This window comes from Bacillus sp. 3255, from assembly GCF_031456485.1.
Taxonomy (GTDB): domain Bacteria; phylum Bacillota; class Bacilli; order Paenibacillales; family NBRC-103111; genus Paenibacillus_E.
In genome coordinates this window covers 115,344-346,029 of record NZ_JAVDUS010000001.1, presented here as the reverse complement: position 1 = coordinate 346,029, position 230,686 = coordinate 115,344, and the positions used below count along the sequence as shown (strand labels likewise).

General features: G+C 52.0%; 190 protein-coding genes, 1 pseudogene, 5 riboswitches and 1 other annotated feature (1 of these 197 running past the window's edge). Of the genes and pseudogenes, 153 read left to right on the top strand and 38 right to left on the bottom strand.

The features are described from left to right. Positions 1-60: 60 nt before the first annotated feature. Positions 61-1,035: a helix-turn-helix transcriptional regulator gene (locus tag J2X61_RS01360; RefSeq protein WP_310185237.1), complete on the top strand. Its 975-nt coding sequence runs from the start codon at positions 61-63 to the stop codon at positions 1,033-1,035. Positions 1,036-1,142: 107 nt separating this feature from the next. Beyond that, the gene (locus J2X61_RS01355) at positions 1,143-1,652 is read left to right on the top strand and encodes a DinB family protein (protein ID WP_274466714.1); all 510 of its coding nucleotides are present in this window, start codon (positions 1,143-1,145) and stop codon (positions 1,650-1,652) included. 144 nt (positions 1,653-1,796) lie between these two features. On the opposite strand, the gene gcvPB is transcribed toward J2X61_RS01355, so the two are convergent. Genes gcvPB through gcvT form a run of 3 tightly spaced genes read right to left on the bottom strand, consistent with a single transcriptional unit; the run spans position 1,797 to position 5,760 of the window. Next, complete coding sequence (gcvPB, locus tag J2X61_RS01350; RefSeq protein ID WP_396135386.1) at positions 1,797-3,287, bottom strand: aminomethyl-transferring glycine dehydrogenase subunit GcvPB; 1,491 nt, start codon at positions 3,285-3,287, stop codon at positions 1,797-1,799. After that, positions 3,284-4,642, bottom strand: coding sequence for an aminomethyl-transferring glycine dehydrogenase subunit GcvPA (gcvPA, locus tag J2X61_RS01345; protein WP_310185235.1), 1,359 nt, complete (start codon positions 4,640-4,642; stop codon positions 3,284-3,286). The genes gcvPB and gcvPA overlap by 4 nt, the downstream gene beginning before the upstream one ends. A gap of 23 nt (positions 4,643-4,665) precedes the next feature. After that, positions 4,666-5,760: a glycine cleavage system aminomethyltransferase GcvT gene (gene gcvT / locus J2X61_RS01340; protein WP_310185233.1), complete on the bottom strand. Its 1,095-nt coding sequence runs from the start codon at positions 5,758-5,760 to the stop codon at positions 4,666-4,668. 109 nt (positions 5,761-5,869) lie between these two features. After that, positions 5,870-5,967: riboswitch (glycine riboswitch) on the bottom strand. 3 nt (positions 5,968-5,970) lie between these two features. Then, positions 5,971-6,068, bottom strand: a riboswitch (glycine riboswitch). A 218-nt stretch (positions 6,069-6,286) separates the two neighbouring features. Here gcvT and gcvH point away from each other — a divergent pair. Then, positions 6,287-6,676, top strand: coding sequence for a glycine cleavage system protein GcvH (gcvH, locus tag J2X61_RS01335; protein WP_310185231.1), 390 nt, complete (start codon positions 6,287-6,289; stop codon positions 6,674-6,676). Between the two features lie 9 nt (positions 6,677-6,685). Further along, complete coding sequence (locus J2X61_RS01330) at positions 6,686-7,288, top strand: sulfite oxidase-like oxidoreductase (protein WP_310185229.1); 603 nt, start codon at positions 6,686-6,688, stop codon at positions 7,286-7,288. Between the two features lie 107 nt (positions 7,289-7,395). Here J2X61_RS01330 and J2X61_RS01325 read toward each other — a convergent pair whose 3' ends face one another. Together J2X61_RS01325 and J2X61_RS01320 are read right to left on the bottom strand one after the other, a co-directional pair. Continuing rightward, positions 7,396-8,322, bottom strand: coding sequence for a phosphotransferase family protein (locus J2X61_RS01325; protein WP_274466709.1), 927 nt, complete (start codon positions 8,320-8,322; stop codon positions 7,396-7,398). Positions 8,323-8,607: 285 nt separating this feature from the next. Beyond that, positions 8,608-9,489: a LysR family transcriptional regulator gene (locus tag J2X61_RS01320; protein ID WP_310185225.1), complete on the bottom strand. Its 882-nt coding sequence runs from the start codon at positions 9,487-9,489 to the stop codon at positions 8,608-8,610. A 111-nt stretch (positions 9,490-9,600) separates the two neighbouring features. Here J2X61_RS01320 and J2X61_RS01315 point away from each other — a divergent pair, with 111 nt between their 5' ends. The 3 genes from J2X61_RS01315 to J2X61_RS01305 all read left to right on the top strand — a co-directional run bounded on the left by J2X61_RS01315 (position 9,601) and on the right by J2X61_RS01305 (position 12,288). Next, complete coding sequence (locus tag J2X61_RS01315; RefSeq protein ID WP_310185223.1) at positions 9,601-10,890, top strand: adenylosuccinate synthase; 1,290 nt, start codon at positions 9,601-9,603, stop codon at positions 10,888-10,890. Positions 10,891-11,002: 112 nt separating this feature from the next. Then, on the top strand, positions 11,003-11,527 hold the full coding sequence (locus J2X61_RS01310; RefSeq protein WP_274466706.1) for a DUF6886 family protein: 525 nt from the start codon (positions 11,003-11,005) through the stop codon (positions 11,525-11,527). After that, complete coding sequence (locus J2X61_RS01305) at positions 11,524-12,288, top strand: class I SAM-dependent methyltransferase (RefSeq protein ID WP_310185221.1); 765 nt, start codon at positions 11,524-11,526, stop codon at positions 12,286-12,288. Before J2X61_RS01310 ends, J2X61_RS01305 begins: the two co-directional genes overlap by 4 nt. Positions 12,289-12,375: 87 nt before the next feature. Here the strand turns inward: J2X61_RS01305 and J2X61_RS01300 are convergent, their stop codons facing one another. Then, entirely contained in the window at positions 12,376-14,253 is a 1,878-nt protein-coding gene (locus tag J2X61_RS01300) for a carboxypeptidase regulatory-like domain-containing protein (protein WP_310185219.1), read from the bottom strand. A gap of 351 nt (positions 14,254-14,604) precedes the next feature. Between J2X61_RS01300 and J2X61_RS01295 the strand changes: the two genes are divergently transcribed. The 24 genes from J2X61_RS01295 (at position 14,605) to J2X61_RS01180 (ending at position 57,767) form a co-directional block, all read left to right on the top strand. Then, entirely contained in the window at positions 14,605-15,117 is a 513-nt protein-coding gene (locus J2X61_RS01295; RefSeq protein ID WP_274466703.1) for a DinB family protein, read from the top strand. A gap of 377 nt (positions 15,118-15,494) precedes the next feature. After that, positions 15,495-17,333 (top strand): cache domain-containing sensor histidine kinase, encoded by a 1,839-nt coding sequence (locus J2X61_RS01290; protein WP_310185216.1) that lies wholly within the window; start codon positions 15,495-15,497, stop codon positions 17,331-17,333. After that, positions 17,308-18,861 (top strand): response regulator transcription factor, encoded by a 1,554-nt coding sequence (locus tag J2X61_RS01285; protein ID WP_310185213.1) that lies wholly within the window; start codon positions 17,308-17,310, stop codon positions 18,859-18,861. The genes J2X61_RS01290 and J2X61_RS01285 overlap by 26 nt, the downstream gene beginning before the upstream one ends. A gap of 139 nt (positions 18,862-19,000) precedes the next feature. Next, positions 19,001-20,662: an extracellular solute-binding protein gene (locus J2X61_RS01280; protein ID WP_310185212.1), complete on the top strand. Its 1,662-nt coding sequence runs from the start codon at positions 19,001-19,003 to the stop codon at positions 20,660-20,662. 45 nt (positions 20,663-20,707) lie between these two features. Further along, complete coding sequence (locus J2X61_RS01275) at positions 20,708-21,637, top strand: ABC transporter permease (protein WP_274466699.1); 930 nt, start codon at positions 20,708-20,710, stop codon at positions 21,635-21,637. 15 nt (positions 21,638-21,652) lie between these two features. Continuing rightward, positions 21,653-22,525, top strand: coding sequence for a carbohydrate ABC transporter permease (locus J2X61_RS01270; protein WP_310185209.1), 873 nt, complete (start codon positions 21,653-21,655; stop codon positions 22,523-22,525). 80 nt (positions 22,526-22,605) lie between these two features. Then, positions 22,606-24,198, top strand: coding sequence for an extracellular solute-binding protein (locus tag J2X61_RS01265; protein WP_310185207.1), 1,593 nt, complete (start codon positions 22,606-22,608; stop codon positions 24,196-24,198). Between the two features lie 1,160 nt (positions 24,199-25,358). Continuing rightward, entirely contained in the window at positions 25,359-27,173 is a 1,815-nt protein-coding gene (locus tag J2X61_RS01260) for a sensor histidine kinase (protein WP_310185205.1), read from the top strand. Continuing rightward, positions 27,157-28,779, top strand: a complete 1,623-nt coding sequence (locus tag J2X61_RS01255; RefSeq protein WP_310185203.1) for a response regulator — start codon at positions 27,157-27,159, stop codon at positions 28,777-28,779. Before J2X61_RS01260 ends, J2X61_RS01255 begins: the two co-directional genes overlap by 17 nt. A gap of 202 nt (positions 28,780-28,981) precedes the next feature. Beyond that, entirely contained in the window at positions 28,982-30,376 is a 1,395-nt protein-coding gene (locus J2X61_RS01250) for an ABC transporter substrate-binding protein (RefSeq protein ID WP_310185200.1), read from the top strand. Between the two features lie 85 nt (positions 30,377-30,461). Continuing rightward, entirely contained in the window at positions 30,462-31,358 is an 897-nt protein-coding gene (locus tag J2X61_RS01245) for a carbohydrate ABC transporter permease (RefSeq protein WP_274466692.1), read from the top strand. A 16-nt stretch (positions 31,359-31,374) separates the two neighbouring features. Next, positions 31,375-32,268: a carbohydrate ABC transporter permease gene (locus J2X61_RS01240; protein ID WP_379239615.1), complete on the top strand. Its 894-nt coding sequence runs from the start codon at positions 31,375-31,377 to the stop codon at positions 32,266-32,268. 34 nt (positions 32,269-32,302) lie between these two features. Beyond that, entirely contained in the window at positions 32,303-34,474 is a 2,172-nt protein-coding gene (locus J2X61_RS01235) for a heparinase II/III domain-containing protein (RefSeq protein ID WP_310185198.1), read from the top strand. A gap of 171 nt (positions 34,475-34,645) precedes the next feature. Continuing rightward, positions 34,646-35,413, top strand: a complete 768-nt coding sequence (locus tag J2X61_RS01230; RefSeq protein ID WP_274466690.1) for a DUF817 domain-containing protein — start codon at positions 34,646-34,648, stop codon at positions 35,411-35,413. 17 nt (positions 35,414-35,430) lie between these two features. After that, a complete protein-coding gene (locus J2X61_RS01225; RefSeq protein ID WP_310185195.1) occupies positions 35,431-37,854 on the top strand; it encodes a hypothetical protein in 2,424 nt (807 codons plus the stop codon). 300 nt (positions 37,855-38,154) lie between these two features. Continuing rightward, positions 38,155-39,003, top strand: a complete 849-nt coding sequence (locus tag J2X61_RS01220; RefSeq protein WP_274466687.1) for an ABC transporter ATP-binding protein — start codon at positions 38,155-38,157, stop codon at positions 39,001-39,003. A 233-nt stretch (positions 39,004-39,236) separates the two neighbouring features. Next, positions 39,237-44,333, top strand: coding sequence for an Ig-like domain repeat protein (locus tag J2X61_RS01215; protein ID WP_310185192.1), 5,097 nt, complete (start codon positions 39,237-39,239; stop codon positions 44,331-44,333). Between the two features lie 65 nt (positions 44,334-44,398). Beyond that, positions 44,399-50,758 carry an S-layer homology domain-containing protein gene (locus J2X61_RS01210; protein ID WP_310185191.1) on the top strand — a complete coding sequence of 2,120 codons (6,360 nt, stop codon included), beginning with the start codon at positions 44,399-44,401 and terminating at the stop codon, positions 50,756-50,758. Positions 50,759-50,874: 116 nt separating this feature from the next. Then, complete coding sequence (locus J2X61_RS01205; protein ID WP_310185188.1) at positions 50,875-52,719, top strand: protein kinase domain-containing protein; 1,845 nt, start codon at positions 50,875-50,877, stop codon at positions 52,717-52,719. A 91-nt stretch (positions 52,720-52,810) separates the two neighbouring features. Continuing rightward, positions 52,811-53,488, top strand: coding sequence for an L-serine ammonia-lyase, iron-sulfur-dependent subunit beta (sdaAB, locus tag J2X61_RS01200; RefSeq protein WP_274466683.1), 678 nt, complete (start codon positions 52,811-52,813; stop codon positions 53,486-53,488). A gap of 1 nt (position 53,489) precedes the next feature. Beyond that, positions 53,490-54,374 carry an L-serine ammonia-lyase, iron-sulfur-dependent, subunit alpha gene (gene sdaAA / locus J2X61_RS01195; protein WP_274466682.1) on the top strand — a complete coding sequence of 295 codons (885 nt, stop codon included), beginning with the start codon at positions 53,490-53,492 and terminating at the stop codon, positions 54,372-54,374. A 174-nt stretch (positions 54,375-54,548) separates the two neighbouring features. Further along, entirely contained in the window at positions 54,549-55,301 is a 753-nt protein-coding gene (locus J2X61_RS01190; protein WP_310185186.1) for a C40 family peptidase, read from the top strand. A 123-nt stretch (positions 55,302-55,424) separates the two neighbouring features. After that, positions 55,425-57,476 (top strand): molybdopterin oxidoreductase family protein, encoded by a 2,052-nt coding sequence (locus J2X61_RS01185; protein ID WP_310185184.1) that lies wholly within the window; start codon positions 55,425-55,427, stop codon positions 57,474-57,476. A 48-nt stretch (positions 57,477-57,524) separates the two neighbouring features. Then, positions 57,525-57,767 carry a hypothetical protein gene (locus J2X61_RS01180; protein WP_310185183.1) on the top strand — a complete coding sequence of 81 codons (243 nt, stop codon included), beginning with the start codon at positions 57,525-57,527 and terminating at the stop codon, positions 57,765-57,767. A gap of 97 nt (positions 57,768-57,864) precedes the next feature. Here the strand turns inward: J2X61_RS01180 and J2X61_RS01175 are convergent, their stop codons facing one another. Continuing rightward, complete coding sequence (locus J2X61_RS01175) at positions 57,865-58,293, bottom strand: MarR family winged helix-turn-helix transcriptional regulator (RefSeq protein WP_274466678.1); 429 nt, start codon at positions 58,291-58,293, stop codon at positions 57,865-57,867. Between the two features lie 448 nt (positions 58,294-58,741). Here J2X61_RS01175 and J2X61_RS01170 point away from each other — a divergent pair, with 448 nt between their 5' ends. From J2X61_RS01170 to J2X61_RS01155, 4 genes are read left to right on the top strand one after another with little or no spacing between them, the layout of a single operon-like run. After that, the gene (locus J2X61_RS01170) at positions 58,742-59,401 is read left to right on the top strand and encodes an HlyD family secretion protein (protein ID WP_274466677.1); all 660 of its coding nucleotides are present in this window, start codon (positions 58,742-58,744) and stop codon (positions 59,399-59,401) included. A 19-nt stretch (positions 59,402-59,420) separates the two neighbouring features. Beyond that, positions 59,421-60,740: an efflux RND transporter periplasmic adaptor subunit gene (locus tag J2X61_RS01165; RefSeq protein WP_274466675.1), complete on the top strand. Its 1,320-nt coding sequence runs from the start codon at positions 59,421-59,423 to the stop codon at positions 60,738-60,740. 11 nt (positions 60,741-60,751) lie between these two features. Further along, complete coding sequence (locus J2X61_RS01160) at positions 60,752-62,317, top strand: DHA2 family efflux MFS transporter permease subunit (RefSeq protein ID WP_274466674.1); 1,566 nt, start codon at positions 60,752-60,754, stop codon at positions 62,315-62,317. 57 nt (positions 62,318-62,374) lie between these two features. Then, on the top strand, positions 62,375-64,696 hold the full coding sequence (locus tag J2X61_RS01155; RefSeq protein WP_310185178.1) for an S-layer homology domain-containing protein: 2,322 nt from the start codon (positions 62,375-62,377) through the stop codon (positions 64,694-64,696). A 197-nt stretch (positions 64,697-64,893) separates the two neighbouring features. Here J2X61_RS01155 and J2X61_RS01150 read toward each other — a convergent pair whose 3' ends face one another. Continuing rightward, positions 64,894-66,600, bottom strand: a complete 1,707-nt coding sequence (locus J2X61_RS01150) for a hypothetical protein (RefSeq protein ID WP_310185176.1) — start codon at positions 66,598-66,600, stop codon at positions 64,894-64,896. A gap of 314 nt (positions 66,601-66,914) precedes the next feature. Between J2X61_RS01150 and J2X61_RS01145 the strand changes: the two genes are divergently transcribed. From J2X61_RS01145 to J2X61_RS01135, 3 genes are all read left to right on the top strand, one after another. Then, on the top strand, positions 66,915-67,385 hold the full coding sequence (locus J2X61_RS01145) for a GbsR/MarR family transcriptional regulator (RefSeq protein WP_310185175.1): 471 nt from the start codon (positions 66,915-66,917) through the stop codon (positions 67,383-67,385). A 276-nt stretch (positions 67,386-67,661) separates the two neighbouring features. After that, positions 67,662-72,014 carry an S-layer homology domain-containing protein gene (locus J2X61_RS01140; protein WP_310185172.1) on the top strand — a complete coding sequence of 1,451 codons (4,353 nt, stop codon included), beginning with the start codon at positions 67,662-67,664 and terminating at the stop codon, positions 72,012-72,014. 157 nt (positions 72,015-72,171) lie between these two features. Beyond that, positions 72,172-73,425 (top strand): sensor histidine kinase, encoded by a 1,254-nt coding sequence (locus J2X61_RS01135; protein ID WP_274466667.1) that lies wholly within the window; start codon positions 72,172-72,174, stop codon positions 73,423-73,425. On the opposite strand, the gene queF is transcribed toward J2X61_RS01135, so the two are convergent. Then, positions 73,422-73,919, bottom strand: coding sequence for a preQ(1) synthase (queF, locus tag J2X61_RS01130; protein ID WP_274466666.1), 498 nt, complete (start codon positions 73,917-73,919; stop codon positions 73,422-73,424). The two genes, J2X61_RS01135 and queF, sit on opposite strands and share 4 nt — an antisense overlap. Before the next feature lie 11 nt (positions 73,920-73,930). Further along, a riboswitch (PreQ1 riboswitch) is annotated at positions 73,931-73,974 on the bottom strand. Positions 73,975-74,111: 137 nt separating this feature from the next. On the opposite strand from queF, the gene J2X61_RS01125 reads away from it, so the two are divergent. Both J2X61_RS01125 and J2X61_RS01120 read left to right on the top strand, forming a co-directional pair. Next, on the top strand, positions 74,112-75,086 hold the full coding sequence (locus J2X61_RS01125) for a thymidylate synthase (protein WP_310185667.1): 975 nt from the start codon (positions 74,112-74,114) through the stop codon (positions 75,084-75,086). Between the two features lie 39 nt (positions 75,087-75,125). Continuing rightward, on the top strand, positions 75,126-75,611 hold the full coding sequence (locus tag J2X61_RS01120) for a dihydrofolate reductase (protein ID WP_274466665.1): 486 nt from the start codon (positions 75,126-75,128) through the stop codon (positions 75,609-75,611). A gap of 48 nt (positions 75,612-75,659) precedes the next feature. On the opposite strand, the gene J2X61_RS01115 is transcribed toward J2X61_RS01120, so the two are convergent. The 3 genes from J2X61_RS01115 to J2X61_RS01105 form a co-directional block, all read right to left on the bottom strand. Beyond that, entirely contained in the window at positions 75,660-76,286 is a 627-nt protein-coding gene (locus J2X61_RS01115) for a YcnI family copper-binding membrane protein (RefSeq protein ID WP_310185164.1), read from the bottom strand. Between the two features lie 94 nt (positions 76,287-76,380). Next, positions 76,381-77,043, bottom strand: a complete 663-nt coding sequence (locus J2X61_RS01110; protein ID WP_274467465.1) for a response regulator — start codon at positions 77,041-77,043, stop codon at positions 76,381-76,383. A 5-nt stretch (positions 77,044-77,048) separates the two neighbouring features. Continuing rightward, on the bottom strand, positions 77,049-77,873 hold the full coding sequence (locus J2X61_RS01105; RefSeq protein ID WP_310185161.1) for a sensor histidine kinase: 825 nt from the start codon (positions 77,871-77,873) through the stop codon (positions 77,049-77,051). 173 nt (positions 77,874-78,046) lie between these two features. Here J2X61_RS01105 and J2X61_RS01100 point away from each other — a divergent pair, with 173 nt between their 5' ends. The 3 genes from J2X61_RS01100 (at position 78,047) to phnE (ending at position 81,589) form a co-directional block, all read left to right on the top strand. Then, the gene (locus tag J2X61_RS01100; protein WP_274466662.1) at positions 78,047-79,072 is read left to right on the top strand and encodes a HoxN/HupN/NixA family nickel/cobalt transporter; all 1,026 of its coding nucleotides are present in this window, start codon (positions 78,047-78,049) and stop codon (positions 79,070-79,072) included. Between the two features lie 172 nt (positions 79,073-79,244). Then, positions 79,245-80,018, top strand: coding sequence for a phosphonate ABC transporter ATP-binding protein (gene phnC / locus J2X61_RS01095; protein ID WP_274466661.1), 774 nt, complete (start codon positions 79,245-79,247; stop codon positions 80,016-80,018). Further along, positions 80,015-81,589, top strand: a complete 1,575-nt coding sequence (phnE, locus tag J2X61_RS36270; protein ID WP_396135385.1) for a phosphonate ABC transporter, permease protein PhnE — start codon at positions 80,015-80,017, stop codon at positions 81,587-81,589. Before phnC ends, phnE begins: the two co-directional genes overlap by 4 nt. A 58-nt stretch (positions 81,590-81,647) precedes the next feature. On the opposite strand, the gene J2X61_RS01080 is transcribed toward phnE, so the two are convergent. Beyond that, positions 81,648-81,890 (bottom strand): hypothetical protein, encoded by a 243-nt coding sequence (locus J2X61_RS01080; RefSeq protein ID WP_274466660.1) that lies wholly within the window; start codon positions 81,888-81,890, stop codon positions 81,648-81,650. Between the two features lie 186 nt (positions 81,891-82,076). Next, positions 82,077-83,042: a phosphate/phosphite/phosphonate ABC transporter substrate-binding protein gene (locus J2X61_RS01075; RefSeq protein ID WP_274466659.1), complete on the bottom strand. Its 966-nt coding sequence runs from the start codon at positions 83,040-83,042 to the stop codon at positions 82,077-82,079. 150 nt (positions 83,043-83,192) lie between these two features. On the opposite strand from J2X61_RS01075, the gene J2X61_RS01070 reads away from it, so the two are divergent. From J2X61_RS01070 to J2X61_RS01010, 13 genes are all read left to right on the top strand, one after another. Beyond that, positions 83,193-84,791, top strand: coding sequence for a bifunctional metallophosphatase/5'-nucleotidase (locus J2X61_RS01070; RefSeq protein ID WP_379239613.1), 1,599 nt, complete (start codon positions 83,193-83,195; stop codon positions 84,789-84,791). A gap of 132 nt (positions 84,792-84,923) precedes the next feature. Further along, the gene (locus J2X61_RS01065) at positions 84,924-85,727 is read left to right on the top strand and encodes an alpha/beta hydrolase (RefSeq protein WP_274466657.1); all 804 of its coding nucleotides are present in this window, start codon (positions 84,924-84,926) and stop codon (positions 85,725-85,727) included. After that, positions 85,724-86,506 (top strand): 5-oxoprolinase subunit PxpB, encoded by a 783-nt coding sequence (pxpB, locus tag J2X61_RS01060; RefSeq protein WP_310185156.1) that lies wholly within the window; start codon positions 85,724-85,726, stop codon positions 86,504-86,506. Before J2X61_RS01065 ends, pxpB begins: the two co-directional genes overlap by 4 nt. Further along, on the top strand, positions 86,496-87,482 hold the full coding sequence (locus tag J2X61_RS01055) for a 5-oxoprolinase subunit C family protein (protein ID WP_310185155.1): 987 nt from the start codon (positions 86,496-86,498) through the stop codon (positions 87,480-87,482). Before pxpB ends, J2X61_RS01055 begins: the two co-directional genes overlap by 11 nt. Before the next feature lie 2 nt (positions 87,483-87,484). After that, entirely contained in the window at positions 87,485-88,267 is a 783-nt protein-coding gene (locus J2X61_RS01050; protein ID WP_310185153.1) for a LamB/YcsF family protein, read from the top strand. A gap of 797 nt (positions 88,268-89,064) precedes the next feature. Then, positions 89,065-89,352, top strand: coding sequence for a CD3324 family protein (locus J2X61_RS01045; protein ID WP_274466654.1), 288 nt, complete (start codon positions 89,065-89,067; stop codon positions 89,350-89,352). Between the two features lie 62 nt (positions 89,353-89,414). Beyond that, entirely contained in the window at positions 89,415-89,801 is a 387-nt protein-coding gene (locus J2X61_RS01040; protein ID WP_274466653.1) for a gamma-glutamylcyclotransferase family protein, read from the top strand. Positions 89,802-89,892: 91 nt separating this feature from the next. After that, positions 89,893-90,267 carry a response regulator gene (locus J2X61_RS01035; protein ID WP_274466652.1) on the top strand — a complete coding sequence of 125 codons (375 nt, stop codon included), beginning with the start codon at positions 89,893-89,895 and terminating at the stop codon, positions 90,265-90,267. Positions 90,268-90,317: 50 nt separating this feature from the next. Then, the gene (locus J2X61_RS01030) at positions 90,318-92,078 is read left to right on the top strand and encodes a response regulator (protein WP_310185141.1); all 1,761 of its coding nucleotides are present in this window, start codon (positions 90,318-90,320) and stop codon (positions 92,076-92,078) included. A 159-nt stretch (positions 92,079-92,237) separates the two neighbouring features. Continuing rightward, the gene (nikR, locus tag J2X61_RS01025) at positions 92,238-92,705 is read left to right on the top strand and encodes a nickel-responsive transcriptional regulator NikR (protein ID WP_274466650.1); all 468 of its coding nucleotides are present in this window, start codon (positions 92,238-92,240) and stop codon (positions 92,703-92,705) included. A 41-nt stretch (positions 92,706-92,746) separates the two neighbouring features. Further along, positions 92,747-93,151 (top strand): DUF2203 domain-containing protein, encoded by a 405-nt coding sequence (locus J2X61_RS01020; protein WP_274466649.1) that lies wholly within the window; start codon positions 92,747-92,749, stop codon positions 93,149-93,151. Positions 93,152-93,163: 12 nt separating this feature from the next. Then, positions 93,164-94,819, top strand: coding sequence for a copper resistance CopC/CopD family protein (locus J2X61_RS01015; RefSeq protein WP_310185138.1), 1,656 nt, complete (start codon positions 93,164-93,166; stop codon positions 94,817-94,819). 58 nt (positions 94,820-94,877) lie between these two features. Then, positions 94,878-95,063, top strand: a complete 186-nt coding sequence (locus tag J2X61_RS01010; RefSeq protein WP_274466647.1) for a hypothetical protein — start codon at positions 94,878-94,880, stop codon at positions 95,061-95,063. Positions 95,064-95,122: 59 nt separating this feature from the next. Here J2X61_RS01010 and glsA read toward each other — a convergent pair whose 3' ends face one another. The 4 genes from glsA to J2X61_RS00990 form a co-directional block, all read right to left on the bottom strand. Further along, positions 95,123-96,076 (bottom strand): glutaminase A, encoded by a 954-nt coding sequence (glsA, locus tag J2X61_RS01005; RefSeq protein ID WP_310185137.1) that lies wholly within the window; start codon positions 96,074-96,076, stop codon positions 95,123-95,125. 24 nt (positions 96,077-96,100) lie between these two features. Continuing rightward, complete coding sequence (locus J2X61_RS01000; RefSeq protein ID WP_310185134.1) at positions 96,101-97,021, bottom strand: aldo/keto reductase; 921 nt, start codon at positions 97,019-97,021, stop codon at positions 96,101-96,103. A gap of 136 nt (positions 97,022-97,157) precedes the next feature. Next, entirely contained in the window at positions 97,158-98,816 is a 1,659-nt protein-coding gene (locus J2X61_RS00995; RefSeq protein ID WP_274466644.1) for an MDR family MFS transporter, read from the bottom strand. 23 nt (positions 98,817-98,839) lie between these two features. Then, complete coding sequence (locus J2X61_RS00990) at positions 98,840-99,271, bottom strand: MarR family winged helix-turn-helix transcriptional regulator (RefSeq protein WP_274466643.1); 432 nt, start codon at positions 99,269-99,271, stop codon at positions 98,840-98,842. 530 nt (positions 99,272-99,801) lie between these two features. Here J2X61_RS00990 and pheS point away from each other — a divergent pair. From pheS to J2X61_RS00965, 5 genes are all read left to right on the top strand, one after another. Further along, a complete protein-coding gene (pheS, locus tag J2X61_RS00985; protein ID WP_274466642.1) occupies positions 99,802-100,836 on the top strand; it encodes a phenylalanine--tRNA ligase subunit alpha in 1,035 nt (344 codons plus the stop codon). Positions 100,837-100,861: 25 nt separating this feature from the next. Then, the gene (gene pheT, locus J2X61_RS00980; RefSeq protein WP_310185128.1) at positions 100,862-103,303 is read left to right on the top strand and encodes a phenylalanine--tRNA ligase subunit beta; all 2,442 of its coding nucleotides are present in this window, start codon (positions 100,862-100,864) and stop codon (positions 103,301-103,303) included. A gap of 93 nt (positions 103,304-103,396) precedes the next feature. Beyond that, positions 103,397-105,529 (top strand): hypothetical protein, encoded by a 2,133-nt coding sequence (locus tag J2X61_RS00975; protein WP_310185125.1) that lies wholly within the window; start codon positions 103,397-103,399, stop codon positions 105,527-105,529. 12 nt (positions 105,530-105,541) lie between these two features. Beyond that, positions 105,542-106,090, top strand: coding sequence for a CvpA family protein (locus J2X61_RS00970; RefSeq protein ID WP_274466638.1), 549 nt, complete (start codon positions 105,542-105,544; stop codon positions 106,088-106,090). Between the two features lie 383 nt (positions 106,091-106,473). After that, a complete protein-coding gene (locus J2X61_RS00965; RefSeq protein WP_310185122.1) occupies positions 106,474-107,106 on the top strand; it encodes a transposase in 633 nt (210 codons plus the stop codon). Between the two features lie 67 nt (positions 107,107-107,173). Here J2X61_RS00965 and J2X61_RS00960 read toward each other — a convergent pair whose 3' ends face one another. Both J2X61_RS00960 and J2X61_RS00955 read right to left on the bottom strand, forming a co-directional pair. Next, positions 107,174-107,560, bottom strand: coding sequence for a cupredoxin domain-containing protein (locus J2X61_RS00960; protein ID WP_310185119.1), 387 nt, complete (start codon positions 107,558-107,560; stop codon positions 107,174-107,176). Positions 107,561-107,759: 199 nt separating this feature from the next. Next, the gene (locus J2X61_RS00955; protein WP_274466635.1) at positions 107,760-108,128 is read right to left on the bottom strand and encodes a phage holin family protein; all 369 of its coding nucleotides are present in this window, start codon (positions 108,126-108,128) and stop codon (positions 107,760-107,762) included. Positions 108,129-108,380: 252 nt separating this feature from the next. Here J2X61_RS00955 and J2X61_RS00950 point away from each other — a divergent pair, with 252 nt between their 5' ends. From J2X61_RS00950 to J2X61_RS00800, 31 genes are all read left to right on the top strand, one after another. Further along, positions 108,381-110,741: an endonuclease MutS2 gene (locus J2X61_RS00950; protein WP_310185115.1), complete on the top strand. Its 2,361-nt coding sequence runs from the start codon at positions 108,381-108,383 to the stop codon at positions 110,739-110,741. Positions 110,742-110,873: 132 nt separating this feature from the next. Continuing rightward, positions 110,874-111,554 carry a PspA/IM30 family protein gene (locus tag J2X61_RS00945; RefSeq protein ID WP_274466633.1) on the top strand — a complete coding sequence of 227 codons (681 nt, stop codon included), beginning with the start codon at positions 110,874-110,876 and terminating at the stop codon, positions 111,552-111,554. Positions 111,555-111,669: 115 nt separating this feature from the next. Beyond that, positions 111,670-112,089 carry a DUF350 domain-containing protein gene (locus J2X61_RS00940; RefSeq protein ID WP_274466632.1) on the top strand — a complete coding sequence of 140 codons (420 nt, stop codon included), beginning with the start codon at positions 111,670-111,672 and terminating at the stop codon, positions 112,087-112,089. A gap of 134 nt (positions 112,090-112,223) precedes the next feature. Then, the gene (locus tag J2X61_RS00935) at positions 112,224-112,727 is read left to right on the top strand and encodes a hypothetical protein (protein ID WP_310185112.1); all 504 of its coding nucleotides are present in this window, start codon (positions 112,224-112,226) and stop codon (positions 112,725-112,727) included. Positions 112,728-112,853: 126 nt separating this feature from the next. Then, entirely contained in the window at positions 112,854-114,164 is a 1,311-nt protein-coding gene (locus tag J2X61_RS00930; RefSeq protein WP_274466630.1) for an MFS transporter, read from the top strand. Positions 114,165-114,244: 80 nt separating this feature from the next. Next, positions 114,245-115,156: a cysteine synthase A gene (cysK, locus tag J2X61_RS00925; protein WP_310185660.1), complete on the top strand. Its 912-nt coding sequence runs from the start codon at positions 114,245-114,247 to the stop codon at positions 115,154-115,156. Positions 115,157-115,302: 146 nt separating this feature from the next. Beyond that, positions 115,303-115,593 (top strand): hypothetical protein, encoded by a 291-nt coding sequence (locus J2X61_RS00920; protein ID WP_274466629.1) that lies wholly within the window; start codon positions 115,303-115,305, stop codon positions 115,591-115,593. A gap of 184 nt (positions 115,594-115,777) precedes the next feature. Next, a complete protein-coding gene (locus tag J2X61_RS00915) occupies positions 115,778-116,269 on the top strand; it encodes an Lrp/AsnC family transcriptional regulator (protein WP_274466628.1) in 492 nt (163 codons plus the stop codon). A 15-nt stretch (positions 116,270-116,284) separates the two neighbouring features. Further along, positions 116,285-117,490, top strand: coding sequence for an aminotransferase class I/II-fold pyridoxal phosphate-dependent enzyme (locus tag J2X61_RS00910; protein WP_274466627.1), 1,206 nt, complete (start codon positions 116,285-116,287; stop codon positions 117,488-117,490). Between the two features lie 67 nt (positions 117,491-117,557). Next, on the top strand, positions 117,558-117,824 hold the full coding sequence (locus tag J2X61_RS00905) for an aspartyl-phosphate phosphatase Spo0E family protein (protein WP_274466625.1): 267 nt from the start codon (positions 117,558-117,560) through the stop codon (positions 117,822-117,824). Between the two features lie 61 nt (positions 117,825-117,885). Beyond that, a complete protein-coding gene (locus J2X61_RS00900; protein ID WP_310185105.1) occupies positions 117,886-118,416 on the top strand; it encodes a hypothetical protein in 531 nt (176 codons plus the stop codon). Between the two features lie 79 nt (positions 118,417-118,495). Continuing rightward, a riboswitch (cobalamin riboswitch) is annotated at positions 118,496-118,624 on the top strand. A gap of 151 nt (positions 118,625-118,775) precedes the next feature. Beyond that, positions 118,776-119,789 (top strand): ABC transporter substrate-binding protein, encoded by a 1,014-nt coding sequence (locus J2X61_RS00895; protein ID WP_310185103.1) that lies wholly within the window; start codon positions 118,776-118,778, stop codon positions 119,787-119,789. Continuing rightward, positions 119,790-120,827, top strand: a complete 1,038-nt coding sequence (locus tag J2X61_RS00890; RefSeq protein WP_274466619.1) for a FecCD family ABC transporter permease — start codon at positions 119,790-119,792, stop codon at positions 120,825-120,827. Positions 120,828-120,831: 4 nt separating this feature from the next. Next, on the top strand, positions 120,832-121,608 hold the full coding sequence (locus tag J2X61_RS00885; protein ID WP_310185098.1) for a heme ABC transporter ATP-binding protein: 777 nt from the start codon (positions 120,832-120,834) through the stop codon (positions 121,606-121,608). Between the two features lie 31 nt (positions 121,609-121,639). Then, on the top strand, positions 121,640-122,728 hold the full coding sequence (gene cobT / locus J2X61_RS00880; RefSeq protein WP_310185096.1) for a nicotinate-nucleotide--dimethylbenzimidazole phosphoribosyltransferase: 1,089 nt from the start codon (positions 121,640-121,642) through the stop codon (positions 122,726-122,728). 94 nt (positions 122,729-122,822) lie between these two features. Beyond that, on the top strand, positions 122,823-123,419 hold the full coding sequence (cobU, locus tag J2X61_RS00875; RefSeq protein ID WP_310185094.1) for a bifunctional adenosylcobinamide kinase/adenosylcobinamide-phosphate guanylyltransferase: 597 nt from the start codon (positions 122,823-122,825) through the stop codon (positions 123,417-123,419). Positions 123,420-123,425: 6 nt separating this feature from the next. Beyond that, a complete protein-coding gene (gene cbiB / locus J2X61_RS00870; protein ID WP_396135384.1) occupies positions 123,426-124,406 on the top strand; it encodes an adenosylcobinamide-phosphate synthase CbiB in 981 nt (326 codons plus the stop codon). Continuing rightward, the gene (gene cobS, locus J2X61_RS00865) at positions 124,388-125,197 is read left to right on the top strand and encodes an adenosylcobinamide-GDP ribazoletransferase (protein WP_310185092.1); all 810 of its coding nucleotides are present in this window, start codon (positions 124,388-124,390) and stop codon (positions 125,195-125,197) included. The genes cbiB and cobS overlap by 19 nt, the downstream gene beginning before the upstream one ends. 22 nt (positions 125,198-125,219) lie before the next feature. Next, entirely contained in the window at positions 125,220-126,326 is a 1,107-nt protein-coding gene (gene cobD, locus J2X61_RS00860; protein ID WP_310185090.1) for a threonine-phosphate decarboxylase CobD, read from the top strand. After that, positions 126,323-127,903, top strand: coding sequence for a cobyric acid synthase (locus tag J2X61_RS00855; protein ID WP_310185088.1), 1,581 nt, complete (start codon positions 126,323-126,325; stop codon positions 127,901-127,903). The genes cobD and J2X61_RS00855 overlap by 4 nt, the downstream gene beginning before the upstream one ends. A gap of 3 nt (positions 127,904-127,906) precedes the next feature. Beyond that, complete coding sequence (locus tag J2X61_RS00850) at positions 127,907-128,476, top strand: cob(I)yrinic acid a,c-diamide adenosyltransferase (RefSeq protein ID WP_274466610.1); 570 nt, start codon at positions 127,907-127,909, stop codon at positions 128,474-128,476. Further along, complete coding sequence (locus J2X61_RS00845; protein WP_310185085.1) at positions 128,473-129,414, top strand: RluA family pseudouridine synthase; 942 nt, start codon at positions 128,473-128,475, stop codon at positions 129,412-129,414. The genes J2X61_RS00850 and J2X61_RS00845 overlap by 4 nt, the downstream gene beginning before the upstream one ends. Before the next feature lie 133 nt (positions 129,415-129,547). After that, on the top strand, positions 129,548-129,913 hold the full coding sequence (locus J2X61_RS00840) for an arsenate reductase family protein (RefSeq protein WP_396135383.1): 366 nt from the start codon (positions 129,548-129,550) through the stop codon (positions 129,911-129,913). 6 nt (positions 129,914-129,919) lie between these two features. After that, a complete protein-coding gene (locus J2X61_RS00835; RefSeq protein WP_310185082.1) occupies positions 129,920-131,017 on the top strand; it encodes a site-2 protease family protein in 1,098 nt (365 codons plus the stop codon). Between the two features lie 42 nt (positions 131,018-131,059). Then, positions 131,060-132,235 carry an LL-diaminopimelate aminotransferase gene (locus J2X61_RS00830; RefSeq protein WP_310185079.1) on the top strand — a complete coding sequence of 392 codons (1,176 nt, stop codon included), beginning with the start codon at positions 131,060-131,062 and terminating at the stop codon, positions 132,233-132,235. An 88-nt stretch (positions 132,236-132,323) separates the two neighbouring features. After that, on the top strand, positions 132,324-133,460 hold the full coding sequence (locus J2X61_RS00825) for a DNA sulfur modification protein DndB (protein WP_274466606.1): 1,137 nt from the start codon (positions 132,324-132,326) through the stop codon (positions 133,458-133,460). Beyond that, positions 133,460-134,641, top strand: coding sequence for a DNA sulfur modification protein DndB (locus tag J2X61_RS00820; protein WP_274466605.1), 1,182 nt, complete (start codon positions 133,460-133,462; stop codon positions 134,639-134,641). Before J2X61_RS00825 ends, J2X61_RS00820 begins: the two co-directional genes overlap by 1 nt. A 498-nt stretch (positions 134,642-135,139) precedes the next feature. Beyond that, positions 135,140-135,367, top strand: coding sequence for a DUF7667 family protein (locus tag J2X61_RS00815; protein ID WP_274466604.1), 228 nt, complete (start codon positions 135,140-135,142; stop codon positions 135,365-135,367). A gap of 83 nt (positions 135,368-135,450) precedes the next feature. Then, positions 135,451-138,666, top strand: coding sequence for a glycosyltransferase family 39 protein (locus J2X61_RS00810; protein ID WP_310185074.1), 3,216 nt, complete (start codon positions 135,451-135,453; stop codon positions 138,664-138,666). Between the two features lie 159 nt (positions 138,667-138,825). Next, positions 138,826-139,368 (top strand): NADPH-dependent FMN reductase, encoded by a 543-nt coding sequence (ssuE, locus tag J2X61_RS00805; protein ID WP_310185071.1) that lies wholly within the window; start codon positions 138,826-138,828, stop codon positions 139,366-139,368. Positions 139,369-139,486: 118 nt separating this feature from the next. Next, on the top strand, positions 139,487-140,362 hold the full coding sequence (locus J2X61_RS00800; RefSeq protein WP_274466601.1) for a 5'-3' exonuclease: 876 nt from the start codon (positions 139,487-139,489) through the stop codon (positions 140,360-140,362). A gap of 271 nt (positions 140,363-140,633) precedes the next feature. On the opposite strand, the gene J2X61_RS00795 is transcribed toward J2X61_RS00800, so the two are convergent. Continuing rightward, a complete protein-coding gene (locus J2X61_RS00795; protein WP_310185067.1) occupies positions 140,634-141,476 on the bottom strand; it encodes an AraC family transcriptional regulator in 843 nt (280 codons plus the stop codon). 175 nt (positions 141,477-141,651) lie between these two features. Here J2X61_RS00795 and J2X61_RS00790 point away from each other — a divergent pair, with 175 nt between their 5' ends. Then, positions 141,652-143,136, top strand: a complete 1,485-nt coding sequence (locus J2X61_RS00790) for a tagaturonate epimerase family protein (RefSeq protein ID WP_274466599.1) — start codon at positions 141,652-141,654, stop codon at positions 143,134-143,136. A 40-nt stretch (positions 143,137-143,176) separates the two neighbouring features. Here the strand turns inward: J2X61_RS00790 and J2X61_RS00785 are convergent, their stop codons facing one another. The 3 genes from J2X61_RS00785 to J2X61_RS00775 are packed head-to-tail and all read right to left on the bottom strand — an operon-like array spanning position 143,177 to position 146,295. After that, on the bottom strand, positions 143,177-144,028 hold the full coding sequence (locus tag J2X61_RS00785; RefSeq protein ID WP_274466597.1) for a carbohydrate ABC transporter permease: 852 nt from the start codon (positions 144,026-144,028) through the stop codon (positions 143,177-143,179). Next, complete coding sequence (locus J2X61_RS00780) at positions 143,988-144,947, bottom strand: carbohydrate ABC transporter permease (RefSeq protein ID WP_310185064.1); 960 nt, start codon at positions 144,945-144,947, stop codon at positions 143,988-143,990. The genes J2X61_RS00785 and J2X61_RS00780 overlap by 41 nt, the downstream gene beginning before the upstream one ends. Positions 144,948-144,969: 22 nt before the next feature. Continuing rightward, the gene (locus tag J2X61_RS00775; protein WP_274466595.1) at positions 144,970-146,295 is read right to left on the bottom strand and encodes an ABC transporter substrate-binding protein; all 1,326 of its coding nucleotides are present in this window, start codon (positions 146,293-146,295) and stop codon (positions 144,970-144,972) included. 295 nt (positions 146,296-146,590) lie between these two features. Here J2X61_RS00775 and J2X61_RS00770 point away from each other — a divergent pair, with 295 nt between their 5' ends. Next, positions 146,591-148,861 carry a helix-turn-helix domain-containing protein gene (locus J2X61_RS00770; RefSeq protein ID WP_310185653.1) on the top strand — a complete coding sequence of 757 codons (2,271 nt, stop codon included), beginning with the start codon at positions 146,591-146,593 and terminating at the stop codon, positions 148,859-148,861. A 69-nt stretch (positions 148,862-148,930) separates the two neighbouring features. On the opposite strand, the gene J2X61_RS00765 is transcribed toward J2X61_RS00770, so the two are convergent. Both J2X61_RS00765 and J2X61_RS00760 read right to left on the bottom strand, forming a co-directional pair. Continuing rightward, the gene (locus tag J2X61_RS00765) at positions 148,931-149,236 is read right to left on the bottom strand and encodes a hypothetical protein (protein WP_379239611.1); all 306 of its coding nucleotides are present in this window, start codon (positions 149,234-149,236) and stop codon (positions 148,931-148,933) included. Between the two features lie 63 nt (positions 149,237-149,299). Further along, the gene (locus J2X61_RS00760; RefSeq protein WP_274466593.1) at positions 149,300-149,593 is read right to left on the bottom strand and encodes a DUF3055 domain-containing protein; all 294 of its coding nucleotides are present in this window, start codon (positions 149,591-149,593) and stop codon (positions 149,300-149,302) included. Positions 149,594-149,788: 195 nt separating this feature from the next. On the opposite strand from J2X61_RS00760, the gene J2X61_RS00755 reads away from it, so the two are divergent. Together J2X61_RS00755 and tyrS are read left to right on the top strand one after the other, a co-directional pair. Further along, positions 149,789-150,802: an HRDC domain-containing protein gene (locus J2X61_RS00755; protein WP_274466592.1), complete on the top strand. Its 1,014-nt coding sequence runs from the start codon at positions 149,789-149,791 to the stop codon at positions 150,800-150,802. A 54-nt stretch (positions 150,803-150,856) separates the two neighbouring features. Then, positions 150,857-151,131, top strand: a binding site (T-box leader). Between the two features lie 52 nt (positions 151,132-151,183). After that, positions 151,184-152,440 carry a tyrosine--tRNA ligase gene (gene tyrS, locus J2X61_RS00750; RefSeq protein WP_310185063.1) on the top strand — a complete coding sequence of 419 codons (1,257 nt, stop codon included), beginning with the start codon at positions 151,184-151,186 and terminating at the stop codon, positions 152,438-152,440. Positions 152,441-152,495: 55 nt separating this feature from the next. Here the strand turns inward: tyrS and corA are convergent, their stop codons facing one another. Both corA and J2X61_RS00740 read right to left on the bottom strand, forming a co-directional pair. Further along, a complete protein-coding gene (gene corA / locus J2X61_RS00745) occupies positions 152,496-153,431 on the bottom strand; it encodes a magnesium/cobalt transporter CorA (RefSeq protein ID WP_274466590.1) in 936 nt (311 codons plus the stop codon). 361 nt (positions 153,432-153,792) lie between these two features. Continuing rightward, positions 153,793-154,020 (bottom strand): hypothetical protein, encoded by a 228-nt coding sequence (locus tag J2X61_RS00740; protein WP_274466588.1) that lies wholly within the window; start codon positions 154,018-154,020, stop codon positions 153,793-153,795. A gap of 221 nt (positions 154,021-154,241) precedes the next feature. Beyond that, a riboswitch (SAM riboswitch) is annotated at positions 154,242-154,371 on the top strand. Positions 154,372-154,475: 104 nt separating this feature from the next. Between J2X61_RS00740 and metA the strand changes: the two genes are divergently transcribed. The 4 genes from metA (at position 154,476) to mqnC (ending at position 159,088) form a co-directional block, all read left to right on the top strand. After that, positions 154,476-155,420, top strand: a complete 945-nt coding sequence (gene metA, locus J2X61_RS00735) for a homoserine O-acetyltransferase MetA (protein WP_274466587.1) — start codon at positions 154,476-154,478, stop codon at positions 155,418-155,420. Positions 155,421-155,470: 50 nt separating this feature from the next. Further along, on the top strand, positions 155,471-156,640 hold the full coding sequence (locus tag J2X61_RS00730; RefSeq protein ID WP_310185650.1) for an aminotransferase class I/II-fold pyridoxal phosphate-dependent enzyme: 1,170 nt from the start codon (positions 155,471-155,473) through the stop codon (positions 156,638-156,640). Beyond that, positions 156,637-157,815 (top strand): trans-sulfuration enzyme family protein, encoded by a 1,179-nt coding sequence (locus J2X61_RS00725; protein ID WP_274466586.1) that lies wholly within the window; start codon positions 156,637-156,639, stop codon positions 157,813-157,815. Before J2X61_RS00730 ends, J2X61_RS00725 begins: the two co-directional genes overlap by 4 nt. A gap of 136 nt (positions 157,816-157,951) precedes the next feature. Beyond that, positions 157,952-159,088, top strand: coding sequence for a cyclic dehypoxanthinyl futalosine synthase (gene mqnC / locus J2X61_RS00720; RefSeq protein WP_274466585.1), 1,137 nt, complete (start codon positions 157,952-157,954; stop codon positions 159,086-159,088). A gap of 54 nt (positions 159,089-159,142) precedes the next feature. On the opposite strand, the gene J2X61_RS00715 is transcribed toward mqnC, so the two are convergent. After that, the gene (locus J2X61_RS00715) at positions 159,143-160,243 is read right to left on the bottom strand and encodes a GGDEF domain-containing protein (protein WP_310185057.1); all 1,101 of its coding nucleotides are present in this window, start codon (positions 160,241-160,243) and stop codon (positions 159,143-159,145) included. Between the two features lie 194 nt (positions 160,244-160,437). Between J2X61_RS00715 and J2X61_RS00710 the strand changes: the two genes are divergently transcribed. The 7 genes and pseudogenes from J2X61_RS00710 (at position 160,438) to J2X61_RS00685 (ending at position 166,819) form a co-directional block, all read left to right on the top strand. Then, entirely contained in the window at positions 160,438-161,379 is a 942-nt protein-coding gene (locus J2X61_RS00710) for a putative sporulation protein YtxC (RefSeq protein WP_310185054.1), read from the top strand. Positions 161,380-161,710: 331 nt separating this feature from the next. Continuing rightward, the gene (gene thrS / locus J2X61_RS00705) at positions 161,711-163,645 is read left to right on the top strand and encodes a threonine--tRNA ligase (RefSeq protein WP_274466581.1); all 1,935 of its coding nucleotides are present in this window, start codon (positions 161,711-161,713) and stop codon (positions 163,643-163,645) included. Between the two features lie 178 nt (positions 163,646-163,823). Next, a complete protein-coding gene (locus J2X61_RS00700; protein ID WP_396135382.1) occupies positions 163,824-164,459 on the top strand; it encodes a 3D domain-containing protein in 636 nt (211 codons plus the stop codon). Between the two features lie 73 nt (positions 164,460-164,532). Further along, positions 164,533-164,670, top strand: a complete 138-nt coding sequence (locus J2X61_RS00695) for a hypothetical protein (RefSeq protein WP_274466580.1) — start codon at positions 164,533-164,535, stop codon at positions 164,668-164,670. Positions 164,671-164,841: 171 nt separating this feature from the next. Next, positions 164,842-165,765 (top strand): annotated as a pseudogene (locus tag J2X61_RS36265) (methyl-accepting chemotaxis protein); the annotation flags it as partial. Between the two features lie 69 nt (positions 165,766-165,834). Beyond that, positions 165,835-166,362, top strand: coding sequence for a PDC sensor domain-containing protein (locus J2X61_RS36260; RefSeq protein ID WP_396135392.1), 528 nt, complete (start codon positions 165,835-165,837; stop codon positions 166,360-166,362). A 73-nt stretch (positions 166,363-166,435) separates the two neighbouring features. Continuing rightward, positions 166,436-166,819 (top strand): hypothetical protein, encoded by a 384-nt coding sequence (locus J2X61_RS00685; protein ID WP_274466579.1) that lies wholly within the window; start codon positions 166,436-166,438, stop codon positions 166,817-166,819. A gap of 1,255 nt (positions 166,820-168,074) precedes the next feature. Here the strand turns inward: J2X61_RS00685 and J2X61_RS00680 are convergent. Beyond that, entirely contained in the window at positions 168,075-169,361 is a 1,287-nt protein-coding gene (locus tag J2X61_RS00680; RefSeq protein WP_274466578.1) for an ammonium transporter, read from the bottom strand. Positions 169,362-169,631: 270 nt separating this feature from the next. On the opposite strand from J2X61_RS00680, the gene liaF reads away from it, so the two are divergent. From liaF to J2X61_RS00580, 20 genes are all read left to right on the top strand, one after another. Further along, positions 169,632-170,750 carry a cell wall-active antibiotics response protein LiaF gene (gene liaF / locus J2X61_RS00675; protein ID WP_310185051.1) on the top strand — a complete coding sequence of 373 codons (1,119 nt, stop codon included), beginning with the start codon at positions 169,632-169,634 and terminating at the stop codon, positions 170,748-170,750. Between the two features lie 9 nt (positions 170,751-170,759). Then, entirely contained in the window at positions 170,760-171,830 is a 1,071-nt protein-coding gene (locus tag J2X61_RS00670; protein ID WP_310185050.1) for a HAMP domain-containing sensor histidine kinase, read from the top strand. After that, positions 171,817-172,464, top strand: a complete 648-nt coding sequence (locus J2X61_RS00665) for a response regulator (RefSeq protein WP_274466575.1) — start codon at positions 171,817-171,819, stop codon at positions 172,462-172,464. The genes J2X61_RS00670 and J2X61_RS00665 overlap by 14 nt, the downstream gene beginning before the upstream one ends. Before the next feature lie 89 nt (positions 172,465-172,553). Then, positions 172,554-172,967, top strand: a complete 414-nt coding sequence (locus J2X61_RS00660; protein WP_274466574.1) for a YugN family protein — start codon at positions 172,554-172,556, stop codon at positions 172,965-172,967. Between the two features lie 150 nt (positions 172,968-173,117). Continuing rightward, positions 173,118-174,707 carry a S1C family serine protease gene (locus J2X61_RS00655; protein ID WP_274466572.1) on the top strand — a complete coding sequence of 530 codons (1,590 nt, stop codon included), beginning with the start codon at positions 173,118-173,120 and terminating at the stop codon, positions 174,705-174,707. A gap of 151 nt (positions 174,708-174,858) precedes the next feature. Beyond that, positions 174,859-175,548, top strand: coding sequence for a response regulator transcription factor (locus J2X61_RS00650; RefSeq protein WP_274466571.1), 690 nt, complete (start codon positions 174,859-174,861; stop codon positions 175,546-175,548). A gap of 1 nt (position 175,549) precedes the next feature. Beyond that, positions 175,550-177,016 (top strand): sensor histidine kinase, encoded by a 1,467-nt coding sequence (locus J2X61_RS00645; RefSeq protein WP_310185045.1) that lies wholly within the window; start codon positions 175,550-175,552, stop codon positions 177,014-177,016. 47 nt (positions 177,017-177,063) lie between these two features. Next, on the top strand, positions 177,064-178,020 hold the full coding sequence (locus J2X61_RS00640; protein WP_274466568.1) for a 4-hydroxy-3-methylbut-2-enyl diphosphate reductase: 957 nt from the start codon (positions 177,064-177,066) through the stop codon (positions 178,018-178,020). 59 nt (positions 178,021-178,079) lie between these two features. After that, positions 178,080-178,595, top strand: a complete 516-nt coding sequence (locus J2X61_RS00635) for a DUF2062 domain-containing protein (protein WP_274466566.1) — start codon at positions 178,080-178,082, stop codon at positions 178,593-178,595. A 129-nt stretch (positions 178,596-178,724) separates the two neighbouring features. Then, a complete protein-coding gene (aroF, locus tag J2X61_RS00630) occupies positions 178,725-179,768 on the top strand; it encodes a 3-deoxy-7-phosphoheptulonate synthase (RefSeq protein ID WP_274466565.1) in 1,044 nt (347 codons plus the stop codon). Positions 179,769-180,004: 236 nt separating this feature from the next. Next, a complete protein-coding gene (glnA, locus tag J2X61_RS00625; RefSeq protein ID WP_274466564.1) occupies positions 180,005-181,429 on the top strand; it encodes a type I glutamate--ammonia ligase in 1,425 nt (474 codons plus the stop codon). A gap of 162 nt (positions 181,430-181,591) precedes the next feature. Further along, positions 181,592-182,143, top strand: coding sequence for an NADPH-dependent FMN reductase (locus tag J2X61_RS00620; RefSeq protein ID WP_274466563.1), 552 nt, complete (start codon positions 181,592-181,594; stop codon positions 182,141-182,143). A 202-nt stretch (positions 182,144-182,345) separates the two neighbouring features. Further along, on the top strand, positions 182,346-183,704 hold the full coding sequence (gene bioA / locus J2X61_RS00615) for an adenosylmethionine--8-amino-7-oxononanoate transaminase (protein ID WP_274466562.1): 1,359 nt from the start codon (positions 182,346-182,348) through the stop codon (positions 183,702-183,704). A gap of 1 nt (position 183,705) precedes the next feature. Beyond that, positions 183,706-184,470: a dethiobiotin synthase gene (bioD, locus tag J2X61_RS00610; protein WP_274466561.1), complete on the top strand. Its 765-nt coding sequence runs from the start codon at positions 183,706-183,708 to the stop codon at positions 184,468-184,470. Continuing rightward, positions 184,451-185,446, top strand: a complete 996-nt coding sequence (gene bioB / locus J2X61_RS00605; RefSeq protein ID WP_310185043.1) for a biotin synthase BioB — start codon at positions 184,451-184,453, stop codon at positions 185,444-185,446. Before bioD ends, bioB begins: the two co-directional genes overlap by 20 nt. A gap of 21 nt (positions 185,447-185,467) precedes the next feature. After that, positions 185,468-186,643 carry an 8-amino-7-oxononanoate synthase gene (gene bioF, locus J2X61_RS00600; RefSeq protein ID WP_274467456.1) on the top strand — a complete coding sequence of 392 codons (1,176 nt, stop codon included), beginning with the start codon at positions 185,468-185,470 and terminating at the stop codon, positions 186,641-186,643. Then, positions 186,640-187,368: an alpha/beta fold hydrolase gene (locus tag J2X61_RS00595; RefSeq protein ID WP_274466558.1), complete on the top strand. Its 729-nt coding sequence runs from the start codon at positions 186,640-186,642 to the stop codon at positions 187,366-187,368. The genes bioF and J2X61_RS00595 overlap by 4 nt, the downstream gene beginning before the upstream one ends. Then, a complete protein-coding gene (gene bioC / locus J2X61_RS00590; RefSeq protein ID WP_310185039.1) occupies positions 187,337-188,161 on the top strand; it encodes a malonyl-ACP O-methyltransferase BioC in 825 nt (274 codons plus the stop codon). The genes J2X61_RS00595 and bioC overlap by 32 nt, the downstream gene beginning before the upstream one ends. A gap of 920 nt (positions 188,162-189,081) precedes the next feature. Further along, the gene (locus J2X61_RS00585) at positions 189,082-189,603 is read left to right on the top strand and encodes a mismatch-specific DNA-glycosylase (RefSeq protein WP_274467455.1); all 522 of its coding nucleotides are present in this window, start codon (positions 189,082-189,084) and stop codon (positions 189,601-189,603) included. After that, entirely contained in the window at positions 189,600-190,220 is a 621-nt protein-coding gene (locus J2X61_RS00580) for an NUDIX hydrolase (protein WP_274466556.1), read from the top strand. The genes J2X61_RS00585 and J2X61_RS00580 overlap by 4 nt, the downstream gene beginning before the upstream one ends. A 51-nt stretch (positions 190,221-190,271) precedes the next feature. Here the strand turns inward: J2X61_RS00580 and J2X61_RS00575 are convergent, their stop codons facing one another. Then, positions 190,272-191,132, bottom strand: coding sequence for a DUF421 domain-containing protein (locus J2X61_RS00575; protein WP_274466555.1), 861 nt, complete (start codon positions 191,130-191,132; stop codon positions 190,272-190,274). A 360-nt stretch (positions 191,133-191,492) separates the two neighbouring features. Next, on the bottom strand, positions 191,493-192,101 hold the full coding sequence (gene thpR, locus J2X61_RS00570; RefSeq protein WP_310185037.1) for an RNA 2',3'-cyclic phosphodiesterase: 609 nt from the start codon (positions 192,099-192,101) through the stop codon (positions 191,493-191,495). A gap of 150 nt (positions 192,102-192,251) precedes the next feature. Here thpR and serC point away from each other — a divergent pair, with 150 nt between their 5' ends. From serC to nrdF, 4 genes are all read left to right on the top strand, one after another. Continuing rightward, on the top strand, positions 192,252-193,340 hold the full coding sequence (serC, locus tag J2X61_RS00565) for a 3-phosphoserine/phosphohydroxythreonine transaminase (protein ID WP_274466553.1): 1,089 nt from the start codon (positions 192,252-192,254) through the stop codon (positions 193,338-193,340). A 606-nt stretch (positions 193,341-193,946) separates the two neighbouring features. Next, positions 193,947-194,306, top strand: a complete 360-nt coding sequence (gene nrdI, locus J2X61_RS00560) for a class Ib ribonucleoside-diphosphate reductase assembly flavoprotein NrdI (protein ID WP_274466552.1) — start codon at positions 193,947-193,949, stop codon at positions 194,304-194,306. Beyond that, the gene (gene nrdE / locus J2X61_RS00555; protein ID WP_274466551.1) at positions 194,293-196,377 is read left to right on the top strand and encodes a class 1b ribonucleoside-diphosphate reductase subunit alpha; all 2,085 of its coding nucleotides are present in this window, start codon (positions 194,293-194,295) and stop codon (positions 196,375-196,377) included. The genes nrdI and nrdE overlap by 14 nt, the downstream gene beginning before the upstream one ends. Positions 196,378-196,399: 22 nt before the next feature. Next, positions 196,400-197,386 carry a class 1b ribonucleoside-diphosphate reductase subunit beta gene (gene nrdF, locus J2X61_RS00550; RefSeq protein ID WP_274466550.1) on the top strand — a complete coding sequence of 329 codons (987 nt, stop codon included), beginning with the start codon at positions 196,400-196,402 and terminating at the stop codon, positions 197,384-197,386. A gap of 76 nt (positions 197,387-197,462) precedes the next feature. Here the strand turns inward: nrdF and J2X61_RS00545 are convergent, their stop codons facing one another. Then, positions 197,463-198,179, bottom strand: a complete 717-nt coding sequence (locus J2X61_RS00545) for a response regulator transcription factor (RefSeq protein ID WP_274466549.1) — start codon at positions 198,177-198,179, stop codon at positions 197,463-197,465. Positions 198,180-198,342: 163 nt separating this feature from the next. Between J2X61_RS00545 and trmL the strand changes: the two genes are divergently transcribed. Together trmL and J2X61_RS00535 are read left to right on the top strand one after the other, a co-directional pair. Beyond that, positions 198,343-198,807: a tRNA (uridine(34)/cytosine(34)/5-carboxymethylaminomethyluridine(34)-2'-O)-methyltransferase TrmL gene (gene trmL, locus J2X61_RS00540; protein WP_274466547.1), complete on the top strand. Its 465-nt coding sequence runs from the start codon at positions 198,343-198,345 to the stop codon at positions 198,805-198,807. Between the two features lie 179 nt (positions 198,808-198,986). Continuing rightward, positions 198,987-199,241, top strand: coding sequence for an AbrB/MazE/SpoVT family DNA-binding domain-containing protein (locus tag J2X61_RS00535; protein WP_274467454.1), 255 nt, complete (start codon positions 198,987-198,989; stop codon positions 199,239-199,241). Between the two features lie 592 nt (positions 199,242-199,833). Here J2X61_RS00535 and J2X61_RS00530 read toward each other — a convergent pair. The 4 genes from J2X61_RS00530 to J2X61_RS00515 are packed head-to-tail and all read right to left on the bottom strand — an operon-like array spanning position 199,834 to position 204,821. After that, positions 199,834-200,901 carry a phosphodiester glycosidase family protein gene (locus tag J2X61_RS00530; RefSeq protein ID WP_310185032.1) on the bottom strand — a complete coding sequence of 356 codons (1,068 nt, stop codon included), beginning with the start codon at positions 200,899-200,901 and terminating at the stop codon, positions 199,834-199,836. Then, the gene (locus J2X61_RS00525; protein ID WP_274466546.1) at positions 200,901-201,332 is read right to left on the bottom strand and encodes a hypothetical protein; all 432 of its coding nucleotides are present in this window, start codon (positions 201,330-201,332) and stop codon (positions 200,901-200,903) included. Before J2X61_RS00525 ends, J2X61_RS00530 begins: the two co-directional genes overlap by 1 nt. Before the next feature lie 52 nt (positions 201,333-201,384). After that, positions 201,385-203,013: a response regulator gene (locus J2X61_RS00520; RefSeq protein ID WP_310185031.1), complete on the bottom strand. Its 1,629-nt coding sequence runs from the start codon at positions 203,011-203,013 to the stop codon at positions 201,385-201,387. Between the two features lie 14 nt (positions 203,014-203,027). After that, positions 203,028-204,821: a cache domain-containing sensor histidine kinase gene (locus J2X61_RS00515; RefSeq protein WP_310185029.1), complete on the bottom strand. Its 1,794-nt coding sequence runs from the start codon at positions 204,819-204,821 to the stop codon at positions 203,028-203,030. A gap of 173 nt (positions 204,822-204,994) precedes the next feature. Here J2X61_RS00515 and J2X61_RS00510 point away from each other — a divergent pair, with 173 nt between their 5' ends. The 5 genes from J2X61_RS00510 to J2X61_RS00490 all read left to right on the top strand — a co-directional run bounded on the left by J2X61_RS00510 (position 204,995) and on the right by J2X61_RS00490 (position 210,561). Beyond that, the gene (locus J2X61_RS00510; protein WP_274466543.1) at positions 204,995-205,879 is read left to right on the top strand and encodes a carbohydrate ABC transporter permease; all 885 of its coding nucleotides are present in this window, start codon (positions 204,995-204,997) and stop codon (positions 205,877-205,879) included. Beyond that, the gene (locus tag J2X61_RS00505; RefSeq protein WP_274466542.1) at positions 205,879-206,715 is read left to right on the top strand and encodes a carbohydrate ABC transporter permease; all 837 of its coding nucleotides are present in this window, start codon (positions 205,879-205,881) and stop codon (positions 206,713-206,715) included. The genes J2X61_RS00510 and J2X61_RS00505 overlap by 1 nt, the downstream gene beginning before the upstream one ends. 165 nt (positions 206,716-206,880) lie before the next feature. Then, positions 206,881-208,197, top strand: coding sequence for an ABC transporter substrate-binding protein (locus J2X61_RS00500; protein WP_274466541.1), 1,317 nt, complete (start codon positions 206,881-206,883; stop codon positions 208,195-208,197). 111 nt (positions 208,198-208,308) lie between these two features. Continuing rightward, the gene (locus tag J2X61_RS00495) at positions 208,309-209,538 is read left to right on the top strand and encodes an MFS transporter (RefSeq protein ID WP_274466540.1); all 1,230 of its coding nucleotides are present in this window, start codon (positions 208,309-208,311) and stop codon (positions 209,536-209,538) included. A gap of 75 nt (positions 209,539-209,613) precedes the next feature. Next, entirely contained in the window at positions 209,614-210,561 is a 948-nt protein-coding gene (locus J2X61_RS00490; RefSeq protein WP_274466539.1) for an NAD(P)/FAD-dependent oxidoreductase, read from the top strand. Here the strand turns inward: J2X61_RS00490 and J2X61_RS00485 are convergent. Beyond that, a complete protein-coding gene (locus J2X61_RS00485; RefSeq protein ID WP_310185027.1) occupies positions 210,558-211,283 on the bottom strand; it encodes a DUF2161 domain-containing phosphodiesterase in 726 nt (241 codons plus the stop codon). The genes J2X61_RS00490 and J2X61_RS00485 overlap by 4 nt on opposite strands. 267 nt (positions 211,284-211,550) lie before the next feature. On the opposite strand from J2X61_RS00485, the gene J2X61_RS00480 reads away from it, so the two are divergent. The 15 genes from J2X61_RS00480 to J2X61_RS00410 form a co-directional block, all read left to right on the top strand. Then, positions 211,551-212,861 (top strand): sn-glycerol-1-phosphate dehydrogenase, encoded by a 1,311-nt coding sequence (locus J2X61_RS00480; RefSeq protein WP_310185026.1) that lies wholly within the window; start codon positions 211,551-211,553, stop codon positions 212,859-212,861. 515 nt (positions 212,862-213,376) lie between these two features. Continuing rightward, entirely contained in the window at positions 213,377-214,339 is a 963-nt protein-coding gene (locus J2X61_RS00475) for a Gfo/Idh/MocA family protein (RefSeq protein WP_274466535.1), read from the top strand. A gap of 18 nt (positions 214,340-214,357) precedes the next feature. Beyond that, the gene (locus J2X61_RS00470) at positions 214,358-216,481 is read left to right on the top strand and encodes a TIM-barrel domain-containing protein (protein ID WP_310185023.1); all 2,124 of its coding nucleotides are present in this window, start codon (positions 214,358-214,360) and stop codon (positions 216,479-216,481) included. Positions 216,482-216,745: 264 nt separating this feature from the next. Beyond that, positions 216,746-218,641, top strand: coding sequence for a PrkA family serine protein kinase (locus J2X61_RS00465; protein ID WP_274466533.1), 1,896 nt, complete (start codon positions 216,746-216,748; stop codon positions 218,639-218,641). Between the two features lie 160 nt (positions 218,642-218,801). Continuing rightward, entirely contained in the window at positions 218,802-219,017 is a 216-nt protein-coding gene (locus J2X61_RS00460) for a hypothetical protein (protein ID WP_310185020.1), read from the top strand. A gap of 442 nt (positions 219,018-219,459) precedes the next feature. Beyond that, a complete protein-coding gene (locus J2X61_RS00455; protein WP_310185019.1) occupies positions 219,460-220,230 on the top strand; it encodes a tyrosine-protein phosphatase in 771 nt (256 codons plus the stop codon). A 30-nt stretch (positions 220,231-220,260) separates the two neighbouring features. Further along, positions 220,261-222,750, top strand: coding sequence for an S-layer homology domain-containing protein (locus J2X61_RS00450; protein ID WP_310185017.1), 2,490 nt, complete (start codon positions 220,261-220,263; stop codon positions 222,748-222,750). A 107-nt stretch (positions 222,751-222,857) separates the two neighbouring features. After that, on the top strand, positions 222,858-223,613 hold the full coding sequence (locus J2X61_RS00445) for a YveK family protein (RefSeq protein WP_310185016.1): 756 nt from the start codon (positions 222,858-222,860) through the stop codon (positions 223,611-223,613). Continuing rightward, a complete protein-coding gene (locus J2X61_RS00440; RefSeq protein WP_310185015.1) occupies positions 223,594-224,283 on the top strand; it encodes a CpsD/CapB family tyrosine-protein kinase in 690 nt (229 codons plus the stop codon). The genes J2X61_RS00445 and J2X61_RS00440 overlap by 20 nt, the downstream gene beginning before the upstream one ends. 25 nt (positions 224,284-224,308) lie before the next feature. Next, entirely contained in the window at positions 224,309-226,132 is a 1,824-nt protein-coding gene (locus J2X61_RS00435; RefSeq protein ID WP_310185014.1) for a polysaccharide biosynthesis protein, read from the top strand. A gap of 128 nt (positions 226,133-226,260) precedes the next feature. Next, a complete protein-coding gene (locus J2X61_RS00430) occupies positions 226,261-227,343 on the top strand; it encodes a DegT/DnrJ/EryC1/StrS family aminotransferase (RefSeq protein ID WP_310185643.1) in 1,083 nt (360 codons plus the stop codon). Then, positions 227,343-227,987 (top strand): sugar transferase, encoded by a 645-nt coding sequence (locus tag J2X61_RS00425; protein ID WP_310185013.1) that lies wholly within the window; start codon positions 227,343-227,345, stop codon positions 227,985-227,987. The genes J2X61_RS00430 and J2X61_RS00425 overlap by 1 nt, the downstream gene beginning before the upstream one ends. Continuing rightward, positions 227,984-228,610, top strand: a complete 627-nt coding sequence (locus tag J2X61_RS00420) for an acetyltransferase (protein ID WP_310185012.1) — start codon at positions 227,984-227,986, stop codon at positions 228,608-228,610. The genes J2X61_RS00425 and J2X61_RS00420 overlap by 4 nt, the downstream gene beginning before the upstream one ends. 28 nt (positions 228,611-228,638) lie before the next feature. Beyond that, a complete protein-coding gene (locus tag J2X61_RS00415) occupies positions 228,639-229,901 on the top strand; it encodes a glycosyltransferase family 4 protein (RefSeq protein WP_310185011.1) in 1,263 nt (420 codons plus the stop codon). A gap of 13 nt (positions 229,902-229,914) precedes the next feature. After that, positions 229,915-230,686 carry the 5' portion of a nucleotide sugar dehydrogenase gene (locus J2X61_RS00410; protein WP_310185010.1) on the top strand. Its footprint extends 449 nt past the window's final position, so only the first 772 of its 1,221 coding nucleotides appear in the window; its start codon is at positions 229,915-229,917; its stop codon lies off the right edge, out of view.

Sequence of the window (230,686 nt, the reverse complement as noted above, 5' to 3'; positions counted from 1 at the left end):
GAGCCGGGAACATGCTATGATGGAAAAAATGGAAACCACACCCAAGGAGGACTGCGCGGCGTGTCCAAAGCGGATCAAATGCTGGCCATATTATGGCTCATCAAGTCACACAAGCGAATCACGGCCAAGCAGCTGGCCGACAAGCTGGAAATCCATGTCCGAACCGTATACCGGTACATCGACGCGCTATGCACGAGCGGTGTTCCGATTATTGCGGACTCCGGCCACAACGGCGGCTACCGCCTGCTCGGGCAGTTTAGCGATGCTCCGCTCGTATTCGATCTCGATGAGCAGAAGGCGCTCATTCATGCGGCGGCCTTCGCCATGGAAGCCGGTTATCCGTATGGCGAGAAGTTGAGTCAGGCCGTTGCCAAGCTGAAAACATATACGAATCAAGAGCAGCTGGAGCAAATTCGTCTGCACGAACAAGGGCTGGACGTCATTCAGCCGCAAGCGGATGCAGCGGAGGCTGCGCTGCTGCAAGAAGTGGAGTTGGCGGTTGCCCAGCGGGCTACGCTGCACATGCGGTACCAGAAGGGCTACGGCTCGGTGGCGGAGGACCGCGATCTGGACCCGTATGGCTTAGTCTGTTGGAAAAACAAGTGGTATGTTGTAGGCTATTGCCGTTTGCGGCAAGCAATCCGCAGCTTCCGCGTCGATCGTATGAAAGAAGTGTCCCGAACGGAGCTGACCTTCCAGAGACCGGCCGATTTCTCGGCCCGCCAATTTATTCTCGACAGCGTACTTCCTGACCGGGATACCCCGGAAGAGCGGATCGATGTCGTCATTACAGGCCAAGAGCAAGCTCTGGACGATCTGTGCGGGCATTGGTACCTGGCTCATACGCTTGCGGAGCGGACAAGGCATGAAGCCCGTTTTCAGTTATCGGAACAAGCGATACGCGCCCAGCTGCCCTATTATTTGCTGAGTTACGGGGGCACCGTCCAAGTGAAGGAGCCGCAGCTGCTCATTCGGCTTCTCTTGGACATTACCCAAAATTTGCATCAATTTTATGCGTCGTCGTTGATTGACTGACCGTTTCTGTCAGTGAAGAGGAGGTACAATGTCGTTATCAAGCAACAACATTTCAACGCCTCGTTACTTCGGAAGCGGGGGTTCATTCTTAAGGAGGATGACGTATAATGACGAATCAAACGATTAAAACGTATAACTATCACGTGTGGGCGAATCAAAAGGTATTCGCGCGCCTGCAGGAGCTGCCGGAGGCCATTGTGCATCAAGAGGTTAAGGATGTATTCCCGACGATTCACCATGGACTGGTGCACATTTACCATGTCGACAAGGTTTGGTTGACGGGGATCCAAGGGGGCAGCTACGAGCAAATCAAGGAGCTGGCTGGCGTCACCCAAGCCAAGACCTCGGGCAAGAGTCTACAAGAACTGGAAGCGGCCTATGCGGAGTTGGCGGGTGAATTTCGCGATTTCCTCGAAAGCGTCGGCGATTTGCAAGCGGTGCGGCAGTTCAACCATCCGACATTCGGCGTGCTGAACGCTGAGATCGGAGAATTGGTGCAGCATGTCGTGAACCACGGTACGTATCACCGCGGCAATCTGTCTTCGATGCTTCGTCAACTGGGACATGCAGGCGCTCCGAGCGATATGGTTTACTATTTATATGAAGTGAATAAATAGCTTTATTTGCCGAATGGGGTGTGTCGAGACTGGCCTCCATTGAGTAATTAACAACGCCGGTGTCCGTTAGCGCGGCGCAGGACCGTCAGCTCGGCCGGTTAACGAGCGAAACAAGGGGCTGCCATTCGAGGCAGCCCCTTTGTTTTATCCGCACGAACAGTTGAGCACAGGCTTGCGCGCGGCCAATGCTTCGTCCAAGCGGCTGACGACCGTGGTGTACGGCGCATTTTTGACGATATCCGGATTCTCCTCGGCTTCCTTGGCGATCAGGATCATCGTGTCGATGAAAGCGTCCAGCGTTTGCTTGCTTTCGGTTTCGGTCGGCTCGATCATGATGCACTCTTCCACATTCAGCGGGAAGTAGATCGTCGGCGGGTGATAGCCGAAGTCGAGCAATCGCTTGGCGATGTCGAGCGTGCGGACGCCGAGCTTCTTCTGGCGGTTGCCCGACAGCACGAATTCATGCTTGCAGAAGCGCGGGTGCGGCACATCGAAGTACGGCGTCAACCGAGCCAGCATGTAATTGGCGTTCAGCACGGCGAACTCGGACACTTTGCGCAGACCTTCCGGACCGTACGTCCGGATGTACGTGTAAGCGCGCACGAGGATGCCGAAGTTGCCGTAGTAGCCTTTGACGCGGCCGATCGATTGCGGATAGTTGTAGTCGAAATAAAAGCTGCCGTCCTCCTTCTTCGCCACAAGCGGCGTCGGCAGGAACGGAATGAGCTTCTCTTTGACGCCGACGGGACCGGCTCCCGGACCGCCGCCGCCGTGCGGCGTGCTCATCGTCTTGTGCAGGTTAAGATGCACGACGTCGAAGCCCATGTCGCCGGGACGCGTGATGCCCATGATGGCATTGGCGTTGGCGCCGTCGTAATAGAGCAGCCCGCCGGCTTCATGCACGATCGCCGCGATCTCGACGATCTGCTCCTCGAACAGGCCGAGCGTGTTCGGATTCGTGAGCATCAGCGCGGCCGTATCCGGTCCGACCGCTTGGCGCAGCTCATCCAGATTCACGAGGCCGCGTTCGTCGGACTTGATCGTAACGGTCTCGAACCCGGCGACCGTAGCGCTGGCGGGATTCGTGCCGTGTGCAGAATCGGGGCAGATGACCTTGGTCCGCTTCTCGCCGCGGCTCTCATGGTAGGCGCGGATCATCATGAGCCCGGTCCATTCGCCGTGAGCGCCGGCCGCAGGCTGCAAGGTTACGCGATCCATGCCGGTGATGGCTTCAAGATCTTGCTGGAGATTGTACAGCAGTTCCAGGGCGCCTTGCAGCGATTCTTCCGGCTGGTACGGATGTATTTTGGCGAAGCCCGGGAAGCGGGCTACGTCTTCGTTGATTTTGGGGTTGTATTTCATCGTGCAGGAGCCCAGCGGGTAGAAGCCGTTGTCGATCCCGAAGTTGCGCCGGGACAGAGCGGTATAGTGGCGGATGACGTCCACTTCATAGACTTCCGGCAGCTCCGGGGCGCTCTGGCGCTGAAATTTGGCCGGCAGCACTTCGCTCAGTTCCACTTCCGGGACGTCGGATTCCGGTAAGGAATAGGCGACACGGCCGGGGTGGCTCATTTCGAATATGAGCGCTTTGCCGTCGCTACTCACATTCACGTTGTTGTTATCGCTCATCGTCATACGAGTTCCTCCAATGCGGCTGCGAAGCTGTCGATTTCTTCGCGGGTTCTTTGCTCTGTGACGGCAATCAGCATATGGCCGGCGAGCTCGGGATCATCACGGCCCAAGTCATAGCCGCCGATGAAGCCGCGCTGCAGGAGCTTACGGTTCAGCTCCTGCACATCTGTGCCGTCAGGCAGCTTGACGGCGAATTCGTTGAAGAAGCTGCCGGTGAAAGGCAGCGAGAGCTTGCCGCCGGCTGCGAGACGGTTCGCCGCGTAGTGGGCTTTCTGGACGTTCAGCTTGCCGACGTCCTGTATGCCTTGCTTGCCCATCGTGGACAAGTACACGGATGCGCAGAGCGCGAGAAGCGCCTGGTTGGAGCAGATGTTCGACGTGGCTTTCTCACGCCGGATGTGCTGCTCCCGCGCTTGCAGCGTCAGCACGAACCCGCGCTTGCCCGCGCGGTCTACGGTTTGCCCGACGATGCGCCCCGGCATGCGGCGCATCCAGCTTTCGGCGACGGCGAAGTAGCCGCAGGTCGGCCCGCCGAGCGCGGCCGGGATGCCGAGCGGCTGGCAGTCGCCGACGACGATGTCGGCGCCGAGCTTGCTCGGCGCCTCCAGCAGCCCGAGCGTGAGCGGGTTCGCGCTCACGACGAGCAGTGCGCCCGCGCCGTGCGCGATCGGCTCTGCCGCCCGGATATCCTCCAGACAGCCGAAGAAATTCGGCGATTGGAGGATGACGGCGGCCGCGCCTTCGGCCTTGGAAGCGAGGTCGGCGAAGTCGGTCACGCCCTCCGGCGTGAGGCCGATCTCGACCACTTCCAAGTTCAGCCCGCGGGCGGTCGTGCGCAGGATAGCGCGCGCTTCCGGGTGCACCGCGCGGGAGACGAGCAGCCGGCTGCGCTTCGTCGCGCCGCTGGCGAGGGCGCCGGCTTCGGCCAGCGCCGTGGCCCCGTCGTACATCGAGGCGTTCGCTACGGCCATGCCGGTGAGCTCGCAAATGTACGACTGAAACTCAAAAATCGCCTGCAGCTCCCCTTGGGAGATCTCCGGCTGATAAGGCGTGTACGCGGTGTAAAATTCCGACCGCGAGATCACATGGTTAATCACCACAGGCAGGTGATGATCGTAGATGCCCGCGCCGAGGAAGCTGGCGTAGCGGTCGAAGTCGGCGTTGCGGGAGGCGAGACCGCGCATATAGCGCAGGAGGCCCTGCTCGTCGAGCGCCTTCGAAACGTTCAGCTCGCCCTGGAAGCGCACTTGCTGCGGAATATCTTGAAACATCTCTTCCATGGAAGAGATGCCGATCGTTTCCAGCATGTCTTGCTGATCCTGCTCGGTAATAGGCAAATAGCGATGGCGGTACGTCATGATAAGGGCTTGCTCCTCTCTGGTCACGGCTTTCTTTTGTAAAACGGGGTGGCGACGACCTTGGCCTTCACCTGTGCCCCGCGAATTTCCACAAGCAATTCCGTCCCCGGCGCGCTGTAGGCGGAATCGATTAAGGCGAGGCCGACATTCGTTTTGAACGTAGGGGATTGGGTGCCTGTGGTCACCTCCCCGATCGGGCTGCCGTCCGTGTTGAATACTCGGTAATGCGGACGCGGGATGCCACGCTCGATCATCTCAATGCCGACGAGCTTGCGCGGCGTGCCGTTTGCTTTCTGCCCGGCAAGGACCTCGCGCCCGATGAAGTCGCCCTTATCCAGCTTTACGAAATAAGAGAGACCGGCCTCCAGCGGCGAAATGTCTTGGGAAAGCTCCTGTCCGTAGAGGGGAAGACGCGCTTCGAAACGCAGCGTATCGCGGGCGCCTAAGCCGGCCGGAACCAGGCCATGTTCTTCGCCGGCCTTCAGCAGCAGCTTCCACAGTGAAGCGGCGTCCTTGGCGTCGATATACAGCTCGAAACCGTCTTCGCCGGTGTAGCCTGTGCGGGACAGCAGAGCGTTAATGCCGGCAACGTCTACATTGGCGAGGAATCGAAACGTTTTCAAAGTATGAACGGGAGCCTTCGTAAGTTTGGCTATAATGCGCTCGGCATGAGGACCTTGCAGCGCGAGCATGGCGGTTTCATCGGAAATGTCCGTGATCGTGACATTGTCCATGGCGTTTTGCCGCATCCAGGCCACATCTTTATCGATGTTGGAGGCGTTGATGACGAGCATGTAGTCATTCGTGCCTAATTTGTAAACGAGCAGATCGTCTACGACGCCGCCGTCGGGATAACACATAAGGCTGTATTGGCAGCTGCCGTCTTCTAGTTTGGCAACATCGTTGGTGGTGATTAGCTGCAGGAAAGGCAGGGCGCCTACGCCGGTAACCTTGACCTCCCCCATGTGCGACACATCAAAAAGCCCGGCTTGCTGCCTGACGGCGTCGTGCTCTTTTTGAATCCCCGTAAACTGCACCGGCAGCTCCCAGCCACCAAAATCAATAACTCGCGCTCCATGCTCCGCATAAACCGGAAAGAGCGGTGTTCGTTTCAGCATGCTTTACCCTCGCCTTCGATAATGTACTTACCCTAGGTTGCCCAAAATCGCCAAAAATTGCAGGCACGCAAAAAAGAGCAAAAGATATGCAACACAAACATACCTTTTGCCCTGTCCTTTGTACCTGAGAGTTACCTCGGCCGCTCGCCGAGTTTCCCCTTGGGTGTCCGACTCCCCGCTGCCTGCGGTGATCGAAGCTCTCCAGAGATGCGTCCGATACAGGTCCTTTTGCCTGAGAGATTCACCACATCCGGGCTTACTCCTTCGGCGCCGCTAGCTTGCCTTGCGGTCTCTCCCTGTACCATCATTCGCCAATATTCAATTTGTAGTATAGTATTAATATTTGCCTAGAGTGGTGTGAAATGTCAATTGTAATTTTGAATAAATTTTTAGCCGAACCAACCAAACGGGCTTGTTCCGTACAGGCTTGCGCCGCCGGTTGTCCTTGCCTATGTCCGCCTTGACATGGATGTTCCCGTTAGATTAAGCTATAAGCAAAATTTGGATGTAAGCGAGGGTGTAAACGATGAGTAATGTACAAGCGAATTTGTTATATACCAAAGAGCACGAGTGGGTAGAAAAGCTGTCGGACACGGTAGTCCGCGTCGGTATTACGGACTTCGCCCAGGATCAATTGGGGGATATTGTATTCGTCGAGCTGCCGAAAGCCGGCGCATCCATTACCGCGAACGAAAGCATCGGCAGTGTTGAATCCGTCAAGACGGTTTCGGATATTTTCTCGCCTGTGTCCGGTAAAGTGACGAACGTGAACGGAACCTTGGAAAGCTCTCCGGAACTGGTCAACAGCGAACCGTTCGGCGAAGGCTGGATGGTCGAGGTTGAGGTTTCCGGCGCTGACGCTCTTGAGGGTCTGCTTACAGCGGATGAGTATGCCGCTTACATCGGCAACGAGTAGGAGGCCGTCATGCAATTTGGTCATAAGCCGTCACAGGAACATGAACAGAATGACCGTATACCGCCTGGGCAAACGCTGACCCAAGGCTTCCCGGTGCTTCATTACGGATCCGTGCCTTATTATAACGATATGAGCAAATGGGATTTGCGCATCTTCGGCTTGGTTGAGGAGGAGGTCACGCTATCGCATCAAGAGTTCCTGGCCCTGCCGCGTCAGGAGTTCACGAATGACATCCACTGTGTGACGACGTGGTCTAAGCTGGACAACGTCTGGGAGGGCATCGCGGTTGCGGAGATCATGAAGCGGGTGAAGCTGAAACCGGAGGTAACGCATGTGATGCTGCATGCGGAGCATGGCTGGACGACGAACCTGCCGCTGGAGGACTTCCTGCGGGAGACGTCCTTCCTTGGCGTCCGCCACAATGGCGCGCTGTTGACCCCGGACCATGGCGCTCCGGTGCGTATGGTCGTGCCGCATCTATATTTCTGGAAGAGCGCTAAGTGGCTGCGCGGCATTGAGTTTATGCCGAAGGATAAGCCGGGCTTCTGGGAGCGGAACGGGTACCATATGTACGGCGATCCCTGGGCGGAGCAAAGATACGATTTTGATTAATTGCAGCTTCCAAGCACTGGGCGGATGGACGGCTCGGTGCTTGGGAGCTTTATTATTTCAAGGCCTATGGATCGGGAAACAGCAGCACGCCTTCATGCGTCTTCCACTCACTTCACCAACCGCAGCAGTTCCGCTTTCACACTCTCGTAAGCGTTCCGGTCGTCTTTCTTGGCATAGAATCGCAGTCCGTCGATGCCTTTGAAAAGCAGGGCGCACTTCAGCCGATCTTCGAAATGGGGGATCTCCTGCCCGCGGTCGGCCCAGGCGCTGCGCACCATGTCGGGAATTTGCAGCTGCGGGGTCCAGAGGTGCTGGGAGGCCAAATCGAAGACGAAGTCACCGTAGAAGGCCATCTCCCAATCGACAATACCGGTTACCTTGTTACCGTCCGAAAGCATGTTCCCCAGATGAAAATCCCCATGTACGACATAGCGCTGCTCAGGTGAATGCTTGGCCAGCTCCATCATGACGCCATACAGCCTGTCGAACACTTTCTTTTCCAGGAAGGTGGTCTCGAATAGCGCAAACCACCCCTCCCAGAAGCCGGTCTGCTTCTCGAGAAAGAAGGATGCCAGGAAGTCCGTCCACGTATCGTGGGAGCCGTCGCCGGATGGCTGAATCCAGCCGTATCCTTTGGTTCCCCCTAATTGTAAGCGGTTAATTAATGCGAATTGCTCAACGACGTCCGGAAGGATCCTCCGGATATCCTCAATCGGATACGAAATGATCGTCCGTCCGGGCACTTTATCGGCAATGGCATAACATAAATCTTCGTTCGCCCGGCCGATCTCGCGTACGCGAGGAGCCGGTACGCCTTGTGGCGAGAACGTTGCGTGGATATATCGCTCGCGCACGAAGCCATCGCTGCCGCTATTGAAATGAACGATGAAGGACTGCTGCTGCTGTCGGAAACTGAACACTTTGCTAACTTCGCCTTGGTCTATCGGCTGTACGTCGGTAACCGGGCTTTTTAAGATTCGCTCCAGTAGAGCTTGGGCTGTTGCCGTATCCATAATCGGTTTAATTGGTGCCATGTCATCTTCAGCCTCCTTCGTCCATCATAAGTCCATCCTATGCTTGGATTGAACGGACTAGCCATGGTAAACAGGATACTAAACAGTCTAACACGAATTAGCGCTTATTTACAGGTATTCCCATCCCCTTCGTTCCCTCGATTCCCTCCATGCGACCTTCCGGACACTCTCCCTTCGGCTCAGGAAACGGCTGCAAGTTTGAGTGTTGGTGAGCCGGAGAAGAGGAGTGCGGCATGCATGCAGGTTTGAGCCGCGAAGGCAGGTTACTTGTGCGCAGCTTTAACGCTAGGGGAGCAAGCGGAGAAAAGACTTCGACGCGGCTGATAGCGGAACGCCTCTTAACGTTGCGATGCCGATTCGCCGCTCGGGAATCGGCGGAGATAGCGGCACCTCGAAGAGCGCGCCGGCAGCGATCTCGTCCGCAACGTATTCGCGGATGACGAAGGCGAGGCCGAAGCCGCTACGTGCGAATTGCCCGAGCAAATCGAGGCTGCCCAGCTCGAATTCCGGCTCAAGCCGCACACCGTGCGCAGCCGCGTAGTCATCGATATACCGCCGCGTGCTGCCTCCCGGCTCCAGCATAAGCAGCGGGTAATCCATCAGCTCGCTAAGCGGCAGCGGCTGCCCGGAACCAGCCGCAGCGAACCGTTTGCCGCCGACGAGGCAGTCGTGAATCGCGGAGCTCTCGCGAAATTCGATTGCTTTGTCTGCGGCGGGCAGGTGGACGAGGCCGAAGTCGATTTTACCGTCCTTGAGCAGCGCAAGCGTCTCAGGCGTCGTTCTGTTCGTGACGTGAATGCGGATCGCCGGGTAGCGCTCATGAAATTGCTCCAAATAGGGCAGCAAAAAGTGTCTGCACAGCGTATCGCTTGCACCGATGTTGATCTCCCCGCTGTGCAGGTTGTGCATCTCCGCAATCGCCTTTTCGCCGCTCTCCATGAAGCTGAAGGCTTGTTCCACGTACCGGAACAGCACTTCGCCCTCCGCCGTAAGCTTAACACCCTTGGATGTCCGAAAAAATAACGGACCGCCAAGCTTCTCTTCCAATTGCTTGAGCGTGTGGCTTACCGCAGGCTGCGTGATGTGCAGACGCTCCGCCGCCCGGGACAGGCTCCCTGACCGGGCAGTCCAATAGAAGGTGCGGTACCACTCCATGTTAACGTCCATTTAGCATTACTTTCTTTTATATCAAGTATTAGTTATATCAATTTCTCTAATGCCTTATCTAGACATTATAATTAGCGATGTAATCAATAACAAGGCTGGGAGGCGAATACATTGACAGTAAAGGCAATTGTAGGCGCGAATTGGGGCGACGAGGGCAAAGGGAAGGTAACGGACGTGCTGGCGGCAACATCGGCTTATGTCGTGCGGTTTCAAGGGGGGAGCAACGCAGGCCATACGATCATTAACGACTATGGCAAGTTTGCTCTGCGGATGCTGCCATCGGGTGTGTTTTATCCGAAAGTGACGAATGTGATCGGTCCGGGAGCGGCGCTCGACATCGAGGTGCTGTTAGGCGAGCTGCAGGAGCTCGCATCCAGGGGAGTGCCGCAGCCGCAGCTGTGTGTTTCGGAGAGGGCGCAGGTCGTGCTGCCGGTTCATCGCCTGTTCGATGAGCTGGAAGAAGCGCGGCTTGGCGAGCGGAGCTTCGGTTCGACGAAGCGCGGTATTGCGCCATTTTATGCTGACAAGTATGCGAAGCTCGGCATTCAGGCCGCCGATTTGCTGGACGAGAAGAGGCTTCGGGACCGGCTCGATCACCTGCTTCCGGCCAAAAATACGCTGCTCCAGCATCTGTACGGTCGCCCCGCGATGTATGCAAGCGAGATGCTGGACCACCTTCTAGGGTTGGGCCAATCCATAGCGCCGTATCTGGGCAATACGACGGAGCTGCTACATTCGGCAATTCGGCGGGGGGAGCCGATTCTGCTGGAAGGGCAGCTTGGAGCGCTGCGCGATCCGGATCACGGGATTTATCCGTTCTCGACGTCTTCGTCAACGCTGGCCGGCTTCGCGCCTGTCGGAGCGGGCATTCCCGCGCATAGCATCACGGATGTGGTTGCAGTGGTCAAGGCGTACGCCAGCTGCGTTGGAGCAGGGCCCTTCGTGACCGAACTGCAGGGCGATGAGGCGGAAGAGCTGAGACGCCGGGGCGGGGACGCAGGCGAGTACGGCGTAGTGACAGGCCGCCCTAGACGCGTGGGCTGGTTCGATGCGGTAGCGACCCGGTATGGCTGCATGATTCAGGGGGCGACGGAGGCCGTGTTGACGAATCTCGATGTACTAGGGTATCTGGATGAGATCCCTGTTTGTATCGGTTACGAGCTGGAAGACGGCACGGTTGTCGATCGGTTCCCCGTAACCGCGAAGCTGGCCGGGGCGAAACCGGTTATCACGAGGCTGCCCGGATGGAATTGCGATATTACGCAAGCCCGGACGCTGGATGACCTGCCGGAAGCAGCCATTCGGTATATCGACTTCATCGAGTCGGCGGTCGGCGTCAAGTTCAAGACCGTTTCCGTTGGTCCAAGGCGCGATCAGATGATCGCCCGCGTGACCACCTAACATTGTGGAGCCGGCCACTGACGGGCTAGCAGCAGGAAACCTAGAACTCCATAGCGAAGATCTGGGAGAAGGTAAAAGCTGTTAATTCCCTACAGGACGGAAGGAGTGGCCCATGCAGCTGTATCATTTCAGTGAGGAAAGCGGAATTGAAGTTTTCATGCCGAGAGTGAAGGACAATCGCCGAGATATGCCTCCGGTCGTCTGGGCGATCGATGAGGAACATGCGTTTACGTTTTATTTTCCGAGAGATTGTCCGCGAATTGTGTACACCAGGAACGGGGGCATGTCCGCTGCGGATGAAAAGCAATTTTTCGGCCTAACTTCCTCCAATATTGTCGTGACGGTTGAAACCGGCTGGTATGAACGAATTCAACGCACAACACTTTATAGATACAGGATGCCGGAGGACACGTTTCAATTGTTCGATGCTTGTGCGGGCTATTATATTTCCCGGGAGACCGTCGTGCCGCTTGAAGTTGAGCCGATGACCCGGCTCCTGGACCGCCTCATGCAGCTGAACATCGATGTCAGATTTACACCGAATCTGCATCCGTTAAGGGATGCCATACTCGCCTCGTCGATTACAGACTTCGGCATTCATCGTTTCGGCAATGCGAAAGCGGTGAGCGGCGAATGAATGAGCAAAGCGCGCTGAATAAGAGAGCCTGGGAATATCGCGCCTATGAGTTTTGGACGAAACACCATGGTTCGCCGGAAGAGAAAGCGGCTGAGATCGTAAGGAACCCGCTTGCCTGCCTCAAAAAGCACCAAACCTATCTGGCCCATGCGGCGGGACGCAAGATTGCCAATCTGTGCGGTTCGAACGGCAGGAAGGCGGTTCCTCTCGCTTTGTTAGGTGCGGATGTCACCGTTTTCGATATATCGGAGGAAAACCGCCGATATGCCTTGGAGCTGGCCGCACATGCCGGCGCGTCGATCGATTATGTGGTCACGGATATTTATGAAATTGACCGGGAGAAGTATGGCGGGTATTTCGATATCCTATATTTAGAGGGCGGCATTCTGCATTATTTCCATAAGATCGGGACCTTCATGTCGATTCTGTACGCGCTGCTCCGAACGGGAGGCCAGCTGGTGCTCAGCGATTTCCATCCCTTGAGGCGGTGTCTTGGAGCTGCGGGGCCGGAGGAAGTGAAGTATTTCGATACGGAGCTGCGCCGTGGGGATCTCGCTTATAAAGGCTTCTTCGAGGAGGAGGAGCAGGAACAGTTTCCCCCTGTCATGCTTCGCTCGTTCACGCTCAGCGAAATTATCAATGCCGTTATAGAGGCGGGATTTGCGCTGGAGAGATTCGACGAGCATCGCGGATGGAACAAGGAGAATATCCCATGGGAGTTTACGATCGTGGCGGGGAAAAAGGCGGGGGCTGCGGAATAGGCGGAACTTACGCGAATTCTGCAATATGTTCCGTGGAAAATAAGAAAGATCAGCCAAATCTGTTGATTTAGCTGATCTTTTTGTTAGTCAGGAACCTGTGTATCCTGGAACGGTAATCGTGGCGGAACGGTAGCCGACGTCGGAGCCATGCGTAACTCTGAAAATGACCGTTACGTACTGGGTAGTTGCACCTAGTGTAATAGCGCCGCTTGGCGATATTTTCAGCACATCGTTGCTGCTATCGATAGCGACTGTATAGCCGGATGGAACTGCCGGCATGGCCAATTGCTGCTGCCCTGCGGCAGGCTGTGGGATTTCCATTGTGTGAGCTATTTGCTGTGCCGTGTATTCCAAGCTGAAATTCAGGAAAAACGGAGCCGCGTTCGTGTCGACGGTGAACGACTGCGGCGCATATTGGCCGGATCGGGAGGCAGTCAGCGTGTAGGTTCCGAAGCTCAGATCTTTAAACCGGTAGAAGCCGCTGCCATCTGTATATGTCGTAGCCGTTGACGCTCCGCTTAGTTGAACCGATGCCATAATCACCGTCTGATTGTCAAACGATCTTACGAAGCCGAAAATATCGCCATAATCGACCTGCCTCACGTTCGTCCAGCTCAAGGAGGACGCCGCAGGCAATGTGGCTTGAACGAACCGGTCCGTGCCGCTGACGATGCTGACCGGACGGGACGGGCTGACGATTTCTCGAGGCTGTGTACCGGCGATCGATTGGTAAACATAAATGGTGCTGACTGTCGGATCGAGCAGGGCTGCGTTCAGTCTGTCCAGATCGCCGACGAATGCAATCTGGTTATTCGGTTCATCCAGCCTCTCCGAAATCAGGTACGAGTACGTCGAATAGCTTCGCCGAACGGGGCCGGCGTAGCCCCCGAGGTCGACGTTAAAGCGATCGACATTCACGCCGGCGGCATATGCAAGATCGTGATCCGTACGGACGGGAGTGTCGCTTACCGTTAGGAAGTACCGGTTGTGGACGTCGGTTGGACTCGAAGCCATGAGTGTCATGGCAGCATCCATATACCCCTGCTTACTCATATGCCAAGTGAAGGTCATCCCCTTGACGGCGTTCGAGAAGGAGAATGTGCCGTCAGCTGCCGAGGTCGTCGTCGTAACGAGATTGCCGTTAGCCGTCACCATCGTAATCTGCGCATCGGCCAGCGGGGTGTAATGGGAATCATAGGCAATGCCTGTGACGGTCACATATTGAGCCCCTATGATCGTGCTCGTGTCATTGGCGCCTTCCTGCACATTTACACCGAAGGCGGTGAAGCCCAGCGGCGAGCTGGCATAGAAGCTGCGCTGGCCGACAGGCACATTCGCCATGCTGAAGCGTCCCTGGCTGTCCGTGACGGTAGAAGTCGGCGGTTCCGATACGGAGGATCCGATGCCTAATGTCACGGTGACGCCGGACATAGGAATCATGTCAGCGTTGTAGACGGTGCCCGTCACAGTGCCTGTAGGCAAGGTCACTTGAAGGGGGGCTCTCAATGAGGTCGTTTGCCCGGCCAATACGGCGAAAGGGGCCGACTCCGCGCCATAGACGGCCGATGTAACGACATTGCCTGTGGATGCGGCGACGTCCGTGATCGTATAACGCCCCTCCGTATCGGTATATGCGGAAGTAGTCGTTCCATTCAGAGCGACGGCTAATTGGGCGAGCGGAAGGCCGGTTTGATCGACCGCGAGACCTGTGACGGTGCCGGTAGTGACAGCGTGCTCCGTGCTGACAGGCGAGACCTGCGCGAGCATCGCAGATACATCCCACCGGTTGTTGAGTCCGTCCTGGTTCACGTCGGCAAGGCCGTTGGTTTGGATATGTTTCACGAGATCGTCTATGTGAATTCCGTTGCTATCCGTATCGAATGGCGCTTGAGCCTGCACGACTGAGCCGCTAGTGCCGAAGAGTAAAGTCAATACGACGAGCCGGCGCGTTAAAAGTTTCAACAATTTCACGTCCTCTTTTGGTAATAATGGCATTTGACAAATTGATCAACCTACACATGTTTCGCCATAAACCGACAAATTCCTGTTCGGCCGTAGGACGTAAATCTAATTTCCCGGAAATTCGGGAAGATCGGGAAGTCCGGGAAGTCTGGGAGGTGCGGGAAGTGCGGGAAGTGCGGAAAGTCTGGGGTGATCGGATGACCTGCTGACTGGTAACCGGCGACCGGTGAAAGGTGACCGAACGAACGGTATTTTGAGAAAAAAAGAAGCCCGTGTTCTTTCACTGACACTATGTTGTCACTGTACCTACCTTATAATGAAGATAAGTAAGATCGATGAAAGGGAGCGATACGGATGCTGCAAGGTGCACAAGAAGTAAGAAAGATGTACGATTTCCATGTTTGGGCGAACCAGACGATGTTGACACACCTGAGGAAGCTTGGTGAAGACATTTACAGGCAAGAGGTTCAAAGCGTCTTTCGAACGGTGGCCCAAGCGATGGCGCACATCTATATCGTGGATGCAGGCTGGCTGGATATGATGAGCGGCAAAAGCATGCATGAAGCGATGGCCGATTCCCGCGTGCTGACGCCCGAAGTGGAGTCGAAGACCATGCAAGAGATCGAGGTCATGTATGCGGAATTGGCGGATCGGTTCCAAGCATTTCTGAGAAGCCAAGAGGACTTGGGACGGACGATTGTGCTTGATAATCCGTATGCGGGCGTGCGGGATACGAGTTTGGCCGAGATGATTCTGCAAGTGGTCAATCATGGCACTTATCACCGCGGGAACGTAACGGCGATGCTGCGGCAGATGGGCCATGCTTCCGTGATGACGGAGTATGCGCTGTTCTGGTATGCGGGGTAGATAGCGAAGCCGCGATATCCAACGGAATTTCCGCTAGAAGCGGAAATGTATGCGATAATTCGAATAGAATCATCCGATTCGCCGCCGGAAGCGGGAATGTATATGATAATTCGAATAGAATCACCCGATTTCCCGCCACAAGGGGAATTGTATATGATAATCCGAATACACTCACACGAGTATTCACAAGAAACAGCCGAGGCGCTAGCCTCGGTTATTTCCTGTTGGCGGGGGGAAGGCCGCCTAACCAAAAATCGTATCCCTTTATCCATAATTAATGGATGTGAGATCGGTGCAGATGTATTACAATATGGTACATATTTCAATATTTAAGCGCTTACTCGGCACGCAATGTAGAAGGTGGTGGATTCGCCCGCATGAAGCACCGTTTGGTCCTCCAATATATTAATCAGCATTTTAAAGTGAAATTAATTTTGACTTTGTCAGTGATTATCATTGTGTGTTCCGTGGTGACCGGGTATGTGTCCTACCGTGTTTATTTGAATTTGTTCGAAAGCGAGATCAGCAAACAATATCAGAGTACAAGCGAGCAAACGATGGAGCAGATCGGCTTCAAAATCCAGGATATGTACCGGATTACGGACTTTATCTTCTTCCATCCGCTCGTGGAGCAGATAGTCCAAGCCATGAACGCGGAGCCCGCGGAAGGGGAGAGTATGGCGTACCGAAGGTTCGTGCTGGAGCGGGATTTGGCGGATATTTTGCTTCCCTTGAAAAACGAGACGCCGCAAATACGCGCGCTGTACATTGTCGACCTGCAGGGCAACAACAATTATTTCAGCCACACCAATGCTTCGATGCAGGTGACTTTTCCGGAATTTTATAAGGCGGTCAAAAAGGGAATGAACAACAATACGGCGGAAATCGTCTGGCAGCGGATGTACATCCCGGATACTTCGGATCCGTCGGGCTCGAAGAGCAATCTTGTCGCCGCGCGCGTGCTGAAATCAACGAAGCAGCAAGCGGTGTATGGGATGCTGATCATGGTTATCGACGAGTCCTTCCTCGCAAGCACGCTCGAACCGCTCATGAAAGGCCATACCTCCGGAGCTTATATATTCGATCAATATCAGCGTCTTCTCTACAGCAGAGAGCCTGAAGGGCGATCCGGGTTCGTGCCGGAATGGGGGAACCGGGAGAAGACCTTCATCGAGCGTGACGGAGGGGACGACTATTTGTTCGTGAAAAGTGTCTACGAAGCCCGGTCCTTTACGCTGGTGAGCGGCATATCCCTGGCCGATATCGAAGATAAAGGGCGGATCGTGTACCAAGTGGCGCTCATCTCCGGCCTTGTCAGCGTCTTGCTGATGGCGCTCAGCGTATCGTTCTTCAGCGGCAGGCTGCTTCAGCCGCTGCATAGGCTCGTACAAGCGATGCAGCAGCTGCGTAAGGGCAATTTGCAGGTGGAGATTGCCAAGACCTCCAACGATGAGTTTGCTTTTCTGGCAGAGAGCTTTAATAGCATGGTCGCGAACATTCAATCGTTAATTCAGGAGGTATATATCAGCAAGCTGAGCGAGAAGGAAGCCGAGCTGAAGGCGCTGCAAGCCCAGCTTAATCCTCATTTTCTATACAATGCGCTCAATTCGATCTATTGGAAAATTATTCTGCTCTATGACGATGCGGAAACGGCTTCGCTTGTCACCTCCTTATCCGAGCTGCTGCGCTATTCGTTAGCTTCGGTTTCCACGCCGAGCACGCTGCAGGACGAGTTGGCCCAAATCCGCAACTATATCACGATTCAGGAAGCGAGGCATGGCGAAGGGTTGTCGGTAAGTATCGAAGCGGAGGAAGGGCTGGCGGGCTGCCGCATGCAGCGGCTTCTGCTTCAGCCTCTGGTGGAGAATGTGTTCGTTCATGCTTTTCGGGACCAGCCGGACAACAAGTTATTATGGATTCGGGCATACCGGCGGGGGGAGGATGTGTGTATCGAAATCGAGGATAACGGCTGCGGTATTGGGCCGGTAGCGATACAGAGCATTGCAGCCGTCCAGTCCGTCTATGACCCGGGCAGAGAGCGGGAGAGCATTGGGATCCGCAATGTCATCCGGCGCATCGATCTCGTGCACGGCGAGCCGTACCGTTTGGACGTAGAGCGTCTGGAACAGGGGACGTTGATGCGTTTGAGTTTGCCTTATGAAGCTGGTTATGCCCCTATAGGAGGTGCTGATGTTGAATCAGTTGCTGCTGGTTGAAGACGAGCCGTTATTTCGCAAAGGATTGGCCAAAATGATCGCCGATTCCGGGACGAACTGGCAAGTATGCGGGGAAGCGGAGAACGGCCTGGAAGCCGAGAGCTTGATTGCGGGATGTCAGCCTGATCTGGTCATCACGGATATTCGTATGCCGCTGATGGACGGCTTGGAGCTGCTCAAGCGGATGAAGGTCCGATTCCCGGATATAACGTTCGTCGTGATTACAGGCTATCAGGATTTCCAGTATGCCCAAACCGCGCTGCGTTACGGGGCTTTCGACCTGCTGATTAAGCCATGCAGCAAACAGGATATTTATGACGTCCTGGACAAAGTGGAGATCGCCCTACAGGAGCGGCATGCCAAGTTAAGGCAGAAGGAGAACGAGCATCAGCTGTTACTCGAAAATACGCTAAGGGGAATGTTCCTCAGGTTCCCGTACAGGTTCGAGGTGGCGGCGGAGCTGGAACATGCATGGATCGGCACGAGGCTGTACGTCTTATCCGTCACGGATTTCTATCCGGCGCACAAACAGTATCATAAGCGGGATGTGCCAGTGCTGCAGTTTGCGATGCTGAACATCATCAGCGAGGTGCTGGACGCCCACGGCGTTGCCGGCAAACTCCTGCTGATCGAATACGGGCGCTTTGCGCTGCTGCTGCCGCAGGCGGTGGATGGGCTGCATGTCGGTCAAGCCGCCTCTGCGACGGTCCAGCGTCTGCTCGGCATTGCGATCTCTCCGCAGCCGGCCGGCACGGTTATGAGCCTGAACCGATTGGCCGACTTATATGAGGCTGCGGTGGCCGGGAACGGGCTGCCGGCGGAGCCGGAGCAGGAGCCGTCTAACGGTCCTGCTGGGGAATACGGGATCAACCGCGTTCGCCAGCAGCTGGTCTCTAACCAAATCGCAGCTTATATCGCTGCCGGACAGATAGAGCTATTGAAGCAGTATTTGGAGATGAGGCTGCTGGACGTGCAGGGAATGCCGCCGGAAACGGGCAAAATCGAAGCGTTGTCGCTGAGCTTCGCCCTGCAGGATACGGCCCGCAAGCAGTTCGAAGGCGAGCATGAGCCCTATCTGCTGACGGAGCGCATCGGGAAGCTCCACAGCCTCTCCTCCGGAGACGAAGTGTACGCCTGGGTTCGACAGGAGCTGGAGCTGTTCTTGGGCAGCTTCTTGAAGTGGCAGGACAAGTACAGCGAGACTGCCGTCAAGAAGGCGGCCCGGTACATGGAGGAGCATTATGCGGAGCCGCTGCCTCTGCAGTTGGTCGCCTCGCAGGTTCATTTGAACGCGACGTACTTCAGCCATTTGTTCAAAAAGGAAACGGGGCGGAGCTTCGTCGATTATCTGATCGAACTCCGTATGGAGAAGGCGAAGCAGCTGCTGGCCAATACCGATCTGAAAATTACGGAAATATCCGGCATGATCGGCTATGATTTGCCGAACTACTTCGCGAAGCTGTTCAAACAAACGACCGGTCTGACGCCGAAGGATTACCGAAAGCAGATGCAAGGAACCACGACCTAAAAATAATCTCTGTTTCCCCATAAATTGTGAATGTTAGCGCTTTCTCCACTCCTTACAATAAGAGCATAAGGTGCTTCAGGATGCCCGAAGCGAAAAGGAGATGATAGCGTACTCTTGTGAGCAGAAAGGTGGAAACCGCATGCCAGCTCGATGGCAACGATTATTCCTGCTACTGTCGCTCTCTGCATGTCTGCTGGCCCTGGCTGCGGGCTGCTCCGGCCGGCCTCCCGGCCAAGCGCCGGAGACGCCTGCGGGGAAACGCCCCCACATTACCGTCTCCATCTACGACCGGGGTAATATTACGTCCGGCGAGGGGACGATCGACAATAATATCATGACGCGCTGGATTAACGAAGCGGGGCCTGTCGACGTGAAGTTCGTCCCGGTGCCAAGGACGCAATCCGAGCAGAAGCTCGCCACCTTGTTCGCCGGCGGCGGGGCGCCGGATCTTATCTTGGAGTATGCGCCGCAGATCAAGAATCCGCTCATCGACCAGAAGCTGCTGCGTCCGATCGATGACATGATCGAAGCTTACAGTACCGAGTATAAGGCGCTTCTGCAGAAATATCCGGCTCTGAGGAAGGCGGGGACGGGAGCCGACGGCAAGCTGTATCAATTCGGCCGCATCAACGAAACGATTCCGCAGCGCGGATTGTTTATCCGGATGGATTGGCTCCGGAAGCTGCATCTGGACATTCCGACCACGACGGAGGAGATGGTTCAGGTAGCGAAGGCGTTCACCGAGCAGGACCCGGACGGCAACGGGCGGGACGACACGTATGGAATGGCTCTGTCCTATAATGCCGGCGCCAGCGTGGACGAGATGTTCGGCATCACGTATCCCGGCTTCATCGTGCATGACAACGAGCTGATCCATGGGTGGGACAATATTGCGGCGGCAACGGCTTTTAAGAAGCAGCTGTACGGCGCTGGTTCGGTGGATAAGGATTATTTGAGCGACAAAACGGGCTCGAAGGCAAAGCAGGATTTCATCTCCGGCAAAATCGGCATCTACATGGATCAATTTAATGTTCCGGTCACCTTTTACAATGATTATTACGTCAAATTGAAAAAAAACGCCCCCAGCGCAGAGCTTGCGGTTATCCCCTACCCGAAGACGCCGGTCGGCCGGTTTAACCCGATCTTCGTGAATCCGGTGCAAATGACGGCCGTGGTGAATACAGAAACGAAGAACCCGGAGGCGGTTATGAAATATGTTGACTTTGCTTCCTCCGAGACGTTCATGAAAACGATGTATTACGGCTTCGAAGGCGTGCACAGCCGAACATTGCCCGGGCAATGCCCGCAAGTGACCGATTTGAGCCGCTGGCAGCGGGAGTTCAATTACGCATCCGGCGATTTTGCGATGCTGACCTCCCCGACCTTGGCGGGTAAATGTTATTTCGGCACGGAGAAGCTGGATCCGAACGATCCGCTGCAGCAGCAGGTGAAGACCATGTTCGAGCTGAATTCGTCTTATGTGAACTTCGACCTTCCGGTTGCGGGCCCGACCCACTCGGAGCAAATGCCGCAGCTGCCGAAGGAGCTTCAGGCCATTATGACGAACACGACAAGGCATGTCGGCGTAGGCGAAGGCGATATATGGATTAAGTCGATTGTGACGCCGGGCTACAGTCCGGAGCAGGCGAGACAAGATGCGATTGCTGCCTGGGAGAAGGCCGGAGGCCAACAGGTGGACGACTGGTATCGAAGCTTTTATGCGAAGAACAAGGACAGCATCATTTTAACGAAAGATATTTATGACATTTTCCGGGAGCAGCGCGCGATTCAGCACAAGTAAGCTAGCCGAGTCGTTAGACATCCCAGTCAGGCGGTGGTACACAGTATGGCATCTTTATTGGCCAAAAACATGAAACTTACGCTGCGTTATATCAATAAGAAAAAGTATCTATATCTGCTTCTGATCCCATGCGTCATCTATTTCCTGATCTTCAATTACGTTCCGATGTACGGCATCATCATTGCATTTAAAGACTTCAATTTTTCCAAAGGAATCCTGGGAAGCCCGTGGGTCGGCCTGGACAACTTCAAGTATATGTTCGGGCTAAGCGATTTCTATACGGTGTTCTGGAACTCCCTATATTTAAGCTTCCTGAGGCTTGTGTTCGGATTCCCGTTTCCGATCCTCCTCGCTCTGCTGCTGAATGAAATGCGCAACCGCACCTACCAGAGGGTGACGCAGACGATCATTTACTTGCCGCATTTCATCTCCTGGGTCGTGATTGGCGGCATTCTGGTTAATTTCCTGTCGCCTTCCTGGGGAATTGTCAACATATTCATCAAGCAGCTCGGCTTCGAGCCGATCTTCTTTCTCGCCGACACCAACTACTTCCGACCGTTGGTTATTCTCAGCAGCATCTGGAAAGAGTCCGGCTGGGAGAGCATTCTATACCTTGCCGCGATGGTCGGCATTAATACGGAGCTGTACGAGGCTGCCAGCATTGACGGGGCGGGCCGGCTGCAGAAAATCCGCTATGTCACGCTGCCGGGCATCAAGTCGACCATTGTCATCCTGCTCATTTTGCGGCTGGGGCACATTATGGGGAACGGCTTCGAGCAGATCTTCGTGCTCCAAAATCCTTTGAATCTGGGCGTTTCCGAGGTGTTCGAAACCTATGTGTACCGCGTGGGCTTGCTCGGCGGCAGGTTCTCGTTCGGGACGACGGTGGGGCTGTTCACGTCCGTGATCGGTTTAATCTTCCTGCTGGTCAGCAACCAGATCGCCAAATGGATGAAGGAGGACGGGATATGGTAAAAGGAGGTGGTCCGAGTGGTTATCCGTTCGTTTGGCGATAAAATTTTCGACGCTCTGAATTATACAATCGTCACCTTGTTTGCTCTGGCTTGTTTATTCCCATTTTTTTATGTAGCCTCCTTCTCCATCACACCTTATTCGGAATATCTCGAGAACCCGCTCAAGCTCATTCCCAATCAAATCGAGCTTTCCGCCTATAAGCAGATTTTGCAGATGCCTTTGATGTGGACGGGGTACAAAAACACACTCATCATCACGATTGTCGGCGTAGCGCTGAATATTACCCTACTAATCATATCGGCATACCCGCTTTCGAAGAAGGACCTCAAGGGCCGAAATGTCATCATGGTTCTGATCACGTTCACGATGTTTTTCAACGGCGGGTTGATTCCGAATTTTTATTTGATCAAAACTTTGGATATATACAACACGCTGTGGGCTATGATTTTGCCCGGTGCCCTGGGGGCTTACAATCTGATTTTGATGAAAAACTTTGTAAGCGCTATCCCGGCGAGTTTGGAGGAGTCCGCTTTCATGGATGGGGCCAATGAGCTGAAGGTGCTGTTCCGCATCATCGTACCGTTGTCCAAGCCGGCGATTGCCACCTTCGTCATTTTCCATGCCGTTACGCAGTGGAATACATTTTTCTCGGCGATCATTTACACCTCCAAGCGGGGCTTGTGGCCGCTTATGCTCATATTGCGAGAAATGGTTGTGGACGACGGCGGGATTGCCAAAGATGCGATGGACATGAACAATACCGGGGTGACGGTGTTCACGATTAAGATGGCGATCATCATCTTCGCGACGCTGCCGATCCTACTGGTGTATCCGTTTATGCAGAAATATTTCATGAAGGGCGTTCTCGTGGGCTCGATCAAAGGGTAATCGGTTTCGGTTCGGTTTCGGTTAAATCTGCACAGTCCCGCAGTTTTAATACAAGCTTTCATACAAAGGAGATGTTGAATTTGAAACGGTCCGTCAAAAACATTGCAAGCAGTTTGGTTTGTGTTGGATTGCTGTCTTCACTCGTCGTCGCCTGCTCCAATTCCAATGAGCCGGCCAGCGGCACAGCGACTTCGGCTCCGGGCGGCAGCTCGGCCGCACCGGCGGCAACGAAAGCGGCGGCGCCTACCACGATCCGGATGTTCAACAGGGTGAACGCGCAAGTCGTCATCGACAACAACCCGGTTATTGCCGAAGCGGAGAAGCTGGCGAATGTCAAATTGTCCGTAGAAGCGCCGCCTATCAACAACTATGTCGATAAGCTTCAGGTACTGATGGCCTCGGGAGATTTGCCAGACCTCATTTATAACTGGGGCGGCGCCGATGCCAACCTGGAGAAATGGGCGAAGGACGGCTTGCTTACTCCGCTCGACGACCAAATTGCCAAGTATCCGAATTTAACGAAAAATATCTCCAAAGAAATGTGGGACGCAGTCAAATCGATTAACGACGGAAAAACCTATCTCATTCCGAGAACGAATGTGCTCAATCATTGGGGATATATTATCAATCAGCAATGGCTGAACAAGCTGAACCTGAAGGCTCCGACTACCTTGGATGAGTTTACCAACGTTTGCAAAGCATTTACCGCGAACGATCCGGACGGCAACGGGAAAGCGGACACGTACTGCTTAAGCATGTCCAATCCGGCGCTGGGCAGCAATACTGTCTGGAACTCCACCTTCTTCTTGGCTTCCGCGTTCAATCTGCCGATCATCAATGGCGTCAAGGACACCGACGGCACCTATAAAATCAGGGAGAAGATGTCGGGTTATATTCCTTACCTAACGTATATAAAGAAATTAAACGATGAGAAACTCATCGATCCCGAGTTCTTGATTAACAAAATTTATGTGGATCAAGAGAAACAGAACCAGAACCGCGTCGGTATCATTTATGGTCACCAGTATGCGGTGATGGCGAACTTATCGAAGGATAAAGAATCGGATAAAAAATATTCGTATCAACCGGTGCTGAAAGACAGCAAAGGCGTCGCCACCGATTTGGTATCACCGGCGATGTGGGGCGGCTGGATGATTCCGAAGTCGACCAAAAACGCGGATGCCGTGCTGAAATTCTTGGATTGGGGAAATACGACGGAAGCGAATGCGCTCTTCCAGCTCGGACTGAAAGGCGTGACGTTCGACAATTACGATCCGGCGACCAAAAATATCTCTCGTACCGCCGATCAAGCGACGAAGCTTGCCGCTGTCACGAGCACGTACATGACGCTGGCCAACGCCATTGACGGCAACGGTGCGATCATTGAAGGCGCCGATACGCCTGAACGTTTGAATACGTATAAATCGCAACTGGATGCAGCATTGAAGCAAGTGACCGTCGTTAACGTGCCTGCGGTTCGTTCTCCGAAAATTTTGAACCTTAACAGCACGATCCCGGATTTGGTGAAAAAGAAAGACGATCAGGAACTGAAATTCATCATGGGCCAAATTACGGAGGCGCAGTTCAAAGACTTCCTGTCCAAAGAATGGTACCCGGCAACCGCGGATGCCGAGAAGGAATATGTTGACTACATGAATAAGCTGGGGAAATAAATGAATGGGCCTAAGGTGGCGTTCCCTTAGGCTTTTTTTAGCTTGTCTGTCGGCGGACGAGTGGTAGGAGTGGCGGGGGGAGGCAGTGTAACGAGTAGTGTAGCTGGCAGGGCGGCAAGCAGGGGGCAGGCGGGTTAATGGCAGGGAGGCCATAAGTGGGGTAAGAAGTAGGTAACAAGTAGAGTAGCAAGCGGGGGAACAGGTAGGGTAAAAAGTAGGGTATCAAGCAGGGTAACAGGTAGAGTAAATAGTAGAGTAACAAGTGAGGTAAAGAAGTAGAGTGATAAGTACAGTAGCAAGCAGAGCAAAAGGTTGGGTAACGAGTACGGTAACAAGGGGGCAACAAGTAGAGTAACAGGGTAACAAGCATGGCAGCAGGTAGGGTAACAAGTACGGGGTAGAGTAAAAAGTATGGTATCAAGCTGGATAAGTGGGGGAAGAAGTAGAGTAACAAGTACAGTAGCAAGCAGAGCAAAAGGTTGGGTAACGAGTACGGTAACAAGGGGGCAACAAGTAGAGTAACAGGGTAACAAGTACGGGGTAGAGTAAAAAGTATGGTATCAAGCTGGATAAGTGGGGGAAGAAGTAGAGTAACAAGTACAGTAGCAAGCAGAGCAACATGTAGAGTAAAAAGTACAGCAACAAGCGGGGCAAAAAATGACGTGTCCCTATTGGGGTACGGGTGGACCACGAGCGGGAAGACCAGCAGGGCAGCCTGGTAACTGGAAATACTCCCGTTAATTATGGCTAATTGGCTGGCTGCAGTCGCTTTAGCTGGATTTACTCCTGTTAATCCAGCTCACTTCGCGGCTCCCAAGGGGAAATGGGCGAAATTAACTGGAGGAATTCCAGTTAACTGTGCCCAACCCCTTAGGCGGAAAGAAATTAACGGGAGGAATTCCCGTTAAGGTTCCATAGTCTCAGATAAGCTGCCGAACGTCTGCTTCATGAGTGGGCCATCCAGCCGGATAGAGAGTTCAGTTCTTCGAGCGGCACCCGGCTGGGCTACCCAGCCGAACGCCAGCACGTTGCTTTACCCCCATATAGAAAAAGCTGCCCCCTTTCTTGAATTTCTATCATGTCGAACAAGGTTCATGTGCACTATAATAAAATAGGTAGAGTCTGTATTTTCGCAACAGGAAGGGTGCATGAAACCGCCTATGAATACATTGTGGCCGTTGTTGTCCCGCATGTTTCATTCGTTCTCGCTGAAGCAAAGAATATGGTTGACGTTCGTTGTGCTCATCACATTGGGACTCATGGCAACCGGGAGCATCGCCTATTTGATCGCTTCCAAAGAGATTGGGCAGAGGACGCTGCAATCAAGTCAAGATACGGTGAATCAGTCCTCGCAGATCGTGAACGAGAGGCTGAAAAATATCGGCATCGCCGTCAGAGCGCTGATGTTTAACGATGCCTTCAAGCAATTGATGAAGGATGTGGAGAGCCGGGACAAGAGCACCTACTACAAGTCGCTGACGGCTTTGCAGAATGTGTTCTCTCAAGTGAAATTCAATGAATCCATGATCGAGAGCATCTTGATCGCGACGCCGATCGGAGATTTTTATCCGACCTCCTACGTGAGGAATACGGCGAACTCCTTCTATGACTCGGAGATGTACGAGCATTTCAAGCAGCTGAAGCGGGGCTTTTGGAGCAAGGGGCATGTCGATCGGTTTTTTACCGGAAATCAGAAGGTCATCTCTCTCGTCGTTGAAGGCGTAGGCGATTATTCCTTCATGGGGTATGAGCCGACCGGCGTGTACGTCGTGGTGAATGTGAAGGAAGAGGCGCTGCGCGAGCTGTATATGGCCAATTTGTCCAAATCGAATAAAAGGTACGCGTTCATTGATGCCGGAGGCGAATCTGTGATCTACGGTGATCAGCCCGAGGAAGGAAGCTTCATTCAGGATGCTGCCTTTATGGCTCAATTCAGCGGAGAGATGAAAGGGTCGTTTTATTATAAGGATAGCGGCAAAGATTTCCTGGTGAATTATTCGCGTCTGGAGGCGAAGGACGATTGGATGATGGTGTCCATTCAGGCGAAGGACGATTTGCTCGCGAAGCTGAACAATATTAAGAAAGTGACGACCTACGCGATTCTTGGCTTCATCGTTCTCTCCCTGTTCATTGCGAACAATTTGACGCAGCTGCTGCTGAAGCCGCTTTACCGTTTGCAGAAGCTGATGAAGAGGGTAGAGGATAACGATCTGACGGTACGCTTCGAGAGTGCTTATCAAGACGAAGTGTCGCAGGTCGGGTTCCGGTTTAACCGGATGCTGGACGAAATTCAGCAGTTGATCGAAGACGTGAAGAACCGGGAGCGGGACAAAAGAAAGGCGGAAATCAAGGCGTTATCGGCGCAGATGGACCCGCATTTTTTCTATAATACGTTGAATACGATTTATTGCAAATCGGTGTTGGGCGAAAACGAGGACGTCAATGAAATGATTTTGGCATTGTCTCAGATGTTTCAGTTAAGTTTGAGCGGAGGCCGGGATCTCATCACACTGGCCGATGAATTGGACTATGTCCAGCAGTACTTGGCGATCCAGCAACGATCGTATGAGCGCTTGTTCGAATGCCGCATGGAGGTCGATGAAGAGCTGCTTACTTGTCTTGTGCCGAAAATTATTATTCAACCGCTTGTCGAGAACAGCATTTTGCACGGGTTCAAGGATATGACCGCCGGCGGGGAGATTGCTCTGACGATCCGGCTGGATGGGGATTGGCTGCATATTTTGGCGGAAGACAACGGGCATGGGCTTGTTCCGGAGAAGCTGCTGCAGAGCATGACGCACCCGGCTGCTTCGAAGCACGGCTATGCGCTGCGCAATATATTTACGCGATTGCAGCTATATTATGGGGACCGGCAGCGGATGGAGATTACGAATACGGAGAAGGGCGGAGCTCGTATTGAGCTGTGGCTGCCCTGCTATGGAAGCGAGGAGGAGTTTCATGAGCCGGCTGGTTAAGCTGTGTGTGGTGGATGACATTCGCAGTGTCGTCGAGATGATTGCAACCAAAATTCCGTGGGCGGACCATGGGATTGAAGTCGTCGGCAGCGCGACGAACGGCGAGGAAGGGCTTGCGATGATCCGCGAGAGCCGTCCGGACATCATTCTGACCGATATTCGCATGCCGAAAATGGATGGTTTGGAGATGACCCGCCGTATTCTGGAGCTGCTGCCCGGCAGCAAGGTCGTCATACTCAGCGCGTATACGGATTTTGATTATGCGCAGAAGGCGATTCAGTACGGCGCGCTGGACTATGTGAAGAAGCCGTTTTCCATCGATCAGATTGTGGCAGCGGTGGTCAAAGCCAAAGAGGTGTGGGAGCAGGAGAACCTGAACCGCAGCCATGTTCTGGCCTTGGAGCAGAAAATGAAAGAAAGCATGCCCGCGCTGCGTCAGGAATACTTGTCGCTGCTTGTGCATCACCAGATGAACGAAGCCGAGCTGGCGAAGCTGACGAGCTTTCTGGACATTCATGCCCTGAAACCGCCCATGGTCGTGCTGACGATCCAGATCGACCAGTTTACGGACAAATATGCTGAGGTTCCCGTGAAGGAGCTGGAGCTCGCGCGATTCTCCCTGCAAAATATCGTAGAGGAAACCATCGCTTCCTATACGTCGGCGGTGGTTTTCCGGGAAGCGTTCAACCGGTATATTTGCATTCTGAATATGGGGGATAGCGAGCTTCCGATGACGATTGCGGATCAATGCTGCGCCAATATCGCAAGGCATACGAAGTTCACGATCTCCATCGGCATCGGCCTCGCAGCGGGGAAGGTGCAGGAGCTGCCCAAGAGCTATCAGCAGTCGCTTAGCGCGCTCTCTTATCATTTCTATACGGGAGGGAACGGGGCTTTCAGCTATAAAGCGGAGACCTCCGACCTTCCGGTTGAATGGATTTATACCGAGGAAAGCGAGAACGAGTTCATGTTCGCGTTCCGCTCCGGCAATCAGGATAAATGTATGGCCTGGATTCAGCATATTTTCGCCGAAATGGGAAGGGCGGCCGCCCGGCCGCAGCCGGGGATGGTGGAGCGATTGCTGCAAGGACTGGCGCTGCGCATGCTGCGCGTGCTTTCGGAGAAATTCCCGCGTGCTTCCTTGGCGGAGTTCGAGGCGGGCATGCAGGCGATCCGAAGCGACGGCGGCGCGGATTGGCAGGAGTATCAAGAGTGGTTCGTCCATCTCTGCGCGACCGGCGGCCGGATGATTCATCAGGAGCGCGCCAGCGAGTCGCAGAAAATCATTTACCGTTCGATGGACTATATCAAAGCGAATCTGCATCAGGATTTGACGCTGGAACATTGCGCCAAACAGGTGAATTTAAGCTGGGGATACTATTCCAATTTGTTCAAGAAGGTGACAGGCACGCCATTCCAGCAGTTCGTCACACAGGCGAAAATAGAACGGGCGAAGGCGATGCTCATCGAGGATTATCAGGTGCAAGAAATTGCACAGGGGCTTGGGTATGAGCACAGGCGCTATTTCAGCGAAGTATTCAAGAAGCAGACCGGCATGACGCCGACGGAATTTAAGGAAACGGCTCTGGGCAAGCCTTCTCCGTGAGGAGGGCTTGCCTTTTGTTTTAGGAGGGGCTGTTCAGCCTTATGGGAGGTCCTCTCCCGATGCAAATATAGAAAAACCTGCCCTCGTTCACGAGTCCACCACATTATCAGAGGATACGAATTCTTTTAGTATAAGAAGTGTAAAGAGAAAGCACAATCGCAGCTAGCGCTGCGGGTTCGCAAACCAAAGGGAGGATTACAACATGGTAAAAAGATTAGGGACGGTCACGTTAAGCGTACTGCTTGCAAGCAGTCTGGCGGCATGCAGCTCCGGCAACAATGCCGCAACTACCCCGGCAGCTTCCGGCAAACCGGCGGAAGGAGCCGCCAGCGCAGCGCCTGCGAAGAAAGATAAAACGAAGCTACAATATTGGACGGGCGACCGCCACGATATGGATTATATCAAAAGCGTTGTTCAGAAATTCAACGAAACGAACACCGATAACATCGAGGTCGAAATGGTCGTTAAAACGGAGGATTTCAACCAAGCGATCGACCTGGCCTTCGCTTCCGGACAAGCACCGGATGTTATGCGCGTGAAGGAAAATACGATCCAGCCATTCGCGCAAAAAGGCTATCTGAAGCCGATCGATTCGTATCTAACCGACGATATGAAGAAGAAATTCCCGATCATCGACGACTTTAACCGCATCGACGGCAAAATGTACAGCCTTCCGAACTACGGTTCCACGCTGCGCCTCGTGTATAACAAAGAGCTTTTCGCGAAGGCCGGCATTACCGCTCCTCCGAAAACTTTGAAAGAAATGGTCGAGGATGCGAAGAAAATAACGGCAGTCGGCAAAGCTTCCGGCTCCTACGGCTTCGCCCTTAATTTCAAGAGCCCGGAAAGCGCGCTTGGCCGTTCGGCCCGCGTGATCGCGGAAGCAAGCGGATTCGGCGGGTTCGGTTACGATTTTAAAACCGCCAAGTTCGATTTCACGGGTTACAAAGATATCATTCAATCGTTCAAGCAAATGGTGGACGACGGCAGCACGCTGCCAGGCATGGAATCGCTGGATATCGACCCGCTGCGCGCGCAGTTCGCAGAAGGCAAAATCGGCATGTACATCTCCTTCTCCTCGGAGCCGGGCGTATATGCGAATCAATTCCCGGCCAAAATCGAGTGGGCCGCGGCACCGGTACCGACGATCGACGGAACGGTCAAGGGCGCAAGCTCCTTCTTGGGCGGCCAATGGCTCTCTATCTCCAATACGACCAAAAACGCCGACCAAGCATGGAAATTCATGCAGTTCATGTATGCCGACGAGGTGTTGAAAACGTACCATGAGAAAGGCTTCGGCTTATCAATGGTGCCGTCGATCTCCTCTGTTGCCAAAAAACCGGAAATCAAAGGCATCGAGGGCTTCCTGCCGACCGGCAACGACGGCACTTGGCCGCTGCAGCCTACGGTTACGGTGGAAGGGATGAAATACAACGATGCGTTCTTCAAATATATGATCAGCGGCGGGAACCTGGATCAAATTACGCAAGATTTGAACAAACGCTACAACGAAGCGCTCGATAAAGCTGTGGCCAAAGGCACTGTGAAAGTACAGCCGAATCCGAACTTCGATCCAATGAAATTGATGGCGAAGTAAACCGCATAGCCGGAATTGCCGCGAGGGTGGAGTGATGAGCTCCACTCTCGCTCTCTAATGACAGAGATAACAGGAGGGGAATGGGATGAACCGGACTCGTCAGATCGGGTTTTCATATTTGTTTTTGTTTCCAAGCTTTCTGCTGACCATGGTGCTGGGGGTCTATCCGATCGCTTGGGCGATCCGTTACATGTTTTACGATTACAAAGGCTTTGGGGAAGCCTCGTTTATCGGTTTGGATAATTTCCGAAGGCTGATGGAGGATTCGCAGTACTGGCATTCCGTATGGAACACGTTCATTTATGCAGGCGGAAAGTTGATCATTACACTGCCATTATGCTTGGTGCTGGCCGTTATTCTGAACGGGAAGCTCCGCGGCCGCAACTGGCTGAGGGCGATTTATTTCATGCCGACGATTATTAGCTCCGCCGTTATGGCGGTCGTTTTCTTCATTATTTTCAACTCATATAACGGTATCTTGAATCAATATTTGCTGAAGTTTCATATCATCTCCGAAAGAATCGATTGGCTCGGGCCTCAACACGCCATGCTGACGACGATCATTATCGCCGTATGGGGGGCTGTCGGCAACTACATGCTGCTGTTCCTGGCCGGTCTTCAAAATATTCCGAACGACGTTTACGAAAGCTCATCGCTCGACGGTGCGAATAAATGGCAGCAGTTCTGGTATTTAACGATCCCGATGCTGGGTCCGGTGCTGCAGATCGTGATCATGTTGGCCATCATCAACTCGCTCAAGGGGTACGAAAGCATCATGGTACTCACGGAAGGCGGACCTGTCGGCAAGACGGAAGTCATGTATCTATACGTATACAAGCTGTTCTTCCCAACGCCATCCGGCACCGTGACGGATCAGCAGTTCGGCTATGGCAGCGCGGTCGGATTCGTGACAGCCGTTATTGTAGGCATCATCACGCTGGCATACCACGCGATGTCCAGACGCTTGAACAAACTTCAATAGGGAGGAAGCGGGGATTATGGAAGTTATGGAAACGGCTCCGGGGAAGCTCGGGGTCAACAAGAGAACGCAATCCTTCTCGATCGGCCAATTCGGCGGAAGATGCCTGCTTTGGATCTTCTTGCTGCTTACGGCGGTGCTCATCGCCTTTCCGGTCGTTGTCACTTTTCTGGGCTCGCTCATGTCCAATCATGAGATTACGAAAGGGGGCTCGATAATTCCGGCCTCCTGGCAGTTCATGAATTACAAGGAAGCCTGGATACAGGCGAACTTCGCCCGTTTTACATGGAACTCTCTGTTCTTAAGCGGCATGACAACGATCGGCACGCTGGTCGTGGCCTCGATGGCAGCGTACGTGGTAGACCGGATGAGCTTTCCCGGCAAAAAGCTGTTCGTCGGCATACAAGCCGCCACGATGTTCATCTCCATCGGCGCTGTCGTCATCCGGCCGCAATTCGAGCTGATGGTGAAGCTCCACCTGCATACGAATCTTTGGGGCGTCGTCCTTATTCTCGTAAGCGGACATGCGTATATTTTCTTTATTTTGCTAAGTTTCCTGCAAGGTATTTCCCGGGAATTAGATGAGGCTGCGCGAATTGACGGCTGCAGCAGCGGCGGCATATTCTGGCGGATCATTTTGCCGCTGATGCGTCCGGGGTTGGGCGTAGGCGCCTTGTTTACATTTTGCGGGGCATGGAACGAATATTTGCGTCCGCTCGTGTTCACGATGACGAATCCGAAGCTGCAGACGCTGACCGTAGGCCTGTCCTATTTGCGCTATGGCGCGTCGGCTGCGGTCCAAACACACTATATGCTGGCGGGCGCGTGCTTATCGATCCTCCCTTTGCTGCTCGTTTATATGGTTGCGAATCGATCATTTATGCAGATGACGGCAGGATCGCTCAAGGGTTAGAGCGAATCACTCCCGTATTGAAGGAGGGAAGGGTATGGATAAGAGAAGGTTGGACCGGCTCCGCGCCAACGCGGCGCGGCCGGAATTCGATGAAGGAATCGCTCTTCTGCGGAAGGAAGCGGAGGAGGCTTCGCGCATTACGTATACGATTCGAATGAACGAGCAAGGCCAGTGGACGCACTATTACTACTGTCATGAGGACGGGACGCGGCTCAGCTTCGAGTGGCATTCGCCGTTCAGTCATCAATGTCCCACCTGCGGCAAGGAACGGACAGGGGAGCCCTTCAATTCTGCATGGACGTCCATTGCGCATACGCAAATCGGCCGTGCCGTGTATCATATCGCGCTGCTGACGGCGATTGAACCCGACGTCAAGCGAATCGGCATGGTGAAGTCGTATTTAACCGCATACGCGGACTGCTATGAGTCCTATCAGACGCACGGAGACATTCCGTATAACGGTCCGGGCAAATTGTTCGCACAAACGCTGGATGAGGCGCATTGGATCATGGATCTTGCCTTGGGCTTCGATTTGATTCGGGGCCATCTGACCCCCGCAGAGGAAGCGCATATTCGCGGCGGGCTGCTGGAGCCGTGCGTTCGGTTCCTCATTCTGCACAAGGAGAAGCAGATTCATAATCACGCCGTGCTGATCACCTCCGCCATCGCAGCCATCGGGCTGCTGCTGGACGATCAGGCGATCGTGGAAGCGGGGCTTGCGGGCGAATACGGCTTGGAGGATCAATTGGCGCGCGGCGTTTATGAGGATGGCTTATGGTACGAGGGGAACGTACAGTATCACTTCTATGCCTTCCAATCCCTGCTCCACTATGCCTTGATCGCCGAAGGAACGCCATGGGAGGTGTGGTCGAACAAGGCGCTGAAGGCGATGTTCGACTACCCTCTGCATCTTGTGCTGCCAAGCGGTGCAATGCCGACGTTGAACGATGCGGGCTTGGGGGACAGCATAGGGACGTATACGAGGTACTACGAAATTGCCTTTGATGTGTACGGGGATCATATTTATAAGGAACTGCTGCTGACAGCTTACGGAACAGAGTGGGCGGATCCGCGATTCAGCGGTGTTAGAACCGTGCGCAGGGATTCGGTGTATGCGCTGCTGTTCGGGCGGGAGCTGGAGCCGTTGACGGAACAAGTGCAGGAGCAGGAGCAGGAGCAGGTGCCGAGACAAGAGCAGGCGCCGGCAAGTGCAAGCGACAGCGGCAGGCTATCGCTATGGGAGACTACCCACCGTACGCAGTCGTTCCCCGCAAGCGGGTTAACGAAGCTGGTTAACGGAGCGGGCTGGCAGGCGATCCTGAAGCACAGCAGGTTCGGCGGCGAGCACGATCATATGGATCGTCTGGGTTTATCCGTCGTATGCGGCAGCACGCCTCTTCTGGTCGATCCGGGAACGACGGCATACGGCATACCCGCGCATTACGGCTGGTTCAAGCATACGTATTCGCACAATACGGTAAGTATCAGCGGCGCCGACCAGCCTCCGCGTGACGGCAGGCTGGTGCAGCTTGTCCGGCAGCCATGGGGAGCATGGGCCGAGACAGCCGTGGATTGGTCCGGGGACGATTTCTATATGAAGGATGCGATCATCCTTCCGAAGGAACTGAGCCCGTGGGATGTGGAGGCGTACGCCGGGGTACAGATCAGGCGGGTGAATGTGCTGGCCGAAGACCACATGCTCGATATCGTGAGCGTGACCGTGCCGGAGCCCCGCGACGTGCACTTGTGCACGCATATCAGCGGCGAGCTGCGCAGCGATGCGGCAGCTTCATGGACACGAACGGAGGAGCGGCTGAGCCGGCTTGATCAGAAGTGGCTGAGGGACAAGCGGCGTCTGGCAGCCGGCGAGCGGGTGTTCCGCTACGAGCTGCGCGAAGGCGAGCTTGCACAGCTGATCTGGTGCTCGCAGCCGTCGGACATGTACGCCGCTCTCACGCCGGACAATCCGCCGAGCGGGAACCGCACTTCGCTGATCCAGCGGGCGGCTGCCGAGCGCGCCGTGCTGTTCATTCAGGCGCTGCACTATGAGCCGGCGAGCGGGGGTTCGCGATCCGGGGCGCCAAGCAAGCTCCTGGTCGAGGAGCTTGGCGGCGATGCGTATCGCATCGAGCTGACGAAGCCGGGCGGCCGGCTGCGGTATGATTTGGATCTCAGCCGGGCGGAGGCCGGGCTGATCCGGGAATGAAGCCGCAGGGCTGCTTAGCACTGCTCCCGCCTTGCTGCTCCACTGCCGCTCAACTTTGCAGCGGCTCAGCCTCCACTTGCTGATTTGCCTCTTTCACCTTGAATCTTATGTATAATTCCAATCGTCTATTTCATGTAATAAATAGAGAGAACGATTGGAGGGGACTGTGCAATGAGAGGGGCATGGAGGAAGCTGGCGGTTTTTACGTACCAAGAAGCGATGTGCTGCATATTCCCAGTCGGCATCTTCATGCTGCTGGCCATCACGAAGTTTGTGGATGTGCCGGGGATTTCCAGGTATGACCTTATCCTGGCAGGGTGCATCTTGATACAGATCGGCATGTTCGCGAGCAAGCTCGAGACGAAGGACGAGCTGCTGGTCATTTGTCTTTTTCACATCATCGGCATTGTACTCGAGGTATTCAAAGTCCATATGGGATCGTGGAGCTACCCGGAGGAAGCCTACAGCAAAGTATGGGGAGTGCCGCTCTACAGCGGTTTTATGTACGCTAGTGTAGCCAGTTATATATGCCAGGCTTGGCGGAGGTTGGATCTGACGCTCATCTCCTATCCCTCCAAATGGGTCTGCATTCCGTTTGGCGCCTGCATCTATTTGAATTTTTTCACGCATCACGCCGTGTACGACATCCGGTATATATTGATTGCCCTGCTGTGTCTTTTATTTTTTAAGTCGCACATCCAGTTTCGGTTAGACCGGAGCCTGTACCGAATGTCGATACCGGTTGGTTTTCTGTGTGTCGGATTTTTTATATGGATTGCCGAAAATATCGCGACCTACTTCGGAGCCTGGAAGTATCCTAATCAAAGCCATGCGTGGCATGTGGTGCATCCGGCCAAAATCGTGTCCTGGTTCCTGCTCGTCATCGTATCCTTCGTCATTGTCGCGGAGCTGAAACGGTTGAAAGCAAGAACCCAATAACGCCCGCGGGCAGAGGTGTGAATAACTTGCCATTATCCTTCTTAAGTCTATGGTCCATTAATGATGCCCTGTATCTGAACACACTGCAGGCGCAGCTTGATGAGCTGCGGCTTGCGGGGCTGGAAGGCGTCATATTCCATCCCCGGTTTTATCCGGACAGCCCTGCTTATCTTAGCAGCGGGTACTTGGACATCGTCTCCGAGCTGATTCTCTACGCCAAAGCGACGGGCATGTCGTTCTGGATCTATGATGAGAACGGCTGGCCCTCCGGCACGGCGAACGGCGAAGTGCTGAGGAGGCTGCCGCAGTCTGCATGCGCCTGGGTGGAGTGGGTTCCACAGCCCTCCGAAGCCGGCGGAGGCCGCATCGCTTTCGGCTCGAAGACGGCCGTCTCCTCCCTGGATCCGTTGGCGGCTCAAGCCTTCCTCGACATTACGTACGAAGGCTACCGCCAAGGCTTAAGTGCAGAAGCGTTCGACTATGTGACGGGCTTCTTCTCCGACGAAGTCGCCTTCCTTGACGGACACGGCCTCACGGTCAAGACAGGCGCAATTCCGTGGGATGACCGGTTCGCCGAGCAATATGAGCGGCGCTATGGGGAAGCTCTGCTGCCCTTGCTCCATCTCCTATTCACCGAGGGAGAAGGATACGAGATCGTGCGGGTCCGCTATTGGGAGATGCTGACGGACGCAATTATCACCGGCTTCTATCAACCGGTCGCAGCTTGGTGTGAGAAGCACGGGAAGAAATTCACCGCTCACTTGAAAGCGGAGGAAAGCCCGTTCTTCCAGCTTGCCTACAGCGGATCCGCTTTTCAGGTGCTGAAGGGCGTGGAAACGCCTGCCATCGATGCGCTAGAACGCTTCCCGGGCAACAACTTCTATCCGCGTATCGCGCATTCCGTGGCGGTGCAGCAGGGACGGAGCGCTGCGCTGGTCGAGGCGATGGGCGGAAGCGGCTGGGGCGTCTCTCCGCAGACGTTCACCGACTATTGTCTGTGGTTGGCCAGCCACGGCATCGAGATGTTCGTGCTTCATCTGAACCAGCTGAAGTTGACAACCAAAGCCGTACAGGACTGGCCGCCATCCATGCCAAGTCATGTGACTTGGAAAGCGGCGTTCCCGGCTCTGCTGGCTTCGATCAAAGAGCAGGCGGCGCGGCTTCCCGATTTGAAGCAAAAGCCGGATGTGCTCATCGTGACGCCGACTCGCGGCGTTATGGCCGCCTTCGATCCGATGGACTGTATGGTGATGAACGAGCATGACGGATCGAATATTCCCTCTTCGCCGGCAGGTCTCTTTAATGCGAAGCTGCTCGCACTGGTCGAAGCTAGCTATGCCGCCGGGGTGCATTACGAATTGACCGAGGAGCGGGTGATCGAGGAGGAAGGCGTCCTCCTGGACGGAATGCTGCGTATCGGGAAGCGAGATTATGATTGCGTGCTGTTGGCCGACGGCTGCAGATGGGAGGCAGAGGGCTATCCAGGGAAGCTCCGCGCTGCCGGTGTTACTGTTCGCGAAGCCCGCGACTGGCTGCGGGAGCTCCCTGCGAGAGCCGCTGAACAGGCGGACGCCCGAATCGCAGCTATTGTCTTACAGCAATCGCCATGGCGCGCAGAGCCTTTGACGACGAACCGGGTTTACGTCGAGCTTATTCCTGTACCGGAAGGGAGGCTTGCAGCCCAGCTGACGCTGGAGCAGCCTGACTTGATCGGCGGCTTGACGCTGCTGCTCCTCGATCCCGTCCAGGAAGCAAGGGTGAACGGTGAAATACTTTCCCTTGAACGAAGAGAGAACGGCTGGGAAGCGCAGCTCCCGAACCAAATGGCCGATTTAAGCGGCACGCTGCTTATTGAGGTCACCCCTTGTGCCGGCGGGGAGGCGCGTCCGATTGCTTTTGTGAGCGGGGGCTTTGCCGTCAAAAGCCTATCGCCCCTTATTGCCAAAGATGAGCGGCAATGGTTGACGGACGGGCCTTTCCGGCTTGTCCCGCTGACTGCCGGCGTTGACGCGGCGGATCTCATCGCGTCGGGCTTCCCGTTCGCCGCTGCGCCCGCAACCGTGACGAAGACCGTCACGCTTAGCGCTGCAGACAGCGCTGCCGCCATTCGGTTGACGGATGTACAAGGTGATGCGGCCTATGTGCGGCTGACGGGTGAGGAGCTGGGCTGGTGCTGGGGACCGCATTGGACGGTCGCCTTGCCGCAAGCTGTGACAGCCGGGACCTGGGAGCTGGAAGTCAGCTTGTATCCGAGCACATTCAATTCCTACGGCCCTCATCGTCATTATGAAGGCGACCGTTACTTAACGAGCCCTGATCAATATCGCGGAGTCAGGAATTTCGCCGATCGCCCCGATGCCCCTGAGCATACGAGCGTGAGTTCGCTGCATTTCGTCAAATGGGGAATTTCCGGCGATGTAGAGCTTGTGCGAAGCGAATAGAATCGGATTTGCCGCATGCCGGCATGAAGGCAGTGGCCAGCGCCATGGTCCTGGTGCAGGTTCAATTCAAAAGATGTCCCAGGCTGATTCAGGCTCTTGGGGCCTCTTTTTTTTCATAAGGGGGTCTGTTAGCGGAATTGTCATTATTTTCAGTGAAAATGATTCTCAAACTCATTGACAACGGTTATCATCACCTTTACACTTAGATTGTAAAGCTAATTTCTCCTATAACTTGTACATAAACGAAGATGTGCGACATGTTCGTTTCTCAATATATGACCCTGGGAAGGATTGATACCGATGCATGCGATCGAGGCTCAAGAATTAACGTTAACCTATGGAGAATCCAGTATCTATGAGAATTTGGATATTGCGATTCCGAAGGGAAAGGTCACGGTGTTCATCGGCAGCAACGGCTGCGGGAAATCGACGCTGCTGCGCTCCTTGGCCCGATTGTTGAAGCCTACGAACGGCAGCATCCTATTGGACGGTCAAGCCATCGCCAAGCTTCCGACCAAAGAGATTGCGAAGCGTCTGTCCATTCTGCCGCAAGGTCCGGTAGCTCCCGAGGGATTGACAGTGCTGCAGCTGGTGAAGCAGGGCAGATATCCGTATCAGAGCTGGCTGCAGCAGTGGTCCGCCGAGGATGAGGACATGGTGAACAAAGCGCTGAAAGCGACGAATATGCAGCAGTACGCCGATCGCACGGTCGATTCCTTATCCGGGGGGCAGAGGCAGCGCGCTTGGATTGCCATGACGCTTGCCCAAGGGACAGATACGATTCTGTTGGATGAACCTACGACATACTTGGATATGTCGCATCAGGTCGAAGTGCTCGACTTGTTGTTTGACCTGAACATGAAGCAGCAGCGCAGTATAGTGATGGTCCTTCATGATATCAATTTGGCTTGCCGCTACGCGCATCATATCGTTGCTATTCACGATAAGAAGATCGCCGTCCAAGGTAAGCCGGAAGACATCATTACCGAAGAGACGATCCGTACGGTGTTTAATATGGAGTGCCAAATCATTCAAGATCCGTTGTTCGGCACCCCGCTATGCATTCCATTCGGCAAAGGCAGGAACGTAAACGGCCTTCAAGAGAGTCCGTTCAAGAAGCAAGCCCAAGCCGCCGCGCTTACGGTTTAACGGGAATTATAGACGAATCAAAGCCTCTATGTACGCTTCACGCGTACGTAGGGGCTTTTTATTTGTTTGGGGTGGCTTGCTCGAGTTTTCCGGGGCTTAACCAAATATACCCCATTTGGGGTATGGTGCTTAGGTCGCATAAACATGTATTTTTATAATTGAAAATGTGACATATTGTCGGAATCTGGTACTTGCCTACATAGAGAAAGGCCAATAGCGAATAGGAGGTATGTATGAGAAAAATAAGTTCATTACTGCTGGCGCTTATCCTTAGCTTTATAGGTATTATGCCTAATCCGAATCAGGCCTTAGCGGCAGCGGCTTTAATCCCGGCGGCTATGAAGCAGCCGATCGCCGTGCGGAATATGAGTTTTAGCGCCATCGACCCGCAGACGAACCGATTTTTCCTCAAGGCGGGCGATTTGGGACTCCTGCGTGTGGAGTTTGAATCAGGAGGTTATGTGCTGTGTCATAGGGACAGCATCCTCATGACAGAGTCGGGGGGAAGCGGCAAAACGACGCAAGCGGCATTCCGCACTTCGTTGGATCCGCAAAGCGTGAAGGATTATATACCTGACTTTGTTTATCGGGTAGGAGCCTCCGACGCATCCGGGCGATTGACCCTGAAGCAGGGTCCGGAATTATGCTATACGAATGGCAAGCTGGATAATTCTTGGCATTCGTTCCCGAATTACAGAACGTACTTCAGCGACGGTACATCGATGGACAACGTGACTTACTTCAAGAGCTTGCTCAAGGAAGAGGTGTACATCGATAACGACGCACCGGTGATCACGTTCGGACAAGCTTCGAATTCAAGTTACCTAAGAAATCACGCGGTTACGATCACGACAAAGGACCTGCCGGCAGAGGGCAAAGTAACGACTTATTACAAGTGGACGCAAGAGGCTGCCACGCCTGCTCCAGGGGATATCAATACGGTCATTGCGAGCGGAACGGCCGCACCGGATCCGGAAGGCAACGGCGCTTATTATTTGCATGCCCGTGCGGTCGACATTGTCGGACACGAGACGATCTCAACGGCAGGGCCGTTTAACTACGATCATGAACCGCCGACGATCACGTTCGGGCAAGCATACAATTATATTTTCAAAAAGAGTCATGCCGTTACCGTAACGGCAGCGGACACACCGTCGAACGGAAATATCGCGCTGTTCTATGCATGGACGCCAAGTTCCCTCGCACCGCCTGCCGCCGAAATTACGACGAGCATGATCAGCGGAGCGCCGGCGCTGGATCCGGCAGGCTCAGGCGTATTCTACCTTCACGCCAAGGCCATCGATGCCGCCGGGAACGTAACCGTTCAATCGACGGGACGTTTTTTCTTCGATAATGATCCGCCTGTTTTAAATCTGACGCCTTTATCGGGCAAGGCCAAGACAAGCCACACGATTTCGTATCAGATGTACGATAATCTTTCGTCTACGAAGTTGGACTATGCATGGCTCAAGGACGGGGCGGCTTATTCGACAGGCACAGCGACGGCGAGTTCGGGAACGCTTCAGGTGCCTAACAGCCTGGAGGGCAGCTACAAGTTGAAAGCGACTGCGGCGGACGATTCCGGCAACACCAAAACGATAGAGACACTGGCGTATATTATTGACAAATCGCCGCCTGTCGTGACGTTCTCCGAGCTGGGGAACAATACGCCGGCCAAGAGCCGTCAAGTGAAGGTCACCTTGCAGGAAGCTAGAGGGGGGCTGGCTCAATCCTCCTACATCTGGTCGAACAGCGTAACCGTTCCGCCCTCGAGCACCGCGGGCTGGATGCCGTTCGCGGACGGAGGCGGTACGGCGACGACGCAGAGCGCTACGCTCACTTCACCGGCAGGAGCCAATACCACGATGTACTTGCATCTTAAGACGGCTGACAGCGCAGGGAATGTCGGATATGGAACGACCACGCAAGGCTTTGTACTGGACAACACGAAGCCGACGGCGGTTTTCAGCAAAGCAAGCACATCGTCCTACAGCCATTCGGTGACGACAAGCTTGACCCTGTCCGACAACGTTACAACAGCGCTTGGTCAATATGTCATCAAATATCTCGTCTCGGATCAAGCAACCACAGACGGCAATGATGCCGATTGGAGCACGTCAACGAGCGGCGCCTTTACGATCACCGGCAAATCAGGCACTTATTATATTCATGCCAAAGTATACGACCAAGCCGGCAACTGGCAGCTCGTCAGGGGAGGACCTTATCTGCTGGATAGCGTGGCTCCTGAAGGAACCATCCATATACCGGCCGAGCAGACGAATCTTAAAGCGGTTCCTGTTGAACTGACCGCGACGGATGCTCATGGGCCTATCGACATGAGTTTCTCCGTGAACGGCGGATCGACTTGGAGCAGTTGGGAGCCTTTCGCCGCCGCGAAGACGGTAACCATTCCGGAGATGGAAGGCACACGGACGATTTCGGTTCAATACCGCGATGCGGCGGGCAATATCTCTCCCGCATATTCGGACACGGTCATCTACGATCTAACGAAACCGGCTGCGGTGAAGATTACCTACAGCACGGCGCAGCTTACGAACCAATCGGTCACAGCGACGCTGCAAGCTTCCGATAATATAACGGCCGCGGGCGACATCGACGTGCTCAATCTCACCGGCTTCAGCTATGAGTTTCAAGCGAATGGCACCTACACCTTCGTGTTCCGCGATAAAGCCGGCAATGAGAACACGGCCGTCGCTACCGTAACATGGATCGATAAGATCAAGCCGCAAGTTCAATTCAGCAGCGAGGGTGTTTCGGATAAAAGAAAAACGGCAAGCTCCGTTATTACCGCGACGGACAACGTCTCCGGAGCTAACGAGATGACGTACGCGTATGCCTGGTCCACGAGTGCGAACACGGAGCCCGAGACATGGACGGCGCTCCCCAGCAATCGCCAGGCCGATCTGAGCGGGGCGAACGGCATCTGGTATTTATGGGCAAAAGTGAAGGATAAGGCCGGCAATGAAACGATACGGCACACGAATTCGTTGTTCCAGCTGGACAATACAGCGCCGGTCGGTACAGTCGCTTACAGCCCTCCGGGGCGCACCGCAGGCAACGTCAAAGCCGTCTTGTCGACCAATGAGTCCGTTCGTGTGACGAAGCCCGTTAGCGGCAGCAGAGAGTATGTTTTTACAGACAACGGAACGTTCGAATTTGAATTTGCAGATGACGCAGGCAACGTCGGCAGAGCGACGGCTGTTGTAACGGGCATCGATCGCAGCCTGCCTTATGCGGAAGTGACCGTAACGCCAGAGGATTGGACCAACGGACCGGTACGCGTAACGGTGGATGCCTCCGGCAATTCGGCTTTATCGTTACGTGGAATCGTCGTTCCGGAGGACGCAATACCGGTCTCGCAAACCGTCCAGAAGGTCGTCTACGATTTCGTATCCAACGGATCGCTGAGATACACGCTGCTCGATACCGCAACCATGTTGACGAGCGAGGATGAAGTTATCGTCGATCATATCGATGTGACGCCGCCGACCGGAGAGCTCATCTACAGCACAGAGAGCAGTACGAATGAGGACGTTACGGTAACGCTGGTTACGTATGATGAGAATCACGGTATCGTCTCCGTGGTCGGAGACCGAGCCTTCACCTTTACCGACAACGGCACGCATACGTTCGTTTTCGCGGACGAAGCAGGCAATGTGTCGCAATTGACGGCCGTTGTGGATTATATCGACAAGACGCCGCCAGTTCCCGTTGTCACCTATAGTGCGACGTCATGGACGAAGGAAGACGTCAAAGCGACACTAACCTTCACAGGCGAGGATGCGCCGGTCAAGATAACGAACAACGGAGGCAGTTCGCAGTATACGTTCAAGGAGAATGGAAGCTTCGTATTCTACTACCGCGATGCCGCCGGCAACGAAGGCGAAGTGACCGCTCAGGTGACGTATATTGACCGCACGCCGCCGATAGGGACGGTCACGTACAGCGAAGCGGGGTGGACGAACCGGGATGTGATCGCCACGCTGACCCCGCAGGACGACTCGGGGCAGCTCCCGACCATTGTGAACAACAGCGGTTCGACTGCCTTTACGTTTGTGCAGAACGGAACGTTCACGTTCGTCATGGAAGACGCAGCAGGTAACAGACGCGAAGTCAATGCGGCCTTTGACCGGATCGACAAGACACCGCCGGTCGCGACCGTGCAGTATTCGACGCCGATGTCGGCGAAGACGAATGCGGATGTGCGTGCGACTGTGGAAGCGAATGAGCCGATTGTCGCCATCAATAATAACGGCAGCATCTCGCGTGATTTTGCGGCCAACGGCAGCTACGGCTTCCGAGTGGCGGACCGCGCAGGCAATGAGGCGACCGTTACGGCGAATGTGTACAATATCGACCGCACGCCGCCTGTACTGACATTGTCTTACAGCACGGCTGCGCCGACCAAAGACGATGTTATCGTGACGGTAAGCGGCTCGGAAGCCGTACAGGTGCTGAATAATAACCGGGCGAAGCAATACGTGTTCAAAGAGAACGGCACGTTCAAATTTGTCGTTCAGGACTTGGCGGGCAATATCGCCGAGGCGGTGGCTACGGTAGCGAACATCACGAAAGCTACGGCGAAAGTAACGTATACGTTCAGTGAGACACAGCCGACACGCAACAACGTTACCGTTACATTCAACGCGGACCGTCCGCTTACATACGCAGGTATCACAGGCAATACGGTTACCTTCACGGAGAACGGCACCCGCTGGATTGAAGCGACGGATCAGCTCAATAACCAATATGTGCTGCGTATCGATGTGAATAATATCGACCGGGAAACGCCTAAGCTGACTTTCCAGAAGGGGGACCAACTGCTGCTTGCCGTTGGCGAAGCCGTTAATCCGGGGGCGGACGTCCAAGTGTCGGACAATCTCGACGGCAGCTTGAACGATAAGCTGACGGTCACGCATGCGATCGATACGCGAACGCCAGGCGAGTACGACGTTACCTATAGCGTAACAGACCGTGCAGGCAATGTGGCTCGTATCGTGCGCAAAGCGATCGTCATCGCGCCTACCGCATTCTCGGTGTTCGTCAACTCCAAGCAGCTGCAGGAGACGGAAGCGGTCGTCTACGGCGAGGCGATTCAATTGCAATTATTTGGCCAGCAAGGAACAACCGTAGTCAAATGGGCGCGCGGATTCAAGAACAAAGGGGACTTCAAAGCCCTTGGGCAGGAACTGACAAGCGGCAGCCTGCCTGTCAAGGAATATGGCTTATACACGTTCTACATGCAAGATCAGGAACGGCAAACGAAGCTCGTTCATGTGTATATATTACCGGTCAAAGCTTCGGAATAACGGACAAAGCATCAACTGGACTAGGAGGGTTGATGCTTTTTCTCATGGATCGAGGAGGGGAAGTCATGCAAGCATGGCGAGTGAAATTGTGGAAGAAAATGACACTGGCGATCATGGCGATCGTGCTGTGTCTGCCATACGGGGGCGAGCTCGCGTTCGCCATTGATGCGGAGATACAGCCGCTGTCAGTGGCCAATGAGTTCATGGACGTCAGCATTAACAAGCAGAACGGCCGGTTCAGCGTCACAACGAAGACGGGATCTCCGCTCAAAGCGAGCGACGATAACAAACCGCTCTTGTTCCGCGACAAGCTGCCGGAGACATCGTTTACAACGTTCCGCATCAACGGTCAAGATTTCATTTATGGGAACGGCTACGGTTTCATGGGGTCCAACGGGTATTTTACCTATTCGCCTGAAAATAAAGGTCTATCCAACCAATCCGTATGGCATGTCGAAGGTCTGGAAATCATCCAGACGCTTACGCTCGTCGATGACCGGACGAACCCGAACGCCGGGAATATTAAAATTTCCTATAAAGTTAAAAATACGACCAAACAAAATCAAAGCGTCGGTTCCCGTATTTTGCTCGATACGATGCTGGGTCCGGAGGATGCCTCACCGGTGTCATTAGCCGGCGGCACTACGTATATTCGCAACGAAACGAAAATCGAAGGTTCGCTTCCGTATTATTGGCGGGCGACGGATAATCCGTTGAATCCTAAGGTCATGTCTTACGGTTTCCTGCAGGGCTGGGGAAATACATCCCCGAACCGGATGATTATTGCCCATTGGAACGGTATCTCCGAAACGAAATGGGATTATACGGTAAATCCGCAGCTTGATTTCACATCGGTGCAAAATGCCTATGGTTCGGCGGACAGCGCGGTCGCCATGTATTGGGATCCTTCCGGTTTGGCTCCGGGCGCAGAGGCCGTTTATGAGACGTACTACGGCTTGGGCAGCTTCTTCACCTCGCAGAAGGAAGCGGCGTACGGGTTGCAAATCGGAGCGCCGAAGCAGCTGAAGGTGAACGGCGCCGGTAACGGCTATCAGGAGTCGGCTTTTGAAATTCGCGTAGATATCGATAATACCTTAGACCGGTCGATGGCACAGCAGAACGTACAGGCTGTACTGGGGTTACCTGCTGAGCTTGAGCTCGTTCAAGGCGAGAAGACGGCCAAGGCTATCGGAGATCTGAAGGTCGGTGACATGAAGACGGTCACGTGGCATGTACGTCCGAAGCCGCAGAAATCGTACAAGGCGGCGCAATTCCAGGTGATCGTCCAAGCGGCGGGCGGAGCCGAAAACATTCAAGCTTCTTACGTCATCCTGCCGGGTTTATCGGGACAAATCCCGGAAGTGCAGCTGCTCGAAGCGCTGCCCAAGAAGCTATACATGAAGGACGCCAACCCTTCCATCGCTCTGCAGGGCAAAGGCTTCGAGGTATTGAAAGGCGCTGCCGATTTGCAGGTACAGATGGTCAGAGCGCGGGACGGTGCTGCCGTTGTCGTGCCGAGTGCCGATGTCACGGTTGTCGATGACAAGCAAATGTCGGTCCGGCTGGATGATACGCTCTGGCCATCGCGGAAGGATGAGCCGGGAACCTACATCGTGCGCGTGAATGCAGGCAGCATCGGGACATTTGAGCGGACAATCGAGCTTACCCTGGACAAACGCTATCAATCGAGAGATTACGGCATTCTGCTCGTCGTCGGTGAGAACATGGACGCAGAGGGCAGTGAGACGTACACCCTCGTGCCGGTCGACAACGAAACCAAATTGGCTGAGCTGAAGCATCAGTACGAAGCCGCCTCCAAAGAAGCGCTGCTGGAATTCCGCGGTCCGATTCGCTCCTTGGATGCGAGCCATACTTACTTTGAAATTGGAGCGGGGGCCACGATCAATTCGGTCATTCGCCATGATGCGTCGAAGGATTTGAGCGCGATATTCGGGCAAGCTTCACAGAAGATGGTCATTCGCCAAAATTCACAGGATCTTACCCATGAAGGCGATTATGTCGAGCTGAAAGGTAATGGCGTGCTGTCGATTCCGGGCTTTCCGTTCTCCTTCGGTCCATTCAGTATCGAGCTGGTGAATGGCAGCCGCTATTCGCTTGAAGCGGACGAGGATGCCGGCGAGAAGGCGATAGAAATTAACTGGGAAGTGCTCAAAGGATTGTCGGTCATCCAGCATATGTCGTTCTTCCAAGTGGAGATTAAGAATGCCGTAATCGGGGAGGAGACCGTCTCGTTCGGCGGTTCCGTCTCTATGAATTTCAATCCGGGTCAGAAGCAGGAGGAAGAGGAAGACAACTCGGGGCAGAACGGCCAGAATCCGCCGCCCCCGCCGCCGGCCAATAACGGCGGCCAGCAGGGGGATGACACGGAGAAAGACCAGACCGACGACATGCTTCAGCTGGGCATCGCGCTGGATGAAGCCAAGTTCGGCATGCGGAAGGAAACGAACATGTTCGGCCGGGCGAACACCTTCGGCTTCATGGGACTCCGCGCCGAAGGCGAGGCCGGTCTGCCGAAGGGCATGGTGCCGGGGCTTGATTTCGGCGCAAGCGGGCGTGTTCTGCTGGACACGTTCGACCGCAAATTCGAAATCGAAGGCCATGTCCAGTTCCAGGTGGTCGAACTGGACGGCCTGCTGACGCTGCGCTTCACGGAAAGCGGCGTGCCGATCCCCGACAACTTCGTATTCGTTGTCGGCGGCGAGCCGGGCATTCCGTTAATACCGGTTGCTCCTGTTGCCTTTATCACCAAAGGCGGAGGGGGCTTCCGCAACCTGTATGATACCGTTATGGGCAATTTTACGATTTTGCCTCCGCTCAAGGTCGTCATGGTCGGCGGGCTGAGCGTCGCCAAAGTCATAACGGCGGATAATGTGACGCTCGGACTATCGATGCAAGGATTGGAGTTTTCCGGTGAGTTTGAAATATTGAAATTTCCGATTCTCAAGGAAGTATACGGCAGCATCGATTTCAAGGATTCTCTAACCAGCTTTGGCGTAGCGCTCAAGGCCGGCGCAAGGATGGAAGTGTTCGATGCCATCATCGGCGAAGTGTACGTCGTATTCGAATATGATTCCTCTAAGCACGGCTTGCTGGGTCCGGTCTATATGGCGGGCGGAGGCTCGCTGACGGTCCGCATTCCTAGGGCCGTGCCGATACTCGGCGGCAAGGAAATCGCCCACGCCTCCGGGGAGATTTCTTCAGAGAAGGTATGGGGCAAAGTGCGCATCATCGGCATTCCATTCGGTTATCAATATGTATGGGGCAGCCGCAGACCGACGCTGGCTTCCGCGCGCTTGACGGCCGACATGCTGCCGGAAGCGGAAGGACTGATGGAGAAGGAGTACATCGACGAATCCGGCAATGTATCCGCCATGACATTCGGAACGAACATCAAGCGGGTGGCCAGCTCCGAGTCCGCGAAGAAGACGGACGGTCTTGTACGCACGTTGTCGGCCTCGAACGAATACGAGCTACCCGTTTCAGCGGATCAGGAAGCAGCGCTGTTCGAGCTGACATACACGGGGGAAACGCCGCCGAAGCTGCAAGTGACGGACCCGGGCGGCAACGATTATCCGCTTGTACTGGACGAGAACTATCTGGTGCAAGAAATTTCACCGGAGGATTCCGAGACAGGAACTCTGGAGAAACGGGTATATATATCCGTTCAGAAGTCACAGTCAGGTTCAATCGAAGGCAGCTGGAAAGTGAAGTCCGATCAAGCGTTGGCGTGGACTCTAATGGATGTGGCCGTACCGGCAACGCTGACGGAAGTCACGGCCTCGGCAGTTGCGTCGAGTCCGAATAAGGTGAGAGTGAATTGGACAGGCGATCACGCAACGAATGAACGAGTATCGCTGTTCCTAAGCTCGAATAACGAGAACGACCCGGGCCGTCTATTGGTGAAAGATATTCCGGTTCAAGACGGTACGGCGGAAATCACCGTTCCCGACACGATGGCAAGCGGGGCCTATTATATCAAAGCGGTCTTGTCGCAGGGCGATACGAACCTGGACAGCCGCTATAGCAGCGGAGCCGTTGAGTTCGTCAATCCGCATCAGCCCGCGCAGCCGCAAGAGGTACAAGCTGTGCCGGCGGGCAGCGGACTGCTGGGCGTATCTTGGTCCATGCCGCAGGAAGCGGACGGGTTTACGCTCCAACTGCTTGACGCAAGCGGGCAGCCCGTACCAGGCATCGGGACGGTGGATGTTGCGGGAGACACGAAGCGAACGACGCTGGGCGGCATGATACAAGATCAGGCCGGTGTGAATTCCGGACTTGTACCGGGCGCCTCGTACAAGGTATCGATCGGTGCGTTCAAGAATGTGGACGGAGGCAAGGTGTACAGCCAGCCGGCCGTCTCGGCGGCGGCTTATGTGCCGGTGCCGAATCCGGCAAGCGTTCAGCTTACGCATTGGAAGATGAACGATGAACCGGTGACGAACGCCTACGGGGACGAAGGGCAGAGCAGTCCAACGACGTATGTCGTGAATGAATCCTCGTTCCAATTGCAGATGCATGCGGATCAGCCGGTAACTACCGAAGTCCGTGTGAACGACCGGACCGTAGGCACCTACACCGGGGGGGACTGGAAGAAGACCTTGGCCTTGGAGGAAGGGACGAATCTAATAGAATTGATTTCCGTCAACAGCAACGGGGATCAGACGCGCACAGGCACGCGGGTGTTCTCGGATACGACTGCGCCGGACTTGAAAATCGAGAGACTGGGCTCCATTTCGACGGATAAAACGGTGCTCGTCAAAGGCGTGGCGGAGCCGGGCAGCACAGTCCGCATCAACGGCCAGGCGGTATCCGTCGAGTCGGACGGCTCCTTTGAGCATGCCCTGGGAATGGCGGGACACTTGTCGGAATCCATCGTCGTCACGGCTACGGATGATGCCGGCAATGAGACGACGGCAAGCTCCGAAGTGATGAACCCTGTCGTAGACGGTATCGCCAAAGTTGAGCTTCGTCCTGTGGATGCTGCACCAGGCAGCGTCTCGCAGGATGGGGAAGAACTGAGTCTTCCCGCCGGAGGCCGGCAGGCGTTGGAGCTGGTCGCCACGGATACGAATGGCGTAGCGACCGTTCTCGATCCGAACCAGGTGAGCTGGAACGTCATGCTGGGCGAGGCCAACGGCTCCGTTTCGGAGGAGGGACTTGTCGGCGCTGATGCCGAAGGTGAGCTCGTCGTCAAGGCCTCCTATGCAGTGACGACGGATTACGCCTTCGAGGATACGCTCATCGTGAAGGTTGGCAAGCAGGCGGGTGCACCGGATCCGACTGCACCGGACTATGACGATTGGTATATCCCGCCGACACCGCCAAACCCGGATAGCGGCAGTTCTTCAGGCGAGGAACGGGAGCCAACGGACCAGGCCGTTGACGAGACGCTGCGCAGCATTTTGAAACGGCTGATCGAACAGGAGCATAATGTAGAATTCGTTACTTCCGCTGAGCTCCGGTCGAACGAGGAGGCGATTGTCACAATCCGCGACCGGGCGGTACTGAGAATTCCTTCGCAGCCGCTTCAAGATCGTGTGGGGCTGGGAGTCGGCATTGTCCGCAACCCGAGTGCCTATGAAACGGAAGGACTCAAGGTCATCGGGGATATCTACGAATTTAAGTTCGATAAGCAGGTGGCATTGAAAGAACCCGCCGAGCTGACGGTCCGCTATTCGCTGGACGAGATCCCGGACCCGGACAAAGCGGGCATCTACTGGTACAACGAGCGAACGAAGAGATGGGAATATGCAGGCGGCACAATTCAGCCTGTAGCAGGTACGATAACGGCCAAGCTGCCTCATTTCAGCAAATATGCACTCATGTACGATGCGCATAAGATAGAATTCCGGGATATGGCTAACCGTTGGTCCCGTTCGTTCGTTGAGCGGCTCGCTTCTATCGGCGCCGTGAACGGCATCCAGCAAAGAGATGGTCTTGTCTTCGAGCCGCTTCGTTCCATCACGAGGCAGGAATTCGCCAAGATTGCCGTCGGCGCTTTAGGAACGAAGCTATCCTACGACAGGCTTCCTGAAGAGTTCGCGGATCGTGGGGATGTTGCGGCATGGGCTGAGCCTTATATGCGGACGGCACTTGCGAACCGCTGGTTAGCAGGCGCCTCCAGTGAGAATAAGCTGTATCTTAATCCCGGCATGCCGATAACGAGAGCGGAAGCGATAGCCATCATCGGGCGTATGCTTGAGGGGCAGGAACTACCATCGGCAGCAGATCAGCCGTCCTTCCTTGATGCCGAACAGATCCCGGTGTGGGCTGGCGGTTATGTGCCGCTTCTCGCGGGACATGGGATCGTTAGCGGATATCCGGACGGTACGCTGCGTCCGAGCATAGAAATTACACGTGAAGAGGCGGCAGCCATGATTAGCAGATTCTTGGATTTGAAATAGCGTGTGGACCGGCTGGAATGCTCCAGCCGGTCCTTTTTGCAGGTGTAAGGTTATTTGCTGTTTTCTATGGTACTATAATGAGGAAAATCACCATAGTTTTCGAAGGAGCCGAACTCATGCTAACAGTGACAGGCTATCATATACAGCAAGTAATTTTTGAGGACCCGACGATTGTCGTTTGCCACGCATTCTCAGAGGAGCATGCTTGTGAGGTGCTGCTGAAAATTGTCAAAGAAGGCCATCGGGCCATTATCGAGAATGCCAAGCTCATCAACGAATACGAAATAGCCGGAAGCTTGCAAATGCCGGGTATTATCAAACCGATTGCACTCCTCAGGCAAGGGAATGGACTTGTTCTGGCCAGCGAGTGGGTGCACGGCTTGACGCTGCGCCATTTCGTAAAGACAGCTCCGCTTACGGTTCCCGTGTTCTTGAAGCTGGCGGTTCAAATCGCCAAAATTCTCGAAGGGCTGCATAAGCAGCATATCGTCCATATGAATATCCGGCCGGACACTATTGTCGTCGTTCCTTCCTCGTTGAAGGTCAGCCTGACCGGCATGGGGCATTCCGTTCTGTCCATGGATGGAGGCCGGCAGGCAAGAAATATGCCGCTTATCGAAGGCTCTCCGCCTTATATGGCGCCTGAGCGGACAGGCCAATTAAACCGGGTGGTGACGGGCAGCACCGATCTGTACTCCCTCGGCGTCACCTTCTATGAAATGCTTTCCGGCGGGCTGCCTTTTCAAGCCAGAGATCCGCTGGAATGGGCGCATGCTCATTTGGCCAAGAAGCCGCAGCCCTTATCGGCCGGGCATCCCGAAATACCGGCGATTCTCGAAGAGATCATCATGAAGCTGCTGGAGAAAACCGTTGAACGCCGGTATCAGAGCGCGTTCGGTTTAAGAGCGGATCTGGAAAGCTGCTTGCACATGTGGGAGCAGAGCGGAGCCTTCAGCGCCTTCGAAATCGGCTGGCAGGACGTGCCCCGTCTGCTCGAGATATCGGGCGGAGACGATTCGGCAAGCGGGACTGCGGGGCATGCGGCTCCTGTCCTGCAGCCGAATGCGGCCGAAAGCGGCGATGCCAGCAGCGGATATGCACAAGTGCTGGAGCTGGCGGCGGTCATGCGGGCTTCGCAAGCCTTCTCGGAGGAGCGGGACTCGGCGCATCTGCTCGGTAAGCTGATGAGCATTGCCGTAGAAGTTGCCGGTGCGCAGCGAGGCTGCTTCGTTGCCATGCGGGCGGCGGAGCTGTATGTCGAGCAGGCGGTTGATACGGACGGCGGGATGGAGAGCGGGACGGAGAACAGGACGGAGAGCGGAATGGACAACGGGTCGGGCAGCCTGGGCGGCGGCTCGAAAGGCAGCGTGCCGCTAAGCCGGTATGAGGGAATTTTCCAAAACTTGGTCAGTTATGTAGCGATTAAGCGGCAATTTGTTATTTTGGACGATGCATCGAAGGTCGGATTATTCACGCAGGATCCTTATGTGGTGAAACATAAGCCAAGATCTGTGCTAGGCCTGCCGATCATCGCGCAAGGGGAACTGCAGGGCGTTCTCTATTTGGAAAATAACTATACAACCGGTGTGTTTGCGCCTGAACGTCTCGGCGTACTGCACATGCTCGCCTCGCAAATCAATTATGTCCAGAGGTTGATCGGGTATTACGGCGGTACGCCGAATCTTCAGGAGCCTGCGCTCGGCGGCGTGCTTACGGCACCGGTGCAGGGGTTGACGGAGCGGGAGATCGAAGTTCTGCAATGGATGGCCGCCGGCTTGTCCAACAAAGAAATCGCCGAACGGCTAGTGATGTCCGCAGGGACCGTCAAAGTGCATATGCGCAATTTGTTCGCCAAGTTACAGGTTAATAACCGCGTGAAGGCGGTTGCCGTCGCCACGCAGTTGAATTTGCTGCAGCCGGTCCCCCAGCCGAATGAAAGCGGTGCTCAAACGGGAGAATAAGGACAAGGCAGAAGTCCTTGTCATTCCTAGAAACTCTTCATACAATAATCATATACGACTTCCATCTCATACAAGATTGGGGAACTCCAGGATGCGCTTTAAAGATGTGTTTTCCATTATCGGACCTTCTATGATAGGTCCTTCCAGCTCCCATACGGCGGGAGCCGTCCGTCTCGGACGCGTCGTCAGACAGCTGCTGGGGGAGCAGCCGGCCAAGGCCGAAATGACGCTGTACGGATCTTTCGCGGATACATACCGGGGGCATGGCACCGACCTGGCGCTGATCGGCGGACTGCTGGATTTCGAAACGGACGATCCGCGCATTCCGCATGCCGCCGAAGAGGCGGAAGCTCGCGGTGTAGAGATTGCATTCCTGACGAGTAAAGATAAAGCGGATCATCCCAATACCGTCAAATTCCATCTATCTGCCGGAGACAAAGAAGTGGTCATGATCGGAGCGTCCATCGGGGGCGGCAATATTGAGATTGTGAGTGTGAACCAGTTCGATGTGAAATTTACCGCGGTCTACCCGACGCTCGTTATTTCACACCACGACCGTCCGGGCATGATTGCCGAGATTACGACATTGCTCGGGCGCAATCAAATCAATATCGGCTTTATGGATTTGGACCGGAAAGGCCGGGACCGCGAAGCGATGACGGTCATTGAGACGGACGTCACGGTTTCGGATGCATTGATAGAGGAGCTGGGCTCCCTGAGCATGATCTACGATATCAAACGCGTGGATCTCGCGGAAAGAGGCGAGTAATTTGAGATTCCGAACATTGAAACAATTAACGGAGGTATGCGCCTCCGAGGGGCAGACAATTGCAGACGTCATGCTGGCGGACCAGAGCCAGGAATCCGGCAGACCGCCGGCGTATGTCTTGGAGAAAATGCGGGCTTACTACCGGATTATGAAGGAAGCCGTGGAGAAGGGGCTGACCGAGGACACGACGTCCCGCAGCGGACTGACGGGCAGAGACGCCCAGCGCGTTGCCGGCTATATGGCGGCGGGCGAAGCCTCCCTGGGAGAGGAAGCTTGCAAGGCGATGGCTTACGCGCTTGCCGTCTCCGAAGTCAATGCGTCCATGGGACGTATCATTGCCACACCGACGGCCGGATCCTGCGGAATCATTCCGGGTGTCTTCATCTCCTCCCAGCAGCGGTTCGGCTGGGACGACGACCATATGGTGCGGGGACTGCTGTGTGCGGGGGCGATCGGTTATGTGATCGCGAACAATTCCTTCGTCTCCGGCGCGGAAGGCGGCTGCCAAGCGGAAGTCGGGTCCGCCATCGGTATGGCGGCGGGAGCGCTCGTCGAGCTCCGCGGCGGTACGCCGGAACAGGCGATGCATGCCGTAGGGCTGGCGCTCAAGAACACGCTGGGGCTTATATGCGATCCGGTCGGCGGGCTGGTTGAAATTCCCTGCATCGTCCGCAACGGCTTCGGCGCCGTCAACGCGATGGCGGCGGCGGATATGGCGCTTGCCGGCGTCCGCTCGGTCATTCCTTCGGACGAGGTCGTTCAAGTCATGTACGAGGTGGGCACAGCGATGCCGGAGAAGCACCGGGAGACGGCCAAGGGCGGTCTCGCACAGACGCCGACAGGCCGGCAAATTATGAAAGAGCTGAACCTGGGGAAAAAGCGGTAATGTCGGAAGACTCCGGAAGAGCCAGCGCTTGGCTAACGGACACAGAGGCCCTTATTCGATGAGAAGGGGCCTTTTTGCGCGTTCCGCGGTTTGATTTTCCAAAAAATTGGCATCCTAATCCTATGACGGACAAAGGCCAAGGAGTTCGATATGCGGAAAATAGCCATAACTTTCGTGATCATCACAACATTCACAGCGTTGAGCGGATGCTCCGGAGCCCCCCAAGAATCCGATATCAAGGCGCTCGGCACGGAAGAAGTCCGGAGTCTATCGGGTGAGCATGAGACCGACAACCGGATGGCCGACTGGAACCTGACCAGCGGCGACGCGGAGCTGTACATCGGAGATTTGGGCGTGGAACAGCTCTATGCCTCGAATCAGGTGAGAAGCATGACGGCGGGAAGCGCTAAGCAGGCGCTGCTGCCCAACGGATTCCCGTTGATCAAAGCCGTGCCGAATCCGGACATCGCGCCCAAGGCCGGCGGATATGCGGAGAACGTGATCGAAACCGCCAAGAGCTATCTCGGCACGCCCTACGTGTACGGATCCAACCGCCTGGACCCGAGCTCCTTTGACTGCTCGGACTTTACGCGTTGGGTGTTCTTGTATGCTCTGGGCATGGACCTGCCTTGGGATGCCAAGAACCAAGCGGCTTACGTCGAGACGCTTTCCAAGCGGAAATACCGCGATCTGAAGCAGGCGAAGCGGGGCGATCTCCTGTTCTTCACGAGCTTCCGCGGCAACCGGGCGGCGGATTATGCCGATCTCGATCCGTCCCAGAAAACGATCAGCCATATGGGCATTTATTTGGGCGACGGCAAAATCATTCATTCGGCCTCGAAGAAAACCGGAGGCGTTCGGATCGATCACCTGTTCTTTAAGCATTTGGAGTATCGTTTTGTGTTCGGAGGCAGTGTATTGGAATAACAAGAAGACCCGCCTGGGCGAACAATGCCTTGCAGCGGGTCGTTTTAGTAGGCTCCGGTTCCCCTTCCCCTCATTTCGGTATATAGTAGAGAGGTTGATATGTAGGAAGGGAGCTCATACGACATGCATACATCGATGACGGAAATACTTGATGGCGTTTTTCCCGCGGTCTGTTCGCTGGATTGTCCGGATCAATGCGGCTTGCTGCTCCATAAAGAGGCGGGCAAGATCGTTAAAATAGAAGGAGACCCCGACCACCCGGTTACGCAAGGGGCGATTTGCAATAAGGTTCGCAACATGGCGGCGAGATTGTACGATGAACAGAGGCTGCAGTATCCCATGAAGCGGGTTGGCCCCAAAGGGGAAGGCAGCCGGTTCGAGCGCATTACTTGGGCGGAAGCGATCGCGGCGATCACCGGCCGCTGGAAGGAGCTGATCGCCGAAGAAGGCGCAGCATCCATTCTGCCATACAGCTTCTATGGCAATATGGGGCGGATCGGGACCGAGGGGATGGACCGCCGCTTTTTTAACCGGATGGGCGCTTCGCGGCTGCTGTATGCAATCTGCGAGTCCGCCGGCACGGAGGGCTACAAATATACGATGGGCGGCAGCTTCGGGACCGATCCGGAGGATACGGTGCATGCGAAGCTTATCATCATGTGGGGGATCAACGCGGTCAGCACGAATATGCACCAGGTGATGCTGGCCGAGAAGGCGCGCAAGAACGGTGCGCAGATCGTCGTCATAGACGCCCATAGGAATCAGACCGGACGCTGGGCGGATTGGTTCATCCCCATCATGCCGGGGACGGATGCCGCTTTGGCGCTCGGGTTGATGCATATTGTATTCGCCGAAGACATGACGGATGAGAACTTCCTGCGGCAGCACACCGTAGGTTATGATGAACTGAGAGAGCACGTTCGTCAATACGAGCCATCCGTCGTATCGGCCATCACGGGGGTACCGGTGGACGATATATACCGTCTTGCCCGCTTGTACGGCCAGACGTCGCCTTCGTTCATTCGGATCGGGAACGGGATTCAGCATCATGACAACGGCGGCATGTGCGTGAGAACGATCGCCTGCTTGCCGGCCGTGACGGGACAGTGGCTGCACCAGGGGGGCGGAGCCATCAAGGGTAACGGCGCCTATCTGGAGCACAACATCGCTGCCTTGCAGCGGCCTGACTTGCGGAAGCAGGATGCCCGGCAAATCAATATGAATCTGCTGGGGAGCGCTTTGCTGGAGCTGGACCCGCCTATTCGTTCGCTCTATGTGTATAATTCGAATCCGGCGCTGGTCGCGCCTCACGCCAATAAAGTGCGAGAAGGACTGGAGCGGGAGGATTTATTCACAGTCGTGCACGATCTGTTTCTGACGGAAACGGCCAAATACGCGGATATCGTGCTGCCAGCGACTTCATCCTTCGAGAATACCGACTTCTACCGTTCCTATTGGCATCAGTATGTGCACTTGCAGCTGCCTGTGGCGGCGCCGTACGGCGAAAGCAAAGCGAACGTCGAAGTGTTCCGCTTGCTGGCTGCGGAGATGGGGTACGAAGACGAAGCTTTGCAGGACAGCGACGAAGCTTTGATCCGCCAAGCGCTGGATCATCCGGGTAATCCGGCACTAGCTGACATCACTTACGAGAGACTGCTGGAACGAAAGTTCATCAAAGCGGACGTCAAGCCGCTATTTCCAGGGAAATTGCGGACGCCGAGCGGCAAGATTGAATTGTATTCCCGAGAGATGGAGGAGAAGGGCTACCCGGGTTTGCCGACGTATATGCCGCTTCCCGACGAGGATGGCCTGCCGTTTCTGTTCATTCCGGCGCCGAATCACAACTTCCTGAACTCGACGTTCGCGCATAATGAGAAGCATGTGCGCATGGAGAAAACGCCGAAGCTTCATCTTAACGTGAAGGATGCCGATGCGCTGGGCATCGTCAGCGGTGATAAGGTGCGCGTATGGAATCAGCGCGGCGAATGTGAATTGACAGCCGCTGTAGGCTCCGATGTGCTGCCGGGTGTCGTGGTGAGCCAAGGTCTGTGGGCGGATAAGGCCGGCGGCAAAGCGTTGGTCAACGCCCTGACGCCGGATCGCGTAGCCGATATGGGCGGCGGCGCTACCTTTTTCTCCGGCCGTGTGCAGGTGGAGAAGCTTGATGCGGAGTGACTTCTAGGCACCTCTCTGCATAAGGTATGGCAGGAGGTGGTGATAGCCATGTCATTGCAGCACAAAGCATATGCCTGGATCGGCAGCCCGGTCGGTGTATCCATGATGGACGGTACCGGTACTTCCGGCATTCTGTGCAGTATACAAGGCGGATCGATCTACTTGATCGAGTACTTATACCATACGCAATTCTCGACAAAGCACTATGCGTTCAGCCAAATCCGGGACATCCTTCCGTTCCCGCAGTGCCCGCAGCCGCAGGTGCTGTATCAGTCGAAACCGCTCTACTAGTTAATTAAGCATATGAGATTCCGCGGGCGGAGCTGACCTGCATCTATAAAGGAAAAAAGCTATCTCGGAGGTTTTCGGACCTTCAGGGATAGCTTTTTTATTTCGGACAAATGGAACGATTGAATTTGTGCAACAATTGAGCGAAGTTCTCGGCATCCTCGTCGGACCAATCCTGGAGCAGCTCCTTCAGTTTGTTAGAACGGACGCGTTTATATTCGGCCATTTCCGTTAGACCCAGCTCGGTGAGCTGCAGGGAATACGACCTTCCGTCCTGAGGGTCGGGTAATTTGGAGACATAGCCTTTTTGTTCCAGAGCTGCAGCCTGACGGCTGACGGTTGAAATATCCAGCTGAAGCTGTTCGGCAAGAATCTTGACTCCTGTAGGAACCTCTTTGGATATACGGTGCATTAATAGGTAAGCGGCTCTGTCGAGATTGCCTAATTTCCGATGCGAGGAGAACGATGTAACGCGGCGGATGAAGATAGCCAGCTCTTCCTCTATCGTCTCTATGGATTGTTGATGCAAGTGGGTTCACCTCTCTAGCTTTACTGTGCCATGGTAACATCATCATACACAATTCCCTTTTCGGGCGCGAATTCGATAATTGTACATGAAATATCGAATATATTTCCGCTTCTAGCCGGCAGCATCGATGATTCAATTCGAAAAATCACATACGATTCGCGTTCGCGGCAGGATTTTGGATCCGGCATCCCATTGAAATTGTAAACGAATATTCATTGACATGGTCGCGATTAGTTGTATAATACAATATCATACTTTCATTATACAACTATTTTAGGGGGTTCGAAAACAAAAGTCTAAAACTTCAAAGAACACGCGTGATCAAAATTGCCCAGCTTGAAGATTAGGTCGTACGAGTACGATGATCAGTTGCGGTAATTTATTTGTGTTTAAGGCAATGTCTTATTAGATTTGCATGTCATATCGAAGAGAAGGTAGAGGAGAAAACATGAAACGTAAAGGAATGTTGTATGTCATTTTAATCGCTCTAGTTGTCGTAGGTGGAGGAATCGGCGGTTATTTCTGGTATGAAGGCCAAAATTACATTTCTACGGAAGATGCTAGACTTGCCGGAGATATTTATAAGGTCATGCCGCGTATTACCGGGAAAGTGACGTCGCTTGATGTCAATGAAGGCGATCATGTCCTTGCCGATCAGATCATCGGCCAACAAGACACCAACAATTTGGCGACCAGCAATTTAGATCAGGCCGCACTTCGTTCTCCCATTGAGGGAACGGTCATCAAAACGTTGGTGAAGGCCGGTGAGGTTTCATCACCTGGCCAAACGGTCGCGATGGTGGTGGATACGCACCAATTGTACGTGTCGGCCAATATCGAGGAGACGGAAATCAACCGCATCCAGCCGGGTCAAAAAGTCGAGTTTAACCTGGACGGATATTCAGGTAAAACGTTCATCGGCAAAGTGAAAGAAATCAGTAAGGCGACTGCGTCGACATTCTCTCTGCTGCCTTCAACGAATACAAGCGGTAATTTTACGAAAGTAACCCAACGTGTACCTATTAAAATATCAATCGATGACAGCCAAGGCATCGAGTTGTCTCCGGGAATCAGCGCCACGATCAAAATTCATTTGAAGGACAAATAAGGAAAGAGGTTAGAACCCGATGAAAAATTTAAAGAAATGGGTCGTTCCCGCGGCACTCATGCTGGCCGTTGTTAGTATTGTGCCCGGATGCGGCGATAAAGTTACAGGAGCGACGAATGCCGCGGCAGCGGTTAGCGTCAAAACGATCAAGCTCGGCCAACCCGTATCCGCCGGTTTAAGCGGTAAAATTATTCCGGACCAAGACATTAAAGTCGTATCCAAAGTTGCAGGCAAGGTAGCCCAAGTGAATGTGCAAGAAGGCAGCAAAGTGAAGAAGGGCGATTTGCTGGTGCAGATTGAGACCGGCGATTTCACCCAACAGGCGAAACAAGCGGAGTCCGCTCTGCAAGCATCTCAAGCCAAGCTGGTCGATACGCAGCAGGGTGCCCGCAAGCAAGAAATCGACGGGCTTCAGAGCGCGGTATCCGCTGCTCAAGGCGCTAACCAACAAGCGACAGCGGCGGTAGATCAGGCGAAAGCCGCTTATGATTTGGCGACGAGCGCTTATAACCGGCTGCGTAACGCTTACGACAGCAACTCGGGCGTGACGCAGGAAGATTTGGACAAGGGCACGATGGAATTCGAAAGGGCTAAGGCTGCTTACGATCAAGCGCAAGGGGCGCAAAAGGCGTCGCAAGCCCAATTGCAGGGAGCCGAAGCGAAGCTTCAACTGGCCAAAATCGGTGCGACGGATAATACGATTAAAGCTCTGCAGGCCGATGTAGACCGTCTGCAGGCCGGTCTGGACCTTGCGAACAGCAACTTGAGCAATGCGACCATTACAGCTCCGATCGACGGCGTCATCGTGAAGAAGAGCATCTCTGAGGGGGAACTGGCCCAGCCAGGCGTTCAATTGCTCTCTCTTGTCAATATGGATCAAGTCCAAGTCGAGCTGAGCGTTGAAGACAGCCAAATCGCGCAAGTGAAAGCCGGTTCACAAGTCGACGTTACCGTGCAAAATTTGCCGGGCAAAACGTTCAAAGGTGAAATCTCTTTCGTCAGCCCTGTTTCCAACACGAACAGCAGCACATTCCCCGTTAAAGTGAAAGTCGACAACAAGGACGGTCAATTGTTTGCCGGTATGGTAGCGGAAGTAACCATGAACGCTTCCCAACAAAGCCGTCTGGAAGTTCCAGCAAGCGCGGTTATGAAGAAAGACCAAAAAGAATATGTGTTCGTCGCCGATAACGGTACGGCACATCGCATTGAAGTTACGACGGAGAAGAAAAACGAAGATTGGGTTTATGTTCAAGCGAACGACAAAATTAAAGGAAGTCAACAAGTTATCGTGAATCCGACAGATCAGATCGCGGAAGGCACCACGGTAAAAGCCGAATAGGAGGCGCAGCTATGGCCGAAACATCGGCAGTACACCAACAACAAGCAGAAGGCAACGGAAAGATGTGGCTATCGCTGATTGCCATCGTGATGGGAACTTTCGTGGCGGTGCTCAACAGCAGCTTAATGAACGTTGCTATGAATAAATTCGTCGCTGTATTTGGCTCAGATATCAATACGATGCAATGGGTGATCACGGGCTATACCCTGGCTTCGGCTATGGTCATTCCGATGAGCGGATATTTGGGCGCGAGGTTCGGTAATAAAAACATTTTTATATTTTCTGTTGCGGGATTTACTATTTTCTCCGTAGTTTGCGGGATGGCCTGGAGCGCAAGCACCATGATTCTCTTTCGGATCCTCCAGGGCTTCGTCGGCGGCTTCATTATGCCAATCGGCATGTCTATCATTTATACGACGTTTCCCAAAGAGAAGATCGGTACGGCGATCGGACTGTGGGGGGTTGCCGCGATGTGCGCCCCTGCGCTTGGTCCGACGTTCGGCGGTTATTTGATTCAAAACTATAGTTGGCGGCTGCTTTTCTTCATCAACGTGCCGATCGGGATCCTTGCCGTTATTTTAGGCAAAGTTTTATTGAAGGACTCGCCTGGTAAGAAAGGATTGAAGTTTGATACGCCCGGGGCCCTTCTGTCGATGACCTTCTTCGGCAGTTTGCTGCTTGCTTTGAGCAAAGGGCAGTCTGAGGGCTGGGGTTCGCTGTTTATCGTTTCCTTGCTCTATGTGGCATTCTTCAGTTTACTGCTGCTCATTTGGGTAGAGCTTGGGACGAAGCAGCCCGTACTAGATTTGAAACTATTTACGAACTTCAAATTTACGATCTCTGTAATCTCGGGATCCTTGGTCATGATGGGGATGATGGGCGGCACGTTCCTGACGCCGCTGTATTTGCAAAACATCCAAGGGCTGTCCGCCATGCAGACCGGTTTGCTGATGATGCCGCAATCAGTGGCGATGGCGGTTATGATGCCCATAAGCGGCAAGCTGGCGGACCGGTTCGGCATTGTTCCATTATGTATCGTCGGACTTTCCATACTTGGCGTGACGACGCTGGAGCTTCATCATTTGACAACCGAAACGCCCAATCATTGGCTCAATGTCGTACTTACGATCCGCGGCTTGGGGATCGGCCTGTGTATGATGCCGCTCACGACCGCGGGAATGCAGGCTGTTCTGCCGCAGCAGGTCGGCAATGCCTCGCCGCTCTCCAACGTATGCCGGCAAGTAGCCGGATCGCTCGGTATCGCGATCTTCACGGCGCTCATGAGCAATCGTCAGCTCGTGCATTACCAGCATATTTCGGACAGCGTGCCTGTTGATTCCGTTACGGCGAACAGCGTGACATCGATGCTGTCGGGCGCGATCTATTCATGGTCGGTCGATATGGGCACTTCGGCCGGAACGGCCGCCGTATACCTGGCTGGCTTCATGCAGAAAGAAGCGTTAGTCCGCTCGATTGCCGATACGTTCTTTATTTCAGCAATTCCCGCTTTTATTTGTATTCCATTCGTTCTATTATTTATCCAAAGGAAGAAAGCGCCTGTTGAATTGAAAAAGTAATTGAAAGTAGCAGGTAATGGAAGAGATGTACAGATTTACTACGAGAGGGGCACTAACATGAAAAAGAGTTTATCCGTACTCATGAGTACGACAATGGCTGTGACGATGTTCTCAACAGCGGCATTAGGCGCTTCAGCGTCTAAGTCCTCGGCTGATTTTGGCGATTTGGCGAATCTCGATGCGGGCACCAAGGTGAAGTATGATGCGATGATCGCCGCGGGTATATTTGACGGGGTGAGCGATGGTGTCTTCGGATTGCATGATAAAATGAACCGCGCACAATTCGCCAAAGTGGCGGCTTTGATTTTCGGATTGAAGGTAGACAATGCCTTACGGACATCCAGCTTCAGCGATGTGAGTGCCGACGATCCCGCTAACGGCTACGCGCTTCCTTATATTGAAGCGTTGAAGGCGGCTCATTTGACCGACGGCTATGGAGCCGGTACGTACAATCCGGCGGGCGAAGTGACCAAAGAGCAGCTCGCCGCTTTCTTGATCCGCGGGCTGAATAAAGAAGCACAGGCGAGTGCTGCCGCAGGGTCGAAGGATAACACCGTATCCGATTGGGCGCAGGGTTATGCGGCTTTGGCCGTTCAGTTGAATCTGCTGGGCAAACAAGCTGACGGCACCTTCGGCGGCGTTGCGCCGGCTACACGCGACCTGCTGGTGACTTCTTCTTATGAAGCTCAAAAGCAGTATGTGCCAGGAAGTCATCCGGCAGTCTCGGTGCTTCCCGCTGACGATATGAAAGCATATGCCATCACTAGCGATACGCAAGCGCAAATCAAAGGGATCCTGCAGGAAAAAACGTTGGACGGTTGGCGAATTGGCGCCGTTATTAAACTGAATAACGGGACAAGCAATACGATCCGGATTCCGGATTATGAGCTGCGCGTCAAGGCGGCTGACGGCACGGTGTATACGCTGCAGCCGAGCGCTAACAATGCCAAGTCGATTCTTCCGCAGAGCGATGCAACAATGAACTATATGGCGGACGTGAGCTTGAAATCGGACCTGAATTTGACCGATCTTCTATGGATTAACGTCGATACCAAAGTGTATCCTAAAAAGGAAACCTTATTGGCGGACGCCCCGGTGCAATCCATGATTTGGCGCGGCAAAGACGCAGTCATCAGCGATCCGGCCTTACTTGGCGATTGGGGAGCGGTGTTCTCCGCACCGGGTGAAACCTCCGGCTTGAAGTATTCGGCGACAACGTTGTCCAAGCAATTCGCAGGGCAATCGCCGACTTATGTCGTTCAGGTGAAAGTAGAGAATACCGGCAGTTACACCGAAACCGTGCCTGATTTCACTTTGGGCGGCAAATCCGACGGACAGCTATTTGTAGGCAAACGCGTGGAGCAAGAGGCAATTAGCTTGAATGCGGGCGAGCAAAAAAACATTCATTTCGCCGTCACGACCGATCCGACAGCTACGCTGAATGCTTTCTATGTACTATCAGCCCAAAGCTTCCTGAAGCAAGGACAAACGGCTCCTGTGCAGTTCAATACAGGCCGAATCGGCTTCCGGCTTCCGGCTAACGCAAGTTCCGGTACAGGTGCAGGAAATACGGCAAGCAGCTATGCATTCGGCACGCCGATGGCATTCGATTCGTCGAACGACTTCATCAATCCGAACTTGGCCGTGTCCTTGGAAGAGCTGCATGTCACGAACAATGAAGAAACGGGCAATAAAGTCGGCCTAGCGAAGTTTAAACTGTTCAATAACGGCGACAAGCCGATTCCAGTCCCTGTGTTCGCGGCGGAGCTGGCGGGCAAAGACGGGTACACATACTCGGGCAACCGCCAGACCGTCAGCGCGCAAGATATCGCTCCGGGAACGGGGATTGTCGTCAGCTATGGCTACACGCTCCCGTCGACCGATACGAACGAACAATATGCGCTGAATATTCAAGGCGTGCTGCCGGGACAAGGGCAACAAGCTGGATACAAATCAACCATTGCAAGCTATCAAGTGAATGTTCAGAGCAATACCATGGACCACAGCAATATTTCCTTATATCCGTTTAATTTGAATATCAAAAGCTGGACCCTTTCGCAATTATCCAACATGGGCGCAACCGGATTCTCATATACGTACAAATTGAATCTGGATTTGGATCTTACCCGTGATGAGGCTGTGACTCTGGATAATAGCTTCTCCAAGCTGAAGTTGGAGCTGGTGGATGCGCTGGGTAAATCCATCGGATCCACGTTTTTCCCGTTCATAGGAGCCAACCGCTTGATGAGCGGCACACAGAAATTAACGTTTGGTAATTTGACGGATGATCAAATTCGCAGCAACGTTTATGTGAAGGTTTATGAAACGATCAGTACGCCGACCGGCGATGTTGACAGACTTATTACAGAGCTTAAATAAGAAGCGTTCGTTCAAGCTTGATTGCCGGACGAATGAACAAGGAGCTAAGCGCTTGAATGTGCTTAGCTCCTTTGTTTTTGAAATTCCTCTTCTGCCTGCGCGCGATCTGCAGAATATTCGGACATCAAAACAGCAGAAAACGGCCTTCCCCTCTATCATTAGCATGATTTCGGGGAAGGCCGTTTTTCATTTAGCGATTAGCCTTGGCTTGGTGCATAGCCAGGCGTGTTAAGAATATCGGCAAGCTTGGCAGCTCCTTCGGAGTAATATTTATCTGCCTCTTCTTGCGTGGCGCGATCCAGAGCGACTTGGAAGTCGAGCTCTTGTCGAAGCACATTCAAAACTTTCTCTTTCAACTCGCCTGGATCCAAGCTTGTGGCGGAAGCAACAAGCGTTTTGCCTTGGCGAAGGTCCGCAAGCACATCTTTCTCTTCCTTCTTGCCGAAGACGGCGGTGTCGTTGATCACGTGGTTAATGCGGTTGGTGATCACCTGCTCCAGATCGGCTTTGGCTTGACTCGCGGAGGCTGGTTGGTAGCCAGGTGTGTTAATGATATCCGCAATCTTCGCAGCCCCTTCAGAGTAATACTTGTTGGCCTCTTCTTGCGTTGCGCGATGCAGCGATACTTGGAAATCCAGCTCTTGTCTAAGCACGTTCAAGATTTTCTCTTTCAGTTCGCCAGAGTCCAATTTAGCGGCGGAAGCGACCAGTGTTTTGCCTTGACGAAGGTCTTCACGAACATCGCTTTCTTCTTTGCTGCCGAAAACAGCCGTATCATTGATGGCACGATCAATGCGGTTTTGAACGATTTTTTGCAGATCGGCTTGAACGGCCGTACTCGATGCCGGTGTAAATCCTGGCGTATTGATAGCGTCGGCGATTTTGGCGGAAGCTTCCGAATAGGCTTTATTCGCATCTTCTTGGGTTGCACGGCCCATCGCCACTTCGAAATCGAGGTCTTGGCGAGTCACGTTGGAGATTTTCTCCTTCAATTCACCTGGATCCAGGCTTGTAGCGGAAGCGACAAGCGTTTTGCCTTGGCGCAAATCTTCCCATACGTCGCTCTCCTCTTTTTTGGCGAAGAAAGCAGTATCGGTAACGATGCGGCTCAAGCGGTTGGCAATGAGCTTGCTTAAATCAGCGGCCTGCGCTTTCACACTTTCAGGATTATAACCGGGCGTATTAATCATATCGGTAAGCTTGCCGGCGCCCAAAGCGTAATACCGGTCAGCGTCGGCTTGCACGGCGCCTTTGGTAGAAACTTCAAATTGGAGGTCCTGTTTAAGCAGGGATAATAGATCCTCTTTCAGCTCGCCTGAATCCAAAGATGCTGCGGATTGAACTAGAGTTTTCCCTTGACGAAGATCTTCCATCACGTCAGTTTGCTCTTTTCCTGCATAGCTGGCCGTGTCACGAACCACGTTATCCAAACGGTTCAACACGAGGTGGGCCAAGATGGCACTATTGCCGGCAGACGGCAATTGGTTGCCTTTGGTTTCCAGAGCGGAGCCTAGCTGCTCAGCGAGAACCGCTTCACTGGTTTGAATTTCGTTAGCCGTAATGAAACCGTAGCTCTGTGCTTTATGTAAATCAAAGTTGATGATCGGGGTCAAGTCAGTGAGCAGCTCCGCGCTGCTAACGCCGGTTGCTTCCGTCAGCGTGCTGCCGGCGGAGAGAGCGTCTCTAATATCGTCTTCATCTTGACCTGTCGCTTCAGCGGCATTTTTGGCCAGAATGGATAAATGATAGTTAATAATTTGACTTGCAAAAGAATCGGCTTGAAGGACAGCCTGGGAAGCGACCGCTTCGTCAGCATGAGCTTTGCCGGCAGAGAGAGCGGAGCCGGAGAACAAGATGGCAGCGGCGAGTGTACCTGTGGTTAAAATTTTAAACGGTTTTTTCATGAAGAACATCTCCTTTGGAAAATAAAAAAGTAAACTAATTAAATATAATTAGTTATTATCGTTAACAACATTGTTAATGATCATAATATAAAACGCGGCAACCGCCATGTCAATTCAGAAACCCGAAATGTTGCACAATGTTCACATTATCGAAAAATGTCAATACTTTGTCATAAAAAGTTGACTGATAATTTATTTTTCACTATGATAATCATTGTCACCTAAATTATGTCGCAATGAGGGGAGAGTACGAGATGGAACAAGATGAACTGACTTTCTCTGAGTGGAAGCAAAATATTAGTGATTTTTTATCTTTGAATTATGAAAAAAAGGGATTCAGTCCCTTAGTCGGCAAAATTTTTGCGCAGCTGCTGTTTGCCACAGGACCTCTCAGTTTGCAGGATATTGTCGAACAGCTGGGTGTAACCAAAGCCGCTGTAAGCGTTCAAATACGCCATATGGAACGAGTGGGCATGTGCAGGAAGATGCCGTCCACCAATGACCGCAGGGATTATTATTACATGTCTGAGAGTTATAGTGTGAATCATATCCGCCGAATTGTTCAGGATTTGGAATTGTTTCATATATGGGCAGAGAAAACGATGAAAGATATTTCATCGATTGAGACTTGCAGTGAGGCTCAGCAAGAATCTCTCGAATATTTCGAGCAAAGGTTTTCATTGCTGGCTGCCATGTACGATATGCTGCATCCGATGATCAAGGATGTCGAGAAGAAGTGGGAACAGATCGTTCTGAACCGTAAGAAAGCCAAAGAAAAAGAATAGTTAATGCCCGGCGTAACCGATTTCATGGAGGCGGCGGGCTTTTTTTATGAAAAGAGGATTCAATACGCCAATTTTCCAATAATATCCCTCCTTCACCTAAACAAATGACAATGAAATGTGGGAAAAAGGGAGTAGTATGGTGAAATCGCAGTATATTGTATGCGCTTACATACATAGGGGCAGCGTTCCTATTCACATAGGCCGTCGCTCATGTATCAGTCAATCGTCCCTGTATACGGTACTTGCGAGAGTAAACTGAATAAGGAGCATTGCGGCATGAATCATTTCTTTTTGCGACAAAGGCTAGCTGTGTTGTTAATGGTTTCGATGGTCTTATCTCTCCTGGTCCTTCCTGCCCCGGGCAGGGCTGCGGATGTGGAGGTGGATGTGGCTGCGCTGCCGACAAGCGCCGATGCGGCTATAGTGATGGATAACGCGAAGCCGGAAGTGGCCAATACCAATTATGACAGCAGAACGAATCTGTCCAGTTCGACGCAGGGGCTATTCAGTCTTTCGACCAGCAGCTCCAAGAAGACCGAAGTCTACTTCAAATTTGACGTATCTTCCGTTACGGACGCAACTTACAAATTCTACTTGCAAGTCTCTGCCAAAAAAGGCAGCAGTGACATCGATACCGCCCTCCAAGTATACGGGCTATCGAATAACGACTGGCAGGAATCGACCCTTACTTGGAACAATGCTCCGGTAACGGATCTGTCCTCCATGAGTCCGATAGGTCAATTCACAGTCACACAACCGAATGCCTCCAAGCCGGTTTATTACAATGTGGATGTAACGGATTATGTCAGACAGCATCTTCCGAGCCAATCGCTGTCTTTCCTCCTAGCGTCCGAATCTTCGAATCCGGTCAATATCTACGCGAAGGAGAACACATCGGCATCGAATCCGGAGCCTCAGCTGCTCGTAAGGCGCATCGTTCAGAGCGACACTACACCGCCGTCATGGGCCCCGGGATCTGCGCTTAAATCGCTCAATCTGGGCACGGACTTCGTTCAGCTGGCTTGGCCTGCAGCGACCGACGACAGTGCGGTTACGAACTATAAGCTGTATCAAAATGACGAGCTGCTAACGACGGTCACAGGGAGCACTTACTACACGGTTCAAGGACTTGCTCCCCATACGAACGTCATTTATAGCGTTTATGCAGGGGATGCCGTAGGCAACTATTCCTTAACGCCGCTGACGTATAACGTTATGACACTATCCGCGCCTGTGGCGCCTCTGCAGATCGTTGAAGTCAATGCGAGCAGCAGCGACGGCAATGTGGAAAGCAATACGCTGGACAACAACTTGTTCAGCCGCTGGTCAGCCTCTGGAGACGGTCAATACATTATGTTTGATTTAGGGCAACCGAAGACGATTGGCTATGTAGGTATTGCATTTTACAAGGGTGATTTGAGAACGACGTTGATTGATATTCAAACCTCCAATGATGCACAAAGCTGGACCAACGTATTCACCGGCAACAGCCGTCCGGGGACGGTTGATATGCAGGCTTTTGACATTCCGGATACGAATGCTCGCTTCGTGCGCATTGTCGGTCATGGCAATTCCGACGGCAGCACTTTCACGAGTTTAACCGAAGTCATGATCTACATGCCGTTTCCTTCCGGAGATACGCCGGTAGCGACCGTGCCGAACGTGACACCGACGGCGCCGCCGGGAACGGCTCCGTTCACACAGCCGGGCCTTACGAAGCCGGATGGCAGCCCGCATCCGGTACATACGCCTCATCCGGTTACGGGCGCTACGCTGAACGTACTTGATTATGGCGCGAACCCGGCTGACAACGGTCAGGATGACCGTGCGGCGATTCAGAACGCGATCGATGCTGCAGCTTCCGGAGACGAGGTCTACATCCCGAACGGTGTCTATAACCTGATGTCCTCGCCGGACGGGTTTATTAACCTTAAGCTGAAATCGGGCGTCAATTTGCGCGGGGAGAGCGAAGCGGGGACGATTCTGAAGTCGAGCATTGACGATGTGAAGAACAGCTCCGTCCTGAAATCGTCCAATCAGCATGATTTGCTGGTTTCCAACTTGACCGTTACATCGACTTGGAACCGAACGTTCTCGCTGGACCATGTGACGAACAATCCCGCAGCCGGGGGACCGGACAGCATGATCGCCATTGCCAACTATGGGGAAAATCCTTCCTATAACGTAACTATTGATCACGTAACGGTCGAGCGTTTTAGACGGATGGCCATTCGGATTGAGAACAGCCACGATGTCGTGGTTCGCCATGCCACCTTCCGCAATGCGACGGACCTAGGCGGCGGCGGCGCCGGCTACGGCACGTCGATTCAAGGGATGCCGAAGGTTGACAGGCTCGGGTTCGATAACGATACGTATTGGAACGTGGTTGAGGATTCGACGTTCGAAGGGCCGTATTTGCGCCATGGCTCGCTCATCCAGAACGTTGCGCATAATAATGTGCTCAGAAACAATCACTACAACCAAACAAAGCTGGATGCGATCGATCTTCATGGGGAACTCGAATATTTGAACGACGTATACGGCAATACGATTGAGAATATTTATACGGGCGGGGGCGTAGGCCTCGGCAACACGGGCGGTACCGCACCGAGCAACCATAGCAAAACGGGACCGAATAACTATATTCACGACAACGTAATCCGCAACTCACGCGAAGGCATCGTTGTCACGATGGGAACGCCGGATACGCGGATCGAGCGCAACATCATCGAGCAGACAACAACCGTTAATAATGGCGTTGGGATCAATATTTTGAACGGGCCCGGCACCCGCATCGTCAATAACATCATCCGTAACAATACGGCGCCCGGTTACTGGGGAATTTTGCTGGAGCACGATAACGGCGACCAGAATGCCGGCAATATCGGAGCGGGAGACCCTGCCAATGTGCTGATTTCCGGCAATACGATTACGGGGAACACCGGTGGCATTTATTTGCAAAAAGGGACGGATATTACCGTAGCGAAAAATATTATGAGCAGTAACGGCACCGATTATTTGAAAGCCGATGGAGTTACGGCCACTGAAACTTGGCCTTCGGCAGACAATGCGTTGAGTGAATTAACCGTTAGTGCCGGGACGTTAAGCCCGCTGTTCGACCGCACTGAATCGTCCTACTCGGTTACCCTGCCCGCAGGTGTGCGGGAAATTCAAATAATCCCGACAGCTTCAAGCGCTGAAGCAACCGTAACCGTAAACGGAACTGCGGTGGACAGCGGAACTGCATCTTCGGCCATCCGACTGAACGTCGGGGCTAACGTCATCGGCGTTGTAGTTACCGCAGAAAATCAAACGACCAAGACGTACCAGCTCACCGTTACGAGACTCGCAGAGGAGTTTGACAACGACGACGATGACGACAACGACGCGCCGGTCAATCAAGGACCGTCAGGAGCGGTGGCTCCAAGCCCCGCTGGTCAGTTAAAAACGGAGGTGATGGAGAAGGACGGCAAGACCGTCGTTACCTCCAAGGTGGACGAAGTGACACTGGACGCCATCCTAAGAACGCAAGGAGAAGGCCCTCTGACACTCGCGGTCGGCGGTCCAAGCGGTACGGAGCAGGTGCGGGTCGAATTGACGTCTTCCGTCATGCGTAAATTGGCGGATGTTCCATCCGTAACCCTGACCACTCCATTGGGCGGCGTTAAGCTCCCCGTCAAGCAGTTGAGCCTGGACCAGCTGGCGGCTCAGCTTGGAACGAAGCCGGAGAACGTACGCATCGAAGTGGTCATTACGCATCAGGATGGCGCCGCTGCGCAAGCAAAAGCGGACGGCCTTCAAGTTATTGCATCCATCGATTTCGCGGTTCATGCTGTGGCAAGCGGTAGCCAAACCGTGGAGATTGCCGGCTTCAAACAATACGTGCCGTACACAGTGAAGCCCGCGATCGCCGCGATCGCGGAGCGTAACTTGGCAGCGCTGCGAGTTGTTCAGGATGCTAATGGGACAACGAGCTATGAACCGGTGCCTTTTACAGTGATTAATGGTGAGATCACTTTCTACAGCCGCACGAACAGCACGGTGATGTTTATTGCAAACGAGATTTCTTTCAGTGATACGAGGCATCATTGGGCCCAAGACAGCATCGAACGGATGGCGAATAAATGGTTCGTTCAAGGCTTTTCCCAAGATGAATTCCGGCCTGACCAACCGGTCACGCGAGCTGAGCTAGCGGCGATGATTACCCGTGCGTTTGGATTGAAATCAGCTTCCAACAACGGGGCGTTTCGAGATACCGAAGAGACGGCTTGGTACAGTGAGGCTATTCATGCGGCCGTAGAAGCTGGAATCGCAACCGGCTATGAGGATGGAACGTTCCGGCCGGACCAGACGATTACCCGGGAGGAAATGGCGGTTATGATCGACCGCGCTTTGCAGGCGGCGGGATACAACGAGCAGCAAGAGCAGGGGCAGGGGCAGGCGCAGGCGCAGGACTATGAAGATCGTACGCTTATTCATTCCTGGGCCCAAGAGGCCGTTAAACGGCTTGGACAGCTGCAATTGATGGATGGTACAACTCCATCTACATTTGACCCGAAGAAGGAAGCTACACGCGCTCAGAGCGCCGTCCTTCTGCAGCGTCTTCTGCAAGTTTTAACATTTAAATAGCAGCTATAGCAATGATGGCAGAAAGGCTTCGACTAGAAGTCTTTTCTGCCATTTTTTATCTTTCCTAGTTTAAATCCAATGGTCAATAGAGGAATTTACCCGTTTTTGCAGAATTTACAAAGTAAATTATTCAAGAGCAGAGGGCGGGGAAAGAACTATGCTGCTGGAAAAATTGTTCCTGAACATCCTGATCGTTCTTGCACCTGTGTTGTTGCAAAGCGTGTTCGGAGAGAAATGGCGCTATGCGAAGTCGCCGGTTGTGATGGGCATGCTATATGGCATCGCCACGTCCCTCTGTTTGCTCTTTTCGTACAAAGATCTTAATCTATATTGGGATTTGCGGTACGTCCCCCTCGTCATTTCGACGATCTATTTCGGACCCGCTGCGGGATTCGTCAATTATGTGATGATGTTACTGACACGTACGTATCTCGGAGGCGACTCGGTCTGGTTCGGATATGTAAGTATGACGTTAAGCTTCCTGTTCCCGCTTATCGCTTCGAAGAAAGTAAGGCTGATGACCGGCCGTGCGAGGATTAAGGCGACGGTTGCGGTTTCATTAGGTCCTTTACTGGTTATGCTTTTCATTTTGCTATCGTATATGTTTTATGCGCATGAAGGTCATTTGGACAGCTTCGAAATGCTCACGGCATTACTTGCTTTCGGCATCATGCTTGTTCTGGGGGCGTGGCTGTCGGCTATGCTGATGGAAATTAACGTAGAACGAGCCAGGATGAAAGCGCAAATCCAAAAAGCTGAAAAAATGAAAACGTTAGGGGAGCTGGCGGCTTCTATCGCACACGAGGTTCGCAATCCGCTGACGGTGGTGAAAGGCTTCTTGCAGTTGATGCGTCCGAATGAACTAGGCAAAAACCAGCAGTACTTAACGATCGCGATGGAGGAGCTGGAGCGGGCCGAGGCTATCATTCATGATTATTTGAACTTTTCCAAGCCAAAGCCATTGAAGATGGAATCGTTCTCATCATCGGATATGCTGAACAACATTCTGATTCTGCTATCGCCTATGGCGATAAAGAATGGCGTAACGCTGACCTGCCAGCTCGACGAGCACATTTATATGCATTCGGATCGGGGACAACTGCAGCAAGCGTTGGTCAACGTCATCAAAAATGCTATCGAGGCAACGACAGCTGACGGTGAAGTGAAGGTTTGGTTAACGGGTATGACGGACGAGGTTCAATTCCGGATCAGCGATAATGGGAAAGGGATGAGCAAAGAACAGCTGTCCCGGATCGGCCATCTGTTCTATTCCACGAAGGATGTCGGGACGGGTCTGGGGACAGCTGTAACGATGCGCATTATTGATACGATGAACGGGAAAATCATATATGAAAGTGAAGAGGGCGTCGGAACGACGGTCACGATCACACTGCCGGTAAAGTCAAATTAGCGGTTGTCGATTTTCTCCGGGTACATGTCATGGTTCATTAGACGGTGCTCAGCCATCGCCTCGAATTTCGTGCCGGGCTGACCCCAGTTGCAGTAGGGATCGATCGAGATGCCGCCGCGCGGCGTGAATTTGCCCCATACCTCAATGTAACGAGGCTCCATAAGCTTTATCAAGTCGTTCATAATGATGTTGACGCAATCCTCATGGAAATCGCCATGGTTTCGGAAGCTGAACAAATACAGCTTGAGGGATTTGCTCTCCACCATTTTGATATTAGGAATGTAGGAGATGTACAGCGTGGCGAAATCCGGCTGCCCGGTTACGGGACATAAGCTCGTGAATTCAGGGAAGTTGAATTTGACGAAATAGTCCCTGTTCGGATGTTTGTTATCGAAAGCCTCCAACACGGACGGATCATAGTTGAATACATATTTCGTGCCCTGATTGCCCAATAAAGTAATGTCTTTCAAATCTTCATTGCTTCTTCCTGCCATGGATGAATCCTTCTTTCATAGTTTTTTATAGAGGGAGTTTGCGAACCTCTTCTAGGAGCAAATAGTACCACATACAGGCCGAAAATGCACCATAGGAACATTTGGCATATAGCGGGGACGGGTTGGCTGTTCAGCATATTTTTCGTAAACAGGCATGGCATTGTCCGTACGGAGAAGGTAAAATAGATGGATATGTATTTAACAGGATGGAGGTTCATCAGCTTGCAAGCTTTCCATGATCTCTTACAAGATATTTTGACGAATGGCATCAGAAAGGAAGACCGGACGGGAACGGGAACGATATCCGTATTCGGTAGGCAAATGCGCTTCGACTTGTCACAAGGCTTTCCGCTGGTGACAACCAAGAGAGTGCCGTTTCGGCTCATCGCCAGCGAAATGCTCTGGTTTATTAAAGGAGATACGAATATCCGGTATCTGCTGCAGCATAATAACCACATTTGGAACGAGTGGGCGTTCAAGAGGTGGGTGGAAAGCAGCGATTATGCCGGACCTGACATGAGCAACTTCGGTCTGCGCTCCCAACAGGATGAGGCGTTTAAGCTTCAATATGAGGAGCAGATGGCGACTTTCGTGCAAAAGGTGCTGGAAGACGAAGCGTTTGCGAAGCAGTACGGGGAGCTTGGAGACGTGTACGGCAAGCAATGGCGGGATTGGACGACGACGCAGGGCGGCACGATCGATCAGCTGAAGGATGTTATTCATATGATCAAAACGAACCCGGATTCCCGCCGGCTCATCGTCTCCGCTTGGAATCCGGAGGATGTGCCGAGCATGGCGCTGCCGCCATGCCACACGATGTTCCAATTCTACGTGGCGGACGGCAAGCTGTCCTGCCAGCTGTATCAGCGCAGCGCGGATACGTTCCTGGGCATTCCCTTCAACATCGCCGGGTACGCACTGCTCACGCATCTGATCGCACAGGAGTGCGGGCTCGGCGTCGGCGAATTCGTGCATACGCTCGGCGATGCGCATATTTACACCAACCATATCGAGCAGATTCATACGCTGCTCAGCCGAGAGCCGAGGGAGCTGCCCACGCTCAAGCTGAACCAAGAGGTAGCTTCGGTCTTCGACTTTGACGTTAGCGATATTGAGCTGATCGGCTATAACCCGCATCCGACGATTAAGGCGCCGGTCGCCGTCTAGCGTATCTAGCGTACCGAGCGAGAGGAGAGACATGTTGCAATGAGCATATCATTTATTTTTGCCATGGACCGCAACCGGGCCATTGGCGTGAACAATACATTGCCTTGGCATTTGCCGGCGGACTTGAAGTTCTTCAAAGCGGTGACGATGGGGCATCCGATTCTGATGGGGCGGAAGACGTATGAGTCCATCGGCAAGCCCTTGCCAGGCCGGCGGAACATCGTCCTCACGCAAAATCCCGCGTACCGGGCCGAGGGATGCGAAGTCATTCACTCGGTCAGCGAAGCGGTTCAAGCGTTCCGGGACGAAGAGCTGTTCGTGATCGGCGGCGCCGAAATTTTCCGCTTGTTTGCCTCCGAGGTGGACCGGATGTACATTACGTTCATCGAGCATGAATTCGCAGCGGACACCTATATGTCCGAACTCGATTTGTCCGATTGGACTTTGGTTTCTAGCGAGCAAGGCGAACGGAACGAGAAGAATCCGTACGAGTACTATTTCCGCATCTACCAGCGTAAACAATAAAGGCCCTGAGTTCCTCGTCGTGATGACGAAGAGCTCAAGGCCTTTTTGCTAGCTGCGTTTTCTAGTCAGCGAAACGATCAGGGACAGCGCGCCGAGCACGACGGCCGCGATGGACAGGTACAGCGGCGTCTTGGACTCGGAGCTGCCTGCGGCAGCCGGCGCAGCACCGGCAACGACATTGCCGTGGCTGTTCGTTACGGCGCCCGCTTTGGCTTTCACCGTCGTGACAGAAGCGGGCTTGTCTGATCCATCCGCGCCCACCCATTCCACGACACTGCCGTCTTTGTACGTCTGGTAAGCTTTCCAGACGATCTGGGTCGCTGTATCCGCGACTTTCCCCTGCAGATTGAATTCGCCGAATTCCGTGCTGGCCAGACCGTCGCCGGTTGCCGTCCATGTGACGCCGGTAATCTTGCCGGCGGAATCTTTGGCCAGCTCGTACTTCCAGCCGGCTTTCGGCTCGAAGCGGGAGATCGCAACGGCATCCAGCGGGAATTTCACTTCCACCTTCACCGTAGGAATATCTTTCTCCGATGGGACGCGCACGGTGAACTTCTCATAGCTGCCCTGCGTAGCTTCTTTCGGATAGACCGTAACGTGGGCGCTTGCCACTCCGGCCAGCAGCATGGAACCGATCAGCAGGATGCCGGTATGGAGCATTAATTTTTTGAACATGGTAAATTTCCCCTTTCGAATCACTCTTCTCATGTTGTCCATGTTACCTGTTCGGTAAGCGTCTGAGTATGACTCTAGTGGGCTATTTTTTCGACTAGTTTTGTCCTTTTCGTGTCAGGCCGTGTTTGATGGCGAATGCGGTAAGCTGAACGCGGTTCTCTAAGGCAAGCTTTACCAATATATTTTTCATATGGTTCTTAACGGTATGCTCGGAAATGAGCAGCTTTTCTGCAATTTGCCGGTTATTGTCTCCCTGCGCCACATAGGCGGTAATTTCCTGCTCCCGGGACGTCAGCATACTCGGGGTCGGCCCTTCGGCAGGGTTGCCCGCCGGGGCGCGAAACCGCTGGAACAGCTTGTCCGCCATCCCCCTGGCTACTTCGGAATTGTCGTCCAGCAGCGCGCGCAGGTAGGTGAGCCATTCGTCGGGATCCATGTTTTTGAGCAGATACCCCTGGGCTCCGAACTGCAGCGCCGTGAAGAGATCGGCGACGTCATCGGAGACGGTTAGCATAACGATGCGGATCCCTCCATACAGCTGCTTGATGCGCCGCGTCGCTTCGAGTCCATTCATGGGCGACATATGAATATCCATTAAGACAACGTCCGGCGCGGCTTCTCCGCACAGACGAATCGCTTCTTCACCGGAGCTGGCCTCGCCGACGATTTCGAAGTCGGCTACCTGCTGCAGCATGCTGTGTATCGCTTTCCGCGCCAGAGGATGATCGTCCACGATAAGAACGCGGTACGGTTGAATGTGTGTCATGATCCATTCCTCCCGTCCGTGGATCGCACGATCAGCGCAGTGCCGGGTTCGCTGCCGACAGCGCCGGGGGCCGCGGGCTTGAACTCGAGCACAGCCCCTAATTCCTCCGCACGCTTATGCATCAGCTCAATGCCGTATTTCTTGCCTTTGGCTTCGTCATGCCGGACGCCGCGGCCGTTATCCGTAATCTCCAACCGCCAGGAACCTTGCTCAGCCGTCAGTGCCACTGCCGCTCTCGTCGCCATGGAATGCTTGCGGATGTTCGTGAAAGCTTCTTGGATAATGCCGAACAGCTGCACTTCCTCCGTAGAGGAGAAGCTGCCCTCTTCGATGCTCAGCTCCTCCTGCAGCTCGATTCCGGTCACAAGCGTCCAGTCTTTGAGAAACTTATGGATGCGCTGCTCCAGACTCGTTCCTTCCTCGGGAGGGGTGCGAAGATTGAAGATCGCCTGCCGCAGCGAGTTATCAATCTCCGACACCGCCGCTTTCGCTTCCTCCAGATCGCCCTGCTTCAGCTTCACGTTCAGGAAGAACAGCGTCTGAGCCAGATCGTCGTGCAGGGCTCTGGCAAGACGTTCCCGCTCTTCATAGACGGCCCTGCGGGCTTCGCCCATCGTGAGCTGCTCATTGCTGCGTTCAATGCTCTGAAACATCCACGAAGCGAACAAATAAGACAGCAGCAGGGTGATGACGGTAATGGAGAAGTTGCCGGCTTCCATCGTCAAGTAATTCAGCAGAAATTCATGGCGAATATATTCGAAGCCGCCGATGATAATGACCGGTATAAGGATCGTAAACCATTTGAAAAGACGCAATGACATCGTGCATGTCCACTCCTAACTTGAGATTTCGATGTTTGGAACGGTTCCATTATAACAAATAAATGTTCGTTTTCTTTACAAAAATGTAAGCCGGGGACTTCTCAATGTGTGAACACGTGTGCTACATTGTTAATTAATCGTAACACGAAGATGGAGAGGCGGATGGAACAAGCATGTGGAAATCTTGGATGCAGCAGAAAAAAAGCTGGGGCGGATACGTGGGTTTTATTTTGCTCCTTCATATACTAGGGATCTTCGGGCTTTTCACCGTGGCCCAATCGTCTCCGGCTTTCTGGGGAATCGGGCTTCTCGCCTATACGCTCGGCATGCGGCATGCTTTCGACGTGGATCATATTGCCGCGATTGACAATACGGTGCGCAAGCTTGTGCAGCAGAAGAAGAACCCGCTTGGCGTCGGATTTTATTTCTCGCTCGGACACTCCTCGGTCGTCTTCCTGATGGCGATCGTTACGGCCTTCTCCGTACAGTGGGCCGAGCGGGAGCTGCCCTGGATGCAGCGCTTCGGCGGCGTCATCGGTGCGTCAGTGTCCGGGTTGTTTCTGGTGATCATCGGAATTATCAATCTGCTGATTCTGATCAACCTGTACAAAATGTTCGTGAAATTTCGCGGCGGCAAGCACAATGACGAGGAGTTCGAAGCGCTGCTGGAATCCAGGGGCTTCATTACCCGGATCATCAAGCCGCTGTTCTCCTTCATAAGCAAAAGCTGGCACGTATATCCGCTCGGCTTTCTATTCGGCTTAGGCTTCGATACCGCCAGTGAAATCGCGCTGCTGGCCATTTCCGCCCATGCGGCGAAGGAAGCCATTCCGTTCATCGGCATCATCTCGCTTCCACTGCTGTTCGCGGCAGGGATGAGCCTTTTCGACACGGCTGACGGGATGTTCATGACCAAAGCGTACAGATGGGCCTTCCATACACCGGTTCGGAAGCTGTATTATAACTTGACCGTCACCGCTTTGGCCGTTGTTGCCGCTTTAATTATCGGCGTCATCGAACTGGGCCAGGTGCTTTCGGAAGAGCTGGGAATGAAAGGATCATTCTGGGCATGGCTGCAGGAGATTGACTTCGGCGTTCTCGGCTTTATCCTGGTCGCCTTGTTCATCGCGGCCTGGATCGTCTCGATCGCCGTATGGAAATGGTTGAAGATTGAGGAACGCTGGAGCGCGAAAGCTTAATATACGACGATTGTCCTGGGTCCCGGAGCTAGCATCCGGGACCATTTTAGTACTGGTGAACATTGGAATATGAATTTTTTCTAAAGGTTATCCTATAAAGAAGGATTTTGCCGAAAAAAGTGGAATTTAATTGGTCTGATCTTTGATACCATATAAAGAAAGTAGGACTTATATGATTGAGTTTAAACATATTTCCAAGGTATATCCTAACGGAACTGTGGGTCTGAACGACATTAATTTAACGATTAAGCCTGGTGAGTTCGTAGTTATCGTGGGTCTTTCGGGTGCCGGGAAATCGACGCTGCTGCGTTCCATTAACCGCTTGCATGAAACGACGGCCGGTGAGATTCTGATCGACGGCAAATCGATAACGAAGGCGAACGGTGCCGAATTGCGCCGCATGCGGCGGGATATCGGGATGATCTTCCAGACCTTTAACCTCGTCAAGCGCTCTTCTGTGCTTCGCAACGTACTCTCCGGCCGTGTAGGCTATCACTCCACACTGCGTACTGTACTGGGTTTATTCCCTAAACACGATATCGAGCTTTCCCTGAAAGCGCTGGAAAGAGTGAACATACGGGAGAAAGCCTATTCACGCGCCGATGAATTGTCCGGTGGTCAACAACAGCGCGTATCCATCGCAAGAGCGTTGGCGCAAGAAGCCAAAATCATTTTGGCGGACGAGCCGGTAGCTTCCTTGGACCCTTTAACGACCAGACAGGTTATGGATGACCTGAAACGCATCAATACCGAGCTGGGCATTACGACGGTCGTGAACCTTCACTTTATCGATCTAGCGCGCGAGTATGCGACCCGGATTATCGGTCTTCGCGCCGGCAAAGTCGTCTATGACGGACCTGTGGCGGAAGCGACGGATGACGTATTCTCCGAAATTTATGGCCGTGCCATTAAGAAAGATGAGCTCTTGGGGGTGCAGGAGGGATGAGTGCGACGATCGTCAAAAGACCTCCTCGAACGAAATTATATCTCACAGCGATTATCATGCTGCTGTTCCTGGCCGGTAGTATCTACCAGACGGATGCAACCTTGACGAAGCTGGTGACGGGTACACCGGAAATTTTCAAATTTGTCGCGGAAATGTTCCCGCCGGACTGGGCGTTCTTCGGCGATATTTGGAAGCCGATGATGCAAACGATCCAGATGTCCATTATCGGGACAACGGTTGGCGCGCTGTTCGCGTTCCCGATGGCGCTGCTGGCAGCCCGCAACGTAACGACCAACCCATGGCTGTTCTATCCGGCAAGGCTGATCCTGAACTTGATCCGCACCATTCCGGATTTGCTGTACGCGGCACTCTTTGCCGTCCTCGTCGGCTTCGGTCCGACGGCAGGTACGCTAGCACTTATTTTCTTCACTTTCGGGATTCTGTCCAAGCTGTCCTACGAATCGACGGAAGCGATTGATCCGGGACCGCTGGAAGCGATGACCGCCGTCGGTGCGAATAAGCTGAAGCTCATCCGCTTCGGGGTCATTCCGCAAGTAGCGCCTACGTATTTGGCTCATTTCCTGTACACCTTCGAAGTGAGCATCCGTGCTTCCGCTATTCTCGGTCTCGTAGGAGCGGGCGGTATCGGCTTGCTGCTCAAAAATACGCTGGACCTGTTCCGCTACGACCAGTCCTGCGCGATCGTTATTTATACGCTGATCGTCGTTGTCATCATCGATTTGGTAAGTACCCGTTTCCGTACGTACCTGCTCAAAGGCAGCGCGAAACCGATGCCGGCTGCGCGTGCGCGTACCTTCAAAATTATCGGTTGGTTTGCCGTTGTCGCTCTGTTCATCTGGTCCTTGACCGGTCTTGAGCTTACGGGCTTCCAGCCCACGACCTGGATTTTGACGAAAGCGATGATCTCCGGTTTGTTCCATCCGGATTGGGCTTATGTCTACATCCCGGAAGGGGAAGATTTGCTTCGCTCCCTGCTTGAAACGTTATCGATCTCCTACTTGGGCAACTTCGTTTCGGCCGTCGTCTGTTTGCCGTTCGCTTTCTGGGCGGCAGCGAATATGAGCCGGATCCGGGTGGTTTCCGGGACAGGCAAGCTGTTCCTGAGCATCGTTCGGACGATTCCGGAAATCATCATGGCTTTGATCTTCATCAAAGCGGTCGGACCCAATGCTTACGCCGGCGTTATGGCGCTAGGCCTGCATTCCGTGGGGATGCTCGGCAAGCTGTATGCCGAAGCCATCGAGAATATGGATATGGGGCCTACGGAAGCGATGAATGCCGTTGGAGCGAACTTCTGGCAGCGGATGGCCTACGCCGTCGTGCCGCAGGTAATTCCCGATTTCATCTCGTATACGCTGTACCGGTTCGAGATTAACGTCCGTTCGGCAACTTTACTTGGGATCATCGGTGCGGGCGGTATCGGTACTCCGCTTATCTTCGCGCTGAATGCCAGACAGTGGCCGCGCGTAGGGATTATTCTCATCGGTATCATTGTCACCGTATCGATTATTGATTATATCTCAGGGACGCTCCGCAAACGCATCGTATAGAAGCAACAGACGCCGCAAATGCGGCGTCTGTTTTGGTTTATCCCTATGCCAATGACCACTAGTTGGAAAGTCTCTTCTGTGCAACCAGGCGAAGCGGCCCGCGCCGAATCTGTGTTGCTGCAGAGGAAGGGCTGGCTGGTGTCAGCACCTCAATCTGTTCGATCAGCTCGATCGGGATCAAAACGTTGCTTATTTTCACGAGTCGAAAAGCCGAGTAATAATTGGTGATGACTCCTCGAATCTCGTCTTTACCGCACCGGATGGAGACTTCATTTTTGCAGCTGATTAGCTTTTCGAACATCTCATTTTCACCCCACTATGATATATGACAAGTCCAGGTAAACATTTGTCATGCAAAAGTAAAAAAAAAATTTGCGGACGTGCCACACTCATAGTATGCAGGCGCAGAACGGAGTAGAATGAAAAAAACCTCCGCATGGTTCATGCGGAGGTTTTCCGGGTTTCAATTCGTTATGAAGCAAGAGGCTTATTTCAAGCCCATTTCTTTGTTGGCGTCACGGACGATGTTGAAGTCAGAGTCATTCGCTACAACATAGCCTTTGTGTGTGTAAACGTCGAAAATAACTTTTTGACCTTCCGGATCTTTCCCGATGGCGATGAATGCGTCTTGGATTTTCTTCTTCCAAGCTGCATCCATATCGGAGCGAACGGCGATCGTATCGTTAGGAATTTTGTCAGAGAAGGCCAGAACTTTCGTTTGTTTGAAGATCTCCGGATAATCCTTGATCATGTTCGTACGAATATCTTGGAATACGCCGACAGCGTCAACTTGACCGTTCAGCAGCGCGATAACCGCTTTGTCATGGCCTTGGAATTGTACGCCTGTTACATCTTTCACCGGATCAACGCCGGCTTTCTTCAGCAGAAGACCTGGGTAAACGTAACCAGCGGCGGAAGTTACACCTTGCCAGCCGATTTTCTTACCTTTCAAATCAGCCACGGATTTGATCGGGGAATCCGCTTTGACAAGAATTTCGGATTTGTAGAAGTTGACCAGCTCAGTCGTCGGTTGGCCTGTTGCATCGTCAACTCCGAAGCGTGTCGCTTGCGCGAGCAGGTCAGCCGCTTTGCGCGTATCGTGAGCAACAACGTAGTTGCTCGGAGGCAGGAAGCCTACGTCAACTTGTTTGGAAGCCATAGCTTCGATAACAACGTTGTAGTCAGTTGAAACCGACACTTTTACCGGGATGCCAAGCTTGTCACCGAGAAGTTTCTCAAGCGGCTTCGCTTTTGCTTCAAGCGTCTCTGCGTTTTGGGAAGGAACGAATTGCACTTTCAGTTCTTTAGGAACGAATCCTGCTGCTGCTGCCGGAGTAGCTGTAGCTGCTGCACCTGCGGAAGCGGAAGGAGCCGGAGTTTCTTTCTTTGCGCAGCCTGCAAGAAGACCAGCCGCAACAACCATGGACAAGGAGATAACCGTTAATTTCTTCATTTCTTTTTGACCTCCGTTTAATTTAATTTACTTTTTATCTATGATGTACTATAACATTAACATAAAATATATGGAAGATAGTGTGAAGTATTTGTTAAACTGACAAGGGATATGTATCTTCATACAAAATAATGTTATGGAGTGGAGAAATTGACGCAATCAATCGACAAAAACCAATGCAGCCTAACCATACTGGAGACAAGCGATCTGCATGGCAATATGCTGCCTCTGCATTATGCGAATAACAAGCCGAACGACGTCGGGTTATCCAAAGTGGCGACCCTGATCGCACAGGAGCGCAAGCAGTCGGCGAACGTGCTGGTCATCGATAACGGTGACCTCATTCAAGGCACGCCGCTAGCCTACCATCATGCCAGACTGGACAACGAGCCTATGGATCCGATGGTGCTCGGCCTTAACTATATCGGCTACGATGCGGCTGTGATCGGTAATCATGAGTTTAATTACGGTCTGGGTGTGCTGGGCAAAGCGGTCAAGGAATCCGACTTCCCCTGGTTATGCGCTACGATCCTCGATGAGAAGACGGGAGAGCCTTTCTTGGGCAAGCCCTATCTCGTCAAAGTGCTTCCGGAAGGCGTGCGGGTCGGCATACTGGGGCTGACCACGCCTTATATACCGAATTGGGAGAATCCTGCGCACATCGAGGGCTTGCAATTCGTGGATGCCGTAGAAGCGGCGAAGCGATGGGTGAAAGTGCTTCGGGAAGAGGAGCAGGCGGATGTCGTCGTCGTTTCCTATCACGGGGGATTCGAGCGGCACTTGGAGACAGGCGAGCCGACCGAGCCGTTGACCGGGGAGAATCAAGGCTACCGGCTGTGCATGGAAGTCCCTGGGATCGACGTACTGCTGACGGGGCATCAGCACCGGAGCATTGCAGGTCAGACGGTAGGGGGCGTCATTGTCGTTCAGCCGGGAACAGCGGGGGTCACCCTCGGCAAAGTGCGGCTGGCGTTGTCGAAGACAGACGGCGGCCAATGGGCGATCGCGAGCCGAACCTCCGAGCTGCTCCCGGTTGCGGGTGTCGAGGCCGATGCCAAGCTGATCGAGCTGGTGAGCGCCTACGAGGCCAAGACCCAAGAATGGCTTGACCAGCCGATCGGGAAACTGACCGGCGATATGCTGGTGAAAGACCCGATGGGGATTCGGCTCAAAGACAGCGCGCTGATTGAATTCATCAACCGCGTGCAAATGGAGCTGTCCGGAGCCTCGATATCGAATACGGCGTTGTTTGACAACGTTTCGCCGGGCTTCCCTGCGGATATTACGATGAGGGACATCGTATCCAATTACATTTATCCGAATACGTTGAAAGTCATCCGCATCTCCGGACAAGACATTAAGGATGCGCTGGAGCAGTCTGCGGAATATTTCGAGCTTACAGACGGCGGCGAGGTTCAAGTGAGCGCCAAGTTCAGGGAGCCGAAGCCGCAGCATTACAACTACGATATGTGGGAAGGCATCACGTATAGATTAAACATCTCCCGTCCCGTCGGAGAGCGCGTCGTGCTGCTGGAGTACGAAGGCCGGCCGCTGGACCTGGAAGCATCCTATGATGTGGTAATGAACAACTACCGGGCTGCCGGCGGCGGCAATTACGCCATGTTCCAGGATAAGCCCGTCATCAAGGATATTCCTACCGACGTAGCGGAGCTGCTTGCCGGATATATCATGGAACGGGGCACAATCGAAGCCAGTGTGAACGGGAACTGGGAAGTCGTTTGGGAATAGGCAAGACATGAAGAAGACCTCCGGGATCTGTTGCCTGGACGGTCTTCTTTTCGTAAATCGGTACTAGGCGATTCCTTGCGGATTGGATATGATTAGCATAGTACATACGATATGCACAAGGAGGTTTCACAAGTGAACAATGCAAATACGATCGAATTGTGGCCCGGAGCATCCAAGGATAGCATCGGTGAGGAGAACCAAGGATGCCCGAGCCTGACTTTGTATCCTGTAGCAAGTGAAGGCTTGAGCTCTGCCGTCATAGTATGCCCAGGGGGCGGCTACGGTAGGCGTGCGCCTCATGAAGGCGAACCGGTCGCGAAGTGGTTGAACGGGTTGGGCATCTCGGCGTTCGTTCTTAATTACCGCGTAGCGCCGTATGAGCATCCCGTTCCGCTCCAGGATGCCCAGAGGGCGATTCGCACGGTAAGACATCATGCCGAAGAATGGGGCATCGACGCGAATCGTGTAGGTATTCTCGGCTTCTCGGCCGGCGGACATTTGGCTTCCTCGGCAGGTACTTTGTTCGATGCAGGCAACCCGGAAGCCGCAGATCCGATTGACAGACAGGGCAGCCGGCCGGATGCTTTAATCCTGTGCTATCCCGTCATTTCGTTCTACGAGTTCGGACATGTCGGCTCCAAGCGGAATTTGCTGGGTGAGAACCCGGATGAGCAGTTGGTCAATCTGCTATCGACAGAGAAGCAGGTCTCGGCTCATACACCGCCGACGTTCCTGTGGCATACGGCCGACGATGCCGCCGTTCCCGTAGAGAACAGCTTGCTTTTTGCCGGCGCCCTTAGCCGCCATAAGGTGCCTTACGATCTGCATGTGTTCGAGAGCGGACGCCATGGCATAGGAATGGCGCAGGATCATGCGGAAGCGTACCTATGGCCCGAGCTTTGTGCGAATTGGCTGAAAAAGCAGCATTTTGCATGAACAAGCTCATCTATGAATGCCATCATGTTGGAGATGCAGCCATCGCGCTGACGTTAGGCACTGGCATTGACTTGTCTACGTTAGATCTGGTGCAGCAAGTGAGCGCCTATTTGGAGAAGCATCCTTTCGACGGGTTCATGGAATTGGTAACGGCTTATACGACGATAACGATTTACTATGACTGCGTTGCGGTTTATCGGCATCATACGGATAAGGAACAGCTTCGCAAGCAGGAGAATGAGGCAGATGAACTGCTGCCCTACGAGATTGTGCAGCGGCACATACAGGCGTGCCTGGAGGGCTTTCAGCCGACCCCGCAAGGCAGCTCCGGCAGCGGGACGGATGTCATGGAGATTCCGGTCTGCTACGGCGGCGAGTTCGGTCCCGATTTGGACGAGGTTGCGGCTTATCATCATGTGACAGCCGAGACCATCATCCAACTGCACACCGCCCACATATACCCGGTGTATATGATCGGCTTCGCCCCGGGGTTTCCTTATTTGGGCGGTTTGCCGGATGGGCTTGCTACGCCGCGGAAGCCGGCTCCCCGGGAGCGTATTCCCGCAGGCTCTGTAGGGATCGGCGGCGCGCAGACGGGCATCTATCCGCTTGAGACGCCGGGCGGCTGGCAAATCATCGGCCGCACGCCGCTCGCACTCTTCCGGCCGGAACACGAAGTACCGTCTCTGCTGCGAGCCGGCGACCGAGTGAGATTCGTGCCGATCACGCCGGAGGTCTTCCATGCTGCCGCGGAAAGGAGTGGGCGCAATGGGCTTTAGAGTCGTAAAGCCGGGACTCTTGTCGACGCTGCAGGATGAAGGACGCTTCGGATACCGCAAGTATGGGGTTATTGCTTCGGGGCCGATGGACTATTTCGCTCATCGGACGGCGAATCTGCTTGCGGGAAACAGAGCGGACGCGGCTGTTCTGGAGATGACGCTGAACGGCCCTGTCTTGTCCGCACAGGCCGATATGCTGCTGGCGCTATGCGGAGCGGGTATGGAAGCGGATGTGGACGGAAGGCCGGTGTCGTCATGGCAGCCGTTTCACATGGAGAAGGGAGAGACGCTGCATGTCCGCTATGCCGTTCAGGGATGCAGAGCTTACCTGGCTGTGCATGGGGGCTTCGTGGCGAACAAGGCGCTGGGGAGCACAAGCACGTATTTGCGGGCGGCGTTAGGCGGTTATGCCGGGAGAGCGCTGCGAGCGGGCGATGAGCTGTCCATAGGCGAGGCAAGGCAGTACCCGATGAAGCGGCCCCTATCCGGTTATGTAAGCACCCATATCCGTCCTCCTTACGATGCCGCTCCTGTGGTCAGCGTCGTTGCGGGGAAGGAAGCCGGCCGTTTTACGGAGCAAGCGAAGGCCGCGTTGTATGCCAACAGCTTCACGGTTACCCCGCAATCGGACCGGATGGGGTACCGGTTGGAGGGGGAGGCGCTGTCCCTTGATAACGGCTGTCCCTCTGAGATGATCTCGGAAGCGGTCACTCCGGGAACGATTCAGGTGCCTCCGGGCGGGAATCCGATCCTGCTGATGGCGGATTGCCAAACCACGGGCGGTTATCCGAGAATCGCCCAGGTGATTACCGCGCATTTGCCCTTGGTCGCACAAGTAAAGCCAGGCGCTGCGCTGCGTTTCCGCGAAGTGAGCCTCAGAGAGGCTCAGGAGCAGCTCTTGCTGCAGGCGATGGATTTGAGGCTGCTGGAGGCTGGACTTAAGGCTTGGGCCAAGAACGGGCGCCATACCATATAAACTTGCTGGGGGTGTTCACGATCACGCTGCGTATTGATTTGAATTGTGACATGGGCGAGGGCTTCGGCGCCTATCGCCTTGGCCGTGACGCGGAGCTGCTGGATTACGTCAGCTCCGCCAACATCGCCTGCGGGTTCCACGCAGGCGATCCGGCCACTATGCGCAGCACCGTGCAGCTGTGCATGCGCAAAGGCGTTGCGATCGGGGCCCATCCGGGCCTGCCCGATCTGCAGGGCTTCGGCCGGCGCGAGATGGCGATCACGCCGGCCGAGGCTTACGAGCTGACGCTGTATCAGCTCGGGGCGCTGCAGGCGTTCGTCCATGCCGAAGGCGGCCGCCTGCAGCACGTCAAGCCGCACGGCGCGCTCTATCACATGGCGGCGAACCGCCATGATCTGGCCGCGGCCATTGCGGCTGCGACACGCAGCGTCAGCGCGGAGCTGACGCTGTTCGGTCCGCCCGGCAGCGAGCTGCTCCGGGCGGGCGCCGCCGCAGGGCTGCGGACCGCGAGCGAAGCTTTCGCGGACCGCACCTACCGGCGGGACGGCGCGCTGACGCCCCGGGACCAGCCCGGGGCGCTGCTGGCGAGCGCCGCGGATGCGGCGGCGCAGGTGGTGCGGCTTGTCCGCGAGGGGAAGGTCCTCTCCCTGGAGGGGGAGGATCTGAGCATGCGCGCGGACACGATCTGCATCCACGGCGACGGTGCGCACGCTGTGGAGTTTGCGCGCGATATCCGCGCGCTGCTGGACAGCAGCGGCATCGCGGTGCGCGCGCTGGGGCATTGACCGGGAAGAGAAGCCTCCGATTCCATAGAGTCGGGGGCTTCTCTTCTTTGCTCCCGCTGCGCCCAGCTCCCGCTGCGCCCAGCTCCCGCTGCGCCCAGCTCCCGCTGCGCCCAGCTCCCGCTGCGCCCAGCTCCTGCTGCGCTCAGCTCCTGCTGCACTGTGCCCTGCTGCACTCAGCTCCTGCTGAACTCGCCTGCGCGAACCGCCTGGGAAAGAATCCTTATAACCATTCTTTCACTTGAGACCGGGCTGGGAATATGAGTAAATAGATATGTAGCCGGCCGGCTAATGACTTCGGAAAGGAGTGATCAAGGTGATTACAACAAAAGCGGAGGTGATCTCTGCGTAAGCAGAGATCATCGTTACAAAACCGGGGGCTCCTGGGCCCCCGCATAATTTTAACTTTGCGAGTAGACAGCGAGAAGCTTTTTACATATAATGAGAATTGTGAACACGAAGTGAACACAGGCAAGCAGGAGAGAACTTGCTCTCCACCCCCCAATTAAATTCCAATATTAGGTGAAAGGAGTGCTTTTTAATGAACACAATGACTAACACAGTAGCGATGATTGTTGCGGCCGCCGCAGAGGTACTCGTCTCCTAACTGAATATCATTCGTGGAATAACCGTTCACCTGAATTTGTATAATTGAATATACAACCCACAGGCACGATTATGGTCGTGTTTTTTTTATTCCATTTTGATAAGAATGGTATGAGGTTTAGGGGCGATGAGATTACACTCTGCAAATCATAACAAAGGTTCAACTTTGCGAAAATTTGAGGAGGTTTCCATCCATGAGTTACAAGAACGGGAAAGACGTTCTTCCCCCTAACCTATTGAAACAATTGCAAGAATATATCCAAGGTGAAATCGTATATATCCCTAAGAAGGAGCAGAAACGCGCCGGCTGGGGAGAAAATAACGGAACACGCATTATTATCGAGCGTAGAAACCAAGAAATTTACCGGTTGTACCAAACAGGTTCAACGGTGATGGAATTGATCAAGGTCTTCCATCTGTCGGAGGATTCCATCCGCAAAATTATTGTGAAAACGCGCGAATTGACGGCAAATCAAGCATAGAAGCAGCATCCATTGCGATGTTGCTTTTTTTCTTGTTTAATCAGGATAGAGGAGGGGGTTTCGTGATATTCGTATTCGTTTACGGCACATTGCTCGTTGGGGAAAGCAACCATGCGGTCGCCGCTCCCTATGTGAAATCGGTGCAACCCGGCACGGTTTACGGGCGTCTATTTGATGTCGGCGCTTACCCTGCGCTTGTGCTGGCGGAGGCCAGCGAAGGCCGGCGTGTGACGGGAGAGTGGCTGGAAGTGACGGAAGAAGGCTTGCGGGCGATGGATGCCCTGGAGGACTACTACGGTCCTGGCGAAGATAATGAATATGACCGGGTATGGGTTCGGGATGCCGATGGCGTGCGGGAAGGCTGGGTGTACACATACGCTCAGGCAGAAGGGCTTCAAGTCATTGACGGCTCTTCGTGGAAAGTATATAACGCCCGCAAAAGGAGTTGATTTTTTTCGTTTTTTTTCGACAAGTTCCTATCCTGCCTGAAGGCATGATGCTATAATTAAACTAATTAATTTGACTGAGGGAGATCCGTTTATGTCTGTTTACAAAATTTTGCTGGCCGACGATGAACTCGCACTCCGCTTTCTGCTGACGGAAACATTGTCTGACGAAGGTTATCAAATAACGGAGGTGGAAGACGGCGGACAGGCGATCGATCAGCTGCAGCAGGAAACGTTCGATTTAATCATTCTGGATTATATGATGCCTGAGCGCACGGGTGTGGAAGTATGCGAATGGCTTCGTCAGAGCGATAATGCCAACCGGGAGCTGCCTGTCATCCTTCTGACAGCCAAAGCTTTGGAGAAGGATAAGGAGAAAGCCAAAGCCGCAGGCGTTACCACGTATATTGTGAAACCCTTCAGCCCGCTGCAGCTTCTGGATACGGTCGGACTTTTATTAAATAGATAATACGAATAGTTTAGAGATTATTTTATGAGCACGAAGGGTGATTGTCCGTCATGAATCATACGCATGTTGAGCGGTTGAACGGTTCTAAGTCAGAACGGGAAGATAAAGATGCAAGAATATTAAGACAAGGCAAGAAATTGTTTATCCGTGAGTTCGAGAAACAGCTGGAGCAACTGCAAGCGCTTCTAGATACGATCCGCCAGGAGCCGTCCTTGGATGACTTACATAAGTTTTATCGTATTGTTCATACGCTGAAGGGCAGTGCCCCGATTTTCGAATATGACCGAATCGGGAAGCTGGCCGAGGAGCTGGTTCGCATCTGGGAATGGACGCAAGCGGCCGATCCTGAGAAGGAAGACGTTCTTGAAGCGATGTCGCCGGTTCTGGAGATCGCAGGGCGCACACATAACCTGCTCCGCGAAATGACGATGGAATACGACATTGCTTTAACGGAAAGCCAGTTGGATGAGCAGAAGGATTCCGGCGCAGGCTCCATGCTCAGGACGCTGAAGAGCCGGCTGCTGCTTGTCGATGACGATGCAGTGCTCCGCTCCTATTTGACCCGCCGTTTGCAGCTGGATGATTGCATCGTCGATGAGGCGGCGGACGTGGAGTCGGCTATGAAGCTATTGCGCACCCACACGTATGATCTCGTGACGCTCGATCTTATGATGCACCCGCAATCGGGGTATGAGCTGTTCGAATTTCTCAAAGAGGATCCTACGCTCAAATGGCTTCCGCTCATCGTACTGTCAGGCCGTAACGACTTGCACGATAAGGTGCGCTGCTTCCATCTGGGGGCTGACGATTATGTGACGAAGCCTTTTCAATATGAGGAGTTAGCCGCAAGAATTTACGGTCTGCTCAAAAGAACGAGAAACTTCGAGCAGCTCGCTTTCCGCGACCCGCTTACAGGCGTCTTCAATCGCCGTTATTTCGACCTGCAGATCGGCATTGAGCTGCAGCGGGCTGAGCGGGAATCAGCGCCGATTTCGCTCGTTTTTATCGATATCGATTTTTTCAAAAGAATCAATGATACATACGGACACCATGTAGGCGACCTGGTGCTGCAGGGTCTTGCGCATTCGGTGCAGGTCAATCTGCGATCGACCGATTTGCTGGCGCGCTTCGGCGGAGAAGAATTCGTGCTGGCGCTGCCGAACACGACGCTGGAACAAGCTCATCAGGTTATGCAGCCCATTCTGGACTTCGTTCGCGAGAACCCGGTCGCCCAGTATGAAGGGCGCACCTTCTCCATCACGTTCTCAGCCGGTATAGCCCAGTGGCACGACGGGATGACGTTGGACGACTGGGTGACCGGTGCCGATGGAGCGATGTATCAAGCCAAGCAGCAGGGCAGGAACCGTATCGTAAGCGCCGTTATGGAGAAGGAAGCACAGACGCAGCCCGGGAAGTCCGGGACGTTGTCCGAGCCTGAGAAACGTCTGCTCATTGTGGACGACGATCCGATTCTGAGGGCTATCGTCACCTCGAGATTGGAGAATTTGCCGGTCGCGATTTCACATGCTTCGGACGGGGAAGAGGCGCTCTTCTTGCTGCAGGAGAGCAACTACGATGCCTGTATTCTTGACGGCATGATGCCGAAGCTCGACGGGTTCTCCTTATTGGACCGGATCAAGAAAGATTCGCGCATCATGAACGCCGAGATGAAGGTGCTGATGCTCTCCGGGAAGAAGAAGGAAGATGACTTGCTCAAGGGGTATCAGATGGGGGCGGATGATTATATGACGAAGCCGTTCTCTCTCGTCGAACTGGAAGTGCGCGTGAAGAAATTGCTGAACTTGATCTAAAGGCAGGGGCCGGACGTAAGTCCGCTCCTTTTTGCTTTTTTCATAGGAATGAGAGGAATGAGTGGAACGGGCTATTTTGCGGCGGCGGCACTTTCTGGTAGAGTAGGAATAGAGGATTCGGACAGAGATGAGAGACAGAAGGAAAGGAGCGATAGCCGCATGTCGGACAAAGAAGCGCTGGTTCGCTTCGGCATCTCGATGCCGCAATCGTTAATTGAGCAGTATGACAAGCTGATCGCGACGCAGGGCTATGATAACCGTTCGGAAGCGATTCGCGATCTTACACGCAAGGCGCTGTTAGCCTCCAGCTCCATGCAGCCGGAAGAAACGGTGGCCGGAACGATTGTGATGGTCTACGATCATCATATCAGCGATCTGCCGATTACGTTGATGGAGCTGCAGCATGAGTATCATCATGCCATTATATCTACCATGCATATACATCTGAATCATCAGCAATGCTTGGAGATTTTGGTCGTACGCGGCAAAGTGCAGAAGCTCCGGGAGCTCCAGCAGCGCATTCAGGTGCTGAAAGGGGTCGGCTATGCCGAGCTGTCCGTTACGCATGTAGAAGAGCACGGACAAGCCCATACGCATTCGCATGGTCACACGCACGAACCTGCGTAGAGTTCGAATTTTTTTGCTAAAATGAGGGATGGAGGTGCGAAATGTCCCATACAAAGTGGTTCAGTCTGGAGGAAGCGAACAGCATGCTTCCGTTCGTCGACCAGGAGCTGAAGAAAATGCAAGCTTTAAAGCGTACTTTTGAGCAGAAATATATGGAGCTTCGCGTCAAGAAAAATGAGTTGGCCGAGAAGCCCGGCACGGAGAAGGACCCGTTCTTTATGCAAGAAGCCGAACTGGAATTTCTGCAGATCGAAGCGCGCGGACTTATTCAGCATTTTCAGCAAACGGGTGTAGAGCTGAAAGACATCGATACGGGTCTTGTTGATTTTCCGGCGCTCATCGGCGGACAAGAAGTATTGCTGTGTTGGAAACAAGGAGAGGACAGAATTCGTTACTACCATGGCAAAGAGGATGGTTTTGCCGGTCGTAAGCCGATTTCGGATTAGAGGAACTTATCTATGTACAAACAGAAACATCATACTCCCAAGCGCAAATGGTTCTCAGCTGCGGTTTTCATGTGTATATTAGCAATGATGCTCCTAAGCGCGCTTGTCGCTCCGCAGTCCGCATCAGCCCATGCGTCATTAGTACAGGCAACTCCCGAGTCGGGTGCCAAGCTGGCAAGCTCGCCGCCTCAAATCGCCATTACGTTCAACGAACAGCTAGATGCCGGACTTTATTATATCAAAGTCTTTAACCATGACGGCGATGAGATGACAAGCAATAGAGCGGTCTTGAATAAAGAGCAGACGGGTGTATTCCTGGATTTGCCGAAGCTGCCCGAAGGGGTTTATCTGGTTAGCTACCACGTCATTTCGGCTGACGGGCATCCCGTAGGAGGCTCCTACCCGATCACGATCGGGAATCCGCCGCAAGAAGATGCGCTTGATCTTCCAACGGCCCATGCTAACCATGATCACGGCGCAGGACCGCTGACGACCAAGGTTTTGCTGCAGTACGCCTCCCGCGGTTTATGGTATTTGATGGTGCTGGCACTCGCGGGCTGGGTGATTTGGCTGCGAATGCTAGGGACTGAGAACGGAAGAGCTGCGCGCACGGCGCTGGCATCCTGGACGCTGAATTTGCAGCGGGCCCAATTGGTTTCCTTATTATTCCTGATTTTCACCCACGTCGAGGATCTGCTTGGCGGCGGTGGCGTGGAAGAGCTGTGGAAGCTGCTCACAGCAACGAATGTCGGCATTTCGTGGCTGCTGCTGCTAGCCTTATCCTTCCTTGGTTTCGGTGTGATCGGCAGATGGGCATGGCTGGACCTGGTATGGCCGTTAGGCTTGCTTGCGGCCAAAAGCTTCAGCGGACACGCGGCCTCTTTTACCCCTGTATGGGCAACGATCGGCTTGGATTGGATTCATTTGGCGGGAGCAGCCATGTGGGTTGGCGGTCTGGTGCTGCTTTACGCGAAGTGGCGGAAGAGAAGCGCGGACGTCGGCGACTACATGCACAAATTTTCGAACATGGCTTTGATTTCCATTGCCGTTCTGACGGTATCCGGCGCATTGTCGGTCCTGTTGTTCCTTCCGAGCTTGCGTTACTTGCTTTATGCCGGATGGGGAATTCTGCTGCTTGTTAAGGTCGGTGCCGTCGTGCTTGTTGTCATCACAGCTTCCGTGATCAGACTTCTGATGCGAAGGAAACAAGCGGTTCATTCTTTTATTTGGGTAAGGGTCGATTTAACGCTGATGGTGCTCATTATGCTGCTGGTCGGAATTCTCACTTACATTGCTCCGATCCCGCCGAATGAACCGCTGCAGTGGCACCAGATGGGCGAGAAGGTCCATGTTTCCGCAGATATTACGCCGAAGATACAAGGAAACAACACCTTTACGGCGAAAGTATTTTTACCGGAGAAATCCGGCAAACCGAAGCAAGTGCTCATGATCCTGCACTATGTGGACGATGAAGAAATTGCGCCTATTTCTGTTCCGATCGCGTTTTACGAGGATACGGAGCAGGAAGAATCTTATGGCTTCGCCAAATTCAGCTATCGGGCGGAAGGGGCGTACCTTCCTTTCCGCGGTAACTGGGAGCTGGAAATGCGCGTGATGGATACCGAGGATAATGAAACGGTCTACCGGAAAGACTTCATCGTGTACTAGTCCCGTACTCGTACGAGGATGAGAATGAAACCTAACCTAGCGGAAAGTAGGTGCTGTCATGGCTTGGATTAATATGCTCGAGAGAGATCAATTGTCGGTAAAATTGGATGAGAAGGATGAGATGGCCTTGCTGGAAGTCAACGATGGAGGAATCTCCCCGAACTACGTGACGATTCGACTGGACGAGAACGAGATCGATGAGCTGATCGAAGCTTTGCAGCGGATCAAACGAGCCATTCAATAGCATGAGAAGGTATATAACGAAGAGCGGTATTCGTCATCGACGAGTACCGCTCTTCTTAATTAAAATAAGCTCCAATCAAATTCCTGCGAAAGCTTGCCGAGCAGATGAACGCCCGCGGTGCTGTTGCCCTTGCGGTTAAGCGGAGGACTGACAAGACCGATGCCGTATTGTCCCGGCACCATCGTCAAGATGCCCCCGGACACGCCGCTCTTGGCGGGAAGGCCGACGTTCATGGCGAATTCCCCAGAGGCGTTGTACATTCCGCACGTGAACATGAACGTCTTGGCGATCTGTACGAAGCGCCGCGGGATCAAGCGCTTGCCCCGCACAGGATCGACGCCGTTATGTGCCAGGACCAAGGCCATTCGCGCCAGATCCTTGCAGCTTGCCTGGATCGAGCAATGGCTGAAATACACGCGCAGCACATCCTCCACCTCGCCGACGAGGACGCCGTTATCTTTGAGGAAGTAAGCCAGTGAACGATTGCGGTGGGCGGTATCCGATTCCGATTGGAAAACTTCCTGATGGATAGCTAGCCCCGGGTTGTCTGCAATCTCCCGGAAAAATCCAAGAATACGATCGATCTGCTCGGTAGGCGTGTTTCCCGCGATCAGAGATGAAATCGCAATCGCTCCGGCATTGATCAGCGGATTGAACGGAATACCCGGCTCCACCAGCTCCAGCTTCAGCATCGAATTGAAGTCGTCGCCTGTCGGCTCCATCCCGACCTTAGAGAAGACCTGCTGTTCGCCATTATCCATCAAAGCCAGAATCAACGTGAATACCTTCGAGATGCTTTGCAGGGTAAAATGGTAATCGGTTTCGCCGGCTTGGACGGTGTTCCCATCTGCATCCATGATGCAGATGGCGAGCACATCCGCAGGCGCGTTGGCAAGCTCAGGAATGTAGGAAGCTACTTGGCCTTCCGCCGTGTGGATCTTATTGTCCGCAACCCACTCCGCCAAGCGGTCACTCAGGCGCTTCCATGTTGTGGATGACTCGTGTTGAATCATAAAGCTCTCATTCCTTCCTATGGATCAGGCTTTCCACGCTTGCGGGTGGTTGTCGCTGATCAGGTCCGTTGCGCTGGCATTGGCGATGACTTGCTCGGGATTTTTGCAGCCCGGGATCACCGTCGTTACGGCATCGTGCTTCAAGCACCAGGCTAATGCCCATTTGGCCATATCCATGCCTTCCGGAACTTCTTCCTTCTGGATGCGCTGCACTTCCTCCAGCTTCTGTCTCACGCTTTCCGCATCATGGCGGTGGCGAACGTCGGTATTGCTGAATACGGCGCCAGGTTTATATTTGCCGCTAAGATAGCCGCTGGCCAGAGGCACGCGTGCCAGAACGCCAAGGTCTTGCTCGATGCAGGAAGGGAATACAAGCTCCTCCGGCGCCCGGTCCAGGCGGTTATAAACGACTTGAATCGCTTTGGAATTCACTTGGGTCGAAGCTCCGGTCTGATGAATGTTGCTGTTGCTGCCGATGGAAGTTCCAAGATGGCGGATTTTCCCGGCTTGCACCAGCTTGTCCAGCGTCGTCCACAAGGCATCGTTGTCGAATACGCTGTCCGGTCCGGAGTGAAATTGATATAAATCTATGTAGTCCGTTTGCAAAGCTTTCAGCGAAGCATCCAGCTGTTTCACGACACTGTCCGCGCTGAATTCGTCGGTTCTGGTAAACAGATCATGGAAGTGGTGTCCGAATTTGGTCGCCACGACCCAATCTTCACGCTTGCGTCTGGACAAATAGCTGCCAATGAAGGATTCGGACAGATGGTCCCCGTAGCACTCTGCGGTATCAATCAAGTTAATGCCTAGATCAGCGGCTTGATCAAGAATAGCGTCCGCTTCGGCTTGCGTGTACGTCAGTCCCCATTCTCCTCCGAATTGCCAGGTTCCGACACCAACGATGGAAACTTTCAGATCTGTTTTCCCAAGTCTGCGATATTTCATGGCGAGCACTCTCCTTTTTATAGTATCCAACCTCATTAAACGCTATTGACAGATTGATGTCAAAACAAATGAAACCATTATTTACAACAAAAAGCCCCCATCCTGGAATTTAAGGAGGGGAGCTCGTGGGCATGCATTAAGCAAGGCCTGGCGAAAGGTCTTTTTCACCTTCTTCATTCGTCTTCTTGGATTTACGGCCGGACACTTTGATATTGCCGATGAACAGTGTGAGAACCGCGCCAAGCAGGACAAATACCAAACCGTACAGGAATACTTGGTGGAGCGAAGAGACTAGGGCGTTTTTCAAAATCGGAAGCATATGGTCCACGAATTCTTTCGGCATTTTGGCCAGCGCCTCTGGACTGAGCAGCGATGAATACAAGCCTTGCGGATTCGTATGGATCATGTCGCTCATCTGCGCCGCAAGACCGCCGGCTTCTGCGGGAAGCTGCTTGACGACAGGGGTCAAGTCTTGCTCCAGCAGCACCGATGACTTGTGATTCATGATCGCTCCGAGGATGGTCATCCCGAAGGTACCGCCGATTTGCCGGAAAAATTGGCTTGAAGAAGTGACGACGCCAAGCTCTGATTTCGGGAAGCTTTCCTGCAGGGCCAGGGTCAGAATCGGCATAACAAGCCCCATACCGAGTCCGAGCAGCACCATGTACAGGGAGGCCGTCAATTTCGTCGTATCGATGCCCATCGTACTTAGAAGATAGAAGCCCAATGCCATCACGAACATGCCGATCAGCATTTGCTTGCGAACGCCGACTTTATGAATGAATTGCCCGGACACGACGCTCGCGGCGATCATCGTAATCATGAGAGGCGTCATAACGGTACCGGAAGCGGAAGCGGATATGCCGACGATGCCTTGCATGAAGAGCGGCACGAACATAATCGCCCCGAACATCCCGATAGACATCAGGAAGCCTACGCCGTTAATGGTTGTGAACGTTCTGTTTTTGAATAAGCGGACGGGTAGAATCGGCTCTTCCGCTCTGCTCTCAATACGGACGAATGCCAAGAGTGAAACGATCGCCAATGCGAATAAACCGATGATTTGCCAAGAGAGCCAAGGGAAGTCTTTGCCGCCGAAAGTCAGCGCGAGCAGCAAGGAAACCACACCGATGATCATGGTGACGATACCGGGGATGTCGAACTTCACTTTGCCGGCTGCTTTATGCTTAGGCAGGGCAATGGCAATGAGAATAACAGCAAGAATACCGACAGGTAGGTTGATATAGAACACCCAGCGCCAGTCAAAGGCATCTACGATCCAGCCGCCGACCTGCGGACCGACGACGGAGGAGAGACCGAAAATGGCACCGAACACGCCTTGCCATTTGGCACGTTGTTTACCGGTGAACAAGTCACCGATAATAATCATCGCCATCGGCATCATGATCCCGCCGCCGAGCCCTTGCAAGCCGCGGAATAGAATAAGTTCCGTAATATTTTGGGACATCCCGCAGAGCGCGGAAGCGACGATGAAGATAATAAGTCCCGTCACATAAATGACGCGCCGTCCCATTAAGTCAGCGAGTTTACCGGCGATGGGGACAACAACGGTTGAAGTTAGCATATAGGCTGTCGTCAGCCAAACCATCAGCTCCAGGCCGCCTAGTTCGCCGACGATCCGCGGCATCGCCGTACCGACAATCGTGCCGTCTAGGGCCCCGAAGAGCATGGCGATGATGAGTCCTGTTAACAATAGACCGCGGTTTTTAAACGCGGGGGCCGAGGCATCGGCAAGATTGGCGCCCTCGGAAGAGTTCTTTTGCAAGTTTGTCATATGATGTTCACTCCTTTAAGCGTTTAGTAGTAGGATCTGAGCTTCTCGAAGGCAGCAACCATAATCTCGAGTTCGGCCGGCGGAAGCTTGGACAGACCGCGTGCGATAACCGCCGCTTGGACTTGTTCCGCTTTGGCTAACACCGCGTTGCCGAGCTCCGTATTTTCGACCAGAACGATGCGCCGGTCCGTTTCATGATGTTTCCGTATAACATGCCCGCTTTGGACAAGACGGTCGATCATGACCGTGATCGCACTGGGCTTTACACCCATTTTCTCAGCCAGAGCGGTCTGCTTGGGAGATCCGATTTTGCCGATCATGAAGAGCATGAAGAGCTGCGGTCCCGTTAGCTCGGAGTTTAATTCCGCGAGCACAAGCGAGTTGATTTTGCGATGCACCGTCTCGAACGTTGTTCGGAACCGGTTGGTGTAATCTAACATCAAATCATCTTCCATCGTCGATCTCCTTTCCGATAATTAGATCATCAAATATTTCCACAGTAAAATATTTGAATCAAATAATATTTAAATTGTTTAAGTAAAATATACGCCTCGAAGCATTTGAAGTCAATAGGGAAAATAAGAGATTTGAGGCGTCCGCACTTGCATATGTGTTGTATCTTGCATATAATAACTGGTACATATACGTGAAAATGCTTTGACGGAGAAGAGTACGCAGTGCTTCTTGACAGGGAGGGAAAGCCGATGATTGAGAGCTGGCCCCGAGAATCAGGCTGCCGAAGTTCGCTCCCGAGCAGTCCTTTGAACAACGGGTGAAGCCCCATGCTTCATCTTAAGTAGAGGGAACCGGACGCATTGTCCGTTATCTGGAATGAAGTGAGACCCGTCGTTTGTCGATGATTTGGCATGTGGCGGATCTAATTAGGGTGGTACCACGGCTTTTCGTCCCTTGCGAGGGAGCGGAAAGTCTTTTTTGCGTTTTCATTTCAGGGTAATTTGAGTGGCCTAAATCAGGAGGGATTTCAATGAAAGAGCGGTTAGAAGCTTTGAAGCAGGAAGCGCTGCAAGAGCTTAGCGGCGTTCAGAGCCAGCAAGAGCTGAATGATTTGCGCATTAAGTATTTGGGGAAAAAAGGTCCGCTGACCGAAGTTTTGCGCGGGATGGGGGCGCTAAGCGCGGAAGAGAGACCGATTATCGGTCAAGTGGCGAACGACGTTCGCGCGGCCATTGAAGCCGTGATTGAAGAGAAGCAGGCTGCTTATTTGCAGCAGGAAACGGAGAACAGATTACGTGCCGAGATGATCGACGTCACGCTGCCGGGCCGTCCTTCCCAACAGGGAGCTGTTCACCCTTTGAGCAAAGTGATTCAGGAGATTGAAGATATTTTCATCGGTATGGGCTATACGGTTGCGGAAGGCCCGGAGGTGGAGCAGGATTACTATAACTTCGAGGCGTTGAATTTGCCGAAAGATCACCCTGCCCGCGATATGCAGGATTCCTTCTATATTACGGAAGAGATTCTGATGCGCACGCAGACCTCCCCGGTTCAAGTAAGAACGATGGAGAAGCGCAAAGGCGATGTTCCGATCAAAATCATTTGCCCGGGCAAAGTATACCGCCGCGACGACGATGATGCCACACATTCGCATATGTTCACGCAGATCGAAGGTCTCGTGATCGACCGCAATGTGCGGATGAGCGATCTGAAGGGCACCCTGCTGCAATTCGTGCAGGAGATGTACGGCAAAGAGACGAGAATCCGCTTGCGTCCGAGCTTCTTCCCGTTCACTGAGCCTAGCGTGGAAGTCGATGTAAGCTGCGCGATGTGCGGAGGCACAGGCTGCCGTACCTGCAAGCAAACTGGCTGGTTGGAGATTCTTGGAGCGGGTATGGTTCATCCGCGCGTGCTCGAGATGGGCGGATACGATCCGAAGGAATATACCGGATTTGCTTTCGGAATGGGCGTAGAGCGTATTGCCATGCTGAAATACGGCATCGAGGACATCCGTCATTTCTACACCAATGATTTGCGCTTCTTAAAGCAATTCTTACATTTGTAAGCACCAGGAGAAGGAGGGGTTAAGCATGAATGTTTCATACCAATGGTTATCGGAATATGTAGATGTATCAGGCTTCACAGCCGAAGAATTAGCTGAAAAGCTGACCCGCAGCGGGATTGAAGTAGATATCGTGGAAGATCGCAATAAAGGCGTGACAGGCGTAGTCGTCGGCTTCGTGAAATCGCGTGAAAAGCACCCTGATGCGGATAAGCTAAGCGTTTGTATCGTGGATGCCGGACAGGGCGAAGATCTGCAAATCGTCTGCGGCGCCAAAAATATCGATGCCGGGCAAAAAGTGCCCGTCGCCATGATCGGAGCGGCGCTGCCTGGCGGATTGCAGATCAAACGCGCCAAGCTGCGCGGCGTTGAATCGCAGGGGATGATCTGCTCGGCCAAAGAGCTCGGATTGAACGACAAACTGCTGCCCAAAGAAATTCAGGAAGGCATTCTGGTACTCCCTGAAGATACCGAAGTCGGCAGCTCCATCCTGGATGTGCTTGCCATCAATGACAAGGTGCTGGAGCTAGACTTGACACCGAACCGCTCCGACTGCCTAAGCATGCTCGGAGCGGCTTACGAGATCGCTGCAATCCTCGGACGCAGCGTGAAGCTTCCGGATGCGGAAGCGGCACTGCAAGCGGCCGGAACAGCCGGCTTGAAAGCTGCCGACCGCATCAGCGTGAACATCACAGCGGCGGAGCAGTGCTCCCACTACGCAGCCCGCCTGATCGAGGGCGTTCGCGTAGGGACATCTCCGCTGTGGATGCAAAACCGCTTGATGGCGGCCGGTATCCGTCCCATCAATAACATTGTCGACATCACGAATTTCGTGATGCTGGAATACGGCCAGCCGCTGCATGCTTTCGACGCCGATCAGCTGAACAATGGCCACATCGACGTACGCCTTGCTCAGGCCGGCGAGAAGCTCGTCACGCTTGACGATGTAGAGCGTACGCTGGAGCCGCACATGCTGCTCGTTACGGACGGCACGAAGCCTGTAGCTATCGCTGGAGTCATGGGCGGCGCCAACTCGGAAGTGACGGGCGGCACGACGCGGATTCTGCTTGAATCCGCCAAATTCGCCGGCTCTTCCGTGCGCCGTACGTCCCGCCAGCTGGGCCTTCGTTCCGAAGCGAGCCTGCGCTTCGAGAAAGAAGTGAATCCGGAAGCGGTCCTCCCGGCATTGAACCGCGCCGCTGCGCTTATCGCTGAGCTCGCTGGCGGCCAAGTGGCGGACGGCATCGTCGAAGCCGTTGCCGGATCCCACAAGCCGGTCAGCATCGAGCTCGGAGTCGGCCGGGTCAACAACTACCTCGGCACCACGCTCTCCGTTGCCGAGATCGGACAAATCATCGAACGGCTGCATTTCACGTATGAGCCGGCAGGCGAAGACAAGCTGCTCGTGCATGTGCCGAGCCGCCGCGGAGACATTACGCGGGATGTCGATTTAATTGAAGAAGTGGCACGCCTCTTCGGCTACGATAACATCCCGACTACGCTGATGACCGGTGTGACGACGCCCGGATCCTTGACCAAAGACCAGTCGATCCGCCGCGTTGCCCGTAATCTTCTGACGCAGAGCGGGCTGCATGAAGTCATCACCTATGCCTTCACGCACCCGGACCAAACCGTTTCGCTGCCGAGTCTATACCCTGCAGCGAAGCCGGTCTCCCTCGCAATGCCGATGAGCGAGGAGCGCAGCGAGCTGCGGACCAGCCTGCTGCCGCATTTGCTGGAAGTGGTCAGCTATAACCGTAACCGTACGATGGATGACGTTGCCATTTTCGAAATCGGCAAGGCATTCGTGACGGAAGAAGCGGCTCTTGCAACGCTGCCGGAAGAAAAGCTGCTTCTTTCCATCGTACTGACAGGCAAAAGACGTCAAGCCCACTGGGCGCAGAAATCAGAAGCAGTTGATTTCTATGACCTGAAGGGAATTTTCGATCGTCTAGTGAGCTATTTGGGCGTTAAAGGCCTTTCTTACGCTTCTGCGGCACCTGAAGGCTTCCACCCGGGACGTACGGCAGAGCTTCTGCTTGACGGCAAAGTGATCGGCCGCATGGGCCAATTGCATCCGACGGTTCAACAACAGCGCGATCTGGACGACACCTATGTGCTTGAAGTCGAACTGGCTCCAATCATGGACGCGGCCGGAGATGCCATTGTTTACAAATTGCTGCCGCGCTATCCGTCGATCGGCAGAGACCTGGCCGTCGTTGTCAATACCAGTGTTCCGGTAGGTCATATGGAGCAAACCATTGCCGAAGTGGCCGGCGACCTGTTGGAATCCATCCAGGTATTTGACATCTATACTGGGGAGCGTCTTGGCGCAAATCGCAAAAGCGTAGCCATCTCACTCGTATACCGTCATGCGGAAAGAACACTGCAAGATGAAGAAGTCACCGAGCTCCATGCCAAAGTGGTTCAAACCCTTGAACAGCAATATGAGGCGGAGCTAAGAAAATAAAGCAACTTTCATGATAGTTGCAGGAGAATAGGCTGGTCTTATCGAAATTAACGTCGATAAGGCCAGCCTTTTCATTTAAGGGGGAAATAACGCATGAACGCTGAGGACAAATCCAAAATTACCGTTGAAATATATGGCAATCAATATAAATTGAGAGCAAGCAACAGCACTGGATATATGAAGCGAGTAGCCGAATACGTGAATGACCAAATGTTTCATATCGCCAAAGGTTACCCGCGTCTGGACTCCCAACGAATTGCCGTACTCGCCGCGGTGAACATGGCGGATGAATGCTTCCGCATGAACGAAATCATGGAAGAGTTGAGCGCATCACAGAAAGAACACGAAGCGACCAAAGCATCATATGAGAAGCTAAACGTCACCTTCAACCAGCTGAAGCATGACCACGATAAACTGCAATCTTTGGCAAACGAGCACAAAGGCAAACTGGACCAAAGCAAAGAGCAGCAGGAACAGCTGAGCCAAGAATTGCAGAAGAGAAAACAAGAGATGGAGCAAGCCAATCAACAAGTGCAGCAAGCCAAGCAGCAGCAGGATCAAGCCAAACAGCATTATGAGGGGCTCAAACAGCAGCTTGAACAGGAAAAAAAGCAGACCGCTCAGGTGCGGCAGCTGCTTGAACAAGAGAAACAACAGCATGGGCGGGCTTCTCAGCTGGCGGATCAAAGCAAAAAAGAGCAGGAGCAGCTCAAACAGCAGCTTGGACAAGCCAAACAGCAGCAAGAACAGGCGAAGCAGCTAAACGATCAGCTCAAGCAGCAGCTGGAGCAGGAAAAAAAGCAATCCACTGAAGCGCGGCAACTGCTCGAGCAAGAAAAACAGCAGTTTGAGCAGTCATCTCAACAAATAGAACAAGCCAAGCAAGAGCAGGAGCAGCTCAAACAACAGCTGGAGCAAGAAAAGCAGCAGCACGCACAAGCCAAACAGCAGTTGGAGCAATTCAAGCAGACGCAAGCTCAAAATAATCAGCAGCTGGAGCAAGAAAAGCAGCAGCACGCACAAGCCAAACAGCAATTGGAACAGTTGAAGCAGCAGCAAGCTCAGAGTAAGCAGCAATTGGAGCAAGAAAAGCAGCAGCATACACAAGCCAAACAGCAATTGGAGCAGTCCAAGCAGCAGCAAGCTCAAATTAAACAGCAATTGGAGCAAGAAAAGCAGCAGCATGCACAAGTCAAACAACAATTGGAGCAGTCCAAGCAGCAGTTGGAACAGTCCGAACAGCAGCAAACGCAGTTCAATAAGCAATTGGAGCTAGGAAAACAGCAACAAACAGCAATCAAACAGCAATTGGAGCAAGAACAACTCATGCACCAGCAAACCGCGCAACAGCTCGAATTGATGAAGCAGCAACAAGCAGAATTCAAAGAGCAGCAAGAACGGTTGGCACTGAGCTTGGAAGAAAAGCAGCAGCAATCGCAGGAAACGAAGGAGCAGCTGGAACAGTTGAAGCAGCAGCTTCTTGAAGCTCAGCAGCAGTTGGAGCAACAGAAGCAGCAGCAAGCCAAAGCCTTGAAACTGCAGGAGCTGGAAGTCAAGAGATTCGAAATGGAACTGCAGGAACAACTGCAGGCCAAACAAGAAATCGAAAAAGAAAAGCAGCAGCTCGTTCAGCAAATTCAGACTGTCAATCAGCAGCATCAACAGGAAAAAACTGCTTTATCTCAGAAGCATGAACAGGATAAAAAGCAGCTGAGTCAACAATTTAACTTGGATATAGAAACACTCGAGCGCCGGCACACACAAGATAAAGAGGCAATCAACCAGCAATATCAAGATGAAGTGGAGGTCCTCAAAAATCTGCACAAAGAGGAGCTTCAGGCTAACATTCACCGTTTGGAGCAGGACAAGGTCACCCTGGTCGAGCGTTTCCAAGAACAACAAAACAGTATTGTCCAGAAGTATGAGGAGCAAAAAACAACCATCATTCAACATTACCAGTCTCAGCTGGAGTCGCTCATTAAGCAGCAACAGGGAGAGCGGGCTTTGTTGAATCAGTACTTTGCAGAAGAGAAAGAACGCTTGGCGGAGGATTTCCAGAAAGAAAAAGAAGAGCTATTGGCTCAAAACAGGAATGATGCGGCTCAGCAAAAAGAACTCGAACAGATAACCAAAGAGTATAATGCGTTAAGAGAAGAATATGCTAAGCTGCAGACCGAGTATAATGAGTGGATTGAGCTGGTTGAAGCGGATAGTCCTACAAGGTAAATCAACTTGACGATGAACACATTAGATTACATCTTGCTGGCTATCGTTGCTTTGGGCCTGCTCTTGGGATATTTTAGAGGCTTTATCGCTCAAATCGTTTCGCTCTCGGGCTTTGTATTAGCCTACCTGGTTGCTTTTTATTTCTACAAAGATGTGGCCCCGTTCCTTCGCAGTACAGTTTCACTGCCCACCTATGAGAACTATGAAAAATATGAATTTATCGTAAAAGGTCTCAACCTCGACACGTATATTTTAAATGCGCTAGCTTTTGCCATCTTATTTTTCGGCGTGAAATTCACGCTGGTTATTATCGGAAGAGCATTGAACGTTTTGGCCAAAACACCAGGGTTGAACTTTATTAATCGTTGGAGCGGCGCACTTCTTGGTTTAGCCGAAGCATTGTTAATCATCATCATTGCAGTTAACGTCATGACCATCATTCCGTCGGACGGACTCCAGAAACTCCTTTCAAGCTCGGTCACAGCTCCTTACTTGATCAATGAACTTCCTAACCTTGCAGGTATGCTGCAAGAGCTTTGGAAGCAAAGAATAGCCCTCTAGAAGCTGCCTACTTCATCTATTTGAAGTTGGTGGCTTCTGTGCATTCTTGCCGCGAATTCAATCCGGAGCCAAACTATCAAGCTCTACCTATCCTCATCAATTCCCTTAAAGCCCCAACCCCAACCTATCCTGATTTAGCCCCTTCTAACTCAGTCCTACTCTCGTCGCCCCCTTCATATTGCACAAGCCCATTTTCTGAAGTATCTACAAGCAGCCATAATCGCCACAAAGTCGTGCCACCAACCCGAACCCCAACCCCAACCCCAACCCCAAGTATCCCTAACATTGGTCCTGCGAACTCCTACGCTACCTCGTTGTAGATATCACAGAAAAGGGCGAAAATGAAAGAGTTCCCCCTCCAATAAAGTAAAATTTTGCTTTACATGGGAACTCATGTTCGATATAATGGAAATATAGGAATGAATGTTCGTATCGAACTGCAAGGAGGAAATTTTATGAACTTATATGAATTTGAATCCTTGGAGGAAGTTTTTAAAACAGAGGAAGATTGCGAAAGCTTTTTGATGAAGAGGCGTTGGGGAGACGGCTTTTGCTGCCCGCGGTGCGATAACCATTTATTTTATAGAGTGAAAACCCGTAAGCTGTTGGAATGTAAGGAATGCCGTACACAAATATCGTTAACAGCCGGTACCGTAATGCATAAGTCCAAGCTGCCACTAATGCTTTGGTTCAAGGCCATTCAAGCATTAATTCGTGAAGGCCAAGCGTATTCCATTGCGCAGTTTGCCGAGCTTTTGGGAGTGAATTACCGTACTGCTAAATTAATGCTGGAGAAGATCCAGTTAGCTTTATCTAAGGTACATAGAAACAAGTCTCAGGAAAAAGAAGCAGACAACTCAAAATCGCCTATTTTGATAACGAATTTTGGCAGTTTCATGTTTAAAAATTCCAAGAACATCAAATATGACGAAATGATTCTGTTTAAAAAATGGATGAATGCCTTTGTGTCCGTCCGATTATTCCCACTGTTCCTAAGATGTTACCAAATGTTATGAAAATAAAATGAATACAAAAAAACCTTACCGCTGAATGCCGCGATAAGGTGTGGAATTTCCGTTATAACTACTCGACAATCAGAGTAGATTTCATATTGGCGTGACCGCTTCCGCACATGATGGAGCAAGTAATAGGGAATGATCCCGTTTTATCCGGGGTGAAGGTAAATGTTTTGTTGCTGTTGTCGAGCTTAACATTGAATTCTTTAATAGATGCACCATGGACACCTTGGGAGTTGTCAAGGGAAATGGTAACAGGTTCACCCTTTTTGACACGATACTCGGCTTGGTCAAATTTGAAGTTCGTTGCTTTCAGAACGACGTTTTGGCCACCAGAAGCTTGGGTTGTAGCCGCAGGTGTTGTTGTTTCTGCAGGTTTTGATTCTTTGCCTCCGCAAGCTGTAAGCGCAATGATTAAGAAGACCCCCGTCATTAGAACGAGCAATTTTTTCATATGTATATACCCCTCCGAACAAATGTATTTGTTTCCCTATTTATTGTACAGTACCTGTTTTGAAAAAGCAGTGACAAACTAGTGAAGAAAGAGTTCCAATTTTAGAGCAAAAGAAAAGATCGGCCCGGCGATTAATTACGCAGCAGACCGATCTCTTTTGGGCCTTATCAATGGATATCAGAAGTGAAAACTGATGATATTATCGACGATCTTCTCTTCCTGTGATCCCTTGCTCAAAAGGGGTTTTCACAGGAATGAACAGGTCGATGATTCCAATGACTAAAGCAGCTAGAATGGCACCTATGATGCTCGTCGACACATTGCTAACGACAAACTGAGCGGCCCAAATGACGAGCGCACTTACTAGAAAGCCTACGATTCCTCTGCCAAAGGGAGTGATCTGTTTGCCAAAGACCCCTTCGATGATCCAAGCGGCAATGGCAATGACCAACGCAAGGAAAAATGCACTCCAGAATCCACCAACTTGAAACCCCGGAACCAGCCAGCTGACAAACATTAATACCAAAGCAGATACAATAAACCTAACCAGATGTCCTAGAAGATGCATTCAAGAACCTCCTTTTTTCTGCCGCGAGAAATGGTTTGCGTCTCACGACTAGAAATGATGATTTTGTTGAACAATGCTTGGTGTGTTTGAAGTTTTACGGTTCCTTTGGCAGAAGGAATAGGTGCACAACTTAGTGTATCCAATTGTCTAAAAGTTTATGGTAGGTAGCATCTTCCATATAATCATTGTCTCCATAGCTAATCATGCTCCATTTGGTTTATAATAATGGGTAGAGAAAAGAGGTAGGGACAGTTGAACAAGAAAATTATTAAAACCTTGGAATATGGGAAAATCTTACATAAACTATCGCATCATGCGGCTACTTCGCTGGGGAAAGACGCGGTAGAGAAGCTCGAGCCGAAAGGCGATTTTGAGCTTGTGAAGCTGCGGCTGCAAGCAACGGATGAAGCTGTGAATGTGGAACGTTTGAAGGGTAACGCTCCTTTCGGCGGAATCAGGGACATTCGTGCTTCTTTACATCGGGCAAGAATCGGCGGTATGTTGAATCCCAGCGAGTTATTGGATATAACTACGACCATGTTTGGCACGCGGAGACTCAAACGGTTCATTCTTGCTGTACATGAGGAATACGCAATTCCTATGCTTAAAGAGCAGGTCGAACTGCTCACTGAGAACAAGCCGCTGGAAGACAAAATCAACAGCTGTATCGATGAGAATGCGGTAGTTGTTGACAGTGCGAGTCCGGAGCTAGGCCGAGTGCGGAGTGAACTCCGCACAGGAGAGAGCAGGGTACGCGAGCGCTTGGAGCAAATGCTGCGCAATTCGTCCGTGCAGAAAATGCTGCAGGATGTCCTGATTACAATCCGCAACGACAGGTTTGTTATTCCGGTTAAGGCGGAATATCGTTCCAACTTCGGCGGAATGATTCATGACCAATCGGCTTCGGGAGCAACGTTATATATAGAGCCGGATGCCATTGTTCAATTGAATAATAAGATTCGTGAGCTTAAGTTTAAGGAAGAGGCCGAGATTGAGAAGATTTTGCGTGCGCTGACAGCACTCGTTGCTGAACAAGTGGATGTGCTCGTTTATGATGTTGATCAATTGGCTGAGCTTGATTTCACCTTTGCGAAAGCGGGACTGGCAAGAGAGCTGAAAGCGACGAAACCAAGATTGAACGACCGTGGATTTATCAAAATCAAACGCGGCAGACACCCGCTGATTGCTGCGGACATTGTTGTTCCTCTTGATTTGGAGTTGGGGAATGATTTTACGCAAATTATTGTTACGGGTCCAAACACGGGGGGTAAAACGGTATCCCTCAAAACCGTAGGTCTTCTGAGCTTGATGGCCATGTCCGGGCTGTTCGTCCCAGCGGAGGAAGGTACGCAATTATGCGTATTCGACGCGATCTACGCGGATATCGGGGACGAACAAAGTATTGAGCAAAATTTGAGTACTTTTTCAAGTCATATGACGAATATTATTAGTATTTTACGGGATATGACGCCGAAGAGTCTTGTCTTGCTGGATGAGCTTGGCGCAGGTACGGATCCTGCTGAAGGTTCTGCATTAGCGATTTCTATTTTGGATTACATTCATCAAATAGGCTGCCGTATCATTGCGACAACGCATTATTCCGAACTGAAGGCTTATGCGTACCAAACACGAGGAACCATTAATGCAAGTATGGAATTTGATATACAAACGCTTAGTCCGACTTACCGTTTGCTCGTCGGTGTACCAGGGCGAAGCAATGCCTTTGCCATTGCGGAACGCTTAGGACTATCGCGGCGCATTATCGAGCATGCCCGTAATCAGGTCGGCGAGGAAGAGAAGCGCGTGGAGTCCATGATCGCTTCGCTCGAGGAGAATCGCCTCATCGCGGAAGCGGAACGCAACACGGCCGAGAAGCTGCGGCGTGAAGCGGAGGCGATGCGCCAAACGCTGGAAGCGCAGCAAGCGAAGTTCGACGAGCAGCGCGATAAGCTGCTGGAGAAGGCCGAGCGCGACGCCCGAGATGCCGTCGCCAAAGCGCGCCGCGAGGCGGACGAAGTCATCGCCGAGCTGCGGCGCATGGCGCTGGAGGAAGCCGGCGGGGTCAAGGACCACCGGCTGGTGGATGCGAAGCGCCGTCTGGATCAAGCTGCGCCCGAGCTGCGCCAGAAGCAGGTTCGTGCGGCGAAGAAGCGGCCTGAGCGTATCGAGGCCGGAGATGAAGTGCGGGTTGTGAGCCTTGGCCAGAAAGGTCACGTGGTCGAGGTTGTCAGCTCCACTGAAGCTACCGTGCAGCTGGGAATTATGAAAATGAAAGTCGAGATTGCCAATCTCGAGAAAATAGGCAGCGCAGCGCCGAAGAAACCTGCGCAACAGGTAGCGGCGACAGTTAAACGGACGCGAGATGAGAGCATCCGTATGGAACTGGATATGCGAGGCATGAATGTGGAAGAAGCATTGATTGAGGCTGATCGCTTCCTGGATGAGTCCTTCCTGGGCAATCTCGGGCAGGTATATTTGATTCACGGCAAAGGCACAGGCGTGCTTCGCACGGGGATGCAGGAGTACTTACGCCGTCATAAGCATGTGAAGAGCTACCGCATGGGGAACTACAACGAAGGCGGAGCCGGCGTGACGGTTGTCGAGTTGAAATAGCTTTTAAAAATATTTTCATCTTTTTGAAACTTCAATCTTCGGGGTTGCGTATGTAATCAGTGTAAGCACCGGTGACTAGATGACAACGTAACTCAACTATAAAAGATGGATCATCCTTAGGAGGAATTGAAAATGGGTATTTTTAAAAGGCTTCGCGATATGACAATGGCATCGATCAATGATTTGCTGGACAAAGCGGAAGATCCGGTTAAGATGTTGAATCAGTTCTTGCGCGACATGGAAGAAGATATTTTGGAAGCAGAGTCTGCAGTAGCCAAGCAAATTGCCATCGAGAAAAAGTTTAAGCTGCAGTATGAGGAAGCCGAAGAAATGGTTACGAAGCGCACCGAGCAAGCGATGAAAGCACTCGAAGCGGGCAACGAAGAATTAGCTCGCCGCGCGTTGGAAGACAAGAAAGAGCATCAAGTTCGTTTCGATGAGCTCAAGAGTCAATACGATCTTGCCAAAACAAATGCCGATCAGCTTCGCGGTCAATTGTCCGAGATGAAAGACGAATTCAACAAAATGAAAAATAAGAAAGATTTGTTGATCGCACGTGCCGAAACGGCAAAAGCGCAAAAACAAATCAACCAAGCGATGTCCGGATTCGGGACTGACAATGCGGCTAAAGGTTTTGACCGTATGAGCCAAAAAGTGCTCCAAATGGAAGCTGAAGCTCAAGCGAGCGGCGAGATCCGCGCGAAGAACCGCAGCTTGGACGACGAGTTGGAAGGGCTTGGCGCTAGCAAGAGCGGTATCGATGACGAATTGGCGGCAATGAAAGCAAAGCTTGCTGAAAAAAAACAATCTTAATGATATACTAAGAGTACCTGCGAGAGACTGAGCCAAACTCAGTCTCTTCTACCGTATATAGGGATTTTTAAACAAAATTTAAACTCTATACAGGAAAGAGGGGCAGGGAGACAAGATGAACGAAGAGGTGGATGTGTTGTTGAGTAATCCGTATTTATCGACGCTTGCATTTTTTGCAGTTGCCGTTGTTGCGCTTGTGATCTTTTTAACGATTTTCGAAATGGTCACCAAGTATGATGATTGGGCAGAAATCAAAAAAGGCAATCTCTCTGTCGCAATGGCGACAGGCGGGAAAATTTTTGGTATCTGCAACTTGTTCCGCTTTGCTATTTTAAACAACGATACGATGATGCATTCCCTCATTTGGGCGGGGTTCGGTTTCTTGCTGCTGCTCGTAGCTTACTTCATTTTTGAATTTTTGACGCCTTATTTCAAAATTGATGAAGAGATTAAGAACGACAACCGCGCAGTCGGTTTCTTGTCGATGACGCTATCTGTCTCCCTTTCTTACGTAGTGGGTGCTTGCGTAACTTAGAAACATACATAGTTTTGGAGGCTTGAAGATGAAATACCTGTGGGGCACTTTGTTTGCCATCGCATTTGTGTTCGTGGCGGCAGGGATTTATTATTTAATGAAATTTGCTTGATGCATAACTGGAGGATTAGAACATGAGTGCCAACGATGAAGTTGTATGTCCATGGTGCCAAACGGAGATTGTTTGGGATCCGGAGATTGGGCCGGAGGAAGAGTGCCCGCATTGTTTCAATGAGCTCGGGGACTACCGGAGCATTGATTTGAAGGTGAAGCAGACCGGTCAGCCGCTGCGCTTCCAAGAGCAGGATTATGTGGATTCCGACGAAGATTTGTCGCTTGCTTGGGACAACTCTGATGAACCTTTAGATAAGTACGGAGAGAATGTACAGCATATTACTGACGAACAGGAAGAAGCTCCCGAATGCTCCAGCTGCCACGAATTGATGCTGCATGCCGGTAACGAGGTGGTTAGCGAAGCGGTGTTCACGCCGGTTATTCCCAAAACGCTCGGCAGTGCGTTCCTGACCGGACCTTTCACGATGAGTGTATATGTATGCCCTTCCTGTTTTAAGGTGGAGAAAATATTGTCCGATACGGATCGCCTGCTTATGGTTGAACGGATTAAATCGGAGTCCTAGTCGAAAGATGAAGAGTGAAGAACCGAGTCCCTGTGGATTCGGTTTTTGTTCGTTTCAACCTCATATTTTCACTCGAATGGGGAAGCTTAACTAGAGCTATTCTTATCGCGGGGAAAGGTGAGGAGTATGCACAACGACCAGAGTATGCAGCGTCTGCATCCGGGAAAGACTGGAGCACGCGCAGAGAAGAATTATTTCGAGGATCGAGGACAAGTCGGTCAAACGGAAGGAGAGCCTAAGAAAGGCCGTCTGGACTCGCAAGCGATCCTCCTGCTTATTGTCCATACACTGTTTGGCTGCGCGAACGCTTTATCGGGCACCTTTGTCGGCGTCTACTTGTGGAAAGCGAAAAATGACTTCACCTTAATCGGATGGTTTACGTTAGCGACGCACCTGACGATGGCCATCACGTTCTGGTTGGCTGGCAAGTGGGTGAAAGAGCATAATAAAATGAACTGTCTGCGCATCGGCGTCGCTGTATCGGCTGTATTTTATATGCTGGTCCTTTGGCTTGGCGCAAATAGTATTCATTATTTCGTATGGCTCGGAATGGTGCAGGGAATTTCCGCTGGGTTGTTCTGGGTTGCCTTTAATGTCGTATATTTCGAGGTGACGGACCCGGATAACCGCGACCGATTTAACGGTACGGTGGGACTGCTTGGCTCGGGAGCCGGCATTTTTGCCCCGTGGATCTCAGGCTTTCTGATCGTTAAATTGGGAGGTGTGGCCGGTTACCGGCTCATTTTCTCCATTTCGCTGGGGATTTTCCTGGCTGGGGTCGTCATCAGCTTCTTCCTGAAAAAAAGGAAAGTACAAGGCCGCTATGAATGGATGTTTCCTATTCGCTGCCTCAAACAAAACGAAACGCCTTGGAAACGCGTCAGCTTGGCGCTTGTATTTCAAGGTGTACGGGAAGGCGTTTTTGGCTTTATGATCGCTCTCCTCGTCTATATCTCAACCTCCAGTGAAGCAAGTCTGGGAAATTTCGTACTCATCACGTCAGCGGTTTCGCTGGTAAGCTTTTGGGCGGTAGGCCGGTTTATCAAACCGCGATTCCGTAAGATCAGCATGCTGATCGGTGCGACGATGGTGGTCGCCATCATTGTGCCGTTCTTCTGGAGTGTCGGGTGGTCGACGCTGTTGATTTTCGGCTTGGGCGCAGCGCTATTTTTTCCGATGTACTCTGTACCCATGGTTTCAGCTGTATTCGATTTGATTGGTTCCACGGAAGAAAGCGCCAAACAAAGGGAGGAGTACGTCGTTCTGCGCGAGCTCTCACTTAATGTTGGTCGTGTATGCGGGGTGCTGCTGTTCATCAGTGTTATTTCATGGAATAAAGATCCGCTTGTTGTGAGTGTGCTGCTGCTCGTTATCGGCAGCTCTCCTCTCTTCAGTTGGTTCTTCATGAGAAAGCAGCTTTCCGTAATAAAATCTTGACATCTCCGGGGCTTCCCGATAAAAATGTGTGTAGAGTTGTATGGGAAGAGGAGGGAGCAAGACCCTTGACACATCGTAAAATGGTAAACAGCATCACGGAGCTGATCGGGAATACGCCGGCGGTACGGATCAACCGATTGGTGCAGCCGGGGGATGCTGAACTTTATGTGAAGCTGGAATATTTCAATCCAAGCGGCAGTGTGAAAGATCGCGCGGCATATAATTTAATTGCGCAGGCCGAGAAGGACGGGCTGCTTCGTCCGGGCGCGACGATTATCGAGCCGACGAGCGGCAACACCGGCATCGGACTGGCTATGAATGCCGCTGCCAAAGGCTATAAAGCCATCCTCATCATGCCGGATAATATGACCAAGGAGCGGATTAATCTGCTCAAGGCTTATGGCGCTGAGGTTGTGCTGACCCCCGCCGCTCTGCGGATGCCGGGGGCGATCGCGAAGGCGAAGGAGCTCAGGGATCAAATCCCGAATAGCTTCATCCCTCAGCAATTCGAGAATCCGGCGAATCCGGGCATTCACCGGACCACGACAGCTCCAGAGATATTGGAGCAGATGGAAGGGCGTCTAGATGCCTTCGTAGCCACTTCCGGCACCGGAGGAACCATTACCGGAACAGGCGAGGTACTCCGGGAACAGCTCCCGGACATCCAGATCTATGTGGTGGAACCGAAAGGTTCCCCGGTTCTGTCAGGGGGAAGCCCGGGGCCTCACAAGCTTGTCGGAACGAGCCCGGGCTTTGTACCGGCGATTCTGAACACGAGTGTCTATGATGAAATCGTACAGGTTGCGGATGAGGATGCGATCCGAACGATGCGGGACTTGGCAAGCCTGGAAGGCATCCTGGTTGGCCCGTCTGCCGGGGCTTCGGTATGGACGGGACTGCAGGTGGCCCGCAAGCTTGGTGCCGGGAGAAGAGTGCTGTGCATCGCGCCGGATACCGGAGAAAGGTATTTGAGTATGGAGCTTTTTGAATAACAGTGCCTGCAATTGCGTCCGCTCGGATCTTATGAACCGGCGGGCGTATTTATATTATGTAAATTATTCGAAAAAGATTGAATAAAAATTCATCATTAGGTATAATTATAGAAGTAAGGATGTTCGTATCGAGAGGTGGATGGATTGTGAAACTAGCCTATATTAACGAGATTCCGGAATACGATCAATGGAATGAATTTATTCGAACATATACAGAAGAATGCATAATGAATGGATGTGGGCATCCCGTGGACTGGAATCAGCTTCAAGCGGGACACGTCATATCCGTCTATGACGAGAACAAGCTGGTCGGCATCGGCTGCCTGGCCGGGGAGCCAAGCATCCATGTTCGCCCTGCTTACGAGCATCGCGAAATAGAACCGATGGTGACGAAGCTGCTCAAAGCCGAATCCAAATTCGGGTCGCTGCATGGATAATTTTAATATGGAACGATAGTAAGCTGCCTGATTATCAGGCGGCTTTTTTGTTAGTACGATAGGATAATTTGAATATACACAAATTATCTGAAAATTTGCTTGGCAGAGTAATTGAATTGGGATGGCAATTCATTGTAAGATTAAAGGATGAACGTATTAAGATTCTAGAAAGGTAGGTTTAACCATGGATACTTTGAAGCTCAAAATTCTCGAATTACTGAAAGAAGACGCCCGCCGCAGTGCGGAACTCATCGCCACAATGTTAGGAACGGCGGTGGAAGAGGTGGCGCGAGCGATAAGCGAGATGGAAGCGGATAAGGTCATCGTCAAGTACGCCACAGTCGTGAACTGGAGCAAAGTGGATGACGAAAAGGTTACCGCCCTGATTGAAGTGCAAATTACGCCTGAACGCGGACGCGGGTTCGACGCCATTGCGGAAAGGATCTATTTATATCCTGAAGTCAAATCAGTCTATCTAATGTCCGGCGCTTATGACTTGCTTGTTGAGGTCGAAGGCAATTCCCTGAAGCAGGTTGCTTCCTTCGTGTCCAACAAATTGTCGCCGATCGATCGCGTGCTTTCGACCAAAACGAATTTTATTTTGAAAAAATACAAACAGGACGGCATCATTTTCGAGGATCAAGCGGACGATCATCGGATGCTGGTCTCCCCGTAAAGGTGAGGTAGAGCCATGATCAAAAATGAGACAGTAATCCAACCGAGCAAAATTAAATCGATGCAGGACTATTTGGCTCCTGCCGTACGCGAAATGAAGCCTTCGGGCATTCGGAAGTTTTTTGATTTGGTCAGCAATAGCAAAGACGATATTATTTCGCTTGGCGTTGGTGAGCCTGATTTCTCCACCCCTTGGCATGTGCGTGAAGCGGCGGTGTACGCCCTGGAGCGCGGCAGAACGAAATATACGCCGAACTCCGGTATTCCGGAGCTTCGCGAAGCGATTGCCAATTATTTGTACACGTCGTTCAAAGTGAAATATGAGCCGTCGAATGAAGTGCTTGTGACCGTCGGGGGCAGTGAAGCGATCGACTTGGCGCTGCGCGCGTTGATTACGCCTGGCGACGAAATTCTGATCCCGGAGCCATGCTACATTTCGTACTCGCCGATTACGAGTATAAGCGGAGGCGTTGCAGTCGGAATCGAAACTTTCGCGAAGGACCAGTTCAAATTAACGGAGCAGGCGCTTCGCGATGCGATCACGCCGCGTTCCAAAATTTTGATTCTGTGCTATCCGAGCAATCCGACCGGCGGCATTATGAGCTACGAGGACTGGCTGCCGATTGCCAAGGTTGTGGAGGAACACGATCTTATCGTTATTTCCGATGAAATTTATGCCGAATTGACTTATGGTCAGAAGCATGTCAGTTTCGCGGCGGTTCCGGGCATGAAGGATCGGACGATTCTGGTGAGCGGGTTCTCCAAAGCTTTTGCCATGACAGGCTGGAGAATGGGTTATGCATGCGGACATCGCGAATTGATTTCGGCTATGACCAAAATTCATCAATACACGGTGATGTGCGCACCGATTATGGGGCAGGTTGCCGCTCATGAGGCGCTGACCAACGGTTTGGAAGAAAAGGACCGCATGATGGAATCCTATAATCAACGCAGACGGCTGGTGGTCAAAGGATTCCGGGACATCGGACTCGAGTGTCATGAACCGCAGGGCGCATTCTATGCCTTCCCGAGCGTTGTCGCAACGGGACTAACATCGGATGAGTTCGCGCAGAGACTTTTATTCGAAGCCAAAGTGGCTGCCGTACCAGGAGATGTATTCGGATTAGGCGGCGAAGGCTTCCTTCGCTGCTCCTATGCGTACAGTGTTTCTCAGCTGAATGAAGCCTTAGAAAGAATCGGAAATTTTCTGAAAAAATTGTAATTGTACAGGAAAAATGTATATGAATTATTCATGAAAACTGGTATTCTTGTAGTAAGGAGGGATAAGCATGGCTTTTCTTGAATACCAACTATCAACCTATCGAAATCAGATGCAAATCAATGAACAAGAATTCGGACAACGTTGGTTGACTAAGCGTGCCAAGAAGCGAAACTCCCTTAACTTACTGGAAGAAGAGATTCATTCTCTGCGACGCAGGCTAGAGCAGATGGTGATCGACGGGGAAGAAATGACCTCGGATGCTGTCGTGGAGCTCAGCACGATTCTTGATCTCAAAATAAATGAATATATGAATAGCGGGAAGAAAAGTCGGTGAAAGCCGGCTTTTCTCGCGACTATCGATAAATGCAGACCGAATACGGAGGTACTAGGACAACATGAAAGTGAAATTGCTTGTTGTAATGCTGATGTCGGCTTTGATGATCATACTGGCGGGATGCGGCGGACCGAAGCCGGATGTTTCCATATTTGTCATGGGTGCAAACGGATTTCCAAGCGAAGCAGGCGAGAAGCTGGAAGCTTCCCTCAAATCGAAAATTGGCGAGACGCCTACCGTCAAGCTGAATACATCCCCTATTTTTTCAATGGAGAAAATGATTGTCGAACTCGCGGCCGGAGGCAACGGTATCTTCATCCTGGGCGAGGAGCAATTCAAAGGCTTGAGCCAGCAGGCCGGATTCGTTAACCTGGATGAGACGATTAAGCCGGAGGATTACCCGGAGGGGGTCATCGAGATCGCCGAGGAGGGCAAGCCTGCCGAGAAGCATCTGTATGGCATTCCGCTCGCCGGGAACAAATGGATGAAAGAGCAGGGCTTCGAAGGGAAGGGCCTTATCGCCTTCATTCCTGTCAATGCGCCGAAGCTTGAAGAAGCGAAGCAAGTGCTGAAAGTGATTGCACAAAAGTAACAAGACGTCTATAATCGACGAATAGACTGATAGTCAATATGCAGCCATAGGTGCCGGCAAGCCAGCTTGAAGCGTCTCGCGAGAGATGTCCGACGGGGGTTGCCGCTTAATAGGGAAGCCGGTTAGAGTCCGGCGCGGTCCCGCCACTGTAATCCGGTCATGGATGATGCCGGAAAGTCAGGATACCTGCCTATGGTGCCGTTACGACATCCTTCGAGGAAAAGGATCGCGTTAAATCAGGAGGCAACGCACAGGTTGCTGAGCGCCACGATTTATCGTCCCCTTTGTTCTTCGGAACAGAGGGGCTTTTTGCGATTGAGGTTATTCGAATATCACGAGAGAAGAAAGAGGGTTTACTTATGCAGCAAAAGAAATGGATGCGAAAAGCGTTAGTCCTCACCGTCGCTCTAACGACGGCGGTTAGTTTGGCGGCCTGCGGCCAGAAAGAAGCGGAGATTACGAACCCGTCGAAGCTGGGCGGAGAGGCGACGAAAGCGCCGGTTGCGACTGCAACGCCGGCAGCGGCCAAGAAGACGGCATATCCGCTCAAAATTAAGGATGCTACGGGGAAAGAGTTTACGTTCGATAAGGCGCCCGAGCGGATTGCATCGGTGTCGCCGGCCGAAACGGAGGCGCTCTTCGCGCTTGGCTTGGAGGCCAACATCGTAGGCGTATCCGATTTCGACGATTATCCGGAAGCGGCGAAGTCGAAGCCCAAGTTAGGCAGCATTACGAAGCCGAATCAGGAAGCATTGATCGCATCAGGTGCGAACATCGTGTTTACCGGTGTTTCGATGAAAGCGGACACGGTTGAGAAGCTGCGTCAACTAAACATCAATGTGTTCAAAGTGGAGCCCAAAACGCTGGACGATGCGATGGCGAATATTGAAACGTACGGCTTGATTACAGATCGCCAGGAGCAAGCGGCGAAATTGGTGGCTAAGATGAAAGCGGACCGTCAGAAGGTTGTCGATGCCGTCAAAGACGTGAAGCAGGAGAACAAGAAGAAAGTATACATTGAATTCAGCCCGGGCTGGACAGTCGGCAGCGGCGAATTCATGGACGAGCTCATCAAGCTGTCCGGCGGCATTAACGTAGCCAGCGACACGAAAGGCTGGTACCAAATCAGCGAAGAGAAAATTATCGCACAGAACCCGGCGGTCATTCTGTTCGCGAACGGAGTCATCGACAGCAAGAGCAAGAAGTCCCTTGACGAAATCATTCGCACGAGAAGCGGATGGGATGCGATTGATGCTGTGAAGAACAAGCAGGTCATCGGCCTTGATCAGAACCTGCTGAGCCGCCCGGGTCCCAGATTGACGGACGGACTGCTGGAAATGGCGAAAGGCATCTATCCCGAACTGGTGAAATAAATGAAAAGAAAACTGATGCTGTGGGGAGGAGTAGGAGCGATACTCCTTCTTCTTTCTATTCTGGGAAGTTTATCGCTGGGGACGGCCAGCCTTCCGGCGATGCAGATCGCCGGCATCCTCGGTAAACATATCCCGTGGATTGGAGATTATATCCCTGTCACGTGGGAGCAATCCGCGGAGCAAATCATTAATAAAGTGCGCTTCCCGCGCGTACTGCTCGGCATTCTGGTCGGAGCGTCGCTCTCTGTCGCCGGCGCGGCGTTTCAAGGCGTGCTCCGCAATCCGCTGGCCGATCCTTATGCGCTCGGCGTTTCTTCGGGCGCTTCGGTCGGTGCGGCATTTCTAATCTATTTCGGGCTGCAGATGGCCTTGTTCGGTCAATGGACGGTCCCGATCGTCGCTTTTGCGACAGGGCTCATTTCTTTGTTTCTCGTTCTCAGGCTGGCACAGATCGACGGGAAATTGAAGATGGAGACGCTCATTCTCTCCGGCGTCGTGATGCAGGCTTTTCTGGGCGCTATCGTTTCCTTCATGGTATCGATTTCCAAACAGGTCATCAATGAGATTATTTTCTGGCTAATGGGCAGTCTGGCCATGCGGGGATGGCCGTACATCACGATTATTACTCCGTATTTGCTCATCGGACTTATCATTCTGCTAGGCTATGCAAGGTCGCTCAACCTGCTGGCGCTCGGCGAGCGGCAGGCATCGCATCTGGGTGTGCATGTTGAACGGACGAAGCTGATTGTCCTTATCGTTGCCACCTTCATCACGGCAGCCGCCGTATCGGTAGCCGGGGTCATCGGATTCGTGGGGCTAATCGTCCCCCACTTGGTGCGCTTGCTGGCCGGCCCGGATTACCGGCTCATTATTCCGCTGTCGGCGATCGGCGGCGGCATTTATGTGCTCTGGGCGGATACGCTCGCACGGACGCTGCTTAGTCCGACGGAGATTCCGTTAGGTGTGATTACAGCCTTCCTGGGAGCGCCATTTTTTGCGTATTTGCTACATAAGGATAAGAAAACGTTAAGAGGTTGAACACATGATTAAAGTGGAGCAGCTTTCCCAAAACTTTCATACCCAGCAGGTGCTGGCCAATCTTTCTTTCGAAGTCAAGCACGGCGAGTTTTTCGGTATCATCGGACCTAACGGCAGCGGGAAATCAACCTTGCTTCGCCTGCTCTCGGGCGTGGATCCGGTCACCAAAGGCTCGGTCCATCTGGACGGACGCCCAGCTTCTTCGTATTCTCGCAAGGAGCTGGCCAGGTGGCTCGCCGTCCTGCAGCAGGATGCGCTGCCGCCGATCGGCTTCACCATTCGCGAAGTGGTGGAAATGGGGAGGTACCCGTTCCAGAATTGGCTGGGCGAAGATACCGCGGATGCGGAGGATTTGATTGCCGGAATTATCCGCAAGCTGCATTTGGAAGGGCTCGTAGAGCGTACGATCGAGCGTCTCAGCGGAGGGGAGCGGCAGCGGGTCGCGCTGGCGAAGGTGATGGCGCAGCAGCCGCGGCTTCTCATGCTGGATGAACCGACCACGTTCCTGGATATCGGCTATCAGGTGCAAATGATGGACTACATCCGGGAGTGGCAGCAGGAGTCGCAGTTGACGGTCGTCGCCGTCCTGCATGATTTGAATTTGGCCGCCCAGTACTGCACGAGGCTGATGGTCGTACATAACGGAACGCTTGCCGCCATCGGAACACCGGCCGAGATTATGACGAGCGAGTTGATTGCCAAAGTATACGGAACAGAGCCTATCGTTCTGCAGCATCCAGTGAACCAATCGCCGCAAATTTTGCTGCAGCCTGGGAAATAGAGGAGAAGTCAATCGGAGGATGAATGATGAGATGAGTAAACTGAATGCGATTATTGAAGCAATCGAGCCTATCGATCTGGACGTCGTTAAACAAGCTGACGACCATCTGAATCAATTGACCAAGCCGAAGGGCAGCCTCGGCAAATTGGAGGATATCGCCCGCCAGGTTGCGGGAATTACGGGAGAAATCAAGCCGGTGTTCGATCAGAAGGCGGTCATTGTGATGGCCGGCGATCACGGCGTGTGCGAGGAAGGCATCAGTGCGTTCCCGGCGGAGGTGACCCCGCAGATGGTCATGAACTTCCTGCAGGGCGGCGCCGCAGTCAATGTGCTTGCGCGCCATGCCGGTGCGGATGTGGTGTGCGTGGACATGGGCGTTAACGCCGATCTGGAGCATCCGGGTCTCGTTTCCCGCAAAGTCAGGAAAGGTACGCGCAACATGGCCAAGGAAGCGGCGCTGACGCCGGAGGAGGCCGTACATGCGGTTGAGGCCGGCGTTCAGCTGGTGGATGAGCTGGCGCAGAACGGCTACCGTCTCTTCGCCACAGGCGAGATGGGGATCGGCAATACGACGGCCAGTGCAGCCATGCTGTGCGCGCTGACCGGCGCAGAGGCGGCAATCGCCGTAGGCCGCGGAACCGGCATTGACGACGCAAAGATGCTGCATAAGCAGTCTGTCGTGAACAGAGCGCTTAGCGTGAACGGACTGCTCCCGGCGCAGCTGGAACAGGCCGGGGCGGGTTCAGATAGCGCAGACTTCGCGCTAGAGGTGCTGGGCAAAGTCGGCGGCTTGGAGATCGCCGGACTGGTGGGGGTTATTCTGGGCGCAGCGAAGAACCGGTGCCCGGTTGTGGTCGACGGCTTCATTTCGTCGGCGGCGGCATTGGTGGCGAGCCGGATCGCGCCTCGAAGCGCATCGTATATGCTCGCCTCGCATTTGTCGCAGGAGCAGGGCCATGCCGCCATGCTCGAAGCGGTCGGCCTCTCGGCGATGCTGCAGATGGATATGCGGCTGGGCGAAGGGACGGGCGCGGTGCTTGCCTTTAACTTGATCGAGGCCGCAGGCAAGATCATGAGGGAGATGGCGACCTTCGAAAGCGCAGGCGTGTCGCGGGAGTAGCCATAAGCGGCAGAAAAGCGGGAGAACGGCAGGAGAACAGCAGGAGAACAGCTGGTTTCCTCCCCAGGAAACAAGAGAAGGAGGCGAAAGCGGCATGGCGGTACTGGTAACGGGCGGCGCACGCAGCGGCAAGAGCTCGTTCGCCGAGAGGCTGGCGATGCACGGAGCCGAGCGCGGATTATATATTGCCACCTCTCAAATCTACGATGAGGAGATGAGGGAGCGGGTGCAGCTGCATAAGCAGCAGCGGCTTCTCTCTGGGTTTCCGTGGGATACCCGGGAGGAACCGTACGAGCTGAAGGCGCTTCTGCAGCAGCTTCATGAGCGCGGCGGGGAAGCCGTCGTGCTGGTGGATTGTTTGACGCTATGGCTCAGCAATTGGCTGCTTCGCTATGAACACGAACAGGATGCTTCGGCGCTCGTGATGAAGCATGTGGAGGAGCTTGCCGCCACGGTGTCTATGTACAACGGACAGCTCGTCCTGGTGACCAACGAGGTCGGAGACGGCATCGTGCCGGAATATCCGCTTGGCCGCATCTACCGCGACCTGGCCGGACGAATGAACCAGCGGATGGCCGAGGTGTGCGAGCAGGTGTTTCTTGTGACGGCGGGTATCCCGATCGAGCTGAAAAGCAGAGCCTACCGGTTGGATTCGCATACGGGGGAAAGTAAATCGTTTCTGGAACGGTGAATGTAAATGATGATATGGATATACTCTTGGCAGGAAATCGTCTGCATGACGGCCGCCGCCATCGCAATCGATTGGATCATCGGCGATCCTAAGTGGCCGACGCATCCTGTGATTTGGATCGGCAGGTGGATCCGTAGGTCGGAGGACCGGCTGCGGGTAACCGCAGATCGGCCTGCTTTGCAAAAGGCCAAAGGGGTCGTGCTGACGGTCTCGACAGTAGCGCTAAGCTTCGCCGCGGTGCTGCTGCTTGTGCTCGCTGCACGGGAAGTTCATGTGTGGCTGGGCTACGCCGTCAGCACGTGGCTGATCTCGACAACGATAGCGATCAAAGGTTTGAAGGATGCGGCGTATCTCGTTTATCATCCGCTGCGTACAGGCGATCTGGCCGGCGCCCGCAAGTACACCGGCTACATCGTAGGCCGCGATACGGCAGCACTCGGCGAGGAAGAGCTGACACGCGCGGTCGTGGAGACCGTGTCGGAGAACATCGTCGATGCGGTGATTTCGCCGCTCTTCTATGCGCTCATCGGCGGGGCGCCGCTCGCGATGCTGTACCGGGCATCGAATACGCTGGATTCGATGGTCGGCTACCGAAATGACCGTTACCGTCATTTCGGCTGGGCGTCGGCCCGCTGGGACGACGCCATGAACTGGCTGCCGGCCCGGCTCACCGGCCTGCTGCTCATTCTCGTGGCCCTGCTGTCGCCGGGCCTCTCGGGCAGGCGCGCAGCGGCGGCGATACGCCGCTTCGCGCACCTGCATCCCAGCCCGAACAGCGGCATTCCGGAGTCGGCGGTCGCCGGGGCTCTCGGAATTGAGCTGGGCGGGCTGAACGTCTATGGCGGCGCGGCCAGCGAGCGCGCCCGTATGGGCTGGCCGCTGCGGCCGCGGACGCAGCGGGATATCGTCACTGCCGTACGCATGCTGTACGGCGTCAGCTTCGTCGTGATGGGAGGATTGCTGTGCATATGGCTCGTACGGTTGTAGATTGGCTGCGTGCTTGCATCGCAGCCTTTCAATTTCTTACCCGGTTGCCGGTTCCCGTGCAAATCGATTATACAGACGATGTATTCCGGCGGAGCGTTATGTTCTACCCGCTTGCCGGAGGCGTCATTGGCTTACTGCTGCTGCTGGCGGCAAAAGTTTTGTTGCTCGTCCTTCCGGCCATGCCCGCTGCCGTGCTGCTTCTGGCGCTCTGGGTCGTCCTGACCGGCGGCCTGCATCTGGATGGGCTGATGGATACCGCCGACGGTATACTCAGCCACAGGCCCCGCGAGCAGATGCTGGAGATTATGAAGGACAGCCGTGTCGGGGCGATGGGCGTCATCGCCGCCGTGCTGCTGCTCCTGCTCAAGTTCTCACTGCTCTATTCCCTGCTGACGGCTGCGGCTCACGGGCCGGGATGGCTCCTGCTCGCCGTGGTACCGGTCTGGAGCCGCTGGTTTATGGCAGCTGCGATCGCTTGGTGGCCTTACGCCCGGAAGGAATCCGGACTTGGGAGTTTATTCCAAAGTGTGAAGGGCCGCCATGTGGCTGTTTCCTTCTTAGTAGCGCTGTTCACTACTACGCTTCTAGCGTCAGGAACAGGGGTAGATTCGAGCACGCTCTTATGGGCGGTTCCGCCCGTATTCGCCATCGTCACGGTCATGGCCGGCTGGTCAGGCGCCGCCTACATGAGCCGCCAACTGGGCGGATTGACCGGAGATACCTACGGGGCTTTGAATGAGCTGCTGGAAGCTGCTCTGCTGCTTGGCGTTTGCATTTGGATCAGCATTTGATAAGGAAAGGTGAGGTTGCTGCATGTTAGAGCGTTACGGGCACGGAGGCGATCTGTGGACAGCCGAAGAAACGTTCGGCCGGCCCAAAGAGCAATTTCTCGATTTCAGCTCGAATATGAATCCGCTGGGCCCTCCCCCTGTTGTGAAACAAATCTTGTCGGAGGCTTGGCTGGATATTGTGAAATACCCGGACCCTGCGGTTCGCGAACTGCGCAGCAAGCTGTCGCAGAAATATCGGATCCCGATGGAGAGCATTCTGGTCGGCAACGGGGCGGCTGAGCTGATCGATTTGACGGCGAGGGTGCTGAAGCCTGCCGTAACGGCACTGGCAAGGCCGTCTTTCAGCGAATATGAAGAAGCGGTTCACAAGGCAGGCGGCCGGACGTACAGCATTCCGCTGCGGGCCGAACACGGCTTCGAGCTGCAGCAGGAGGACGTAGAGGCGGCTTATGAGCATGCCGAGCTGTTATTCCTGGGTCATCCGAACAATCCGACAGGCCGGCTGATTCCCCGCCCGACGCTGAATGCCTTAGTGCAAAGCGGACGCAGCGTTGTGCTGGATGAGGCGTTCATGGATTTCATCCCGAACGAAGAGGAGCATTCCTTGCTGCATGCGGCTTCGGCCAACCGCCGGCTGTTTGTCATCCGTTCGATGACCAAGTTTTATTCGATTCCGGGCATTCGCCTTGGCTTCATGGTTGCACATCCCGATGCGATCCGTGAAATCCGGCGGGAGCAGGTGCAGTGGAGCGTCAACTATTTGGCTCAGCGGATCGGTGCCGCTGTGCTCGAGGATGAGGCCTACGAACAAGCGAGCCGTTTATGGCTGCAGGAAGAGAAGGCGTGGCTCGCCGGCCGGCTCGAGCAATTGGGCCTGGAGGTTGTGCCGGGCGAAGTCAATTATCTTCTCTTCTCCTTCCCGGCTAAGCTGGGACTGACGGTTCAGCATGCCCAGCGGCTGATGGGCGAGCAAGGAATTCTCATTCGGGATGCGTCGCTCTTCGAGGGCTTGAACGAACGGTACTGCCGGGTCGCGGTCCGGCGGCGCGAAGATAATGAACGGTTAATTGAAGGGCTGCGCCTGACACTGGATGCTAGTGCGGACAGCGAAACGGAGGTGCGAACATGATGCCTAATCGGGAACGGGCGGCAACACTTATGGTTCAAGGAACCGCTTCGGATGTCGGCAAAAGTATTCTGACGGCGGCGCTATGCCGTATTCTTGTGCAGGATGGCTGGCAGGTCGCGCCCTTCAAGTCGCAGAACATGTCCCTCAACTCTTATGTCACTTATGACGGGAGAGAGATCGGGCGGGCGCAGGGCGTCCAGGCGGATGCGTGCCGCATCCTGGCGACAACCGATATGAACCCGATTCTGCTGAAGCCGAAGCAGGACATGGTCGCACAGGTCGTCGTGCACGGCAAGCCATATTCGGATCTGGACGCGAGAACGTACCGCGAATCGTACCTTCCGCAGGCGGAAGCGATCGTCAAGGAGTCCCTGAGCCGGCTGCGCTGCGCGTATGACATTGTCGTGCTGGAAGGGGCGGGCAGTCCGGCCGAGGTGAATTTGAAGGATCGCGATATCGTCAATATGAGGCTGGCGGCGTGGGCTGACGCACCGGTCATTCTCGTCGCCGACATCGATCGTGGAGGAGTATTCGCCTCGATCGTCGGGACGCTCGAGATTTTGACGCCGGAGGAGAGGGAACGGGTCCAAGGATTCGTCATCAATAAGTTTCGTGGCGATGTCAGCCTGTTGAAGCCGGGATTGGATTGGCTGGAAGAGCGGACGGGGAAGCCTGTGCTCGGGGTCATTCCGTACTTGCCGCAGCTTGGGATTGAGGACGAGGATTCCGCCTCGTTGGATTCGAAGCACATGAAGAAGCGGAATGCGGCCCTTCCTGAGAAATCCGCCGATCAGTTGGATGTTGCGGTCATTCGTTTGCCACGGTTATCTAACTTTACAGATTTCGATCCGCTGCAGGAAGAGCCGGACGTGCATTTTAGGTATATTACGCACCTATCGGAGTGGGGAAATCCTGATGTTGTGCTGCTGCCAGGCAGTAAGAATACGATGGACGATCTGAGATATTTGACCGAGTCCGGTTTGGCTGACCGCCTAAAGGCCTATGCCGGAGAGGAACATGGCTGGATCGCCGGCATATGCGCAGGCTATCAGATGCTTGGGGTAAAGCTGCTCGATCCGCAAGGCTTCGAATCCGATCATAAGGAGCTTGAAGGCTTGGGCCTGCTGCCGACAGAGACGGTGTTTACGGCTGAGAAGCGCACGGTACGGGTGCAGGGAACCTCGCCGCTCTTCGCAGAGGAAGGCTCCGAGCTGTTCGTAGACGGCTATGAAATCCATATGGGGCGAACGCGATTTTTGGAGAATGCCGTTATTCCTTTTCAAATTAGGGCGTATACTCAGGATATAGACCCTGCAAGGAGCCATGGCGACGGTGCCGTTGTGGATGAGGGGCGAATATGGGGCACCTATATTCATGGTATTTTGCATAATGACGATTTCCGCAGAGCTTGGTTAAACCGCATTCGGCTGCAGAAGGGGCTGGCGCCGGTTCATGGAGGCCTCCGGTACCAAGAGCGCAGGGAGGCTGCCTTCGACAGGCTTGCCGACCATGTGCGGAATCACTTGGATATGCAGCTCGTTTATGAGATGATGAACGTAACAAAGGGAGGACGCTAAAGGATGAAAATTTATACGCGCACCGGCGACGCCGGACAAACGGGAGTCATTGGCGGCCGGGTGGATAAAGATGATGCCCGTGTGGAAGCTTATGGCACAACGGACGAACTGAATTGCTACGTAGGCCAGGCGATGAGCTTCATGGATCCGGCTAAGTATCCCGATCTGCTGCCGGATTTGCTGCAAATTCAGCATGAGCTGTTCGACTGCGGCTCCGATCTCGCTCTCTTGAAGCAAGAGCTGCGTCCTTACAAGGTGACGGCGGCGATGGTGGATGCGCTGGAGGCCTGGATCGATAAATACGATGCGGAAACGCCGGATATCACACGGTTCATTCTGCCTGGAGGCGGAACCGTTTCCTCTACGCTGCACATTTGCCGTACGGTATGCCGCCGGGCTGAACGCCGGGTCGTTACACTGGCGCGCACACAGGAAATCAATCCGGAGGTACGCCGGTATTTGAACCGGTTATCCGACTTGTTCTTTACGATTGCCCGCACAGCCAATCACCGCGAGGGAATAGCCGATGTGGAGTATGTGCGCAGCGCCGAGGTGTTCAGACGTAAATCATGAGTTATTATGAGCCGCTAGTTTATATCGTGCCGCCGGAGGAAGAAGGCTTCATCCTCAAGACGGTGCTGCAAAAAAGATTGATGGTCTCACGCAAGCTGCTGTCCCGCCTCAAACTGACCGAGCAAGGGATTATGGTGAACGGGATCCGGCAATATATCAATGTGAAAGTCAAAGCGGGAGACCGCGTCGAAATTCGCATGGAAGAGGAAGAGTCGGAGGATATTTTGCCTCAGGAGCTTCCTCTGCACATTCTTCATGAGGATGACCATTTGCTGATCTTGGCGAAGGATGCCGGCATCATCGTGCACCCGACGCATGGTCATTATATGAACACGATTGCCAACGGTGTCGTGTATCATTGGCAGCAGGCCGGCATCACTTGCCGCTTCCGGCCTGTGCACCGGCTGGATCAGGAAACGTCGGGGGTGCTCGCCATCGCCAAAACTCCGTATGTACACCAGCAGATATCCGAGCAGATGATCCAGCATCAAGTGAAGAAAGAATATCTTGCCTTCGTATGGGGGCGCTTCGTTAATCTCAAGGGGACGGTCAATGAACCGATCGACCGGGATCCCGAACAGCCGCATGTTCGCATTGTCACGCCTGACGGCTATTCGGCCGTAACGCACTATGAAGTCGTAGAGCAGTATGGACAGGCAGCGCTTGTCCGCATTTGGCTTGAGACCGGAAGGACGCACCAGATTCGCGTTCATATGAGACATCTCGGGCATCCGCTGCTGGGAGACAAGATGTACACGCTGCCCCAATTCGAGCAGGGACAAGCTGGCGAAGAGGTGGGCCGGCTGCTTCATCGTCAGGCGCTGCATGCATACAAGCTGGGCTTCGTGCATCCCGGAACAAGGGAATGGACGGAATTTAACGCCCCGCTGCCTGCCGACTTGGCGGCTTTGCAAGCATGGCTGCAAACAAATGAGTAGCGCAACCACACAACCATCCATCTCTTAGGGGTGGTTTTTCTTTGGAATAACTTGACATTCCTTATTATTTAGCCCAAAATTTTAAATAGATCCTCAATCTAACTCTAAGTCAACCCAAAGGAGTCCTTACATCATGGGAGTTAAAGTATATTGTTACGATAAATGCGGGACATGCCGCAGCATGCTGAAATGGATGCAGGCGCATAACGTCGAGGTGACGGAGAACGTTCCGCTATTCGAGACGCCGCCTACGGCCGGGGAATTGGCCAAGCTGCTGCGTGACAGCGGGCTGCCTATTAAGAAATTTTTTAATACATCCGGCGAGGTCTATAAGGAAATGAATTTGAAGGACAAGCTTCCGGGCATGACGGAAGAGCAAATGCTCGAGCTGTTAGCCTCCAACGGCAGACTGATCAAGCGTCCGATCGTAACGGACGGCACGCGGGTCACGGTCGGATTCAAAGAAGACGAGTTCAAGGATGTATGGTCGAAGGGGTGATGTGAGGTGGAAGATCAGAAGAAGCCATCGCGCAAAAAGTCACCCTTGGCTGTCGGCGGTTTCATTGCCGTTTTGCTGTCGCTAGGCAAGCTGCTTCTCGGATTTTTGAAGTTAGGAAAGGCTGGCGGGGCCGTCATTTCGATGTTTATCACGATTTGGGCCTACGCCTATCTCGCCCCGCTGCCTTTTGTGATCGGGATTGTCGTTATGATCCTTATTCATGAGCTAGGTCATGTGGCAGCGGCAAAATTGAAAGGGCTTCCGGTGTCGGCGCTAGTATTTATTCCTTTCCTCGGAGCAGCAGTTACCCTAAAAAAGAATCCAACTGATGCAGCAACGGCAGCATTTATCGGCATTGGTGGACCTGTGCTTGGAACTTTAGGCGGTGTTGCCGCATTTGCTTTAGGCGTATACACCGATTCACCAACCATTGTTTCTATAGCATACGCTGCATTCTATTTGAATTTGATCAATTTACTGCCGGTCCATCCGCTCGACGGAGGACGTATTGTTACCGCTGTCACCCGCTGGTTGTGGATAGTCGGATTAATAGGCGGTCTGGTGTTTATTTTTTATTTAGACTATTACGTCAATCAACTCATATTTTTCGCGATCTGGGCGATGTTCGCCTGGGATTTGTATAAGAAATATGTCAAATACAGAAATAAAGAGCAGCTGGTCTCGGTAGGCTCCCGTTTCGAATTCGCAGCGGACCATTTGCTTCAGCAGGGCTATATTATCCCCGGCGAGAATCATACGCGCGAGCTTGAATTCACGACCTATTCGGAGCTGCAAGGGGATGGCGGCGGCCGCCAAACGATCGTCATGTACTGGCAAGGGATCGGCTTCGAGGGCCATGCTTATTTGCCGGAGCAATCGATCGTTCGCCGAGTGCATCTGACCAAAGTGGATCACGTGCACAAAGAGGAAGGCTTCTACTTAGGTCTGCAAGTGCAGGTCGATTTCGTGCCGCTAGGGATCGGGGAACAATACTACGAAGTTCCGGCTGCCACCCGCTGGAAATTCGGAGCGGCTTATCTGGCGCTCGTGCTGTTCCTGCTTTATATGATAAGGCTCGTTCATCAGTCGGGCATTATCAATTAGTCCGATGAACCTGTTCAAACCAACATAATGAGGATAACAACCATGACATTTAAAGGATCCAAACGTTTAAATCAGCTAGGCTCTGCTATTTTTTCGGAAATGGCGGAATGGAAGCGAGAGGTTATGAACCAAGGGGTAGACGTCATAGATTTAGGTATAGGAAGTCCTGATCTCCCCCCGTCCGAACGCATTATCGAGGCGATGACCGAGGCTGTGCGCAATCCGGCCAACTACGGTTATCCGACATCGGAAGGCAGCTTGGCTTTCCGTGATGCTGTAGCCAAATGGTACCGGCACCGGTTCGGCGTCGAACTCAATCCCGAGAATGAAATCCTGACATTGATGGGCTCGCAAGACGGCCTTGCTCACTTGGCGCTTTCTCTCTGCGATCCGGGCGATATCGCTATCGTGCCTGATCCGGGTTATCCCATATATTCGGCAAGTCTCGCGCTGGCGGGTGTTGAGCCTTATTTGCTGCCCCTCCGCGCATCCAACGACTTTTTACCCCAATTCGATGACATTCCAGATGATGTGGCTGCCAAGGCAAAATTCATCCTGCTTAACTACCCGAGCAATCCGTTATCTGCAATTGCAGATCGCGCTTTCTTCGAGCGATTGATAGCCTATGCGAAGAAGCATGAGCTGCTTGTCGTACACGATCTTGCCTACTCCGAAATGGCTTTTGACGGCTACAAGCCCATCAGTATTTTGGAGATCGAAGGCGCTAAGGAGGTTGCTGTCGAGTTTCATTCATTGTCCAAAAGCTTCAACATGGCAGGTTGCCGAATCGCGTTCCTGACCGGAAATGCAGATGCGGTGAAAGCTCTTAGAACGCTGAAATCCAATATCGATTATGGCGTATTTGGAGCCATTCAAGCGGCCGGCATCGCCGCATTAGAGGAAGATATGGAGAACGATCACTCCGTTGCCGCCGTTTACGAAAGAAGACGAAATGTATTCATTTCGGCTCTACAGGAAGCGGGTTGGGTCATACCGCCGCCTAAGGCAACCATGTTCATCTGGGCACCGATTCCAAAAGGATGGACCTCTCGACAAATTTCCCGGGAAATGCTGTTTCGCGCAGGTGTTGTCGTTATACCAGGCGACGCGTTTGGTGCGGAGGGAGAAGGCTTTGTGCGCATAGCGCTGGTGCAGGAAGAGGCCAGACTGCTGGAAGCGGCAAGGCGGATAGGCGATTGGCTGCGAAGCGTAGAATGAAAGTCTGAGATTTTGGTAAAAATAGGAGAATGAGAGATAGATGAAATCATCGTGTCAAGAAATTTGATGAATTGAAAGGGGTATGCATATGGATGCCATTTCCTCATTATCAGAACTGCTAGCTGAACAGAAACCATCTTCGTACGTAGAAATTCCCGGAGTATTGGGGCAGACATTCGGGCAGGCGACAATTGCCGCTACATTGCCTATGAGTAAGTTGTTTTCACTCTATGAAGTTGATTTAGAAGTTCAGCGTGCGATTATTCCGCGCAATCTTTCTAAACTCATCGATTATGTGAATCTGTATTTGGAAGATCGCCAACCGATCTATTTCCCAGGCATTATTTTCTCGGCCCGAGGCGCCGGACAATATGATGAAGACTTGCAAGCGCTTCGCTTGCAGCCAATTGAGAAATTGTACGTTGTCGATGGCCAGCACAGGCTGGCAGCGTTCCAGCGCATCATGGAAAATCTGCAAAGCCAGATGGCCCGGGCCAAGGATCGCCGCGAATATGACAAGATGGAAGAGATCACGGAGAAACTGCGCCGTTTGTACGCATTCCCGATTTCGACAATGACTTATCTGGACATCAACGCTCGTCAGGAGCGCCAGCTGTTCTCGGATATCAACAAACTTCCGCGCAAGCTCGGCGGCAATCTGGCCGTGCTTCGCGACCAGCGGAGATTTTATCACGTTGCGGCAACGGAGCTTGCTTCCAAAGCGCCTGCGATGCAGAAGCTTACGGTGGATATGTTCTCGGAACGCGGCAAATCGCCGGAGTACTTGTTCTCCTATCATCTGCTGATCGAAATTCTGGTCGCGCTGTTCGAAGGAAGAATGAAGTCGGCCGCCCGCAACAACGGCTACCAGTATGAAGAGAAAGACCTGCAGGAGTTAGTAGCCTTAGCCGGCACTTACTTCAACGGACTGCTGAATTATTTGGAGGCGCCGGCCAAAGGCGAGCTGGTCTGGTCGGAGAACATTCAGATCGCTTTAGCGTTGTTCATTCACGACGAAGCGACGAAGACAGGCAAGTTCAACCGTTACGCGCTTGAGCATGCGCTCAAAATTTTGCCGCATGTGAATTGGAACGCGATCTATGCCGGGGACGAGAAGGATCGTTTGCCTAGACGGACCCGTATTATGAAAGCATACAATTACATCAAAAGCTTCTATCAAGAACAGAATGCATTCCTGATCAGCGATAAGGAGGACGTGGGCTAATGGAAGGATTACGCCTGAAAATGACGATTCATCCGTTTTGCGAGAAATTCGGTCTGGCTACCGTAGCCTTGCGTGTGCAGGACTTGCTCAATTATACGATGATCGATCCGATGGTACAGCGCAAGCTCAGCAATATGCAAAGGCGCAAAATCTCGACGTACCTGCAGGAGCGCGAGCTGGATCATGTATTCTTCGGTCCTGTTACCTTGTCCCTGCGGGAAGTGAATCAGTTGTCCAAAGGGGAGAAGGAATTCCTGCTGAAGCATGGCTCGAAGCTGTCGATTCTGGACGGTCAGCACCGGATTCTGGCTCTCGGCTATGTGAATGAGCAAATGCAGAAGGAAGTCCGGCGCTACGAGAAGAAGCTGGTACTGCTTAAGATCAAGCAGCGCAAGGCTCCTGAGGATACCGATATCCGTCAGGAAGTCGAGGAAACTGAAGGCACCATTAATCAATTGGAGAGCAGACGTCTGGATTTGATGGAAACGCAGCTCGCCGTGCAAATCTATATCGGCTTGACGGAAGAAGAAGAGCAGCAATTGTTCGGAGATATCAACTCCAAAGTGCAGTTGGTCAGCAAGGAGCTAGGCCATTCCTTCGATTCCATCGATCCGCTCAATCTCGTGATTCAACAGGTTGTTGATCATAACGTGTACTTGAAAGCGGTCGGTGTGGAGCGCCGCAGCAATTTGACGTCGTTCAACCGCAACTTTACTTGTTTCAGTTGGTTGTACGCGACAGCTACGATGCTGTTCTCGGGGCGGATGCAGCCATCTTACGAGCTGCAGCGCAAAATTCGCCACGATCCGTCGACGTACGTTGAAATTTTGCACCAATTCTTCAACACACTGCTGCCGATGATGCCGGAGCAGCCGGGGCTTGCGCAATATACGTCGGCGAACCGCGTCATTCAGGAAAGCATCGCGCTCTATGCGAACCGGTTCTTATTCCCGAACGGACAGTATAACGAGGATTGGACGGAATGCCTGCAAATTTTGGAAGGCTTCGACTGGTCCCATGAGAATGAGGAATTGATCTATGTCTTCGGTTCGCTGGATAACGGCAAGATTAACCTGATTCACGAGAAATCGTTGAAAAAGCATGTGAAGCTGGTGCAATTCTTCCTTGAGGGCACGGATTCGGCGAACAACGAATCGGAGCAGGAAGAATCTACCGCATAGGCTTGTAACTGAAAAACTTTCTATCTCACAATGTGTGAGCTAGAAAGTTTTTTTTGTTTTTTTGGAAATATACGAATTCCTACTACCATTTGTCTATACCAAATTATGAAAGCTAGAATACGATATCGTATAAAGTTTGAAAGGAGGAGAAAACGATGAGTTGCTCCGTATATGCTACTTTGGCTCGTATCAGCCTTGGCACTGTAATCACTGTTCATGCAGGTACTACTCCGAACCACACTGGTAGATTCCTAGGTATTGAAAATGGTAATCTTGTAATGGCTAGCACAGGTGGAACTGTATTCTTCATCCCGATCGACAGAATCTCCGTTATCCACATCCCTTAATTCATGTAAGAAAAAAGGAACGCAACAGGGTACAAGCCCTGCTCCGTTCCTTTTTTAATTAAAGACGAAAAGCGCAGGTGGTTTCAGCCACGTCAACTTTGTCCATACTGCATAATGACAGCAATTACAGTAGCAGGAGGGTCATGGAACCATGTTGGCCGTTCATCAACGTATGGCGGAGTTATGGACTTTGCGCAAGAAGCGGGAGTTAACCAAAGCAGAGCAGGATGAGCTGATGCTGTGCATGGAAGCGAACGCGACCTATGTCTGGATGCGAATAAAGCTGGAAAATTTATCGCTGTGCGCCTCGCTGACCAGCGACTACGAATGGCTGCATGAAATTTGCGAGCGCATCGAGAAGCTTGAACCTAAGCACTGACCAAGCCGGTCGGTGCTTTTTTCCTTTTCTGCTATAGTGTGGACGAGTATAATGGTAATAGTCTATATCTAAGGAGATGTCGCATGGTAAGCTGGTTCAAGCAAGCGGGGGAAGCCCCTTACAAATTGTTACTTCTCGGTTTATTGCTATTGACAGCGCTATACTTAAGACTATACCTGGCTCCCATCTGGATCGGCTACGACACGGATGTTCGCACCTTCCTGGCGTGGGCTGACAGAGCTTATACAGTTGGCTTATCCGGCATGTATACGAACGCCAAAGACTATTTCCTGGATTACCCGCCCGGGTATATGTATGTCCTGTATCTCATAGGCTTGCTTCATCATAAGCTTTCGATCCCGTGGGAGAGCGGAGCCTCTCTTCTCCTGCTGAAATTGCCTGCCATTCTGGCGGACATGGGGACTGTCATCCTGTTGTTCCGGCTGGCCGTTAACCGCAATGAGGGAGCGCGCACCTGGCTGCAAGCGATGGGCATTGCGGCATGGTTTGCTTTTAATCCGGCGATCTGGTCCAACTCTGCGATCTGGGGACAAGTCGATTCGTTCTTCATGCTGTTTATTGCAGCGACCTTCCTGCTTCAACAGCGGGGGAAGCTTCCGCAGGCCTCGGTCTGCATCGCATTGGCGCTGCTGTTGAAGCCGCAGGCGCTGCTCTTCGGCATTTTTCTGCTGATCGACGTCATCCGCAAGCGGAACCTGATGGTTCTGCTGCTCAGCGTTCTGAGCGGGTTGACGACGGTTGCCGTCATCTCGCTGCCATTTGCCATCGGAAGAGGCTACGGCTGGCTGATCGGGCTGTACTCGGGGACATTGGCGTCATACCCTTATGCCTCTTTGAATGCCTTTAATCTGATGGCGCTGCTCGGCGGTAATTTTATCGATATGAATACAAGCTTCCTGCATCTTTCCTATGCGAGATTGGGCATCGTGCTTATGGTTCTCTCCATCTTGTATTCATGCTATGTATACATACGCAGCAAGGGTCAAAGAGGAGCTCTATTGTATGTGGCGTTTCTATTTATTACAGCGGTGTTCATGTGTATGACCAAAATGCACGAGCGCTACCTGCATTACGGCTTGCTGCTGGCACTGCTCAGCTTCGTTTATACGAGGGACCGCCGTATCTTGGGCTTATTCATCGGTTTCAGCTTGACGCATTTCATCAATATCGCCGATGTGCTGCTGCGCAGCTTTAATCAGGATTACCATATTCCGCGTTATGACCCGCTGATGCTGGTCGTTTCGGGAGTTAATGTTATATTATTGGTCTATGCTTGTATATTGGGATGGAGGCTTTTCGTGCAATCACATCAAGAACCGAAGATCGAGGAGGATCACGTTCCTGTTCGGAAGACTCAACCGCCGGACATGAGGGAGGGGCGCTGGAACGCCATCTTCCAACCTAGCCGGGACGGGGTCGAGAGAAGCCCGAAGGGGCGCTTTTTTACGAAAAAAGATTGGCTGTACCTCGGCGCACTGGTCGTCGTCTATTCTGTTATCGCCTTGTTTCATCTAGGCGGTCATAAGGCTCCCGAGACGTTCTGGAAGCCGACAAGCGCAGGCGAATCGGTCATCGCCGATTTGGGCAGCTCGCATAACATTACCCGTATTAACACCTTTGGCGGTGTGGGAGAGGGCTCGTACTCTTTCTGGTTTTCCCAGGACGGCCAAGAGTGGCACGATCAGATCACAGTCAAATCCGATCATACCAAAGTATTCACCTGGAACACGGTGGAACCGAGGAAGGATGCGCGCTATGTGAAGCTGGTCATCGACGGGCAAGAGAGCGCGCAGCTGCACCTGCACGAGATCGGCATATTTGGGGACGGAAGCCCTGAGCTGCTGCCGGTACAACAAGTGCAGGAACAGGACATCAACCCGGCGGATGAAGGAAAACCGGTGAATTTGTTCGATGAGACCGGTGTAGTCCCTTATACGCCTACATACATGAACGGCACTTATTTCGATGAGATTTATCATGCAAGAACAGCCTATGAGCATATTCACCAGATTGAACCGTACGAGAGCACGCATCCGCCGCTGGGCAAAGTGCTGATGGCCGTCGGCATCTACATCTTCGGCTTGAATCCGTTCGGCTGGCGCATTGTCGGAACGTTGTTCGGCGTCGCGATGATTCCGGTTATCTACCTATTCGCGAAGCGCATGTTCGGACGGTCCGAGTATGCCTTCATTGCCGCCTTCCTGCTTACGTTCGATTTCATGCATTTTGCGCAGACGCGTATTGCGACCATCGATGTGTATGGCGTGTTCTTCATCATGCTCATGTTCTATTTCATGTACCGGTACACGACGCTCAGCTTTTACCGCGATAAGCTGTGGACCACGCTGATTCCGCTGGGACTCTCCGGCTTGTTCTTCGGCATCGGAGCCGCTTCCAAGTGGATCGTCATCTACGGCGGCGCCGGTCTTGCGCTGCTGCTGCTCTTGTCGCTGATCGAGCGGTACGGTGAATACCGGTTCGCCCGGCGGTTGCTGCGGGAGGCGGAGCAGCCGCATGATCCTGAAGGCGACGAGCTTTCGGCTACGGAAGAGACGGGGAAACCGCCGCTGACCGAAGAGGAGCGCAGCCGGCTGCAGATGGTGCAGAAGCTGTTCGCGCGAAACACGCTCTTCACGCTGCTGTGGTGTGTCTTGACTTTCGTTATCATTCCGTTAGGCATCTATACGCTGTCTTATATTCCGTTCATGATGGTGCCGGGACCAGGGCATAAATTGAAAGATGTCGTGACCTATCAGATTCACATGTACAAATATCACAAAGATCTCGTCGCTACGCACCCATTCTCGTCGCCATGGTGGGAGTGGCCGCTGATGCTGCGTCCGATCTGGTATTACCAGGCGAAATTCATGCCGCAGGGCATGCTCTCCAGCATCGTCTCGTTCGGTAACCCGCTTGTATGGTGGCCCGGCTTCGCCGCCGTGCTGCTCTCGTTCTATGTGGCGGTCAAACGGAGAGACAAGCTGCTGCGCGTGCTGTTAATCGCGTACTGCTCGCAGTACTTGCCATGGATGCTCGTACCTAGGCTGACATTCATCTACCACTACTTCGCGATGGTTCCGTTCCTTGTGCTCATGCTGACTTATTACATCAAAGAATACATGGAAGAGGGGCATCTGCATAAGCGCAGATGGGTATACGGGTATTTGGCTGCCGTGTTCGTCATGTTCGCGCTGTTCTACCCGATCCTTTCGGGGATGATCATTCCGTCGACCTATTCCTTTTTCTTAAGATGGCTGCCGGGTTGGAACTTCTTCTAACTAAAAAGGAATTGACGCTTTCATTCTGTGGTGGTATGATAATTCCAAGTTAAATACTATGAATTAAAATGTCGACCGAACAGCAGGAGACTCCCACTTTGTATGGAACAAAGGTAGCGGAGTCTCTTTTGTCATCTAATCGAATGGAGAGTGAAGTTCATGGCCAAAATCGTAATTATTTCCGGAAGTCCAACCCCTACGTCCCGGCTGCATGGGGTGATTGAAGTGGCAAAAAGTCAGCTGACGCAAGCCGGTCTTACCGTGGATTGGATCAAAGTGCGCGATCTTCCGGCAGAGGATTTGCTGTATGCGAAGTTTGACAGCGAAGCGATCGTGCATGCGAATGCGATCGTAGCCGCAGCAGATGCTGTGCTGGTAGCTACGCCGATCTACAAAGCTTCTTATACCGGCGTGCTGAAGGCGTTCCTGGACCTGCTTCCGCAGAAAGGGCTGGAGCATAAGATCGTGCTGCCGCTTGCCGTCGGCGGAACGATTTCCCACTTGCTGGCCATCGATTATGCGCTGAAGCCGGTGCTCTCTGCGTTAGGTGCCCAAAATATTTTACAGGGCGTCTATGTGCTGGATAAACAGGTCACGTGGGGCGAGCAGGGACAAGCCATTCTGGATGATGAGATCTCTGCGCGCTTGAATGAGTCGGTGACTCAATTCGTGCAGGAGGTTAAGTGGCATACGAGCCGTTGAGGTAGATAAAAGGATGAACCGCCATTGGTAACTTTTACTGATGGCGGTTTTTGCGTGCCGGGAAGCGGGCTGCCGTGCTATAATTAACCTATATTATGATGCGATAGGAGCGATTAGATTGTCAGAAACTTCACCTGGCTCCGTGCTGCTCGTCGATGGCATGGCCTTATTATTTCGCGGCTATTATGCGACTTCATCCAGCGGTTATATTATGAAAACAGATCATGGCGTCCCGATTAACGGCGTTTACGGTTTCCTCAAATATTTCCTAGATGCGATACAAACGTTCAAACCGTCTCATGTGGTGTGCTGCTGGGATATGGGGAGCAAAACCTTTCGTACCGAGAAGTTCGATGCGTACAAAGCGAACCGCGGTCCTGCGCCGGATGAATTGATCCCGCAGTTCGATCTGGTTAAGGAGGTAACCGCCAGCTTCAACATCCCGAATGTCGGAGTTGCCGGATACGAAGCGGATGATTGCATCGGAACGTTAGCCCGTACATACAGCCCTCTGACGAAGGTTCAAATTTTGACGGGAGATCATGATATGCTCCAGCTTGTCGATGAGAACACGGAAGTCATCATTATGAAAAAAGGGCATTCCAATTACATGGTCTATACGCTGGAAACGCTGATGGCCGAGAAAAGCTTGACGCCTGCGCAAATCATTGACTTGAAAGGCTTAACCGGCGATACGGCGGATAATTATCCGGGTGTCAAAGGTATCGGTGAGAAAACGGCGATTAAGCTGCTGAACGAGTACCAGGATATCGGCGGCATTCTGGAGAACTTGGCCTCGCTGCCCAAAGGCGTTCGCGCCAAAATCGAAGCCGAGCTGGATATGCTGCACCTATCGCGTGATCTGGCCACCATCCGTCTGGATGCGCCGGTGGCGTGCGCGCTGGAGGATTGCGGCTGGGCGATGGACCGGGAGAAGGTAATCGCGAAGTTCGAGGAAATTGCCTACAAAGGCTTGTTGCGATTGATCGGTTAAAAAAGAAGGGACAGTGCCTCTAGGGAGGTACTGTCCCTTTTGTGTTCCGGTGGATGGGGCGCCGGGGAGCAGTGTTGTTGATGCCGCTAGTGCGCGTTTTACGCCCGAGGCCAACTCGGCGTCGAAGCGAGAAACAACCGCCGACTCCGGCGTCGAAGCGAGAAATGTATATGATGTTCCATCTACAATCGAGCGTGCACGCCAAGCCGGCAACAGGTTTACGCATCCAGCCGGCTAGTGCTAAGCCCAACAACGCCCTCGAGATCGCACGTCAATTAGCCGATTGCCTGTAGCGCAGCGGCGTCGTCTTCGTGATGTGACGAAACACACGGCCGAACTGCACCAGGGAGCCGAAACCGACCTGCTCGGCGATGAGGATGACCTTCATCCTGGTCTGGGTCAGCAGACGCTGCGCTTCCTGCACGCGAACGAGGTTGACGTACTCGACGAGCGAGAAGCCCGTAATTTCCTTGAACATCCGGCTCAGATAAGCGGGAGAGATCTCGAAGCGTTCCGCCAGCTCCTCGAGCCGGACAGGTTCGGCGAAGTGTATATTGATATGGCGCACGATTGTCGAGATTTTCCGGTGGAGCGGGGAGACGTGCTCGGGCGACGTGACGGGATGCATGTGCACGAAGCGCGCAGTGAACAGCAGCAGCTCGATCAGATAATGCCGCAGGGCGAAGGATTGTCCAAGCTGCGTCTCCTTCGCTTCATGAATCATTTGGCCGAGAATGTCCTCGACGAACCGCCGGGTCGGCAAATCCAGCCGCAGCACGGGCGTTGCCCCGGTGAAGGCATCAAGCAGGAAAGGAGCGTCCTCTTTGGCGCTCTCCAAATAACTCTCGCTGAAATTCATGACGACACGCGCATGGCCTAACCGTTCCGAATCCGACGTGGCATGAAGCTCCCGGCGGTTGATGAGCACCAAGTCTCCCGGAAGAATTAGATAGGAGCGGTCGCGAATGAAATACATGCGCTCACCCTCATATAAATAATAGAGCTCATACATATCATGCATATGCTGCGTTCGTTCGAAAGAACCGGACCGGTGGATATGCTGGATATAAAACGGACCTTCGTCTTCATTGCCGAAAGTGACGGTGCTGGGCATAAGAATGACTCCTTCATACCGAATGGACTAACAGAAGTATACCATGATTGGAGTGAAAAATATGAATAGTTTCTGCAGAAAATAGGAATAGATGAAGAGAAAAAGCTCCTAACTTGCGATATGATAAAGCTATACCATTTTAGCAACCGTTTGCAAAAACAAGGAGGAACAGACAATGAAAGAACTTATAGCCGCAATCCAAGCAGGCAATCTATCCACATATTCGGCACCGGGCGTGAAAGTATACGAGGCATCCCTTACGCAAGTTGGCAGCACTTCGCTTCTGATGGTTCGCACGGAGGCAGGCAAACGTATTGTCGCTGTCGGTGAAGGCGAATTGTTCGATCAATTGAACGGAGAAGTTACAGACGGCGCGAAAGTAGCTCCATTGACGCATGCTAACCGTCTTGTTTTGAACCAATTCCTTCCATATACAGCTCCGCAAGCATTCGGAACGCAAGTCGCGACGATGGGTCTCGGCGACCGTCTCGGCATTGCAAGCCCTGGTCACATCCAAACGATCCGCGGCAAAGACATTCGTCCTGTGCTGGCTCAACAAAGTATCCGAGAGCTTGCGCTGACAGGCAGAACCTACGAAGACGTCTTGGATGCAGCGGCTTACGCCGTGTTCCAAGAAGGCTACAAAGATGGATATGGCGCAGACGGCGACCACTTGAAGAAAGAAGAAGACATTGAATACGCGCTTCGCCTCGGCTTCACGATGCTGACGCTCGATTGCTCCGAGAATATCGACAATACGATCGAAGGCTTATCCGCGGCTGAAGTATCCGCCAAATACGAGCAGCTTCCTGCGAGCTTGCGCGAGCACTATGAGAAGCGCTACCTGGAGACACCGGCTAACGTTCCGGGTGCGGCACTGAACTACACACGCGAGGCGCTCCAGAAGGACGTTCTGATCTATGATGCGGCAATCAACTTCATGGAAGCTATTTACCGCAAATATATTGCGACGCTGGACCGCGCGGTTGATTTTGAAATTTCCATCGACGAGACGGCTACGCCGACATCGCCGGAAGCGCATTACCTGGTAGCGAACGAGCTTCGCGACCGCGGCGTGAAGATCTTCAGCATGGCGCCGCGTTTCTGCGGAGAGTTCCAGAAGGGAATCGACTATATCGGCGATATCGCGCAATTCGAGCGTGAGCTTGCGAGCCATGCCGCGATTGCCGTGCATTTCGAATATAAGCTGAGCATTCACTCCGGCAGTGACAAATTCAGCGTATTCCCGCTCATCGGGCAATACACGAAAGGTCTGTTCCATATCAAAACAGCCGGCACGAACTGGCTTGAAGCCGTACGCGTCGTAGCGAAAGTAAACCCGTCGCTATACCGCCGCATGCATCAATACGCGTTGGAGCATTTCTCCGAGGCGACGGCTTACTACCATGTAACGACAGACATCGATGCAATCGTTCCGCTCGCCGAAGTGTCGGATAGCGATCTGCCGAATTACATGGAAGAAAACAACGCCCGTCAGTTGCTGCACATCACGTACGGTTTGCTGCTGCAAGCGAAGAATGCCGATGGCAGCAAAACGTTCGCGGATGAGTTCTTCCAAACGATGGCCGAGCAGGAAGAGGTGTTCGCCGAAGGTCTTCGCAAACATATCGGCAGACATCTGGAGCTGCTGGGTAAATAAGGCTAAGAGCCTGTCTCCGATTAGGGAGGCAGGCTTTTTGCTATTCTTTCACAGCACCGGCCGTTAGTCCGGCGACCATATATTTCTGGAAAAACAAGAATAAGATAACAATCGGGATCGTCGCCGTGACGCAAACCGTCATAATGTTAGCCCAATCATAAGCGACTTCACCCATATACCGGATGGATATGCCGGGGTTCAGTGTGCGAAGGTGATCCTTATTGATGAGCGTCAAGGAGTACAGCAAATCATCCCATGACAAAATGAACGTATAAATGCCGACGGAGAAAATGCCGGGCTTCGACAACGGGAAAATGATACGGAATAAGATGCCGAACCGGCTGCATCCATCGATTTTTGCCGCTTCCTCCAGCGAGTGCGGGATGTTGTCGAAGAAAACCTTGATCATCCAGATCGAGAAGGGCAGGGATGCTGTCGTCAGGGCGATAATGAGTCCCAAATGCGTATTTAACAGCCCGTACGACTTGTACATCGCATAAAGCGCAATGAGCAGAGAGACGACAGGCAGCATCTGCGTCGATAAGAGCGAGAACATGATGGCATTTTTGAATTTAAAATGAAAGCGGGAGAACCCGTAGCCGGCGAACATTGCGAAGAGCAGAGTCACCAGCGTTGTGCTTCCGCTGACCAACAGGCTGTTACGGTAATAGATCAGAAACACGTTATCGGACAGCAGCTTCACATAGTGCGACATAACGGGCTTCGACGGCACCCACTCCGGCGGAATTTGGAATAGCACGGAGTTGTCCTTGAATGAAGTCACGAACATCCAGTACAGCGGAAAGATGAGAAATAAGACGAATACGAATAAGCCTACATATTGTCCCGTATTATGCAGCGTGTTTTTGCTTGACCGGCTTGGACTTGGCATAGCTGTTCCTCCTTCCCGCAGCGGGTTCCTCGCCCAATGAGAACAGCTTGTTGTAGAGCATGGAGATCAACAGCATGATGATAAGCCACACGGCGCCGATTGCAGCGCCTTTGCCTAAATTCAGCTGGACGAAGGCGGCTTTATAGCTGTATATCGCAAGCGTAGTCGTCGTGTTCAGCGGGCCGCCGCCTGTCATAATCCAGAACAGCGGGAACATTTTGAAGTTCTCGATGATCGAGATTAAAGTGATGGTTTTGATATTGTTTTTGAGCATAGGCAGCGTAATATACAATAAAATCTGTCTCCGGTTGGCGCCGTCGATTCGTGCGGCTTCATACATATCCTCGGAGATCCCCTGCATTCCCGCCAAGAGCATCGTGCTCATGAAGGGAAGCTGCCGCCACAGCGCCGTTACGATCACGGCCGGCAAGGCCAGATCCAGATTGGTCAGCCAATCCTGCGGCTTGCTGATGAGATGCAACTGCTGCAGCACGTAGTTGATGAGTCCGTACTGCGGCTGAAACAGCCACATCCATAAGAGTGCCGATACGATCGTCGGCACAATCCATGGGATGAGAATAAGCGTACGGAACAGCTTCTTGAAGCGAATGTTGGCATTGAGCAGCAGGGCCAAACACATCCCCAGTACAAATTGCACGCTGACAATGCAGACGACATACGTCAAGGTTACACGCAGAGCCCCGAAGAACTCCCCGTCTTTGAAAATCTCCGCATAGTTGGCGAAATCGTTCCACGGCTGGTTCTTCATACTGAGCAGTGTGACCTTAAAGAAGCTCATGTAAATCGATTTCACGATGGGAATCCCGATCGTGAACAGCAGCATCGCCAAAGCGGGTACGATGAGAACCAGAAGAAACAGGCGGTCCTTCGCCAGCTCCGATATTCCTTTAACTCGCATATGATGTCCACTCCCAGCAGCTTTATTTCAGCGTTACTTTCAATTTGGCGTCGAGCTCCTGCGCCACCTTATCCGTCGGTGCGTAATCCGTCGACACTTTGAGCAGGGCATCGGCGATATCGATATACGCCTGTTCCATCCCCGGATGATTTTTGGGCAGCGGTTGAATAAGGTTCATTTGTTCCATCAGCACTTTGTCGAATTCCGTTTCCGTGAACATGGAACTGAGTGATTTGCGCGCAGAGATGACATCGCTTTGCTTGTGGTAAATGGAAATCGCTTCTTTATCGGTCAAATATTTAATGAAATCCGCTGCAGCCTGCTTATGCTTGGAATCCGCAGAAATCACGAGTCCATGCGCCTCGCCGATCGAGACACTTTTTCCGGAGACACCGGCAGGTACAAGGGCCGCTCCCCATACTTTGTCATATTCAGCGCCTTTGCCGCTCAAGTTGCGGAATACGGCTTTTCCGTAGTTGCCGTCTACGTACATGCCTAAACGGCCGATGGAGAACAGATTCCTCAGGTCTTTCAGCTTGGCGCCGGAGGGGCTGATGCCGTCTTTCACTAATTTTTTATAATAGTTTAATGTGTTGACCATTTCAGGGGTATTGGCATTGACCTTCCCGTCTTTGTCCAGAAGCGCTCCTCCGAAGCTGTACAGATTGCGCAGCGCGATCTCGCCGTTGATGGCGAGCTTGTCGGAAGGCTCCCCGAACCCGTAGATTTTCTCTCCGCTGTCGGTCTTCAACTCCGAAAGCGCCTTCGCTGCTTTCAGCATCTCGTCGATCGTTGCCGGTGCCTTGGCTTCGAGCCCGGCTTTCTTGAACAGGTCTTTGTTCCAGTACAAAATGTAAGGCGTCGGCGCCCAAGGAACTCCCATTAATTTGCCGTTGTACGAGAAATCTTCCTTGAAGCTTGGCATCAAATCGTCTACATATTCTTTGCCCATCAAGTCGTCGAGCGGCGTTACAATGTCTGAGGCTGCATAGGACCCGAACCAAGCGGGGAACGTTTGAATGATGTCAGGCGCATTCCCCGTCGAAGCCATCACGAAGGTTTGCTGTTTAATATCAGCGAAAGGAATGCCGATAAACTCGATTTTGACATTCGGCGTCTTCTCTTCATACTTTTTGACCATTTCCTCCAGTGCGCCTTTCGTTGCGGCTTCACTGATACTCCAAGAGGCGAAGGTCAGCTTGATCGGTTCATTCGGTTTTGCGGATTGTGCAGCGTTACCGGTTGAATCCCCTGCAGCATCATTGCTGCTGTCGGTTGCGCACGCCGTCAGCGTGCCGGCCAGCAAAATTGTGGATAGCGTTATGGATGCGGCTTTGCTCATGTTCATTTTTAAATATCCTCCCCTGGATGCTTATGGAATACGGTAAATTTGAGTTGCGTCTCACACTTTTTATTATGGGGACGGGAGGTCTGCACGCCTATCTCCAATCCATGAAGGTTGTAGAGAAATCGTGACTTATGGAATCATCAAGTTATGACATCGTTCATCGATTCGTGACTTCCTCGCCACAATTGCATCCGTTACGGCATTTTTATGGCATAATAGGATTACTTTGAAGAAAGCAGGTGAAACGATGCCGCCGGTTGTGTCGATCAGACAATATCTCCGAAATTTGCCCAGAGTGTTCTGGACTTATTTTATCTCCTATCTGGTGGTCATCCTGCTTCCGATCATGATTCTGAGCTATGCTTCCTATAGTTTTACCATTTCTACGTTGGAAAACGAATTAAGTCAGGCGACGATCCAATCCGCCAAGCAAAAAAACGCATCGGTTGAGAAAATGATCGAGGAGATGCAGTCAATCGCCATTCGCATCGGACTCGACGGACGGATTGCCAGCTATGTCAACGATCCGGCCAACACGTTTCTTCTGAATGAAACCCGAGATATTTTGAAAACGGCGGCAACGGCCAACGAGGCTATTCAATCCATCGATTTCTATGCGACAGGAGCGAATCTCATCATCGCCTCCGACGGTTATACGAGGACGTATGCCCAGTCCCCAAGAGATATTTGGATTCAAGAAGGCATGTCCGCGGCCGAATCCGGATTCTGGCTCAGCTCCCGCCAAGGGAATGAGTTGGATCAAATCGTGACGTATGTGCTCAAGGTTCCTGTTCAGCGTAAAGATTTCAAAGGGCTGCTGGCCGTTCATATGCATGAATCCGCGCTGAAAGCGTCCTTGCGGAAGATGGAAGGGAACCCGCACACGACGACCTATATTTTGGACCGCAGCGGCAATGTCATCACATCATCGTCTCTGAATCCGCTGGATGCCGAGCATGTGGGGCGCATCGTACAAACGATCGGGAGCGCACAGGATGCTATCGGTTACACCATTGCGAAGCAAGATGGAGACCGGAATCTGATCACTTATGTCAAGACGCTTCATAACAAGTGGAGCATCGTGTCCGAAACTCCTTTGCAGTATTTACTTTCCAAGCTTGCCTACGTTCGCAGTGTGGCCTGGATGACTTGCACGCTTCTGGTGGCGCTTGGCGTCATTCTGTCTTATTTTATGTCAAGGAAAATGTACAGTCCGATCAAATCGTTGATGGATAAAACCTTGCCGTATAACCGCAATGGAGAGGGGCAGCCGTCAGGCTCTCCGCAAAAGAACGAGCTGGAAACGATCTCATCTGTCCTTGATCATGTATTCAGTAAAAATGAGGCTTGGGAGCGTCAATTTCGCATGAATCTGCCGGCTCTCCGTGAACGATTCCTGCTGGCGCTCTTGGGCAATAAATTTAGCAATATCCAAGAGATTAACGGCAAGCTGGAATTCTTGCATATCCGTTTCGCCGAGAACGGGCTGGTTGTTTTCCTTATTGAAATCGATGAATACAGCTCGCTTGCGGGCAGTTATTCCGTGACCGATCAGAACTTGTACAAATATGCCATGCTCAATATCGTCGAGGAGCTGGCTTCGGCCAAATACGAGTGCTTGTCGGCTGAAACCGATGAGAATCGAATCGTCCTGCTGATTAACTTGGATACCGCGGACCTTACGCATCGCCAGCTGAAGGAGGAGCTTGCCCGTTTCGGTGAAGCCATTCAGCAAGTGATCGCTCAACTGTTGAAAATATCCGTCACGATCGGCGTTGGCACCCCGTTCTCGCATATCCTGGAGACGCACTATGCCTACAAAGAGGCGAGCGAGGTCATTCGCGCCAAGATGGTGGCAGGAATGAACACCGTGCTGTTCTATGAAGATCATGCCCGGGAAGCCGACTATGAATTTTATTTACCGCCGCATTTCTCGCAGCATATCATTAATTTTGTGAAGGCCGGGCAAACGGAGGAAGCGTTAGAACGGTTCATGGAGCTGTATTCGCAGATTAAAGCGCGTACGAAGCTGAATGAAGAAGTTATTTTTCGCACCTACAGTCTCATCGTGGAAGATATGCTGCGGAATTTGAACGACTTGAATGTGAATACGGAGCACATCTTCGGCACGAACCACAACCTGTTCCGCGAACTTGCGTCCAAAGAGACCCTTCATGCCATTCACGAGTGGATATGCGGCATCGTGAAGAGGGTCGGCGAAGGCTTGCAGCAGCTGCAGCCGAAGAAGAACACGTATATTGAGACGGTTATTGCCTATATGGATGAGCATTATCATTTGGATCTATCCGTAGAAATGATCGCTGAGCAGGTGAAGCTGAATCATGCCTATTTGAGCCGCATGTTTAAGCAGGAAATCGGGAAAACGATGCTGGAGTACTTAACGCTGCGGCGGTTGGAAGTCAGCAAGACGCTGCTGCAGGATACGGATCAAACGATCAACGAGATTGCCGCTAACGTGGGGTATAACAATGTCAACAGCTTTATTCGCTTTTTTAAAAGGTATGAGGGGCTTACGCCCGGCGATTTCAGGAAATCGATCCGGTAATCCCACCTGCCGGAACGAAAGAAAGCGGCCGCCCCCAAGCAGAATTACCTGCTTAAGGACAGCCGCCGTTTATTTCTGATTCAATGGCTCGTTCCGCTTGTCATCTTCACCCGGGTAGTCGCGCTTGATGCCTGCGTGCAGCTCGTGGTTCTCGTAGGAGAACCGGTTAGGCGGACGCTGATCCTTCCGCCATGGCGAGCTTTTCCCGAGTGATTCTGCGTTCAGGCTTGTGCCATACGGCCCTTCGGGAAATTCCTCGGGTATCAGATCGTTGCGTTGGGATTCCACCGTCTCCAAGTCGGTGTATTCATCCCGCTGCTCGGACATGAAGCCGGGCGTCTCGCTATACTTATCGTTCTCGGATTCACTGGTCATCGGATAAAGCCTCCTCGTCTGGGATGGGAAAGCGTGCTTTCTCCAGTGTCCCCCGAGGCAGCATTAAATATCCGTGAAGTGAATGGATCCGATGATTTGCGTCAAGAATTCGTTCAGTTCCTGTGCCTGTTCTTCATTCAGTTTAAAGGCATATTCCAGGTAGCCTTCCTCTGCCAGGTCATCCGGGCCGATCACGGCGCTGCGTCCGCTCTGCAAATCGATAATGAGCTTCTTGCCATAATAGCGGGTTGTGGTCATAATCGCGAGATCGAAGCGGTGCAGCGCTTTGCCGACGAAACAGACGAAGCGGGTAGTTGTCTCTTCCTGGTGGTCGTATAAAAAGTCAAAATCAGACATAAGGGCCCTCATTTCATTCTAGTATGCTTATCATTATAACCGATAAAGGGCTGTCAACAAAACAGAGGTTGCGCCCATCTGTCAAACATGGTATCATTTGGATATAAGAAAAAGGGAAGCACCTTTTCAGCCTGGGCTGAGAAGGTGCTTTTTCGTTTTTCTCAACCATTATGAGATCGTCAGGAGGAGGCAAGCATGAACATTGTATTTCTAAGCACATTGGAGAAAGAAACGGGGGAACATGAGAGACTGTCGGCACAAGTATCGATTGGTGAAGAACAGGGGATATGGCACGTATTCTGGAGTGAGCCGAACCATGCCGGCAAGCTGGAGCAGATGCAATGGTATCAGGGCATGAGCTGGGACGAAATGCTGAGCACGTTCCGCCATGGCCTGCGGGAGAAGATCCGCAGCGGCTTCCGCCCTTTGGTCAGCTCGGATATGGAAGCCGCGCAGACGCTATCCGGCAAAGCAAGAATGACGCAAATGCTGACGTATTATTGCGATGACCATCCGAACGAGGAGATGTACGAGAAACTTCGCACATGGCGGCGGGAACAGGCGTCGCGGGAGGGGAAAGCGCCCTATTTGCTGGCCACGAACAGGGTGCTGCGCATGCTGTCCGTCTTCCTGCCCAAGAGCAAAGACGAGCTAAAGCAAATTCCGGGCTTCGGTGAGCAGAAGACGAACATGTACGGGGAAGATATGCTGAAACTGACCGCCGATTGTACGCGTATGGGCAGCTTCCCGCTAGATTGGGTGGCCAGAAGCATTGACCCGGCCAAGTTCGAGTCGTGGCTGCTGACCCAGAAGGAGCAGAAGCTGCGCATCGAGCTCGACCGCGAGGCCGGCAAGCGCAAGCTGCTGGAGATTACTTCCGGCGGCGGAAGCTTGGCGGATCTGCAAGCCGGGCTGACGATGCCGCGCAGAGAATTGCTCCAGTGGGTCGAAGAGCTGGAGCGGGAAGGCTACGACATGGACCCGCTCGTGGAGGCCGAGCTTGCGCAAGTACCGGAGGAGGAGCAGATCAAGGCCTGGAACGCCTTCGAATCCGTAGGCGACCGCTACTTGAAGCCGGTACTGCAGCGCATGTGCGGGACGGAAGAGCTGAAAGGCAAGGAGCTGGACCGCACGTACGAATGGCTGCGTTTGCTTCGTCTGCGCTTCCGCAGGGAAAAGGAAAGCATGGCGTCGCAGACGGCCAGTTAAGCAGTTGACAGAGACCGTCTTCATGTGATTAAATGTTGGATAATCTAAATATGAATTAAAGCGATGACGAACTGGGGCGATGCCCACAGTAGGAGTAATGCCGCTGCTGCAGAGAGTCGGTGAAGGGTGCGAACCGATGCAAGCATGGCTCCGAATTACCGTTCCGAGTTGGTTGAGGGAACATGCTCGGCTAAGAGCATCAGTAGCTTATACCCGGCATTCCATGCCGTTATGATGCTAAGTGAAAGAGAAGCCTGCGCCGGAGTGCCGGAGAGCTGTCATTCTCTTTAATTAGGGTGGTACCGCGAGACAACCTTCTCGTCCCTTTGTGGACGATGAGGTTGTCTTTTTTGTTGTTCAGATGACAGGAGGAGAAGCGACATGACAATGATGGAATTAACGGACGCACAGAAACAGGAAGTAGAGCGTCAACTGCAGCTCATTCGGCGGGGAGCGGCGGAAGTGATCCCGGATGAGGCGCTCAAGCTGAAGATCGCCCAATCGGTTGCGACAGGCAAGCCGTTGAAAGTGAAGCTGGGCTTGGATCCGTCTGCGCCGGACATTCATATCGGGCATACGGTCGTGCTGCAGAAGCTGCGCCAGTTCCAGGAGCTGGGCCATGAAGTCCAGCTGATCATCGGCGATTTCACCGGGAAGATCGGCGACCCGACGGGGAAATCGGAAACCCGCAAGCAGCTGTCCGAGGAGGACGTACAGCGCAACGCGCAAACGTACCAAAGCCAGCTGTCCAAAATTTTGGACTTCAGCAAGACTACCTTTTACTACAATTCCGCTTGGCTCGGCGAATTGAAGTTCGACGATGTGCTGAAGCTGGCCGGCAAGGTAACCGTAGCGCGTATGCTGGAACGGGACGATTTTGCCAAAAGATATGCGACCAACCAGCCTATTCATGTGCATGAATTTTTTTACCCGCTGATGCAAGGCTATGACTCCGTATCTCTGGAAAGTGATATCGAGCTGGGCGGTACGGACCAGACGTTCAACATCTTAATGGGCCGCACTTTGCAAAGCGCATACGACATGAAAGAAGGTCAGGTGGCCATTCTGATGCCGCTGCTCGAAGGGCTGGACGGCACGCAGAAGATGAGCAAGAGCCTTAAAAATTATATCGGCATTGACGAGAGCCCGAACGAGATTTTTGGGAAAACGATGTCGATTCCGGATTCGCTGATGGTCAAGTACTATGAGCTGACGACAGCGATCCCGAATGAGGAGCTCCGAGAGCTTCGCCAAGGACTGGAGACCGGCTCCGTCCATCCGCGGGACGCGAAGATGAGGCTCGCCAAAGAATATGTCCGTATGTATCACGGGGCGGAAGCTGCGGAAGAGGCGGAGCGGCATTTTGTCACCGTCTTCCAGAAGCGTGCTCTGCCGGAAGATATGGAGGAGACGCTGCTAAGCGCCGGCTTGCTGGAGGAAGGTCAGATTTCGCTCATCAAGCTGCTGGTTTCGCTAGGGCTGCAAGCATCCAACGGGGAAGCCAGACGCAGCATCGAGCAGGGGGCTGTGAAACTGAACGAAACGAAGTTGACGGATATTCATGCGCTGCTTCGTCCGCAGGAAGGCGATATCATCCAGGTGGGGAAACGTAAATTCGTGAGAATCAAGCTGCATTGATACAAGCAAAAAGGGCTCCTTGACAGCAGATAACTGCTTCAAGAAGCCCTTATATTTATAACCATTCCTTCTTACGGAATAAAATATACATCCCAATGCCCAGCAATCCCATGACAGCTAACACATATTCGTCGCCATGCGGGATCTGGAGCCCCAACACGTTATCGAAATTCATTCCGAACACACCTGTAATGAACGTCAGCGGCATGAAAATCGTGGTTAATGCGGTGAAGACGCGCATGATATCATTCGCGCGGTTCGAGAGGGAGGACTGGTACGCTTCTCGCAAGTTCCCCATGAGATCGCGGAGCGTGTCGAAGGTATCGACAATTTTGACGGCGTTCTCGTAGACGTCGCCGAAATATTTCTGCAGCTGATGATCGATCAGCCGAAGATCTTTCTTGCCCAGCATGCCGATGACATCGCGCTGCGGCACGAGCACTTTTTTGAGCCAGAGAATTTCGGAGCGGAGCCCGATAATCTCATTCAGATGCGATTTCTTGGTCGCTACTAAAATATCTTCTTCCAGCTTTTCGAGCTTGGCCTCGATACGGTCACCAACCGCAACGTAATTATCGACGACAAGATCGACCAGATGGTACAAGAAACGATCGGCGCTGTTCACCTCCTCTTCCCAGAGAAAGGGCTTCAGAGCGCGCAGTTCATTAATTTTCTGCCGTGTAACGGTAATGATGTAATGTTTGCTTAGGAATAAATTAAGTCCGCGAAGGAAAATCTCTTCATCATCGAAACGTATGGAATTAATCACGATAAAATAATGCGAATCATAAAATTCAATCTTAGGACGCTGTTCTTCTTCGCTCAAACAGTCCTCCACGGCCAAATCATGAAGATGGAACATAGGTTGTAGAAGTTCTAAATCCTCGATTCCTGCATCAATCCAATAAAAGCCTTGTTCTGGAGGTGTTAGTGCGACAGACACGTCTTCGACCAATGTGAAAATGCCATTCTGAACCCACCGTGTTTTCATCTGATCCACCCCTTTGCATGGAATCAGCCGGTTATATTCATTAATGGCCTAGGCTACGAATGATGGAATAACCGGTCTGCATTCCTACACTATAAAATTTACATTTCTTGCAGGTGCTACTCCTCGGTTCCCCGTCCAAACGTATGCCCCCCTTTATTAATCCGTGTCGAATAATACTTGTCTAGTATAACCCTTCATATATTACGTTTCAAGCCAAAAAGTTTGCCGAAATAAGCAGCAATGACGGCCTGAGATACTCTATGGAAATACAGCTTGGCTTGTGCGAAAAAAAAGAGCCGCCGGAACGAAAACGGCACCTCCGATGTTAGATCGCCGCTAACAACGGAGGTGCCGTTCGCCATTACATGGCGGCTTTCAAAATTTTGCTCTTGATTTCTTTGTAAGTATCAATCAACTCAGGATCGGCATGCTGGAGCAGCTGCTCTTCACTTTCCGCGCCGTAAACGCGGCACAGGATAGCGGCCGCATCTTCAGCCTGCTGGCGGGTCGGCTTCGCTTGCTCGCTGAGCGCGAAGTACCGGTTCAAGGAAGCGAAGGCGGAGAAGCTATCCGAAGAAGTTGTGGTCATAATAAACCTCCTTTGATCTCTTGGATTCAATCAGTTTGATAATGTATTTACCCGTTTGCAGGCACTCTTAAACATTTGAATATGATACGTTTCGTATCAAGAATATCATGTGGAGACAATCCTATGCAAATTCTTTGCGAATAGAGCTTGTTCGGACGGGGTTGGTGTCTTGACATTCATTCATTTTATAGTATGATGATTTTAATCACATACGTTTCATTTTCTTATCAAGAGTAGGTGGAGGGACTAGCCCTATGACACCCGGCAACCGACAAACCTTTGGGAAGCAAAGGTATGCACGGTGCTAATTCTTGCGGAGACGCTTGACCAAGCGAATCTGGGAGATAAGAGAAGGACATTGACTTTGACTTTCCATGGCCTTTCTCTGATTCCAGAGAGGGCCATTTTTGCATTTATTTGACGCCAAAATCTAACAATGAAGAGGAGTGAACAGGATGCCGATCAAGATTCCTGACAACCTGCCTGCCAAAGAAGTTTTAAACCAAGAGAACATCTTCACCATGGACGAATCGGTCGCGTATCACCAAGATATACGTCCACTTCGCATTGCATTGCTGAATCTTATGCCGACGAAGGAAACGACCGAGACGCAGCTGCTGCGCTTGATTGGAAATACCCCGCTGCAGGTGGAATTCGTACTGCTGCATCCGAAAACGCATACGTCCAAGAATACGTCTGCCGAACATCTGGAAACGTTCTACAAAACCTTTGACGATATTAAACACGAGAAGCTGGACGGCATGATCATTACGGGTGCCCCGGTAGAGCAGATGGATTTCGAAGATGTGAATTACTGGGAGGAACTGACGCAAATCCTGAACTGGAGTAAGGAAAACGTCACTTCAACCCTGCATATTTGCTGGGCGGCCCAAGCGGGTTTGTACCATCACTTCGGCGTTCGCAAGCTGGCGCTGGATAACAAAATGTTCGGCGTATTCCCGCACACGGTGGCGGTGCCTAATACGAAGCTGCTGCGCGGCTTTGATGAGATTTTCCAAGTTCCTCAATCGCGCCATACCGACGTTTGCCGTGCAGATATCGAGCGATGTCCGGAGCTGGAGATTTTGTCCGACTCGGAGGAGTCCGGCGTTTATATTGTAGCTACGCGCGACGGGAAGCACATTTTCGTAACAGGCCACTCGGAATATGATGCGAATTCATTGAAATGGGAGTACGATCGCGATGTGAGCAAAGGACTTCCGATTGAAGTTCCTAAGAATTACTACCCGAACAATGATCCGAGCAGACAGCCGTATAATACTTGGAGAGCTCACGCGAACCTGCTGTTCTCCAACTGGTTGAACTACTACGTATATCAAGAAACGCCTTTTGAATTAAATGCCAACATTAATGAAAGCCTGGCAAGTGCGCAATTGTAATGCAGGAATCGTCATTCGTACCCTAAACCCTTAAGGAGGAACCCCCTTTGTTGAAAATCGAAAGTCGTCTCGCCCAAATTGGCTCGATCCAAGAACCTGTAACCGGAGCCGTATCCTTCCCTGTTTATCAAGCAACAGCTTTCCGTCATCCGAAACTCGGTCAGAGCACAGGATTCGACTACGCCCGTACGAAAAGTCCGACTCGCAAAGTGCTTGAAGACGCGATCGCGCAATTGGAATCGGGAGATGCCGGCTTTGCCTGTTCCTCCGGGATGGCCGCGCTGCAAACGGTGTTCGCTTACTTCAGCCAAGGGGATCACTTGATCGTATCTCTGGATCTGTATGGCGGTACGTATCGTCTGCTTGAGAAAATTATGTCGCGTTTCGGCGTCACCGCCACGTATGTGGACACCAATGACCTGGACGGCTTGGAATCCGCATATCGTCCGAATACGAAAGGGCTCCTTATCGAAACGCCGACGAATCCGCTCATGATGATTACGGATCTCGAGCTCGTATGTACTTGGGCCCGCAAGAAGGGCATCGTGTCCATCGTAGACAACACGCTCTTGACGCCGTATCTGCAGCGCCCGATCGAGCTGGGTGCCGATATCGTCGTTCACAGTGCGACCAAATATTTGGGCGGTCATAACGATGTGCTCGCAGGGCTGATCGTGACCAAGGGCAAGGAGCTTTCCGAGCAAATGGCGTTCCTGCATAATTCCATCGGAGCCGTGCTTGGGCCGCAGGACAGTTGGCTGCTGATGAGAGGGATGAAGACGCTGGCGCTTCGCATGGAGCGGCATGAGCAGAACGCAACGGCGATCGCGAACTTCCTGCTGGCGCACCCGCTTATCGATGAAGTTTACTACCCGGCATTGGAGTCTCACCCCGGCTATGCCATTCAGAACAAGCAGTCCAGCGGAAACACGGGTATCTTCTCCTTCAAGGTGAAGGATGCGAGACTTGTGGAGCCGATTCTGCGTCATATTCAGCTGATCGCCTTCGCGGAGAGTCTGGGCGGCGTTGAGTCGCTCATGACGTACCCGGCTGTCCAGACGCATGCGGACATCCCGCTCGAGATTCGTCAGGCTATAGGCGTAGATGACCGCTTGCTGCGCTTCTCTGTCGGCATCGAGCATCAGGACGATCTGATCGCCGACTTGTCGAATGCGCTGAACCAGGCGCAAGCCGAAATCGAAGGAGAATCACGTTCATGAGCCATGCATCCGGAAATAAAGACAAACGCAAACCGCAAGGTAAATTTGCTACTCAATTGATTCACTTCGGGGCCGAAATCGACGAAGCTACAGGGGCCGCCAGCGTCCCCCTGTACCAAGCTTCGACATTCCACCAAGCGGATTTGGAGGTTTCCCCGGAGTATGATTATACCCGTTCCGGCAACCCTACCCGCCAGGCGCTTGAAGATTACATCGCTGTGCTGGAGGGCGGAACGCGCGGGTTCGCTTTCGCCTCCGGGATGGCTGCGATTTCGTCGGCTTTCATGCTTCTCTCACAGGGAGATCATGTGATTGTCACCGAAGACGTATACGGCGGCACCTACCGCTTGCTCACCACCATCATGAACCGGATGGGTGTGGAATCTACGTTCGTCGATATGACCGATATCGCGCAGGTGCGTGCAGCGCTGCGGTCCAACACGAAAGCGGTGTTCCTCGAGACGCCGTCCAACCCGACGCTGAAAATTACCGACATCGCGGAAGTTGCGGCTTTCGCCAAGGAGCACGATCTGCTGTCGATGCTGGACAATACCTTCATGACGCCGTATCATCAGCGTCCGATCGAGCTGGGCATTGATATCGTGCTGCACAGCGCGACGAAATTCCTGGGCGGGCACAGCGACGTGCTGGCTGGACTGGCCGTCGTGGCCAATGACAGTCTCGGCCGCCGCATGAAGCAGATTCAGAACGGGATGGGCAACGTCCTCGGCATCCAGGATTCATGGCTGCTGATCCGCGGCATGAAGACGTTGAAGGCCCGTATGGAAGCGTCCGAACTGAGCGCCCGCCGATTGGCGCAGTGGTTGGCGGAGCAGCCGGATATCGACGTCGTCTATTATCCGGGACTTCCGAACCATCCGCGCAGGGAAATTCACGAGAAGCAGTCTCTCGGCTACGGAGCGGTTGTTTCCTTCGACGTGGGCTCCGGTGAGAGAGCGAAAAAGCTGCTGAGCAAAGTGCGCGTTCCGCTTGTGGCCGTCTCGCTCGGCGCCGTAGAGAGCATCCTGTCCTATCCGGCTATGATGTCTCACGCGGCGATGCCGAAGGAAGTCCGGTTGCAGCGGGGCATTACGGACGGGCTTGTCCGTTATTCGGTAGGCCTGGAGGATATTGAAGATATCATCGAAGATTTGGAGCAGGCGCTCCGCGGCTAGACGGCATTTCTTTTTCTTAAAATAGCCATATTTGAAACAGGTACATCCTTCCGAAAAGCAGCATTTTGCTGCTTTTTTGTCATGAGTATGATACGATTAATAGATACGAGCCCTCAAATTAAAGGAGTGAAGAGCTGTGAAACCGATCGATCGCATTTTAAATAAAGCACAATCCGGCGGACGAATTGATGTGGAAGAATGTATTACGCTGTTCGAATCCGATCAAATAGAGAAAATTGGCGATACCGCGAATCAAATTATGAAGAAGTGGCACCCCGACCCGGTTACGACGTTCGTCATTGGACGCAATATTAACTACACCAATATTTGCGATGTGTACTGCAGATTCTGTGCTTTCTATCGTGCGCCTGGCTCAGCCGAAGGGTATGTGCTGCCGGACGAAACGATTTTCCAGAAGATTCAGGAGACCCTCGATGTAGGCGGTACGGAAATATTGATGCAGGGCGGTACGAATCCGAATCTGCCGTTCAGCTATTACACGAACATTTTGCGCGAGATTAAGAAGCGCTTTGATATTACGATGCACTCCTTCTCTCCTGCGGAAATTATGAAAATGAAGGACGTTTCGGACGGATTGTCTCTGGAAGAAGTCGTTCGTCAATTGCATGAGGCTGGACTTGATTCCTTGCCTGGCGGCGGCGCCGAAATTCTGGATGACCGGACAAGACGCAAAATCAGCCGTCTCAAAGGCTCGTGGCGCGATTGGATGGACGTGATGCAGACCGCTCACAAGATCGGCATGCATACGACCGGCACGATGGTTATCGGCTTCGGCGAATCGATGGAAGAGCGCGCGCTGCACATGCTGCGCATCCGCGACGCGCAGGACGATGTGCTGCTGCATAAGCTGAACACGCCGGGCTTCCTGGCGTTCATTCCGTGGACGTTCCAGCCGGACAACACGAACATGAAGGCGGACAAAGTAGCGCCGGAAGAGTATTTGAAGACATTGGCGATCAGCCGCATTATGCTCGACAACGTACCTAACTTCCAATCCTCCTGGGTGACGATGGGGCCGGAGATCGGCAAGCTGACGCTCAGCTACGGCTGTAACGATTTCGGTTCGACGATGATCGAAGAGAACGTTGTGTCCGCGGCGGGTACGACGCATAAGGTCAACATCTCCTCGACGCTGCAGATCATTCGCGAAGCCGGCAAAATTCCGGCGCAGCGGAATACCAAATATGAGATTCTGCGCGTGTTCGATGACGAGAATGCTCAAGTGGACAAAGATTTCGTGATGCAGAATTAATCACTTCTAATAGCAAAGCCTCCAGACCGCTTGTCGCGGCCAGGAGGCTTTCTTTTATTTCGCTTCCTTCAATGAAGCGGAGTAAATCACGGTCTTATTTTTCCCTGTCTTCTTAGCGGTGTACAGCGATTGGTCGGCTCCGGCAAACAGCGATTCCTTCGTCGTTCCCGGCATATACTCGCAAAGCCCGATGGAGATCGTAACGGACTGCCCGAGCAGCTCGTCATAGGCCACTTGGGAAATTTGCCAACGGATTCGTTCCAGCAAGGTATACACTTCGTCCGTGCTTTGCTCCGTGAAAATAATGGCGAACTCTTCGCCGCCATATCTCGCGACAAAGTCATTGAGGCCAACGCAGTGCTTCAAGGTGCTGCCAACGCTCTGCAAAACGGCGTCGCCGGCCCGATGACCGTAGGAATCATTCACCTTCTTGAAATTGTCGATATCCAGCAAGGCGATATGGATGCAGAAATGACCTAATGCATTCTGGACGATAAGCTCATCCAAGTACTCATGAAAGGTGATGTGATTGTACAGATCGGTCAGCGCATCCGTCTTGGAAAGCTTGTCCATTATGATATTTTTGATCATGAGCTCTTGTTTCAACTCGGTCGTAGCCTGCAAATTGTTCAGAATTTCGACGCCGCGCTTCATGATCCCGGATATAACAACCGAAATGATGCATAACACAGGCAGTATCGTTAAGAAATCGGCCGGCGTATACGCGGTCAGTACGTTTAATCTTACAGCATAAAGAATTGAAAACGATGCCATTGTAATGGCTAAGGAATAAACAATTTTGGAGAGTTGAAAATAAAAGATGGATACGAATATCGGGAGAAACATATAGAGGATGATAGGCTTCATTTCGTGATTAAAGAAAATGATCGTAAATGATAGAATCGCGCCGCCGCTAATAATTTGGTAGTCGAGCAGCTTCGTATAATACTTGTTGGTCGTTTCTAGAAGCAGCAGGATGAGGATCATGATGAGGACGGAAACGTACAAATGTTTGAGCATAGCGGAAGTATCCCGCTTGGCAGCGAAGGAATAGATGAATTCGAAGGGCAATTGAATCATGACAAGGAACCAGTATGTGTTTAGCAGCTTGCGGTTCCAGGCTTGTTTGTGCATTTGATATGCGTCAATATGCATAGATACTCACTCCAATATACTACTAAAGCACTATTACATTTATCATAGCATGAAAGATTACGCGATTGGAATAACTTTACTTAAAGATTTCATAAAGAAAACTGAAAGGAAATGGCAATTGGATCTTTGTATATCTCCTACCTATCGACCATATACTCTTAAGAGGAGGATGTATAGATGGAAGGAGTGAGGACATGGATCTGTTTACAATAGTGATTATGAAAGCCGACGAGCCTAATATACGTTCATTAAGCGCCGCAATTGAACGTGAGCTGAAGCTTTTACATACTGTCCGCAAGGGTTGGAGCATCGGGTACGAAACGTTTGAAACGCACGCAAGTATCCGTGTTGAGGCGAAGGCGACGGACCAAGAAGCTCTGTCCATCCGCAAACAAATGCTGCCTAGTCTTGCCGGTGTGCTGGCTGATCACATTATGACGGACAAGGAATCGGGCATATTGAGAAATCTGATCGTCAAAGATTTTAAATATGAAGCCATCGAAGACATTGAAGCGATTGAAGGATATTGCAAGCAGAGTCTGTACTCCGAAATCGGATTAGAGAACTCGCCTGCGCTGAATGGCTCCTTCGGCAGGCAGCGGCGCAAACAAGTGCTCGTCGAGCTGCTCATCCAGACGATGGAGGAGACACCTTCGTTCAGCTTGGACGGGTTTCTTCATTTCCGCTTGCAGGATTACTTGGACGAGCTGCGGGAAATCGCCGAGTATGCCATAGACGAGTATATGATGGACCGCCAATATCAGGAATTTATTTCTCTTTTGCAATATTTCGTGTATATTCAGGAAGCCAAAATCCCTGTTGCACACCTTATTCACAAAGGCGGGCACGAGTTCGTTATTCTTAACGACCGTCTGGAGCTGATCGATGCCAGTGAATTTGACGCAACCTTCAAGCTGGAAGTGCTGGAGAAGGATATCAATTTTGAAGATATGATCGTCAGCACATTGATTACGGTCTCTCCGGCAACGATTTATATTCACACGCGAGATCCCGAGGTGACCGTCATTAAGACGATCAGGCAAATCTTCGAGGACCGGACGACCGTGTGCTCGTATTGCCGAACATGCGATATTTATTTAGGGGAAGCCAAGAAACAGGATCAACTATCCCCTTGACCTTGGCCGACGAGCCAATTATAATAATGAGCGAAGGCGTTAGGAACAAAGACAACAACTTTCTGTAAGACCTGCTCAGAGAGAGGAGACTCGGCTGCAATCTCCTTCAGCGAATCAGATTGTTTACCCCTTTGTAGCCGTGTTGTGGAATATGCCCTGAACTGCGGACATTAGTATACAGCACCGGAATCATTCCCGTTATCGAATGCTGATGAGGATTCGCCATGTGCGGATCGAACTAGGGTGGAACCACGAGCTGAGCGCACTCGTCCCTTATGGGATGCAGTGTGCTTTTTTGCGTTCAATTCATATTTTGGCAGGAGGAAACAACATGGTTGTACAAGTGAAATTACCGGATGGCGCAGTGAGAGAGTACGCAGTTGGAACGACCATCGAGCAAGTGGCGGAATCCATATCTTCCGGACTAAAGAAAAATGCGGTGGGCGGCAAAGTGAACGGGAAATCCGTCGATTTGTCCTTCCCTTTGGAGCAGGATGCCGACGTTGAGATTTTGACATTGGATACGGAAGCCGGCTTGGAAATGTATCGTCACAGCACAGCTCACTTGATGGCACAAGCGATCAAGCGCATCTATGGCGAGAAAGCCGTCAAATTGGGCATCGGGCCTGTCATCGAGGACGGCTTCTACTATGATATCGATTTGGATACTCCGCTGAACCCTGAGGATTTGGTGAAAATCGAGAAGGAAATGGAGCGCATCACGAACGAGAACTTGGCGATTACCCGCCGTGTTGTATCCCGTGAGGAAGCCATTCGCATTTTCACGGAAATGGAAGATCCGTATAAGCTTGAATTGATCCGTGACCTGCCGGAGGATTCGGTGCTTACGATTTACGATCAAGGCGAATTCTTCGACTTGTGCCGCGGACCGCATTTACCTTCCACCGGCAAGATCAAAGCGTTCAAATTGCTGAGCGTAGCGGGTGCTTACTGGCGCGGCGATGCGAAGAACAAAATGCTGCAGCGTATTTATGGAACAGCATTCCCTAAGAAAGCTCAGCTGGATGAGCACCTGCATTTGCTGGAAGAAGCGAAGAAGCGCGATCACCGCAAGCTGGGCAGAGAGCTCAAAATGTTCGCTTTCTCCCGCGAGGTCGGACAAGGCCTGCCGCTGTGGCTGCCGAACGGTGCCAAGTTGAGACGCACAATGGAACGTTACATTGTTGATCTGGAAGAGCGTTTGGGCTACCAGCACGTGTACACGCCTGTACTGGCGAACGTCGATCTGTACAAAACTTCCGGACACTGGGAGCACTACAGCGAGGATATGTTCCCGAAAATGGTCATGGACAATGAGGAGCTCGTTCTTCGTCCGATGAACTGCCCTCACCATATGATGGTGTACAAAAGCGATATGCGCAGCTACCGTGATCTGCCGATCCGGATTGCTGAGCTTGGCACGATGCACCGTTACGAAATGTCCGGCGCGCTGACAGGTCTTCACCGCGTACGTGCGATGACATTGAACGACGCGCATATCTTCTGCCGTTTGGACCAAATCAAGGAAGAGTTCTCCCGCGTTGTGAACTTGATCCGTCAAGTGTATGCGGATTTCGGCATCACGGATTACCGTTTCCGCCTATCCTACCGCGATCCGAAGGATACGGAGAAGTATTTCCAAGACGATCAAATGTGGGAAACGTCCCAACGCATGCTGCGCGAAGTTGTTGAAGAGCTAGGACTTCCGTTCTTCGAGGCTGAAGGGGAAGCGGCATTCTACGGTCCTAAACTGGACGTTCAGATTAAAACTGCGCTGAAGAAAGAAGAGACGCTCTCGACGGCGCAAATCGATTTCTTGCTGCCGGAGCGGTTCCAGCTGGAGTATACCGGAGAAGACGGCCAGAAGCATCGCCCGGTTGTTATCCATAGAGGAATCATCTCTACTATGGAGCGTATGACAGCCTTCCTGCTGGAGAACTTCGCAGGCGCATTGCCGACTTGGTTGATGCCGGTTCAAGCCAAAGTGATTCCTGTTTCTCCAGCTTTTGAGGAGTTTTCGAATAAAGTGACGGAGCGCCTGCAAGCTGCCGGCATTCGGGTAGAGGCCGACAACCGCAACGAGAAGCTGGGCTACAAAATTCGTGAAGCGCAGCTGGAGAAAATTCCGTACATGCTCGTCGTCGGTGAGAACGAAATGACGAATGACAGTTTGTCCGTCCGTAAACGCGGCCAGGGCGACTTGGGTACCCATCCGATTGACCAAGTTATCGGCATGATCAGGGACGAAATTAACGAAAAACATTAATACCATAAAAAGGAAGCAGAGAAGAGCCATTCTTCTCTGCTTTTTTTGTTTCAAAAAAAACCATTTGGGTATGAATAAGGGAGCGCATTTGGGACACCTTATACAGGGAGTCTGCATATGGAGGTTTAATTCTGGCATGAACTGGACAACCTGCAATAGTAGGGGAGGTATCAAAACGATGTTTACTGGCTTATTTACTCAACCCAAATGGCTCGGTACATGGATGATCATGATTGTGCTAATCGCGCTTTTCGGACAAGAGACAAGGAGTACGGGAGACACCGTAGCTCATATACAAGCGCCGCGTCAAATGGACGTTCCGGGGAAAGCGGGACCAGCTTCCGTGCCGGTCACGCAAGAAACGAAGCAGCAATCCAACTACCGATACGTGCCGAAATTGGATTCGGACTTGTCCAAGCTCACAGCCGTTGAAGTAACGGCAACCGGGTATTACGCGGGCAAAGAGTCGACAGGGAAAAATCCGGACCACCCGGAATACGGGATCACCTATTCAGGGATCAAAGTGAAGCGCGACGATAAAGCTTTGTCGACGATCGCCGCCGACACGAAGGTGTTCCCGCTTGGTACGGTTCTGTACATCCCGGGTTACGGCTATGGCGTAGTGGCGGATACGGGCAGCGCCATCAAGGGGAAAAAGATTGACCTTTACTTTGACACGAAGGATCAAGTCTATAAAGAGTGGGGCAAGAAAACCGTCAAAGTTTTTATTGTCAAGCAGGGTAGCGGCAAGGTGACGGAGGTCATCTGGAATCAATTGAAGGATGAGATCATCACTTCGACCAAAGCGCTGTAGACCAAATTGGCGGAACATTTCCAACATAAAAACTCCTGAATGGGAAACCATATACATCAGGAGGTGATTGAAGATGAAGAACAAAAACAACAAGAACAGAAATTTGAGCTCCCAAACAGCTCAAGACGTAGAGTTTGCTTCGGAAAATACGGTCTCTAACAACCAGCAACAAAACAACAACCAAAATCAAAACCAAAACCAAAATAAATAATGCACACTTACTTATAGGAACAAAAGAGCAGGGGCCTTGAAAGGCCTCTGCTCTTTTGCTGCGGATAAAGCGGCTGACCGCTCGGTTTAATTTTCTTTTCATCCTCGCCTATTTTCGATATAATGTAGCAAAATCTAACATTTGTCCTTCTGGGGGGAGTGCCAGTTGCTAATGCAGGCGGAGACGAAACGGAAAGCTTGGTTCTACGGTCTAATTCTCATCGGTATTGCAGTAAGTGTAATCGCTTTATTGTCGGCAACGCGTTGGTTTGCGGCAGCAGGGGCGGCCGTTTTTGTGTTGGTGGGCGTGTTGGTTGCTGTTACGAATAAAGCGTCCAGCGTCTCGCAGCAAGCTGAGGTTGATAAACAGGAGCAGTTCCGCACGTTTATTCAGGAATCGCAGGTTGTCGCAGATCGATTGGCTGCAGCGGTGGAGGAAGTGAATCGTTCCATCGGACAACTGCTGTTCATTGCAGATGCCTCGATTCAAGGGGAAGAGGTTCTGAAGGCGCGCAGTAATCAAGCCGTCGGGCAGCTGCAGGAGGCTTTCGCGGCGATCCAGCAGGTAGCGGCGGCGGCCGATCAGATTCTGGATTCATCTCTACATATGCACCGAGAGAGCGAACAAACGAAGGATTCCGTCGTTGACGTATGCCGTTCCTTGAATGCGACGGATGAGGTGATGAACGATCTGCATGTCAACAATGACACGATGCAGCGAAAAATTCAGGATTTGACCGAGCATACGTCCAAAATTGAAGAGATCAACGTATTTATTGCGGAGGTCGTTTCGCAAACCTCGCTGCTGGCTCTCAACGCTTCTATTGAAGCAGCTCGAGCGGGCGAACAAGGGCGCGGCTTCTCGGTCGTTGCGCAAGAGATTAAGAAGCTGGCTGCTCAGAGCCATGAAGCGGTAACGAAATCGTCGGAGATTTTGGCGTCCATCGAAAGCGGCGTAGAGCAAGTCGTGGCTGCAGTCGCCGAGGAGAAGAAATCCGTCGCTCACGGGATTAATGAAATGAAGGTAATGAAAGAAAAGATCGACACGATTTTCTCGTTGATCCTTCATGTGAATAATCTTGTCGCGAGTACGGCCACCTCAACCAAGACGCAGTCTTCGCTGGCAACGGATACGAGGTCTTCATTAGGCCAGGTCGTGGAATTGATGAATGAAACGATGTCCAGTGTGGAGAATACGTTGGAACAGATGAAGAAACAGCGTCAGGAAGTTTCCATGCTGCAGCATATCAATCACAATCTTGACCGCTCCTCCACCGAGCTCATTCAAGCGATTCAAGCTGTCGGCCTGCAGAACAAGCAAGGATCGGCGAATGTGAATACGCAAGAGATGAAGCAATTGCTCAGCTCTCTAGTGCTCATACCTGACATCAAGTCATTGGCTGAGGAGAAGCATGCTGCCCAGTTAAGCGCGGTTTTGAACAAAACCGAGGGGGTTGAAGCAATTTGGTCCAATCGTGCCGACGGCACATTCATCTACTCGCTTCCCGAAGCCGGATTGGTCAATGCGAAGGGAAGAGAATGGTGGAAGCGCGCGATGGCAGGTGAGCTTTTCGTTTCGCAAGTGTATGTGTCAGCTATTACGAAAAAACCGTGTATCACACTCTCCAAAGCGATAATAGATGACATGGGAACCCCGGTTGGAGTCGTAGGAATCGATTTAATCTTGAAATAATGGTTCTCAAATCCGTTATTTTAGTGTAAAATAAGATTACTGTGATGAATGTTGACATGGGGAGACAGGTGAAATGACGATGCTGAATGCTATGCGATTGGACGGTAATTCTCAACGTACTCCACGGAAAGCCGCTGAGGTGTTTCCTTTCTTAGAAGCTTACATTGCCCGCAAAGAGCAGCAGGCTTTAGAGATTGAGCAAGTTGTCGAGCGATACGAAATGAAGAGAATGAAGGAAGAGCGTGCGTATCAGGCGATGTCGTCGCTTCGCCGCATGTTCACCGGCAAGAAACCTGACCACCATCTGGCCGTCGAGTACATTCATTATGTGAAGAAGCCGATGGAGCAAGTGAATAAGCTGCGTGCGGAGATTGCCCGTGCCAGGCAGATCATGAATGAATCCAAACCAGGCGACGTGATCACGATCCCGGATGATTTTGAAGATTTAATGTCTTGAATACATGGAAATGGAACCCTTCCTTTATGGAAGGGTTTTTTGCGTATGATGCGATAGGTATGATGCCAGCCGAGTGGTAGGCGTGGGTGCACACTATGCGCCGCGATGTAAGGCGTGTCCCTTACAAGATAACTCTAGCCCAGCTTTTCTGCTGCCGAATGGACTTGCGGAACGAATTACTCCAGTTAGAAAAAACAATCGTGAAGGGAAACGGCACTTTCACGAAAGTTAACAGGAGTTAGACCAGTTATTGTGATGAGAGGAGGGGGACTAGGTGGGAATAGCAGGAGTAATTAAATTCAGTTGCAATTTCGACGCGGGGGGATTTCGATGTTTTAACTGGATAAATTCAAAGTACGGGTGATACGATGCAAGGGGCGCTCCCTGAGCTAGCTTGTTTACGTGAAAGTAGCAATGTGGTTCTTGTGATGCAGCAGTGGATACCGAGCCCTCTATCAGGTTGGATACCCCTTCGCTCGTCCGCCTCTCCCCCCCTCCCCCGGGAGCATAGATGGAAAAACTCCCGTTACTCCACCACCTAACTCTCTTACAGAGTGAATAACTGGAATGTCTCCAGTTAATAACCAAACTAGTTGAACAAACGTGGCACTTTTGGCGGAATTAGCAGGAGAATTTCCAGTTGTGGCTGCAGCGCGAGGTGGATTTCCATGTTTTAACAGGAGGAATTCCAGTTACGGTGATCAGGGGTAAGGTTCGCTCTCTGAGCTAGCTTGTTTACGTCGAAAGTAGGTTGATCCCCTTCGCTCGTCCGCCTCTCTGCCCCCTCCATCGATATATGGGAAAACTCCCGTTATTCCGCTACCTAGCTCTATTACTGTAAGAATAACTGGAATGACTTAATTCAAGTTACGTGCTTCTGGAAGAGGAGCCGCAGCCGAAATGTGTATGATTATTCGGATAGAATCACCGGGAGAAGCGGCTAATAGCCGAATGTGTATGATTATTCGAATAGAATCACCGAAAGAGGCGGCTAAGCGCTGAATGTGTATGATTATTCGAATAGAATCATCGGAAGAAGCGGCAAAGAGCCGAATTGTGTATGATTATTCGAATAGAATCATCGGAAGAAGCGGCTAATAGCCGAATGTGTATGATTATTCGAATAGAATCATCGGAAGAAGCGGCAAAGAGCCGAATTGTGTATGATTATTCGAATACAAATACAATCGCTTTTGCACCCCCGCGCACACAAAAAAAAGGTGCAGTTCACAAAAGGAACCGCACCTTCAACCAATTACCCTCGCTTCAATTGCTCCAAATCGAGAAATCCGTCCTCCTGGCTGTACGCCGGAACCCCGTGGCTCCCCACATCCAAGCCGACGAGCTCCTCGTCACGGCTCACACGTAGCGGCGTAATAAGCCCGATCAGCTTCATAGCGCCCCAAGTGAGAGCGAAGCCCCAAATACAAACCGTCACAAGACCCAACGCCTGAACACCGAGCAGCCCGAAGCCGCCGCCATAAAATAAACCGGCCGTTCCCTCGCGGATCGAATCGGGTTGGGCGAACAACCCGACTGCCAGCGTGCCGATGCTTCCGCTAATGCCATGGACGGGAAAAGCGCCGACAGGATCGTCGATTTGTTTGGCTTCCAGCATTTCCGTTGCATAGACCATGGCGATGCCGCAGACGGCGCCGATCAGAATGGCGGCGGCGTCACTGACAAAGGCGCAGCCGGCGGTGATGCCGACCAGCCCGGCCAACGCGCCGTTGATCACCATCGGCGGGTCCGCCTTGCGGTAGCGCAGCATCGTGAACAGGATGCACGTTGCGCTTCCCGCTGCTGCGGCCAGCATCGTCGTGACGGCGATGTGGCCGATCGACGTATTGGTGGCGCTGAGCGTGCTTCCTGAATTGAAGCCGAACCAGCCGAACCAAAGGATGAAGGCGCCTACGGAAGCAAGCGGAAGATTGGACGGCGGAACGATATTGGCCGAGCCGTTCTTCGAAAATTTGCCGATACGCGGACCGATAATAATGGCCGCCGCAAGTGCGGAGAAGCCGCCAAGGGCGTGAATGACGGCCGAACCGGCGAAATCGACCATCCCAAGCTTTCCGAGCCAACCGCCAACCGCCCATACCCAATGGCCCGCGATCGGGTAGATCAAGCCTGTCATAGCAATGGTGTATAGAATGTAAGCACGGAAATTGATTCGCTCTGCAACGGCTCCCGAAACGATGGAGATCACCGCGATGACGAAGGCGCATTGGAACAACCAGTAAGTCTCATGTGAGATGTTGAGCACGATATGCGACAAATCTCCTCCCATGAAGAAACCCGATGTCCCGATGAATCCGCCCGCATCCTTGCCGTACATAAGGGCGAAACCGATAAAATAAAAAATGAGTGCTCCGAAAGCGATATCAACAAACACTTTCATAATGATGCTTACCGCATTCTTCTGTCTGACAAAGCCTGCCTCAAGTAAGGCGAAGCCCCCTTCCATCAATAGAATCATCGCAGCTGTCAAAACCACCCAGATGGTATCTAGACCGCTGGAAAGCTGTTGGATTTGATCCATGGCATCATTTCTCCTTATAATGATAGCGTTCTAATGGAACAATTATACGGGTCTGATGATAAACATGTCAACGAAATGCGTAAGAATATATGACATAACGACTCAATTGTTCGTTTTTACCATTTCCGTGTTAGGTATTGTCTAATTTCTATTGAAAACTCAGTCTCCAGACCGAGGTGCGCTTCAATCCTTCGTCTCTTTTCATTCCCGTTCGTATCTTATAGACTAGAAGTAGCTTAACGACGATCTACACAAATGGAGGAAGAAAGTATGAATCCGCATCTGTTTCAGCGCATGATTTGGGGGCTTGTCCTCGTCACGGCAGGTATCCTTTTTTTACTTAACCAATTAGGGTTCATTCATGTTGATCTTGCTTATATCCTTTCCACGTATTGGCCTGTCATACTTATTTTTTACGGGCTGGTGGGGTTCATATGGCAGCGAAAGTATCATTGGGGAGGCTCGATATGGAGCTTGCTTATTTGTGGAGCCGGGACGATCTTTTTGCTGAAAAATTTAAATTTGACCGACCGGTCCATTGGGGACATGTTCAAAATATTGGCACCTGTCGCGCTGATACTGGTTGGCTTGAATGTGATTTTCCGTCCGGCACGCCGGGAGTCGCCGGATTGGACGGCGATGCGGGAAGCCAGAGATCAGGCGAGAAGAGAGAGACGGGAAGCAAGAAGACGGCAGCATGAGCAGCACCGTAACCCGTGGGACGCTTCCAACTGGCATGAGCCGAAGAAGCCTTCAGACCATACGGAGAAAGAGACAACCGATCATTTCTCGGGAAATGAAGCGAAGCATACGCTAAGCGATGAAGAGAAAGAGGTCCTGAAGGACATCCATGGTGAATTCCACCATAAGTACGCCGAGGAGTGGCTGGGAACGGAGTCCGGAACCAAGTCCAACTCCCCGGTCAAGTCCGCAGATCAGCCGAAGACACATGATCTTCACCGCCATGGACACCGGTATGACGAGTTCGTCCGGAACTTCGATAACGGCGATGTGCTCCACCGTCACGGTTTCATCGGCGATGTGCATCTCGGCCAGGAAGCGTGGGAGCTGAAGCCCGTTCAAATCTCCCACTTCATCGGCGATTCCGTCATTGATCTTACCCGCGCTTCCATACCGCTAGGAGAGACGACGATCCATGTAACGGCTTTTATCGGCGATGTGAAAATTTTTATCCCGAACGATCTGGATGTCGAGGTCCGCGTCATGGCGAGTTCTTTCATCGGCGATATGAAAGTGCTTGACCGCCGCGAGAGCGGATTTCTGCGCAGCGTGAGAACGCAAACGTCGCATTACGAAGAAGCGGAGCGGAAGATTGTTGTGACCACGAGCATGTTTATTGGCGACATTACTATTAAAAAGATAGGGTAAGGATGAAGCATGTACAAATTGCGAATGTTCAATATGAAGTGGCAGCTGCTGAATTACTTTCTGATATCGAGTTTAATTACGGTTTCCAGTATCTTCATCGTGCTGGAATATTATACGCAGGAGCTTGCCTCATGGGAGTTCCGGATGTGGTTCCTCATTGCCATTTTGGCGGTCTGCTTAACCGTCGGATATGTGGCGACCAAAAGATGGCAGCGCAAGGTTGATGAACTTCACGTAGCCATGCTCGAATTATCCAAAGGGAATTTCTCCAGCAGGGTGGATATCGAACCCGTTGAACCGTTCATGTATTTGTATGATGCTTTCAATCAAATGGCCGAATCGGTCGAAGAGCGCGTCCAACTTCTGCAGAAATTGGGCGAGGCCGAAGCGATGCGCGATCAGGAGCTCACGGAGAGCGCCGTGATGGAGGAGAGGCGCCGGCTTGCGCGGGATTTGCATGATACCGTCTCCCAAGAGCTGTTCGCCATTCATATGTCGGCATCGTCGCTGCCGAAGATTCTGGAGAGAAATCCGGATGCAGCGCCAACCGTTATGAATCAATTGATTCAAATGTCTCATCATGCCCAGAAGCAGATGCGTGGACTGATTTCGCAGCTTCGCCCGATCGAGTTGAACGACATGAGCTTGCAAGAAGCCCTGGAGAAGTGGTTTCCGGAATACTGCCGGACGCACGAGCTGCAGGGCCAGCTTGATGTTTCGCTGCACGATACGATCTCCGAAGCGATCGAGCATCAGTTTTTTCTCATTGTTCAGGAAGGTCTCGCCAATGTTGTGAAGCATGCTTCAGCCAAAGGCGTACGGCTAGCGATCTATGAAAGAGAACACCAGTATGTCCTGCAATTGCAGGATGACGGTCAAGGCTTCGAGCGCAGCGACATTCCTTCCGCTTCGCACGGGTTGTCGACGATGAGAGAGCGGGCGCAGAAGCTCGGCGGAGATGTTGAAATCGATAGTAAACTAGGAGCCGGCACACGAGTACGTGTTCGCATTCCGCGTTTCACGGGAACGTCGGGCGCCGACCATGGGGAGAAAGCGGGGAAGAAGAATGAGCAGCATTAAAGTAATGATTGTGGATGATCATGATATGGTACGGGTAGGACTTCGGACGTATATTTCGATGGAACCGGATATGCAAGTTGTCGGGGAGGCAAGCAACGGTCAAGAGGCGTTCGATAAGTTGAACGGTGAATTAGCACAGAAGCTTCCGGACGTCATTCTGATGGATCTGACGATGCCGGTGCTCGATGGCATTGGCGCCACGAAATTAATAAGCGGTAAATTTCCGCAGGTCCGCATCATTATGCTGACGAGTTTCCTTGAAGAAAGCAAGGTGCTCGAAGCGGTAGAATCCGGCGCGATCAGCTACATGCTGAAGACCGTTTCCTCCGACCAGCTGATTCATGCGATCCAGAGCGCTTACCGCGGCATGCCGGTCATGAACTCGGAAGTGTCGCTCGCACTGACCCGTGGCGTCAGACAACGCAGTGTCATGCCGGAGGAAGAAGGCTTAACTTCCAGAGAGAAGGAAGTGCTGCTGCTCATCGCCGAAGGCAAGAGCAACAAGGAGATCTCCGAGGAGCTCTTCATCAGTATCAAGACGGTCAAAACGCATGTCAGCAACCTTCTGATGAAGTGCGAATTGGATGACCGCACACAGCTTGCTATTTTCGCTCACCGCAAAGGATGGGTTTGAATTTCGCAGGCAGCATTGGCACATAAAAACTACATTTTGGCACATTCTATGCGTAAGACAATTAAAAGAAGCGCTTAAGGAGTGTCGGCATGAAAACAATATCTTCATCATTGGAGCAGGTCAAAGAATCTTTCGACAGTGTGAGAGACCACCTGCATGAGTTCGAATTTACATTGGGTGGAAACTGGGATTACGATCACGGATATTTCGACCGGTATTTGGATGAAGCGCATAAGGTATGGCTGCGAATTCCTTTCCAGGTCGTGACCGGGCGAATCGAGGGCGATACGGAGGCGACGGATGCGATTGTCGAGGTCGGTACGCCTTTCGTCCTGAAGCATGTCTATAATGAAGGGCTGGATCATGAGGCGGAAGCGGAAACATACGGCGCCATGGTCGACCAGTTTCAAGCCCCGTTGGATCCGGATGCCCAGGTGGAAGACAAATGGGTGAAGGAAGCGGCCGGACTGCTCAAGAAGGTCGAACAAGCCTGGATCCACTAGCACAGTCCTTTTTTTACCTCCATTTTATTGATTTTTAATATTCGTTTAAGGTTGTGAGTGCATGATAGAACCATAGACAGCAAGACATCATTCAACTGACAATGAAATGCACATCATAACAATTATTAGACGGTGGAGGTAAGAAAGACTATGGACGACAACAAAAAAGACTACAGCGATTTCTTCAAGTCGCAGAATAACAATAGCGAGAACGACAATGATGCAATGAACCGCAGGGAAGTAGGTCAGGGAGATCAGCACGATCCGAACAAAGAGAGACCTTCCTACTATTACTCTTACGGGCCGTACAAATCGGCTTTCAACGACAACCACGAGCAGGAAGCCTTGGTCACTTCCGCCTCCGGAACGGAAGGCACATCCAGTGTAGAAGTTACGCCGCCGAAGAACCTGCGTCCGTTCAGCTTCGGACCGGATAACGGTTCCTCCCAAGGCGGAGGGCACTGGGACCCGCAATCCAGAAGACGCACCTCCGTGAAAAGCGTATTCGCGGCCTTCCTGGCAGGCGCGCTAGTCGTAGGCGGCCTGATGTTCAGCGCTGACAAGATGAACCTGTTCACGGGCAATCAGCCGCTGGCGTCCAGCTCTACGGCGACTGCGACAGCGAAGAGCTCCAGCGACAATGGCGATGTGAAGAATGTTGCACTTGACGTCGTTCGCCCCGGCAACATTTCCGCTATCGCCCAGAATGCCGGACCGGCGATCGTGAAGGTCGAGGCGCTGGTGAAGCCTAAGCAGACTTCACGCGGCGGCAATTCCCTCTTCGATGATCCGTTCTTCCGTCAGTTCTTCGGTGACAATGGCGGTACGGTTCCGAAGAGCAACCAGCAGGATTCCTCCAACGGTGAGCTTCAGCCGGCAGGAATGGGAACCGGCTTCATCTTCGAGAAGACGGGATATATTCTAACGAACGAGCACGTGGTTGACGGTGCGGATGAAGTTCAAATCACAGTTGAAGGCTACGACAAGCCGTTCAAAGCGAAGCTGCTGGGCAACAGCTACGATCTCGATCTGGCCGTGCTCAAAATTGAAGGCGACAAAGACTTCCCGATTCTTCCACTAGGTAAAGCGGAAGATGTGAACGTCGGCGACTGGGTTGTAGCCATCGGGAACCCGTACGGCTTCGACCACACGGTAACGGTAGGAGTGCTCAGCGCGAAGGAACGTCCGATCTCCATCCCGGATTCCAAAGGGACTCGCGAGTACAAACATTTGCTGCAAACGGATGCTTCCATTAACCCGGGTAACTCTGGCGGACCGCTGCTGAACTTGAATGGTGAAGTGATCGGCATCAATACGGCGGTTAGCTCGCAGGCGCAAGGCATCGGGTTCGCTATTCCGACTAGCACGATCTCCTCTGTGCTGGATAACTTGAAAAACAACGTTGAAATTCCGAAAGAGCCTGTTCCATATCTCGGTGTAGGCTTGCAGGATATCGGCAAAGATTGGGTCAGCGAATTGAAACTGTCCAACACGGATGGAGCTTTAGTAGGCAGCGTTCAACGGAAGAGCCCGGCGTTCCAAGCAGGTCTGCGCCAATATGACGTCATCGTGGATATCAACGGCACGAAGATCAAAAACTCGCAGGAGCTCATCACCAAGGTTCAAGCAACGAAAGTCGGCGATAAAGTAACCTTGGGTCTCATTCGCGACGGGAAGCGCATGGAAGTGCCTGTAACCGTCGGCGACAAAAACACACTGGCTGAAACTCCGGCTCAATAAACAATCGACATCTTAGATATAGACAAAGGTTAGTACGGATAAAAAAGGAAGTGGAGACCCGCGGCCGTAAGCTTGCAGGCTCCGCTTCTTTTTTTGCTTGGATCGCGCAATTTGAATACAATGGAAGGAAAGGAACGAAGGGGGCATACCGATGAGAGAAAACATTATGGTGATCGATGACGATGAGAAAATTACATCCATGCTGCGGCGCGGCTTGGCATTCGAAGGATATTCCGTAGAAACGGCCAGCAACGGGGCAGAGGGACTGAAGCAAATGCTGAAATCCGAGCCCAACCTGCTCATCCTGGATGTCATGATGCCGCAGATCGACGGATGGGAGGTCGTTCGCCGCATTCGCGAAAGCGGAAGCGAGGTGCCGATCTTGATGCTGACGGCCAAAGATGAAATCAGCGACCGTGTCAAAGGCCTGGACCTGGGGGCAGACGATTACTTGGTTAAACCGTTCGCACTGGAAGAGCTCCTCGCCAGAGTGCGTGTGCTGCTGCGCCGCAGAACCGAACGTACCGAGCAGCCGACGAACCGGTTGATCTTCGAGGATACGACGCTGGACTTGGATACCCGCGAGGTGTTCCGCGGCGATAAATTGATTGAGTTGACAACCAAGGAATTCGATTTGCTGCATTTGTTCATGCAGAATCCGAAACGTGTCCTGTCGCGCGATATTATTATGGAGAAAATATGGGGCTACGATTACAGCGGAGAATCCAATGTGCTCGAGGTTTATATCGCGCTGCTCCGTCAAAAGACGGAAGAATACGGCCATAAGCGGTTGATTCAAACCGTCCGGGGAGCGGGTTACGTACTGAGAGGAGAAAATTGATATGTCGCTTCGCTTGCGGCTGACACTCTGGTATTCGGGGGTATTGGCGCTGACGATGCTGCTGTTCGGTATCGTGCTGTATTTTTTCTTGAATTATTTCTTGTATGATCAGATTCGTCAGGACGTGCAAAGAGAGGCGGGGAATACGTTCTCGCGTATTCAAAAAAGCCTTGCCCTTTCACAGAAGGGGCTCGTAGTGGAATTGGAGCTGGAGAGCAGAGACTTCTATTCAACCAATACGTTCCTGCAATTATATAATGTTAAACTTAAGAGTTATAACCGCTCGGCTAACTTGGAATTTTATGATGTCATCCTTCCGCTTGAGAAATCGAATCTCGATAAATTAATGGGAGACGATGACGGCTTCTTTCAAAAGACGAAAGTGTTAGGGCAGGATTTCCTCATCTACTATCAAGGCATCTATGACCAGCATAACCTGATTGGCGTTCTTCAAGCGGCCGTACCTATTGGCAGCTATGAGAAGACGGCGGTTACGCTCAAATATATTCTCATGATCTGGGCGCTGCTGACGATCATCGTTGCCGCGTCGCTGGGCTGGTTCTTATCGCGCAAGGCGCTTCAGCCGATCGAGCGCGTTATCGACGCCGCGAACCAAATCGGCAGCGGAGACGATCTGGAGAAGCGGATCGAATATGAAGGGCCGCTGGACGAAATCGGCCGTCTAACCGAGACGATTAACGGGATGCTCTCGCGTATCCAGATTACGTACTTGGAGCTGGATGAAGCGTACCGTGCCCAGCGGAGATTCGTTTCCGACGCTTCGCATGAGCTGAGAACGCCGCTGACGACGATCCGCGGCAATGTCGATCTGCTCGAGAAGATGTGGAAGAAGACGGCCGGGACGGAGCTGGCGACACCCGAGCAGATGCAGATGTCGCTGGAAGCGATGCATGATATCGCCGGTGAAGCGCAGCGCATGAGCAGGCTTGTCAACGATTTGCTGGCGCTGGCCAGAGCGGATGCCGGCGTCGTGATGGAGAAAAGTCCGGTCGAGATGCTGCCGCTCGTTCAAGAGGTAGCGCGGAGGGCGCAGCTGCTGGATCATACAGCCGATTGGCAGGTAGGCGATCTGGATGCGCTGGAGCATGCCATCGTGGAGGGCAATCGCGACTATTTGCAGCAGCTGCTGTTTATTTTCATCGAGAACGCATTCAAGTATACGCCGTCAGGAACGGTGTCGCTGCAAGCATCAAGGACGAATAATTTCGTCGGCATTCAGATTGCGGATACGGGGATCGGCATGGATAAAGAGGATGTTCCGCACATTTTCGACAGATTCTATCGGGCGGACTTATCCAGAGGGGTTACATCAGGGACCGGCTTGGGATTATCGATTGCCAAATGGATTATTGACGAACACGGCGGATCCGTGGAAGTGACGACGCGCAAGGATGAAGGCACTACATTTATGATCTGGCTTCCGGCTAACTTTCCTCTACCTGTGTAATCAGCTATAATGAATAAGAAAATAGATTGCTTAGGCAGGTGGAAGTCATGGAAGTCGTTCGAATATCTCCAAGAGGCTATTGCTATGGTGTCGTTGATGCGATGGCATTGGCGATGCAAACAGCCAAAAATTTAAATCTTCCCAGACCTATATATATATTAGGCATGATTGTGCATAATGCACACGTCACGGATTTCTTCAAGGAGGAAGGCGTCATCACGCTGGATGGCGAGAACCGGCTTGAGATTTTGGAGCAGATTGAAGAAGGGACCGTCATCTTCACCGCGCACGGCGTTTCGCCTGAGGTTCGGCGCCGGGCCAGAGACAAGGGCCTTACTGTCGTGGATGCGACCTGCCCGGACGTAACGAAGACGCACGATTTAATTCGCGAGAAAGTAGCGGACGGCTACGAAGTGATCTATATTGGGAAGAAGGGGCATCCGGAGCCGGAAGGCGCCATGGGTGTCGCTCCTGACAAAGTTCATTTGATCGAGAAGCTTGAAGAAGCCGACCGGCTGCAAGTACGGGCTGACCGCATCATTATTACGAACCAAACGACAATGAGTCAATGGGACATCCGACATATCATGAACCGTCTGTTGGAGCTGTTCCCCAAAGCGGAAATTCATAATGAAATCTGCTTGGCGACACAGGTGCGCCAGGAAGCGGTGGCCGAGCAAGCGAAGGAAGCTGATCTCGTCATCGTGGTCGGCGATCCTAAGAGCAATAACTCCAATCGTCTGGCGCAGGTTTCAGAGGAAATTGCAGGCGTTAGAGCGTATCGAATTGCGGATATTACGGAACTGAATCGGGAATGGTTGAAGCATGTCCGGAAGGTCGGTGTCACTTCGGGCGCTTCCACGCCGACACCGATTACCAAAGAAGTCATATCTTACCTTGAGCAATATGATCCGAAAGATGAAACCACTTGGGCTATTATACGTAGTATCAATATGAAAAAGCTCATACCGGCCGTTAAATCCAAATCAGCCAGCAGTGAGTGATTCTTATTAATCCACAGGGCGGGATCGTGACCAGCATGCAGAGCACTCAGAAGGTGAAAATGATGAAAACTCGCTACGATTGGAAAAGCACTAAACGCTGGTTCAGGTATAAGTATTTGCTTCTACTACGTGCCAAAGGCGGGCCATCCAAAGTTGCAAGGGGCTTTTCGATTGGCTTAGCGATAGAAATGTTTACACTACCGACAGCTGGGTTTGCATTCGTTCTTATTTTTCCATTGGTGTATTTGTTGAGAGCTAATTTGCCTGCCGCATTGATTGGGTTCGTGTTCGGGAAGGTGATCTATCTCCCGCTGTCGATCCTCAATAAGCAGGTCGGGGATTGGTTAGTCCCTAAGCATGTCAAGGTGTATCTGATTCATCATCTGCCGCACATTCTCTCCAATATAATTCGCAGCGGTTTGGATTTGATAGTGGGTGGCATGGTGGTTGGAGCCATACTTGGTCTTATCGCTTATTTCCCCGTCGTGCTCGTGCTTCAGTATCATACGAATCGCCGCAAGGAGAAACGCAGACTACGCAAAGATCAACTCGCGCCATCCAAGATGGAAGAATAGCAAATAAATTAACGCTTGACGAATCTTCGTCAAGCGTTGTATATTTACTTTAGTGATTAAAAGCGTAGAAGCGAACAAGCGTTGAAGTGTTTAAGTGAAATGACCCATATATTAAGGAGCGTGTATATTATGATCGCCATTACTTCCAACAAAACGTCTGATGAGCGTATTCAAGAAATCGTACAGTTTATAGAGAAGCAAGGTGTGCAAGCTCACGTATCCAAAGGTGAAGACCGTACAGTTATCGGAATTATCGGTCAAGCGGATCCCAAATTAGCAGAACAACTGCGCCAAATGTCAGGAGTCGAACAAGTCGTGAAAATTTCCAAATCATACAAACTAGCAAGCCGTGATTTCCATCCGGCAGATACAGTTATTAATATCAAAGGCGTTGAAATCGGCGGCGAGCAGCTTGTTGTCATGGGCGGACCTTGTGCGGTCGAATCCCCTGAGCAGATCGATGAAATCGCTCGTCTGGTGAAAGCGGCCGGAGGCCAAGTATTGCGCGGCGGCGCGTTCAAACCGAGAACCGGACCTTACAGCTTCCAAGGCGTTGGCGTCGAAGGCTTAATCATGATGGCGGAAGCCGGCAAGAAGCACGGACTTCTGACCATCACCGAAGTGATGACGCCGGAATACGTAGATGTGTGCGCCGAGTATGCGGACATTCTCCAAGTAGGTACACGCAACATGCAAAACTTCGATCTGCTGCGCAAGCTGGGCACGATTCAGACGCCTGTCCTGTTGAAGCGCGGTTTCAGCGCTACTTACGACGAATTCCTGAATGCGGCGGAGTACATTCTTGCCGGCGGTAACCCGAACGTTATGCTGTGTGAGCGCGGAATCCGAACATTCGAGACTTACACGCGCAATACGCTCGATTTATCGGCGATTCCGGTATTGAAACAGCTGAGCCACCTGCCGGTCATCTCCGATCCGAGTCATGGCACAGGACGCAGAGAGCTTGTCGTCCCAATGACCAAAGCTTCCGTTGCAGCCGGAGCGGACGGATTGATCATCGAGATGCATACGGATCCGGACAATTCGATGACGGGAGATGGCGTACAATCGCTATTCCCTGACCAATTCGCGAACTTGCTCGTTGATCTGGAGAAGCTTGCGCCGCTGCTAGGCAAAAAATTCGATACCCACAAAGAAGCTATTCTGGCCTAATTCATATGTTCAAGGAAGCGTGTTTCTTCTATAGAAGAAACACGCTTCCTTATTTTGTATATAAGAAAACTATGTGAAATAGTGTGAGCATATCTTACACATCGATAAAAAATACCTGACATAAGTATTGACTGTGAAAGCTTAATCGCTATATAATATGTGCAAGATAACAACAAAAAGTTGAACATTAATCATGTAAAGTACGTTGAATGTACGGAAATGGGAGGGTTTTTTAAATGTCAGTTCAAAACGTGTTGAACCTTATCAAGGAAAAAAACATTGAGTGGGTAGATTTTCGTTTCGTAGGTCTTTCCGGTAAAGCACAGCATATTTCTTTGCCAGCTTCTGAAGTAGACGAAGAAACATTCGTAAACGGCGTAGCTTTTGACGGTTCCTCCATCCCAGGATTCCGTGGTATTGAACAATCTGACATGGTAATGATGCCAGATACGGAAACTGCATATGTAGATCCTTTCACAGCTCACCCAACATTGATCATTATGAGCAACATCCATACACCTGAAGGCGAACGCTATGACCGCGATCCGCGCAGCATCGCTCAAAAAGCGGAAGAATATCTTCAAACAACAGGCGTTGGTACGACAGCATTCTTCGCACCGGAATCCGAATTCTTCATCTTCGATGATGTTCGTTTCGAGAATGGCATGAACAAGTCTTACTTCGAAGTTGACTCCGAAGAAGCGGGCTGGAACACTGGCCGTAAAGAAGAAGGCGGCAACCTTGCTTACAAAGTTCCAGTTAAAGGCGGTTACGTTCCAGTAGCTCCAATCGATTCCCAACAAGACATTCGTTCCGAAATGTGTAACAGACTTGCTGACGCGGGTCTTCGTATCGAGCGTCACCATCACGAAGTGGCAACAGCTGGTCAAGCTGAAATCAACTTCCGTTTTGACACTTTGACTAAAACAGCAGACAACCTGCTCAAATACAAATACATCGTTGCTAACACAGCTAGAGAATATGGCAAAGTTGCTACATTCATGCCTAAGCCGCTGTTTGGCGACAATGGTAGCGGTATGCACGTTCACATGTCCATCTTCAACGAAGGCAACCCTTTGTTCTACGAAAAAGGCGGATATGCTAACCTTAGTGAACTGGCTATCAACTACATCGGCGGTATCTTGTACCACGCTCCTGCGTTGATTGCGATCACAAACCCAAGTACGAACTCTTTCAAACGTTTGGTTCCTGGTTACGAAGCACCGGTTAACTTGGTATTCTCCAAAGGTAACCGTTCTGCAGCAGTTCGTATTCCAATCGCGGCTGTTACACCAAAAGGCTGCCGTATCGAATTCCGTACACCGGACAGCACAGCTAACCCATACCTTGCTTTCGCAGCAATGTTGATGGCTGGTCTTGACGGTATTAAGAAGAAAATCGATCCGCGCGCTCTTGGATATGGTCCTTTCGATACTAACATCTATGAAATGTCCGATGCTGAGAAAGCTGAAATTCGCAGCGTTCCTGGTACATTAGATGAAGCTCTTGATGCACTTGCAGCTGATTCCGACTTCTTGACTGAAGGCGGCGTATTCACACAAGATTTCATCGATAACTACATCGAATTGAAACGCGGCGAAGCGAAACAAGTTGCAATCCGCATTCACCCGCACGAGTACAACCTGTACTTCGACTGCTAATTCTTTAGCACTTCTATCTATCTTCATAACGAATAAAGCTGTTTCTGCCGTAGATCGCTATGGCGGGAGCAGCTTTTTTTATTTTTAAATGATAAAAGTGATGTATAATGGAAGCAATAGTCAATTATGTCCTTATTATCAACGTAGAGAGGAAGATTTTTCATGAAAATAGCACTTCTTGCCGGCAGTAATCACCGCGCAGCGACAAGTACGAAACTTGCTGCCTACATTCAGCATTTGATTAACGCGAACGGGCACGTATCCACATTGATTGATTTGTACCAAACGCCCGTTCCTTTCTATTCGCCGGAGAATGCACACGGAGGGCATGAAGCACTGGAACATCTGAAGCGGACTATGCTCGAAGCGGACGGCATTGTACTTGCGACTCCAGAGTATCATAGCGGAATTTCCGGCGTGCTCAAAAATGCGCTCGATCATCTTGGACAAGACCATTTCCATAACAAGGCCGTTCTATCGGTCAGCTCCTCAGGCGGTGCTATTGCGGTAAGCTCATTGACGCAGCTGCAAACGATCGTGCGCAACCTGCATGGTGTTAATAGCCCGGAATGGATCTCCATCGGCGGCGATGCGCGCAAAAGCTTCCAGCCAGGCGCGGCATTCGACGATATCAACCCTGATGTCGATTTGCGCGTTCGCCGTGTCGTTTCCTCGTTCCTCGATTTGACAAGTTTACTGAGTGTTCGACAATAACTTATTTTCGACAGCAGCAGTTATTTTATAACATAAACAGACAAGAGCGATGCGAATACTTCGCATCGTTCTTTTTATATTGTTAACCAAAAGTGATGAACAATTGGTTTACAATGGTGCTGTGATTTGCTAAAATTATCCTCGGTCTATTGTTAACCATAAAAACAACTTATAAGTTGACAATTAAGAAGAGGTGATCATCATGACAACGGACTATGATCGGCTTGCCGCTCTGAATAAGTCGCACGTATGGCATCCTTTCACACAGATGAAGGATTACAACAACGAGGACCCGCTCATCATTGAACGCGGAGAGGGCGTCAAGCTGTATGATATGCATGGACGGGCCTATTATGACGGTTTTTCATCCGTCTGGCTGAATGTGCATGGGCACAATGTGCCGGAGCTCAATCAAGCAATCACCGATCAGTTGGGGAGGGTGGCGCATTCCACCTTGCTGGGGATGGCCAATATACCGGCTATCGAGCTTGCGGAGAAACTGGCAGGCATAGCGCCGAAAGGTTTAAATAAGGTGTTTTATTCGGATTCCGGAGCGACTGGCGTTGAGATCGCCATCAAAATGGCGTTTCAATACTGGCATAACAAGGGAGCGACCGGCAAAAAGACGTTTGTAACGATGAACGGAGCGTATCACGGGGATACGATTGGCGCGGTCAGCGTAGGTGCCATACCGCTTTATCATGACGTGTTCAGGCCGCTGCTGTTCCCGTCGCACGTTATCCCCTATCCGCACGCTTATCGCCATGAAGGCGGAGCGGAAGGGGCGAAGGAAGCGGCTCTCGATGCTTTGCGCGGGCTGCTGGAGGCTCGCGCGGACGAGATTGCGGCGCTCATCGTCGAGCCCATCGTGCAGGGATCCAGCGGCATCCTGATCATGCCTGAAGGCTGCCTGCGCGAGATGGCGGAGCTATGCCGCAAGCACGACGTGCTGCTGATCGCCGATGAAGTTGCGACGGGCTTCGGCCGCACGGGGGCGATGTTTGGGTGCGAGCTGGAGAACGTAACACCGGATCTAATGGTCGTTGGTAAAGGTTTGACCGGAGGCTATTTGCCTGTGGCGGCGACACTGGCTTCCGATAACGTTTATGATGCGTTCTATGCTGATTATGAGGCTCAGAAAACATTTTTCCATGGTCATTCCTTTACGGGTAACCCTCTGGGATGCTCGGTTGCGCTGGCCAGTCTGAGGCTGTTCGAGGAACGAGCGCTTCTGGAGGGCGTGCGAGCGAAATCCGTCTTTGTTGAAAATAAACTCGCCGCCTTGAAACAAAGACCGCATGTCGGCGATATTCGGCAGAAGGGTCTAATGATCGGTATCGAGCTTGTGCGGGATCGAGAGTCCGGCGAGCCTTATGCATGGGAGGAGCGAATCGGCGTCCGAACGTGCCGGAAAGCGAGAGAGCTCGGCATGCTGACCAGACCGCTCGGCAATGTGATCGTCTTCATTCCGCCGCTGGCCAGCACGGAATCGGAGCTAGACGCGATGACGGATATTTTGGCGGAAGCGATTGTTAGCGTTACGGAAGGGAGCGGCGCTTAGGATGGAGAACATGCGAGGTCTATTCGTAACGGGGACCGACACCGGCGTGGGGAAGACGCTGGTCACCGCGGCGATCGCGGCAGCGCTCCGTGCGGAAGGCTGGCAGGCCGGCGTTTGGAAGCCGGTGCAATCAGGCGCGCTGCTGGGCAGCGGGAACACCGATGCCGAGCGGCTGGTGCGGCTCGCGGGAATCCCGGAGCCGCCTGAAGCCGTGGCGCCGTACACGTTCGAGGCGCCCCTTGCGCCGCTGCTCGCCGCAGGACGCGCCGGGGTGACGCTGACGCTGCAGGCGCTTATTGCCGCCGGCAAGCCGCTGGCGGCGCGCAGCGAAGCGCTGCTCATCGAAGGTGCAGGCGGCGCTGCGGTTCCGCTGACGGAGGACGCCCTCGTGGCGGACCTGATTGCGCAGCTGCAAGTTCCGGCGCTCATCGTAGCCCGGTCCGGATTGGGCACGATTAACCATACGCTGATGACGGCAGCCTTCCTGCGGCATTACGGCATTCCCGTTGCAGGCGTCATTCTGAATGACGGCGCGGGTACCGTTCAAGACGATCCGAGCGTCGCCACGAATGCGGAGATGATCGCCCGGTATGGCGGCTTGCGCATCATCGGCCGATTTCCACGGCTGGGGCCTGATGTCAGCAGGGACATTTTGGTACATACGGTTCGGCAATCGATTGACTTGGAGGCTGTTCGACAAGCGCTCAAGCTTACATCCAAATCCAAATTTATGGAGGGGCCGCAGGATGACGACAACGGTATTTAAAGATTGGCAGCTACTGGCTCGGAAAGCGTTAGAAGGTGAACGTTTGACGATAGAAGAAGGATTGGCGGTACTTCAAGCTGATAACGATGAAGTGCTGCCGCTGCTGCAGGCGGCTTTCCAGGTGAGAAGGTACCATTACGGGAAAAAAGTGAAGCTGAATATGATCATCAACGCCAAAAGCGGGCTATGCCCCGAAGACTGCGGTTATTGCTCGCAATCGATCGTCTCAACGGCGCCAGTCCGGAAGTACACCTTGCTGGACAAGGATACGCTGCTTGCGGGAGCGCGGGAGGCTTTGGCACGGAAAGCGGGTACCTATTGTATCGTTGCCGCCGGAAGAGGACCGACTGATAAAGAATTGGAGCAAGTGGCCGATGCTGTCAAAGAAATTCGCGCGACGATGCCGCTCAAAATTTGTGCGTGCCTGGGGCTCCTGAAGGATGAACAAGCACGGCGTCTAGCCGAAGCGGGCGTTCACCGCTACAATCACAACCTTAATACAAGCCAAGAGAACTATGCCGCGATTACGACGACGCATAGCTATAACGACCGCCTTGAGACCGTCGAAAAAGTCAAGACCTACGGCATGTCGCCCTGCTCCGGTGTGATTATCGGCATGGGGGAAAGCGATCGCGAAATCGTGGAAATGGCCTATGCGCTGCGCGACCTGGACAGCGACTCCATTCCGATTAATTTCTTGAATGCCATTCCGGGCACGCCTCTCGAGCGTGCAGGGAGAACGCCGGCGATGAAGGCGCTTAAGGTGCTGGCATTGTTCCGCTTCCTATGTCCGGCCAAGGAAATCCGCGTGGCCGGCGGCCGGGAAGTGAATTTGCGGGCGCTTCAGCCGTTGTCGCTTTATGCGGCTAACTCGCTATTCGTAGGCGACTACTTGACTACGGCAGGCCAAGAAGCCGGCGCGGATCATCGGATGATCGAAGATTTGGGCTTCGAGATCGAGCTTAATGCGCTCTGAGGAGGTGGAACCTTGACTTGGATGGAACAAGAACTCGCTGCACGGCAGGGGACCGCGATGCTGCGTTCGCTGCGCACGTGCCACACGGTTCCGGAATATCCGGGCTATTTGAGGCGGGAGGAACATTCTCCCCCGATCCTCAATTTATCCGCTAACGATTATCTGGGGCTCTCGCGCCATCCGGCCATTGTGTCGGCGATGCAAGCTGCGCTTTACAGAGAAGGTGCGGGTGCAGGAGCATCGCGGCTTGTGACAGGGAATCGTCCGGCTTATGATGAGCTTGAGCGGGCTATCGCCGCCTGGCAGAACAAAGAAGCTGCGTTGGTGTTCGCGAATGGCTACATGGCGAATACCGGCGTAATTCCGGCAGTCGTCGGCCGGGACGATGCCGTATTCAGCGACCGGCTGAACCACGCCAGCATCGTGGACGGTATTCGGCTCAGCCGGGCGAAGCTGGTGCGCTACCGTCACAATGATATGGAGCATTTGGCGGCGCTGCTGCTCGAGCATCGTGACCGGCGGAGAAAGCTGATCGTGACCGACAGCATTTTTTCTATGGACGGAGATCAGGCCCCCCTTCGGAGGCTGGCGCTTCTTAAGCAAGAGCACGGCGCTATGCTGATGGTGGATGAGGCGCACAGCGGAGGGATGTATGGCCGGTATGGCGAGGGATTATGCCATGAGCTCGGCATTCAAGATATGGTGGACATTCATCTGGGAACATTCAGCAAAGCTTTCGGCGTTTACGGCGCTTATATATGCGGGAGCCGGACACTGATTGACTTCCTTGTCAATCAAGCCCGGCCGCTCGTCTACTCCACGGCGCTGCCGCCATCGGTGCTGGCGGGGATCGCACAAGCGCTGACCCTTGTGCGGCAGGAGCATGGGCGCCGGACCAGGCTGCGAGCGGCAGCCCGCCGGTTCCGCGCCATGCTGGGCAAGGCCGGGTTCCAAGCCGGCTCAGGCGACTCGCCGATTGTGCCGGTCGTCGTCGGCGGCAACGAAACCGCCCTGCGCTTCAGCGCCATGCTGGAGGAGCGGGGAATCGCAGCAGTCGCCATTCGGCCCCCGACGGTGCCGGAAGGAACGGCTCGTATTCGCTTTACCTTATCCTTCGCTCACACCGATAAGGATCTGCAGGATGCCGCCGAACGCATTCGCGAGGTCGGGCTTGAACTAGGAGTGCTGACGTCATGAGCGGGACCCTTCTATGGCTCCCGGGGTGGAGCATGACGCCAGCGGTCTTTAGCCGGCTGCAGGAAAGGCTGCCGCTGTATCGCCACTTGCCCGTCGATCTGAGCGATGCACAGACGCCGTACGAATTGCTGCGGCGGGCTGAAGCGGCAGCTAAGGAAAGCGGCGGCCCCTTGCTTATCGGCGGATGGTCGCTCGGCGCGCTGCTTGCCTTGCGGCTGGCGGCTCAAGGCTTGGCGGACGGTTTGATCCTTTTTGCGGCTACGGCATGCTTCGTCCGTTCCAAGCATGAGCAAGCGCTCGGCCAGCCGGATTCGATAGTCAGGCAGATGATAAGAGCGCTCGATTATGATGCGTATGCGGTCGAAACGGCTTTTCGAAAGCAGCTTCTGACGGATGCCGAGCGAAGGGCTGGGGTGGAGAAGCGGCTAGCCCCTGCAGGCAGCTGGACATTGCCGGCACTGCATGCCGGACTCGAGCTTTTGCGAAGCGAAGATCTTAGGCAGATGCTGCCGGACATTCAGTGCCCCGTGCTGCTGTTCCACGGCTTGGCGGACCGGATTTGCCCGTTTGGCGGCGTATCCGAGCTTGCAGCCCGGCTGCCCTATGCCTGTCTGTACGCTATCCCCGAGTGCGGGCATGCCCCTTTTTTGGACAGAGAGGAAGAAATAGCGAAGGAAGTGAGGAGATGGCTCCATGCACAGCAGTCCGATAGCGCGTCAATTTGACCGAAGCTCTGCAGGTTCTTATGACCGGCATGCCGCGGTGCAGCGAACTATGGCTATGCAGCTCGGGGAAGAGCTGCCTTATGAGGTTGCCCAGCCGGCAGTCATTCTGGACGTTGGCTGCGGGACAGGCGATCTGACGGGCCGGCTGGCGGCTGCGTGGCCCCAAGCGGCGATTACCGCTCTGGACATCGCGCCCGGGATGCTTCAGGCAGCGCAGAGACGTCTCCAGTCCGCGCAAGCGGCAGGCGTAGGCGTGCGATTCCTGCAAGCTGATGTAGAGCGCTGGTCCCCTTGTGCCGAAGAGGCTTCCTTCGATTTGATCGTCTCCAGCGCCTGCTTCCAGTGGCTGAGAGATCCGAAGATGACCCTGCGGCATCTGCGGCGGATGCTGCGTCCGGGAGGCCAACTCGCGTTCTCGACGTTCGGGCCGGATACATTTTATGAGCTGCATGCGTCTTTTCACGAAGTTTATCGCAGTCTGAACCTGAGACCGCAAAGGCACGGACTCGCTTTCCGGTCCGGTGCCGAGTGGTGCGAGCTGCTCGCGGAAGCCGGATTCACCTCCGTACATGAGCGCCGAAGCATGTACCGCGCCACCTATCCGAGTCCGCGCGATTTCCTGTTGGCCGTCAAAGAACTGGGGGCCAGCGCGTCCGAAGCAAGGGCTGTTCCTGGCGTAAGCGCGCGCCGCTTGTTTGCCGGGATGTACCAGGCGTACACGAACAAGTTCAGTACACAGGAGGGCGTGGGTGCGACTTATGAGCTTTTAACGCTGCGAGCAAAGTGGGATTAGAGCGGGGGGAAAGCACGTGAATGCACGGGATAGCGGGTTGATCATGAACAAGGCTGCGTGCTCGTCACTCTGTGTGATCTGCAAACGACGAACCGCTGGGCACGTAACCTCGTCGCCTGAACCGAGAGCACGTAACCCGTCACCTGAACCGACGGGATAGTGGACGTAGCGTGGCTGAGCACGTAACCCGTTACCTGAACCGATGGGATAGTGGGCGTAGCGTGGCTGAGTACGCAACCTCGTTGCCTGAACCGAGGGGATAGTGGACGTAGAGTAGCTGAGCACGCAACTCGTCACCTGAACCGACGGGATAGTGGACGTAGAGGAGCTGAGCCCGTAACCCGTCACCTGAACCGAAGGGATAGTGGAGATAGAGTGGCTGAGCCCGTAACCTCGTTGCCTGAACCGACGGGATAGTGGACGTAGAGGAGCTGATTACGCAACCTCGCTACCTGAACCGACGGGATATTGGAGATAGCGTGGCTGAGCCCGTAACCTCGTTGCCTGAACCGACGGGATAGTGGACGTAGAGGAGCTGAGCCCGTAACCCGTCACCTGAACCGACGGGATCGTGGAGATAGAGCGGCTGCCCAACCGATTGAGCAGATGGAATGGGCATGAACTAGCTGTTGTCCGTCCATGCTAGGACCTGCTTTCCCTAACGGACACAGCGGTCCTTATTTCACACAATAGGGCCGCTTTGAATATGTAACGGACACCCGTGCCGTTAATGACTCCTCTATGGCCGATTTGAGCCCCGAAATCGGTAAATAAGGTATCTGGTTTCCGTTAGCGCCGAAACGCCAAGCTTTTTGCAAGATTAACGGTCGCTGTGTCCGTTAGATTCGCGTGGCGAGCGGTATTCATGGTAACCTTAAAGAAAAGTCATTCACGATGTCAGGAGGGTTGACCGAGTGGGGATAGAGCCGATTTCGGATCATCTGCAGCATCATTTAAAGATATTGTTCGTGGGCTACAATCCCAGCCTCCGATCCGGCGAAACCGGCCATCACTATGCGAACCCGAACAACCGGTTTTACCGCATTCTGCACCAGGCCGGCATTACGCCCCGGCTCTACAAGCCGGAGGAGGACGGCGATCTGCTTCAGCTCGGCTACGGGTTCACGAATATCGTGGCGCGACCTTCCTTAACGGCAGCAGAAATTACGCCGGAAGAGTACCGGGAGGGCCGTGTCCTGCTGAAGGAGAAAATCGAACGCTATCGCCCGAAGGTCGTATGCTTCGTCGGCAAAGGCGTCTACGAGCAGTACAGCGGGCGCAAAGGGATGCCATGGGGGAAGCAGTCCGACCCCGTCGTTCCGGGTGTCATTGAATATGTATGCCCGTCTTCGAGCGGCCTTGTTCGCATGAAGCTGGACGAAATGGTCGCAATCTTCCGTGGTATCACAACATTAATCGGGATGGAGATGGATGAGGAATGAACATACCATGGCTGCATTGGGCGCAAGAAATTCAAGCGATCAGTCAAGCGGGGCTCACCTATGGAGAGAATGGCTACGATTTGGAGCGCTATGAGGCGCTGCGCAAAATCAGCGTTGAAATGATGAGCTATTTCACCGATACGCCGATCGACAAGGTGACGGAGCTGTTCGCTGGAGAGACGGGGTACCAGACGCCGAAGGTCGATATCCGGGCCGTCGTGCTGCAGGAGAACAAGATCTTGCTCGTTCAGGAAAGAACCGACGGCGCCTGGGCTTTGCCCGGGGGCTGGGCGGATATCGGCTACACCCCATCCGAGATCGCTGTCAAGGAGACCCGCGAGGAAGCCGGCTACGACGTAAAGCCGGTGCGCTTGCTGGCGGTTCTGGATAAGAAACGCCACGCCCATCCGCCATCGCCCAACTACACGTACAAGATCTTCATCTTGTGCGAGCTGGTCGGCGGAGAGGCGCTTGAGGTCAGCCTGGAAACGACCAAAGTTGGCTTTTTTGGCGAAAATGAGCTGCCGCCTCTGTCTATAGAGCGGAACACGGTAGAGCAGGTCAAACGGATGTTTGAGCTTGCTAGTGGCCCAGCGTCGCAGGTGCTGCTGGATTGAAACAAACAAGAATGCTCCCAGTCGTATAACCACGGCGGGGAGCAATTTGATTTATCGCATCAATATAGGCTTAAGTTGGTCGAGAATATCCTCCATTTGCTTGGAGCATTCCTCGTACATCGCTTTGGCTTGTTTATTGTTGGTTGTCAGCCCGTACAGCATAAGGTCGGCTTCGCACTGTTTCAAGGTCGCGAAGAGGGTGGCTTTCTCCTGCGGCACGGGAACATTGATTTTATCGTCAAATAAATCAAGATACAACTGGCCGTACGAATCGACTTGCCCTAGAAAAACATTTTCAACCGTTACTCCTACTTTATCCAACTCCGTTTTCAGCCATCCCCGATTAAATGAGAGGGTTGCTAACGCTTCATCCAATATCTCACCGTCCATGATGACCGCTTGAGGCTCTTTCTCCGGTGCAACCTTGATGCCGAGGTGCTTCGCAGTGAGCGGGAGATTTTCACGATGCAGCAATACATTAATCTCACCGCTAGGCTCCATGATCGCAAACTCAACATCCGCTACTTTGAAAACTGAACGCTTACGCAGTTGCTCCATAAGTTCATCCGTGGTGAGTCGTTCTTTTTTTAAATTATCTTCTAAAATCTTCCCGTCTCTAACAAGTACGGTTGCTTTGCTGTCAATAAAATCTCGCATTTTTTTGCTTTTAAGCTGTAAAAGTTCAATACCTAAAGAACACGCGATCCAAACGGCTAACGAGATCAGACCGAGGAACCATTTCGAGTCAATATCCAAGGATATCGCTCCAGCCAGATTTCCAATGGTAATGCCCGTGATGTACTCGAACAGAGATAACTGGGATACTTGTCTTTTTCCAAGAATTTTGGTCATGATGAACAATACGATTACGGCTAAAAGGGTGCGTACGATGACTTCATAAGCATCGGGCATGTGATCTCCTCCTTACGTTTCAAAAAGCAATGAGAGCCAGCATAAAAAAACGGCGGCTCAAAGGTGCTTGGCGGCAGGCTGTAGTGCCGAGTTTGCTGGAACTACAGGGCGCTATTTGAGTGGGATATCCAGCTTTTGCATATACCTTAGGAACTACAGGGCGCTATTTGCCTCGATAAGCCTGGTTTTAGGCTGAAATTGGTTGAATAGAGGATCGTAGTTCCTATTGAGGGCCCAAATCGTTAATTCCACGGTGAATAGAGGACCATAGATCCTCTATTTTAGGACGGCCCGTGTTCAATCAGGACGATGTCAGAAACAGTAGGCAAGTTTATACATTATTTGTGAAAATAATGGAAGTTATACGCCGGGATCCAAAGGAAAAACGCCCAGCGGCTCGTACGAAGGCTGCCGGCCCAAGTGGCTGCGGTAGAGGACGATGTCCTCTACCCGCCACGCGGGCAGCGCCGGCGCGCCGGCGAGCGCGGCGCGCGAGAACGGACCCGCCGCCTGGCGGTAGCGGCGGGCCAGCGTGAGGTGCGGCCGGTAGGCGCGAGCCTCGGCCGGGAACCCGTGGCGGGCGCAGGCGCCCGCGACCTCGCGCTGCAGCGCAGCGAGCGCGTCCAGGTCGCCGGCGACGCCCGCCCACAGCACCGACGGCGCCGCCGGAGGTCCGAACACGCCGAGCCCCTCGGCGTGCAGCGTGAGCGGCGGCGCCGCCGCTGCGAGCCGGCGGAGCTCGTCCGCCAGCGCTTCAACCTTCTCGGCGGCGGTGTCGCCGAGGAAAGAGAGCGTCACGTGGACGTCCTGCGGGTGCGTCCACTTCTGAAAGGGCAGCCTCTCCCGCAGGGAGGCCGCCAGAAGAGCGAGCTCCCGCTGCGTGTCCGGCGGGAGCCCGATGCCGACAAACAGCCGGTAGTTGTCGGATGGTGTCCTATTCGTGCGTGTCGAATGCTCGGTGTGAATCATGTGAGATGTGGCTCCTTTGCCGAAGTATGGAGGGGAAGAGATGGTTTTGTTTCCTAACTTCTTCTAGCATTGCCAACGAAGGTTTTACTTGATGCATGAGGAGAATATTGCTATCATAGCCATAATACAAAAGCAAAGGTGTGGTCATTCATGGGAAATCGGGCCTATAACTTTAACGCAGGGCCTGCGGCATTACCGCTCGAAGTTTTGCAGAAAGCGCAAGAGGAACTTGTCGAATTCAAAGGCATCGGCATGTCGATCATGGAAATTTCGCATCGCAGCGCTGAATACGAGCAAGTACATAATGAAACACAGCAATTATTGAAGCAAATTTTTAACATCCCGGATGGGTACCAAATCATGTTCCTGCAAGGCGGAGCCAGCTCGCAATTCGCGATGATTCCGATGAATTTCTTGAAGCCGGGCAAAGTGGGCAGCTATGTGCTGACAGGCGCTTGGGCGGAGAAAGCGGTGCAGGAAGCTTCCTTGTTCGGCGAAGTGAATATCGCAGCCTCCTCCAAAGAAAATAAATTCATGAAAATTCCGGATCTTAGTGAAATCAACCTTCATCCGGACTCGGCTTATTTGCATATCACATCCAATGAAACGATCGAAGGCGCGCAGTTCCAAAGCTATCCGGACACGGGCAGCGTACCGCTCATCGGCGACATGTCCAGTGACATCTTAAGCCGTCCGGTCGACGTGTCGAAATTCGGCATGATCTATGCCGGCGCGCAAAAAAATCTCGGTCCTTCCGGTGTGACGGTCGTCATCGTCAAGGAAGACATGCTGCAGGATTTGCCGAAAAACATTGCCACGATGTTCCGTTACGAAATCCACAGCAAAAACAATTCCTTGTACAATACGCCGCCGGTGTATTCCATCTACATGGTCAACCTGGTGCTCAAATGGATTCAGGAGCAGGGCGGACTAGCCGTTATCGAGAAGAACAACCTGGAGAAATCCGGTCTGATCTACAATGCCATCGATCAAAGCGGCGGCTTCTACCGCGGTCCTGTCGACAAGGGCAGCCGTTCGGCCATGAACATTACGTTCCGTCTGCAGGATGAAGAATTGGAGAAGAAATTCATCAAGGAAACCGAGCAGAACGGCTTCATCGGCCTGAAAGGACATCGCAGCGTAGGCGGTCTGCGCGCATCGACGTACAATGCGGTTCCGTACGCTTCCTGCCAAGCGCTCGCGGAGTTCATGAAGGATTTCCACAAGCGCAATAGTTAAGATACGGTTCAAGAGCTACTCACAGCACCCTCGTGTGCGCGTGAGTAGCTTTTTTTGGTTGGGAGGCCAATATCCCGATCTTCGCCGGCATGGCCCTTAGACGGCCGCTCAGGCGTCTCTGGCGAGCTGTGTGCCGGTATAACCCGAATCTATATCTAGTAGGACAGGGTCGGCGGATTCCTTTCGACAAATGTGAAAATTTCAAGGCAAAACTCCAAAAAAAATTTCAAATCCCCGCGAGCCACGTCCTGTCTGGGATTCGGTATTTTGAGACCGAAAATGTGAGATTTCACACGTTGACAAACACTATATATTGATATAAATTTGAATCTATCAACTAGATGTCGTGGAAAAATGGGAAATTAAGAGAAGCCGGACGGATCGCGGAATTCCGCGGAATAACCGGGAAAATCCCTTGATATCGCGCTTTTTCAGCCGCTTAGCCATTTGCGAAATTCCGCTTCTTTTGTCGAGCCGAAGGCCGCACGACTAGATATAGTTGATAGGTAAGCTACATACGACTTACTAGATATAGAGTTTCATACATAAGACTCACTAGATACGGTTTTGCTTGAGATTGAAGATACATGACAGGAGACGGAGCCCATGCTGATTGCTTACGATTCGAAAACAGGAAATGTTCGCCGGTTTATTAACAAGCTGAAAATGCCGGCCATCCAAATCGAGGAAGCGATGAAAGTGGACGAGCCCTTCGTGCTCGTTACCTATACGACCGGATTTGGTCAAGTTCCTGAGAAGGTGGCCTCGTTCCTGGAAACGAACGCTTCTCATTTGATCGGAGTCGCAGCAAGCGGGAACCGCAACTGGGGCGACGGGTTTGCGAAGAGCGCAGACACCATCTCCCAGCAATACGATGTGCCGGTGTTAACCAAGTTTGAGCTATCCGGCACCAAAAATGATGTAGAACGATTTGTTCAGGGGGTACATGCAATTGCGGCACATTGAGCTGAATAATTTATTGATGCAACGCGCAGCAGACGGATTTTTTCAACTGGAGAAGGACAAAGAAGCCGTTGAAGTTTTCATGAAGGACGTCCACAGCAAAAGCCTCACTTTCCCCGATACCTCTTCGAAAGTTCGTTACATGATCGACAATAATTACTACGAGAATGTGTATGAGCGTTATACGGAAGATGAAGTCAACGAAGTTTATCAAGTGGCCCACGACAATCAATTCGAGTTCGCTTCCTATATGGCTGCCTCGAAATTTTATACAGATTATGCTTTGCGCAGTGATGATAAAGAGTTGTACCTCGAGCATTTCCCGGATCGCGTAGCGATCGTAGCCTTGTACTTGGGCAGAGGAGACGTAGAAACCGCCCGTACGCTGGCCGTCTCGATGATGGAGCAGCGCCTGCAGCCGGCTACGCCGACCTTCCTCAACGCAGGCAAAAGCCGCCGGGGCGAGATGGTGTCCTGCTTCCTGCTGGAGATGGACGATTCCCTCAATTCCATTAACTATGTGCTGGCCACCTGCATGCAGCTGTCCAAAATCGGTGGCGGTGTCGCCGTCAATCTGTCCAAGCTGCGCGGGCGCGGGGAATCGATCAAAGGCGTGGAACGAGCCGCCAAAGGGATTATGCCTGTTCTGAAGCTGATGGAGGATGCGTTCTCCTATGCCGACCAAATGGGGCAGCGCAAGGGCTCCGGAGCGGCGTATTACAACATTTTCGGTTGGGATCTGATGGAGTTCCTCGATTCCAAAAAAATTAACGCAGACGAGAAGTCCCGTCTGAAAACATTATCGATCGGCCTGATCGTGCCGAACAAATTCTACAAGCTGGCGGAACAAAATCAGCCGCTTCATGTTTTTGCGCCATATACCGTATGGCAGGCTTACGGCAAGCACTTGGACGATCTCGATCTCGACGAGATGTACGATGAGCTGCTGGCGAATCCGAAAGTGAAGAAGAAGGTCGTCATGAGTGCGCGCGACATGCTCGTCAAAATTGCGACAACCCAGCTGGAATCCGGGTATCCGTATATCATGAACCGGACGAATGCGAACAAGGATCATGCGCTTAAAGGGATCGGGACAATTAAGATGTCCAACCTGTGCACGGAGATTTTCCAGCTGCAAGAGACTTCGGAAATTAACGATTACGGCGAAGACGACGTGATTCTGCGCGATATTTCCTGCAATTTGGCTTCGATGAACATCACCAACGTCATGGAGCGCAAGAAGCTGCGCGAGACGGTTCATGAGGGCATGACCGCCCTGACGGCAGTCAGTGACATGACGACGGTCAGCAACGCGCCAGGGGTAGCCAAAGCGAACCGCGAGCTGCACTCCGTTGGGCTTGGCGTCATGAATTTGCACGGGTATTTGTCCAAAAACAAAATCAGCTACGAAAGCGATGAAGCGAAGGATTTCGTTCGCACGTTCTTCATGGCGATGAACTATTACTCCATTGAGCGAAGCGTAGAGATTGCCAAAGCGAAGGGGCAGGTTTTCGAGGGCTTCGAGCAGTCGGAATATGCGAATGGCGCTTACTTCAACCGCTATCTGGAGACGGATTACCGTCCGCGCACGGATAAGGTGAAGGGGCTGTTCGAGGGGATGGCGATTCCGTCGCCTGACGACTGGAGCAAGCTGAAAGCGGACGTGCAGAAGCACGGCTTGTATCATGCCTACCGTATGGCGGTCGCGCCGACACAGAGCATTTCGTATATCCAAAATTCAACGTCAAGCGTGATGCCGATCGTCGAGCAGATCGAAACCCGAACGTATGCGAATTCGACGACTTATTATCCGATGCCGTATTTGGCACGCGACAATTATTTCTACTATAAATCCGCGTACCAGATGGACCAATTCAAAATTCTCGATCTGATCGCCGAAATTCAGGTGCACGTGGATCAAGGTATTTCCACCATTTTGCATGTGAATAGCGACGTGTCAACAAGACAATTGGCCCGCTTGTACCTGTATGCGGCACACAAAGGCCTAAAATCGCTCTACTACACGCGAACGAATCAGCTGTCCGTTGAGGAATGCGTAAGCTGTTCGGTGTAATACGGAAGGGGACCTAACATAGATGAGTACTGCGACTACGGTGAGTACGCCGATTGTCAGAAAGGCCGTGAACTGGAACAGGCCGGATGATGATTTCACGATAACGTTCTGGAATCAAAATATTATGCAGTTCTGGACGGATGAAGAAATTCCGTTGTCCGACGATAAAATGTCCTGGATTACGCTGAGTCCGGCGGAGCGGGAGCTATATATGAAAGTGCTGGGCGGTCTGACGCTGCTGGATACGATGCAAGGCGGCGTCGGCATGCCGAAGATTCTTGAGCACGTGGACGGGCTGCAACGCAAAGCTGTGCTCAGCTTCATGGGCATGATGGAGCAAATTCATGCGAAGTCGTACAGCTCGATCTTCACGACGCTTTCGACAACGGAAGAGATTAACGAGCTGTTCGCATGGGTGGAGCGCAATCCTTATCTGCAATTCAAGGCTAACAAGATTTCCACATTTTATGAAAATATTACAACGGCCAAAGAGCTGTACCTGGCGATGGCGGCTTCCGTTCTGCTGGAGAGCTACTTGTTCTACAGCGGCTTCTACTATCCGCTCTATCTAGCCGGACAAGGGAAAATGACGAGCAGCGGCGAGATCATCGATCTGATTTTGCGTGACGAGAGTATTCATGGTCTGTATGTCGGGGTGCTGGCTCAAGAGGTGTACGCGGAGCTAAGCCCGGCGGAGCAGGATGAAGCTTATGAGACTTTGACAGCGCTGTTGACCGAGCTTCATGCCAATGAGGAAGGCTACACGGAGAGCTTGTACGGTCCTCTAGGCTTGGCGGAAGATGTCAAGGCATTCCTCCGCTATAACGCGAATAAAGCGTTCATGAATCTGGGTGTTGATCCGATGTTCCCGGAAGAGGACATTAATCCGATCGTATTGAACGGCCTTAGCACGAAGACGAAACAGCATGACTTTTTCTCCAAAAAAGGGAACGGATACGTACGCACGATTCATGTTGAAGGCTTGACGGATGACGATTTCGTATTCTAAATGACAAAAGCAAGGGCTGCCTTGAAGTCAGTGATGACTTGAGGGCAGCCCTTATTGTGTGCGTGGCGGCGGTCTGTTATGCCAGGGATTCCTTGACGACAGGCTCCGTCAACTTGTAGCCGACGTTACGGATCGTCATGATGTATTCCGGATTGCGTGCATTTTGCTCAATTTTGTCGCGCAAGTGGGAAATATGAACGTCGACAATTCGGGTATCACCAAGGAAGTGATAGTCCCACACGCCGTGAAGGAGCTGCTGGCGGCTCAGTACTTTGCCGCGGTGCTTACACAAGAACAGCAGCAGCTCGAATTCTTTGGGCGTGAGCTCGACCGGTGCGCCGTTCATGGTCACTTCGCGCTGATCGGCTTTGATAGAAATCTGACCGATCGTAATCGGTGTGTTCTCCGTCGTTGACGGCAGTGTCTGAATGCGCCGATGAATCGCGTGAATGCGGGAGATGAGCTCCTGCGGCGAGAACGGCTTCGTCATGTAATCATCGGCACCGTTATCCAGGCCGGCGATTTTGTCGGTAAGATCCTGCATAGCGGTGAGCATAATAATAGGGACAAGGTTGTTCTGGTTTCTAAGCTTGCGGCATACTTGAAAGCCGTCCATCTTCGGCAGCATCAGGTCAAGCACGATCAGGTCCGGGCGGAACGTTTGGATCGCATCGAATACGGCCTCGCCATCGAAAACGCAATGGACTTCGAAGCCGACTAACTTCAAATTGAATTCTATTAGCATGGAGATGGAAGGTTCGTCATCGACAACTAGGATCTTCTTTTTCATCATAGGTTGACTCCTTTTATCGAGAAGGATGACTCTATTATGACAAAGCTCTATCATCGACATATTAAGATAAAGTTAACCCAGTGTAAAAACTGTAAATGGTCATACTTAATTGCATTATGCAACCGCTTATAATAGGATAGAGGATGAGGTGAATTCGACAGACATGGCATTTCATATTGTATTAGTAGAACCCGAAATTCCGGCCAACACCGGCAACATTTCGCGAACTTGCGCGGCGACGGGTACTTATCTTCATCTGGTAAGACCGCTCGGCTTCCAAACGGATGACAAAACGCTGAAACGGGCCGGATTGGATTATTGGCATTCCGTGAAGCTCGAATATCACGATTCGTTTGACGAGGTACTTGAGATGTATAAAGGACACCGTTTCTTTTTTGCGACGACCAAAACGAAGAAGCGTTACACGGATTTTACATTTCAAGACGGTGATTTCCTCGTATTCGGTAAAGAGACCAAAGGTCTCCCGGAAGAGCTCCTGCGCCAGCACCCGGATACGCTGCTCAGACTCCCGATGTCCGATGCGGTAAGATCGCTCAATTTATCCAACTCCGTAGCGATCATGCTGTATGAAGGTTTGCGGCAGACAGGGTTTGCAGGTTTGGATTAAGCGCTATCGCATACGATTTAGGCCTAGGTCGGCAAAATTGACAATAAAAGAAATTTCCGCTTGGAATTAGAAGGAGTTTCTTCCTACACGGCGAATAGTATTCCGTATCAGTCCGTATAGATATGCTAAGCCACCGCTTAGCGTAGAAATTGAGAGCGGAAGAGAGGTGAAGTCCTATGATGAAGCCAGCCGGAGTCGTTCGTAAAGTCGATCAATTGGGACGTATTGTTCTGCCTAAATCGTTACGCAAACGATACCAGATGAATGAAGGGGATCCTGTCGAAATTTTGGTGCAGGGTGATCATATCATTTTGGAAAGATACCGCCCGAAATGTGTATTCTGCGGCAGCATGGATAACGTCAGCGAGTTCAAAGAACGTTACATATGCGGAAGTTGTGTAACAGAGATGAATGTCTTGAAAGTAAGAGCCTAATTAAGGACAATGAAAAGCATTGCCTTCTCGGAAGAGAATGCGGTGCTTTTTTAGTTGGTGTATAGGAACGGAAATCCCGGACATACTATTTGACGACGGTGATAGCAGAGAGGTGCTGTGTCAAAGACAAGTACATCAGGAAGGTTGTTATTGAATCCGTATAGAAGCGAGGAGATGTGCCGCAGAAATCATGAATTGTAGTTACGTACTGCAAGCGTGTGATGAGGTAGGGACCGAGCTGAAGTAAGGTTCAGGGCATAACCAACTAATCTTCACCGTCAGAGGACTCCGCGAGGGGTCCTTTTTCTTGTAGGGTTATTAGCCATAGCTCAAATGAAAAAGCCCGCCAGAATGTATTCATTCTGACGAGCTTTTGGCAACTTACAGGCCTCTTGTTTTGTCCTCGTTATAGGAAGCCGTCATCATAGCGACGAGAAATAGCACAAAAACGGAATTAACGAGCCAAAATGTTGCGGATAAGCCAAACATTGCTGCACCCCCTATAGGTTGAAGAACATCAAAGCATATAGTTAAGCTTTATTATACCCCAATCAACGGCAAAAAAATTTGAATAAACTGTGAATAATTACGATTATTTAAAAAATAAGAAGTTCGTCGCCAGCGGCCGCAATTTGCCGTCGGACGGGCGATTCATGACGGTGCCTCCCATGACCAAGGTCGTGGAGCCGCCTCCGTCCAGGTTATAGGCATCGACGATGCCCAACTGCTGCATCTTGTCCTGCAGCTCGGCGAGCGTCGCCCCGGAGTTTCCGCTTTCGTCGTAGCCGTCCGTGACGATGAACAAGAGCTGGTCGTTCTTATAATTGGCCATCACGGTTCTGGCGGCTCGCGCCGGCGAGCTCTGCCATTGATAAGGGATGGTCGTCTTGGCACCGTTCTTGAGCAGGACAGGAACGAAGGTCGATCCCATCAGCGGGTCGAGCTTGTCCAGATCCGCTTGCGAGCTGAACTTGCCGCCGATGAGCTTGCGGTCTTTGTTCAACCCGATGAACGTCGTGTCGTTCGTCGTCGGGAAGAAGCCGTTCAAATATTTGCCGTTGATGACGGTGGTGTCAAGCGGATAGCGCCGGCCCTTGCTGTCATCGGCGAAGCCTCCGGCATTCACGCCGGCAATAGCGCCATACCGGTTAACGGCTTCCAGGGTCGTTTCGCTCGACCCCATCTTGTCCTTGCCGAGGACAAGCTTGATGGCTTTGTCGCTCTTCAGATTAACTTTGAGCGCATATCCTTTGTAGTTGCTCTCATTCAAGGCAAATAGCTTCAGGTCGATATTGCCGGAAGAGGCTTGCCTGACCGGGCTGCCAAGCTTCGCCGTGATGCGGGCATCGTAGATGATGCCGGGCTTCGCGGCTTGAGCGGCGGCAGTTTGCAGCGCGGCGGCCACTTCTGCCGTACTTTTCTCATATAAGGCGTAATATTGCTGAATGATCGTCTTCGTCTGTGCCGCATCGTTCGTTGCCTTAGTTAACAAGGTGTCGAGGGTCAGGGCTTCCTGATGGAAGGAGACCGGCGTTGAGGCGGCTGCAGTCCAAGTGCCGAGCGGTATATGCACGCTTGCGATAAGCAGCCATATGAGCATCCCGATAAACGGTGCACAAGCCAGCAGGAAGACACGGTTGATTCCTTGGATCGTCGTCATCACTTCAACACATCCAAATTTTTCTGCAGCTCATCCAGTTTCTTCTTCACTTCGGCGAGCTGTGTGTAGAGTTGGTTGCTGTTGTCGGTTTTGCTGTTGGCGCTGTCTTTGGTGAAGGCCAGCAGTTCATTGAGCGAGTCAACTTTGGTTTGCAAAGCTTTCATGTCGGTTGAAACGCTATCCTTCAGTTCGGTTACCTGCTTCTGGTAATCTTGCTGAACCAGCTGTAGTTGTTGCTGGGTCTGCTGTGCGATATCGGTTGCTATTTTCTGTCTCAAATGCTCTGTATACAGCATCGCTGCCGCCACTCCGATTGCGATCAGCATGACCCAACCAAGAAACAACAGGACGTACGTTTTCCTCTTCACCTTCGTAGCTTTGGCAGCCCGGGGAAAAGAATTCGCAGACGTTGCCTCGATTTGCATACTCATGATAATCACCTCTGTCTACTAGTATAACATATTTCATATTTTTAACAGAAATTCAGATAGAATTCGCTGTTTTTCGATACTCGTTAGGCGTGATGCCCTCCAGTTTTTTGAAAACTTTGCTGAAATATTTCTCATCCTGATAGCCGACCATCTCCGCGACCTGGGAAATCCGCAAATGCGGATTGCGCAGCAGCACCTTCGCTTTGCTCATGCGAATTTGGCCCAAATAATCCGAGAGGTTCACCGCGAATTCCTGCTTGAACTTGCGGGAGATATATTCCCGGCTCAGGAAGAACCGGGAGGCGATGTCCTGCAGCGTGACATCTTCGTGGTAATGCTTCTGAAGATATTCGGCGATTTCGAAAATCACATTCTTATCTTTCTGCTGATTCTCCAAGAGCAGCTTGGACATATGCACGATGCTGCGGGTAAGCTCCTGCTGCCATTGAGACAGGGATAGGAGGCCGTTCTCGTCCAGCGGAACAATGACCCCGGCAGACTCGGAGGCCAGCATCGTCTTCACTTCATCCTCGCTGATGCCGGAGAAGAATTGCTGTACCCAGCGGCGCTTCATCACGCTGTACTCCCGCCACCAATGGTCGAGCTGTTCCAATGTAATGATGTCCCGCTGCTTGACCGCGTCCATCCATTGCTGCACGGCCTCCTCGATCTGCTCGCTGCTGCCGCTGCGGATGGCCAGATTGATCTTCTCCTCGAACTGGGTGAAGGTGAGCGCCGTCTGCGGCGGTTTGGGCGAATTCTGCAGGCTGTGGATCCACGTTGTCTTAACTTTCAGGTTCCGTTTGCGCAGTGCGTCGCGCGCCTCTTGGTACGATAAGCCGATTTCGCCAGGAAACCGATGAGACCGGCCGATACCGAAATCAACGCGGGTGTGCAGCGCCGTTCGCATGCCTTCGTTAATTTTCTCCAGAAAGGCTTCGGCGCCGTCCAGCTCTCTCCACAGCAGCAAGACGATTTCGTTATCGCTTTGCCAATGGCGGAATGCATACCCGCGTCTCTCGTGCGTCAGAAACTCATTGCAAATATTAATGAGAGAGAAAAAAAGCAAATCCATGTTTTGACTGAATTTATTTTTCACGCTGCGTTCCATGGTATCCATGGAAAGAATGGCAACGCGGCAAACGTTCACGTCCCGCGTCAAGCTCAGCTCCCGCTCGAGCTGCTCGGCGGCGCTCTCATAAGCGGACGGCTCGGCGATGAGCCCGGACAGCAGCTTATCCCAATACATCGGTTTAATTTGATTCATTTCGATATTCAACTCGCGGTTCGTCTGCCGCGTCTCTTCTTCCTTCCGCCACGCCTCAATCGCTTTCTCCAGCGCTTCGTTCAGCTGATCCGGGTCGATCGGCTTCAGGATGTAGTCGGTCCCCCCGTACTTCAGCGTGTGGCGCAGCAGCGAGAAATCGTCATGCCCGCTGATGACGATCGTCTTCGCGTCCGGCTCGTTGGCATGCAGCCATTCCAGCAGCTTCACACCGTTCATGACCGGCATCATCATGTCGGTCATAATAATTTCCGGGTGATGCTGGCGGACCATTGCGGCGGCGGATTCGCCGTCAGGCGCTTCCAGAATCGTATCGATGCCGTGCTGCTCCCAATTGACGAGCAGCCGGATGGCGTCGCGAACATGTTTCTCATCATCGACAAGTAATACTTTCATTAGATAGCTCCCTTTTACATCGGTATGTGGATGATGATCCTTAGACCTTGGGGCTTGGCGTGTTCAATATCAAGAGTCGCATCATCGGTGAAATATAGTTTGATTCTGGTTAATACGTTGCTTAGCCCGATACAGTTTTCTTCGCCGGTTGAAGGCGAGCTCAGCCTGTTGCGGATTTCGCGCAGCCGCTCCTCCGTAACGCCCGAGCCGTTGTCTTCAACGACAAGCCGCAGATAGTCATAGCGCCCATCCGTTTGCTTGGAGGCTTCAATGTGCAGCAGCCCGATTTCGTCGGCGCCCGGTTTGAAGCCGTGTTTGAAATAGTTTTCGACGAGCGGCTGCAGGATCATTTTGGGTACGGCGATCGTTTTGGTGCCTTCTTCGACATCATAAGCGATCTGGAATTGGTGCTCGAAGCGCTGCTTCTGGAGCTCCAGGTACGCTTTAATATGGTCAAGCTCCTTGCCAAGCGGAACGACGGATTCGTTCGTATTCATGCTGTAATGCATCATTTTGGCGAGGGAAGCGATAAGTGCATACACCTTGGGGGCATCATGCTGCAAAGCGAGTGTGCCGATCGATTGCAGCGCATTATTCAGAAAATGGGGATTGATCTGAGCTTGCAGCGCCATCAATTGATTGGACTTGTTGGCGAGCTCCAGCCGGTATTCGCGCATGACCATTTGATTCAGATCCTGCATCAAGCCGTGGAAGCGATTGGCCAGTATGCCCATCTCGTCGGTACGGGTCAGCTCGATATCCTTGTCCATAGCTCCCAGCTGCACCTGACCGGCTTGAATGCGGGAGATGTAGCGGATAAGCTGCTTGATCGGTTCCGTAAATTTAATGGAAATATAGACTGTTCCGCCGATGACGATCAGCATGAAGAACGTCAGTACCAGCGAGTTGATCAGCGCCAGCTGTTTGGCGTTTTGGGTCAGCTGCTCGTAAGGCAGACGTTTGACGATCGTCCAGTTCACATAGTCAGTTTTCATTTTTTCATAAACATTTATGCCGGCGTAAGGCCCTTTGTTCCATTCGTAGGAGCCTCTGTCCGACGTGCTGCGGATGGCTTCGTCGCCCCAGCTGCCATCCAGCAGCTGCCCCCATTTGGCCGGATCCGGACCGAACACGATGCATCCTTTTTCATCCAAAATGTAAAGCTCTTCCTCATCGTGCGTGTACAGGCTCTGCGAGATTTCGGATATCAAATCGAGATGAAGATCGATAATAAGCTCTCCGATGGAGGTGTTATTCGGCGAGTACATCAGCTTGCGATGCATAGACAGGACCGGTGTTGGTGCAGAATACACGTTAATTGGAATATTGTAATTGTGGCTGAGATGGGTCGTTTCGAAATAAACGGTTTTATCTTCCGGGAAAGGGGGCAGGGATTCATATTTGCCGATCTTGCTTCCTTGGAAATCATTGCTGGATACGAAAGACCGGTCGCTCACGGAAGCATATAAGTAAACCTGCTTGAACTCTTTCACGGCGTGGGACATGACTTGCAAACCGCTTTTGATCACTTTGTCGCTCATATAGTCAATTTCCCGGTCGCGTTCCAAAATATCGTATAATTGTCCGAGCTCAGACAAATGCTGTCCTGTATAGATGGTCGTAGAAGCTTGGACGACTCCGTTTAAATAGTTTAATATATTGAGTTTCGCTTGGGAGATGAGGGCTGAATTGTTCGTTATGGTGTCTTCGGTGACTTTTTCCTTCGTGAATATATAGGAGACGACGATTGAGGTAATGAATGGGACGAGAGTGGCGATCAGCAAAAAAAGGATAAGCTTGTTGCGCATACTATGACGGAACATGTCGAATCAACTCGGTTTCTTCGTGGACTTTTCACCCTATATTGTAGCAGTAGAGGTCAACAAATTCCACCTAATGCATCACGATAATCTGTGTTTCACGAGGTTAAAGGTATTTATACTAAAGGTTATAGTTACCTAATCGTAAGGGGGAAATTCCCATGAAACAGCGCAAGGGGTTATCAGGACTATTACAGCAATGGGTGTTCGTCGGACCTGCGGTCATCTTTTTCGCACTCATTGTGGTAGTACCTTTTCTCATGAGCATTTACTATTCATTCACGGAATGGAACGGTGTGACGACCAACGTTAAGTTCAACGGTTTGGACAATTTCAAGCACCTTCTGTTCGAGGACAAAGATTATCGCAACGCCTTCTGGTTCACGACACGGATTACCGTTACGGATGTGGTTCTGACGAACCTGATCGGATTCTTGCTGGCTCTGCTGCTGACGCAAGCGCTCAAAACGAGAAACGTGCTCCGTACCATCTTCTTCATGCCGAACGTTATCGGCGGCTTGCTGCTAGGTTTTATTTGGCAGTTTATCTTCGTCAAAGGCTTTGCGACGCTCGGCGAAATTACGAACATCGGCTTCTTCCAACTGCCTTGGCTGGGAGATGCTCCTACCGCCTTCTGGGCGATCGCGATCGTGAGCATTTGGCAAGGTGCCGGCTACTTGATGATCATCTATATTGCAGCGCTGTCCAACGTGCCGAAGGATATGGTGGAAGCGGCTTACATCGACGGTGCGACCCGGTTCCAAGTACTTAAGAACATCATTGTGCCGCTGATCATGCCGGCCGTTACCGTTTGTTTGTTCCTGACGATCTCCTGGAACTTCAAAATGTTCGATTTGAACTTCTCCTTGACCAAAGGGGGACCCTTCAACTCGACGGAATCGGTATCCATCAATATTTATCAAGAAGCGTTCCGGAACAATAACTATGGCTTAGGAACAGCGAAAGCATTAGTCTTCTTCATCGTCGTGGCCATTATTTCGACCATCCAAGTCATGTATACGAAACGCAAGGAGGTTGAAGTGTAATGGATGCAGTTAAAAAATATTCAGGACGCCTATTCACCTTGGAGGTGCTCGGCATCCTGGTGGGACTTCTGTTCCTGGTGCCGTTCTATTTCGTCATTGTCAACTCGCTGAAGTCATTCCCGGAGCTTGCCGCCAGCACGGCGAAGCTTCCTGAGAGCCTCTATTTGGATAATTACAAAAAAGTATGGACGATCATGAAGTTCCCAAGTGCCTTCATGAACTCTTTGATCATTACGGTACTTAGTAATGTAGGTTTGGTCGTCATCTCCTCCATGGCGTCATACCGCATGCTGCGCAGACCGAGCAAATTCAACAATCTGGTGTTCCTGGCTTTCGTAGCCGCCATGGTCATTCCGTTTCAATCCATCATGATTCCGCTCGTGCGTGTTGCCGGTCAGGTGGGGCTCATGGACAGCAGATGGGGTCTTATCGTTTGTTATTTCGGCTTCGGCGTTTCGCTGAATGTGTTCTTGTACCACGGATTTATCAAATCCATTCCGCTGGAGATCGAGGAATCCGCAACCGTGGACGGCTGTTCGCCTTATGGCGTGTTCTGGCGCATCGTCTTTCCGCTGCTCAAGCCGATGTCCACGACGATCGTTATTCTGAACAGTTTATGGATCTGGAACGATTATTTGCTGCCGTCACTCGTGTTAAACAACCCGGAATTGCGAACAATACCCTTAGCGACATTTTCTTTCTTCGGTCAATATACGAAGCAGTGGGATTTGGCTCTGGCCGGTCTGACGCTGGGTGTGCTGCCGATCGTCATTTTCTTCTTGGCCATGCAGAAGCATATTGTGGAAGGAATCACAGCCGGTTCCGTAAAAGGGTGACAATTTTGCTAAGATGTTCAAAATCTTCCACCTTTGTGTTCAATATTCTCTGTGTTGTGGGTTTAAGAAAGTGTTTACAATAAACCATGTAAGCTGATGACGAGGGGATGAAATCCCGGACATCAGGGTAAGCTGAGTAAACAAAAAAAGGGAGGCTTTACCTCAATGAAAAAATTAACGATGATCAGTATGGCTGCCGTACTCTCACTATCCGTAGTGGCAGCTGGCTGCGCGAAAAAACAAGAGACACCTGCGCCAGCCGCTTCACCGGGAGCAGCTGCATCTGCAGCTCCGGCAGCAGGCAAACCGGTTACGATTAAAATGTTCCAATTTAAAGTAGAAATTGCTGACCAATTGGGTAAATTGATCGCTGAATATCAGAAGCTGAACCCTAACGTGAAAATTCAGGTTGACACGGTAGGCGGCGGCGCAGACTATGGCGCGGCATTGCTGGCGAAGTTCAACTCCGGCGACAAACCGGACATTTTCAACAACGGCGGTTTCTCCGACCTTGACAAGTGGATTGAGAACCTGGAGGATCTCTCCGATCAACCATGGGTGAATGACCTTGTGGATGTCGCGAAAGAGCCTATGACCAAAAATGGCAAGCTGTACGGCCAACCGCTGAACTTGGAAGGCTACGGTTTCATTTACAACAAAGATCTGTTCGCACAAGCCGGCATCACTGAGCTGCCAAAAACGATAACACAGCTCGAAGACGCGGCGAAAAAGCTGCAAGCTAAAGGCATTACGCCTTTCGAGAACGGCTATGGCGAGTGGTGGGTACTGGGTAACCACTTCGTAAACCTTCCGTTCGCTTATCAGAAAGATCCGAACGCGTTCATCGACGGCCTGAACAAAGGTACGGCCAAAATTCCTGGCAACGAGCAGTTCAACCAATGGTCCAAACTGTTTGATCTGACTTTGCAGTACGGCAACAAAAACCCGCTGCAAACGGACTACAATACGCAAGTAACGGACTTCTCGACAGGCAAAGCGGCCATGACACAGCAAGGGAACTGGACGCAAGTTCAAATCTCCAAAACGAACCCGAACATCAAAATCGGCTTCCTGCCGATGCCGATCAGCGATGACGCGGCAGCGAACGACAAATTGTTCGTAGGCGTTCCGAACAACTGGGTTATTAACAAAAACTCCGCTGTGAAAGACGAAGCGAAGAAATTCCTGAACTGGATGGTTACATCCGATGTAGGTAAAAAGTACATTACGGAAGAATTCAAATTCATTCCGGCTTTCAAATCGATTCCTGCTGATGAGAAAGTACTCGGACCTTTGGCGGCAGACATTATCTCCTACTCCAAAGCCGGTAAAACACTGAGCTGGAACTGGTTCAAATTCCCTGGCGGCGAAGCTTCCTCCAAGAAATTCGGCGATATTATGCAAGGTTATGTCGCGAAGAAGTACACGAAGGACCAAATGCTTGAGGAATTCCAGAAAACATGGGAGAGCCTGAAGAAGTAATACCCTATTCGGTTGTAATAAAGCCTCAGCGCCTAAGCTGAGGCTTTTTGCCGTTTAACAGAAGGTTGGCGGGCTGTTACAATAGGAAGAACTGGGGAGCGGGGGGCTACGATGATCGTTAGAATTAGAACTTGGCTGCAGAGCAGAGGAACTACGCTGCCAATAGAGAAAAAGCTGTCTCGCGAGGCTGTCATTTCGCTTATTATTCATTCAACTTTTCAATTCGGGGCATCGATGTCCGGCGTATTCTTGAACTTATACTTGTGGCGGTTAACGCACAGTGTAGCTGTCAACGGTACATACAACTTGATCGTCTATTTGCTTACACCGATCGGCTTCGCGCTCGGGGGATGGATGATCAAGAAGAAAGACCGAATGGTGTCTTATCGACTGGGCATTATGCTGATCGGTTTATTTTATTTAAGCGTGATCATTGCGCAAGATGCGTTGGTTGAATATTATGTCGCCTTCGCTATCTTCAACGGACTGGCGGCCGCCTTCTATTGGGTGGGGTACTTAACGCTCATGTACGACGTATCCACCGAGCAGAACCGGATCCGCTATCTGGCCTTCAACATGATCTTCTTCACGGCCGCTACTCTTGCCGGGCCTGCGCTTGCCGGTTTCATCATTCGTCTGCAGGAAGGGCTTAGCGGTTATACGATCGTCTTCTCGATTGCGTTCTGCATGTTCTTGCTTGCCGCGTTCATTTCCATGAAAATTAAAGCATCCGGCGGACATCACCGAGTTTATTATCTAAAGCTGACTGGGCTTATCATGAAGAAAGAGCGCGACTGGTTCAAGGCGCTGCTCGGCTTCCTCGGAATGGGTCTGCTCCAAGGCACAATGCTGTTCCTGCCGAACATTCTTTTATTCAAAGTCATGCCGCGGGAAGATATCGTCGGTTACTTGGGGGTGCTCTACTCCTCACTCAGCATCGTAATGGGAATATTCATCTCCAAATATGCCGATAGCAGCAAATCCCGTCTCTATTTGACGATATCCACGGTTGGTTATCTGGTCGGCGTTTCCTTCTTGCTGGGAAGCATTACGGTTTGGACGGTTGTTGGCTTCATGATTCTATACTCGATCTTCTCGCCGCTGCAAGGGAATACGATGACGGGGTACTATTATGGACTTATCGCCAAACTGCCGCTCAAAGGGGAACTGAAGGTGGAAAGCATGGTCGTCCGCGAAACATTTCTTAATTTGGGCCGGGTTGTTTCAATCTTCTGCCTGATTACTTTCGCGAACGATTTGGACGGCGGTATGATTCCGTGGATTCTCATGATCGGTTCTCTGACGCAGCTTGCGTGCGTATGGTCAATCAAGAATCGGTAGTAATTGGAGCATGAAAGCGCCCTAACCCGGTTATCCTAAAGTGATACACGATAGGAGAAGAGGGACCTGAGCGCTATGAAACAGTATGACAGTGTGATCGTAGGCGGAGGAATCGCCGGGCTGCAAGCAGCCATTCAGCTTGGCCGGTACGAACATCGCGTACTCGTGATCGACGCCGGCTACGGCCGTTCAACCTTATGCAAGAGCTATCATAATCTGCTGGGCTGGCCGGATGGCGTTTCCGGAGAGGAGCTGCGCCGGTTAGGCAGGATGCAAGCGGAGAAGCTGGGTGTCACCTTCGTTAAAGACGAAGTCGTACAAGCTGTGAACAAAGGAAAGCCGGGAGACGGCTTCGAGCTGTGGGGGAAATCGGGACAAGGCTATGAAGCCCCGACCTTGCTGCTGGCGACAGGGTTAATGGACCGCATGCCGGAAATACCGGGGCTTAAGCCGTGTCTGGGATTAACGATCTATGTATGTCCGGATTGCGACGGTTATGAGGTGCGCGGCCGTAAGACGATCGTTCTGGGTTCCGGCGATGCCGGAGCGGCGATGGCGCTCAAGCTTCGTATCCGGACCGATGATCTGACCTATCTGAATCATGGGCAATGTGCGGTAAGAATGCATATGATGGACGAGCTCAAGAGCCAAGGTATTGCTTATATGGCGGACGATATTCAAGAGGTTCTGCAGGAGAATGGCCAATTCGGCGGCGTCATGACGGCAAGCGGCAAACGGATCGAGGCGGAGCGCGGTTTCATCGCTTTCGGCGGCAATGAAGTGAAATCCGATCTGGCCCGTCAATTAGGCGCGGAGCGGATGGAGAACAGGCACATTGTGACGGATCCCCGTTCCAAAATGACGAGCGTGCCCTTCGTCTGGGCAGCCGGCGATGTCGGCGTCCACGCGGAGCAGGTGACCATCGCCATGGGTGAAGGCGCGCAGGCGGCCATTTGGATGAACAAGGTGCTGCTGATGCTCAAGGAAGAAGCGAACGCCGGCCGGGTGTACGTTCGCTCTTAAAGGTCCGCTATCGGCGTCTCTGTGGAAGCGAAGGCGGCCGTTACATGCGCGTACTCGGCCAGAGCTTTCTCGCCGAGCGGCGTAATATAGTAAATGCCGCGGCTCTGGCGGACGAACCAGCGGTAATAGTTCTTCTGAAGCAGACCGCTGACGGCCGGGTTGTTCGTCAGCTCGCGCAGCTTGCGCGGACTGAGCGGCCCCTGCTCGCGCATCAGATATGCGCAGTGCAGCGATTTCTCGCGGTAAGCGGTCATCAGCTTCATCTGGCTGCTGCCCCCGACGTTGTAGTCGCCGCTGCGTTCGTGAAATTCGTTCACGACCTTCAGGGCGGCTCTTTTGTTATGACGCAGCATATAAGGCGTAGGCTCGCAGACGAGATCGACTGCGGGCTTTTTGCGTTTGTAGAATTGAACGGTCAGGACGCCTAGGCCGAGCATGCGGCACAGCCTGCGGATGTCCTCCCATTGCAGCCGGTGGGGGGCTTTGCCTTTATTGGGCAGCTCGAAAGCGACGTATACCTGGTCCGTCAGACGCAGGCGGTCGATCGCTTGAACAAGCAGGGGGATATTGAAGCTTCTCTTCAGTTCTACGACGATAGGCGGCTCATCCCCGCGAATGGCTACGAGATCGCAATGCTTGACCTCTCCCCGAACGGCGTAGCCTTGGCTTTCGAAATATTGTTTGATCGGAGCGTACAGCTCCGTTTCGCTGTTAATCGGCACGTGAATATTCTCCTCCTACTTGCTTATGAAGGCAGTCAGAATGTGTATCATTATAGCACAGGTTTTGCTAGAATAGGGGAAGAAGTAGTTGTACGTACATGTTAGCGCAGATGAGCCATTCGTCTGAACAAGTGCGAAGTCCTATGGCCGCATGGGAGACGAGCAGCACGGTGAGACAAAGATGAAGAGCAGTTTGACTGAGCGGGGTTCCAAGATGGCGGAGTAAGCGGCTTATGTCTTGAATCGATAGGAGCGGGGGATGTTGGAATGAGTGACATTTTGAAAAAGTGGCTGGGCCGCAAGATCGATTGCGAATGCGGACAGCGGCATGAAATCGGCATTAAACACATCAGCGTCGAGCGGGGGGCGATGGGACTTGTTGCCGGTTATGTGCGGGAGGCCGGCTACGGCGAAGTGACGCTGGTTGCGGATGAGAAAACGTACCGGGCAGCGGGGGCCGACCTGCGCGAGAAGCTGGAAGCGGCGCAGGTCCGAGTCAGCATCTGCGTGATCCGGGAGAACGCGATGGGCGAAGTGGCGGCCGACGAGGAGGCGGTCGTCCAGCTGATGCTGGACACGCCGCTGACATCGGAGGCTTTGATTGCCGTGGGGGCCGGCACCCTCCACGATATCGTGCGCTTCGTCAGCCACCGGACGAAGCGGCCGTTTCTCTCCGTGCCGACGGCACCGTCGGTCGACGGCTTCGCCTCGGTCGGCGCGCCGCTCATCGTGCGCGGCTTCAAGATGACGATTCCGGCAATCGCCCCGGAAGCGATCTTCGCCGATCTTGCGCTGCTGGCGGATGCGCCGCAGGCGATGATTGCCGCCGGCTTCGGCGACATGCTCGGCAAGCACACTTCGCTAGCCGACTGGTCGCTGGGCCGGGTGCTGCTTGACGAGCACTACTGCGGGCTGAGCGCGCAGTTGACGCTGGAAGCCGTGGAGCTGTGCACGGCTCACTTGGACGAGATCGCGGCGCGCACCGAGCTCGGCATGTTGAAACTGATGGAAGGCCTGCTGCTGTCCGGCCTTTCCATGCTCTTGGTCGGCCATTCCCGGCCGGCCTCCGGGGCGGAGCACCATCTCTCCCATTATTGGGAGATGGTGCTTCTGCAGCAGCGCCGCCGGGCGCTGCTGCACGGCGCGAAGGTCGGCGTTGCGACCGTGATGATGGCCCAGCGCTACGCAGCGCTGGGCGGTATCACGGCCGACGAGGCCGCCGCGCGCCTAGCGCACAGCCAGGCCCCGAGCCGGCAGACGGATGAGCAGCGCATCCGCAGCGCCTATGGGGCCATGGCGGAGCAGGTCATCGCCGAGAATTTCCCGGCGGATGGGGGAGCCGGCGATGCGGCGGCGCTGAAGGCGCGCATCGCGGAGAAGTGGGGCGATGTGCAGCGCATCGCCCGTGCGGTCCCGGCGCCCGAGCAGCTGAGCGCGTGGCTCGGGGCTGTGCGGGGACCGCTGACGCCGGAGCAGCTCGGCGTGGAGCCGGAGCTGGTGGAGGCGTCGCTGCAGGATGCGCTGTTCGTCCGCAACCGGTTCACGGTTTTGCGTCTGTGGCGGCTGCTGACGGTGTGATCGGTGGCTGAGCTCAGCACCGGGGGGTTGACTTTGGTTGTTGCTGCCTGAACCGGATTTTAACGGACACCACGGCCCTTATTTAGACAGATAGGGCTCAATTTCGAACCTAACGGACACCAGTGCCGTTATTGCCCTATTTTGCAGCGGTTATATAGGTGTGAAGGTGGAATAGAGTCACTGGAGTCCGTTAGAATGGATAAACTCGGCCAGATGACCGAATAACGGCTGCTGTGTCCGTTAGCTGCCGGAGAAGACAGCAGTTGAAGCACGCTCGCATGGGGAAGATTCGGTTGCAGGTCCTGAGGCATAGCCTTGGGATTTTTTTTTGTGAAAAAATGCAATCGTATCATAAAAAAACTGCATGCGGATTCTAAGGCGTTCGGTCTATGATTAAACCATTGCATATACTTGCCCCGCAAGGGAAGTCCTTGATGCAGCTCACGCTTTATCGGGAGGAAGGCTACTGAAAGCTATATTTTATCAGGCAATGATGCTGCGAGGAGGGTTTGTACGTGAAAGCAATTTTGGTTGGGTTAGGCTCTGCAGGGTACGGCTGGTACAAGCGACTGCGGAATCAAGGTTTATTGGCGGCTGTCGTGGAGGTAGACCCGGCGATGAAGGAGAAGATGCAAGATGATCCGTACCCCTTTTACACGTCGCTGGAAGAGGCTCTGGGGCAGGTGCAGGCGGATTTCCTTGTCAATGTTACTTCGCCGTTGATGCATACGACGGTGAATCATGCGGCATTCGACCATGGGTTGGCCGTCTTGTGCGAGAAGCCGATTTCCTTCGATTATCAGGAGTCTCAAGAGGTTGTTGCGAGGGCGGCAAGGGAGCGGCTCCCTTTTATGATCGCCGAGAATTACAGGAGAATGCCGTATATCCGCAAAGTAAAGCGGCTTCTGGACGAAGGGGTTATCGGCACCTTGTCTTCCATGGATGTACAGTTCTACAGATACCACCATGTACAGCGGAAATATACCGTCAGCATCCTTGATGATATCGGTGTTCACCATTTTGATATGCTTCGTTATTTTAGCGGTTGTGAAGGGCGCACTGTACAAGCCAAGCTGTACAATCCGGTTAATGCTTGGCAGGAGGAAGGGGCGATCATTAATGCCTACGCATTTCTTGAAATGGAAAACGGCGTCACAGCTTCCTATCAGGCTTCCATTTCGGCAAGAGGGACGGAAACGCCTTGGAGCGGGAACTGGAGAATTGAAGGCACCGAGGGAGCGATAGAAGTTGTGGATATGGAGATCCGCGTCATTCGAAGCGGAGAGGTACAATTGATTGAAGATTACAGCGGTGTGGAGGTAACGGACACTTTGGCCGAATTTCTGGCCTCCCTGCGAGAGGGACGCGAAGCGGAAACAAGCGGCAGAGATTATTTGAAAACGCAGGCACTCGTGCATTATGCCAAGCTGGCCAGTGAGTCCGGTCAAACTCAAAGGATTCAAGTGCCAACTACTTAGACGAATGGAGACTGAAGCATGAACATCGCCAATTGGGAACAGTGTGCGCCGGGGATCTGGCGCTTGATGATCAAACAGCCTCAGGGGATCACTCCCCTCTCGTGGATGGGCGTCTCACCTAACACGGAAGTCCTGCAGCAAATGCCGGAAGTGCAGCCGCCCTTTGCCTGGGACAGCATTCAGCTGGAAGAAGCAGTCGGAAGTCTTATTCTGTCGTTACCGCTGAACCGAACAGAAAAGCTCTATGGTACAGGCCTTCAGCTCATGCGGATGAATCAGCGGGGAAGAACCCGTTATCTGCGCGTGAACAGCGATCCGAAGCAGGATACCGGCGAAACGCATGCGCCCGTACCCTTCTATGTGAGCGATCGGGGGTACGGTGTATGGGTGGACACTTCCCGCATCGTGACGATGTATTGCGGCTCCAGCTTGAAGCGGGAGGATACGCGGAGCGAGGACGTGCGCGATCGCAATACGGATCGGGCGTGGAAAGCGACGCCGATCGCCTCCCGGGTGGAAATCCGCTTGCCCGCTGAGGGCGCAGCGGTCTATGTGTTTGGAGGCCCCACCCTTGCCGATACGGTGGCTAGGTATAATTTGTTTTGCGGCGGCGGCGTACTGCCTCCCAAGTGGGGGCTCGGCTTCTGGCACCGCGTCCCGACGCTGTATAGCGACCAGCAAGTGTTGGAAGAAGCCGGGCAGTTCCGCCATCGCGGCATCCCATGCGACGTTATCGGACTGGAACCGGGCTGGCACAGCCGCAGCTACCCAGTCACCTATGAATGGGAGATGAGCAGGTTTCCCAATCCCGAAGGCTTCGTGAAGCAGCTGGGGGATCAAGGCTTCCGCGTCAACCTCTGGGAGCACCCGTACGTCTCGCCTGAGAGTGAATTGTTCGCCGCGCTGCAGCCGCTTTCGGGGAGTCATACGGTATGGGGCGGGCTTGCCCCGGATTATTCCTTGCCGGAGGCGGCGGAACGCTATAAGAGGCAGCACGACGATCAACACGTCGGTATCGGGGTGTCGGGATACAAGCTGGACGAATGCGACGGCAGCGAGTTGACCCATCATTCCTGGATGTTCCCGGCACATGCCCGATTCCCTTCCGGCTTGGACGGCGAACAGATGAGACAAATGTATGGACTGATGTTTCAGAAAATGACGGCAGATCTGTTCCGCAGCCGAAACCGCAGAACATATGGGCTGGTTCGTGCTTCGAATGCGGCCGCTTCTACGATGCCGTATGTGCTTTACTCCGATTTGTACGATCACAAGCAATTCATCCGGGCGCTGTGCAGCTCTTCCTTCAGCGGCCTGCTGTGGACGCCGGAGGTTCGCCGGGCGAGGAATGCCGAAGATTGGGTTCGCCGCATGCAGACCGTATGCCTCTCTCCGCTGGCGATGCTGAATGCTTGGGGAGACGGCACCAAGCCGTGGTCGTTCCCGGAAGTGGAAGCGATTGTCCGGCATTACATCAAGCTGCGCATGAGGCTGCTGCCTTATCTATACACGGCCTTTGCCGTGTACCGGGAGAGGGGGTTTCCGCCTTTCCGGGCGTTGCCTTTCGTCATGTCGCCGGCGGAAATTGCTGCGGCTGAGGCAAGCGGCGCCAATGACGAGATCCAGCAGCTGAACACCACCGACGCAGCTTACGGCAAGAAGGCTGTGAAAGAATGGGACGATCAGTACATGATCGGCGACTCGCTGCTGGCCGCTCCGCTGGTCGAGGGCGAGACGGAACGCGAGGTGCTGCTGCCGGCCGGCATCTGGTATGGGCTGGAGACCGGAGAACGGTATACGGGCGGCAGCGTCATTCGCGTTCAGGCCGGCTTGGATACCATGCCTATTTTTGTGAAAAGCGGATCCGTTATTCCGATGATGGCTGCTCTGCCGCACGTTCCGGCATCGGGGACCTTCGGCGAGATCGAGCTCGTGCATTTCGGCGATGAGCCCGGTACAGGACTGCTCTATGAGGACGATGGAACGTCCTTCGAGTATGAGAAGGGAGTATGCAGCTGGTGGAAGGCGGTGGTTACGCAAGACGGAGACGGCCGATATGCCGGTACGATCGAGGGGAATCCGAATTCAGCAGTATCGCTGCCGCCCATCGTGTGGAGATACGGGCAATGCAAACTCGTATAGAGCGACCCCCATACTCTGAAAGCCGCTCTGGAGCTTATTCGGGTATCGGAGCCGGATGCCGGCAATGCTTGAAGACAAGCGGCGGACAATCTGCCGTTGAGTACCCGGCGGAAGCGGGCAAGATGGATTTGCTGACTTATGAAAACTCATTCTCATAAAAATTTCGGGCAAGTTCTCTTCTGTGGGTGCATAGGATTGTAGTACACAATTCACCATCACGAGCTGACCAATATTTGAAGGGGACAGCAGTGAAAGGAGGTACCCATGGACATATTCAAAAGAATTTCGGAGCATCGTACGGAGAAGGAGTCACTTAGCTGGACCGGTACGTTCGCGGAGTACATAGAATTGCTTCGCAAAAATCCTGGACTCGCAAGAACCGCACATTCCAGAGTCTATGATATGATTGCTTCGCAAGGAATCAATGACCAATCCGGCCACAAGTCCTACAAGTTTTTCAACCAAGAAATCTTCGGCCTGGATCGTGCCATTGAGAAATTGGTGGAAGAGTATTTCCACTCCGCTGCCCGTCGATTGGATGTTCGTAAACGGATTTTGCTGCTGATGGGTCCTGTAAGCGGTGGTAAATCCACGATTGTGACGATGTTGAAACGTGGGTTGGAACAGTTTTCCAAAACAGATTTAGGGGCCGTCTACGCGATCAAAGGGTGCCCAATGCACGAGGAGCCGCTTCACCTTATACCGATGGAGCTGCGTCACGAGATTGAGCGGGAGTTGAATGTAAAGATTGAAGGCAGTTTATGTCCTTCCTGCCAAATGCGGCTGAAGACCGACTACAACGGCTGCATTGAGGACGTCTTGGTGGAGCGTGTGTTCGTTTCGGAAGAAGGACGCGTCGGTATCGGGACGTTCTCGCCTTCGGATCCGAAATCTCAGGATATTGCCGACTTGACGGGCAGCATCGATTTCTCGACCATTACCGAGTTCGGTTCGGAGTCCGACCCGCGCGCCTACCGGTTCGACGGGGAGCTGAACAAGGCCAACAGGGGCATCATGGAGTTCCAGGAAATGCTGAAGTGCGACGAGAAGTTCTTATGGAACCTGCTTTCTCTTACCCAAGAGGGGAATTTCAAAGCGGGACGCTTCGCGCTTATTAGCGCCGACGAATTGATCGTCGCCCATACGAACGAAACGGAGTACAAATCCTTCATCGCCAATAAAAAGAATGAAGCGTTACAATCCAGGATGATTGTTATGCCGATTCCGTATAACCTCCGGGTGTCCGATGAAGAGAAGATTTACTATAAGCTCATTGGCCAGAGCGATATGTCCCACATTCATACGGCTCCGCATTCGCTCCGGGTGGCGGCGATCTTCTCCATCCTGACCCGTCTGAAGGAAACGAAGAAACAGGGCATGGATTTGGTCAAAAAAATGCGCATGTACGACGGCGAAGTCGTCGAGGGCTACAAGGAAGCGGATCTGAAGGAGATGCAGAACGAATTCCAGGAAGAAGGAATGAGCGGTATCGATCCGCGGTATGTCATCAACCGGATTTCGAGTGCATTGATCCGGCAGGATCTTCAGTGCATTAACGCGTTGGATGTGCTGCGCGCGCTGAAGGACGGCCTCGATCAGCATCCGTCGATTACGAAGGATGAGCGCGAACGGTTCCTGAACTTCATCTCCGTCGCCCGCAAGGAATACGATGATATCGCGAAGAAAGAAGTGCAGAAAGCGTTCGTTTACTCCTTCGAAGAGTCCGCCAAGACGATTTTCGACAACTATCTCGACAATATTGAAGCGTACTGCAACTGGGGTAAAATCAAGGATCCGCTCACCGGCGAGGAGATGGATCCGGATGAGCGCCTGATGCGTTCCATCGAGGAGCAAATCGGCATTTCCGAGAATGCGAAGAAAGCGTTCCGGGAAGAAATTTTGATCCGCATTTCTTCCTATTCGCGCAAGGGCAAGAAATTCGAATACTCCTCTCACGAGCGTCTGCGTGAAGCGATTGAGAAGAAGCTGTTCGCCGATCTGAAGGATATCGTGAAAATTACGACATCGTCGAAAACGCCGGATGAGAAGCAGCTCAAGAAAATTAACGACGTGACGAAGCAATTGATCGATGAGCACGGGTATTGCCCGGTGTGCGCGAATGAATTGCTGCGGTATGTGGGAAGCTTGCTGAACAGATAAATATCATGCAGACCCGGGGCGGAGGCCTCGGGTCTTTATGCTGTGATACACCGAATCTAGCAAACACTGTTCTATCTTCTTGCAAGGGAGGTGTGAGAAACCATGAAGGGGAACTCCATGAAGAAAATCGGCATTGCTTTCTTGTTTGTTCTTCGGCAGAATGATGGACAAACTTCCTCTTCACAAGCTTTCTGCGCGGATGGCGTACTGTATGTTTTTCAATCTGCTTCTGCTCATGTTTGTACTCATTCTTCGGTTATCCGGAACGCAAGTGAATGAATTCCCGAATGCGTGGGATGTACGGTTTATTGTTGTGACGACGATTATCGTCTTCTTGATCGGGCTATCGGATTTGGTGAAGATTCGTAAGAAATAGATGACATCCTGAGTTAGATTGAAAATGCAAGCTTCAATTTTGTGAACAATAATTGAAGCTTTTTTGTGGTTTCTTGTTGTTGATAAAGGAAATAAATCTGAAAATTCAAAAAATAAATTTATAGGTAAATATGTCGAATTATTGCGGATATTATGTCGGATTAAGTCGAATTAAGTTGTAACTTGTATGATGATGTGTGAAATGGCTCCTTTAAAAATTGTTATAATCAACTTCTTGTAAAATTCATAATAATTTAATCTAAATTTTATTTTATAAAGATTAGATAAAATTGTGCTAAAAATGCCCCTTTCCTTTTTATGGGTGTAGGCAGGTGGGGGGATATGTGCTAAACTTCGAATTGTGACTTTAAACATAGAAAAATGTAATATGGAGTCACAGTTATATATCTTAGTACCTATATTCATGGGATTGAGGGCATTAAATGATTGAAATACATAGTCATATTCTACCGGGTCTGGATGACGGATCTGACGACTTGGAAAACTCCATTTTAATGGCCAAGCAAGCTGTCGTACATGGCATACACTCTGTTATTGCTACTCCGCATCATGAGAACGGCAGATATACAAATGAGTTTGAAATGGTTGAATTGCGCGTCAAATCTTTTCAGGAAGAGCTTCAGAAAAGAGATATACCGCTGCGTATACATGCCGGGCAGGAAATCAGGGTGTACCGGGGATTAATCGAGGATGTTGAAGCCGGGAGAACAGCCACATTAAATGGTTCCCGTTATATGTTGTTGGAATTTCCATCCGGCGGGATATCAGCAGGGACTCATGAGCTTTTGCATGAACTCAGATTAATGAATATTGTTCCTATTATTGCTCATCCGGAGCGTAATCAGGAAATTGCTGAGAATCCAATGAAGCTTCTAGAGCTAATTCAATTAGGGGCCTTGTCGCAAATCACAGCTCATTCCATACTAGGCCATTTTGGCAAATCTATTCAGACTTTATCGCTGGATTTGTGCAGAAACCAGCTTGCTCACTTTGTTTCTTCGGATGCCCATAATACAACGAATCGCGGGTTTGCTCTTGCCGAAGCTTATGAAGTCATGCGTGAAAAGCTGGGGGACACCATGGTGAACACCTTCCAAATTCACGCCAACAGGATCATTCATGACCTACCTATTGAGACACAACCGCCTGTTTGGACGAAACCCAAGTGGTTTCAGTTTTGGAAATCAAAATAAAGAAATTAATTTAATGAGGTGAAAGTTAGCATGACGATGAAGAAGAAATTAACCGTTACTACATTAGCCGCAAGTATGATGTTTGCATCTATTGCAGGACTTCCGTTAAGCGAGAAAGGGTTAGCTGGCAAAATAGGTTTAACTGCCGGTGTTGCTTCTGCAACTACATATCTAGATCAACTTAACGAAGTACATACAGAATTAGCGAGAGATACACAAGGTTTATCTAACGTGAATTCAGTCAAACAGTATCTTGCGGATCATCCGATCACAGATAAGAATTTGCAGAAAGAATTAACGCAAGAAGTTTGGAGCAAAGTGAGAGATAAAGCTCCGGCTCTTCCTTATAGCGCTGTTATTAAGCTAATTAATGGATTAGACTTGTTTTTCGATGACTCCGGTGCTTCCTTTGATGAAATAATCAAAGATCAGGCTAATCGGGATGCGATCAGCTTACTGTTCACATCGGTCAATCTCCCAGGCATCGATGAGCCTAACGGGTTGAAGAAAAGTGATATCGTTGACTTTCAACAAGCTGCGATGGGCGCTTTGACGAGCAAAAAAGATGAACTTCTGGAAAAAGTGGCGCAAGTCATTCTAACAGGTCAAGTGGATTCTGAAGCAATTAAAGAAGAGATTAACGAGATCGTTAACAAAGGTGTGTTAGAGGGACACAGCGAGCTGCTGATTTCCCAATTATTGAATAGCTATGGCATTACATTAGGCGATCTGAATGCTGTACAGAATAGAATTGCCAATTATATTGATGCACAGTCGAGCTCAACGATTGCTAAGGATGCTAGAACTGCTGTCGAGTCTGCAGGTTTGAGATATGTGCTGAAAGACAGAATCAAATATGCGAAAAGCAGCGGAAGCACATCAGCAGTAGAATTACCTGTTTTGAGTGTGACTTATAACAACCAAGAGTACCCACTTCCATCAAGTTTATTGAAATGGAGTGCTGCTGGAACAGGTATCAAATACGACGGGACGGCTAAGGCCTTCGTATTAACGGGCACTACTTCGGCTTCTGCACATGTTGAAGCTCGTGATTCCAAATTCGGCTTATTGCTCTATATTTCCCCTAATGCGATTACTTTGACGCCTGTAAGCACTGGTGGCGGCAACGGTGGCGGAAGCACAGGTGGCGGCGGTGGCGCTGGTGGTGGCGGTGGTGCCGGAGCTGGTGGTGGAACTACAACAGGAAACACCAGTACAGCAGAACAAGCAGCCAAAGAAGCTCTTGCTAAACTTGGAGATGAACTGAAAAACGCGACCGAAGCGAGAAAGCAAGAAATCTTCAAAGAAGCTCAAGCAAAAGTTGAAAATGCCATTAAGGAACTGGCAACACTGGATCTTAAATCACTGATTACGATCCAAGGTGATACAGCTAAGCCGCAATTGAATGTTGCTGATCTGGTAGCCAAGCTGAAGGCCATCGCTGAAAAAGCCAAAGCGCTTAATGATCAATTGAAGGCGTTGAACCCGAACGCTAAAGATGTGAAAGTTCAGCTTACCTTGAACTTCGGAACTATTAATGCCAAAACAACTGAGATTCCGTTAGCTAAAGACTTATTAGCAGCAGCATTAAGCAATGGCATTGATACCATCGCAATTGCTATGAACGGCCTCTCACTTGCGGTTAGCCCAGCGGAATTCGGTGCGGACACGACTCTGAAGGTAACCAACCAAGATACGACTGTGGCGACGAGCGTAACTCAGCTTCCTGTAGCATCCGGCGTATACGAGTTCGAATTTACTTCAGGTGGAAATAAAGTAGAAAGCTTCAATAAACCTGTTGAAGTCACGATTCCGGTACCAAACGGCAGTAATTTTGATACTGAACTGTTGTCCTTGGCTAAAATTGTAGACGGTAAATTAGAGTTTTACGGCGGAAGCTATGGTAATGGTTCGTTAAAAGGTCTTCGTAACTCTTTCTCCACGTATACAGTAGTCGAAAATAAAGTGTCTTTCGAGGATACAGCATCGGTTAAAGCTTGGGCGGGCAGACAAATTCAAGTCGCTGCTGCCAAAGGGATCCTGGAAGGGCGTGCTGAGCAATCCTTTGATCCGAATGGATTTGTGACGCGTGCTGAGTTTGCAAAAATGATCGTCAAAACATTCTCCTTAGAAAGCGCTAATGCAACAGAAAGCTTTGACGATGTGAATGATTCCGACTGGTACAAAGTTTATGTAGCTTCTGCTGTTAAGAACGGTATCGTCAACGGCAAAGAAGCAGGCAAGTTCGATCCGAATGGACAGATTACTCGCGCTGAAATGGCGGTTATGTCTTCCAGAGCACTATCGCTCAAGGGTGTATCGATCGCTCCTATGAAAGTAGAAGAAGCGCTTAAAGGCTTCAAGGATGCTCAAGACATCAATAGCTCTTTGCAAAATGGCGTAGCTCTTGCAGCGAGCGAGGGTATCATCGTTGGTGAAGAAGGCAATGTCTTTAATCCAAATGCGAACTCCACTCGCGCACAAGCGGCAGTCGTTATTTATCGTTTGTTGAATAAATAAGAACATAGAGGAATCCTCTTCACCTATTGGAGAGGGTTCCTCAAACTTTCTACTCTAACGCTAACTAGATGAGACAGGACCGATAGATCGGATACGGAGGGAATGTAATGGAACTGGATTTGAAGGATTACTTGAAAATTTTACGTAAAAGGGTGTGGATGATAGTCATAATTGTCGTATTAACAACGATCGCAACGGGCGTTGTCAGTTATTTTTTCATAACGCCTGTGTATGAGGCTTCAACGAAATTGATCGTTAATAAATCGAATGATCAAGTTGGGATATCTCAAGTCGACATTAATACCGTAAATGTGAATATTAGATTGATTGACACTTATAAAGAAATCATTAGAACTCCCAGAGTAATGGACAAAGTTGTTGCCGATTACCCGGAATTGAATATTAGTGCCGAACAGCTTATCAAGAGTGTTAAAGTAAGCTCGGTTAACAATACACAAGTCATGACCTTGATTGTTCAGGATCCTTCCTATGAGCGTGCAGCCAACATTGTGAATGCTGTGTCTAAAGTGTTCCAAAGCGAAATTCCCAAGATTATGAAAGTAGATAATATCTCCTTGTTAAATGAAGCTAAGGATATCGAACAGCCGGTACCCGTGAAGCCGAACAAAAAGTTAAACGTTGCAATCAGCTTTGTTGTTTCTCTCATGATCGCTCTTGGAATAGCCTTTTTGCTGGAGTATATGGATGATAAATTCAAAACGGAAGAAGACGTTCAGCAGTATTTAGGACTTCCGACACTAACCATGATTACAAAAATGAAACAGGATGATTTCCAAAATCAAAGCAAGAAAACAATTGAACAAAGGGTAGGGGAGCCATCACATGTCAAACTCAACCAATAAAAGGCCGATTATTACCCATCAAAATCCGAAGTCACCGATCTCCGAGGCTTATCGGACGTTAAGAACCAATATCCAATTTTCTGCTATCGACGAAGAGTTGAAAGTAGTCATGGTCACTTCGGCTGGCCCTGGAGAAGGGAAATCAACTACGCTGACTAACCTTGCAGTAGCCTATGCGCAATCCGATAAGAACGTATTAATTATTGATGCTGACTTACGTAAACCGACCATGCATCATACATTGATGGTCTCCAATCGTGTTGGTTTGACTAACGTATTGACGAACGAACTACCTGCTCAGAAAGCCGTACAAGAAACATTCATCCCTAATTTATGTATCATCACTTCAGGGCCGATTCCGCCTAACCCATCAGAAATACTAGCTTCAAAAAGGATGATTAGCGTACTGGAAGAGCTCAAGGAGTATTTTGATATCATTCTGATTGATGCGCCTCCTGCCATTGCTGTAACGGATGCTCAAATCATCTCTACACGTTCAGATGGCGTCGTCTTGGTCATTGATTCGGAAAAGGTAAAAAGGGAAGTTGCCGCTAAAGCCAAACAAAACCTTGATAACGTGCGGGCTAGAATACTTGGTGTTGTTCTTAACAACGTGGATAGAAAAAATAGGGATTCTTATTATTACTATTATTATGGTGAGAGTAAATAGCATGATCTACAAGTGAGGGTTTCCAATGAAATTTGTCGGAAGTAGGAAAGCGGTTCTTGTTCTTTTGGATATGGTTCTTATTTGGTTTAGCATAATCACAGCATACCTATTGAGGTTTGACTGGCATATCCCCGAGATTTACTGGAATCAGTCTTTAGAATATGCGGCCGTCTCTATGGTAATTGGCTCCATCAGTTTGTTCTATTTCAAGCTGTACAAACGCGTATGGCAATATGCAAGCATTGGCGAAGTCATTTCTATTATTAAAGCAGTAGGGGTTGCTTGTACTGTTTCTTATTTCATCATGCTTGTGATGCACGAGCCACGGATTCCTTTCTCCGTCTATGTTCGTGTCATGGAGAATATGGTCATTATCATTGGTGTGAGTCGTTTTGTGTGGAGAATTGTTAGGGATAAATATTTAAAGAAGAACACGAATATGAAGAAGGCTCTAATTATTGGTGCTGGGGATTGCGGCATTCTTATCGCCAAAGAGCTGAAATTTAATCTGAGCTCTCCCGCTTACCCCGTCGCATTTATTGATGATGACCCATTGAAATTTAAACATTTGGTTATGGGCATTCCGGTTATGGGCTCAAGAAATGAGATTATAAGAATTGCTGCAGATTACCAAATCGATGAAATCATTATTGCAATGCCTTCCGTATCTAAAATTGAGATATCGGAGATTATCGCTATTTGTAAGCTGACCAAAGCAAAAATGAAGATTATTCCCAAAATTAACGATTTAATCGAAGGTAAGGTCACGATTAATGCCATCAGAGATGTGCAAGTCGAGGACTTGCTGGGGCGTGACCCGATTAATGTAGATCTAGAGGGTATAGCCAACTATGTACAAGATAAGGTTGTATTGGTTACTGGCGCTGGCGGATCAATTGGTTCCGAGCTATGCAGACAAATCGCTCCCTTTGGACCCAGTAAGTTAGTCTTGCTGGGACATGGGGAGAACAGTATCTATGGAATAGAAAAAGAAATAAGCAGAAAGTTCCCTTATTTGAAAATAGAGCCGGTAATAGCTGATGTACAGGATTTAGATCGGATGAAAGATGTCTTCCAAATCTTCCAACCCAAGGTTGTTTTTCACGCGGCAGCACATAAGCATGTGCCATTAATGGAGCGTAATCCTGCTGAAGCTATTAAAAATAACGTATTCGGAACCAGAAATGTTGCAGAATGTGCTCACCAATTTAAAGCGGAGAGATTCGTTCTTATTTCAACAGATAAAGCTGTTAATCCGACAAGTGTGATGGGGGCTACCAAACGAATTGCCGAATTGATCATCCAAAGCCTGGATCGCGTTAGTCAGACTAAATTCGTGGCCGTACGCTTTGGTAATGTGCTAGGGAGTCGCGGTAGTGTAATACCGCACTTTAAAGAACAAATCGCTCTAGGCGGACCAGTAACCGTTACACACCCAGAAATGGTGCGCTACTTTATGACAATCCCTGAAGCAGTTCAGCTAGTTATCCAAGCCGGATCATTCGCTAAAGGTGGAGAAATCTTCATTCTGGACATGGGTGAGCCGGTCAAAATTGTTGATTTGGCAACTGATCTTATCCGACTATCGGGATTCGAGCCGGGTATAGATATAGAGATCCAATTCACGGGCATGCGCCCTGGGGAGAAGCTCTATGAGGAGCTGCTGCTGAATGAAGAAGGCATTGGGAAAACGAGTCACGGTCGAATCTTCGTGGGCAGTCCATCGAAGATAAGTCACAGTGAGCTTGCTAAAGAGATTGCACAACTCGAAGAGATTGTTTGTGAAGGACAAGGGGCTGTTCGTGAGGCAGTGAGGCATTTGGTGCCGAATTTTAGTAATGTGGGTTGAGGGTTATTGTATGGTGTGTACTACATTGATTACGAAGATATGAAAAGAGAGGGATATGTGTGAAACACGAAGGCAGTACAGCACTTGTACAAAAAGCGAAAGATAGAATATTTCTTTCATCGCCACATATGAGTGATGAAGGCTATGAAATGCAATACATACAAGAAGCTTTTGATACGAACTGGATTGCTCCTCTTGGAGAAAACGTAAATCAATTTGAGAAAGAGCTAGCGGCGAAGGTTGGGTCTAGATCTGCAGCAGCATTATCTTCTGGAACTGCTGCGATTCATTTAGCACTTAAGGCGGCAGGAGTAGGGGAAGGGGATATAGTTTTTTGCCCTACGCTGACGTTTTCAGCTACCGCTAATCCAATAATTTATCAAAATGCTACTCCAGTTTTTATAGACAGTGATTATGAAACGTGGAATATGTGTCCACATGCATTAGAAGAAGCTATGTTGAAGTATCCTCAAGTTAAAGCTGTGATTGTCGTGCATTTGTATGGTTTATCTGCAAACATGGATAGAATAGTTGAATTGTGTAAGAAACATAATGTGGTTTTGATAGAAGATGCTGCTGAATCGTTAGGCACGTTTTATAAAGACAAACATACAGGGACTTTTGGGAATTATGGTATCTTCTCTTTTAATGGAAACAAGATTATTACTACTTCTGGTGGTGGAATGTTAGTTTCTAATAACGAAGAGATCATTGCAAAGGCACGTTTTTGGGCTACACAGTCAAGAGACAAAGCAAGACACTATCAACATAGTGAATTAGGGTTTAATTACCGTATGAGCAATGTTGTTGCTGGAATTGGTAGAGGGCAGCTAAAGGTATTAGACTTGAGAGTTGAGAAGAAGAGATATATTTTTGAATTCTACAAAAGAGAACTTGGTGGACTAGAAGGTATTGATTTCATGCCTAGTAATGAGTGGAACAAACCGAACTATTGGTTAAGTACGATTACCATGCATGGTAAAGTTAGACCGATTACTATTATGGAAGCACTTGAGAAAGAAAACATTGAATCAAGACCAGTTTGGAAGCCGATGCATATGCAGCCTTTTTTTGGAAAATTCGATTTAGTTGGAACGAATGTTTCGGAAGATCTGTTTGAGAATGGAGTATGTCTGCCAAGCGATACAAAGATGACTGATGATGATTTGATTAGAGTTGTAAAGGTTATTAAAGGATTGTGGTTAGCATAATGAGAAACTCCAATAGAGGTTTCTATAAAAGTTATATTAAACGGCCAATGGATTTATTATTATCACTAGTTGCAGTAATTTTTCTCATTCCTGTACTTCTGATAGTCGCTGTCCTTGTTAGAGTAAAACTTGGAAGCCCAATTTTATTCAAACAAGAGAGACCAGGACTGAATGAGCAAGTTTTTAGGATGTATAAATTTAGAACGATGACTGATGAGAGAGATGAGTGTGGTGATTTGTTTCCTGATAATATTAGATTGACAAAATTCGGTAGATTTTTGCGTTCTACTTCTCTCGATGAACTCCCAGAACTTTTTAACATCATTAAAGGGGATATGTCTATTATTGGGCCTAGACCATTATTGGTTCAGTACCTACCCCTCTATAATAAACATCAGAAACGACGTCACGAGGTAAAACCTGGATTATCTGGCTTGGCACAGGTAAGCGGAAGAAATGCAATTAGCTGGGAAGCTAAATTTAACCTAGATATAGAGTATGTTAATGATGTTACTTTTGTGAGAGACTGCAAAATCATATTTATGACAATCAAAAAAGTCTTCATAAGAGAAGGCATTAATTCAGAAACTGCTACAACGATGGAGCCTTTTAAAGGTAGAGAAAAGGAAACAGTGGTGTTATGAAAAGCAAACTCCTTATCATCGGTGCTAGTGGGCATGGTAAAGTTGTGGCCGATATCGCTTTGAAAATGAATTTATGGGATAACATAGCTTTCTTAGATGATAACGATAATATGGAATCATCATTAGGACTTAAAGTTATCGGTAGGTCAGATGATGTAATAAAACATATAGATGACTGTGACATCATTGTTGGTATTGGTAATAACGCTACAAGAGAAAAAATCCAAAAGAAACTTGAAGCAGCAGGTGCGAGTTTACCTGTTTTAATTCATCCCAGTGCAATTATAGGAGAACAAGTTGATTTGGCGTCAGGAACAGTAGTCATGGCTGGAGTAATTATCAACTGCTGCACAAGAATAGGAAAAGGCAGCATTATTAATACAGGATCAACGATAGATCATGATAATGTGATTAAAGATTATGTGCACGTATCACCTGGAGTTAATTTAGCCGGATCAGTGACAATTGGTGAAAGTACATGGTTAGGTATTGGTAGCAAAGTAGTGAATAACGTTGTAATAGCAAAAGGTTGCAAAGTTGGTGCAGGTGCTGTAGTAACTAAAGATTTAACTAAACCGGGAATTTATGTTGGAGTTCCTGCGAAAATGAAAGTTGATAATTAACGTTTTAATCGTCTGAGGTGAGTGTAACTTGATAAGAAAAAATATATGGGTATGGAATCATTATGGGACTGATATGTACAAAAATCGTGGTGGACGACATTATTGGTTTGTAGAGAACCTTATTAAACAAGGTTACACTGCGACAGTTTTTTGTGCAAATACTTATCATAACAAGCCAGAATTTATTGATACAAAAAATAAGAAATATGCCATAAATACGATTGATAACATCCCTTTTGTTTTTGTAAGGACCACAACGGCATTGGGAAATGGAATTGATAGAGTGAAAAATATGTGTTTATTTTACTTAAATATATTCTCTGTAGCAAAAGAATATAAAAAGTTAAATGGCAAGCCTGATGTTATCATTGCTTCAAGTGTTCATCCTTTAACTATGCTAGCGGGGATTCAAGTAGCTAGAAAATTTGGGATACCATGTATTTGTGAAATTAGGGATTTGTGGCCTGAGGCTATATTTTCATTTAATAAGGCTAGAGAAAATAGCCTATTAGGACGTGTTCTTACTGCTGGTGAACATTGGATATATAAAAAGGCAGACGCTCTAATTTTTACTAAAGAGGGAGATATTGATTATATCATAGAAAAAAAATGGGACACAGGACAAGGTGGAGAAATCAACCTTGCAAAATGTAGTTATATTAATAACGGTGTTGATTTAGAAGCATTTGAAAGGTTCTCATTTAAGAATAAATTTCATGATGAAGACTTAAATTCTAATAAATTTAATGTTGTATACGTTGGAGCCATTCGTCCTATTAATAATGTAGGAAATATTTTAGATGCAGCAGCTATTCTAAAAGATGAAAAGAACATTCAGTTTCTTATTTATGGGGATGGTAACCAAAGGGAAATTCTCCAAAGGAGAGTTTCGGATGAAAAACTAACTAATGTAAAAATAAAAGGTTGTGTTAGTAAACATTCTATTCCCTATATCCTAAGTAAGTCATCAGTAAATATTCTAAATTATTCTCAAACACAATATAATTGGGCTAGAGGAAATAGCTCTAATAAATTATTCGAATATATGGCATCTGGAAAACCAATTATATCGACTGTGAAAATGGGATATTCGATACTGAAAAAATATAAATGCGGAATTGAATTAGATAATAGCACAGCTGAGGAATTGGCCAAGAAAATTATGGACATCAAAGTTATGCCTAAAGTTCAGTATGAGCTAATGGGCGAAAATGCCAAAAAAGGTGCTAGTGATTTCGATTTTAAAGTATTAACGGAAAAGTTGATCAGGGTAATAGACAGTGTGATATGAGGAGAAAGAATTTATGATAAATATTATTGGACTAGGATATATTGGTTTACCAACTGCTCTAATGTTTGCGAAAAGTGGAATAAAAGTTGTTGGAACAGATAATAACGAAAAATTAGTTGAAACATTAACAAATGGTGAATTAACTTTCGATGAAGAAGGGCTCGAGGAACTGTTTAATGAGGCACTTAATAATGGTATTCAATTTGTAACTGATTATCGTAAGACTAACACTTATATCATTGCTGTACCAACACCATATATTAAGGAAAGTAAAAAGCTTGACCCTAAGTATGTTATTTCAGCAGTGAATAGTGTCTTAGATGTTTGTGTAAAAGGTTCATTAATAATTATTGAGTCTACGATATCGCCAGGATCAATTGACAAGTATGTTCGCCCTGAAGTAGAAAAAAGAGGGCTAGTAATAGGACAAGACGTGCATTTAGTACATGCTCCTGAAAGAATAATTCCAGGAAATATGATTTATGAACTTGAGCATAATTCAAGAACCATTGGAGCAGATGATTTCGAAATCGGAGAAAAGGTAAAGAAATTATATTCAAGTTTTTGTAAAGCTGAAATTGTTTTGACTGATATAGCATCTGCAGAAATGTCAAAAGTTGTTGAAAATACGTACCGAGATATAAATATTGCATTTGCGAACGAGTTAACAAAAATTTGCCGTAAAGATAATCGGGATGTGTATGAGATTATCAAAATAGCAAATAGGCATCCTAGGGTTAATATTTTGCAACCAGGTCCAGGCGTAGGAGGTCACTGTATTTCTG

Coding starts and splice junctions, on each gene's coding strand:
- J2X61_RS01355 (WP_274466714.1), top strand. CDS start 1,143: ATGACGAATCAAACGATTAAAACGTATAACTATCACGTGTGGGCGAAT.
- gcvPB (WP_396135386.1), bottom strand. CDS start 3,287: ATGACGATGAGCGATAACAACAACGTGAATGTGAGTAGCGACGGCAAA.
- gcvPA (WP_310185235.1), bottom strand. CDS start 4,642: ATGACGTACCGCCATCGCTATTTGCCTATTACCGAGCAGGATCAGCAA.
- gcvT (WP_310185233.1), bottom strand. CDS start 5,760: ATGCTGAAACGAACACCGCTCTTTCCGGTTTATGCGGAGCATGGAGCG.
- gcvH (WP_310185231.1), top strand. CDS start 6,287: ATGAGTAATGTACAAGCGAATTTGTTATATACCAAAGAGCACGAGTGG.
- J2X61_RS01330 (WP_310185229.1), top strand. CDS start 6,686: ATGCAATTTGGTCATAAGCCGTCACAGGAACATGAACAGAATGACCGT.
- J2X61_RS01325 (WP_274466709.1), bottom strand. CDS start 8,322: ATGGCACCAATTAAACCGATTATGGATACGGCAACAGCCCAAGCTCTA.
- J2X61_RS01320 (WP_310185225.1), bottom strand. CDS start 9,489: ATGGACGTTAACATGGAGTGGTACCGCACCTTCTATTGGACTGCCCGG.
- J2X61_RS01310 (WP_274466706.1), top strand. CDS start 11,003: ATGCAGCTGTATCATTTCAGTGAGGAAAGCGGAATTGAAGTTTTCATG.
- J2X61_RS01305 (WP_310185221.1), top strand. CDS start 11,524: ATGAATGAGCAAAGCGCGCTGAATAAGAGAGCCTGGGAATATCGCGCC.
- J2X61_RS01295 (WP_274466703.1), top strand. CDS start 14,605: ATGCTGCAAGGTGCACAAGAAGTAAGAAAGATGTACGATTTCCATGTT.
- J2X61_RS01290 (WP_310185216.1), top strand. CDS start 15,495: ATGAAGCACCGTTTGGTCCTCCAATATATTAATCAGCATTTTAAAGTG.
- J2X61_RS01285 (WP_310185213.1), top strand. CDS start 17,308: ATGTTGAATCAGTTGCTGCTGGTTGAAGACGAGCCGTTATTTCGCAAA.
- J2X61_RS01280 (WP_310185212.1), top strand. CDS start 19,001: ATGCCAGCTCGATGGCAACGATTATTCCTGCTACTGTCGCTCTCTGCA.
- J2X61_RS01275 (WP_274466699.1), top strand. CDS start 20,708: ATGGCATCTTTATTGGCCAAAAACATGAAACTTACGCTGCGTTATATC.
- J2X61_RS01260 (WP_310185205.1), top strand. CDS start 25,359: ATGAATACATTGTGGCCGTTGTTGTCCCGCATGTTTCATTCGTTCTCG.
- J2X61_RS01255 (WP_310185203.1), top strand. CDS start 27,157: ATGAGCCGGCTGGTTAAGCTGTGTGTGGTGGATGACATTCGCAGTGTC.
- J2X61_RS01250 (WP_310185200.1), top strand. CDS start 28,982: ATGGTAAAAAGATTAGGGACGGTCACGTTAAGCGTACTGCTTGCAAGC.
- J2X61_RS01245 (WP_274466692.1), top strand. CDS start 30,462: ATGAACCGGACTCGTCAGATCGGGTTTTCATATTTGTTTTTGTTTCCA.
- J2X61_RS01240 (WP_379239615.1), top strand. CDS start 31,375: ATGGAAGTTATGGAAACGGCTCCGGGGAAGCTCGGGGTCAACAAGAGA.
- J2X61_RS01235 (WP_310185198.1), top strand. CDS start 32,303: ATGGATAAGAGAAGGTTGGACCGGCTCCGCGCCAACGCGGCGCGGCCG.
- J2X61_RS01230 (WP_274466690.1), top strand. CDS start 34,646: ATGAGAGGGGCATGGAGGAAGCTGGCGGTTTTTACGTACCAAGAAGCG.
- J2X61_RS01220 (WP_274466687.1), top strand. CDS start 38,155: ATGCATGCGATCGAGGCTCAAGAATTAACGTTAACCTATGGAGAATCC.
- J2X61_RS01215 (WP_310185192.1), top strand. CDS start 39,237: ATGAGAAAAATAAGTTCATTACTGCTGGCGCTTATCCTTAGCTTTATA.
- J2X61_RS01210 (WP_310185191.1), top strand. CDS start 44,399: ATGCAAGCATGGCGAGTGAAATTGTGGAAGAAAATGACACTGGCGATC.
- J2X61_RS01205 (WP_310185188.1), top strand. CDS start 50,875: ATGCTAACAGTGACAGGCTATCATATACAGCAAGTAATTTTTGAGGAC.
- sdaAB (WP_274466683.1), top strand. CDS start 52,811: ATGCGCTTTAAAGATGTGTTTTCCATTATCGGACCTTCTATGATAGGT.
- J2X61_RS01185 (WP_310185184.1), top strand. CDS start 55,425: ATGCATACATCGATGACGGAAATACTTGATGGCGTTTTTCCCGCGGTC.
- J2X61_RS01180 (WP_310185183.1), top strand. CDS start 57,525: ATGTCATTGCAGCACAAAGCATATGCCTGGATCGGCAGCCCGGTCGGT.
- J2X61_RS01170 (WP_274466677.1), top strand. CDS start 58,742: ATGAAACGTAAAGGAATGTTGTATGTCATTTTAATCGCTCTAGTTGTC.
- J2X61_RS01165 (WP_274466675.1), top strand. CDS start 59,421: ATGAAAAATTTAAAGAAATGGGTCGTTCCCGCGGCACTCATGCTGGCC.
- J2X61_RS01160 (WP_274466674.1), top strand. CDS start 60,752: ATGGCCGAAACATCGGCAGTACACCAACAACAAGCAGAAGGCAACGGA.
- J2X61_RS01155 (WP_310185178.1), top strand. CDS start 62,375: ATGAAAAAGAGTTTATCCGTACTCATGAGTACGACAATGGCTGTGACG.
- J2X61_RS01150 (WP_310185176.1), bottom strand. CDS start 66,600: ATGAAAAAACCGTTTAAAATTTTAACCACAGGTACACTCGCCGCTGCC.
- J2X61_RS01140 (WP_310185172.1), top strand. CDS start 67,662: ATGAATCATTTCTTTTTGCGACAAAGGCTAGCTGTGTTGTTAATGGTT.
- J2X61_RS01135 (WP_274466667.1), top strand. CDS start 72,172: ATGCTGCTGGAAAAATTGTTCCTGAACATCCTGATCGTTCTTGCACCT.
- queF (WP_274466666.1), bottom strand. CDS start 73,919: ATGGCAGGAAGAAGCAATGAAGATTTGAAAGACATTACTTTATTGGGC.
- J2X61_RS01125 (WP_310185667.1), top strand. CDS start 74,112: ATGTATTTAACAGGATGGAGGTTCATCAGCTTGCAAGCTTTCCATGAT.
- J2X61_RS01120 (WP_274466665.1), top strand. CDS start 75,126: ATGAGCATATCATTTATTTTTGCCATGGACCGCAACCGGGCCATTGGC.
- J2X61_RS01115 (WP_310185164.1), bottom strand. CDS start 76,286: ATGTTCAAAAAATTAATGCTCCATACCGGCATCCTGCTGATCGGTTCC.
- J2X61_RS01105 (WP_310185161.1), bottom strand. CDS start 77,873: ATGTCATTGCGTCTTTTCAAATGGTTTACGATCCTTATACCGGTCATT.
- J2X61_RS01100 (WP_274466662.1), top strand. CDS start 78,047: ATGTGGAAATCTTGGATGCAGCAGAAAAAAAGCTGGGGCGGATACGTG.
- phnC (WP_274466661.1), top strand. CDS start 79,245: ATGATTGAGTTTAAACATATTTCCAAGGTATATCCTAACGGAACTGTG.
- phnE (WP_396135385.1), top strand. CDS start 80,015: ATGAGTGCGACGATCGTCAAAAGACCTCCTCGAACGAAATTATATCTC.
- J2X61_RS01080 (WP_274466660.1), bottom strand. CDS start 81,890: ATGTTCGAAAAGCTAATCAGCTGCAAAAATGAAGTCTCCATCCGGTGC.
- J2X61_RS01075 (WP_274466659.1), bottom strand. CDS start 83,042: ATGAAGAAATTAACGGTTATCTCCTTGTCCATGGTTGTTGCGGCTGGT.
- pxpB (WP_310185156.1), top strand. CDS start 85,724: ATGAACAAGCTCATCTATGAATGCCATCATGTTGGAGATGCAGCCATC.
- J2X61_RS01055 (WP_310185155.1), top strand. CDS start 86,496: ATGGGCTTTAGAGTCGTAAAGCCGGGACTCTTGTCGACGCTGCAGGAT.
- J2X61_RS01045 (WP_274466654.1), top strand. CDS start 89,065: ATGAGTTACAAGAACGGGAAAGACGTTCTTCCCCCTAACCTATTGAAA.
- J2X61_RS01035 (WP_274466652.1), top strand. CDS start 89,893: ATGTCTGTTTACAAAATTTTGCTGGCCGACGATGAACTCGCACTCCGC.
- J2X61_RS01030 (WP_310185141.1), top strand. CDS start 90,318: ATGAATCATACGCATGTTGAGCGGTTGAACGGTTCTAAGTCAGAACGG.
- nikR (WP_274466650.1), top strand. CDS start 92,238: ATGTCGGACAAAGAAGCGCTGGTTCGCTTCGGCATCTCGATGCCGCAA.
- J2X61_RS01020 (WP_274466649.1), top strand. CDS start 92,747: ATGTCCCATACAAAGTGGTTCAGTCTGGAGGAAGCGAACAGCATGCTT.
- J2X61_RS01015 (WP_310185138.1), top strand. CDS start 93,164: ATGTACAAACAGAAACATCATACTCCCAAGCGCAAATGGTTCTCAGCT.
- J2X61_RS01010 (WP_274466647.1), top strand. CDS start 94,878: ATGGCTTGGATTAATATGCTCGAGAGAGATCAATTGTCGGTAAAATTG.
- glsA (WP_310185137.1), bottom strand. CDS start 96,076: ATGATTCAACACGAGTCATCCACAACATGGAAGCGCCTGAGTGACCGC.
- J2X61_RS01000 (WP_310185134.1), bottom strand. CDS start 97,021: ATGAAATATCGCAGACTTGGGAAAACAGATCTGAAAGTTTCCATCGTT.
- J2X61_RS00995 (WP_274466644.1), bottom strand. CDS start 98,816: ATGACAAACTTGCAAAAGAACTCTTCCGAGGGCGCCAATCTTGCCGAT.
- J2X61_RS00990 (WP_274466643.1), bottom strand. CDS start 99,271: ATGGAAGATGATTTGATGTTAGATTACACCAACCGGTTCCGAACAACG.
- pheS (WP_274466642.1), top strand. CDS start 99,802: ATGAAAGAGCGGTTAGAAGCTTTGAAGCAGGAAGCGCTGCAAGAGCTT.
- pheT (WP_310185128.1), top strand. CDS start 100,862: ATGAATGTTTCATACCAATGGTTATCGGAATATGTAGATGTATCAGGC.
- J2X61_RS00975 (WP_310185125.1), top strand. CDS start 103,397: ATGAACGCTGAGGACAAATCCAAAATTACCGTTGAAATATATGGCAAT.
- J2X61_RS00970 (WP_274466638.1), top strand. CDS start 105,542: ATGAACACATTAGATTACATCTTGCTGGCTATCGTTGCTTTGGGCCTG.
- J2X61_RS00965 (WP_310185122.1), top strand. CDS start 106,474: ATGGGAACTCATGTTCGATATAATGGAAATATAGGAATGAATGTTCGT.
- J2X61_RS00960 (WP_310185119.1), bottom strand. CDS start 107,560: ATGAAAAAATTGCTCGTTCTAATGACGGGGGTCTTCTTAATCATTGCG.
- J2X61_RS00955 (WP_274466635.1), bottom strand. CDS start 108,128: ATGCATCTTCTAGGACATCTGGTTAGGTTTATTGTATCTGCTTTGGTA.
- J2X61_RS00945 (WP_274466633.1), top strand. CDS start 110,874: ATGGGTATTTTTAAAAGGCTTCGCGATATGACAATGGCATCGATCAAT.
- J2X61_RS00940 (WP_274466632.1), top strand. CDS start 111,670: ATGAACGAAGAGGTGGATGTGTTGTTGAGTAATCCGTATTTATCGACG.
- J2X61_RS00935 (WP_310185112.1), top strand. CDS start 112,224: ATGAGTGCCAACGATGAAGTTGTATGTCCATGGTGCCAAACGGAGATT.
- J2X61_RS00930 (WP_274466630.1), top strand. CDS start 112,854: ATGCACAACGACCAGAGTATGCAGCGTCTGCATCCGGGAAAGACTGGA.
- cysK (WP_310185660.1), top strand. CDS start 114,245: ATGGTAAACAGCATCACGGAGCTGATCGGGAATACGCCGGCGGTACGG.
- J2X61_RS00915 (WP_274466628.1), top strand. CDS start 115,778: ATGGATACTTTGAAGCTCAAAATTCTCGAATTACTGAAAGAAGACGCC.
- J2X61_RS00910 (WP_274466627.1), top strand. CDS start 116,285: ATGATCAAAAATGAGACAGTAATCCAACCGAGCAAAATTAAATCGATG.
- J2X61_RS00905 (WP_274466625.1), top strand. CDS start 117,558: ATGGCTTTTCTTGAATACCAACTATCAACCTATCGAAATCAGATGCAA.
- J2X61_RS00900 (WP_310185105.1), top strand. CDS start 117,886: ATGAAAGTGAAATTGCTTGTTGTAATGCTGATGTCGGCTTTGATGATC.
- J2X61_RS00895 (WP_310185103.1), top strand. CDS start 118,776: ATGCAGCAAAAGAAATGGATGCGAAAAGCGTTAGTCCTCACCGTCGCT.
- J2X61_RS00890 (WP_274466619.1), top strand. CDS start 119,790: ATGAAAAGAAAACTGATGCTGTGGGGAGGAGTAGGAGCGATACTCCTT.
- J2X61_RS00885 (WP_310185098.1), top strand. CDS start 120,832: ATGATTAAAGTGGAGCAGCTTTCCCAAAACTTTCATACCCAGCAGGTG.
- cobT (WP_310185096.1), top strand. CDS start 121,640: ATGAGTAAACTGAATGCGATTATTGAAGCAATCGAGCCTATCGATCTG.
- cobU (WP_310185094.1), top strand. CDS start 122,823: ATGGCGGTACTGGTAACGGGCGGCGCACGCAGCGGCAAGAGCTCGTTC.
- cbiB (WP_396135384.1), top strand. CDS start 123,426: ATGATGATATGGATATACTCTTGGCAGGAAATCGTCTGCATGACGGCC.
- cobS (WP_310185092.1), top strand. CDS start 124,388: ATGGCTCGTACGGTTGTAGATTGGCTGCGTGCTTGCATCGCAGCCTTT.
- cobD (WP_310185090.1), top strand. CDS start 125,220: ATGTTAGAGCGTTACGGGCACGGAGGCGATCTGTGGACAGCCGAAGAA.
- J2X61_RS00855 (WP_310185088.1), top strand. CDS start 126,323: ATGATGCCTAATCGGGAACGGGCGGCAACACTTATGGTTCAAGGAACC.
- J2X61_RS00850 (WP_274466610.1), top strand. CDS start 127,907: ATGAAAATTTATACGCGCACCGGCGACGCCGGACAAACGGGAGTCATT.
- J2X61_RS00845 (WP_310185085.1), top strand. CDS start 128,473: ATGAGTTATTATGAGCCGCTAGTTTATATCGTGCCGCCGGAGGAAGAA.
- J2X61_RS00840 (WP_396135383.1), top strand. CDS start 129,548: ATGGGAGTTAAAGTATATTGTTACGATAAATGCGGGACATGCCGCAGC.
- J2X61_RS00830 (WP_310185079.1), top strand. CDS start 131,060: ATGACATTTAAAGGATCCAAACGTTTAAATCAGCTAGGCTCTGCTATT.
- J2X61_RS00825 (WP_274466606.1), top strand. CDS start 132,324: ATGGATGCCATTTCCTCATTATCAGAACTGCTAGCTGAACAGAAACCA.
- J2X61_RS00820 (WP_274466605.1), top strand. CDS start 133,460: ATGGAAGGATTACGCCTGAAAATGACGATTCATCCGTTTTGCGAGAAA.
- J2X61_RS00815 (WP_274466604.1), top strand. CDS start 135,140: ATGTTGGCCGTTCATCAACGTATGGCGGAGTTATGGACTTTGCGCAAG.
- J2X61_RS00810 (WP_310185074.1), top strand. CDS start 135,451: ATGGTAAGCTGGTTCAAGCAAGCGGGGGAAGCCCCTTACAAATTGTTA.
- ssuE (WP_310185071.1), top strand. CDS start 138,826: ATGGCCAAAATCGTAATTATTTCCGGAAGTCCAACCCCTACGTCCCGG.
- J2X61_RS00795 (WP_310185067.1), bottom strand. CDS start 141,476: ATGCCCAGCACCGTCACTTTCGGCAATGAAGACGAAGGTCCGTTTTAT.
- J2X61_RS00790 (WP_274466599.1), top strand. CDS start 141,652: ATGAAAGAACTTATAGCCGCAATCCAAGCAGGCAATCTATCCACATAT.
- J2X61_RS00785 (WP_274466597.1), bottom strand. CDS start 144,028: ATGCCAAGTCCAAGCCGGTCAAGCAAAAACACGCTGCATAATACGGGA.
- J2X61_RS00780 (WP_310185064.1), bottom strand. CDS start 144,947: ATGCGAGTTAAAGGAATATCGGAGCTGGCGAAGGACCGCCTGTTTCTT.
- J2X61_RS00775 (WP_274466595.1), bottom strand. CDS start 146,295: ATGAACATGAGCAAAGCCGCATCCATAACGCTATCCACAATTTTGCTG.
- J2X61_RS00765 (WP_379239611.1), bottom strand. CDS start 149,236: ATGACCAGTGAATCCGAGAACGATAAGTATAGCGAGACGCCCGGCTTC.
- J2X61_RS00760 (WP_274466593.1), bottom strand. CDS start 149,593: ATGTCTGATTTTGACTTTTTATACGACCACCAGGAAGAGACAACTACC.
- J2X61_RS00755 (WP_274466592.1), top strand. CDS start 149,789: ATGAACATTGTATTTCTAAGCACATTGGAGAAAGAAACGGGGGAACAT.
- tyrS (WP_310185063.1), top strand. CDS start 151,184: ATGACAATGATGGAATTAACGGACGCACAGAAACAGGAAGTAGAGCGT.
- corA (WP_274466590.1), bottom strand. CDS start 153,431: ATGAAAACACGGTGGGTTCAGAATGGCATTTTCACATTGGTCGAAGAC.
- J2X61_RS00740 (WP_274466588.1), bottom strand. CDS start 154,020: ATGACCACAACTTCTTCGGATAGCTTCTCCGCCTTCGCTTCCTTGAAC.
- metA (WP_274466587.1), top strand. CDS start 154,476: ATGCCGATCAAGATTCCTGACAACCTGCCTGCCAAAGAAGTTTTAAAC.
- J2X61_RS00725 (WP_274466586.1), top strand. CDS start 156,637: ATGAGCCATGCATCCGGAAATAAAGACAAACGCAAACCGCAAGGTAAA.
- J2X61_RS00715 (WP_310185057.1), bottom strand. CDS start 160,243: ATGCATATTGACGCATATCAAATGCACAAACAAGCCTGGAACCGCAAG.
- J2X61_RS00710 (WP_310185054.1), top strand. CDS start 160,438: ATGGATCTGTTTACAATAGTGATTATGAAAGCCGACGAGCCTAATATA.
- thrS (WP_274466581.1), top strand. CDS start 161,711: ATGGTTGTACAAGTGAAATTACCGGATGGCGCAGTGAGAGAGTACGCA.
- J2X61_RS00700 (WP_396135382.1), top strand. CDS start 163,824: ATGTTTACTGGCTTATTTACTCAACCCAAATGGCTCGGTACATGGATG.
- J2X61_RS00695 (WP_274466580.1), top strand. CDS start 164,533: ATGAAGAACAAAAACAACAAGAACAGAAATTTGAGCTCCCAAACAGCT.
- J2X61_RS36260 (WP_396135392.1), top strand. CDS start 165,835: ATGAATGAAACGATGTCCAGTGTGGAGAATACGTTGGAACAGATGAAG.
- J2X61_RS00685 (WP_274466579.1), top strand. CDS start 166,436: ATGACGATGCTGAATGCTATGCGATTGGACGGTAATTCTCAACGTACT.
- J2X61_RS00680 (WP_274466578.1), bottom strand. CDS start 169,361: ATGGATCAAATCCAACAGCTTTCCAGCGGTCTAGATACCATCTGGGTG.
- liaF (WP_310185051.1), top strand. CDS start 169,632: ATGAATCCGCATCTGTTTCAGCGCATGATTTGGGGGCTTGTCCTCGTC.
- J2X61_RS00670 (WP_310185050.1), top strand. CDS start 170,760: ATGTACAAATTGCGAATGTTCAATATGAAGTGGCAGCTGCTGAATTAC.
- J2X61_RS00665 (WP_274466575.1), top strand. CDS start 171,817: ATGAGCAGCATTAAAGTAATGATTGTGGATGATCATGATATGGTACGG.
- J2X61_RS00660 (WP_274466574.1), top strand. CDS start 172,554: ATGAAAACAATATCTTCATCATTGGAGCAGGTCAAAGAATCTTTCGAC.
- J2X61_RS00655 (WP_274466572.1), top strand. CDS start 173,118: ATGGACGACAACAAAAAAGACTACAGCGATTTCTTCAAGTCGCAGAAT.
- J2X61_RS00650 (WP_274466571.1), top strand. CDS start 174,859: ATGAGAGAAAACATTATGGTGATCGATGACGATGAGAAAATTACATCC.
- J2X61_RS00645 (WP_310185045.1), top strand. CDS start 175,550: ATGTCGCTTCGCTTGCGGCTGACACTCTGGTATTCGGGGGTATTGGCG.
- J2X61_RS00640 (WP_274466568.1), top strand. CDS start 177,064: ATGGAAGTCGTTCGAATATCTCCAAGAGGCTATTGCTATGGTGTCGTT.
- J2X61_RS00635 (WP_274466566.1), top strand. CDS start 178,080: ATGATGAAAACTCGCTACGATTGGAAAAGCACTAAACGCTGGTTCAGG.
- aroF (WP_274466565.1), top strand. CDS start 178,725: ATGATCGCCATTACTTCCAACAAAACGTCTGATGAGCGTATTCAAGAA.
- glnA (WP_274466564.1), top strand. CDS start 180,005: ATGTCAGTTCAAAACGTGTTGAACCTTATCAAGGAAAAAAACATTGAG.
- J2X61_RS00620 (WP_274466563.1), top strand. CDS start 181,592: ATGAAAATAGCACTTCTTGCCGGCAGTAATCACCGCGCAGCGACAAGT.
- bioA (WP_274466562.1), top strand. CDS start 182,346: ATGACAACGGACTATGATCGGCTTGCCGCTCTGAATAAGTCGCACGTA.
- bioD (WP_274466561.1), top strand. CDS start 183,706: ATGGAGAACATGCGAGGTCTATTCGTAACGGGGACCGACACCGGCGTG.
- bioB (WP_310185043.1), top strand. CDS start 184,451: ATGACGACAACGGTATTTAAAGATTGGCAGCTACTGGCTCGGAAAGCG.
- bioF (WP_274467456.1), top strand. CDS start 185,468: ATGGAACAAGAACTCGCTGCACGGCAGGGGACCGCGATGCTGCGTTCG.
- J2X61_RS00595 (WP_274466558.1), top strand. CDS start 186,640: ATGAGCGGGACCCTTCTATGGCTCCCGGGGTGGAGCATGACGCCAGCG.
- bioC (WP_310185039.1), top strand. CDS start 187,337: ATGCACAGCAGTCCGATAGCGCGTCAATTTGACCGAAGCTCTGCAGGT.
- J2X61_RS00580 (WP_274466556.1), top strand. CDS start 189,600: ATGAACATACCATGGCTGCATTGGGCGCAAGAAATTCAAGCGATCAGT.
- J2X61_RS00575 (WP_274466555.1), bottom strand. CDS start 191,132: ATGCCCGATGCTTATGAAGTCATCGTACGCACCCTTTTAGCCGTAATC.
- thpR (WP_310185037.1), bottom strand. CDS start 192,101: ATGATTCACACCGAGCATTCGACACGCACGAATAGGACACCATCCGAC.
- serC (WP_274466553.1), top strand. CDS start 192,252: ATGGGAAATCGGGCCTATAACTTTAACGCAGGGCCTGCGGCATTACCG.
- nrdI (WP_274466552.1), top strand. CDS start 193,947: ATGCTGATTGCTTACGATTCGAAAACAGGAAATGTTCGCCGGTTTATT.
- nrdF (WP_274466550.1), top strand. CDS start 196,400: ATGAGTACTGCGACTACGGTGAGTACGCCGATTGTCAGAAAGGCCGTG.
- J2X61_RS00545 (WP_274466549.1), bottom strand. CDS start 198,179: ATGATGAAAAAGAAGATCCTAGTTGTCGATGACGAACCTTCCATCTCC.
- trmL (WP_274466547.1), top strand. CDS start 198,343: ATGGCATTTCATATTGTATTAGTAGAACCCGAAATTCCGGCCAACACC.
- J2X61_RS00535 (WP_274467454.1), top strand. CDS start 198,987: ATGAAGCCAGCCGGAGTCGTTCGTAAAGTCGATCAATTGGGACGTATT.
- J2X61_RS00530 (WP_310185032.1), bottom strand. CDS start 200,901: ATGACGACGATCCAAGGAATCAACCGTGTCTTCCTGCTGGCTTGTGCA.
- J2X61_RS00525 (WP_274466546.1), bottom strand. CDS start 201,332: ATGAGTATGCAAATCGAGGCAACGTCTGCGAATTCTTTTCCCCGGGCT.
- J2X61_RS00520 (WP_310185031.1), bottom strand. CDS start 203,013: ATGAAAGTATTACTTGTCGATGATGAGAAACATGTTCGCGACGCCATC.
- J2X61_RS00515 (WP_310185029.1), bottom strand. CDS start 204,821: ATGCGCAACAAGCTTATCCTTTTTTTGCTGATCGCCACTCTCGTCCCA.
- J2X61_RS00510 (WP_274466543.1), top strand. CDS start 204,995: ATGAAACAGCGCAAGGGGTTATCAGGACTATTACAGCAATGGGTGTTC.
- J2X61_RS00505 (WP_274466542.1), top strand. CDS start 205,879: ATGGATGCAGTTAAAAAATATTCAGGACGCCTATTCACCTTGGAGGTG.
- J2X61_RS00500 (WP_274466541.1), top strand. CDS start 206,881: ATGAAAAAATTAACGATGATCAGTATGGCTGCCGTACTCTCACTATCC.
- J2X61_RS00495 (WP_274466540.1), top strand. CDS start 208,309: ATGATCGTTAGAATTAGAACTTGGCTGCAGAGCAGAGGAACTACGCTG.
- J2X61_RS00490 (WP_274466539.1), top strand. CDS start 209,614: ATGAAACAGTATGACAGTGTGATCGTAGGCGGAGGAATCGCCGGGCTG.
- J2X61_RS00480 (WP_310185026.1), top strand. CDS start 211,551: ATGAGTGACATTTTGAAAAAGTGGCTGGGCCGCAAGATCGATTGCGAA.
- J2X61_RS00470 (WP_310185023.1), top strand. CDS start 214,358: ATGAACATCGCCAATTGGGAACAGTGTGCGCCGGGGATCTGGCGCTTG.
- J2X61_RS00465 (WP_274466533.1), top strand. CDS start 216,746: ATGGACATATTCAAAAGAATTTCGGAGCATCGTACGGAGAAGGAGTCA.
- J2X61_RS00460 (WP_310185020.1), top strand. CDS start 218,802: ATGATGGACAAACTTCCTCTTCACAAGCTTTCTGCGCGGATGGCGTAC.
- J2X61_RS00455 (WP_310185019.1), top strand. CDS start 219,460: ATGATTGAAATACATAGTCATATTCTACCGGGTCTGGATGACGGATCT.
- J2X61_RS00450 (WP_310185017.1), top strand. CDS start 220,261: ATGACGATGAAGAAGAAATTAACCGTTACTACATTAGCCGCAAGTATG.
- J2X61_RS00445 (WP_310185016.1), top strand. CDS start 222,858: ATGGAACTGGATTTGAAGGATTACTTGAAAATTTTACGTAAAAGGGTG.
- J2X61_RS00440 (WP_310185015.1), top strand. CDS start 223,594: ATGTCAAACTCAACCAATAAAAGGCCGATTATTACCCATCAAAATCCG.
- J2X61_RS00435 (WP_310185014.1), top strand. CDS start 224,309: ATGAAATTTGTCGGAAGTAGGAAAGCGGTTCTTGTTCTTTTGGATATG.
- J2X61_RS00430 (WP_310185643.1), top strand. CDS start 226,261: ATGAGTGATGAAGGCTATGAAATGCAATACATACAAGAAGCTTTTGAT.
- J2X61_RS00425 (WP_310185013.1), top strand. CDS start 227,343: ATGAGAAACTCCAATAGAGGTTTCTATAAAAGTTATATTAAACGGCCA.
- J2X61_RS00420 (WP_310185012.1), top strand. CDS start 227,984: ATGAAAAGCAAACTCCTTATCATCGGTGCTAGTGGGCATGGTAAAGTT.